The organism is Chromatiales bacterium (assembly GCA_014762505.1).
Taxonomy (GTDB): Bacteria; Pseudomonadota; Gammaproteobacteria; order SpSt-1174; family SpSt-1174; genus SpSt-1174.
The window spans coordinates 227,181-428,302 of record JABURS010000043.1 but is presented as its reverse complement, the minus strand read 5'-3'; the positions used below and the strand labels follow the sequence as shown (position 1 = coordinate 428,302).

General features: G+C 65.4%; 198 protein-coding genes, 2 tRNA genes and 1 riboswitch (1 of these 201 only partly in view). Of the genes, 116 read left to right on the top strand and 84 right to left on the bottom strand.

The features are described 5' to 3' along the window. Window positions 1-254: 254 nt before the first annotated feature. Both HUJ28_13845 and HUJ28_13840 read right to left on the bottom strand, forming a co-directional pair. The gene (locus HUJ28_13845) at window positions 255-2,036 is read right to left on the bottom strand and encodes an N-acetylglutaminylglutamine amidotransferase (GenBank protein MBD3620549.1); all 1,782 of its coding nucleotides are present in this window, start codon (window positions 2,034-2,036) and stop codon (window positions 255-257) included. 6 nt (window positions 2,037-2,042) lie between these two features. Then, the gene (locus HUJ28_13840; protein ID MBD3620548.1) at window positions 2,043-3,599 is read right to left on the bottom strand and encodes a hydantoinase B/oxoprolinase family protein; all 1,557 of its coding nucleotides are present in this window, start codon (window positions 3,597-3,599) and stop codon (window positions 2,043-2,045) included. Window positions 3,600-3,729: 130 nt separating this feature from the next. Between HUJ28_13840 and sodB the strand changes: the two genes are divergently transcribed. The 8 genes from sodB (at window position 3,730) to modC (ending at window position 10,255) form a co-directional block, all read left to right on the top strand. Next, a complete protein-coding gene (gene sodB / locus HUJ28_13835; protein MBD3620547.1) occupies window positions 3,730-4,314 on the top strand; it encodes a superoxide dismutase [Fe] in 585 nt (194 codons plus the stop codon). Window positions 4,315-4,457: 143 nt separating this feature from the next. Then, on the top strand, window positions 4,458-5,630 hold the full coding sequence (locus tag HUJ28_13830) for an acetylornithine transaminase (protein ID MBD3620546.1): 1,173 nt from the start codon (window positions 4,458-4,460) through the stop codon (window positions 5,628-5,630). Window positions 5,631-5,659: 29 nt separating this feature from the next. Continuing rightward, window positions 5,660-6,571, top strand: a complete 912-nt coding sequence (gene argF / locus HUJ28_13825) for an ornithine carbamoyltransferase (GenBank protein MBD3620545.1) — start codon at window positions 5,660-5,662, stop codon at window positions 6,569-6,571. A gap of 11 nt (window positions 6,572-6,582) precedes the next feature. After that, a complete protein-coding gene (locus HUJ28_13820; GenBank protein MBD3620544.1) occupies window positions 6,583-6,942 on the top strand; it encodes a LysR family transcriptional regulator in 360 nt (119 codons plus the stop codon). Window positions 6,943-7,084: 142 nt separating this feature from the next. Further along, window positions 7,085-7,495, top strand: a complete 411-nt coding sequence (locus HUJ28_13815; GenBank protein ID MBD3620543.1) for a rhodanese-like domain-containing protein — start codon at window positions 7,085-7,087, stop codon at window positions 7,493-7,495. A gap of 46 nt (window positions 7,496-7,541) precedes the next feature. Beyond that, window positions 7,542-8,303, top strand: coding sequence for a molybdate ABC transporter substrate-binding protein (modA, locus tag HUJ28_13810; protein ID MBD3620542.1), 762 nt, complete (start codon window positions 7,542-7,544; stop codon window positions 8,301-8,303). 204 nt (window positions 8,304-8,507) lie between these two features. Continuing rightward, entirely contained in the window at window positions 8,508-9,188 is a 681-nt protein-coding gene (gene modB / locus HUJ28_13805) for a molybdate ABC transporter permease subunit (protein MBD3620541.1), read from the top strand. Beyond that, window positions 9,185-10,255, top strand: a complete 1,071-nt coding sequence (gene modC / locus HUJ28_13800) for a molybdenum ABC transporter ATP-binding protein (GenBank protein MBD3620540.1) — start codon at window positions 9,185-9,187, stop codon at window positions 10,253-10,255. The genes modB and modC overlap by 4 nt, the downstream gene beginning before the upstream one ends. A 53-nt stretch (window positions 10,256-10,308) precedes the next feature. Here the strand turns inward: modC and phoU are convergent, their stop codons facing one another. From phoU to HUJ28_13780, 4 genes are read right to left on the bottom strand one after another with little or no spacing between them, the layout of a single operon-like run. Beyond that, on the bottom strand, window positions 10,309-11,031 hold the full coding sequence (phoU, locus tag HUJ28_13795) for a phosphate signaling complex protein PhoU (GenBank protein MBD3620539.1): 723 nt from the start codon (window positions 11,029-11,031) through the stop codon (window positions 10,309-10,311). Window positions 11,032-11,054: 23 nt separating this feature from the next. Continuing rightward, window positions 11,055-11,891: a phosphate ABC transporter ATP-binding protein gene (locus HUJ28_13790; GenBank protein MBD3620538.1), complete on the bottom strand. Its 837-nt coding sequence runs from the start codon at window positions 11,889-11,891 to the stop codon at window positions 11,055-11,057. A 23-nt stretch (window positions 11,892-11,914) separates the two neighbouring features. Further along, window positions 11,915-13,576 carry a phosphate ABC transporter permease PstA gene (gene pstA / locus HUJ28_13785; protein ID MBD3620537.1) on the bottom strand — a complete coding sequence of 554 codons (1,662 nt, stop codon included), beginning with the start codon at window positions 13,574-13,576 and terminating at the stop codon, window positions 11,915-11,917. A gap of 25 nt (window positions 13,577-13,601) precedes the next feature. After that, the gene (locus HUJ28_13780) at window positions 13,602-15,881 is read right to left on the bottom strand and encodes an ABC transporter permease subunit (GenBank protein ID MBD3620536.1); all 2,280 of its coding nucleotides are present in this window, start codon (window positions 15,879-15,881) and stop codon (window positions 13,602-13,604) included. Window positions 15,882-16,151: 270 nt separating this feature from the next. On the opposite strand from HUJ28_13780, the gene ppk1 reads away from it, so the two are divergent. Beyond that, the gene (gene ppk1, locus HUJ28_13775) at window positions 16,152-18,230 is read left to right on the top strand and encodes a polyphosphate kinase 1 (GenBank protein MBD3620535.1); all 2,079 of its coding nucleotides are present in this window, start codon (window positions 16,152-16,154) and stop codon (window positions 18,228-18,230) included. Here ppk1 and ppx read toward each other — a convergent pair. The 4 genes from ppx to phoB form a co-directional block, all read right to left on the bottom strand. Beyond that, window positions 18,223-19,722, bottom strand: a complete 1,500-nt coding sequence (gene ppx / locus HUJ28_13770; GenBank protein ID MBD3620534.1) for an exopolyphosphatase — start codon at window positions 19,720-19,722, stop codon at window positions 18,223-18,225. The two genes, ppk1 and ppx, sit on opposite strands and share 8 nt — an antisense overlap. Before the next feature lie 159 nt (window positions 19,723-19,881). Beyond that, on the bottom strand, window positions 19,882-20,856 hold the full coding sequence (pstS, locus tag HUJ28_13765; GenBank protein ID MBD3620533.1) for a phosphate ABC transporter substrate-binding protein PstS family protein: 975 nt from the start codon (window positions 20,854-20,856) through the stop codon (window positions 19,882-19,884). Between the two features lie 118 nt (window positions 20,857-20,974). Next, window positions 20,975-22,300 (bottom strand): phosphate regulon sensor histidine kinase PhoR, encoded by a 1,326-nt coding sequence (gene phoR, locus HUJ28_13760; GenBank protein ID MBD3620532.1) that lies wholly within the window; start codon window positions 22,298-22,300, stop codon window positions 20,975-20,977. A 15-nt stretch (window positions 22,301-22,315) separates the two neighbouring features. Then, complete coding sequence (gene phoB / locus HUJ28_13755) at window positions 22,316-23,008, bottom strand: phosphate regulon transcriptional regulator PhoB (protein ID MBD3620531.1); 693 nt, start codon at window positions 23,006-23,008, stop codon at window positions 22,316-22,318. Between the two features lie 286 nt (window positions 23,009-23,294). On the opposite strand from phoB, the gene egtC reads away from it, so the two are divergent. From egtC to HUJ28_13735, 4 genes are all read left to right on the top strand, one after another. Then, the gene (gene egtC / locus HUJ28_13750) at window positions 23,295-24,077 is read left to right on the top strand and encodes an ergothioneine biosynthesis protein EgtC (protein MBD3620530.1); all 783 of its coding nucleotides are present in this window, start codon (window positions 23,295-23,297) and stop codon (window positions 24,075-24,077) included. After that, window positions 24,074-25,228, top strand: coding sequence for an ergothioneine biosynthesis protein EgtB (gene egtB / locus HUJ28_13745; GenBank protein MBD3620529.1), 1,155 nt, complete (start codon window positions 24,074-24,076; stop codon window positions 25,226-25,228). The genes egtC and egtB overlap by 4 nt, the downstream gene beginning before the upstream one ends. A gap of 120 nt (window positions 25,229-25,348) precedes the next feature. Next, on the top strand, window positions 25,349-26,710 hold the full coding sequence (locus HUJ28_13740; protein ID MBD3620528.1) for a sodium:alanine symporter family protein: 1,362 nt from the start codon (window positions 25,349-25,351) through the stop codon (window positions 26,708-26,710). Further along, window positions 26,710-27,543, top strand: a complete 834-nt coding sequence (locus tag HUJ28_13735) for a carboxylating nicotinate-nucleotide diphosphorylase (protein MBD3620527.1) — start codon at window positions 26,710-26,712, stop codon at window positions 27,541-27,543. Before HUJ28_13740 ends, HUJ28_13735 begins: the two co-directional genes overlap by 1 nt. Here the strand turns inward: HUJ28_13735 and HUJ28_13730 are convergent, their stop codons facing one another. From HUJ28_13730 to HUJ28_13720, 3 genes are read right to left on the bottom strand one after another with little or no spacing between them, the layout of a single operon-like run. Further along, a complete protein-coding gene (locus HUJ28_13730) occupies window positions 27,544-28,275 on the bottom strand; it encodes an FAD-dependent oxidoreductase (protein MBD3620526.1) in 732 nt (243 codons plus the stop codon). 7 nt (window positions 28,276-28,282) lie between these two features. Then, window positions 28,283-29,074 carry a nucleoside triphosphate pyrophosphohydrolase gene (mazG, locus tag HUJ28_13725; protein ID MBD3620525.1) on the bottom strand — a complete coding sequence of 264 codons (792 nt, stop codon included), beginning with the start codon at window positions 29,072-29,074 and terminating at the stop codon, window positions 28,283-28,285. 4 nt (window positions 29,075-29,078) lie between these two features. Then, entirely contained in the window at window positions 29,079-29,648 is a 570-nt protein-coding gene (locus HUJ28_13720) for a hypothetical protein (GenBank protein MBD3620524.1), read from the bottom strand. Between the two features lie 236 nt (window positions 29,649-29,884). Between HUJ28_13720 and HUJ28_13715 the strand changes: the two genes are divergently transcribed. Together HUJ28_13715 and HUJ28_13710 are read left to right on the top strand one after the other, a co-directional pair. Then, window positions 29,885-30,340, top strand: coding sequence for a ligand-binding protein SH3 (locus tag HUJ28_13715; GenBank protein MBD3620523.1), 456 nt, complete (start codon window positions 29,885-29,887; stop codon window positions 30,338-30,340). Window positions 30,341-30,539: 199 nt separating this feature from the next. Beyond that, the gene (locus tag HUJ28_13710; GenBank protein MBD3620522.1) at window positions 30,540-31,724 is read left to right on the top strand and encodes a methyl-accepting chemotaxis protein; all 1,185 of its coding nucleotides are present in this window, start codon (window positions 30,540-30,542) and stop codon (window positions 31,722-31,724) included. A gap of 60 nt (window positions 31,725-31,784) precedes the next feature. Here the strand turns inward: HUJ28_13710 and HUJ28_13705 are convergent. The 9 genes from HUJ28_13705 to HUJ28_13665 all read right to left on the bottom strand — a co-directional run bounded on the left by HUJ28_13705 (window position 31,785) and on the right by HUJ28_13665 (window position 39,070). Then, window positions 31,785-31,861, bottom strand: a tRNA-Met gene (locus HUJ28_13705). Window positions 31,862-31,911: 50 nt separating this feature from the next. After that, window positions 31,912-33,003 (bottom strand): redox-regulated ATPase YchF, encoded by a 1,092-nt coding sequence (gene ychF, locus HUJ28_13700; GenBank protein MBD3620521.1) that lies wholly within the window; start codon window positions 33,001-33,003, stop codon window positions 31,912-31,914. Window positions 33,004-33,033: 30 nt separating this feature from the next. Beyond that, window positions 33,034-33,615, bottom strand: coding sequence for an aminoacyl-tRNA hydrolase (pth, locus tag HUJ28_13695; GenBank protein MBD3620520.1), 582 nt, complete (start codon window positions 33,613-33,615; stop codon window positions 33,034-33,036). A 15-nt stretch (window positions 33,616-33,630) separates the two neighbouring features. Beyond that, on the bottom strand, window positions 33,631-34,275 hold the full coding sequence (locus HUJ28_13690) for a 50S ribosomal protein L25/general stress protein Ctc (GenBank protein ID MBD3620519.1): 645 nt from the start codon (window positions 34,273-34,275) through the stop codon (window positions 33,631-33,633). Window positions 34,276-34,368: 93 nt separating this feature from the next. Then, a complete protein-coding gene (locus tag HUJ28_13685; GenBank protein ID MBD3620518.1) occupies window positions 34,369-35,307 on the bottom strand; it encodes a ribose-phosphate diphosphokinase in 939 nt (312 codons plus the stop codon). Window positions 35,308-35,824: 517 nt separating this feature from the next. Continuing rightward, window positions 35,825-35,899, bottom strand: a tRNA-Gln gene (locus tag HUJ28_13680). Window positions 35,900-35,910: 11 nt separating this feature from the next. Then, a complete protein-coding gene (ispE, locus tag HUJ28_13675) occupies window positions 35,911-36,771 on the bottom strand; it encodes a 4-(cytidine 5'-diphospho)-2-C-methyl-D-erythritol kinase (GenBank protein ID MBD3620517.1) in 861 nt (286 codons plus the stop codon). A gap of 17 nt (window positions 36,772-36,788) precedes the next feature. After that, window positions 36,789-37,379, bottom strand: a complete 591-nt coding sequence (lolB, locus tag HUJ28_13670; GenBank protein MBD3620516.1) for an outer membrane lipoprotein LolB — start codon at window positions 37,377-37,379, stop codon at window positions 36,789-36,791. Further along, on the bottom strand, window positions 37,376-39,070 hold the full coding sequence (locus tag HUJ28_13665) for a tetratricopeptide repeat protein (GenBank protein ID MBD3620515.1): 1,695 nt from the start codon (window positions 39,068-39,070) through the stop codon (window positions 37,376-37,378). Before HUJ28_13665 ends, lolB begins: the two co-directional genes overlap by 4 nt. Window positions 39,071-39,291: 221 nt before the next feature. On the opposite strand from HUJ28_13665, the gene HUJ28_13660 reads away from it, so the two are divergent. From HUJ28_13660 to HUJ28_13625, 8 genes are all read left to right on the top strand, one after another. After that, on the top strand, window positions 39,292-40,563 hold the full coding sequence (locus tag HUJ28_13660; GenBank protein MBD3620514.1) for a glutamyl-tRNA reductase: 1,272 nt from the start codon (window positions 39,292-39,294) through the stop codon (window positions 40,561-40,563). Further along, window positions 40,560-41,645 (top strand): peptide chain release factor 1, encoded by a 1,086-nt coding sequence (gene prfA, locus HUJ28_13655; protein MBD3620513.1) that lies wholly within the window; start codon window positions 40,560-40,562, stop codon window positions 41,643-41,645. The genes HUJ28_13660 and prfA overlap by 4 nt, the downstream gene beginning before the upstream one ends. A gap of 30 nt (window positions 41,646-41,675) precedes the next feature. Further along, window positions 41,676-42,527, top strand: a complete 852-nt coding sequence (gene prmC / locus HUJ28_13650; protein ID MBD3620512.1) for a peptide chain release factor N(5)-glutamine methyltransferase — start codon at window positions 41,676-41,678, stop codon at window positions 42,525-42,527. A 61-nt stretch (window positions 42,528-42,588) separates the two neighbouring features. Further along, a complete protein-coding gene (locus tag HUJ28_13645) occupies window positions 42,589-43,005 on the top strand; it encodes a hypothetical protein (protein MBD3620511.1) in 417 nt (138 codons plus the stop codon). A 134-nt stretch (window positions 43,006-43,139) separates the two neighbouring features. Beyond that, on the top strand, window positions 43,140-44,459 hold the full coding sequence (locus HUJ28_13640; GenBank protein ID MBD3620510.1) for a CBS domain-containing protein: 1,320 nt from the start codon (window positions 43,140-43,142) through the stop codon (window positions 44,457-44,459). 29 nt (window positions 44,460-44,488) lie between these two features. After that, the gene (locus HUJ28_13635) at window positions 44,489-45,412 is read left to right on the top strand and encodes a response regulator (protein MBD3620509.1); all 924 of its coding nucleotides are present in this window, start codon (window positions 44,489-44,491) and stop codon (window positions 45,410-45,412) included. Between the two features lie 57 nt (window positions 45,413-45,469). Beyond that, window positions 45,470-46,261, top strand: a complete 792-nt coding sequence (moeB, locus tag HUJ28_13630) for a molybdopterin-synthase adenylyltransferase MoeB (protein MBD3620508.1) — start codon at window positions 45,470-45,472, stop codon at window positions 46,259-46,261. 113 nt (window positions 46,262-46,374) lie between these two features. After that, a complete protein-coding gene (locus HUJ28_13625) occupies window positions 46,375-47,664 on the top strand; it encodes a serine/threonine protein kinase (GenBank protein ID MBD3620507.1) in 1,290 nt (429 codons plus the stop codon). Window positions 47,665-47,699: 35 nt separating this feature from the next. On the opposite strand, the gene HUJ28_13620 is transcribed toward HUJ28_13625, so the two are convergent. The 5 genes from HUJ28_13620 to gatC all read right to left on the bottom strand — a co-directional run bounded on the left by HUJ28_13620 (window position 47,700) and on the right by gatC (window position 52,515). Beyond that, entirely contained in the window at window positions 47,700-48,281 is a 582-nt protein-coding gene (locus tag HUJ28_13620; GenBank protein ID MBD3620506.1) for an NAD(P)H-dependent oxidoreductase, read from the bottom strand. A gap of 9 nt (window positions 48,282-48,290) precedes the next feature. Beyond that, entirely contained in the window at window positions 48,291-49,163 is an 873-nt protein-coding gene (gene hslO, locus HUJ28_13615) for an Hsp33 family molecular chaperone HslO (GenBank protein ID MBD3620505.1), read from the bottom strand. A gap of 75 nt (window positions 49,164-49,238) precedes the next feature. Then, the gene (gene gatB, locus HUJ28_13610) at window positions 49,239-50,678 is read right to left on the bottom strand and encodes an Asp-tRNA(Asn)/Glu-tRNA(Gln) amidotransferase subunit GatB (GenBank protein MBD3620504.1); all 1,440 of its coding nucleotides are present in this window, start codon (window positions 50,676-50,678) and stop codon (window positions 49,239-49,241) included. A gap of 46 nt (window positions 50,679-50,724) precedes the next feature. Continuing rightward, window positions 50,725-52,179, bottom strand: coding sequence for an Asp-tRNA(Asn)/Glu-tRNA(Gln) amidotransferase subunit GatA (gene gatA, locus HUJ28_13605; GenBank protein MBD3620503.1), 1,455 nt, complete (start codon window positions 52,177-52,179; stop codon window positions 50,725-50,727). Window positions 52,180-52,227: 48 nt separating this feature from the next. Next, entirely contained in the window at window positions 52,228-52,515 is a 288-nt protein-coding gene (gene gatC, locus HUJ28_13600) for an Asp-tRNA(Asn)/Glu-tRNA(Gln) amidotransferase subunit GatC (GenBank protein ID MBD3620502.1), read from the bottom strand. A 226-nt stretch (window positions 52,516-52,741) separates the two neighbouring features. On the opposite strand from gatC, the gene HUJ28_13595 reads away from it, so the two are divergent. Genes HUJ28_13595 through mreD form a run of 3 tightly spaced genes read left to right on the top strand, consistent with a single transcriptional unit; the run spans window position 52,742 to window position 55,188 of the window. Then, window positions 52,742-53,788: a rod shape-determining protein gene (locus HUJ28_13595; GenBank protein MBD3620501.1), complete on the top strand. Its 1,047-nt coding sequence runs from the start codon at window positions 52,742-52,744 to the stop codon at window positions 53,786-53,788. Between the two features lie 21 nt (window positions 53,789-53,809). Then, the gene (mreC, locus tag HUJ28_13590; GenBank protein ID MBD3620500.1) at window positions 53,810-54,706 is read left to right on the top strand and encodes a rod shape-determining protein MreC; all 897 of its coding nucleotides are present in this window, start codon (window positions 53,810-53,812) and stop codon (window positions 54,704-54,706) included. Beyond that, window positions 54,703-55,188, top strand: coding sequence for a rod shape-determining protein MreD (gene mreD, locus HUJ28_13585; GenBank protein MBD3620499.1), 486 nt, complete (start codon window positions 54,703-54,705; stop codon window positions 55,186-55,188). Before mreC ends, mreD begins: the two co-directional genes overlap by 4 nt. Before the next feature lie 18 nt (window positions 55,189-55,206). Here the strand turns inward: mreD and HUJ28_13580 are convergent, their stop codons facing one another. Further along, the gene (locus tag HUJ28_13580) at window positions 55,207-56,052 is read right to left on the bottom strand and encodes a ChaN family lipoprotein (GenBank protein MBD3620498.1); all 846 of its coding nucleotides are present in this window, start codon (window positions 56,050-56,052) and stop codon (window positions 55,207-55,209) included. Window positions 56,053-56,328: 276 nt separating this feature from the next. Between HUJ28_13580 and HUJ28_13575 the strand changes: the two genes are divergently transcribed. The 3 genes from HUJ28_13575 (at window position 56,329) to rnd (ending at window position 58,322) form a co-directional block, all read left to right on the top strand. After that, window positions 56,329-56,736, top strand: a complete 408-nt coding sequence (locus HUJ28_13575; protein ID MBD3620497.1) for a sel1 repeat family protein — start codon at window positions 56,329-56,331, stop codon at window positions 56,734-56,736. Between the two features lie 133 nt (window positions 56,737-56,869). After that, window positions 56,870-57,166 carry a DUF1244 domain-containing protein gene (locus tag HUJ28_13570; GenBank protein MBD3620496.1) on the top strand — a complete coding sequence of 99 codons (297 nt, stop codon included), beginning with the start codon at window positions 56,870-56,872 and terminating at the stop codon, window positions 57,164-57,166. A gap of 7 nt (window positions 57,167-57,173) precedes the next feature. Further along, window positions 57,174-58,322 (top strand): ribonuclease D, encoded by a 1,149-nt coding sequence (gene rnd / locus HUJ28_13565; GenBank protein ID MBD3620495.1) that lies wholly within the window; start codon window positions 57,174-57,176, stop codon window positions 58,320-58,322. A gap of 15 nt (window positions 58,323-58,337) precedes the next feature. On the opposite strand, the gene HUJ28_13560 is transcribed toward rnd, so the two are convergent. After that, window positions 58,338-59,816, bottom strand: coding sequence for an AAA family ATPase (locus HUJ28_13560; protein MBD3620494.1), 1,479 nt, complete (start codon window positions 59,814-59,816; stop codon window positions 58,338-58,340). Window positions 59,817-59,887: 71 nt separating this feature from the next. Between HUJ28_13560 and HUJ28_13555 the strand changes: the two genes are divergently transcribed. From HUJ28_13555 to coq7, 6 genes are all read left to right on the top strand, one after another. After that, window positions 59,888-60,397: a hypothetical protein gene (locus HUJ28_13555; protein ID MBD3620493.1), complete on the top strand. Its 510-nt coding sequence runs from the start codon at window positions 59,888-59,890 to the stop codon at window positions 60,395-60,397. Window positions 60,398-60,437: 40 nt separating this feature from the next. Next, complete coding sequence (locus HUJ28_13550) at window positions 60,438-61,328, top strand: hypothetical protein (protein ID MBD3620492.1); 891 nt, start codon at window positions 60,438-60,440, stop codon at window positions 61,326-61,328. A gap of 95 nt (window positions 61,329-61,423) precedes the next feature. After that, complete coding sequence (locus HUJ28_13545) at window positions 61,424-61,672, top strand: BolA/IbaG family iron-sulfur metabolism protein (protein MBD3620491.1); 249 nt, start codon at window positions 61,424-61,426, stop codon at window positions 61,670-61,672. A 27-nt stretch (window positions 61,673-61,699) separates the two neighbouring features. Then, window positions 61,700-62,776 (top strand): DNA polymerase IV, encoded by a 1,077-nt coding sequence (gene dinB, locus HUJ28_13540; protein ID MBD3620490.1) that lies wholly within the window; start codon window positions 61,700-61,702, stop codon window positions 62,774-62,776. Then, window positions 62,773-63,339, top strand: coding sequence for a hypothetical protein (locus HUJ28_13535; GenBank protein MBD3620489.1), 567 nt, complete (start codon window positions 62,773-62,775; stop codon window positions 63,337-63,339). Before dinB ends, HUJ28_13535 begins: the two co-directional genes overlap by 4 nt. A 69-nt stretch (window positions 63,340-63,408) precedes the next feature. Then, window positions 63,409-64,053: a 2-polyprenyl-3-methyl-6-methoxy-1,4-benzoquinone monooxygenase gene (gene coq7, locus HUJ28_13530; GenBank protein ID MBD3620488.1), complete on the top strand. Its 645-nt coding sequence runs from the start codon at window positions 63,409-63,411 to the stop codon at window positions 64,051-64,053. A 71-nt stretch (window positions 64,054-64,124) separates the two neighbouring features. Here the strand turns inward: coq7 and speD are convergent, their stop codons facing one another. The 4 genes from speD to HUJ28_13510 all read right to left on the bottom strand — a co-directional run bounded on the left by speD (window position 64,125) and on the right by HUJ28_13510 (window position 67,608). Continuing rightward, window positions 64,125-64,922, bottom strand: a complete 798-nt coding sequence (gene speD / locus HUJ28_13525; GenBank protein MBD3620487.1) for an adenosylmethionine decarboxylase — start codon at window positions 64,920-64,922, stop codon at window positions 64,125-64,127. A gap of 137 nt (window positions 64,923-65,059) precedes the next feature. Next, the gene (locus tag HUJ28_13520; GenBank protein ID MBD3620486.1) at window positions 65,060-65,440 is read right to left on the bottom strand and encodes a VOC family protein; all 381 of its coding nucleotides are present in this window, start codon (window positions 65,438-65,440) and stop codon (window positions 65,060-65,062) included. A 62-nt stretch (window positions 65,441-65,502) separates the two neighbouring features. Continuing rightward, window positions 65,503-67,164, bottom strand: coding sequence for a DUF885 domain-containing protein (locus tag HUJ28_13515; protein ID MBD3620485.1), 1,662 nt, complete (start codon window positions 67,162-67,164; stop codon window positions 65,503-65,505). 21 nt (window positions 67,165-67,185) lie between these two features. Further along, window positions 67,186-67,608 carry an OsmC family protein gene (locus tag HUJ28_13510; protein ID MBD3620484.1) on the bottom strand — a complete coding sequence of 141 codons (423 nt, stop codon included), beginning with the start codon at window positions 67,606-67,608 and terminating at the stop codon, window positions 67,186-67,188. A gap of 91 nt (window positions 67,609-67,699) precedes the next feature. On the opposite strand from HUJ28_13510, the gene crp reads away from it, so the two are divergent. After that, window positions 67,700-68,344, top strand: coding sequence for a cAMP-activated global transcriptional regulator CRP (crp, locus tag HUJ28_13505; GenBank protein ID MBD3620483.1), 645 nt, complete (start codon window positions 67,700-67,702; stop codon window positions 68,342-68,344). 39 nt (window positions 68,345-68,383) lie between these two features. Here crp and trpC read toward each other — a convergent pair whose 3' ends face one another. From trpC to rpe, 6 genes are all read right to left on the bottom strand, one after another. Beyond that, the gene (gene trpC, locus HUJ28_13500) at window positions 68,384-69,193 is read right to left on the bottom strand and encodes an indole-3-glycerol phosphate synthase TrpC (protein ID MBD3620482.1); all 810 of its coding nucleotides are present in this window, start codon (window positions 69,191-69,193) and stop codon (window positions 68,384-68,386) included. A 7-nt stretch (window positions 69,194-69,200) separates the two neighbouring features. Beyond that, window positions 69,201-70,232, bottom strand: a complete 1,032-nt coding sequence (gene trpD / locus HUJ28_13495) for an anthranilate phosphoribosyltransferase (GenBank protein MBD3620481.1) — start codon at window positions 70,230-70,232, stop codon at window positions 69,201-69,203. Next, complete coding sequence (locus HUJ28_13490; GenBank protein MBD3620480.1) at window positions 70,229-70,831, bottom strand: aminodeoxychorismate/anthranilate synthase component II; 603 nt, start codon at window positions 70,829-70,831, stop codon at window positions 70,229-70,231. The genes trpD and HUJ28_13490 overlap by 4 nt, the downstream gene beginning before the upstream one ends. Next, entirely contained in the window at window positions 70,828-72,318 is a 1,491-nt protein-coding gene (locus tag HUJ28_13485; GenBank protein MBD3620479.1) for an anthranilate synthase component I, read from the bottom strand. Before HUJ28_13485 ends, HUJ28_13490 begins: the two co-directional genes overlap by 4 nt. 111 nt (window positions 72,319-72,429) lie before the next feature. Then, a complete protein-coding gene (locus HUJ28_13480; protein ID MBD3620478.1) occupies window positions 72,430-73,107 on the bottom strand; it encodes a phosphoglycolate phosphatase in 678 nt (225 codons plus the stop codon). A 16-nt stretch (window positions 73,108-73,123) separates the two neighbouring features. Beyond that, window positions 73,124-73,816, bottom strand: coding sequence for a ribulose-phosphate 3-epimerase (gene rpe, locus HUJ28_13475; GenBank protein ID MBD3620477.1), 693 nt, complete (start codon window positions 73,814-73,816; stop codon window positions 73,124-73,126). A 257-nt stretch (window positions 73,817-74,073) separates the two neighbouring features. On the opposite strand from rpe, the gene HUJ28_13470 reads away from it, so the two are divergent. After that, complete coding sequence (locus HUJ28_13470; GenBank protein MBD3620476.1) at window positions 74,074-74,535, top strand: CopD family protein; 462 nt, start codon at window positions 74,074-74,076, stop codon at window positions 74,533-74,535. Window positions 74,536-74,665: 130 nt separating this feature from the next. Here the strand turns inward: HUJ28_13470 and HUJ28_13465 are convergent, their stop codons facing one another. Then, window positions 74,666-75,025, bottom strand: coding sequence for a cupredoxin domain-containing protein (locus tag HUJ28_13465; GenBank protein ID MBD3620475.1), 360 nt, complete (start codon window positions 75,023-75,025; stop codon window positions 74,666-74,668). Then, window positions 75,022-77,259: a copper-translocating P-type ATPase gene (locus HUJ28_13460; GenBank protein ID MBD3620474.1), complete on the bottom strand. Its 2,238-nt coding sequence runs from the start codon at window positions 77,257-77,259 to the stop codon at window positions 75,022-75,024. Before HUJ28_13460 ends, HUJ28_13465 begins: the two co-directional genes overlap by 4 nt. Window positions 77,260-77,401: 142 nt before the next feature. Here HUJ28_13460 and HUJ28_13455 point away from each other — a divergent pair, with 142 nt between their 5' ends. Continuing rightward, on the top strand, window positions 77,402-78,361 hold the full coding sequence (locus HUJ28_13455) for a sigma-54-dependent Fis family transcriptional regulator (GenBank protein MBD3620473.1): 960 nt from the start codon (window positions 77,402-77,404) through the stop codon (window positions 78,359-78,361). A 132-nt stretch (window positions 78,362-78,493) separates the two neighbouring features. Here HUJ28_13455 and HUJ28_13450 read toward each other — a convergent pair whose 3' ends face one another. The 5 genes from HUJ28_13450 to purE form a co-directional block, all read right to left on the bottom strand. Continuing rightward, entirely contained in the window at window positions 78,494-78,814 is a 321-nt protein-coding gene (locus HUJ28_13450) for a cytochrome c (protein MBD3620472.1), read from the bottom strand. Window positions 78,815-78,936: 122 nt separating this feature from the next. Continuing rightward, on the bottom strand, window positions 78,937-79,602 hold the full coding sequence (locus HUJ28_13445) for an energy-coupling factor ABC transporter permease (GenBank protein ID MBD3620471.1): 666 nt from the start codon (window positions 79,600-79,602) through the stop codon (window positions 78,937-78,939). Continuing rightward, entirely contained in the window at window positions 79,603-80,211 is a 609-nt protein-coding gene (locus HUJ28_13440; GenBank protein MBD3620470.1) for a class I SAM-dependent methyltransferase, read from the bottom strand. Then, a complete protein-coding gene (locus HUJ28_13435; protein ID MBD3620469.1) occupies window positions 80,208-81,341 on the bottom strand; it encodes a 5-(carboxyamino)imidazole ribonucleotide synthase in 1,134 nt (377 codons plus the stop codon). Before HUJ28_13435 ends, HUJ28_13440 begins: the two co-directional genes overlap by 4 nt. A gap of 1 nt (window position 81,342) precedes the next feature. Beyond that, a complete protein-coding gene (purE, locus tag HUJ28_13430) occupies window positions 81,343-81,837 on the bottom strand; it encodes a 5-(carboxyamino)imidazole ribonucleotide mutase (protein MBD3620468.1) in 495 nt (164 codons plus the stop codon). A 137-nt stretch (window positions 81,838-81,974) separates the two neighbouring features. On the opposite strand from purE, the gene HUJ28_13425 reads away from it, so the two are divergent. The 8 genes from HUJ28_13425 (at window position 81,975) to bioD (ending at window position 87,579) form a co-directional block, all read left to right on the top strand. Continuing rightward, the gene (locus tag HUJ28_13425) at window positions 81,975-82,418 is read left to right on the top strand and encodes a phosphate-starvation-inducible PsiE family protein (protein ID MBD3620467.1); all 444 of its coding nucleotides are present in this window, start codon (window positions 81,975-81,977) and stop codon (window positions 82,416-82,418) included. Between the two features lie 3 nt (window positions 82,419-82,421). Next, entirely contained in the window at window positions 82,422-83,306 is an 885-nt protein-coding gene (locus HUJ28_13420; protein ID MBD3620466.1) for a phosphoribosylaminoimidazolesuccinocarboxamide synthase, read from the top strand. A gap of 1 nt (window position 83,307) precedes the next feature. After that, window positions 83,308-84,246: a hydrogen peroxide-inducible genes activator gene (locus HUJ28_13415; protein ID MBD3620465.1), complete on the top strand. Its 939-nt coding sequence runs from the start codon at window positions 83,308-83,310 to the stop codon at window positions 84,244-84,246. A 148-nt stretch (window positions 84,247-84,394) separates the two neighbouring features. Further along, window positions 84,395-84,886, top strand: coding sequence for a rubrerythrin (locus HUJ28_13410; GenBank protein MBD3620464.1), 492 nt, complete (start codon window positions 84,395-84,397; stop codon window positions 84,884-84,886). Window positions 84,887-84,925: 39 nt separating this feature from the next. Then, window positions 84,926-85,096: a rubredoxin gene (locus tag HUJ28_13405; GenBank protein MBD3620463.1), complete on the top strand. Its 171-nt coding sequence runs from the start codon at window positions 84,926-84,928 to the stop codon at window positions 85,094-85,096. An 81-nt stretch (window positions 85,097-85,177) separates the two neighbouring features. Then, entirely contained in the window at window positions 85,178-86,323 is a 1,146-nt protein-coding gene (locus HUJ28_13400) for an FAD-dependent oxidoreductase (protein ID MBD3620462.1), read from the top strand. Window positions 86,324-86,387: 64 nt separating this feature from the next. After that, window positions 86,388-86,849 carry a PilZ domain-containing protein gene (locus HUJ28_13395; GenBank protein ID MBD3620461.1) on the top strand — a complete coding sequence of 154 codons (462 nt, stop codon included), beginning with the start codon at window positions 86,388-86,390 and terminating at the stop codon, window positions 86,847-86,849. A gap of 43 nt (window positions 86,850-86,892) precedes the next feature. Beyond that, window positions 86,893-87,579 (top strand): dethiobiotin synthase, encoded by a 687-nt coding sequence (bioD, locus tag HUJ28_13390; protein MBD3620460.1) that lies wholly within the window; start codon window positions 86,893-86,895, stop codon window positions 87,577-87,579. On the opposite strand, the gene HUJ28_13385 is transcribed toward bioD, so the two are convergent. The 7 genes from HUJ28_13385 to tkt form a co-directional block, all read right to left on the bottom strand. Further along, window positions 87,568-88,104: a molecular chaperone TorD family protein gene (locus tag HUJ28_13385; protein MBD3620459.1), complete on the bottom strand. Its 537-nt coding sequence runs from the start codon at window positions 88,102-88,104 to the stop codon at window positions 87,568-87,570. The two genes, bioD and HUJ28_13385, sit on opposite strands and share 12 nt — an antisense overlap. Before the next feature lie 100 nt (window positions 88,105-88,204). Further along, window positions 88,205-88,606 (bottom strand): hydrolase, encoded by a 402-nt coding sequence (locus tag HUJ28_13380; protein ID MBD3620458.1) that lies wholly within the window; start codon window positions 88,604-88,606, stop codon window positions 88,205-88,207. Between the two features lie 134 nt (window positions 88,607-88,740). Then, the gene (locus HUJ28_13375; GenBank protein MBD3620457.1) at window positions 88,741-89,805 is read right to left on the bottom strand and encodes a fructose-bisphosphate aldolase class II; all 1,065 of its coding nucleotides are present in this window, start codon (window positions 89,803-89,805) and stop codon (window positions 88,741-88,743) included. Window positions 89,806-89,891: 86 nt separating this feature from the next. After that, complete coding sequence (pyk, locus tag HUJ28_13370; protein ID MBD3620456.1) at window positions 89,892-91,334, bottom strand: pyruvate kinase; 1,443 nt, start codon at window positions 91,332-91,334, stop codon at window positions 89,892-89,894. A 66-nt stretch (window positions 91,335-91,400) separates the two neighbouring features. After that, entirely contained in the window at window positions 91,401-92,576 is a 1,176-nt protein-coding gene (locus HUJ28_13365) for a phosphoglycerate kinase (GenBank protein ID MBD3620455.1), read from the bottom strand. Between the two features lie 142 nt (window positions 92,577-92,718). Next, window positions 92,719-93,720, bottom strand: coding sequence for a type I glyceraldehyde-3-phosphate dehydrogenase (gene gap, locus HUJ28_13360; GenBank protein ID MBD3620454.1), 1,002 nt, complete (start codon window positions 93,718-93,720; stop codon window positions 92,719-92,721). A 72-nt stretch (window positions 93,721-93,792) separates the two neighbouring features. After that, the gene (gene tkt / locus HUJ28_13355; protein MBD3620453.1) at window positions 93,793-95,778 is read right to left on the bottom strand and encodes a transketolase; all 1,986 of its coding nucleotides are present in this window, start codon (window positions 95,776-95,778) and stop codon (window positions 93,793-93,795) included. A gap of 485 nt (window positions 95,779-96,263) precedes the next feature. Between tkt and HUJ28_13350 the strand changes: the two genes are divergently transcribed. From HUJ28_13350 to HUJ28_13320, 7 genes are all read left to right on the top strand, one after another. Further along, on the top strand, window positions 96,264-97,067 hold the full coding sequence (locus HUJ28_13350) for a PhnD/SsuA/transferrin family substrate-binding protein (protein ID MBD3620452.1): 804 nt from the start codon (window positions 96,264-96,266) through the stop codon (window positions 97,065-97,067). Between the two features lie 118 nt (window positions 97,068-97,185). Next, window positions 97,186-98,352 (top strand): methionine adenosyltransferase, encoded by a 1,167-nt coding sequence (locus HUJ28_13345; protein ID MBD3620451.1) that lies wholly within the window; start codon window positions 97,186-97,188, stop codon window positions 98,350-98,352. Between the two features lie 17 nt (window positions 98,353-98,369). Then, a riboswitch (S-adenosyl-L-homocysteine riboswitch) is annotated at window positions 98,370-98,451 on the top strand. 17 nt (window positions 98,452-98,468) lie between these two features. After that, a complete protein-coding gene (locus tag HUJ28_13340) occupies window positions 98,469-99,878 on the top strand; it encodes an adenosylhomocysteinase (protein MBD3620450.1) in 1,410 nt (469 codons plus the stop codon). Window positions 99,879-99,950: 72 nt separating this feature from the next. After that, complete coding sequence (metF, locus tag HUJ28_13335; GenBank protein ID MBD3620449.1) at window positions 99,951-100,793, top strand: methylenetetrahydrofolate reductase [NAD(P)H]; 843 nt, start codon at window positions 99,951-99,953, stop codon at window positions 100,791-100,793. A 5-nt stretch (window positions 100,794-100,798) separates the two neighbouring features. Continuing rightward, the gene (locus HUJ28_13330; protein MBD3620448.1) at window positions 100,799-101,551 is read left to right on the top strand and encodes a 16S rRNA (uracil(1498)-N(3))-methyltransferase; all 753 of its coding nucleotides are present in this window, start codon (window positions 100,799-100,801) and stop codon (window positions 101,549-101,551) included. 24 nt (window positions 101,552-101,575) lie between these two features. After that, window positions 101,576-102,799, top strand: coding sequence for an HD-GYP domain-containing protein (locus tag HUJ28_13325; protein MBD3620447.1), 1,224 nt, complete (start codon window positions 101,576-101,578; stop codon window positions 102,797-102,799). Then, a complete protein-coding gene (locus HUJ28_13320) occupies window positions 102,799-104,115 on the top strand; it encodes a GGDEF domain-containing protein (GenBank protein MBD3620446.1) in 1,317 nt (438 codons plus the stop codon). The genes HUJ28_13325 and HUJ28_13320 overlap by 1 nt, the downstream gene beginning before the upstream one ends. A gap of 25 nt (window positions 104,116-104,140) precedes the next feature. On the opposite strand, the gene HUJ28_13315 is transcribed toward HUJ28_13320, so the two are convergent. The 6 genes from HUJ28_13315 to HUJ28_13290 all read right to left on the bottom strand — a co-directional run bounded on the left by HUJ28_13315 (window position 104,141) and on the right by HUJ28_13290 (window position 114,004). Further along, window positions 104,141-104,608 (bottom strand): chemotaxis protein CheW, encoded by a 468-nt coding sequence (locus tag HUJ28_13315; GenBank protein MBD3620445.1) that lies wholly within the window; start codon window positions 104,606-104,608, stop codon window positions 104,141-104,143. Window positions 104,609-104,637: 29 nt separating this feature from the next. Next, window positions 104,638-110,364, bottom strand: a complete 5,727-nt coding sequence (locus tag HUJ28_13310) for an Hpt domain-containing protein (GenBank protein ID MBD3620444.1) — start codon at window positions 110,362-110,364, stop codon at window positions 104,638-104,640. Window positions 110,365-110,416: 52 nt separating this feature from the next. Further along, window positions 110,417-112,519, bottom strand: coding sequence for a type IV pili methyl-accepting chemotaxis transducer N-terminal domain-containing protein (locus HUJ28_13305; protein ID MBD3620443.1), 2,103 nt, complete (start codon window positions 112,517-112,519; stop codon window positions 110,417-110,419). A gap of 121 nt (window positions 112,520-112,640) precedes the next feature. Further along, a complete protein-coding gene (locus HUJ28_13300) occupies window positions 112,641-113,189 on the bottom strand; it encodes a purine-binding chemotaxis protein CheW (GenBank protein ID MBD3620442.1) in 549 nt (182 codons plus the stop codon). Window positions 113,190-113,212: 23 nt separating this feature from the next. Continuing rightward, window positions 113,213-113,575, bottom strand: a complete 363-nt coding sequence (locus HUJ28_13295; GenBank protein MBD3620441.1) for a response regulator — start codon at window positions 113,573-113,575, stop codon at window positions 113,213-113,215. Between the two features lie 72 nt (window positions 113,576-113,647). Next, window positions 113,648-114,004 carry a response regulator gene (locus tag HUJ28_13290; GenBank protein MBD3620440.1) on the bottom strand — a complete coding sequence of 119 codons (357 nt, stop codon included), beginning with the start codon at window positions 114,002-114,004 and terminating at the stop codon, window positions 113,648-113,650. A gap of 302 nt (window positions 114,005-114,306) precedes the next feature. On the opposite strand from HUJ28_13290, the gene gshB reads away from it, so the two are divergent. The 11 genes from gshB to HUJ28_13235 are packed head-to-tail and all read left to right on the top strand — an operon-like array spanning window position 114,307 to window position 122,827. Continuing rightward, entirely contained in the window at window positions 114,307-115,260 is a 954-nt protein-coding gene (gene gshB, locus HUJ28_13285) for a glutathione synthase (protein ID MBD3620439.1), read from the top strand. Next, on the top strand, window positions 115,257-116,300 hold the full coding sequence (locus tag HUJ28_13280; protein ID MBD3620438.1) for an FAD:protein FMN transferase: 1,044 nt from the start codon (window positions 115,257-115,259) through the stop codon (window positions 116,298-116,300). The genes gshB and HUJ28_13280 overlap by 4 nt, the downstream gene beginning before the upstream one ends. Then, a complete protein-coding gene (locus tag HUJ28_13275) occupies window positions 116,297-116,665 on the top strand; it encodes a NusG domain II-containing protein (protein MBD3620437.1) in 369 nt (122 codons plus the stop codon). Before HUJ28_13280 ends, HUJ28_13275 begins: the two co-directional genes overlap by 4 nt. After that, on the top strand, window positions 116,665-117,192 hold the full coding sequence (locus HUJ28_13270) for a Gx transporter family protein (GenBank protein ID MBD3620436.1): 528 nt from the start codon (window positions 116,665-116,667) through the stop codon (window positions 117,190-117,192). The genes HUJ28_13275 and HUJ28_13270 overlap by 1 nt, the downstream gene beginning before the upstream one ends. Next, a complete protein-coding gene (locus HUJ28_13265) occupies window positions 117,189-118,070 on the top strand; it encodes an energy transducer TonB (protein ID MBD3620435.1) in 882 nt (293 codons plus the stop codon). Before HUJ28_13270 ends, HUJ28_13265 begins: the two co-directional genes overlap by 4 nt. Before the next feature lie 46 nt (window positions 118,071-118,116). Beyond that, window positions 118,117-118,680, top strand: coding sequence for a YqgE/AlgH family protein (locus tag HUJ28_13260; GenBank protein MBD3620434.1), 564 nt, complete (start codon window positions 118,117-118,119; stop codon window positions 118,678-118,680). 19 nt (window positions 118,681-118,699) lie between these two features. Then, window positions 118,700-119,128, top strand: coding sequence for a Holliday junction resolvase RuvX (ruvX, locus tag HUJ28_13255; protein ID MBD3620433.1), 429 nt, complete (start codon window positions 118,700-118,702; stop codon window positions 119,126-119,128). Between the two features lie 4 nt (window positions 119,129-119,132). Next, the gene (gene pyrR, locus HUJ28_13250; GenBank protein MBD3620432.1) at window positions 119,133-119,642 is read left to right on the top strand and encodes a bifunctional pyr operon transcriptional regulator/uracil phosphoribosyltransferase PyrR; all 510 of its coding nucleotides are present in this window, start codon (window positions 119,133-119,135) and stop codon (window positions 119,640-119,642) included. Continuing rightward, the gene (locus HUJ28_13245; protein MBD3620431.1) at window positions 119,642-120,640 is read left to right on the top strand and encodes an aspartate carbamoyltransferase catalytic subunit; all 999 of its coding nucleotides are present in this window, start codon (window positions 119,642-119,644) and stop codon (window positions 120,638-120,640) included. Before pyrR ends, HUJ28_13245 begins: the two co-directional genes overlap by 1 nt. Further along, entirely contained in the window at window positions 120,637-121,917 is a 1,281-nt protein-coding gene (locus HUJ28_13240) for a dihydroorotase (GenBank protein ID MBD3620430.1), read from the top strand. The genes HUJ28_13245 and HUJ28_13240 overlap by 4 nt, the downstream gene beginning before the upstream one ends. Before the next feature lie 31 nt (window positions 121,918-121,948). Next, window positions 121,949-122,827, top strand: a complete 879-nt coding sequence (locus HUJ28_13235; protein ID MBD3620429.1) for a dihydroorotate dehydrogenase electron transfer subunit — start codon at window positions 121,949-121,951, stop codon at window positions 122,825-122,827. A gap of 36 nt (window positions 122,828-122,863) precedes the next feature. On the opposite strand, the gene HUJ28_13230 is transcribed toward HUJ28_13235, so the two are convergent. Genes HUJ28_13230 through HUJ28_13220 form a run of 3 tightly spaced genes read right to left on the bottom strand, consistent with a single transcriptional unit; the run spans window position 122,864 to window position 126,375 of the window. Next, window positions 122,864-124,123, bottom strand: coding sequence for a PilT/PilU family type 4a pilus ATPase (locus HUJ28_13230; protein MBD3620428.1), 1,260 nt, complete (start codon window positions 124,121-124,123; stop codon window positions 122,864-122,866). A 26-nt stretch (window positions 124,124-124,149) separates the two neighbouring features. Continuing rightward, entirely contained in the window at window positions 124,150-125,313 is a 1,164-nt protein-coding gene (locus HUJ28_13225) for a PilT/PilU family type 4a pilus ATPase (protein MBD3620427.1), read from the bottom strand. 27 nt (window positions 125,314-125,340) lie between these two features. Continuing rightward, entirely contained in the window at window positions 125,341-126,375 is a 1,035-nt protein-coding gene (locus tag HUJ28_13220; GenBank protein MBD3620426.1) for a type IV pilus twitching motility protein PilT, read from the bottom strand. A gap of 124 nt (window positions 126,376-126,499) precedes the next feature. Between HUJ28_13220 and HUJ28_13215 the strand changes: the two genes are divergently transcribed. The 8 genes from HUJ28_13215 to HUJ28_13180 all read left to right on the top strand — a co-directional run bounded on the left by HUJ28_13215 (window position 126,500) and on the right by HUJ28_13180 (window position 131,242). Next, window positions 126,500-127,183: a YggS family pyridoxal phosphate-dependent enzyme gene (locus HUJ28_13215; GenBank protein ID MBD3620425.1), complete on the top strand. Its 684-nt coding sequence runs from the start codon at window positions 126,500-126,502 to the stop codon at window positions 127,181-127,183. 33 nt (window positions 127,184-127,216) lie between these two features. After that, a complete protein-coding gene (locus HUJ28_13210) occupies window positions 127,217-128,053 on the top strand; it encodes a pyrroline-5-carboxylate reductase (protein MBD3620424.1) in 837 nt (278 codons plus the stop codon). Window position 128,054: 1 nt separating this feature from the next. Next, the gene (locus HUJ28_13205) at window positions 128,055-128,489 is read left to right on the top strand and encodes a YggT family protein (GenBank protein MBD3620423.1); all 435 of its coding nucleotides are present in this window, start codon (window positions 128,055-128,057) and stop codon (window positions 128,487-128,489) included. Next, window positions 128,384-128,608 (top strand): YggT family protein, encoded by a 225-nt coding sequence (locus HUJ28_13200; protein ID MBD3620422.1) that lies wholly within the window; start codon window positions 128,384-128,386, stop codon window positions 128,606-128,608. The genes HUJ28_13205 and HUJ28_13200 overlap by 106 nt, the downstream gene beginning before the upstream one ends. Further along, on the top strand, window positions 128,601-128,936 hold the full coding sequence (locus HUJ28_13195; protein MBD3620421.1) for a YggU family protein: 336 nt from the start codon (window positions 128,601-128,603) through the stop codon (window positions 128,934-128,936). Before HUJ28_13200 ends, HUJ28_13195 begins: the two co-directional genes overlap by 8 nt. A gap of 42 nt (window positions 128,937-128,978) precedes the next feature. Further along, on the top strand, window positions 128,979-130,124 hold the full coding sequence (locus HUJ28_13190; GenBank protein ID MBD3620420.1) for a homoserine O-acetyltransferase: 1,146 nt from the start codon (window positions 128,979-128,981) through the stop codon (window positions 130,122-130,124). Further along, complete coding sequence (gene metW / locus HUJ28_13185) at window positions 130,124-130,720, top strand: methionine biosynthesis protein MetW (protein ID MBD3620419.1); 597 nt, start codon at window positions 130,124-130,126, stop codon at window positions 130,718-130,720. Before HUJ28_13190 ends, metW begins: the two co-directional genes overlap by 1 nt. Window positions 130,721-130,795: 75 nt before the next feature. Continuing rightward, window positions 130,796-131,242, top strand: a complete 447-nt coding sequence (locus HUJ28_13180; GenBank protein ID MBD3620418.1) for a DUF4426 domain-containing protein — start codon at window positions 130,796-130,798, stop codon at window positions 131,240-131,242. A gap of 33 nt (window positions 131,243-131,275) precedes the next feature. Here HUJ28_13180 and HUJ28_13175 read toward each other — a convergent pair whose 3' ends face one another. Next, window positions 131,276-131,974, bottom strand: coding sequence for a sulfite exporter TauE/SafE family protein (locus tag HUJ28_13175; GenBank protein ID MBD3620417.1), 699 nt, complete (start codon window positions 131,972-131,974; stop codon window positions 131,276-131,278). Window positions 131,975-132,107: 133 nt separating this feature from the next. On the opposite strand from HUJ28_13175, the gene HUJ28_13170 reads away from it, so the two are divergent. Further along, on the top strand, window positions 132,108-132,464 hold the full coding sequence (locus tag HUJ28_13170; GenBank protein MBD3620416.1) for an HU family DNA-binding protein: 357 nt from the start codon (window positions 132,108-132,110) through the stop codon (window positions 132,462-132,464). A gap of 108 nt (window positions 132,465-132,572) precedes the next feature. On the opposite strand, the gene HUJ28_13165 is transcribed toward HUJ28_13170, so the two are convergent. Continuing rightward, complete coding sequence (locus HUJ28_13165) at window positions 132,573-133,025, bottom strand: TerB family tellurite resistance protein (protein MBD3620415.1); 453 nt, start codon at window positions 133,023-133,025, stop codon at window positions 132,573-132,575. Between the two features lie 2 nt (window positions 133,026-133,027). Continuing rightward, window positions 133,028-133,357, bottom strand: coding sequence for a heat shock protein HspQ (hspQ, locus tag HUJ28_13160; GenBank protein MBD3620414.1), 330 nt, complete (start codon window positions 133,355-133,357; stop codon window positions 133,028-133,030). 102 nt (window positions 133,358-133,459) lie between these two features. Between hspQ and HUJ28_13155 the strand changes: the two genes are divergently transcribed. The 16 genes from HUJ28_13155 (at window position 133,460) to HUJ28_13080 (ending at window position 145,431) form a co-directional block, all read left to right on the top strand. After that, the gene (locus HUJ28_13155; GenBank protein ID MBD3620413.1) at window positions 133,460-134,137 is read left to right on the top strand and encodes a 7-cyano-7-deazaguanine synthase; all 678 of its coding nucleotides are present in this window, start codon (window positions 133,460-133,462) and stop codon (window positions 134,135-134,137) included. A 21-nt stretch (window positions 134,138-134,158) separates the two neighbouring features. After that, on the top strand, window positions 134,159-134,404 hold the full coding sequence (locus tag HUJ28_13150; protein MBD3620412.1) for a hypothetical protein: 246 nt from the start codon (window positions 134,159-134,161) through the stop codon (window positions 134,402-134,404). Then, window positions 134,401-135,255 (top strand): type II secretion system protein GspC, encoded by an 855-nt coding sequence (gene gspC / locus HUJ28_13145; protein ID MBD3620411.1) that lies wholly within the window; start codon window positions 134,401-134,403, stop codon window positions 135,253-135,255. Before HUJ28_13150 ends, gspC begins: the two co-directional genes overlap by 4 nt. A 49-nt stretch (window positions 135,256-135,304) precedes the next feature. Then, window positions 135,305-135,559: a hypothetical protein gene (locus HUJ28_13140; GenBank protein MBD3620410.1), complete on the top strand. Its 255-nt coding sequence runs from the start codon at window positions 135,305-135,307 to the stop codon at window positions 135,557-135,559. 18 nt (window positions 135,560-135,577) lie between these two features. Next, complete coding sequence (gspD, locus tag HUJ28_13135; GenBank protein ID MBD3620409.1) at window positions 135,578-137,290, top strand: type II secretion system secretin GspD; 1,713 nt, start codon at window positions 135,578-135,580, stop codon at window positions 137,288-137,290. Window positions 137,291-137,297: 7 nt separating this feature from the next. Then, window positions 137,298-138,800 (top strand): type II secretion system ATPase GspE, encoded by a 1,503-nt coding sequence (gene gspE / locus HUJ28_13130; GenBank protein ID MBD3620408.1) that lies wholly within the window; start codon window positions 137,298-137,300, stop codon window positions 138,798-138,800. Window positions 138,801-138,810: 10 nt separating this feature from the next. Continuing rightward, a complete protein-coding gene (gspF, locus tag HUJ28_13125; GenBank protein MBD3620407.1) occupies window positions 138,811-140,028 on the top strand; it encodes a type II secretion system inner membrane protein GspF in 1,218 nt (405 codons plus the stop codon). 23 nt (window positions 140,029-140,051) lie between these two features. Then, entirely contained in the window at window positions 140,052-140,498 is a 447-nt protein-coding gene (gene gspG / locus HUJ28_13120) for a type II secretion system major pseudopilin GspG (GenBank protein ID MBD3620406.1), read from the top strand. A 17-nt stretch (window positions 140,499-140,515) separates the two neighbouring features. Further along, a complete protein-coding gene (gene gspH, locus HUJ28_13115) occupies window positions 140,516-141,004 on the top strand; it encodes a type II secretion system minor pseudopilin GspH (GenBank protein ID MBD3620405.1) in 489 nt (162 codons plus the stop codon). A 4-nt stretch (window positions 141,005-141,008) separates the two neighbouring features. Then, window positions 141,009-141,413 carry a type II secretion system minor pseudopilin GspI gene (gene gspI, locus HUJ28_13110; GenBank protein MBD3620404.1) on the top strand — a complete coding sequence of 135 codons (405 nt, stop codon included), beginning with the start codon at window positions 141,009-141,011 and terminating at the stop codon, window positions 141,411-141,413. A 14-nt stretch (window positions 141,414-141,427) separates the two neighbouring features. Then, a complete protein-coding gene (gspJ, locus tag HUJ28_13105) occupies window positions 141,428-142,015 on the top strand; it encodes a type II secretion system minor pseudopilin GspJ (GenBank protein ID MBD3620403.1) in 588 nt (195 codons plus the stop codon). After that, window positions 142,012-142,938, top strand: coding sequence for a type II secretion system minor pseudopilin GspK (gene gspK, locus HUJ28_13100; GenBank protein ID MBD3620402.1), 927 nt, complete (start codon window positions 142,012-142,014; stop codon window positions 142,936-142,938). The genes gspJ and gspK overlap by 4 nt, the downstream gene beginning before the upstream one ends. A gap of 4 nt (window positions 142,939-142,942) precedes the next feature. Continuing rightward, entirely contained in the window at window positions 142,943-144,145 is a 1,203-nt protein-coding gene (locus tag HUJ28_13095) for a hypothetical protein (protein MBD3620401.1), read from the top strand. Next, window positions 144,142-144,384: a type II secretion system protein M gene (locus tag HUJ28_13090; GenBank protein MBD3620400.1), complete on the top strand. Its 243-nt coding sequence runs from the start codon at window positions 144,142-144,144 to the stop codon at window positions 144,382-144,384. Before HUJ28_13095 ends, HUJ28_13090 begins: the two co-directional genes overlap by 4 nt. Further along, window positions 144,353-144,952: a type II secretion system protein N gene (locus HUJ28_13085; protein MBD3620399.1), complete on the top strand. Its 600-nt coding sequence runs from the start codon at window positions 144,353-144,355 to the stop codon at window positions 144,950-144,952. The genes HUJ28_13090 and HUJ28_13085 overlap by 32 nt, the downstream gene beginning before the upstream one ends. 62 nt (window positions 144,953-145,014) lie before the next feature. Further along, window positions 145,015-145,431, top strand: a complete 417-nt coding sequence (locus HUJ28_13080) for a YkgJ family cysteine cluster protein (protein MBD3620398.1) — start codon at window positions 145,015-145,017, stop codon at window positions 145,429-145,431. Window positions 145,432-145,438: 7 nt separating this feature from the next. Here HUJ28_13080 and yrfG read toward each other — a convergent pair whose 3' ends face one another. Next, window positions 145,439-146,164, bottom strand: a complete 726-nt coding sequence (gene yrfG, locus HUJ28_13075) for a GMP/IMP nucleotidase (GenBank protein MBD3620397.1) — start codon at window positions 146,162-146,164, stop codon at window positions 145,439-145,441. A gap of 117 nt (window positions 146,165-146,281) precedes the next feature. Here yrfG and HUJ28_13070 point away from each other — a divergent pair, with 117 nt between their 5' ends. The 4 genes from HUJ28_13070 (at window position 146,282) to HUJ28_13055 (ending at window position 150,284) form a co-directional block, all read left to right on the top strand. Beyond that, window positions 146,282-146,968, top strand: coding sequence for an alpha/beta hydrolase (locus HUJ28_13070; GenBank protein ID MBD3620396.1), 687 nt, complete (start codon window positions 146,282-146,284; stop codon window positions 146,966-146,968). 34 nt (window positions 146,969-147,002) lie between these two features. Next, window positions 147,003-147,560: an ADP compounds hydrolase NudE gene (gene nudE, locus HUJ28_13065; protein MBD3620395.1), complete on the top strand. Its 558-nt coding sequence runs from the start codon at window positions 147,003-147,005 to the stop codon at window positions 147,558-147,560. Next, a complete protein-coding gene (gene cysQ / locus HUJ28_13060; GenBank protein ID MBD3620394.1) occupies window positions 147,557-148,372 on the top strand; it encodes a 3'(2'),5'-bisphosphate nucleotidase CysQ in 816 nt (271 codons plus the stop codon). Before nudE ends, cysQ begins: the two co-directional genes overlap by 4 nt. A gap of 115 nt (window positions 148,373-148,487) precedes the next feature. Next, window positions 148,488-150,284: a GGDEF domain-containing protein gene (locus HUJ28_13055; protein ID MBD3620393.1), complete on the top strand. Its 1,797-nt coding sequence runs from the start codon at window positions 148,488-148,490 to the stop codon at window positions 150,282-150,284. Window positions 150,285-150,346: 62 nt separating this feature from the next. Here HUJ28_13055 and HUJ28_13050 read toward each other — a convergent pair whose 3' ends face one another. Then, window positions 150,347-150,880, bottom strand: a complete 534-nt coding sequence (locus HUJ28_13050; GenBank protein ID MBD3620392.1) for a porin family protein — start codon at window positions 150,878-150,880, stop codon at window positions 150,347-150,349. A gap of 100 nt (window positions 150,881-150,980) precedes the next feature. Continuing rightward, window positions 150,981-152,021 carry an EAL domain-containing protein gene (locus HUJ28_13045; GenBank protein MBD3620391.1) on the bottom strand — a complete coding sequence of 347 codons (1,041 nt, stop codon included), beginning with the start codon at window positions 152,019-152,021 and terminating at the stop codon, window positions 150,981-150,983. A gap of 178 nt (window positions 152,022-152,199) precedes the next feature. Here HUJ28_13045 and HUJ28_13040 point away from each other — a divergent pair, with 178 nt between their 5' ends. Further along, the gene (locus HUJ28_13040; GenBank protein MBD3620390.1) at window positions 152,200-154,518 is read left to right on the top strand and encodes an EAL domain-containing protein; all 2,319 of its coding nucleotides are present in this window, start codon (window positions 152,200-152,202) and stop codon (window positions 154,516-154,518) included. Window positions 154,519-154,728: 210 nt separating this feature from the next. Here the strand turns inward: HUJ28_13040 and HUJ28_13035 are convergent, their stop codons facing one another. After that, window positions 154,729-156,102 (bottom strand): porin, encoded by a 1,374-nt coding sequence (locus HUJ28_13035; protein MBD3620389.1) that lies wholly within the window; start codon window positions 156,100-156,102, stop codon window positions 154,729-154,731. 66 nt (window positions 156,103-156,168) lie between these two features. Next, window positions 156,169-156,624, bottom strand: a complete 456-nt coding sequence (locus HUJ28_13030; protein ID MBD3620388.1) for a hypothetical protein — start codon at window positions 156,622-156,624, stop codon at window positions 156,169-156,171. Window positions 156,625-157,025: 401 nt separating this feature from the next. Between HUJ28_13030 and HUJ28_13025 the strand changes: the two genes are divergently transcribed. From HUJ28_13025 to HUJ28_13005, 5 genes are all read left to right on the top strand, one after another. After that, window positions 157,026-157,589, top strand: coding sequence for a sigma-70 family RNA polymerase sigma factor (locus HUJ28_13025; protein ID MBD3620387.1), 564 nt, complete (start codon window positions 157,026-157,028; stop codon window positions 157,587-157,589). Then, window positions 157,586-158,278 (top strand): hypothetical protein, encoded by a 693-nt coding sequence (locus HUJ28_13020; protein ID MBD3620386.1) that lies wholly within the window; start codon window positions 157,586-157,588, stop codon window positions 158,276-158,278. Before HUJ28_13025 ends, HUJ28_13020 begins: the two co-directional genes overlap by 4 nt. Before the next feature lie 180 nt (window positions 158,279-158,458). Then, window positions 158,459-159,481 (top strand): Fe(3+) ABC transporter substrate-binding protein, encoded by a 1,023-nt coding sequence (locus HUJ28_13015; protein MBD3620385.1) that lies wholly within the window; start codon window positions 158,459-158,461, stop codon window positions 159,479-159,481. A 67-nt stretch (window positions 159,482-159,548) separates the two neighbouring features. Next, complete coding sequence (locus HUJ28_13010; GenBank protein MBD3620384.1) at window positions 159,549-161,243, top strand: iron ABC transporter permease; 1,695 nt, start codon at window positions 159,549-159,551, stop codon at window positions 161,241-161,243. After that, complete coding sequence (locus HUJ28_13005; GenBank protein MBD3620383.1) at window positions 161,227-162,288, top strand: ABC transporter ATP-binding protein; 1,062 nt, start codon at window positions 161,227-161,229, stop codon at window positions 162,286-162,288. Before HUJ28_13010 ends, HUJ28_13005 begins: the two co-directional genes overlap by 17 nt. Window positions 162,289-162,297: 9 nt before the next feature. Here the strand turns inward: HUJ28_13005 and HUJ28_13000 are convergent, their stop codons facing one another. The 6 genes from HUJ28_13000 to groES all read right to left on the bottom strand — a co-directional run bounded on the left by HUJ28_13000 (window position 162,298) and on the right by groES (window position 170,279). Further along, on the bottom strand, window positions 162,298-164,328 hold the full coding sequence (locus HUJ28_13000) for a methyl-accepting chemotaxis protein (protein ID MBD3620382.1): 2,031 nt from the start codon (window positions 164,326-164,328) through the stop codon (window positions 162,298-162,300). Between the two features lie 190 nt (window positions 164,329-164,518). Continuing rightward, on the bottom strand, window positions 164,519-165,196 hold the full coding sequence (locus HUJ28_12995) for an energy transducer TonB (protein ID MBD3620381.1): 678 nt from the start codon (window positions 165,194-165,196) through the stop codon (window positions 164,519-164,521). Between the two features lie 151 nt (window positions 165,197-165,347). Next, window positions 165,348-167,384, bottom strand: a complete 2,037-nt coding sequence (locus HUJ28_12990) for a TonB-dependent receptor (GenBank protein MBD3620380.1) — start codon at window positions 167,382-167,384, stop codon at window positions 165,348-165,350. Between the two features lie 215 nt (window positions 167,385-167,599). Then, the gene (locus HUJ28_12985) at window positions 167,600-168,142 is read right to left on the bottom strand and encodes a cytochrome b/b6 domain-containing protein (protein ID MBD3620379.1); all 543 of its coding nucleotides are present in this window, start codon (window positions 168,140-168,142) and stop codon (window positions 167,600-167,602) included. 159 nt (window positions 168,143-168,301) lie between these two features. Continuing rightward, window positions 168,302-169,939: a chaperonin GroEL gene (gene groL, locus HUJ28_12980; protein MBD3620378.1), complete on the bottom strand. Its 1,638-nt coding sequence runs from the start codon at window positions 169,937-169,939 to the stop codon at window positions 168,302-168,304. A 52-nt stretch (window positions 169,940-169,991) separates the two neighbouring features. After that, window positions 169,992-170,279, bottom strand: coding sequence for a co-chaperone GroES (gene groES / locus HUJ28_12975; GenBank protein MBD3620377.1), 288 nt, complete (start codon window positions 170,277-170,279; stop codon window positions 169,992-169,994). 722 nt (window positions 170,280-171,001) lie between these two features. Between groES and HUJ28_12970 the strand changes: the two genes are divergently transcribed. From HUJ28_12970 to HUJ28_12940, 7 genes are read left to right on the top strand one after another with little or no spacing between them, the layout of a single operon-like run. Continuing rightward, window positions 171,002-172,579, top strand: coding sequence for an SAM-dependent DNA methyltransferase (locus HUJ28_12970; GenBank protein ID MBD3620376.1), 1,578 nt, complete (start codon window positions 171,002-171,004; stop codon window positions 172,577-172,579). Further along, a complete protein-coding gene (locus HUJ28_12965; protein MBD3620375.1) occupies window positions 172,569-173,936 on the top strand; it encodes a restriction endonuclease subunit S in 1,368 nt (455 codons plus the stop codon). Before HUJ28_12970 ends, HUJ28_12965 begins: the two co-directional genes overlap by 11 nt. Continuing rightward, on the top strand, window positions 173,933-174,730 hold the full coding sequence (locus HUJ28_12960; protein ID MBD3620374.1) for a hypothetical protein: 798 nt from the start codon (window positions 173,933-173,935) through the stop codon (window positions 174,728-174,730). Before HUJ28_12965 ends, HUJ28_12960 begins: the two co-directional genes overlap by 4 nt. Further along, the gene (locus HUJ28_12955; GenBank protein MBD3620373.1) at window positions 174,727-177,888 is read left to right on the top strand and encodes a DEAD/DEAH box helicase; all 3,162 of its coding nucleotides are present in this window, start codon (window positions 174,727-174,729) and stop codon (window positions 177,886-177,888) included. The genes HUJ28_12960 and HUJ28_12955 overlap by 4 nt, the downstream gene beginning before the upstream one ends. Next, a complete protein-coding gene (locus HUJ28_12950; protein MBD3620372.1) occupies window positions 177,885-178,649 on the top strand; it encodes an abortive infection family protein in 765 nt (254 codons plus the stop codon). The genes HUJ28_12955 and HUJ28_12950 overlap by 4 nt, the downstream gene beginning before the upstream one ends. Beyond that, complete coding sequence (locus tag HUJ28_12945) at window positions 178,649-181,849, top strand: type I restriction endonuclease subunit R (GenBank protein MBD3620371.1); 3,201 nt, start codon at window positions 178,649-178,651, stop codon at window positions 181,847-181,849. Before HUJ28_12950 ends, HUJ28_12945 begins: the two co-directional genes overlap by 1 nt. Before the next feature lie 25 nt (window positions 181,850-181,874). Continuing rightward, on the top strand, window positions 181,875-182,576 hold the full coding sequence (locus HUJ28_12940) for a hypothetical protein (protein MBD3620370.1): 702 nt from the start codon (window positions 181,875-181,877) through the stop codon (window positions 182,574-182,576). Window positions 182,577-183,230: 654 nt separating this feature from the next. On the opposite strand, the gene HUJ28_12935 is transcribed toward HUJ28_12940, so the two are convergent. Continuing rightward, on the bottom strand, window positions 183,231-183,701 hold the full coding sequence (locus tag HUJ28_12935; protein ID MBD3620369.1) for a helix-turn-helix transcriptional regulator: 471 nt from the start codon (window positions 183,699-183,701) through the stop codon (window positions 183,231-183,233). Between the two features lie 48 nt (window positions 183,702-183,749). On the opposite strand from HUJ28_12935, the gene HUJ28_12930 reads away from it, so the two are divergent. The 6 genes from HUJ28_12930 to HUJ28_12905 all read left to right on the top strand — a co-directional run bounded on the left by HUJ28_12930 (window position 183,750) and on the right by HUJ28_12905 (window position 190,151). Further along, the gene (locus tag HUJ28_12930; GenBank protein MBD3620368.1) at window positions 183,750-184,016 is read left to right on the top strand and encodes a DNA-binding protein; all 267 of its coding nucleotides are present in this window, start codon (window positions 183,750-183,752) and stop codon (window positions 184,014-184,016) included. A 959-nt stretch (window positions 184,017-184,975) separates the two neighbouring features. Beyond that, the gene (locus tag HUJ28_12925) at window positions 184,976-185,305 is read left to right on the top strand and encodes a hypothetical protein (protein MBD3620367.1); all 330 of its coding nucleotides are present in this window, start codon (window positions 184,976-184,978) and stop codon (window positions 185,303-185,305) included. A 2-nt stretch (window positions 185,306-185,307) separates the two neighbouring features. After that, window positions 185,308-187,317, top strand: coding sequence for a DDE-type integrase/transposase/recombinase (locus HUJ28_12920; protein ID MBD3620366.1), 2,010 nt, complete (start codon window positions 185,308-185,310; stop codon window positions 187,315-187,317). Between the two features lies 1 nt (window position 187,318). Further along, window positions 187,319-188,266 carry a TniB family NTP-binding protein gene (locus tag HUJ28_12915; protein MBD3620365.1) on the top strand — a complete coding sequence of 316 codons (948 nt, stop codon included), beginning with the start codon at window positions 187,319-187,321 and terminating at the stop codon, window positions 188,264-188,266. Further along, on the top strand, window positions 188,263-189,285 hold the full coding sequence (locus tag HUJ28_12910) for a TniQ family protein (protein MBD3620364.1): 1,023 nt from the start codon (window positions 188,263-188,265) through the stop codon (window positions 189,283-189,285). The genes HUJ28_12915 and HUJ28_12910 overlap by 4 nt, the downstream gene beginning before the upstream one ends. Continuing rightward, on the top strand, window positions 189,285-190,151 hold the full coding sequence (locus HUJ28_12905; protein MBD3620363.1) for a TniQ family protein: 867 nt from the start codon (window positions 189,285-189,287) through the stop codon (window positions 190,149-190,151). The genes HUJ28_12910 and HUJ28_12905 overlap by 1 nt, the downstream gene beginning before the upstream one ends. A gap of 792 nt (window positions 190,152-190,943) precedes the next feature. Here HUJ28_12905 and HUJ28_12900 read toward each other — a convergent pair. Both HUJ28_12900 and HUJ28_12895 read right to left on the bottom strand, forming a co-directional pair. Continuing rightward, window positions 190,944-191,141 carry a DUF2384 domain-containing protein gene (locus tag HUJ28_12900; protein ID MBD3620362.1) on the bottom strand — a complete coding sequence of 66 codons (198 nt, stop codon included), beginning with the start codon at window positions 191,139-191,141 and terminating at the stop codon, window positions 190,944-190,946. Then, window positions 191,138-191,770: a hypothetical protein gene (locus HUJ28_12895; protein MBD3620361.1), complete on the bottom strand. Its 633-nt coding sequence runs from the start codon at window positions 191,768-191,770 to the stop codon at window positions 191,138-191,140. Before HUJ28_12895 ends, HUJ28_12900 begins: the two co-directional genes overlap by 4 nt. Window positions 191,771-192,203: 433 nt before the next feature. Here HUJ28_12895 and HUJ28_12890 point away from each other — a divergent pair, with 433 nt between their 5' ends. Beyond that, window positions 192,204-193,919: a ThiF family adenylyltransferase gene (locus tag HUJ28_12890; GenBank protein MBD3620360.1), complete on the top strand. Its 1,716-nt coding sequence runs from the start codon at window positions 192,204-192,206 to the stop codon at window positions 193,917-193,919. A 13-nt stretch (window positions 193,920-193,932) separates the two neighbouring features. After that, complete coding sequence (locus tag HUJ28_12885; GenBank protein MBD3620359.1) at window positions 193,933-194,406, top strand: Mov34/MPN/PAD-1 family protein; 474 nt, start codon at window positions 193,933-193,935, stop codon at window positions 194,404-194,406. A gap of 300 nt (window positions 194,407-194,706) precedes the next feature. On the opposite strand, the gene HUJ28_12880 is transcribed toward HUJ28_12885, so the two are convergent. From HUJ28_12880 to HUJ28_12860, 5 genes are all read right to left on the bottom strand, one after another. Continuing rightward, window positions 194,707-195,786, bottom strand: a complete 1,080-nt coding sequence (locus HUJ28_12880) for a hypothetical protein (protein MBD3620358.1) — start codon at window positions 195,784-195,786, stop codon at window positions 194,707-194,709. A 191-nt stretch (window positions 195,787-195,977) separates the two neighbouring features. Further along, complete coding sequence (locus tag HUJ28_12875) at window positions 195,978-196,457, bottom strand: FxsA family protein (GenBank protein ID MBD3620357.1); 480 nt, start codon at window positions 196,455-196,457, stop codon at window positions 195,978-195,980. Window positions 196,458-196,554: 97 nt separating this feature from the next. Beyond that, window positions 196,555-197,283, bottom strand: coding sequence for a response regulator transcription factor (locus tag HUJ28_12870; protein ID MBD3620356.1), 729 nt, complete (start codon window positions 197,281-197,283; stop codon window positions 196,555-196,557). Further along, the gene (locus HUJ28_12865) at window positions 197,276-198,703 is read right to left on the bottom strand and encodes a hypothetical protein (GenBank protein MBD3620355.1); all 1,428 of its coding nucleotides are present in this window, start codon (window positions 198,701-198,703) and stop codon (window positions 197,276-197,278) included. The genes HUJ28_12870 and HUJ28_12865 overlap by 8 nt, the downstream gene beginning before the upstream one ends. Before the next feature lie 5 nt (window positions 198,704-198,708). Beyond that, window positions 198,709-199,203: a heme-binding protein gene (locus HUJ28_12860; GenBank protein MBD3620354.1), complete on the bottom strand. Its 495-nt coding sequence runs from the start codon at window positions 199,201-199,203 to the stop codon at window positions 198,709-198,711. Window positions 199,204-199,380: 177 nt separating this feature from the next. Here HUJ28_12860 and HUJ28_12855 point away from each other — a divergent pair, with 177 nt between their 5' ends. Then, window positions 199,381-199,926, top strand: a complete 546-nt coding sequence (locus HUJ28_12855; GenBank protein MBD3620353.1) for a thioredoxin fold domain-containing protein — start codon at window positions 199,381-199,383, stop codon at window positions 199,924-199,926. Further along, window positions 199,923-201,122: the 5' portion of a TolC family protein gene (locus HUJ28_12850; protein ID MBD3620352.1), read on the top strand. Its footprint extends 156 nt past the window's final position; only the first 1,200 of its 1,356 coding nucleotides appear in the window; it begins with the start codon at window positions 199,923-199,925; its stop codon lies beyond the right edge, outside the window. Before HUJ28_12855 ends, HUJ28_12850 begins: the two co-directional genes overlap by 4 nt.

Here is a 201,122-nt window from a genome sequence, read left to right as displayed (position 1 = left end):
GGCCAGATGCCAAGCTCGTCCCTCCACCCCGACAAGCCCTTTCTGGCCTGTCGGGGCACAACATACAAGCTGCGCAAGCTGCGATGCCCATGCCGGGGCCAACGTGCCACACCCGATCGCGCCTAACGGCGCTCCTACCAACCCGGTGCGTTCGTAGGAGCGGCGAAAGCCGCGATGCCCATGCCCGGGCCAACGTGCCACACCCAATCGCGCCTAACAGCGCTGCTACCAACCCCCGTAAGCGCGCGCTGCGATCAGCCCGCCCCGTCCACGTTGCGCTGGAGCCAGAATTCCAGCAGGGCCAGGTGCCACAGCTTGCTGCCCTTGATGCGGGTGAGGTGGCTCTCGGGGCTGGCCAGCAGCTTCTCGACGTAGGCGCGGCGGTACAGACCGCGCTCGCGGGCGGCCTGCGAGTCGAGGATGTCGCGCATGAACTCGAGGAACTCGCCGCGCACGTACTTGAGGGCCGGCACCGGGAAGTAGCCCTTGGGCCGGTCGATGACACTGTCCGGTATGAGGCCGCGGGCGATCTTTTTCAAGGCGTACTTGCCGCCGTCGCGCAGTTTCAGCTCCGGCGGCATGCGCGCGGCGAGCTCCACCAGCTCGTGGTCGAGAAAGGGCACGCGCGCCTCCAGGCCCCAGGCCATGGTCATGTTGTCCACGCGCTTGACCGGGTCGTCGACGATGAGCGTGGTGGTGTCCAGGCGCAGCACGGCGTCGATGAAGGTCTCGGCCCCGGGCTCGTTCAGCAGCTCCTCGATGAGCACCGAGGTGTGGTCCTCGCCGACGAAGCCGGGCTCCAGCATCTCGGCGAACTCGGCGTGGTCGCGATCGAAGTAGTGGGAACGGAAGCGCTCGAGGTGGCTGCCCCCGGCCGCGTCCATCTGCGGGTACCAGAAATACCCGCCGAAGACCTCGTCCGAGCCCTGCCCGGACTGTACCACCTTGACCTCCTGCGAGACCTGCTCGGAGAGCAGGTAGAAGGCCACGGCGTCCTGCCCGACCATCGGCTCGGTCATGGCGTCCACCGCCTCGGGCAGGCGCCTCAACACCTCGCTGTTGGGGATGTGGTACTTGTAGTGGCGCGTGTTGAAGCGCTCCACCACCTGGTCGGAGTACTCGAACTCGCTGCCCTTCTCCTCGGGCTGGTCCTCGAAGCCGACGGTGAAGGTGCGGATGTCCTCCACCCCGGCCTCGGCCAGCAGCCCCACCAGCAGGCTGGAATCCAGCCCGCCCGAGAGCAGCACGCCCACCGGCACGTCTGCGATGCGCAGGCGCTTGTCGACGGCGTCCTTGAGCGCCTGGTGTATGGCCTCGATCCACTCGGCCTCGGAGCGCGGCTCGGCCGGCCGGGTGGCCTCGAGCCGCCAGTAGCGCGAGAGCCGGGTGCGGCCGTCGGCCTCGACGGTGAGGGTGTGGGCCGGCGGGATCTTGCGCACGCCCTGGAGCACGGTGCGCGGCGCCGGCACCACGGCATGCAGCGAGAACTGGTGATGCAGGGCAACGGGATCGAGCGCGGTGTCCACCCCGCCGGCGGCGAGCAGGGCCTGGATGCTGGAGGCGAAGCGGAAGTGTTCGCCGGTCTGGCTGTAGTACAGCGGCTTGAGGCCCATGCGGTCGCGGGCCACGAACAGGCGGCGCGCGGTCATGTCCCAGATGGCGAAGGCGAACATGCCGTGCAGGCGCTCCACGCAGGCCTCGCCCCACTCGGCATAGGCCTTGAGGATCACCTCGGTGTCGCCGTGGGAGAAGAAGTGATGCCCGGCGCGCTGCAGCTCGTCGCGCAGCCGCGGGTAGTTGTAGATGGTGCCGTTGAACACCAGGGCGAGTCCCAGCTCGGCATCCACCATGGGCTGGCTGGCCTGCACCGAGAGGTCGATGATGGACAGCCGCCGGTGGCCGAAGGCCAGCGCGCCGTCCGAATAGCTGCCCTCGTGGTCCGGGCCGCGGCGCTCCAGCCGGTCCAGCATGCGCCGGATACGGTCGAGCTCGGCGCGGCGCCCGTCCAGACGCAGTTCTCCGCAGATGCCACACATGTCTCGTCAGTCCTTCTGCTGATTGGGTTCGCCCCAGCCGCCCCCGCCCGGGGTCTCGACGCAGAGGCGGTCGCCGGCGGCGGCCTCGCGGCTGATCTTGGGCGGCAGGACCTGGTCGTTGAGGCGGTTGACACCCGGCGCGCCGGGGGCCCCGCCCGCCTGCCCCCAGGGGGCGTGGCGGCGGCGCTCGGTGAGCAGGGTGAAGCGCACGGGGCGCAGGAATTCGTATTCGCGTATCAGGCCGTCGCCCCCGCGCCGCTGCCCGGCGCCCCCCGAACCCCGGCGCAGGGCGTAGCGGCGCACGCGCACAGGATAGCGCATCTCCAGAACCTCCACCGGGGTGTTGCGGGTGTTGGTCATGTGCGTCTGCACGGCCGACAGGCCGCCGCCCGTGGCCCCGGCGCCCATGCCGCCGCCCAGGGTCTCGTAATAGCCCCAGGCCTGCGCGCCGGACTCGCCCATGGCGAGGTTGTTCATGCTGCCCTGGCTGGCGGCCGGGATGCGCCCGGGCAGGGCCTGGCCCAGCGCGCCCATCACCGCGTCCACCACCCGCGAGCTGGTCTCGACGTTGCCGGCGGCCACGGCGGCCGGGCGCCGGGCGTTGAGCAGGCAGCCCTCGGGGGCCGTGAGCACGATCGGGCGGAAGCTGCCGGCGCAGGCCGGGGTCTGTGCCGGCAGCAGGCAGCGCAGCACGTAGAACACGCCGGCGGCGGTCACCGACAGCGGGCAGTTGATGTTGCCGGGCACCTGCCCCGCCGTGCCGGTGAAGTCCACCGCCACCCGGCCGTCGGTCACGGTCACGGCCACCCGGATCGCGATGTCCGCGTGGCCGAGGCCGTCGTCGTCCATCACGTCGGCGTAGCGGTAGGTACCGTCCGGCAGGGCGCGCAGGGCCGACAGCGCGAGGCGCTCGGCGTAGTCGTTGAGCGCGGTCAGGGCCGCGCCATAGGCAGCCAGCCCCATGCCTTCCACCAGCTCGGCCAGGCGCGCAAGGCCGCGCCGGTTGGCGGCGATCTGGGCGGCGAAGTCGCCCTGCGCGTCGCGCGGGTTGCGCGTGGCCTGCGTGATCTTTGCCAGGCGCGCCGCGTTCACCTCCCCGGCCCGCACGATGTGCCCCGGCGGGATCACCAGCCCCTCTTCGTGGAGATCGCGTGAGATCGGCATCGATCCCGGGCTTTCCGCACCGATATCGGCATGATGCGCGCGGTTGGCGACGAACCCGGCCAGCTCGCCGGCCACGAACAGCGGGGCGATGACGGTGACGTCCGGCAGGTGCGTGCCGCCGAGAAAGGGGTCGTTGAGCATCACCATGTCGCCGGGCTGCCAGTCCAGCCCGGCCACCACGTCGGCCATGGCATAGGCCATGCTGCCCAGGTGCACGGGGATGTGGGCGGCCTGGGCGCAGAGCGCGCCGCGGGCGTCGAACACCGCGCAGGAGTAGTCCAGCCGGTCGCGGATGTTGGGCGAGAAGGCCGCGCGGCGCAGCTGCGCGCCCATCTCCTCGCAGACCGCCTCGATGCGGCGGGCGAACAGGCTGAGCTCGATGGGGTCGAGTGCGGGCATGACAGACAGATGAATATGGCTCGGTAAAAAGTGGGCGTTATTGCATTGCCCCGGCGGGCTGTCCTATCTTAACCGGTTTCCGGTTCACGAACCGAGTTTGGAAAATCAACGACATAAGCAGGAGACTATCATGGCCCACGAACTTCCGGATCTGCCCTACGCCAAGAACGCCCTGGAACCCCACGTCTCCGCCGAGACGCTGGAGTACCACTACGGCAAGCACCACGCCGCCTACGTGAACAACCTGAACAACCTGATCCCGGGCACCGAGTTCGAGAACAAGTCGCTCGAGGACATCATCAAGACCGCCCCGGCCGGCGGCGTGTTCAACAACGCGGCCCAGGTGTGGAACCATACGTTCTACTGGAACTGCATGAGCCCGAACGGCGGCGGCGAGCCCACCGGCGCGCTGAGCGAAGCCATCAACAAGGCCTTCGGCTCCTTCGCCGACTTCAAGGAAAAGTTCTCCACCTCCGGTGCCACCAACTTCGGCTCCGGCTGGACCTGGCTGGTGAAGAAGGCCGACGGCTCCGTGGACATCATGAACACCAGCAACGCCGGCTGCCCGCTGACCGAGGGCGTCACCCCGCTGCTGACCATGGATGTGTGGGAACACGCCTACTACATCGACTACCGCAACGCCCGACCGAAGTACATCGAGGCGTTCTGGAACGTCGTGAACTGGGACTTCGTCGCCAAGAACTTCGGCGGCTGAGCCGCAACCCAGGGCATCGACCGAAACGGGCGCCTCGGCAACGGGGCGCCCGTTTTATTTATTGTGGCTTAACAACAAGTTATACTGCGCAGTTCGTCGGCAGCGCAGTGCTGCCTTTTTTCTTTCTGGGAGTGTGAAACGGAATGAACCCGGTACTGATGGCCAACTACGCCCGCCTGCCCGTGGCCTTCGCGCGCGGCGAGGGGGCCTGGCTGTGGGATACGGACGGCGAGGCCTACCTGGACGCCCTGTCCGGCATCGCCGTCTGCGGTCTGGGCCATGCCCACCCGGCGGTGGCCAAGGCCCTGTGCGAGCAGGCAAACACGCTCGTACACACCTCCAACGTGTACCGCATTCCGCGACAGGAGCAGCTCGGCGAGCGCCTGCACGCGCTCACCGGCATGGACCGCGCCTTCTTCTGCAACTCCGGGGCCGAGGCCAACGAGGCCGCGATCAAGCTCGCGCGCCTGCACGGCCACAACAAGGGCATCGCCAACCCGGCCATCGTGGTGATGGAGGGCAGCTTCCACGGCCGCACCCTGGCCACGCTCTCGGCCACCGGCAACGCGAAGATCCAGGCCGGTTTCGAACCCCTGGTCACCGGCTTCATCCGCGTGCCGCATGGCGATCTCGCCGCCATCGAGGCGCTGGCGGACAACCCGGACATCGTCGCCGTGCTGGTCGAGCCCATCACCGGCGAGGGCGGCATCCGCGTGCCGGCGCCGGGCTACCTGCAGGGCATCCGCCGGCTCTGCGATGCGCGCGGCTGGCTGATGATGCTCGACGAGATCCAGACCGGCGTCGGCCGCACCGGCCGCTGGTTCGCCTATCAGCACGAGGACGTGCTGCCTGACGTGCTGTCGCTGGCCAAGGGCCTGGGCAACGGCGTGCCCATCGGCGCCTGCCTGGCGCGCGGCGCGGCGGCCGAGGTCTTCGGCCCGGGCACCCACGGCAGCACCTTCGGCGGCAACCCGCTGGTCTGTGCTGCCGCACTGGCCGTGCTGCACACCATCGAGCAGGACGACCTGGTTGCCCACGCCGAACAGATGGGTGCCTACCTGCTCGAGGGCTTTTGCGCGCGCCTGGGCGACCTCGCCGGCGTGAAGGAGATCCGCGGCAAGGGCCTGATGCTCGGCATCGAGCTCGACCGCCCCTGCCCCGAACTGGTGAAACTGGCGCTGGAGAAGCGCCTGCTCATCAACGTGACGGCCGGCAGCGTGATTCGCCTGCTGCCGCCGCTGATCCTGAACCGTGACGAGGCGGACCGTATCCTGGATACGGTGGATGCGCTGGTGCGCGACTTTCTCGCCGCCTGAATGGCCGCCCGAGACACGAGGAGACCGTGATGACCGTTAGACATTTCCTGACCCTGCTGGACCTCTCGGCCGACGAGCTGCGCCAGGTGATCCACCGCGCCACCGAACTCAAGGCGATGCAGAAGCGCCGCGAACTCTACGAGCCGCTGAAGAACCGCACCCTGGGGATGATCTTCGAGAAGTCCTCCACGCGCACCCGCGTCTCCTTCGAGGTGGGCATGGCGCAGTTCGGCGGTCACGCGCTGTTCCTCTCGCCGCGCGACACCCAGCTGGGCCGCGGCGAGCCCATCGAGGACACGGCCCGCGTGCTCTCGCGCATGGTCGACGGCATCATGATCCGCACCTTCGAACACGACAAGATCGTGCGCTTCGCCGAGCACTCCGACGTGCCGGTGATCAACGGGCTCACCGACCTGGTTCACCCCTGCCAGCTGCTCGCCGACCTGCAGACCTACTTCGAGCACCGCGGCGACATTGAGGGCAGGACCGTCACCTGGGTGGGCGACGGCAACAACATGTGCCATTCCTGGATCAACGCCGCGCGGCTGCTGGGCTTCAAGCTCAACGTGGCCTGCCCCGAGGGCTACGACCCGCTGCCCGAGTTCGTCGAGCCGGCCGGCGAGAGCGTGACGATCTTCCGCGATCCGCGCGCCGCCTGTGAGGGCGTGGACCTGGTGGTCACCGACGTATGGGCCAGCATGGGCCAGGAAGAGGAACAGACCCAGCGCCGCCGCGCCTTCGGCGACTTCCAGGTGAACGCCGAGCTGATGCTCAAGGCGAAGACCGACGCCCTGTTCATGCACTGCCTGCCGGCGCATCGCGAGGAAGAGGTGAGCACCGAGGTGCTGGAAGGCGGCCAGAGCGTGGTGTGGGACGAGGCCGAGAACCGCCTGCACGCGCAGAAGGCCCTGCTCGAGTTCCTGATGGCCGACAAGGCCTGAGCGGGACAACCATGGCCCGCCGCAAGGCCCAGCCCCGCCTGCGCGTCCTGCTCGGCGCGGCCACCGCCATGGGGCCGGGCAAGGCCGACCTGCTCGAGGCCATCGAGGCCACCGGCTCCATCTCCGCGGCGGCGCGCGAGATGGGCATGTCCTACCGCCGCGCCTGGCAGCTGGTCGACACCCTGAACCAGAGCTTTCGCGAACCCGTGGTGACCAAGGCCACCGGCGGCAGCGGCGGCGGCGGCGCACAGGTCACGGACTTCGGCCGCGACGTGCTGGCACGCTACCGGCAGATGGAAGCGACCGCGCAGCAGGCCGTCGAGGCCGAGATGAAGGCCTTCGCCCGCCTCCTCAGGCCCGCCGGCGATTGACCCTGGCACGCCCCTGATCCGGGGCACCGGGTGCTTGCAATCGCGCTATGCATGACAGAATATAGCGACTGACCGATCCGCTTTCGTTGGCGGATTTTTTATGACGCGTCGCTATATTCCAATAAATACAACGGAAGCACTCATGCAGCATTCGCTCGAGATCAGTCAACCGGCCGCCCGCGAACTCATGGATCTCGGCCTCGGCACGCTCATCGACATCCGCCAGCCCTTCGAACTGATGCTCGAAGGCGAGATCGCGGGGGCCGTTCCGGTTCCCCTGTTCCAGTTCAAGCAGCTGCTCGGCCAGGCCCTGAGCGCCGAGGAGCAGGAACTGCTCGATGCCGACGAACCGGACGAACGCGACATCCGTCATTTCCTCGCCCTGATCAACGCCCAGCACCTCGAGGGGGACCGTATCCTGCTGTGCATCTGCAACAGCGGCCGGCGCAGCCTGCACGCGGCGCAACTCCTGCGCGACCTGGGCTATCGCCGCAGTCTCTCGGTACGCGGCGGCATCCGCAGCTGGCACGATGGCGATATCGAGACCAACTGACAAACATCACGCCCATCCAAGAACGAAGAAAACAAAAGGGAGAAAAATGTTTTCCCGCAAGAAACTTGCCGCCCTCTTTGCAGCCATCACGCTGACGCTGGCACAGGGCCAGGCCATGGCCGATGAGATCCTCGTCGCCGTCGCCTCCAACTTCACCGGTGCGATCAAGGCGCTCGCCGCGCGCTTCGAACAGGAAACCGGCCACGCCGTGGTGCTGAGCTTCGGCTCCACCGGCAAGCACTACGCACAGATTCGTCACGGCGCGCCCTACCATGCCTTCTTCGCCGCCGACGTGCAGCGACCCCGGCTGCTGGAGGAAGAGGAACGGATCGTACCGGGCAGCCGCCACACCTATGCCTTCGGAAGGCTCGTGCTCTGGAGCCTGCAGGCAGACCGCGTGGACACGCAGGGCAAGGTGCTGGCGACTGACGGCTTCGCACGCCTGGCCGTCGCCAACCCCCGCCTGGCCCCTTACGGCACGGCTGCCCAGCAGGTACTCGAGGCACGCGGCCTCTGGGATACCCTGCAGCCCCGCCTGGTGCGCGGCGAGAACATCGGCCAGACCTACCAGTACGTACAAAGCGGCGCGGCCGAACTCGGCTTCGTCGCCTACTCGCAGATCCGCACGCCCGACACCGAACCGGCCGGCAGCGCCTGGATCGTGCCAGAAGACCTCTACGCCCCCATCGAGCAACAGGCCGTGCTGCTGAAGGACACGCCCACGGCACGCGCCTTCATGGCATTCATGCGCAGCGAAGAAGCGGCAGGCATCATCGAGGGTTATGGCTACGGCGTGGCCCGCGAGTGACTGATTCTTGCCACAGAGGGCACAGAGTAAAAGCGGTTCCTGTAGGAGCGCCGCGAGGCGCGATGAGGATTGGCACTTTTCCCTGCATGGGCATCGCGCCTTGCAGCGCTCCTACGACAATTCATGCACCGCCTTATCTCTGTGACCTCTGTGCCCTCTGTGGCAATTAGCCTTTTCGACTAACACCTAACGCTTAAAAGACCAATGCTCCTGGAATCCGACTGGACCGCTCTCTGGATCACCTTCAGGCTCGCCGCACTCACCACGGTGATCCTGATGCTCATCGGCATCCCGCTGGCCTGGTGGCTGGCGTTCTCTGCCTCACGCGCGAAGGTACTGGTCGAGGCCGTCGTCGCCCTCCCGCTGGTGCTGCCGCCGACGGTGCTCGGTTTCTACCTGCTGGTCACGCTCTCGCCCGAGGGCCCGGTGGGTTCGATGGTAGGGGCACTGGGCGGGCCGACCCTGGTGTTCAGTTTCACGGGGCTCGTCGTCGGCTCGGTGATCTACTCGCTCCCCTTCGCCGTGCAGCCTCTGCAGAACGCCTTCGCCGCCATGGGCCGCGTGCCGCTGGAGGCCGCCGCCACCCTGCGCGCCGGCTGGTGGGACCGGCTCTTCACGGTGGCCCTGCCGCTGTGCCGCCGCGGGGTGCTCACGGCGATCACCCTGAGCTTCGCCCACACGGTCGGCGAGTTCGGCGTGGTGCTGATGATCGGCGGCAACATCCCGGGACAGACCCAGGTCGTCTCCATCGCCATCTACGAGCATGTCGAGTCGCTGCAGTACACGCAGGCACACATCCTGTCCGCCGGGCTGCTGATCTTCTCCTTCCTGCTGATGCTCGCCATCTACGGGCTCAACCGCCGCTTCACGGTGAAACCGGCATGAGACTGATCGCACGCTTTCGCCTGGAGCGCCGCGCGGGCTTCAGCCTGTCCACCGACCTGGACCTGCCCTGTCGCGGGGTGACGGCCATCTTCGGCGAATCCGGTTCGGGCAAGACCACGCTGCTGCGCTGCATCGCCGGCCTCGAACGCGCCGGACACGGCCTGCTCAGGCTGGGTAACGCGGTCTGGCAGGATGACGCGCGCGGCCTGTTCCTGCCCACGCACCGCCGCCCGCTCGGCTACGTATTCCAGCATGCCGCGCTGTTCGATCACCTGAGCGTGGCGGGCAATCTCGACTACGCCCTCAGGCGCACGCCGAGGGACCGGCGGCGTGTCGACCGCGACGACATCGTCGAACTGCTCGGCCTGCGCACACTGCTCGACCAGTCGGCGCCCGCACTCTCCGGCGGCGAACGCCAGCGCGTGGGCATGGCCCGCGCGCTGCTGACCAGCCCGTCGCTGCTGTTGATGGACGAGCCGCTGGCCGCCCTCGACGAGCGCAACAAGCGCGAGATCCTGCCCTACCTGGAACGCCTGCATCGCGAACTCGAGATTCCGGTGCTGTACGTGAGCCATTCGGTGGAGGAGGTCGCGCGACTGGCGGATCACGTGGTGCTGATGGACGGCGGCCACGTGCAGGGTGCCGGGCCGATCGGCGAGATGCTGTCCGCCCCCGGGCTCGCGCTGGCACGCGACCGGCTGGCAACCAGCATCTTCGAGGCGCGCAGCGAGGGTTATGACGAGACGAGCGGACTGAGTCGCCTGCAGAGTGGCATCGGCGCACTGTACGTGGCACAGCGCCTGGACCGCGACATACGCTGTCGCCTGCGCATCCAGGCCCGGGATGTCGGCATCGCACGACACCCTCCTGTGGAGACCAGCATCGTGAACTGCCTGCCGACCACCCTGCGGGGCATCGAGCCCCAGGGCGAGCACGAGGTATTGCTGCGACTCGGCGGCGACGGGCAGCTGCTCGCCCTCATCACGCGCCATTCCTGCCGGCAGCTGGCGCTGGCGCCCGGCCAGGAGGTCTACGCCCTGATCAAGTCGGTGGCCGTGGAGGCCTGAACGCAGACCGGGCCCCATTCGGGGCCCGGTCTGCTGTCGGGAATGACGTCGGCTCAGGTCACCGACTTCACCTCCGCCTCCATCTGCTCGAAGGTGGTGTGGCGCACGTCCTTGCCGAGCACCATGAACACCACGTATTCGCAGATGTTGCGCGCGTGATCGCCGATGCGCTCGATGGCACGGGCCGCCCACATGATGTCGATGACATGACGAATACAGCGCGGGTCTTCCATCATGACGGTGATCAGCTGACGGATGAGTCCCTCGTATTCCTGGTCGATCCCGGCGTCCTGACGGGCCACCTTGAGCGCCGCCTCGACGTCGAAACGCGCATAGGCATCCAGGGCATCGTGCAGCATGGCACGGGCATGCTCACCCAGGTGGCGGATCGCCGAATAGCTGCTGCTGTTGACCGTGTTCTCCTCACCGAGATTCGCGGCGATGCGGCCGATCTTCTCGGCCTCGTCACCCATGCGCTCGAGATCGGTGATGGTCTTGATGATGGCCACGATCAGGCGCAGGTCGCTGGCCGCCGGCTGGCGTCGCGCGATGATCTGGGCGCATTCCTCGTCGATCTCCACCTCCAGCGAGTTGATCTTGTAGTCGCTGGTGGCCACGGTATCGCCGAGTTCGCTGTTGCCGGTGACCAGCGCCTCGATGGCATCGCCGATCGCCTTCTCCACCAGACCGCCCATGGCGAGAACCATGTTGCGCACACCTTCCAGTTCCTCATTGAACTGCTGCGAGATGTGATGCGTGATGTCTCTTTTGTCCATTGCCAACTCCGTTGCGATGCGGCTCAGCCGTAGCGGCCGGTGATGTAGTCTTCGGTCTGACGATTCTTCGGATTCGTGAACAGGCGATCCGTGGCATCGTATTCGATCAGCTTGCCCAGGTACATGAAGGCCGTGTAATCGGACACGCGCGCGGCCTGCTGCATGTTGTGGGTGACGATCACGATGGTATAGGTCGACTTCAGCTCGTAGATCAGCTCCTCGATCTTGAGCGTAGAGATCGGATCGAGCGCCGAGGCCGGCTCATCGAGCAGCAGCACCTCCGGCTGCACGGCGATGGCACGCGCAATCACCAGGCGCTGCTGCTGACCGCCGGAGAGACCGAAGGCGCTGTCGTTCAGGCGATCCTTCACCTCGTCCCACAGCGCCGCACCCTTCAGTGCCCACTCGACCACATCATCGAGCGTACCGCGATTGTTGATGCCCTGCAGACGCAGTCCGTAGGCGACGTTCTCGTAGACGGACTTGGGGAACGGATTGGGCTTCTGGAACACCATGCCCACGCGACGGCGCAGATCCGGCACGTTGACAGTGCGGGAGTTGATCTCCTCGCCATCGAGCAGGATGCTGCCATCGATATTCACGCCGTCGACCAGGTCGTTCATGCGGTTGAAGCAGCGCAGCAGCGTCGACTTGCCGCAGCCGGAGGGCCCGATATAGGCCGTCACGCGCTTGCGCGGGATCTGCATGTGGATGTCGTGCAGGGCCTGCTTTTCGCCGTAATAGAGATTCAGCCCCTTTACTTCAAGGCAGATGTCCTCCCGCTCGAGACTGAGCTCCGGCCCGCGCTGCTTGAGCGAGCCGATGTCGACGCCGTGGGTCATGGTCTGATTGTCATTCATAGCCTTTGCCTTGCGGGTGCGGATCAGTTCTCGAGTTCGCGGTACTTCTCGCGCAGCCGGTTACGGATGGCGATGGCGAACAGATTGAGCACGATGATGATGATAACGAGCAGCAACGCGGTGGCATAGACCAGCGGACGCGCCGCCTCGACGTTCGGGCTCTGGAAGCCGACGTCGTAGATGTGGAAGCCCAGGTGCATGAACTTGCGCTCCAGGTGCAGGAACGGGAAGTTGCCGTCCACGGCCAGCGAGGGCGCGAGCTTGACCACGCCGACCAGCATCAGCGGCGCCACCTCGCCGGCGGCACGCGCCACCGCGAGGATCAGACCGGTCATGATGGCGGGACTGGTCATGGGCAGCACGGTGCGCCACAGGGTCTCGGCCTTGGTCGCACCCAGCGCCAGACTGCCCTCGCGGATGGAACGCGGAATGCGCGACAGCCCCTCCTCGGTGGAGACGATCACCACCGGCAGGGTGAGCAGTGCCAGGGTGAGCGAGGCCCAGATCATGCCGGGCGTACCGAACACCGGTGCAGGCGCCGCCTCGGGATAGAACAGACGGTCGATGTTGCCGCCGAGGAAGTACACGAAGAAGCCCAGGCCGAACACACCGTAGACGATCGAAGGCACACCCGCCAGGTTGTTCACGGCGATGCGGATGGTGCGCACCAGCGGGCCCTGCTTGGCGTACTCACGCAGATAGACGGCCGCGACCACGCCCAGTGGCGTGACCAGCACCGCCATCACCAGCACCATCATGACCGTGCCGAAGATGGCCGGGAAGATGCCGCCCTCGGTGTTCGCCTCGCGCGGCTCGCCGGAGACGAAGTTCCACAACTGGCCGAGATAGAAGCCGATCTTCTGCGCGAGATTCATCGCATTCGGGCGATAGGCCTGGATCACGCGCTCCATGGGCACCTCGAGCACGCGCCCATCCTGGATCTCGGCCGTGAAACTGTCGCGGCGGATTTCTTCGTACAGGGCGTTGAGTTCGGTATAGAGCTCGTTGTAACGCGCATCCAGAACCGCGCGCTGGCTGTCGATGCGGGCGAGATTTTCCGGGCTGTCCTCGCCCTCGAGCTCCAGGCGTCGCTTGGCCAGACGCAGCTTTTCGATCTCGTAGTTGATCTCGCCGATTGCGTATTTCTCAATGTCGCGGATGTCATCGCGCAGTGCGCTGACCCGGTCGATGCGCGCCTGCAGCGCTTCCCAGGCCGCCTCGCCACTGGCGACCACGTTGCCGGCTTCCTTCACCTCGCGCAGGTAACCATAGAGGTTGCCGTATTCGGTACGCTCGACGGCGATCAGGTCGCGCGGGCGATCACGCGCGACCACCAGCGGCTCGACGATGTTGCGGAAGTCGACCCCGTAGGCATCGCGGTTGCCGATCTTCATCAGGTAGCGCGTCACCTTGAGCTTGTCTGTCTCCAGCGGAATGCCGGAGTCGATCAGGCGCTGGGTATCCACCAGCTCCTCGCCCTGCACCTCGCCGATGATGCGCACCTCCTCACCCTGCCACTGGTAGCGCACTTCCTCGATGGCGTGCGGCCAGAAGTGGCCGAGCCCGCGCACCGCGATCAGCAGCAGCAGCCCGACCACCATGATGACCGAGGCCCCTACGGCAGCGGCGTTGAGCCAGATCCAGGGTTCACCCGAGGCAAACCATTTCTTGATGTCTTTGATCATTGATCTTCCGGTTTTCTGGCGACGATCAGAGTGACGCGTATTTCCTGCGCAGACGCTGACGGATCAGCTCTGCCAGGGTGTTGAGCACGAAGGTGAAGAGGAACAGCACCAGGGCCGCCAGGAACAGCGTCCGGTAATGGGTGCTGCCCACCGCCGACTCCGGCATCTCCACCGCGATGTTGGCCGAGAGCGTGCGCATGCCTTCGAAGATGTTCCAGTCCATCACGGCGGTGTTGCCGGTGGCCATCAGCACGATCATGGTCTCGCCCACCGCACGCCCGAGACCGATCATCACGCCGGAGAAGATACCGGGGCTGGCACTCGGCAGCACCACGCGGGTGAGCGTCTGCCAGGGCGTGGCGCCCAGCGCCAGAGAACCGTTGGTGAGGTGCTTGGGCACACCGAAGATCGCGTCCTCGGTGATGGAGAAGATGGTCGGAATGACGGCAAAGCCCATGGCAAAGCCCACCACGATGGCGTTGCGCTGGTCGAAGTCGATGCCCGCCTCGTTGGTCAGCCAGCTGCGCATGTTGCCGCCGAACAGCCAGGACTCCACCGGCGAGCTCAGCGCGATGCTGAGCCAGCCGACCAGCGCCAGCACCGGGATGATGATCAGCGGCTGCCAGCCACCGGGGATGCGGCTCTTGAGATCGCGCGGGAGCCTGTGCCAGGCATAGGCGAACAACAGCACGCCCAGCGGCAGCCCCACCAGCAGCATGAAGATGCCCGGCAGGTTTTCCTCGACGAAGGGGGCGAACCACAGGCCGGCGAGGAAGCCGAGGATGACGGTGGGCAGGGCCTCCATGATCTCGATGGTCGGCTTGACGGTCTGCCGCAGCTTCGGGTTCATGAAGTAGGCGGTGAAGATCGCGCCCATGATCGCCAGCGGCATGGCGATGATCATGGCGTAGAAGGCCGCCTTCAGGGTGCCGAAGGCCAGGGGCGAGAGGCTGTACTTGGGCTCGAAGTCCTGGTTGGCTGCCGAGGACTGCCACACGTAGTCAGGCTCCGGATAGCTCTCGTACCAGACCTCCTGCCAGAGGGCCGAGAAGGAGACATCCGGATGCTTGTTGTCCACGTCCCAGACATGCATCTGCTCGTCGCGCGTGGCCACCAGCAGGTGGTCACTGCGCGGACCGATGCCCATGGCGGTGACCAGGCCATCGACGGCCTGGCGCTGCATCAGCACCGTGCGCTCGGCCGTGGTGTGGAAGATGCCGAGGTCGCCCTGCTCGTCCATGGCGAGGAAGCCCTTGCGCTGCGGCTCCATGGCGAAATAGCGGATCGCCCCCTCGTGTTCGTGGAACGCACGCACGAAGGCCAGGGCGTAACGGTTGTTGGCATCGCGCAGACCGAACCACTGCTCGATGCGCCCGTCCGAGGTGCCGATGATCACCGAGATGCCGCCCATGAGCATCTTCATGGCCGTGATGCGCTCGTTCCCCCGGCGCACGACCTTGGAATCCGCGACATAGGGATTCTCGGTATCGGCGACGTTGATGAGGTACAGCGTCCCGGCCTCGTCGGCGGCGAAGATCCAGCGCAGGTCGAGGCTCAGGCTGACGAAGGAGACGGTGGTGGGCAGGCTGGGCAGCACCGCCTCGTAGGGCGTGACCTCCACGTCGCCCATCAGCGACTCCTCCACCTCGTAGCGGGTGTAGAGCAGGCGGCCGTCCAGCGTCTCGGCGGCGATGGCCGTGGCGCCGTCGCCCTGGTTCATGATGGCGATGCGGTCGATGGCGATGCCGTCGCGGTCGATGACCAGCGGCACCTCGCCCAGGGGGTATTCGATGCGCGGGGTGATCAGGCGCTGGTTGTTCGGGTAGGTGACGCGGTAGCGGTGCTTCACCACCAGCGCGGTGCCGTCGCTGAGGCCAAGGGCCACCTCGCCGCTGCCCGGCACGCCCTCGGCCACGCTGGAGACGAAGACGTCTGCGGGCAGGGGAAGATCGACGGTGTCGCGCACGGCGCCGTCGGCCACCGAGAAGAACACTGCCTCGCCTTGGTCGGTGAAGCGCACGCCCACCTCGCCCTGCTCCTCCATGGCCACCAGCAGCGTCTTGCCGCCGCCCGGTGCCGCGTAGCCCCCGCGGGCCTCGATGTCGGCCGGCAGGAACATCGGTACGACCACGTAGAACAGATAGAAGGCGATCAGCACCACCGCGAGGATGACACTGATCCCCCCCACGCCGATGGCATAGCGGGCAAAGTGGTCCTTGCCCTGGCGGATACGGCGCCGGCGCACGGCGGCGGGCGCGTTGGGATCGGGGATGACCGAAGTCACCTGGGGCGATGTCTCGTTCATAGGGCGCAGAGCTTAGGGAAGGAATATGACGTTAATATGACAGCCACCGGCCGGTTTGCCGTAGCGAGCATAGCCGAGAACCGGGAGCCTGACACGCCGCTGTCATATTTCATCGCCCGCCGACACGATCTGACGCCCCGGAAGACGAGGCACGGCCGGATATTTTCCGGCCGAAACGGGTCACAAGCATTCTATTCGCCACGAATTTGCGGAAGAATGGACAACACAGCCCCCCGACAAGAAGAACCCGTCCGGCAGACAGGCAGACCCATGACCGACACGCCCGATCTCAACAATCCCGCGCTCTACCTCAACCGCGAGCTGAGCCTGCTGGCCTTCAACCGGCGCGTGCTGGAACTGGCCCAGGACGACAACCAGCCGCTGCTCGAGCGCCTGCGCTTCCTGTGTATCTCCAGCACCAACCTGGACGAGTTCTACGAGGTGCGCGTGGCCGGCCTCAAGCAGCAGGAGACCCTGGGCCTCAACACCCCGGGGCCCGACGGCATGACCACCCGCGAACAGCTGCAGGCCATCGAGACCGAGGCCCATGCCCTGGTGGACGACCAGTACCGGGTGCTCAACGAGACCCTGATCCCGGCGCTGGCGAAGGAAGGGGTGCACTTCATCCGCCGCACGCACTGGAAGGAGGCCCAGGCCCGCTGGGTACGCAACTACTTCCGCCGCGAGCTGCTGCCGCTGCTCACGCCGGTGGGGCTGGACCCGGCCCACCCCTTTCCGCGCATCCTCAACAAGAGCCTCAACTTCATCGTCACCCTGGACGGCAAGGACGCCTTCGGCCGCGACAGCCGCATGGCCGTGGTGCAGGCGCCCCGTGCCCTGCCACGCGTGATCCAGATGCCCAGCGAGATCGCCGGCGTACCCTACGGCTTCGTCTTCCTCTCCTCCATCCTGCATGCCCACGTGGACGAGCTGTTTCCCGGCATGCGTGTCAACGGCTGCTACCAGTTCCGCGTCACGCGCAACAGCGACCTGTTCGTGGAGGAAGAGGAGATCGACGACCTGCTGCGCGCGCTGGAGGGCGAGCTGCCGCAACGCAACTACGGTGACGCGGTACGCCTGGAGGTGGCCGACAACTGCACGCCCCAGGCCGCCAACTACCTGCTGCGCCAGTTTCGCCTGGAGGAAGGCGACCTGTTCCAGGTGAACGGGCTGGTGAACCTCAACCGCCTGATGGCCGTGCACAGCCTGGTGGACCGCCCCGACCTCAAGTACGGCGGCTTCGCCCCGGGCATGCCCGACTGCCACAGCCCGGGCTGCAACCTGTTCAAGGTCATGCGCCAGCGCGACGTGCTGGTGCACCACCCCTACGAATCCTTCCAGCCGGTGCTGGAGTTCATCCGCCAGGCCGCCACCGACCCGGACGTGCTGGCCATCAAGCAGACGCTCTACCGCACCGGCGAGGACTCCGACCTGGTGAAGGCCCTGGTGGCCGCGGCCAAGGCCGGCAAGGAGGTGACGGTGGTGGTGGAACTGCGCGCCCGCTTCGACGAGGCGGCCAACATCGAGCTGGCCACGCGCCTGCAGGACGCCGGCGCGCACATCGTCTACGGCGTGGTGGGCTACAAGACCCACGCCAAGATGGCCCTGGTGGTGCGGCGCGAGAAGGGGCGTCTCAAGCGCTACGTGCACGTGGGCACCGGCAACTACCATGCCGGTACCGCCCGCGCCTATACCGATCTCGGCCTGTTCACCACCGACCGCTTCATCTGCGAGGACGTGCACCGCGTGTTCCAGCAGCTCACCGGCCTGGGCAAGGCGACGAAGCTCAAGAAGCTGCTGCAGGCCCCCTTCACCCTGCACGAGGCGATGCTGGCGAAGATCAACCGCGAGGCCGAGCATGCCCGCGCCGGACAGCCGGCCCGCATCATGGCACGCATGAACTCGCTGATCGAGTCGCAGGTGATCCGCGCGCTGTACGCGGCCTCGCAGGCCGGCGTGAAGATCGACCTCATCGTGCGCGGGGTGTGCAGCCTGCGGCCGGGGGTACCCGGGGTGTCGGACAACATCCAGGTGCGCTCGGTGATGGGGCGCTTCCTCGAACACTCGCGCGTGTTCCATTTCCACAACGCCGGCGAGTCCGAGGTCTACATCTCCAGCGCCGACTGGATGCCGCGCAACTTCTTCCGCCGGGTGGAGATCGCCACGCCGGTGGACGATCCGCTGCTGCGCGCGCGGGTGATCGACGAGACCCTGGAACGCTACCTGACGGACAACACCCAGGCCTGGGTGCTGCAGAAGGACGGCAGCTATCGCCGCGTGAAACCGGGGACCCGCCCGCGCAGCGTGCAGGAGAGCCTGCTCGCCGAGCGCGCCACCCTGCTCAGCTGAACGCCAGGCGGAAGTCGAGGCCGCGTTCCAGCACCTCGGCCTCGTTGGCCAGGTCCGCCCGCGTCAGCGGCTGACGATCGAGTTCGCCCTCGGCAAAGCGCAGCAACAGCCCGTCCGGCCGTGGCTCCAGCGCCTCCGGCAGCACGGCCTGGTCGTCGCGGCTGCGATTGAACAGCACGGCCAGGCGCAGCAGTACCGTCAGGCGCAGCAAGGCCACGCGCCGCGCCTTGCGAAACTCCCCCAGCACGCTCTTGTTGGCCTTGCGCCGGTGCAGCCGCACCAGCGCCGCCAGCGCCTCCTGGCTGCGGCGCGAGAAGCCCGGCAGGTCGGCATGCTCCAGCAGATAGGCCCCGTGCTTGTGGTACTGGGTGTGGGCGATGGACAGGCCCAGCTCGTGCAGGCCGGCCGCCCAGCCCAGCAGGTCGCGGGCCTCGGCATCGAGCTGCCAGCCGGCCTGCGCCTGGTCGAACAGGGCCAGGGCCGTGCGTCGCACCCGGCCGGCATGTTCCGCGTCCACGTCGAAACGGCGCTGCAGCCGGTCGACCGTGTGGTCGCGCACGTCCTGGTGACGTATACGGCCGATGAGATCGTAGATCGCCCCCTCGCGCAGGGCCCCGTCCGAGACCTCCATCTGCTTGATGCCCAGCCCCTCGAAGACCCCGGCAAGCACCGCCGCCCCGCCGACGAACACCGGCGCGCGGTCACCGGAGAGTCCGGGCACGCTCAGGAGATCGATACGGCCCTGCTTCACCAGCAGGTCGCGTAACGTGGCAAGCCCCCTGGGGCTGATGCCGTGGCGCGTCCAGCCGTTCTCGCGCAGGACCTTCTCCACCGCGAGGATGGTGCCCGAGGCACCGATGGCCTCGCCCCAGTTGAGTCCCCGGTAGCGACGACGGATGGGCTGGATCTCCAGCATGGCGGCGGTGATGGCGGCCTCCCAGCGCTCACGTGTGATCAGGCCATCCGCGAAGAACTGCTGGGTCATGCTCACGCAGCCCATGTGCAGGCTCTCGCGCTCGATGGGCTCGAAGCCCTCGCCGACGATGAGCTCGGTACTGCCACCACCGATGTCCACCACCAGGCGGCGGCCATCGCCGCTGGCCAGGGAGTGGGCCACACCGATGTAGATGAGTCGCGCCTCTTCACGGCCGGCGATGATCTCGATGGGATGACCCAGGGCCTCCTCGGCCAGGGGCAGGAACTTGTCGGCATTGCGTGCCAGGCGCAGGGTGTTGGTGCCCACCGCCCGCACGCAGGAGCGCGGCAGGCTGCGCACACGCTGGCCGAAACGCTCGAGACAGGCCAGGGCGCGATCCATGGCCTCCTCGGTGAGACGGCCCTTGTGATCCAGCCCGCCACCCAGGCGCACCATCTCCTTCAGGCGATCGACCACGTGCACATGGCCGTTGTCCACGCGCGCCACGATCATGTGAAAGCTGTTGGAACCCAGGTCGACGGCGGCAACGGTTTCAGGGCTGGCGGAGTCGGTCATACGTTTGTGATCGGCGTTGAGAGTGCCCCAAGTATTCGGGCAGGCGTGGCGATGTGCAAGCCGCGTTGCCATCCGGGCAAAAAAAGCCCCGCACGAGGCGGGGCAGTAGAGGTCCTGTCATCACCCGGTGGGCCCGGGCTGGCCTGTTCTGGGTATGGCTTACTTGAGCTTGGCCAGTTCCTGCTCGACGACCTTGGCCGGCAGCGGGAAGTAACCGTCCTTCACCACCACTTCCTGACCCTGCTGCGACAGCACCTGCTTGAAGAACTCGCGCTCCAGCGGGGGCAGCGGCTTGTTCGGGTGCTTGTTTACGTAGACGTAGAGGAAGCGGGCCAGCGGGTAGCTGCCGTTGACGGCGTTCTCGGCGGTGGCTTCGACATAGGCGTCGCCGTCACGCTTGGCCAGCGGCACGGCCTTCACGCCGGTGGTCACGTAGCCGATACCGGAGTAGCCGATGGCGTTCAGCGAGGTGGACACGGACTGCACCACCGAGGCGGAACCCGGCTGCTCGTTCACGTTGGCCTTGAAGTCGCCCTTGCACAGCGCCTTGCTCTTGAAGTAGCCGTAGGTACCGGACACGGAGTTGCGGCCGTAGAGCTGGATGTCCTGGTTGGCGAGCTGACCGGTGACGCCGAGCTGGCCCCACTTGGTCACGTCGGCCGGGGCGCCGCACTTGCGGGTGCTGGAGAACACGGCGTCCACGTCGGCGATGCTCATGCCCTTGATGGGGTTGTCCTTGTGGGCGAACACGGCCAGGGCGTCGATGGCGACGCGGATCTGGGTGGGCTTGTAGCCGTACTTCTCTTCGAAGGCCTGGATTTCCTTGTCCTTCATCGCGCGGCTCATCGGGCCGACGTTGGAGGTACCTTCGGTCAGTGCCGGCGGCGCGGTGGAGGAACCGGCGGCCTGGATCTGGATGTTCACGTTCGGGTAGGCGCGCTTGAAGTCCTCGGCCCACAGGGTCATCAGGTTGGCGAGGGTATCCGATCCCACGCTGGAGAGGTTGCCCGACACGCCGCTGGTCTTGGTGTAGGCCGGGATGGCCGGGTCAACTTTCTGCGCCAGGGCCGGGCCGGCAGCGACAAACGCGGCGGCCATGGTACCGGCGGCGATCAGGTGCTTGAGCGATTTCATCTAAAGAACTCCTCGCTGGATTGAGTTACAGCGGATCAGCAGGTTTGAGATCCTGAGGCGAAGCATAGTCCGGGTTTGTGACGCTTTCGTGACGCAGGGGTGACGACCGCGTGAAGCCTCAGGGGGCATGGCGGGCCGCGCCCTGGGCCTCGCCGGCCGGGCGCAGCACGATGCGTTCGGCCGGAAAGTCGGCGATGAAGCTGCTGCCCTCGCCAGGCGTACTCTCGATGCGCAGGCTGGCGTCATGGCGGCGTAACACGTGCTTGACGATGGCCAGGCCCAGGCCGGTACCGCCGCTGGCGCGCGAGCGGGCCGTGTCGACGCGGTAAAACCGTTCGGTGAGCCGCGGGATGTGCTGGGGTTCGATGCCGATGCCGGTGTCCTCAACGGCATAGTGGGCCCCGTCCTCGTCGCGATACCAGCGGATGCGGATACGCCCGCCGGGCGGCGTGTAGCGCACGGCATTGGACACCAGGTTGGAGAACGCGCTGTGCAGCTCGGCGGGGCCACCGCGCAGCCACAGCGCGGCGTCCATCGTGAGCTGGATGTCGTGGTGCTTGTCGCCGGACAGGATGCGCGCCTCCTCCTCGATGCTGGCAAGCAGTGCCGGCACCGGCACCTCTGCATCCTCGCGGCCATTGGTGTCTCGGGTCTCCAGCCGCGAGAGCATGAGCAGGTCCTCGACGATGCGCCGCATGCGCTCGGCCTGGGACTGCATCTGCTTGAGGGAGGCGGTCACCTGCCCCGGGTCGGTGTCCTGTCCGTCGGTCAGGGCCTCGAGATAGCCGGTGATGACGGTGAGCGGGGTGCGCAGCTCGTGGGAGACGTTGCCGACGAAGTCACGGCGCATCTGCTCCAGGCGCGCGATGCGCGTCACGTCGCGGGCCGAGAGCAGGCGCTGGTTCTTGCCATAGGGCACCACGCGGATGCTGAGCTGCAGGGACTCGTCCATCGGCGAGGGGATCTCCAGGGCCTCGCTGTAGTCACCGCGGGCGAGGAAATCGACAAAGGCCGGGTGGCGTATGAAGTTGCCGATGCGCCGGCCGACGTCCTGACCGCTGCGCAGCCCGAGCAGGCGCTTGGCGGCATCGTTGAACCACTCGATCTCCCCGTTCTCGCCGAGGATGACAGTGGCGTCCGGCAGGGCGGAACTCGACTCGTAGAACCGGTTGAGGACCTTGGCGAGCTTCTTCTTGCGGCGCCGGTCGCGCTGGTACTGACGGTAGATGTCGTAGACCACCTCGCCGGCGATGCCCTCGAGATCCGGCGGCGACTTCATGCGTCCGTTGCGCAGCCAGTCCAGCAGGCGCAGCTGCTGGCGATACTGCCAGGCCAGCACCACGCCCAGGCCGACGGCCAGGGACCAGCCCAGCTGCCCGACGGCCAGGCCGAACAGGACGGCCAGCAGCAGGATGCCGGCCAGACGCCAGAACTCGGTGGTGATGCCTACCTTCAAACGTCAGGCCTCGGCGGAGAAGCGGTAGCCGGCACCGCGCACCGTCTGCACGAAACGGTCGTAGCCGAATTTGCCCAGCACCTTGCGCAGGCGCAGGATGTGCACGTCCACGGTACGCTCCTCGACATAGGCATTGCGGCCCCAGACGCAGTCCAGCAACTGGCTGCGGCTGTACACCCGCTCCGGATGGGTCATGAAGAAGTGCAGCAGGCGGAACTCGGTGGGTCCCATCTCCAGGCTCTGGCTGTCCACCGAGACGCGATGCGAACCCGGGTCCAGGGTGAGCCGCTCGACCACCAGCGGCTGATCCTCGGGTTCGGGCTGGGCACGGCGCAGCACGGCCTTGATGCGGGCCACCAGCTCGCGGGGCGAAAACGGCTTGGTCACGTAGTCGTCGGCCCCGGCCTCCAGCCCGCCGATGCGATCGTCTTCCTCGCCGCGGGCGGTGAGCATGATGATGGGCACCTCGCGTGTGTAGTCGTCGCGCTTCATGCGCCGGGCGAGATCGATGCCGCTCATGCCGGGCAGCATCCAGTCCAGCAGCACGAGATCGGGCAGCCCCTCTTCGAGACGCTCCTGCGCCTGCCGGGCATCCTCTGCCTCGACCAGCTCGAAACCCGCGCGACTGAGCGCGAAGCCCACCATGTCGCGTATCGCCTGCTCGTCCTCGACGAGGAGTATCTTCTTGCCGCTCATGATTGCATCCTCTTTCTGGATGCCAGTATTACAACGCGTCCATGTTACAGCGGCATGACACCGGCAACCAGCGCCGAATCAACCACTTGCCGGCGGGATGACAGGGAGGTGAATGCTGCACGACGCAGGACGGGATGGCGCAGACGCTGCGACGTCCCCGATCAGCGGTCTCCCCCGGTCGCCAGGCAGGCGCATGCGGCGAAGGTCTGCGAGGTGCGATCCGCGTACAGACAGGCTAACATGCCCACATGACCACGAAGCCGCAGGCCGCGCCGAGGGAATCGCCATGTGCCGCATAGCCGCCTACCTGGGACCGGAGATCCCGCTTGCGCGTTTTCTCCTGGAACCCGAACACAGCCTGGTGGTGCAATCCTGGGCCCCGCGCGAGCTGAAATACGCCAGGCTCAATGCCGACGGTTTCGGCTTCGCCTGGTACGGCCCGGACGACCGGCCGGCCACCTATGTGAACAGCCTGCCGATCTGGTCGGACGCAAACCTCGCCGCCCTGGGCCGCAGCCTGACCGGCGACCTGTGGGTGGCCAGCGTGCGCTCGGCCACCTCGGGCTTTGCCGCCGGCCCGGCCAACACCCAGCCCTTCTGCGACGAGGACGTGGTCTTCACCCACAACGGCTATCTGGCGAACTTTCACGTCGCCACGCGCCCGGCGCTCTGCGACTTCCTGCCCCCCCCCATCCTCGCCGCCATCCAGGGCAACACGGACTCGGAATACCTGTTCGCCCTGATCCGCCACCTGCTGGCCGAGGACGACGAGCTGGCGCTGGAGTCCGCCATCGGCGAGGCCTTCGCCCTGCTCGAGGACTGGGCCGGTGACGAGGTGGCCCTGCTGAATCTCGTGATGAGCGACGGCGAACGCATCTACGCCTGCCGTCACGCCATCAATCACGACTCACCCTCGCTGTACTACACCACCGACGACGAGGGCTTCCCGGACGGCGCCCAACTCATCGCCTCCGAGGCGCTGACCACTACCGGACTATGGCAGCCGGTGCCGGACCACCACATCCTCATCCTCGACCCGGAAGCACCGCCCGAACTGCTCGCCCTATGACCTCGCTCGGCACCCTCGTTCGCCTGCGTGCCGTGCACCGGCGCCTGCAGTCCCTCATCGAGCCGCTGGACGACGAGGCCTATCGCCGCCAGTTCCATCCGGACCTGAGCCCGCTGGGCTGGCATCTCGGGCATTGTGCCTTCGTCGAAAACTACTGGCTGCACGAACGCATCCAGGGTGACGACCGGCGTACCGCCGCCCTGCACGACTACTACATCCCCTGGCTCAGCCCCAAAGCCGAGCGCGGCGGCAGGCTGCCGTCCAAGGAGCGGCTGCTGGCCCAGGTGGCGCAGGACAGCGACGAGAACCTGCTGCTGCTCAGCGGTACGGGCGGCACGCTGCGGCACGACCCGCTGCTGGAAAACGAGTACATCGAACACTTTCTCATCCAGCACCACGGCATGCACGTGGAGACCATGCTGATGGTCCTGACCCAACGCGCCATCACCCGGCACCGCGGCGACTACCTCGCCGGCCGCCGGCTGCCGGCCCGGGCACCGGTCTCGGCCCTGCGTCATCTCTCGGCCGGGGAATACGGCGTGGGCGGCGAGGCCCCGGCCGCCTTCGACAACGAGCTGCCGGCCGGCCGCGTGCGCATGGCGGCCTTCCGCATCGCCCGCGAACCGGTGAGCAATGCCGAGTACCTCGCCTTCATCGAGGCCGGCGGCTACGACGACCCCGCCCACTGGAGCGAGGCCGGCTGGCAGTGGCGCGAGGCCAACGGCATCACCCGCCCCGACCACTGGCGCCAGGACGCCCGCGGCTGGTGGTACGGCATCGGCGTGGACGGCCCGCAGGACCTCGCCCCCGCGGCGCCGGTGATGGGCCTGAGCCACTACGAGGCCAGCGCCTACGCCGCCTGGGCCGGCGCACGCCTGCCCCACGAACACGAATGGGAGATCGCCTGCCGCCTCAACCTGCTGGAGGGCACCGGGCACGTATGGGAGTGGTGCGCCAATACCTTCTACCCCTACGAGGGCTACAGACCCTTCCCCTACGACGAATACTCACGGCGCTGGTTCGACGGCCGGCATTACAGCCTGCGCGGCGGCAGCCTCTACACCCGTCGCGACCTGCGCCGGGCGACGTTCCGCAATTTCCACGAGGCGGACAAGCGGCACGTCTTTGCGGGGCTGCGCCTGGCCTTCTGAGGTCGGCCATCACTTGATCCGGCGCGCGCCTCCCGGGCATGCTTTGCGGCAGAAACGCGCGGGCCGGTGCGGGAATCCGGCCGCGACACCAACAATAACAATCACCAGGAGTCAGGGACCATGGAAACGCTCGCCAAGTGGCTGGACCTCGTCAGCGGCATCATCTGGGGACCGTGGGTGCTGCTGTGGCTGCTCACGGCGGTCGGCCTCTACCTCACCATCGGCCTGAGGTTCTCGCCCTGGCTGCGCATCGGGCAGGGCTTCCGGCTGCTCTGGCAGGGACGTCGCGGCGACCACGACGAGGGGGACATCACGCCCTTCCAGGCCCTGATGACGGCGCTGTCGGCCACCATCGGCCCCGGCAACATCGCCGGCGTGGCCACCGCCCTCTACCTCGGCGGCCCGGGGGCGGTGTTCTGGATGTGGATCATCGCCCTGGTGGGCATGGCCACCAAGTATTCCGAAGCGGTACTGGCAGTGAAGTACCGCGAGACCGACGCGCGCGGCATGCACGTCGGCGGGCCCATGTACTACATCAAGAACGGCATGGGCGCACGCTGGAAGTGGCTGGGCATGCTGTTCGCCGTCTTCGGCATGCTCGCCGCCTTCGGCATCGGCAACACCATCCAGTCCAACTCGGTGGCCCTGGCACTCAAGTCCTCGCTGGACGTCCCGCTCTGGGCCACCGGCCTGGCGCTGGCGCTGGCCGCCGGCACGGTGATCATCGGCGGCATCCGCCGCATCGGCGAGGTGGCCTCGGCCCTGGTGCCCTTCATGGCCCTGGTCTATGTGGGCGGTTCGCTCATCATCATCCTGCTCCACATCGGCGGGGTGCCCGACGCGCTCGGCATGATCGTGAGCGACGCCTTCACCGGCACGGCGGCCACCGGCGGCTTCGCCGGGGCCGGCGTGGCGGCAGCCATCCAGTTCGGCATGGCGCGGGGGCTGTTCTCCAACGAGGCGGGCCTGGGCAGCGCACCCATCGCCCACGCGGCCGCACGCACCAGAGACCCGATCCGCCAGGGCAGCATCGCCATGCTCGGCACCTTCATCGACACCATCGTGATCTGCACCATGACCGCGCTGGTGATCATCCTCACCGGCGCCTGGAGCAGCGGCGAGACCAGCTCGGCCCTCTCCGCCCTGGCCTTCGACACGGGCCTGCCGGGCTTCGGCAGCTGGGTGGTCACCTTCGGCCTGGTGATCTTCGCCTTCACCACCATCCTCGGCTGGAGCTACTACGGCGAGCGCTGCGCCGAGTTCCTGTTCGGCGTGAAGGTGATCTGGCCCTACCGGGTGCTGTGGATCATCGCCCTGCCGGCCGGCGCGCTGGTAGCCGGCGGCAACGAGGGTGTGAAGCTGCTGTGGCTCACCGCCGACATCATGAACGGCCTGATGGCGCTGCCCAACCTCATCGCCCTGCTGGTGCTGAGCCCGGTGGTCTTCGCCCTCACCCGCGACTACCTGCAGAAGAACCGCTGATGAGCGAACGCCCCCGCGATATTGCCGAGACCGTCGCCCGCGCCCTCGCCGAGGACGTGGGCAGCGGCGACGGGACGGCCGCACTCATCCCGGCCGGGACCATCGCCCAGGCCCACGTCATCACCCGCGAGCCGGCGGTGATCTGCGGCCAGCCCTGGTTCAACGAGACCTTCGCCCAGCTGGCCGAGGACGTACAGGTGGAATGGCAGGTGCGCGAGTGCGAGGCGGTGGCCGCCGACACGCGCCTGTGCACCCTCTCCGGGCCTGCCCGTGCCATCCTCACCGGCGAGCGCACCGCGCTCAACTTCCTGCAGACCCTCTCGGCCACTGCCACCCGCACCCGCGAGCTGGTGGAGATCGTGGCCGGCACGCAGGCGCAGATCCTGGACACGCGCAAGACCATCCCCGGCCTGCGCCAGGCGCAGAAGTACGCCGTGAACTGCGGTGGCGGGCGCAATCACCGCTTCGGCCTCTACGACGCCATCCTCATCAAGGAAAACCACATCATGGCAGCAGGCTCCATCACGGCCGCCATCGCGGCGGCGCGCGCCCTCCACCCCGCGCTCACGCTGGAGGTGGAGACGGAGAACCTGGCAGAGTTCGACGAGGCCCTGGCCGCCGGCCCGGACATCATCATGCTCGACGACTATACGCTCGAGGACATGCGCGAGGCGGTACGTCGCTGCCAGGGGAAGGTGAAGCTCGAGGCCTCGGGCGGCGTGACGAAGGACCGCCTGCGCGCGATTGCCGAGACCGGGGTGGACTACATCTCGGTGGGGGCGATCACCAAGGACGTGAAGGCCATCGACCTGTCGATGCGCTTCACGGTCTGATCACCACCACTTCTCGAAGACCTGCGCGTCGGCAGGCACGCCGCGCTGCGTGAGCAGGGCATGCATGTCCTCGATGAACTCGCGCGCCCCGCAGAAGTAGTAACGGGCATCGACCGCTGCACCCAGGCGCTCGAGCAGGGCGGCGTCGATGCGCCCGCGCTCGCCGGTCCAGGCGCCGTCTTCGCCGGTGAGGGTGGGCACGTAGCGGAAGCCCGGCAGACGCGCCGCGGTGGCCGCCAGCTCGTCGGCGAACAGCCGGTCCGCCGGCGTGGCCACGCTGTGCACCAGCAGCACCTCGATACCGGGTGCGGCCTCTGCCGCGTGGCGGAAGATGCTCACCAGCGGCGTCACGCCAATGCCGGCGCCGAGCAGCACCAGACGCTGGCTCATGCCGGCCTCGAAGCAGAAGTCCCCCTGCCCCACCGATACCAGCACCTCGTCACCCACACGCGCCACCTCGTGCAGCCAGCGGGTCACCGCATGGCGCGGCGAGTACTGCACCGCGAGTTCGAAGCGCGGGGCCAGGGACGGGGTCGAGGTCATGGAATAGCCACCGACCTGCACGCGGCCGTCGACCTCGGCGAAGAGGTCGATCCACTGCCCGGCGCGAAACCCGAAGGGCTGGTCGCCGCAGTCGAGCTGGAAGGTCTTCACCCGGGGGGAGGCCTGGTGGATGTCGACGATGCGCGCAGGATAGTGCGGCACGCCACCGGCGTGATCGTGCTGGGACATCGGGCGGCTAATCCTTCTGCGCCTTCACGGCGTCCCAGTGTGACTCGAGCTCGTCCAGGCTGCAGTCTTCCGGGCGCCGCCCCTCGGCGGCCACCCGCGCCTCGATACCGCGAAAGCGCGCCTCGAACTTGGCGTTGGCATCCCGCAGGGCCATCTCGGGATCGACAGCGAGATGCCGGGCGAGGTTGGTGACGGCGAACAGCAGGTCGCCCACCTCCTCGTGCAGACGGGCGTGGTTGTCGGCCACCCCCACCTCGGCACGCACCTCCTCGATCTCCTCGTGGATCTTGTCGATGACGGGCTCCAGCGCCCCCCAGTCGAAGCCGACCCGTGCCGCGCGCTTTTGCAGCTTCTCCGCCCGCATCAGTGCCGGCAGGGCGCGGGCCACGCCATCCAGCACGCTGGGCGGTGCCCCGTCAGTCTTGGCCGCACGCTCCTCGGCCTTCTGCGCCTCCCAGGCAGCATGCTGCTCGGCCTCGTCGGCAAAGGCGGTATCGGCAAAGACGTGCGGGTGACGGCGCACCAGCTTGTCGGCGATGGCCTCGGCCACGGCGTGAAAGTCGAAGCGGCCTTCCTCTTCCGCCATGCGGGCGTGGAAGACCACCTGCAGCAGCAGGTCGCCCAGCTCTTCGCGCAGGTCGGCGAAGTCGCCGCGCTCGATGGCATCGGCGACCTCGTAGGCCTCCTCGATGGTGTAGGGTGCGATGCTGGCGTAGGTCTGACGGAGGTCCCACGGACAGCCACGCTGCGGGTCCCGCAGCGTGGCCATGATGTCCAGCAGGCGCTCGAGCTCCCCCATCCGCTCAGAACATCAGGCGAATGCCGATGTGGCCGGAGTCATCCAGCTCGTAATCGCGCCCGCTGTTCTCGATCTCGGTCTCGAGCTGACGGTAGCCGATGAAGGCCGCGGTGCCCGGGGTGATCTCCACCTCGAAGTTGAGGTTGAAGTCGGTGAAGTTCTCGCCGTCGCCACCGGTGGTGATGCTCGGCGCATAGTAGAGCTCGGCCACCAGGGCCATGGGCATGTTGGCGGGGATGTGGTACTTCACCTCGCCGCCGATGCCCAGTGCCTGCACATCGAGGTCCGGGCGGTCGAGGCTGGCCGCATAGGCCTTCACGCCCACACCGAAGCTGAAGGGGCGTGCACCGGCCGGCGAGCCCGTGGCCTTCACGCCGAGACTGCCCATGACGTCGTCATCGTCGTTGAAGAAGGCGCCGATGGAGAAGTCCGCACCGCCATAGCCGATGGCATCGGAGCCGAAATAGTAGTTCGCCTGGGCCGTCTCGGAACCCAGCGCGAAATCCAGACCGGCCGCATTGGCCGCGCCCGACGCCCCTGCCAGCAGGGCCCCAAGTACGAGATGACGTCGCATCGGAAAACTCCTCAAGGATCTTGATTGAAAAACCGGGCGAAGGCACCCCGCCCGCATCACGCCAGAGAGTGTAACACGCCTATCTTGTGGTGAATCACACAAGTGACCACTACCTCTGGGGCTTGTTCCGCTATCACACGGATTCCCCCACAGCCTACGGGGCAATAGTTGACTATTTTACTCAGGTATATATATTAGTAATCGCTGATAAACGCACACCAGACAGGAGGTGCACCATGAGCAGCAACCTGATTGCCAACTTCCCCCACGACGGCGTGGTCACCATCAACCGCGTGATCCTCAAGCCGGAATACACGGTGGACGACCTGCAGGAGCGCGTCGCCACCCTGTGCGAGAACGTGAAGACCTTCCATTCGGAGACGGGCTTCATCGGCGGCTTCGTCGCGCTGAACAGCGGCAACGTCTCCAACGAGGGCTCGACCATCGGCCAGGCGGTGGAAAGCCCGATGAAGGGCAAGGAGGCGCTCATCATCACCTTCTGGCGCAGCTTCGAGGAGCACGAGGCCTCGCACCGCAGCGAGACCTTCCAGCCGCTGTTCCAGGAGGTGCTCGACCTCTGCGAGAACGGCAACGAGGAGATCGCCTACGAGATGCTGTGGTCCGGCAAGGCCTACGACCCCGAGGCGGCCCGTGCCGCCCAGGCGGCCAAGGCGCAATACCAGGCTGCCTGAGGCCCGGGCGCCTGTCCGTCTCCTGCATTTGCAGGCCCTATCGACCGCCCCGGGCCCGGGGCGGTTTTTTTTGGCAGGACTTCCATCCCCCCGTACCCGGGAATCAAGATATTGCGTAAGATGCCGATACAAAAAACAGAAAGCCAATATCAGGGCCCGGCAGGGAAGGTTGGGGCCACCGGAGGAGATTGAAGCGCTTATGTTCCGCAAGCCCAGCATACTCAGAAACCTGCTCTTCGCCTTTCTCGGCTTCGGCTTGGCGATGGGCGTGGTCTTTCCCTTCTACGCCGCCCTGTTCGTCGAGTGGAAGCCGGGCATGTATCCCATGTTCGTCGCCGGCTGTCTCGCGGCAGGACTCATCATCGGCGTGGTCAACTACCTGATCCTCAAGCTGGTGCTGCTGCGCCGGCTGCGGCGTATCGCCGAGGTCTCCAATGCCATCAGCAACAACGACCTCTCGCACGACTGCACCATGGAGAGCCACGACCTCATCGGCGAGATCATCGGCAGCTTCAACCGCATGGCGGAAAACCTGCGCGGCATGATCCGCCTGATCGGCGAGAATACCGACACGCTCAACGGCTCGGCACGCCGGCTGGTGGAGATGACGGACCGCACCGGTGCGAGCCTGGAGAAGCAGCAGCAGGAGACCACCCTGGTCGCAACCGCCATGAACCAGATGGTCTCCACCGTGCAGGAGGTGGCGCGCAACACCCAGCAGGCCTCAGAGACGGCCTCCGCGGCGGCAGGCGAGGCACAGACCGGGGCCTTCACCGCCACCGAGGCCATCACCGCCATCGGCTCGCTCAACCAGGCCATCCGCAAGGCGGTGGACGTGATCGACAAGGTGCGGGCGGAAAACGAGAACATCCGTTCCGTGCTGGACGTGATCGGCGGCATTACCGAACAGACCAACCTGCTGGCACTGAACGCCGCCATCGAGGCGGCGCGGGCGGGCGAACAGGGCCGCGGCTTTGCCGTGGTGGCCGACGAGGTGCGCACCCTGGCGCGCCGCACCCAGGACTCCACGCTGGAGATCCAGGACATGATCGAGCGGCTCAACACCCAGGTGAAGGCGGCAGTGGACGTGATGAGCGCGGCCAGCGCGCAGGCCTCCGACAGCGAGACCAAGGTCGAGGAGGCCGCCATGTCGCTGGGCGAGATCGCCGGCTCGATCAAGACCATCAACGACATGAGCCTGCAGATCGCCAGCGCCGTGGAACAGCAGAGTGCGGTGGCCGAGGAGATCAACCGCAACGTGAACAGCATCAGCAGCGCGGCCGACGAGAGCGTCGCCACCGTGCGCGAGGCGCAGTCGGCCAGTAGCGAACTCACCGGCGTGGCCGACCAGCTGCGGGAACTGATGCGCCGCTTCCGTCTGTAGCCCGCGGAGAACGACGCAAACGAAAAAGGCCTGCTCGATGAGCAGGCCTTTTTGCGTATATGGTGGCTACGCCCTGATTCGAACAGGGGACCCCATCATTATGAGTGATGTGCTCTAACCAGCTGAGCTACGTAGCCGAAAGGCCGGAGATTTTCCCCTCTGGGGACCGGCCTGTCAAGAACTGCACCTAGACGTTGAAGCGGAAGTGCACCACGTCGCCTTCCTGCATGACGTACTCCTTGCCCTCCAGGCGCCACTTGCCGGCATCCTTCGCGCCCTGTTCACCACCGTTCGCCACGAAGTCGTCGTAGGCGATGACCTCGGCGCGGATGAAGCCCTTCTCGAAGTCGGTGTGGATGCGCCCGGCGCCCTGCGGGGCGGTGGCACCCTTGCGCACGGTCCAGGCACGCACCTCCTTCTTGCCGGCGGTGAAGAAGGTCTGCAGGTCGAGCAGGGCGTAGCCCGCACGGATCACGCGGTTGAGCCCCGGCTCGTCCAGGCCCATCTCGGCCAGGAACTCGCCCTTCTCGGCGTCGTCGAGCTCGGCGATCTCGGCCTCGATGGCGGCGCACACCGGCACCACCTCGGCGCCTTCCCGCTGCGCATACTCACGTACCACATCCAGGTGCGGGTTGTTCTCGAAGCCGTCCTCGGCGACGTTGGCGATGAACATCATCGGCTTGATGGTGATCAGGTGCAGTTCGCGCAGCTTCGGGCGCTCCTCGTCCGTACAGGCGAAGGTGCGGGCCGCATGGCCTTCGCCCAGATGCGCGGCCAGGCGCTCGAGCAGGGCCTTGTGCGCCATCGCGTCCTTGTTGCCGGACTTGGCGTTCTTGCCCACGCGCAGCACCGCCCGCTCGGCGGCCTCCAGGTCGGCCAGCACCAGCTCGGTGTTGATGATCTCGATGTCGGACAGCGGGTCGACCTTGCCGGCGACGTGGATCACGTCGTCGTTCTCGAAGCAGCGCACCACCTGGGCGATGGCATCGGTCTCGCGGATGTGGCCGAGGAACTGGTTGCCCAGCCCCTCACCCTTGGACGCGCCCGCCACCAGCCCGGCGATGTCGACGAACTCCATGGTGGTGGGCAGGATGCGCTCGGGCTTGACGATCTCGGCCAGCCTGTCGAGCCGCGGGTCCGGCACCGGCACGATGCCGACGTTCGGCTCGATGGTGCAGAACGGGTAGTTCTCGGCCTGGATACCGGCCTTGGTGAGTGCGTTGAAGAGCGTGGACTTGCCAACGTTCGGCAACCCGACGATACCGCATTTGAATCCCATGGATGCTACCTGCCTGGTAATGCGCGCCGATCAGGCGCGTGCGTGCAACTGGTTCATCGCCTTCTGGATCTCGCCGCCGACGATGCGATCGGCCAGATCGGCCGCGGCGTCGATGTCCTGCCGGATGAGCGTATCCTCTTCGCGCCCGGGGCGTCCGAGCACGTAGTTGACCACCTGCTCCTTGCTGCCCGGGTGACCGACGCCGATACGCAGGCGCCAGAAATCCTTGCCGAGCTGGGCCATGATGTCGCGCAGCCCGTTGTGCCCGCCGTGTCCCCCGCCGCGCTTCAGGCGCGTGGTGCCCGGCGGCAGGTCGATCTCGTCGTGTGCGACCAGCACCTCACCGATATCGATCTTGTAGAAGGTCGTCATCAGCTTGAGCGACTGGCCGCTGCGGTTCATGTAGGTCTGCGGCTTCAGCAGCCAGACCTCCTGGCCGCCGAGGTGCAGCCGGCAGACCTCGCCGGCGAACTTGCCCTCGCGGCGGAACTGGCCGCCGTGGCGCCGTGCCAGCTCGTCCACAAACCAAAACCCGGCATTATGCCGGGTCTGGTCGTACTCGGGGCCGGGATTACCCAGCCCCGCGATGAGGCGTATGGCCTGTTCTGCCATGAGGCCTGGGGGCGATTATTCGCCGCCTTCCTCGGCAGCGGCCTCTTCGCCTTCCTCGGTCTCGGCAGCAGCCGCGCCGCCGTGACCCTTGTGGCAGGCCACCACGGCATTGTCGTGCTCGTCGCCGTGCAGCAGCTCGACGATCTCCACGCCCTTGCCCAGTTTCAGGTTGGACAGGTGAATGGTGTCGCCCACGTTCAGACCGGCCACGTCCACCTCGATGAACTCCGGCAGGTCCTTCGGCAGACACTGCACTTCGACCTCGGTCATGAGGTGGTTCAGCACGCCGCCGCCCTGCTTCACGCCGACGCAGGTGTCTTCGTTGATGAAGTGCACCGGCACCAGCACGCGGATCTTGTCGGTGGCCGACACGCGCTGGAAGTCCATGTGGGTGACGTAGGGCTTGGAGGGGTGGCGCTGCATGTCACGCAGGATCGCCTGTTCTTCCGTGCCACCGATCTTCAGCGTGAGGATGTGCGAATAGAACGCTTCATTCTCCAGCTGGCGAATCACCTCGTTGTGATTCAGGCTGATGGTGGCCGGTTCCTTGCCGGCGCCATAGATGATGGCCGGGACCATGCCGGCGCGACGCAGGCGGCGGCTCGCACCCTTGCCCTGCTCGTCACGCTTCTCGGCGTTCAATACGAAATCAGTCATGATGACTCTCCAATACACAGTAAAGATGAAACCGCCCGAAGGCGGCACCCCCTCCCGCGACCAGGAGGGGCGTTAAGCCGGGCTGAAACCAGCCCGTCAATCCATGAAGAGGGTGCTTACCGACTCTTCACGGTTGATTCGGCGAATCGTCTCGGCCAGCAGACCGGCCACCGACAGCTGGCGGATCTTCTCGCAGGCCGCCGCCTCGGGACGCAGCGGGATGGTGTCCGTCACCACCAGCGCGTCGAGCTTCGAGTTCGTGATGTTGTCCACCGCCGGGCCCGAGAGCACCGGGTGGGTGGCATAGGCGATCACGCGTTCGGCGCCATGTTCCTTCAGCGCCTTGGCCGCCGTGCACAGCGTGCCGGCGGTATCGACCAGGTCATCGATGATGATGCAGGTCTTGTCCTCGACGTCGCCGATGATGTGCATCACCTGCGCGACGTTGGCACGCGGACGGCGCTTGTCGATGATCGCCAGCTCCGCGTCGTCCAGGCGCTTGGCCAGGGCCCGGGCGCGCACCACGCCGCCCACGTCCGGCGAGACCACGAGCAGGTTCGGGTACTTCTGGCGCCAGATGTCGCCCAGCAGCACCGGCGAGCCGTAGATGTTGTCCACCGGCAGGTCGAAGAAGCCCTGCACCTGGTCGGCGTGCACGTCCACCGTCAGCACGCGGTCCACGCCCACGCTCTCGAGCATGTTGGCGACCACCTTGGCCGAGATCGGCACGCGCGCCGAGCGCACGCGGCGGTCCTGGCGGGCGTAGCCGAAATACGGGATCACCGCGGTGATGCGCGAGGCCGAGGCGCGGCGCAGCGCATCGACCATCACCATCAGTTCCATCAGGTTGTCGTTCGTCGGGTTGCAGGTGGACTGCAGCACGAACACGTCCTTGCCGCGCACGTTCTCCAGGATCTCCACCTGGATCTCGCCGTCGCTGAACTTGCCGACGGTCGCCTTGCCGAGCGGCATGTTCAGGTGCTCGACCACGGCCTGCGCGAGCTGGGGATTCGCGTTCCCCGTGAAAATCATCATCCTGCTGGTGCTATCGGACACGACAATCTGGCCTTTAGGGCGTCGGTTATCGGTGCCGCCGCAGCTGCGACGACGCGGTGAATCTCACATTCTGTGGCCCGGCAACGGGGACGGTGCTCCGCCGTTCCGGCTCGCGGCGCTCGCCGGTCGAACCCTGAGGTTCTCATCCTGGCGGCCCGGCCGTTTGTGTCGCTGCGCGACGGTTCGTTTGGCTGGGCCGCCAGGATTACTCGGCCTGCGGCCTCGCCCTTCGGGCCGGCGTCGCTTGCGCTCCGCCGTTCCGGCTCGCGGCGCTCGCCGGTCGAACCTTGAGGTTCTCATCCCGGCGGCCCGGCCGTTTGTGTCGCTGCGCGACGGTTCGTTTGGCTGGGCCGCCAGGATTACTCGGCCTGCGGCCTCGCCCTTCGGGCCGGCGTCGCTTGCGCTCCGCCGTTCCGGCTCGCGGCGCTCGCCGGTCGAACCTTGAGGTTCTCATCCCGGCGGCCCGGCCGTTTGTGTCGCTGCGCGACGGTTCGTTTGGCTGGGCCGCCAGGATTCGAACCTGGGAATGACGGGATCAAAACCCGTTGCCTTACCGCTTGGCGACGGCCCAATAAAGTCTTTTCATTGAGGAGGTTGGCCGCGATCGGCGGCGCGCGCCCGCGCCAGCGCGTCGAGCAGCGGTGAGCGGTTCATGCCGCGGGCGACGAAGCCCTGCCAGGTGGCCGGCAACTCGGCCAGGGCGGCCTCGGCCGGCGCGCGCTCCTCGAAGGCGACGAACACGCAGCTGCCTGTCCCTGTCAGGCGCGCCTCACCATACTGGCCAAGCCAGTCGAGCACCTCCCCCACTTCCGGAAAACGGCGGCGAACCACCGGCTCGCAGACGTTGCTTCCCCTGCCCGAAAGAAAGTCGGGTATTGTGATTGGCGGGCAGTCGCGTGTCAATTCCGGGGCCCCGAAAACCGCGGCCGTGGGCACTTCCAGGGGGGGCTTGACCACCAGGTACCAGGGCTCGGCCGGCGCCACCGGCGTGAGGGCCTCGCCCACCCCCTCGGCCCAGGCGGCGAAGCCGTGCACGAACACGGGCACGTCGGCCCCCAGCGCCAGACCGATCGCGGCCAGTCGCTCGGTGGAAAGCCCCAGGCCCCAGAGGTGGTTGAGCGCCACCAGCACGGTGGCCGCATCGGAGCTGCCGCCCCCCAGCCCCCCGCCCATGGGCAGGCGCTTGGTGATGGCGATGTCGGCGCCACGCCCGCAGCCGGTCTCGGCCTGCAGGCGCTGCGCGGCCCGCACCAGGAGGTCATCGGCCTCGGCGACGTGGGGCACGTCGCCATGGCGGCGAATGGCGCCGTCTTCGCGGATCGCGAATTGCAGGTCGTCGCCGTGGTCGAGGAACTGGAATACCGTCTGCAGCAGGTGGTAGCCATCGGCGCGCCGGCCGGTCACGTGCAGGAAGAGATTGAGCTTGGCGGGGGCCGGCCACACCGGCCCGAAGGCCGGCCTCACGGCGCCCCCTGCCGCCAGTCGGACACGACCAGGCGCACGCTCACGCCCTCCTGCGCCAGATCCATCCGGGTGGGCAGGGCCAGGGGGTGGGCGCTGGCGTAGGCCCCGTAGTCCAGCTGCCAGCCGGCCTGCACCAGGCGTAGCGGGCGCCCCTGGTCATCCAGTTGCAGGGCCTCGACCGGCCCTGTCGCCGGGACACCACGCAGCCAGTGACGCATGCCGGTGAGCGGGAGATGCCAGCCGAATTCGGCATCCATCAGGGCCTCGGGGGTGGCGGCCTCGCGCTGCCAGCCCTCGGCTGAGCGCAGGGACGCGCCGGTGGCGTCGCCCTCGATCTGCGCCAGCGTGCGGCCGAAGGGATCAAAGATCCGGATGCGATAGGCCTCGCCGCTCTGGCGCCAGCGCAGGTGGGCATTCCAGCCCTCCCCGTTGAGCTGCACGGCCACACGCCCGTTGAGCGTCCAGGCCTCCATGGCGCCGAGCGCCTGCTGGCGGGCCTGCCAGTCATCGCGTTCGGGCCCGGCGGGAGGCACCGCGGCGCAGCCGCCCAGCAGGGCGAGCAGCAGGGTCAGTACCAGCGCTCTCACAGACCGAGTCGCTCCTGCAGCTCACGCAGGGGCTCGCTGTCCGGATGTGCCCGGCGGCTGCGCTCGAACAGCTCCCGGGCCTCGTCCCGCTCGCCCCGCACCCACAGCACCTCGATCAGATGGGCGCTGACCTCAGGATCGGGCATACGCTCATGGGCCTGGCGCAGGTAGCGTTCGGCCGCCTCGAGATTGCCCAGGCGATACTGCACCCAGCCCATGCTGTCGATCACCGCCGGGTCGTCCGGGCGCTGTTCCAGGGCGCGGGTGATGTAGCCCAGCGCCTCCTCGTGGCGGTCGGTGCGATCGGCCAGGGTGTAACCCAGGGCGTTGAGGGCGGTGGCATTCTCCGGGTCCTGCGCCAGGATGGCGCGCAGGTCGGACTCCAGTAGGTCGAGGCGGTCGACCTTCTCGGCCATCAGGGCCCGCGCATAGAGCAGGTCGGGGTTGCCCGGAAATTCGGTCAGCGCCTCGCTATAGAGGACAACGGCATCCGCGTAGGCCCGGGTATCGGCAAGGACCTGCCCCTCGACCAGGTAGATGCGAATCAGCGAGACCTCGTCCGGGAAGCGCTCACGCAGCCCATCCAGGTGTTCGCGGGCCTTGTCCGGGTGCCCCAGACGCGCGAACAGCACGGCGATGCGCGTCTGCGCCTCGAAGTGGTGCTCGCCGTCGGTCACCTTGAGGTACCAGGCGATGCCCTGCTTGTACTCCTCGCGCTGCTCGGCGATGCGCCCCAGATAATAATGCGACTGGTTGACGTGACGCCCGGACTGCAGGGCGCGCCTGAGGTAGCCCTCGGCGACATCGTAACGCTTGGCCTCGATGTTCAGCAGACCGATGGTGAACAGCAGGTCGCCGTCGCCGGGTCGCGCCTCGGCCACCTGCTCGAACTGCCTGAGCGCCTCGTCGTAGCGCTGCTGGTCCAGCAGCATGCGGGCATAGTTGAGGCGCAGCTCGTGATGCCGGGGCATCTCCTCGAGCATGGCCTCGACGCTGGCCAGTGCCTCGTCCACCCGTCCCATCCCCAGCAGGGCACGGGCACGCACGATACGGGCCTCGATGAGATCGGGATTGAGCTCCAGTGCCTGCCCCGCCGCGCGGTAGGCGGTGTCGAAGTCCTCCGCCGAGAGGGCGAGCACGGCCAGGCCGTGATGCGCCGTGGCGACATCCGGATGGCGCTCCACCAGAAGCCCCATGGCACGGGCCGCCAGCTCCGGCTGCCCCTCGCGCGCCAGCAGCTGGGCGACCACGGCAAAGCCCTCCTCCACGCTGTCGCCGGCCAGCGAGAGCACCGACTCCAGATAGGGTACGGCGGCATCGGCATCGCCCGCGCGGATCGTGAGCATGGCCGCGAACTGCTGCGCCTCCATGTCCTGCGGCGCGAGTTCGGCCCAGCGACGGGCGGCGCGCTGCGCGACGTCGTACTGCCCGGCGAAGACGCCGACATGGGTGGCACGCTCGGCGATGCGCGGATCGTCACTCTGCTCGGCCGCCTCGGTGTAATAGGCCACGGCGGCATCGTAGTCGCCGCGCTGCCCGGCCACTTCGCCGACCAGGATCCGGTACATCAGCTCGCTGCGCGCATCCGCCGCGCCAGGACCGCTGACGGGCGCCTCGGTGGTCGGCTGCACACCGGCACAGCCGGCGAGGGACAGGGCGAAGACAAAGAAGAGCGGTAGACGTCTGGACATGCGGGACGAGATTCCTTGATCCGTGGGCGGTGATGCGCACCGGGCGAGACCACCGGGAGAGCCTTGATGGACACTATACTAACCCAAGCCGCCATCGCGCCACACACGGACGACCGGGCCTGCTGTACGCCTGGGCACGGCCGGTTCGACAACAGCGCGCGGCTTGTATTCCCCCTGTCGATCACTCAAAATTTCCCGTTTGCGTTCCCTCCCGGACATCCATGTCGCTGATAACCGTCGGGATCAACCACAAGACCGCGCCCGTGGACATCCGCGAACGGGTGGTGTTCGCGCCGGATCGGCTGGATCAGGCGTTAAGGGACATCCGCGCCCTGACGGGGGTGCGGGAGGCCGCCATCCTCTCCACCTGCAACCGCACCGAGCTCTACTGCGCGCTGGAGGATGACGAGCAGCAGGCCGAGGTCATCGACTGGCTGGGCCGCTACCACCACCTCAACGTGGCCGAACTCGAGCCCTACCTCTATCTGCACGAGGACGAGACGGCCGTGCGCCACATGCTGCGCGTGGCCTGCGGGCTGGATTCGCTGGTGCTGGGCGAGCCGCAGATCCTGGGTCAGCTCAAGGGCGCCTTCCAGCAGGCGGCCGAGAACGGCGCGGTCGGCCGCCATCTCAACCGCCTGTTCCAGCACGCCTTCGCCGTGGCCAAGCAGGTGCGCACCGACACCGCCATCGGCGCGAGCCCGGTGTCCGTGGCCTTCGCGGCCGTGAGCCTGGCCAGGCGCATCTTCGGCGACCTCGGCGGCTACACCGCGCTCATGATCGGCGCCGGCGAGACCATCGAGCTGGCCGCCCAGCACCTGGCCGCCAACGGCATCGGCCGCATGCTGGTGGCCAACCGCAGCGTGGAGCGCGCCCGCCACCTCGCCGAGCAGCACGGCGGCGAGGGCTTCGCCCTGCCGCAGATCGGCGAGCGCCTGCACGAGGCCGACATCGTCATCTCCTCCACCGCGGCCCCCCTGCCCATCCTCGGCAAGGGCGCCGCCGAGCGCGCCCTGAAGAAACGCCGGCACCGTCCCATGTTCATGGTCGATATCGCCGTGCCGCGCGACATCGAACCCGAAGTGGCCGACCTCGACGACGTCTATCTCTATACCGTGGACGACCTCGAGGAGGTCATCCAGGAGAACATGGAGTCGCGCCAGCAGGCGGCGGCCCAGGCCGAGGAGATCGTCGATCTGCGGGTCGAGGACTTCATGGGCTGGCTGCGGGCCCAGGGCGCCATCGGCACCCTCGTCGCCTACCGCGAACGTGCCGAGGCGGCCCGCCACGAGGTGCACGAGAAGGCCGAACGCCTGCTCGCCCAGGGCCGTGACCCGCAGGAGGTGCTGGAGTACGTCACCCGCACCCTCACCAACAAGCTCACGCATGACGCCACCAGCGCGCTGAACCAGGCCGCGCACGAGGGCGACACCGAACTGCTGCAGGCCGCCATCCGGCTGCTCAACCTCAACGAGATGTCCATCAAGAAGTGAAGGATTCGATCCACAGAAAACTCGAGGGCCTCGCCGAGCGCCACGAGGAACTCGCCGGCCTGCTGGCCGACCCCGAGGTCATCGGCAGACAGGACCAGTTCCGCAAGCTGTCCGTGGAATACAGCCAGCTCGAGGAAGTGGTGCGCACCTTTGCGCGCTGGCAACAGACCCAGGACGACATCGCCTCGGCGCGCGAGATGCTGGCCGACAGCGACGCCGAGATGCGCGCCATGGCCGAGGACGAACTGGCCGCCGCCGAACAGCAGGCACAGGCGCTCGAGCTCGCACTGCAGAAGCTGCTGCTGCCGAAGGACCCGCACGACAACGCCAACGTCTTCCTGGAGATCCGCGCCGGCACCGGCGGCGACGAGGCGGCGATCTTCGCCGGCGACCTGTTCCGCATGTACTCGCGCTATGCCGAGCGCAACGGCTGGCAGATCGAGGTGCTGTCGGAGAGCGAGGGCGAGCACGGCGGCTACAAGGAGATCATCGCCCGCGTGATCGGCCAGGGCGTGTACTCCCGGCTCAAGTTCGAGTCCGGCGCTCATCGTGTGCAGCGCGTGCCCGAGACCGAGTCCCAGGGGCGCATCCACACCTCCGCCGCCACCGTGGCGGTGATGCCGGAGGCGGCGGAGGTGGAGGCCGAGGCGATCAACCCGGCCGACCTGCGCGTCGACACCTACCGGGCCTCGGGCGCCGGCGGCCAGCACGTCAACAAGACCGATTCGGCCATCCGCCTCACCCACCTGCCCACCGGCATCGTGGTCGAGTGCCAGGACGAACGCTCGCAGCACAAGAACCGCGCCCGCGCCATGTCGCTGCTGGCGGCCAAGCTGCTGGACATGAAGCGCAGCAAACAGGAGGCCGAACAGGCCGCCACCCGCCGCAGCCTGGTCGGCTCCGGCGACCGCTCCGAACGCATCCGCACCTATAATTTCCCGCAGGGCCGCATCACCGACCACCGCATCAACCTCACCCTGTACAAGCTCGACGAGGTGCTGGCCGGCGACCTGGAACAGGTGATCGACCCGCTGGTGAACGAATACCAGGCCGACCAGCTCGCGGCACTGGGCAACGACTGATCCGCGCGGGGGCCTCCCCGACACGACGAGATGAGCGACAGCGAACACACCCTGGGCACCCTGCTCGCCGCCGCCGCCGCGCGGCTCGCCCCGACCAGCGAGTCGGCGCGGCTGGATGCCGAGCTGCTGCTCGCCTACGCCCTGGACCAGCCGCGCAGCCACCTCTATGCCTGGCCCGACAGGCCCGCCACCGACGCCCAGCGCGCCCTGTTTGCCGAGCTCGTCGAGCGCCGGGCACAGGGCGAGCCCGTGGCCTACCTGACCGGCACGCGTGAATTCTGGTCCCTGCCCGTGCGCGTCACCGCCGACGTGCTCATTCCCCGCCCCGAGACCGAACTGCTGGTGGAACTCGCCCTGGCGCACCTGCCCGACAGGCCGCAGCCAGTCATCGCCGACCTCGGCACCGGTTCGGGCGTGATCGCCCTGGCCCTGGCCCGTGAGTGTCCGCGCTGCCGTATCGTCGCCACCGACCGGTCGGAGGGCGCCCTCACCACCGCGCGCCTCAACGCCGAGCAGCTCGGGCTCCGGCACATCGAGTTTCGTCTCGGCAGCTGGTTTGGCCCACTCGCGGGCGAGTGCTTCGACCTCATCCTCTCCAACCCGCCCTACATCGCCGAGGGCGACCCGCACCTGGAACGCGGCGACCTGCGCTACGAGCCACGCGGCGCACTGGTGAGTGGCCGCGACGGCCTCGACGACCTGCGCGTGATCGCGCAGAATGCCCGGCGCCACCTGCACCCGGGCGGCTGGCTCATTGTCGAACACGGCTACGACCAGGGCGCAGCCGTGCGCAAGCTGCTGGAACAGGAGGATTTTTCCGCCGTAGAAACCCGGCACGACCTGGCCGGCGTGGCGCGCGTCACCCTCGGCCGGCATGACTGAGCCCGTCACACAACCCTGCAAAAAGTCTTGATTTTGCCCCGCCCCGGTCTAGGATGGAGCCATGACCGACGAGATCGCGGACGTCATCAAGCACCGGGAGATCGGCTTTCGCGGCCCCCATCCCGATGCCCGTCAGGCACACAGCGCCACGCTGCTGCTGCACGACGTCGACGGCATCATGCACGTGAAGCCGCTGGACGACGTGCGCATCGCCGTCTCCTACGACCTGCGCAAGCTCACCCTGGCCGAACTCGAGGCCGCCCTGCAGGAGATCGGCTTCCACCTCGACAACGGCGTGATCTACAAGCTCAAGCGCGCCCTCTACGAATACACCGAGACCGTGCAGCGCGAGAACCTCGGCCTGGGCCGCCCCGCATGCACCGGCAACTGCGCGCAGAAACTCTTCATCAAGCAGTATCGCGACCGCCGCCACGGCTGCCAGGACGACCGCCCGGAGCACTGGCGCCGCTACCTGTAACCCCGCCGCTTCATCAGCACATAAGAATTCTGTAATACACGGCCGCTAGACTGTCGGCTGTCGATGCCTCACGCGCATCGACCACGGACAGCCATAACAAGAACCGACGGAGAGTCGGAATGCGACCGGACAGCATGAACCCGCAGACACAGACAGAGACCCGCCGACAGGACACCATTGCCAGCCTGCGGCTCGACATCGAGCCCGTGACGCCGCGCCACACGCTGGACGAGGTCAGCCAGCTGTTTCTCACCGACCGCTATGCTCACCTGCTGTCGCTGCCGGTGGTGGACGAGCAGGCCCGTCCCGTCGGCACGGTGAGCCGCTACGCCCTCATGCAGGTCTATCTGAAACACTACGGGCGCGAACTCTACGGGCGGCGACCGGTGACCGAGCTGATGAACCCCGCACCGCTGGTGGTCGCCTTCCACGAGCCGCTCGAGTCCGCCGCCCAGCACGTCGCGCGCAACATCCCCCACCCCATCACGGAAGACTTCATCGTGGTGGAGGATGGCCGCTACCGCGGCATGGGCATCGTGCTCGACCTGCTGCGCGCCATGGAGGAACGCGTGGCCGCGCAGACCACCGCCCTGCAATCCGCCTACCGCGACCTCAAGCGCTCGCAGGCCCACCTGGTGCAATCGGAGAAGATGGCCTCGCTCGGCCAGATGGTCGCGGGCGTCGCCCACGAGATCAACACGCCGCTCGGCTACGTGAAGAACAACCTGGAGATGACCCACGAGGTCATCCGCCAGGCCCACCAGCTGGTGCGCGGCTACCAGGACGTGGTGCTGCTGCTGATGGACGAGGATGCCGATCCCGACACCCTGCAGACCCGCCTCGGCACGCTCATGACCCTGACCGAGACGCTGGACGACGAGACCTTCGAAGACGTGCTGCAACTGCACCAGGACAGCCTGTTCGGCATCGAGCAGATCGCCGAACTGGTGCTCAACCTGAAGAACTTCTCGCGCCTGGACATGGCGAAGACCGAGGACGTGAACCTCAACCAGTGCGTGGAGAGTGCGCTGCTCATCGGCAAGAACGTGATCAAGAACCGCGCCCAGGTAGTCACGCGACTCGACGACCTGCCGCCGGTGACCTGCAGCCCCTCGCAGCTCAACCAGGTCTTCCTCAATCTCATCACCAACGCCGCCCAGGCGATGGACGAACCCGGCGCCATCCTCATCCGCAGCTGGTTCGACGACGCGTTCGTGCATGTCTCGGTACACGACAACGGCAAGGGCATGCCGAAGGAAGTGGTCGAGCGCATCTTCGACCCCTTCTTCACCACCAAGCCGGTGGGGGAAGGCACGGGTCTCGGCCTTGCCATCTGCTACCAGATCATCGAACAGCACGGCGGGCGCATCCGCGTCGCCTCCGAGGAAGGCCGCGGCACCAAGTTCGTCGTGAGCCTGCCGCGCAGCCAGGCCGCCCTCGCCCGGGCCAGCTGAAATCGCGCACAACGACAAGGAGCCCCAACATGACGGACAAGCCGAAGATCCTGTTCATCGACGACGAAGAACGCATCCTGCGCACGCTGAAGATGCTGTTCCGTGGCAGGTTCGATGTGCACACCACCATGGACCCCGAGGAGGCCTTCGCGCTGGTGCGCCGCGAGCAGATCGACGTGATCGTCAGCGACCAGCGCATGCCGAAGATGTTCGGCGCCCAGGTGCTTGCGCAGGTGAAGGAGCTCTCGCCCCATACCATGCGCATCCTGCTCACCGGCTACTCGGACATGGAGGCCGCCATCGAGGCGGTGAACCAGGGCGAGATATTCCGCTACGTCAGCAAGCCCTGGAATCCCGAGGACATCGTCGCCACCGTCAGCGAGGCCGCCGCCATCGCGCAGGACCTGGCCCGGGCCGCGGCCGAGCCGGCCGTGGACATCCTGCCGCCCATGCCGGACCTGCTGGTCATCGATGACGACCCGGCCACCGTCGCCCTGGTGCAGCAGATCGTCGGCGGGGAGGCGATGGTGCATCATGCCGCCACCCCCGAGGCGGCCTTCGAGCGACTGGCGAGCGAGGACATCGCCATCGTGATCACCGAGCTGCGCGTGGCCGGCCAGGACATCAGTGCGGCCATTCACCAGCTCAAGCAGTACAAGCCGGACGTGCTCAGCATCGCCCTCACCTCGTTCACCGATACCAACGCGCTCATCGACCTGATCAATCACGGACAGGTGTATCGCTTCCTGCCCAAGCCCGCCAACCGCGCCCTGCTCGAACGCGCCATCCAGGCCACACTGGCCCAGCATCGCAAGCTCGTCGCCAGTCCCGCGCTCGTGCGCCGTCATCAGCCACAGCGCCAGGAGGACAGCGCGATGCGCAACGTCCCGGCCGGCATCCTCGGCTTCATCGACCGGTTGCGCGCCCAGGCACAGGCACGCATCGGCCGTTGAGCCAGGCGGCAAGTTAACCCTTGCAGTGCGGCGGACAGGCGTTAAGCTTGTCCGACCATGCAAGACGCCGACCTCCTCCGCTACAGCCGCCAGATCCTGCTCGCCGATGTCGGCCTGGAGGGACAGCAGCGCCTGCTCGACGCCCGGGTGCTGATCCTCGGTGCCGGCGGCCTGGGCTCTCCGGCCGGCATGTATCTCGCCGCCGCCGGCGTCGGCCAGATCACGCTCTGCGACTTCGATACCGTCGACCTCAGCAACCTGCAGCGCCAGATCGCGCATACCACGGCCGACATCGGCCGTCCCAAGGTGGACGCCATGGCCGACCGCCTGCACGCACTGAACCCACGGGTGACGGTAAGGCGCATCGACCGGCAACTGGACACAGAGGCACTGCAGGCCGCCGTGAGCGGGGTCGACCTGGTGCTAGACTGCAGCGACAACTTCCCCACCCGCTTCGCCCTGAATGCCGCCTGCGTCGCCACCGGCACCGCGCTGGTCTCGGGTGCGGCGATACGCCTGGAGGGACAGGTGGCGACCTTTCTCAACCAGGGCACGGGTCCCTGCTATCGCTGCCTGTATCGGGAGGAGGGGGAAGTGGAAGACACCTGCAGCACCACGGGCGTGCTCGCCCCGGTCGTGGGTGTGATCGGCTCGCTGCAGGCCACCGAGGCGCTGAAGGTACTGACGGGACTGCCCTCGCTGGACGGCCAGCTGCTGATCGCCGACCTCAGGACCATGGATTTTCGCCGCCTGCGGCTGCGCCGCGACCCGGACTGCCCCGTCTGTGGCCGGCAGACACGCCAGGCGCCCTCACCGACCCACAACCCGCAACCGTCCGACCGCACATGAATGCAACCCTGACCAGATGGCGGAATCATCTGACCCGGAGTGTAACCGGTGCGAACCAGGCACTGCGCCAGAGTGCCCGGCAGCTGGCAGCCATCCGGCGCAGTCCCCACGCCGTGCTCTACTGGCTGCGCACGGCCCGTGCTGCACAGGTCGCCCTCCTCGCCACCGTGCTGCTCATGCCGACGATCGTCCCCGCGGGCTCGGACTGGCTGATGGAGAAGATCTACCAGCCGGTCAAGGCCAGGCACCTGTTCGGCCTGGTGCAGACCGACCGGCAGAATCCGCTGCTGGAGACGCGGCAACGGCAGGCGCGCATCATTCTCTGGCTCGGCGCCGGCGGGCTTGTCATCGTCCTGCTCATGCGCCGCCTGCCCGGGGCACTCACCGAACTTCGAGCCAGGGCACGCGAACTGGAACAGGAGGGCGACCGGCTCCTCAAGTCCCAGCCCTCCAGGACGCTGCACAGTTATCAAGCAGCGCTGGCGATCAACACAGACCCGGAACACATGCGCCTGCTGCGCGCCAAGCTCGCCAGTCTCGACGAGGACCTCCGCTGGCAACAAACCGGCTCGGCGGCGACCGGTACCGGCGGGGAGACACGCGTCGGCGACCGCTACCGCATCGGGCGGGAACTCGGCCGCGGGGCCATGGGCGTCGTCTATACCGCACACGACCTGCGACTCGAGCGGGATGTCGCCCTCAAGCGCATGGCCGACCCCGCGCAGGACTACCAGATGTCGATGCGCTTCAAGCAGGAGGCGAAGGCCCTGGCCAGGCTGAACCACCCCAACATCGTGCAGGTCTACGACGTGATCAGCGACCAGGGCTTTACCTGGATCGCGATGGAGCTGGTGAAGGGGCGGGAACTGGGCGAGCGGATTGCCGACCGGGGCGCGCTGGACACGGGTGACATCCTGCGGCTCGGTAACCAGCTCACCTCGGCCATGGCCTATGCCCATGCGCGCGGCGTCATCCACCGCGACTTCAAACCGGCCAACGTACTCATCGACGAGCACGGCACGGCGAAGATCATGGATTTCGGCATGGCACGGCTTGCACACCAGAGCGGTTACACCGTCTCGGGCACGCTGATCGGTTCACCGGCATACATGAGCCCGGAACAGGGCGAGGGAAGAGCGGCAGACGAGCGATCGGATATCTATGCGCTGGGCATGACGCTTTACGAGATGGCCACGGGAAGCGTGCCCTTCGAAGGGGACACGCTGGTTTCGATGCTCGTCCAGCATGCCACCAGGACAGCCCCCGCACCCGACAGCGTAAACCCGGCGGTTCCACCTGCCCTGAGCGAACTCATTCTGCACATGATCGCCAAGGAACCCGGCGACCGGCCCGGCAGCATGGATGAGGTCAGGACGCGTCTCGAATCGATCGAGGCAGGCTGAGCCCCGATCTTGCCGCCTCCCCTGAGCGCGACCGGCTAGAAGAAATCGCAGACGAACTCGACCGTCTCGTCCAGCATCCGCCGACGCCCCTCCTCGCCCGCCACGGGCACGCCCATCAGCACCTGATGCGCCGTGTCCTGGATGCCGCAGAACTTGAGCGTGCCCTCGGTCACCGGGTGCACCAGCAGGGTCTCGATGTCCATGCCCTCGAAATCGAAGTCAGTGCCGCCGGTGGTCATGATGACCGCCGCCTTCTGCTGCGTGAGCAGGCCGACTGCGCCGTCCTCGCTGTAGTCGAAGGCGAAGCCGCGGGTGAGCACGCGGTCGAACCAGCCCTTGAGTATGGCCGGGCGGTCGAACCACCACACCGGGTAGACGAACAGCAGCCCGGTGGCCCAGCGCAGCATGTCCTGCTCGACGGCCACGTCGTCGGCGAGCTTGCCGACGTTGATGTCGACGAGGTCGTTGCCGCTCAACACCGGATCGAAACCCATGGCGTAGAGATCGCGTACGCGCACCTGGTAACCCTTGTCCACGAGGGTGGCCTGCACGCGCTCGAGAATGGCGTGGTTGAAGCTGTCGGGATTCGGATGGGCGTAGACGATGAGGATGTTCATTATTGGAACCTAGTGTCGCGTGGGCTTCACCGGTGGCCGATCGGCGGCGGCGAAGATCTGTTCGATATCCACCGCATCGAAGTGATAGCGGGCGTTGCAGAACTCGCAGGTGACATCCACCTGGCCCTCGTCCTCGAGGATGCTGCGCGCCTCGTCCGGGCCGAGCCCCAGGATCATCTCGGCGACCCGCTCGCGCGAGCAGCCGCAGCGGAAGCTCACCGGGTCGCGCTCGAACAGGCGCACGTCCTCCTCGTGATAGAGGCGATGCAGCACCTGCCGGGCGCTCAGGGTCAGCAGCTCCTCGCGCGTGACCGTTTCGGCCAGCGTGACCGTGCGGTTCCAGGCATCGCTGTCCACCTCGTGGCCCGGCATGCGCTGCAGCAGCAGACCGGCGGCGGCCGTGCCGTCGGCGGCCAGCCAGAGCTGGGTGGGCAGCTGCTCGGAGCGCTCGAAGTAGTCGCGCAGCGACTCGGCCAGGCTCTCGCCCGCCAGCTCCACCACCCCCTGGTAGCGCTCCATGCCCTCACCCGGATCGATGGTGATGACGATGCGCCCGTTGCCGAAACGGCTGACGAGGTCACCGGCCGGCACCTCGCCATTCCAGCGCGCCAGTCCGCGCAGGGTGTGGCCGGAGGTGGCCTGCACCACCAGCATGCCGATGGGCCCGTCACCGGAGACCTGCAGGATCAGCGAGCCCTTGAACTTGATGGTGGCCGCCAGCAACGCCACGGCGGCCAGCGCCTCGCCCAGGGTCTCGCGCACCACGGGCGGGTAGTCGCCACGCTCGAGCACCGCCTGCCAGGTGGCGTCCAGGTGCACCCACTCACCGCGCACGTTGGTGTGCTCGATGAGGAAGCGTTGCAGGGAATCGCGCTCGCTCATGGCAGTAAGCGTGAGGGGCGAGGCGTCAGGCGTGAGACGGAAGGCAAGGCCTTCCCGCGCCTGATGCCTCTCGCCTCAACCCCCCTTCAGTTTCTCGGTGAGGATGGCGTTCACCTGGCCCGGGTTCGCCTTGCCCTTCGATTCCTTCATCACCGCCCCGACGAAGAAGCCGATCAGCTTGTCCTTGCCGGCACGATATTGCTCGACCTGGGCCGGGTTCTCGGCGATCACCTTGTCGCAGATGGCCTCGATGGCGCCGGTGTCGGTGATCTGCTTGAGGCCCTTGCTCTCGATCACCTCGTCGGCCGTGCCCTCACCGTTCCACATCGCCTCGAACACGTCCTTGGCGATCTTGCCGGAGATGGTGTTGTCCTCGATGCGTTGCAGGAGCTGGCCGAGCATCTCGGCGGTGACCGGCGCCCCGGTCACGTCCCGGTTGTCCTTGTTGAGGAAGGCGGAGAAGTCGCCCATCACCCAGTTGGCGGCGAGCTTGGCGTTGCCGCCGCAGGCCTTGACCACGGCCTCGTAGAAGTCGCCCATCTCGCGGCTGGCGGTGAGCACGCCGGCATCGTAGGCCGACAGGCCGTAGTGCGTCATGAAGCGGTGCTTCTTCTCGTCCGGCAGCTCCGGCAGGGTCGCGCGCACCTTGTCGATGAAGGCCTCGTCGATGTCCAGCGGCAGCAGGTCCGGGTCGGGGAAGTAGCGGTAGTCGTTCGCCTCTTCCTTGCTGCGCATGGAGCGCGTCTCGCCCTTGTCCGGATCGTACAGGCGCGTCTCCTGCACGATGGAGCCGCCGCCCTCGATGATGTCGATCTGGCGCTCGACCTCGTAGTCGATGGCGCGCTCGACGAAGCGGAAGGAGTTGAGGTTCTTGATCTCGCAGCGGGTGCCGAACTCGTGCTGCCCCTTCGGGCGCACCGAGACGTTGGCGTCGCAGCGGAAGGAGCCTTCCTGCATGTTGCCGTCGCAGATCTCGAGGTAGCGCACCAGGGCGTGCAGCTTCTTCATGTAGGCCACCGCCTCCTTGGCCGAACGCATGTCCGGCTCGGAGACGATCTCCAAAAGCGGCGTGCCGGCGCGGTTGAGGTCGATGCCGGTCATGCCGGCGAAGTCCTCGTGCAGCGACTTGCCCGCATCTTCTTCCAGGTGCGCGCGGGTGACGCCGATGGTCTTGGTGCTACCGTCCTCGAGCTCGATCTCCAGCGAACCCAGGCCCACCACCGGCAGCTCGAACTGCGAGATCTGGTAGCCCTTGGGCAGGTCGGGATAGAAGTAGTTCTTGCGGGCGAACACCGAACGCGGCGAGATGGTCGCGCCGATGGCCAGACCCAGCTTCACGGCCATGCGCACGGCCTCGGCATTGAGCACCGGCAGCACGCCCGGCAGCCCCAGGTCGACGGCACAGGCCTGGGTGTTGGGTTCGGCACCATAGGCGGTCGACGCGCCGGAGAAGATCTTGCTCTTCGTCGCGAGCTGCGCGTGGATCTCAAGCCCGATGACTGTTTCCCATTCCATTTGTTCTAGACCTCTTACTAACGTGAGGGGTGAGGCGCCTTACGCCTCACGCGAATCCCGTGGGTGCGCGTTCGTGCCAGTCCGTCGCCTGCTGGAACCGGTGGGCGACGTTGAGCAGGCGTGCCTCGTCGAAGTAGTTGCCGATGATCTGCAGACCGACCGGCAGACCGCCGACCTCGCCGGCCGGTACCGACATGCCCGGCAGGCCCGCCAGGTTCGCGGCGATGGTATAGATGTCGGACAGGTACATGGTGACCGGGTCGTCGGCCTTCTCGCCCACCTTGAAGGCGGTGCTGGGCGAAGACGGCCCCATGATCACGTCCACCTGCTCGAAGGCCTTGCGGAAATCGTCGCTGATGAGGCGGCGGATCTTCTGCGCCTTGAGGTAGTAGGCGTCGTAGTAGCCGGCCGACAGCGCATAGGTGCCGATCATGATGCGGCGCTTCACCTCGGCGCCGAAGCCCTCGCCGCGCGAGCGGGTGTAGAGATCGACCAGGTCCTTCGGCTCCTCGCAGCGGTAGCCGAAACGCACGCCGTCGAAGCGCGAGAGGTTGGAGGAACACTCGGCCGGGGCCACCACGTAGTAGGCGGGCACGGCCAGGTGGGTATTGGGCAGGCTGATCTCGACCACTTCCGCGCCGAGCCTCCTGTACTCGTCGATGGCCGCCTCGATGGCCTGCGCCACGTCGGCGTCCAGGCCCTCGCCGAAGTATTCCTTCGGCAGACCGATCTTCAGGCCCTTGAGGTCGTTGTTCAGCGCGCCGACGTAGTCGTCCACCGGGCGGTCGATGCTGGTGGAGTCCCTCGTGTCGAAACCGGCCATGGCGCCGAGCAGGATGGCGCAGTCCTCGGCGGTACGGGCCATGGGGCCGCCCTGGTCCAGCGAGGAGGCGAAGGCGATCATGCCCCAGCGCGAGACGCGGCCGTAGGTGGGCTTGAGGCCGGTGATGCCGCACAGCGCCGCCGGCTGGCGGATGGAACCGCCGGTGTCGGTGCCGGTGGCGGCCGGCGCCAGGCGCGCGGCCACGGCCGCGGCCGAACCGCCGGAGGGGCCGCCGGGCACGCGCGCGGTGTCCCAGGGATTCTTCACCGGGCCGTAGAAGCTGGTCTCGTTGGAGGAGCCCATGGCGAACTCGTCCATGTTGGTCTTGCCCAGCGTCACGGCACCGGCGGCCTGCAGCCGTTCGACCACGGTCGCGTCGTAGGGCGCGACGAAGTTGTCGAGCATGCGCGAACCGCAGCTCGTGCGCACGCCGCGGGTGCAGAAGATGTCCTTGTGAGCGATCGGCACACCGGTGAGCGGGCCGGCATCACCGGCCTTGATGCGCGCGTCGGCCGCCCGGGCGGCGTCCAGGGCATGTTCCGGCGTCACGGTGATGAAGGCGTTGAGCTCGACGTCGAGGGTCTCGATACGGTCGATGAAGTGCTGCGTGAGCTCCACGCTGGAGACCTCGCCCTGCTGGAGGGCGGCGGCGAGCTCGGCAATCGTCTTGTTATGCATGGCTGGCAAACATCCGGTCGGTTGAATCGGCAGGGCGGACGGCGCGCGTCACTCGATGACCTTGGGCACGAGGTACAGGCCGGCCTCGGTGGCCGGCGCGTTGGCCTGGAAATGCTCGCGCTGGTTCTCCTCGGTCACCTCATCGGGGCGCAGACGCTGGGAGGCGTCCTGCGGATGCGCCATGGGCGCCACGCCGTCGGTGTCCACACCATTCATCTGCTCGACCAGGTCGAGGATGTGACTGAGGTTGTCGGCATAGGCCGGGATGTCACCCTCCTCGATGCGCAGGCGGGCGAGGTGAGCGATCTTCTCGATGTCTTTCGGGCCCAGTTCCATTCCGGAATCTCCACTGGTCTTCGAACGCGGTGAAAGCCGGCAAAAATACCATATCCGACCCGCCCCCGGCCATCGTGCCGGCCACGCGGCGGCCAGGTCGTGCATGACACAGCCCACAGTTCGCGCAAACGGCCCGGCGGCGCGCCTTGCCCAATGCCCGACCCGTTGCTAAAGTAGCCGCTTCGCTCGGGCTGCACCCCTTATTCTCTCGGATTGACGGACCACCATGTTTGATTCCCTCTTCGGCTTCCTGTCCAACGACATCTCGATCGACCTCGGCACCGCCAATACGCTGATCTACATGCGCGGCAAGGGCATCGTGCTCAACGAGCCTTCCGTGGTCGCCATTCGCCAGGACCGCGGCCCGGGTGGCCCCAAGTCCATCGAGGCCGTGGGCATCGAGGCGAAGAAGATGCTCGGCCGCACGCCCGAGAACATCACCGCCATCCGCCCGATGAAGGACGGCGTGATCGCCGACTTCACCTATACCGAGAAGATGCTGCAGCACTTCATCAAGAAAGTGCACCAGAGCCGCCTGTTCCGTCCCAGCCCGCGCGTGGTGGTCTGCGTGCCCTGCGGCGCCACCCAGGTCGAGCGCCGCGCGATCCGCGAATCCGCCGCCGGCGCCGGCGCCCGCCGCGTGTATCTCATCGAGGAACCCATGGCCGCCGCCATCGGCGCCGGCATTCCGGTGGACGAGGCCCGCGGCTCCATGGTGCTGGACATCGGCGGCGGCACCTCCGAGGTGGCGGTGATGTCCCTCAACGGCATCGTCTACTCGGCCTCGGTGCGCATCGGCGGTGACAAGTTCGACGAGGCCATCATCAATTACGTGCGCCGCAACTACGGCATCCTCATCGGCGAGGCCACCGCCGAGCGCATCAAGCACGAGATCGGCTCCGCCTATCCGGGCCAGGAGCTGCTGGAAGTGGAAGTGAAGGGCCGCAACCTCGCCGAGGGCGTGCCGCGCAGCTTCACGCTGACCAGCAACGAGGTGCTCGAGGCCCTGCAGGAACCCCTGTACGGCATCGTCAGCGCCGTGAAGACCGCACTGGAGCAGACCCCGCCCGAACTCGGCGCCGACGTGGCCGAGCGCGGCATCGTCCTCACCGGCGGCGGCGCGCTGCTGCGCGATCTCGACCGCCTGCTGATGGAAGAGACCGGCATCCCCGTGGTGATCGCCGACGACCCCCTCACCTGCGTCGCCCGCGGCGGCGGCAAGGTGCTGGAGATGATGGACGAACAGGGCACCCACTTCCTCGCCGTGGAATAACCCCACCGGGGAGCGGTCACCATTAAGCAGTCACTCTTCGACCTTGGCCCCTCCCTCACCGCCAAGCTGGTGGTGTTCATGGTGCTTTCCCTGGGCCTGATGACCCTGGATCACCGCTTCGGCCATCTGGATCGCATCCGCAGCGTGCTGGAGGTGGCCGTGGCCCCCATCCAGTACGTGGTCAACCTCCCCTTCGCGGCCAGCGACTGGGCCAGCGACAGCCTCGCCACCCGCGACACCCTCCTGGAAGAGAACCGCCGCCTGCACCGGGAGCAGCTGCTGGTGCAGGAAAGGCTGCAGCGCCTGGAAGGCCTGCAGCAGGAGAACACCCGGCTACGCGACCTGCTGGAGGCCTCGCAGCGCCTCGAGCAGCGCGTGATGGTGGCCGAGCTGCTCTCGGTGGACCTCGACCCCTACAAGCAGGAAGTCCTCATCAACAAGGGCTCGCGCCACGACGTGCGCATGGGGCAGCCCATGATCGATGCCCGCGGCGTCATGGGACAGGTGGTACGCGTCAACCCGCTGCATGCCACCGCCATTCTCATCTCCGATCCCAGCCATGCCCTGCCCGTGCAGGTGGCACGCAATGGCCTGCGCACCCTGGCCGTGGGCACCGGCAGCCCCGAACGGCTGGAACTGCGCCACATCCCGAACAGCGCCGACATCGAGGTGGGCGATACCGTCAGCACCTCGGGGTTGGGCCAGCGCTTCCCGCCGGACTACCCGGTGGCCGAGGTCACCGCCGTGGAACGCGTCCCGGGCGAGCCCTTCGCCCGCGTGGAGGCCCGTCCGCTGGCCGGTCTGGACAGCAGCCGCGAGGTCCTGCTGGTGTGGACCGGCGAGATGCTGCTGGACGAGGCCCCGGCCGCTGACGCGCAGCAGGCACCGGGCACCGCCCCGACGGAGGCGCCGCAATGAGCGAGTTCCGCGAGCGCCCCTGGATCATCCCGATCACCTTCCTCGCCGCGCTGATGCTCAGCGTGGTGCCCATGCCCGAATGGGCGGCCCCGCTGCGGCCGGAGTGGGTGGCCATGACGGTGATCTACTGGGCCATGGCCCTGCCCGGGCGCATCGGTGTCGGCATCGGCTGGGGGATGGGCCTGGCGCTGGACGTGCTGAAGGGTGCGGTGCTCGGCCAGCATGCCCTGGGCCTGGCCGTCGCCGCCTACCTCGCCATCAAACTGCACCAGCGGGTACGCGTCTATCCGCTCTGGCAGCAGGCCGTCTCCATCGGCGCCATGATCGCCCTGCACCTGCTGCTGGTGCTGTGGATCTATGGCATCACCGGCCACGAGGCTGCCAGCTGGGCCTACTGGGGCCCGCTGGTCACCAGCATGCTGCTCTGGCCCTGGGTCTTCCTGCTGCTGCGCGACCTGCGCCGCCGCTGCTGCCTGCGCTGAAGCGGCTGACCCGCGGCATCAATCCGTGTCCGCGGCCCCTTGCCTCCGGAACTGCTCGCAGGGGTCGGGCCGCGGCGCGCGCGTGGTGAACCAGAGGTAGTCGAAGGCCCCGCCCTCGAGGTAGTCGGCCACCGGCCGCTCGCCGTCCACCTCCACCAGCCGCACCACCGCCACTTCCAGCCCCGGCTCCCGGGCCGCCAGGTAGACCGGCACGCCGTAGTCGCGGCGCACGTGCTGGGCGCCGGCCACCAGGATCACCCCGTCGGCCAGCCGCGTCAGCAGGCGGTCGGCCAGCACGGCGTCGCGGGCCCGCTGCGCGGCCAGCATCCCGGGCAGCAGGTCTTCCGGCAGGGCGTGGCAGTGCGAGTCGCGCAGGGCGCCGACCAGGCGCGACTCGGCCTCGGCCGGCCACACGGCACCCAGGGCCAGCCGCGCCCGCTCCTGTGCACCGAACAGGGCCTCGCCGCCCTCGCGCATCACCCCCCCGGCCTCCGCACGCGACAGGTTGGCCGCCACCGGAATCACCTCGGCCTCGTGCATGGCCGCCACCACCGGCCGGTACTGGTCGGCGCCCCAGCCGCGCTCGTCGAACCCCATGGCCTCGAGCACGGCCTCCACCCCGGCCCCCTCGCGCCACAGGTGGTCGAGTTCGGCCTGCTGACCACGATCGAGCATCTCCAGGGCCACGGCGTCATGACGCCCCATGCGTACCAGGGCGAGGATGAGTTCGGCCTCGATGGCATGGTGGCGCGGGTTGTCATGCACCTCGCCGATCAGCACCACCGGCGCGCGCGACAGGCGCCGCTCCAGGGCATCGGGCTTCAGCGCACGCCCGCCACGCACGTCCCAGATCAGGTCCGGCACGGCGGGAACGGCCCCGGGCGACGGCGACGCCCCCCCGCAGCCGGCCAGCGCAAGCAGCAGCACGGCAACAACGATGCATTGGAGAACTGTTTTTCCAGACACAACAGAAACTTGAACCATGTCCACCTCGACTGGGCAGGGCATCACAGGGGGTTCGTGAAGCCTATCAAAGAAACGGCAGGTCGTGCCGTATTCGCCTTGTAATGCACGCGGGCTCTGCAATGCTTCGCTACAGGAACAGGCCAGACCACTCACCCAGACCACAGGACGTGCCCCATGAAGATGCTGACCCCCATCCTGCTCGCGGGCCTGGTGGCGCTTGCCGCCCCGGCGCTGGCGGAAGACCAGGCCTTCGCGGACCCGGCCGACCAGTTCAACAAGGCCCTGCACCACCTGCTCGGCAGCCAGGGCGAGGAGAAATCGCCCGAACGCGCCGTCGAACTCTTCCGCGACCTCGCCGAGCGCGACTTCGCGGCCGCCCAGCACATGCTGGGCACCCTGTATGAAAAGGGGAACGGCGTCGACCAGGACCTGGCCGCCGCCTGGTACTGGTACCAGCGCGCCGCCAACAACGGCTTCGCCTCCTCGCGGTCGCGGCTGGAACGCATCGACCGGCAACTATCGGATACCCAGCGTCAGGACGCCACGCGCCAGCTCGTCGCCCAGGGGGACGAGGTCTTCTGACGCCCGACCGGGCAACACTCCTCTCCCTTATCGCACCCTCCGTGGTGCGATTTTTTTGTCCCCGGCGAACCCCGGGGCCTCCAGCTGTTAACATAGGCCCGCAAAATCGTTCGCTCCCCCGAGGAAACACCCCATGGATCAGCAAACCCGTACCGAACTCGAGGCCGCCGCCTTCCGTCGCCTGGTCGAACACCTGCGCGAACGCAGCGACGTGCAGAACATCGACCTGATGAACCTGGCCGGCTTCTGCCGCAACTGCCTCTCCAAGTGGTATCGCGCCGCCGCCGAGGAGCGCGGCATCGAGATGGATTACGAGCAGGCCCGCGAGATCGTCTACGGCATGCCCTATGCCGAGTGGAAGGCGAAGTACCAGCAGGAGGCCAGCGCCGAGCAGCTCGCCGCCTTCGACCAGAACCGGCCGCAGGACTGATCCGCCGATGTCCGATATCCGCTACATCGACGATGCCGCCGCCCTCGCCGCCTTCTGCGACGAGCTGCGCGGCGTGGACTGGCTGGCGCTGGACACCGAGTTCATCCGCGAGAAGACCTACCATGCGCGCCTGTGCCTGGTGCAGATCGGCACGCCCGAGGTGATCGCCTGCATCGACCCGCTGGCCATCGAGGACCTGACGCCGCTGTTCGCCCTCCTCAACGATCCGGCCACGCTGAAGGTGCTGCATGCCGCGCACCAGGACCTGGAGATCTTCCACCAGCTCTCCGGCCAGGTGCCCACGCCGATCTTCGACACCCAGATCGCCGCCGCCGTGCTCGGCCAGGGCGAGCAGATCGGCTACGGCAAGCTGGTGCAGAACGCGCTGGGGCTGGAGCTCGACAAGTCGCATGCGCGCACCGACTGGGCGCAGCGCCCGCTGGACGAGGACCAGCTCAACTACGCCGCCGACGACGTGCGCTACCTAGCGCAGATCTACCCGCAGATGCGCGCCACGCTGGTCGAGCTCGGCCGGCTGGACTGGCTGGACGAGGACTTCGCCCAGCTCAGCGCCGAGTCGCGTTTCGTCACCGATCCGGACGCGATGTGGAAGAAGATCAAGGGCGTGCAGTTTCTCAAGGGCGCGCAGCTCGCCGTGCTGCAGGTGCTCGCCGCCTGGCGCGAACGTCAGGCCATGGAGAAGGACAAGCCGCGGCGCTGGATCCTCAGCGACGACGTGCTCATGGACCTCGCCCGGCGCATGCCCGCGGACGAGAAGGGCCTGGCGAAGATCCGCGCGCTGGAGCCGCGCATCATCGAGCGGCGCGGCCAGACCCTGCTCGGGCTCATCGAGACGGGCCGCGCCCGGCCGAAAGGCGAATGGCCCGAACTCGTCCTGCGCGACCGGCTGCCGCCGGCGCAGGAGCCGCTGGCCGATGCCGCCATGGCGGTGCTGCGCCAGAGCGCACTCGACGCCGACATCAGCCCCGGCGCGATCGCCTCGCGCAAGGACGTGGAGGCCGTGATCCTGGGCGATACCGACAACGCCCTGCTGCACGGCTGGCGCGGCAAGCTCGCCGGGCGGGCCATACGGGCGTTTCTCGACGGGGAACTGACACTGGCCGCGGACAGCGGCCGGCTGACGATGAAGCCCTGACGGCGGGCCCGCCCGTCAGTTGACGGGCACGGTACGCGAGGCCGCCCACGCCCGCAGCGCATCGATCTTCTCCGCCATCACCACCGACAGCGGGCGGGTGGAAACGATCTCGCGGGCGAGGTCGGCGGGGCTCACGCCCTGGTCGCGGGCGTGGGCGGCGTAGAAGGCCGCCACCACCGCCTGCTCGATCTCGGCACCGGAGAAGCCCTCGCTGATCGCGGCCAGGCGGTCCAGATCGAATCCGGCCGCGTCGGCACCGCGCTTTCTCAGGTGGATGTCGAAGATCACCTTGCGGGTGTCGGCATCCGGCAGGTCGACGAAGAAGATCTCGTCCAGCCGGCCCTTGCGGATCAGCTCCGGCGGCAGCTGCTGGATGTCGTTGGCGGTGACGGCGAGAAACACCGGCGCCCTGCGCTCGGCCATCCAGGTGAGCAGCGTGCCCAGCACGCGCCGCGAGGTGCCGCCATCGGAGTCCCCCACCGCCAGCGCCTTCTCGATCTCGTCGATCCACAGCACGCAGGGGGCCATCACCTCGGCCGTCTTCAGCGCCTCGCGCAGGTTCTTCTCGGTCTGGCCGATGTACTTGTCGTACAGCGCGCCACCGTCCAGGCGCAGCAGCGGCACGCCCCACACCCCGGCGATGGCCTTGGCCGACAGGCTCTTGCCGCAACCCTGCACGCCCAGCAGCATGATCCCCTTGGGCGGGTCCAGCCCGGGGGGCGGGGTATCGGCGAGGAATACGCGCTTGCGCTGCTCCAGCCAGGTCTTGAGCCGGCCCATCCCGCCCACGTCGGAGAAGCGCGCGGTGTCGTATTCGAAGCTCAGCGCGCCGTCGCGGGCCAGGAGCTGGTACTTGGCCTCCATCACGGGCGTTAGATCGCTGTGGGTGAGCGCCCCGTCGTCGGCAATGGCCTGGCGGGCGAGACGCCGGGCGTCCTCCACGCTCAGGCCGGCCAGGTTGCGCGCCAGGGCCTCCACGGCGCCATCCTCGCTGTGCACCTGCAGCTCGGGGTGGGCACCCGCCCAGGCGCGTGCCTCCTCCCGCACGATGTCCACCAGGCGCTCGGACGACGGCAGGCTCAGCTCGAAACGCGCCGTGTACTTCTCGATCTCGGGCGGGATCGGGAACCGGTGGCTGATGAACACCAGGGTGTTGGGCGTCTCGCCATGCTTCAGGGCGATGTCCTTCACCAGCCGCACGATGGCGGCATCGTCCATCCAGGGATGGAAGTCGAGCAGCAGGTAGATGCCGGGCTTCGGGTTGGCGTGGATGTGCTTGAGCAGGGCCTGGGGCTTGTCCATGGTCCAGACGGGCTCGAGTTCCACGTCGATGCGCTGCATGGCCTGGGTGGTGCTCCAGCGATACAGCGGCAGCGCGTTGCCGACGGCCACGCGCTTGAACAGCTCGATCGCCCGCGGCTCCTCGTGGGTCTCGATCACGATGAGCGGGATGCGCGAGCGCATCAGGATCTGGATGTCGTTGGTTTCGAACATGCGACGGGTTTCATGACGCCCGGGATGGGCGCATCATAGCATGGCTCTATCGATACCCAGACCGACACACGATGACCTACCCCAGCACCCTCTGCCAGCCTGCGCTCGAGCACCTGTTCCGCCAGCACCCGCCGCATTCGCTGCTGGCCATCGGGGCAGACGCCGAGGCGGCGTTCGCGCCCTGGCAGGCGGCCCACCCGCAGACGCCCTGCCGGCACATCGCCGACATCGCCCCCGACGAGGCCGATGGCCTGGAGCGGCACGACGTGGTACTGGTCGCCAACTGCCTGGAACGGCTGGAGCGAGCGCAGGCGGAGCAGCTGGTGGCGCTGCTGCGCGATCGCGTGGCCGAGCGCCTGCTGATCCTGCTGCCCATCGGCGAGGACTGGCCCGGCCTGCGCTCGTACTGGACGCTCACCGACATGGTGGCGCTGGGCCTGCGCCGGCTCGCCTGCTTCGAACACGACGGACGGCCGCTGGAGCTCTACCGCTTCGACCTCTACGACTACAAGCTCACGCCGGACTGGCTGAACCCGCGTTTCTGGGCCAACCCGCAGATGTGGGACAAGGCGCGCTGGTAGGCCGCTTGATGCCCCCGCCCGACTTGCCAATAATCAGCGCATGACTCTCGCCAGACGCCTCGCCGACCACGGCTTCCTGTCCAACGCCGACTACGACTACCCGGTGCGCTGCCTGCTCGGCGCGCCCGTGGAGCACCTGCGCTGTCTCAACGTGGAGGGCGAGACCGGCCGGCGCAAGACCGCCTTCGCCAACGCCCTGGCCCAGGCGCTGGACTACGCCCAGGTGCTCTATCACGAATTCGACGACCGCCCGGAGGCGCCCGAGCCGGTGCGCATCCCGCGCCCGCCCGAGGAAGAGGAGCACGTCGGCGAGGCGCCGGTGAACGAGCTCGACCGGGTGATGAGCGAGGCCTGCGCCCTGAGCGAGGGCGAGCGCAGCATCCTCATCCTCGATCAGCTGCAGCTCGCCCCGTTCAGGCAGCACCTGCGCCTCGCCGACTTCATCCGCAGCCTGCAGTGGTCCTATGGCGACATGACGCTCAAGGCCAACCCGCAGAACCTGCTGCTGTTCCTGATCTCGGAGGAACCGCTGTATCACTCGCTGCAGCAGATGAGCTTCAACATCTGGGTGGATTCGGGCACGGAGGGAACGGTGGAGATCACGCCGGCCGCACTCGGCCTGGCCGAGAACGCCCGCGAGATGCTCGAGGCGCTGAAAGCCATCTTCGCCGCGCTGGACGTGAACCCCACGCTCGCCGAGTACCGGCGCGTGGTGCACGACATCCACGTCAACATCCACGACCTCGAACACCTGCGCACCTCCATCTACGGCTGGGTGGAGGGCGTGAATCGCCAGCACCTAATGTCGCGCCAGATCGAGGCCGTGCTGGAGCGGCAGATGCCGCCCATCAGCCGCTACCTGGGCATCGACCCCGGGGCCACCGACGGCATCATCGTGCGCGAGCTCGACGACCACGACAGCCCGACCTGAGCCCGGCAATAACCCCGCGCGGGGGCCTGAATCTGTACCCGTCCCCGCGCCCTGCGCTATCCTTCGCCCTCGCTCACACGACACAGCATCGCCACATGAATATCGACGACGTGAAGAAGATGATCGAGGACGGCCTGCCGGGCAGCACCACCGTGGAACTCAGCGGCGAGGGCTGCAACCTCAGCGCCACGGTCATCAGCGAGGCCTTCGAGGGGCTGTCCATGCTCAAGCAGCACCAGCTCGTCTACGGCATCGTCAACCCGCACATCGCCGACGGCAGCATCCACGCCCTCGCGCTGAAGACCTACACCCCGGCCCAGTGGGAGGCCCGGGGCAACGCCTGAGCCCGCCGCCCCGGTCATCCGCCCGTCATGACCGCCCCGCGCAAGATCATCCACGTGGACATGGACTGCTTCTACGCGGCCATCGAGATGCGCGATGATCCCGGGCTGCGCGGCCGGGCCATCGCCGTGGGCGGGACCGCCGAGCGGCGCGGCGTGATCACCACCGCGAGCTACGAGGCGCGCGTCTTCGGCGTGCGCTCGGCCATGGCCACCGCCCACGCGCTCCGGCTATGCCCCGACCTCGTGCTGCTGCCCGTGCGCATGGAGGTCTACCGCGCCGAGTCGCGCCGCATCCGGGCCATCTTCGCCGAGTTCACCGACCGTATCGAACCCCTCTCCCTGGACGAGGCCTACCTCGACGTCACCGGCCTGCCCCACCACCGGGGCAGCGCCACGCGCATGGCCGAGGCCATCCGCCGGCGCATCCTCGAGGAGACCGGCCTCACCGCCTCGGCCGGCATCGCGCCGAACAAGTTCCTGGCCAAGGTGGCGAGCGACTGGAACAAGCCCGACGGCCAGTACGTGATCCGTCCGCAGGACATCCCGGCCTTCATGCCCGCCCTGCCGGTGAAACGGATACCGGGCGTGGGCGCGGCCACGGCGCGCCGCCTCCGGGCGATGGGGGTGACCACCTGCGGCGAGCTGCAGCAGGTGCCGGTGGCCGAGATGCTGCGCCGCTTCGGCAGCTTCGGCCAGCGCCTGCACGAACTCAGCTTCGGCATCGACGCGCGTCCCGTCGAGGTCACGCGCGAGCGCAAGTCGGTGAGCGTGGAAGAGACCTTCGTCGAGGACCTGCCGGACGTCGCCGCCATCGAGGCCGAGCTGCAGCCCCTCTACCGGCAACTCCTCGTCCGGCTCGAGCGCGCCCGCCAGCGCCAGGCCGCGCCCGTGCAGACCCTGTTCGTGAAGCTGAAGTTCGACGACTTCCGCAGCACCACCCTGCAGACCACGGGCACCCGTCCCGACCCTGCCCGCTACCGCGAGATGCTTGCTGCCGCCTGGCGGCGCGGCGCCCGCCCGGTGCGCCTGGTGGGACTCGGTGTGCGCTTCGCGCCGCAGACCCAGGGGACCGCCGAACAGCTGGGACTGGACTACGGGACATGACGCCGGACGCCTGCACCGTGCTGCTCGGCGGCATCCGCGAACCGCTGGCCAGCCTGCTGGAAACGGCGCTCGCCGAGGCCGGCCTGCAAGCGGTCACGCTCCGCGCGGACCCGGGCAATCTCGCGGCCATCAACGACGAGCTGGCCGGCCTCGACACGACACCCCGCGCCTTCATCAACCACGCCGCCCTGCTGCTGGAGCTGCCCGGCCAGGGCTATACCGCCTATCCCCCCGTGGCCTGCCATCGCGCCGTCATCGACCACCTGCCCCCCGGCGGCAGTCTCGTCCATCTCTTTGGCGACATGACGCCCGCCCCCGACCCGCGTGCCCTCACCCTGCCGCTGGTCAGGCGCCTGATGGCCGACCTCGATGTCCCGGCGAGGGAGCGGGGCCTGCACATGAACGCCGTCAGCCTGCGCCACGTACCGGGGGTGGACGAGGCGGAACGTGCGCGCATCCTGCAGGCACGTATCCGCACCATCGTCTGGCTCGCCGGCCAGGCGGGTGACCGGCCGGACAGGCAGGTCCTGCGCGGGTACGCGACCGACGAACGGCCGGCCTGAATCGCATCCTCCGGTCCAGCCGGAAGACGCCCCCTTGCCCCACCCTGGCCCGGGCAGTACTCTTCCCGCATGCGAAAAATGACCCTCATCGACCAGTTCCTCGCCGAGATCGACCAGTCGCTGCGCACCGTGCATGGCCGGCCGCCGGTGACCGAGCGGCCGAATCCCGCCGACGACCTGCCGGAGAAGGCGGACATGACCGACGCCGAGCGCGACCTGGCCGGGCGGCTGATGCGCATCAACCATGCCGGCGAGGTCTCGGCCCAGGGGCTGTACCAGGGCCAGGCGCTGACGGCGAAACGCGAGGACATCCGCGAGCAGATGCAGCGTGCGGCAATGGAGGAGAACGATCACCTCGCCTGGACGGAAAAACGCATCGGCGAGCTCGGCAGCCACCGGAGCTACCTCGGCCCGTTCTGGTACTGGGGGTCCTTCACCATCGGCGCCGTGGCCGGCGCCATCGGCGACAAGTGGAGCCTGGGCTTCGTCACCGAGACCGAGTATCAGGTGGTGCGCCACCTGGAGGAACACCTCGAAAGACTGCCGGCCGATGACCACAAGAGCCGCGCCATCCTGCAGCAGATGAAAGAGGACGAGGCGCACCATGCGACGGTGGCGCTGGAGGCGGGCGGCGCCAAGCTGCCCCTGCCCGTGCGCCGCTTCCTGATGCCACTGATGTCGAAGGTGATGACGAAGACGGCCTACTGGCTGTAGCGCGCCTCAGGCGCCACCACGAAAAAGCCCCGGCATGCCGGGGCTTTTTCGTGGGCGACAAACCTGCCGGCTCAGACGCCGGTCATGTTCTGCCCGTAGAAGATCTCCTGCATCTCGCGACGCAGGCGCTTCTCGATCTCGCGCAATTCCTTGGCGCTGTAATCGCCACGCCCCAGGCCGAAGAGATAGTTGTCGATGTCGAATTCCTTCAGGATCATCTTCGTGTGGAAGAGGTATTCCTGGTAGACGTTGACGTCGATCATCTCGTAGCGGCGCTTGGTATCGCGCGACAGGTAGTTCTGGATCGAGGTGATCTTGTGATCGATGAAGTGCTTCTTGCCGCGGATGTCGCGGGTGAAGCCGCGCACGCGATAGTCCAGCGTGACGATATCCGAGTCGAAGCTGTGGATCAGGTAGTTGAGCGCGCGCAGCGGCGAGATACGCCCGCAGGTGGAGACGTCGATGTCCGCGCGGAAGGTGCTGATCCCGTTGTCCGGATGGCTTTCCGGATACGTGTGTACCGTGACGTGGCTCTTGTCCAGGTGCGCGACGACCGTGTCCGGCAGCGGGCCCGGAGCGGGCGTGTTGGTGAGGTGCTCGGCCGCCACCGGCTCCTCGGAGATGAGCATGGTCACGCTGGCGCCCTGGGGATCATAGTCCTGGCGCGAGATATCCAGGATGTTCGCGCCGATGATATCCACCACGTCCGTCAGGATCTGCGTCAGGCGCTCGGCGTTGTACACCTCGTCGATGTACTCGATGTACTCCTGACGATGATGCTCGTCCTTCGCGTAGCAGATATCGTAGATGTTGAAGCTGAGGGTCTTGGTCAGGTTGTTGAACCCGTGCAGCTTCAGCTTCCTGTTCATGCGCTCAACCAACGAGGGTGTCCTCCGGTATATCGATCAACGGGCCCGGACAGGCCAGGCCTTCGGCAAAGAAAAAGGGGCGCCATTGTGCCACAGCACAGCCCCGATCACAGTGGTTTTTCGCCCCCGGGCCCGGCTCAGGCGTCCCGGCAGGCCGCGGCGATAGGGGGATGATAGATCATCTGCACCACATTGCCCTCCGGGTCCCGGCAGTAGAAGCTGCGGGCCCCGTCGCGATGGGTGCGCGGCGGCTTCTCCACCGGCACGTCATGGGCGGTGAGGAAGGCGTACCAGGCGTCCACATCTGCCTCGGCGCGCAGGATGAAGCCGATGTGGTCCAGGCGCTGACCGTGGTCGAGTATCTCGCCGGCGGCCTTGTGCAGCGCGAGATTGTCGCACCCCGAGCAGAGGTAGAGGTTGTCGGGATCGGGCCGCCATTCCACCTGCATGCCCAGCAGGTCCACGTAGAAGTGCTCACAGGCAGGCAGATCCCGGACGTTCAGGGCCACGTGGCGCATGCCGCCGGTGGCGGGGGGACGATTCGACACGGCGTACCTCCGTCGGTTGTGGCGCGGGCCGGTCAGGCCCCGGCGCCGAAGATCATGTTGCGGGCCGACTGCCAGGCCTGCTCGCCGAACTGGCGGCGTATCACCAGCGGCAGGGCGATGGAACCGCTGGCCAGCAGCCTGTCATGGAAGCCCTTGAGGGCGAAGTCGGGGGACAACCTTAACCGGTCGCGCACGGCGTTGACCAGCCCCCAGCCGGTGGCATAGCCCATGGGCACGGTGGGCGCCTGGCTATACCAGGTGAGCTCGCCCATGGCCTGAGAATAGCCGAAGCCCAGGGCCTCGACCATGCGCTCGGCGGCCTCGTCCAGCGGCAGGCCCCGGGTATGCAGCTCCACGTCGATGAGGATGCGCAGGGCACGCCACAGGCGGTCCTGCAGCAACACGAAGCGCGACTCGGGACAATCGAGGAAACCCTGCTCGTGCATCAGCGACTCGCAGTACAGCGCCCAGCCCTCGTAGAGCGTGGCCGAGGGGTTGAGCAGCCGCGGCAGGCTGCGCGATTCGGGCCGCCGGTGGGCGGTGACGAACTGCAGGTGGTGTCCGGGCCAGGCCTCGTGCACCCCGGTATGGGCGATGCCCAGGGCATGGTGCTCGCCCAGCCCGGCCTCGTCCACCGGCGGCGTCACGTAGTAATGGCCGGTCTGCGCCGGGTCGTTGGCCGCCGGCTCCACATAGGCGGCAAAGGGGATCTGGTGGCGCAGGAAGGCGGGCGTCTCGACGACGTGCAGGGCCTGGGCATCCGGCACCGTGACCAGGTCCCGCTCGACGACGAAGGCATGCGCCCGCTCCATGGCCTCGCGATAGGCCGCCACCAGCCCCTCGGCGTCCGGATGCTCGGCCTGGATTCGCGCCTGCAACACGGCCGGATCGTCCTGACCGCTGAGCTCCCGGGTCACGTCGTGCAGGTTGCGGCGGGTGACGTCGAAGAGCTGCCGCCCGAAGGCATGCAGGGCATCGGCATCCACGTCCAGGAAATGGCGCTGCGCCAGCAGCCGGTCGAAGTGGGTGCGCCCGCAGGCGAAGTCCCCCTCGCAGCGCGGGCCGAGATCGGCCTCCAGGAAATGGGCGAACTCGGTCAGCGCCCGTGCCGCCGGCTCGATGAATCCATGCAATCCTTCACGTCCCATGGCCTGCAGCACCCGCGGATGCCGTTCCAGGGAGCGGATGTAGTCCGCGCCGGCCCGCGCCGTCTGGTGGGCCGACTCGGCCCACAGCACCGGCACCAGCTCCGGTGTCTGCAGCAGGTGCACGCGGGCACCGCGCAGATAGGCCGGGATCTGTTCCAGCCGTGCACGCAGGGCGCCGGCGAAGTCCTTGACGGGCTTGAGAAACAGCTGGTGGATGGCGTCCACCGGCAGGAAGGCATTGGGATTGTGGTGCCGCCAGTCCGATTCGCGCAGCTCGCAGATCTCGAGATGGGCCGCCCCTTCCAGCACATCGAGGTCGATGCGCCGGTCCGGGCTCAGGTCGTCGACCGCGACGAGTTCCAGCTCGGCCAGCAGTTTCTCGTTGAGCGCGACCAGGGCGCCGATCTCGTCATCGTCGAAGGGACGCAGACGATCGGCATAGCCGTTGATACCGACATCCACCGCACGCTCGGGGTGATAGCGGAACCACGCCTCGTAATAGGCCACCAGCAGGGCATCGAAGGCGGCGTTGGCGCCCTTGCTCATGCGCGCTCGCTCATGGCAGGTCTACTCGCAGGCCTCGCGGATCTCGAAGTCGTGGGTGATCTCGGCCGTCTTGCCCAGCATGATGGAGGCGGAGCAGTACTTCTCGGCCGAGAGCTCGACCGCCCGTCGCACGTGTTTCTCGGAGAGGTTGCGGCCCACCACCACGAAGTGGGCATGGATCCGGGTGAAGACCTTGGGCTCGGTCTCGGCGCGCTCGGCCTCCAGATGCACCTCGCAGTCGACGATCTCCTGGCGCGCCTTCTTCAGGATCATCACCACATCGAAGGAGGTGCAGCCGCCCATGCCGAGCAGCAGCATTTCCATGGGGCGAATGCCCAGATTGCGGCCACCCGCCTCGGGGGCGCCATCCATGACCACTGAATGGCCGCTGCCGGCTTCGCCGACAAAACTCATGTAATCCAGCCACTTCACACGTGCTTTCATAATGCGTCACACTTCCCGAGATTGGCGTTCGACAAAAATGTCAGGCTTGGCATACACTTGAGTGCGAAACAGGAGACGCCTCGCCATGCGCATGGATCAACTGAGAATCAAGAAACCGCCGGCGAACCCGGCGCTGGAACGCTTCCTGGGGCATTGCCACCGGAAGCACTATCCTGCGCGCTCGATCATCATCCATGCCGGCGACAAGCCGGAGTCCCTGTACTATATCATCGAGGGTTCGGTCAGCGTAATGATCGAGGACGAGGACGATCACGAGATCGTGCTCGCCTATCTCAACCCCGGCGACTTCTTCGGCGAGATGGGCCTGTTCAGCGAGGAAGAGGAAGGCCGTGCCGCACTGGTGGTGGCGCGCCAGGAATGCACCATCGCCGAGATGACCTATACCGAGTTCCGCCGAGTGGCCCACGAGGACCCGGACATCCTCTTCGCCCTGGCCACGCAGATGGCCGCGCGCCTGCGCGAGACCAACCGCAAGGTGATGGACCTGGCCTATGTCGACGTCACCGGCCGTATCGCCCACACCCTGCTCAACCTCGCCAAGCAGCCGGATGCCATGACCCATCCGGACGGCATGCAGATCCGCATCACCCGCCAGGAACTGGCCAAGATGGTCGGCTGCTCCCGCGAGATGGCCGGGCGCGTGCTGAAGGAGCTGGAGGCCGAGGGCCTGCTGCATGCCCGCGGCAAGACCATCGTCCTCTACGGCACACGCTGAACCCCTGCCGGGAATCCCCGGCAACCCCCGGCGCTTTCTCTACCCCTCGTTCGTCCCGAACAGCTCGGCCAGCCGCGCACCCGGATCGTCGGCGCGCATGAAGGCCTCTCCCACCAGGAAGGCATGTACGCCGTGCTCACGCATCAGGCGCACGTCATCCGGCGTATGGATCCCGCTCTCGGTGACCACCAGGCGATCGTCCGGGATGCGATCGAGCAGGCCGAGCGTGGTATCCAGCGTGGTCTCGAAGGTACGCAGACTGCGGTTGTTGATGCCGATGAGCCGCGCCTCCAGCCGGAGGGCCCGCGCGAGTTCGTCGGCGTCGTGCACCTCGACCAGCACGTTCATGCCGAGCTCGTGGGCGAGCGCCGTGAGCTCCGCCATGCGCGCATCGTCCAGGGCGGAGACGATGAGCAGGATGCAGTCGGCCCCCATGACCCGCGCCTCCCAGACCTGGTAGGGATCGAGCATGAAGTCCTTGCGCAGCACCGGCAGCGTACAGGCCGCGCGCGCATCCTGCAGATAGGCCTCGCTGCCCTGGAAGAAATCGTGATCGGTGAGCACGGAGAGGCAGGCGGCCCCGCCCGCCTCGTAGCTGCGGGCAATCGCCTCCGGGTCGAAGTCCGCGCGAATCACCCCCTTGCTGGGGCTGGCCTTCTTCACCTCGGCGATCACCGCCGGCCGGCCGCGGGCGACGCGGGCCTCCAGGGCCGCGAGGAAGGGCCGCACCGCCGGCGCGGCATCCACGTGATCCTGCAGTGCCGCCAGCGGGGTATGCGCGGAGCGCTCGGCGATCTCCTCGCGTTTGCGCTGGAGGATCTTCTGCAGGATGTCCGGCGTGTTCGTCATGCCGCCCCTACCCTGCCCGCGGTCCGAGGGCGTTGCTCAGGTCGATGAGCTGCTGGAACTTCTCCGCGGCCTCGCCCGAGGCGATCACCTGCTGCGCGCGCGCCACGCCGGCGGCGAGATCGCCGACGACCCCGGCCGTGTAAATGGCCGCCCCGGCATTGAGGGCGACGATGTCGCGGGCCGGCCCCGGGGTGTTGTTGAGCACACTGCGCAGCATGGCGAGGCTCTCGCCGGCATCGCCCACCTTGATGGCGGCGAGGTCGGTGGTCGTGAGCCCGAAGTCCTCGGGCGAGATGACGTACTCGTTGATCTCGCCATTTCGCAGCTCGGCCACCTGGGTCGGCGTGCCGATGGAGATCTCGTCCAGGCCGTCGCGGGCATGGACCACCATGACGTGGCGGCTGCCCAGGCGCTTGAGCACCTCGGCCAGCGGCCGCAGCCAGCCGTGGCTGAACACGCCGAGCACCTGATTGGGTGCGCCGGCGGGGTTGGTGAGCGGACCCAGAACGTTGAAGATGGTGCGCACGCCCATCTCCCGGCGCGGGCCGACGGCGTACTTCATCGCCCCGTGATGCCGTGGTGCGAACAGGAAGCCCACGCCGATCTCGTTCACGCAGCGCGCGACCGCCTCGGGCCCCAGGTCGAGGTTCACCCCGGCGGCCTCCAGCACGTCGGCGCTGCCGCTCTTGCTGGAGACGGAACGGTTGCCGTGCTTGGCCACGCGCGCGCCGGCGGCGGCGGTGACGAAGGCGCTGGCGGTGGAGATGTTGAAGGTGCCGGAGGCGTCGCCGCCGGTACCGCAGGTATCGACCAGGTGGTCGGTGTTCACGCTCACGCGCGTGGAGAGTTCGCGCATCACGCCCGCGGCCGCGGCCACCTCGTCCACGGTCTCGCCCTTCATGCGCAGACCGACGAGGAAGCCGCCGATCTGTGCCGGCGTGGCCTCGCCGGTCATGATGAGCTGCATCACCGCGGTCATCTGCTCGCTGCTGAGGTCGTGACGTTCGGTGACGGCACGAATCGCTTCTTGCATGTTCATTGACTGGCTCCTCCTTCCGCCGGCATCTGCAGGAAGTTCTTCAGCAGGTCGTGGCCATGCTGCGTGAGTATGGATTCGGGGTGGAACTGCACGCCCTCGATGGCATATTCCCTGTGGCGCACGCCCATGATCTCGTCGATGCCGCCATCGGCGGCCTGCGTCCACGCCGTGACCTCCAGGCAGTCCGGCAGGCTCTCCTTCTCGATCACCAGCGAGTGATAGCGGGTGGCCTCGAAGGGGTTCGGCAGCCCGGCGAACACGCCGCCATCCTTATGATGGATCAGCGAGGTCTTGCCGTGCATGATCTCGCGTGCGTGCACCACCTTGCCGCCGAAGGCCTGGCCGATGCTCTGGTGGCCGAGACACACGCCGAGGATCGGCAGCCGGCCGGCAAAGTGACGGATCACGTCCAGCGACACGCCGGCCTCGTTCGGTGTGCAGGGCCCGGGCGAGATCATGATGCGCTCGGGCGCCATGGCCTCGATGTCGTCGATGCTGATCTGGTCGTTGCGCTCCACCCGCACCTCGGCGCCCAGCTCGCCCAGGTACTGCACGAGGTTGTAGGTGAAGGAATCGTAGTTGTCGATCATCAGGATCATTGCGAGCCCTCCTCCTGCGCACCGTCGAGGCCGGCCTCGGCCATGGCCACCGCGCGGAAGGTCGCGCGCCCCTTGTTCATGGTCTCCTTCCATTCGAGATCGGGCACGGAGTCGTAGACGATGCCCGCCCCGGCCTGGATGTGCAGCGTCTCGTCCCGGATCACGGAGGTGCGGATGGCGATCGCCGTATCCATGTTGCCGTTCCAGGAGAGATAACCCACCGCACCGGCATACACGCCGCGCTTCACCGGTTCCAGCTCGTCGATGATCTCCATGGCGCGGATCTTGGGTGCGCCGCTCACGGTGCCCGCGGGAAAGGTCGCGCGCAGCACGTCCATGGCGCCCATGTCCGGCTTCAGCCTGCCGACCACGTTGGAGACGATGTGCATGACGTGCGAATAGCGCTCGATCACCATTTTGTCCGTGACCTTGACCGAGCCGGTCTGGCTCACGCGCCCGGCGTCGTTGCGCCCGAGATCGATGAGCATGAGGTGCTCGGCGAGCTCCTTGGGATCGGCCAGCAGCTCCGCCTCCAGCGCCTGGTCCTGCGCCTCGTCGCGCCCGCGCTTGCGGGTGCCGGCGATGGGCCGCACGGTGACCATGCCATCCTCCAGACGCACCAGGATCTCGGGCGAGGAGCCAACCACGTGGTGATCCTCGAGGTCGAGGTAGAACATGTAGGGCGAGGGATTGAGGCTGCGCAGGGCGCGGTACAGGTCCAGCGGCCGCGCCTTGAAGGGGATGGACAGGCGCTGCGACAGCACCACCTGCATGATGTCGCCCTCGACGATGTACTCGCGCGCCTTCTGCACCGCGGCCTTGAAGCCCTCCTCGGTGAAGCCGGAGACGAAGTCGTCCTCGGTGACGTGGCGCGCGGCGGCCGCCGGACGGTACACCGGCGTGGCGTCGCGCAGCTGGTCTTCCAGCCGGTCGAGCCGGGCCAGCGCATCGTCATAACCACCGGGCTGGGCATGCACCACGAGATAGAGCTTGCCGCTGAGGTTGTCGAAGGCGACCACCTCCTCGGAGACCATCAGCAGGATGTCCGGGCTGCCGATGGGGTCGGGCTTGTCGACCTTCGCCAGCCGCGGCTCGATGTAGCGGATGGTGTCGTAGCCGAAATAGCCGACCAGGCCGCCGGTGAACCGCGGCAGGCCCTCGACCTCGGCCACGCGGTACTGCCGCTGGTAGGCCTCGATCCAGGCCAGCGGGTCCGCCACCTCCTGTTCTTCGATCAGCCGTCCCGCCTCTTCGACGGTGACGCGATGCCCCCGCACCTTGATGACGGTACGACAGGGCAGACCGATGAAGGAGTAACGCCCCCATTTCTCCCCGCCCTGCACGGACTCGAAGAGATAGGAGTAGGGCGCGGCCGCCAGTTTCAGGTAGGTGCTCAAGGGGGTGTCGAGGTCGGCGAGCACTTCGCGCACGAGGGGTACGCGGTTATGGCCGTCGCCGATGAGCTTGTCGAATTGTTCGCGGTTCATGAACGGGGTTCCATTTCAAACAGTGGCGCAGGATGGGTTGTCGATGGTGCTACCGCCACCATCGCCAGCCACGCTGACCCACACTGTTGAACTGAAACCGTTGCATGCCCATTACGCTGCCTGTTCGAGTAAGCCGCCAAGTTCCGCCATGGAATCGATCACGGCATCCGGATCGTAGTCGCGGATGTCCTCGCCGTGATTATAACCATAACTCATGCAGATGATCCGGAAGCCCGCCGCCCGCGCCGCCTTCACGTCGCTGATCGAGTCGCCGATCATGAGCGACTCGGCCGGCGTCACGCCAAGCTGCTCGGCGGCATGCAGCAGCGGCAGGGGATCGGGCTTCTTCTTCGGCAGGGTATCGCCGCTGACCACGATCTCGAAATAGTCCCGGATACCGAGATCCTGCAGCAGCGGCAGGGTGAACTGCTCGGCCTTGTTGGTCACGCAGCCCAGGCGGAAACCGGCATCCCGGAGATAGGCCAGGCCTTCCTCCACCCCCGGATACAGACAGCTGCGCCGGGAGGTGTTCTCGGCATAGAGCTCAAGGAAGATCGGCAGCGCACGGGCCTTGAGGGCCTCGTCCGGCTGGCCGTCGAGGTCGTTGGCGAGCGCGCGCTCGACCAGGCGCTCGACGCCGTTGCCCACCCAGTTGCGCACCGCCGCCTCGCCGCGGCGCGGCAGGTCCAGGCGGGCCATCATCTCGTCCACGCAATAGGCGAGGTCCGGCACGCTGTCGACCAGCGTGCCGTCCACGTCGATCAGGACCATCCGGGGCTTGCTCAGCATGCGACCGGTCCCGCCGTCAGCCGGCCTTGGCCAGCTCGTCGCGCATGGCCTTGACGATGCTGTCGTACTTGTGGGGATCGGCGTCGTTGCGCTTGCCGAAGATGCCGGAGCCGGAGACGAAGGTGTCCACGCCGGCCGCCGCGACTTCCGCGATGTTGTCGACCTTGATGCCGCCGTCGATCTCCAGGCGGCAGTCCAGCCCCTGTTCGTCGATCATGGCGCGCACCTTGCGGGCCTTGTCCAGCACGTAGGGGATGAAGGCCTGGCCGCCGAAGCCCGGGTTCACCGACATCAGCAGCACCATGTCGCACATGGGCAGGGCGTACTCGAGCACGTCCAGCGGGGTGGCGGGGTTGAACACCAGGCCGGCCTTGCAGCCCTCGGCCTTGATCAGCTGGAGGGTGCGGTCGACGTGCTCGGAGGCCTCCGGGTGGAAGGTGATGTAGCTGGCACCCGCCGCGGCGAAGTCCGGGATGATGCGATCGACCGGCTTGACCATCAGGTGCACGTCGATGGGCGCGGTCACGCCGTGCTTGCGCAGGGCGTCGCAGACCAGCGGGCCGATGGTCAGGTTGGGCACGTAGTGGTTGTCCATCACGTCGAAGTGGACGATGTCGGCGCCGGACGCCAGCACGTTGTCGACTTCTTCGCCCAGCTTGGCGAAGTCGGCGGAGAGGATGGACGGTGCGATCGCAAAATCGTTAGCCATGGCAAAGCCTCGTGGGGTCTTGAGGGTGAATTCGGGACAGCCGGCGGGAACCCCTGAAAGGCCCGCACGCCGCCGCCCACCCATAAATTTTTGTGAACGGGCGACTTTACCCGATTGGGCGGGAATTTTCAGCCTCCCGCTGGCCGCGGGGCGCGACCGGCCGGGGCCGGGGGCGAAGTTGTCGCCACCGGGGGCTTGGGTCAGAATGGGGCGGCATTGCGACAGGACCAATAACACACCCCAATCAAGGAGTCCGCATGAGTCTCGCCATCAGTCTGCACGTCCTCGCCGCCATCGTCTGGGTGGGCGGCATGTTCTTCGCCTACATGGCCCAGCGCCCGGCCGCCGTCGAGGTGCTGGAACCGCCGCAGCGCCTGAAGCTGTGGGTCGCCACCTTCCGCCGCTTCTTCCCCTGGGTCTGGGCCGCGATCATCGCCCTGCTGGCCACCGGTTTCTGGATGCTGTTCGACCACTTCGGCGGCATGAAGGGCGCCCCGCTCTACGTGCACGCCATGCTCGGGCTCGGCATCCTCATGATGCTGATCTTCTTCCACGTCTTCTTCGCCCCCTACAACCGCCTCAAGGCCGCCGTGGCCGCCGAGGACTGGGCCACCGGCGGCAAGGCCCTCGCGCAGATCCGCCTGCTGGTGGGCATCAACACGGCCATCGGCCTGCTCACCGCCGTGGCCGGCGCCGCCGGGCCGTATCTGGTGCCCTGAGGGCGCGAGGGGGCAGTACATACTTAAACCGGGTTGTTGAGCCACAGAGGGCACAGAGGTAATCGGGAGCCCGGCTTTACTCTGTGTCCTCTGTGACCTCTGTGGCTCCCCGTCTTTACGCCTGAGGCCCTCACCTCACCACCAGCTTCCCCCGGTACATCTTCATCTGGCAGGTAAAGGCGTACTCGCCCGGGGCGGGCGGGGTGACGGTCACCGTCTTCTGCCGGTCCACCGGCAGCTCGGCGCTGATATCGAGGCCCTCGAAGATCACCTGCTCGGCGCAGGGGCTCGCGTCCTTGCGCAGGAAGCGCAGCTCGATCGGCTCGCCCGCCTTCGCCTCGATCACCCCCGGCGTGTAGACGCCATCGTCCACCAGGATGTCGATGGGCGCGCCGGTCGCGACGGTGCGGGCGCGCGGGCTGGAGAGCCAGAACCACCAGACGATGAGGCCGATGACCACCAGCCCCGCGAGGTTCACCAGCAGGCTCATGCGCGCACCTCCCGCTTCGGTTTGTAGAAGCGCAGCCGGTTGGCGTTGGTGACCACGGTGACGGAGGACATGGCCATGGCCGCGCCCGCGATCATGGGATTGAGCAGGATGCCCAGCGGATAAAACACGCCCGCGGCCAGCGGGATGCCGATGCCGTTGTAGATGAAGGCGCCGAACAGGTTCTGCTTGATGTTGCGCACCGTGGCGCGGGAGATGGCGATGGCCTCCACCACGCCGTGCAGCGAGCCGCGCATGAGGGTGATGTCGGCGCTCTCGATGGCCACGTCGGTGCCCGTGCCAATGGCAAAGCCCACGTCGGCACGGGCCAGCGCCGGGGCGTCGTTGATGCCGTCGCCGACCATGCCGACCACCTCGCCGCGGGCCTGCAGGGCCCCGACCTTCTCTTCCTTCTGCTCCGGCAACACCTCGGCGAAGACCTCGTCCACCCCCACCTGCCGGGCAACGGCCTCGGCGGTGGCCGCGTTGTCGCCCGTGAGCATCACCACCTTCAGTCCCAGGGCGTGCATGCGCGCGATGGCCTCGGCCGAATCGGCCTTGATGGGGTCGGCCACGCTCACCACGCCCGCCAGGGCACCGTCCACGGCCAGGTACATGGGGGTCTGTCCCGCGTCGGCCAGCGCCTTTGCACGCCCTTCCCAGTCGTCGACGGCGATGTCGCTCTCCGCCATGAGGCGGCGGTTGCCGAACAGGACCTCGGCGCCCGCCAAGCGGGCGCGCACGCCCTTGCCGGACACGGCCTCGAAGCCCTCGACCGTCTCCGGCGCGATGTCGCGCTCGCGGGCGGCCGCCACCACGGCCTCGGCCAGGGGGTGCTCGGAGGCCGCCTCGATGCTCGCCGCCAGGCGCAGGAGTCCGGCCTCGTCATGCCCCTCGGCCGGCAGCAGCTCCACCACCCGCGGCCGTCCCTCGGTGACGGTGCCGGTCTTGTCCAGCACCACCGTGGTGAGGCTGCGGGCCCGCTGCAGGGCCTCGCCGTTGCGGATCAGGGCGCCGAACTCGGCCGCCTTGCCCACGCCCACCATGATGGAGATGGGCGTGGCCAGCCCCAGCGCGCAGGGGCAGGCGATCAGCAGCACGGTCATGGTCGCGGCGAGCATGTAGCTCACCCGCGGCTCGGGGCCGAAGTTGAACCAGGCGAGCAAGGTGAGCGTGGCGATGATGAGCACGCTCGGCACGAACACGGCCGAGATGCGGTCGGCCAGCCGGCCGATGGCGGGCTTGGAGGACTGGGCGCTGCGCACCAGCTCGATGATGCGCGCCAGGGCGGTGTCGGCGCCGATGCGTTTGGCCTGCATGAGAAAGCTGCCGCTCTTGTTGAGCGTGCCGCCGATGACCTCGTCGCCCTTGCCCCGGGCCACCGGCAGCGGCTCGCCGGTGAGCATGGACTCGTCGATGTTGGAATGCCCGTCGATGATCACCCCGTCCACCGGGATCTTCTCGCCCGGACGCACGCGCACGGTCTCGTCCAGCCCCACCTCCTCGATGGGCACGTCCATCTCCTTGCCGTTGCGGATGATGCGCGCCGTGCGCGGCTGCAGGCCGATGAGACGCTTGATGGCCTCCGAGGTCTTGCCCCGCGCGCGCATCTCCAGCGCCGCGCCAAGATTTATCAGCGCGATGATGATGAGCGCGGCCTCGAAGTACACGTGGCGGGCCAGTGCGGGCACCAGCGTGGGCCACAGGCTGATGAGCCAGGAATAGGCCCAGGCCGACCCGGTACCCAGGGCGATCAGGGTGTCCATGTTGGCGTTGTGATTGCGGAAGGCCTTCCAGGCGCCGACGAAGAACTGCCGGCCGGAGAACCACATCACGCCGGCGGTCACCAGGCCGGTGACGATCCAGAAGGCCTGCCCCCAGCCCGCCAGCGGCGGCATCAGCCCCAGCCAGTCGATGCCCATGAGCGGAAAACCCACTGCCGCGGCCACGCCGAACTTCCACAGCAGGCGCCGGTAATGGGCCATCTCCGCGGCCTCCTTCCCGGCCTCGTCGGCGATGCCGCGCAGCTCCGCCGCCTCGTAACCGGCCTGGCCGACGGCCGCGACCACCGCCTCGGGGGCGACCTCACCGCTCACGCTGGCGGTGCGCTCGCCGAGGTTCACCGTGGCCTCACGCACGCCGGGCACGGCGCGGATGGCGTTCTCCACCGCCGCCACGCAGCCGGCGCAACTCATGCCGCCGATGGAAAAGCGATAGCTGTGTTCGCTGTCCGCCATGAACAATCCCGCCTTCAGATGTGGATGAGATACCTATTATGGCTGACCGGGGTCAAGCCGGGGAGGTTCCGGCTTTGGCGGGTGGCGGCCGGGCTGGTATATTAGCCCGCATTCCTCACATGGACTTCCGGACACCGAGACCATGACCACGAACCCCTTCGAGCAGCAGCTGATCGGCAAGGACCCGGAGTTTCTGTCCGCCCTGCGGTCGGCCCACCTGGTCGCCGCCGCCGACGTCACCACGCTGATCCTCGGCGAGAGCGGGACGGGCAAGGAGCTGGTCGCCCGCGCCCTGCACGCCGCCAGCGCCCGCGCCGCCGGGCCCTTCGTGGCCGTGAACTGCGCCGCCCTGCCCGAATCGCTGGTCGAATCCGAACTCTTCGGCCACACGCGCGGCGCCTTCACCGGCGCCGACAGCGCCCAGCCCGGGCGCATCCGCGCGGCCGAGGGCGGGATGCTGTTCCTGGACGAGATCGGCGAACTGCCGCTGGCCGTGCAGGCCAAGCTGCTGCGCTTCCTCGAGAGCGGCGAGTGCCAGCCGCTGGGGGCGAACACCCCGGTGGCGACCGACATCCGCGTGGTGGCCGCCACCCACCGCGACCTCTACGCCGAGGTGCGGGCCGGCCGCTTCCGCGAAGACCTCTACTACCGCCTGAACATCGTCCCCGTGCAACTGCCCGCCCTGCGCGAGCGCCGCGGCGACATCCCGCTGCTGCTGGAACGCTTCAACAAGGCGCTGGCCGCCGAGCACGGCCTGGCCGCGCCCAGCTATACCCGCGAGGCCCTGCAGGCACTCAGGCGCTACCGCTGGCCGGGCAACGTGCGCGAACTGCGCAACTTCTGCGAACGCACGCTGATCCTGCTGAACGGACGCACGGTGGACGTCGGCAACCTGCCGCGCGAGATGCAGGGCCTCGATGCCATGCCCGCCGATGCGCCCATCACCCTGCCCGAGACCGGCCTGCGCCTGGAAGACGTGGAACTCAGTCTGATCCGCCAGGCCCTGTCACGCACCAACGGCAACCGCAGCCGGGCGGCGCGCCTGCTCGGCATCAGCCGCGACACCCTGCTCTACCGCATGCGCAAGTACGAGGTGGCCTGAGGCAGGATCGCCCGGGCGATCCTGCACCGACGCGCCCCTGCCCCGCCTGTGGCAAGGGAGTTGCACTTTCCATCACACAGGCACAAAAAGGCCCGGCCCGCTTTCGCGGGCCGGGCCTTTTCATCGAACGACTTACTTGCTGCAGCTCAGGCTGGCGAGGTAAGCGGCGATGTTGTTGATGTCGGTCTCGGACAGACCGGCGGCCATGGCCTTCATGGTCGCGTCGGTGCGGGTACCGTTCTGGTAGCCCTTCAGGGCGGTGACCAGGTAGGTCTCCTTCTGCCCTGCCAGGTTCGGGTACATCGGCACGTTGCTGATGCCGTTGGCACCGTGACAGCTCACGCAGGTGCCGGAATACTTGGCCTTGCCGGCGACCGGGTCGCCTGCGGCCATCGCGCCCGCCGAAGCCATGGTCAGCAGACCGGCCACTGCATAGGTCATCATCTTCTTCATCACACGTCCTCCGATTGAATGTAGGCACTTGCGTGCTGGCTATCCTGGCAGTGCAACTTCTTGTTTGCAGGCATTTTTGCAGAGCACGTGGGCAATGTAAACAAACCCGGCTGAACCGCTGGTTAACGGTTCTTCAGGTAGAAATCGTCGTCGAAGGTGGCCACCACATCCGGCTTGAGCACCACGAAGGCGGTCATTAACATGCCGTTGAGAATGGCCTCGGGCAGGACCAGCAGGGGCAGGTAGGCCAGGTACTCGTAGCCCATGCGCGGCAGGCTGTAGGCCCCGCTCAGCGTCAGCAGCGCGGCGACCAGCAGCACGCTGACGAGGATGGCCAGGGCTGCGGCGAGAAAGACGTTGATATACAGGTAGATGAAGAAGTGCGCCGGCAGGTATCGCCGGGCCAGGTGATGGACACCCAGGGTCACCAGCACAGGAGTCGCCCCCACGACCAGGGCATTGATGGCGAACGCCCCCCAGTCGCCGCCCCACAGCAGCAGCATGCCGACCAGCGCCGCCGAGGTGCCGACAATGGCCAGCCCCCAGCCGAACAGCAGGGTGAAGGCGGTCACGCCCAGGTAGTGCAGGGCGAGCCCGGGCGACACCCCGGCACGCAGGCTCCACAGGCCGATCAGCGCCAGACAGGCCACCAGGTAGAGGTTGAGCTGATCCGGACGCCACAGACGCCGCCAGTCGGCATGGCGCAGGGCGAAGAGCAACAGGAGCAGATACCCGCCGTTGGCCAGCAGGCCGAGGTCGGCGATCACCTGATCGGCGGCGATGAACATCTAGGCCGCCTTCTCCGCCATGGCCACGGTGTAGGTCCTGCCCTGCTTGATCTTCTCGTAGTTGCCGAACACGCGGGTGAGCTCGCGCTTGAACAGCTGGCGCAGGCCGGTGATGGTCACCACGTAGATCCGGCCGCCGGGACGCAGGTGGGCGTGGGCGTCGTGCAGCATGATGCCGAGCATCTCCTTGCCCACCTGGGCGGGCACGTTGGATGCGATCAGGTCGAACTGCCGCTCCCCGATGTGCTGGAAGGCGTTGCTCAGCATGGCCTCGGCGTTGCCGATGCCGTTGAGGGCGGCATTGCGGTTGGCGTATTCCACGGCCATGAAGTCCTTGTCCACCATCAACGTGCGCCCACCGGGCGCCAGCCGGGCGAGCGTGAGCCCGATGGGCCCGTAGCCGCAGCCCAGGTCGAGGCAGTCGTCGGCCGCGTTCACCTCGATGAAGTCCAGCAGCAGGCGCGTCCCCTCATCGACCCCCTTGGGCGAGAAGATGCCCCAGGTGCTGTGGAAGGTGAGCGTCTGCCCCCGCAGGGTGTCGGTGAAGACGATGTCCTGGCGCAGCCTGTCGATGGCGTCGCCGCTGTTCGGCAGGGTCTCGGGGCTCATGACCGCCCCGAGAGCTGCGACATGGCCCGGCGCGCATGGGCCAGCGCCGTGTCCACGTCATCGGCCAGGCAGCAGAAGTGGCCCATCTTGCGCCCGGGGCGGGCCGTGGATTTGCCATAGAGGTGCAGCTTGGCCGCCGGGTCGGCCAGCAGCCCCTCCCACGGCGGGTTACCCGATGCCCAGAGGTCGCCCAGCAGATTGATCATCACCACCGGCGAGAGCAGGCGCGTGTCGCCGAAGGGCAGGTCGCAGACCATGCGCACCTGCTGTTCGAACTGCGAGGTGATGCAGGCGTCGATGGTGTAGTGCCCGCTGTTGTGCGGGCGGGGGGCGACCTCGTTCACCAGCAGCTCGCCCGCATCGGTGACGAAGAACTCCACGCCCATCACGCCGCAGTAGTCCAGCGCCTCGGCGAGCCGCGTCGCCGCTGTCCGTGCCTTCGAGACCAGGGCGTCGTCGATGCGCGCCGGCACGATGGTGGTATCGAGGATGCCGTTCACGTGGATGTTCTCGGCCACCGGGTAGGTCGTCACCTGGCCGCTGGGATTGCGCGCCACCATCACCGAGACCTCCACGGCCAGGTTCACGCGCTGCTCGAGCACGCAGGGCACGCTGTCCATGGCCTGAAAGGCCTCGCATGCGGCCGCCAGGCTGTCCACCACGTACTGCCCCTTGCCGTCGTAGCCGAAGGCGGCACGCTTGAGGATGGCGGGGCCGCCGATGGCCGCGAAGGCCGCCTCCAGCTCCGCCGGCGACTCGACGGCGCGAAACTGCGCGGTGGCGAGGCCCGCCTGGTGGATGAAGGTCTTCTCGCGGATGCGGTTCTGGGTCTGCTCCAGGGCCTCGGCCGCGGGGCGCACGGGACAGAAGGCCGCCAGCCTGCGCAGGGTGTCTGCCGGGATGTTCTCGAACTCGGTGGTGACGGCGGCGCAGGAACGGCCCAGCTGTTCCAGGGCCCAGTCGTCGTTGTAGGCGGCATGCAGGTGTTCGTCGGCCAGGCGGCCGGCCGGGCTGTCCGGGTCCGGGTCCAGCACGATGACGCGGTAGCCCATGGTGCGCGCGGCGATGGTGAACATGCGACCGAGCTGGCCGCCGCCCAGCATGCCCAGGGTCGCACCCGGCAGTATCACCTCAGGCCTCCGGGGGCAGGGTCATGTCGAACACGGCCTGTTCCTGGCGGGCACGGAACTCGGCCAGCTTCGCGGCCAGCGCCGCATCCTCGCCCGCCAGCATGGCCACGGCGAAGAGCCCGGCATTGGCCGCGCCGGCCTCGCCGATGGCGAAGGTGGCCACCGGCACCCCCTTGGGCATCTGCACGATGGACAGCAGTGAATCCTGCCCCTTGAGGTAGCGCGAGGGGACCGGCACGCCCAGCACCGGCACGGTGGTCTTGGCGGCCAGCATGCCCGGCAGGTGGGCGGCCCCGCCGGCCCCGGCGATGATGGCCTTGAGGCCGCGCTCGCGTGCAGTGGCGGCATACTCGAACAGCAGATCGGGGGTGCGGTGTGCCGAGACGACACGGTATTCGTGGGCCACGCCGAAGGCCGCGAGCTGCTCCACGGCATGCTGCATGACGGGCCAGTCGCTGCTGCTGCCCATGACGACGCCGACCAGTGGCTTGCTCATCCGCTATTCCCCCGCAAAAACGCGTGAAAAAACGTGCATTTATACCCTTATGCCCCGCCAAAGCCAAGCGCCGGGCCGGTGGCGGCCGCGGCCTTTTAAGGATAGTGGCCACCATAGAGATTCGCTATGATGCCACCATGGACAGCAAACCAAGACAATTGCCGGCCGCGCGCCTGGGCAGGAAGATGATCAAGGTGGTCGAGTCGATCGCCCTGTTCGTCATCGCACTCGCCACCCTCTACGCCACCGGCGAGGAGATCTGGAAGATGATCAGCACCCGCGAGGTCACCCTCGGGGACCTGCTGCTGCTGTTCATCTACCTCGAGGTCCTGACCATGGTGGGCGTGTACCTGGACTCCGGCGCCCTGCCGGTACGCATCCCGCTGTACATCGCCATCGTCGCCCTGGCCCGCCACGTGATGATCGACATCAAGTCCATCAGCGAGTGGGGACTGGTGGCCTTTGGCGCAACCATCCTGCTCATCGCGCTGGCCGTGCTGGTGATCCGCTACGGCCACCTCAGATTTCCCTATGAATCCCCGCGCGAGATCGCGCACGACGACGTCTTTTCCAAGCGGTAGCCCATGACCACGCCCCTGTACGAATCCCGGCTCACCAGCCTGCCGCTGATCCAGCGCGGCAAGGTGCGCGACATCTATGCGGTCGACGACGCGCACATGCTCATCGTCACCACCGACCGGCTCTCCGCCTTCGACGTGATCCTGCCCACGCCCATCCCGGGCAAGGGCGAGGTGCTCACCCAGGTCTCCAGCTTCTGGTTCGCGAAGATGCGGCACATCATCCCGAACCACCTGAGCGACCTGAAGCTAGAGGACGTGATCCCGGATGCGGCCGAACGCGCGCCGCTGGAGGGCCGTTCCATCATCGTGCGCAAGCTCCGCCCCCTGCCGATCGAGGCCATCGTGCGCGGCTACCTCATCGGCTCCGGCTGGAAGGACTACCAGCAGACCGGCGCGGTCTGCGGCATCCCGCTGCCCGCGGGCCTGCAGCTCGCGGACCAGCTGCCGGAACCGATCTACACCCCCTCCACCAAGGCCGAGGTGGGCGATCACGACATCAACGTCGACTTCGAGCACACGGTCGGGCTGGTCGGCCAGGACATCGCCACCCAGGTGCGCGACACGAGCCTGCGCATCTACCGGGAGGCCGCGAGCTATGCCCGCGAGCGCGGCATCATCATCGCCGATACCAAGTTCGAGTTCGGCCTGGACGACGACGGCCGGCTGGTCCTGATCGACGAGGCGCTGACCCCCGACTCCTCCCGCTTCTGGCCGGCCGACACCTACCGTCCGGGGATCAGCCCGCCCTCCTTCGACAAGCAGTTCGTGCGCGACTACCTGGAGACGCTGGACTGGGACAAGACCGCACCCGGCCCCGAACTGCCGGCCGAGATCGTGGAAAAGACGGCCGAGAAATACCGCGAGGCGCTGCGCCGCCTGACCGCCTGACATGACCCTCACGGAGCTGCGCTACATCGTCGCCGTCGCCCGGGAACGCCACTTCGGGCGCGCCGCCGAGGCCTGCTTCGTCTCCCAGCCCACGCTCAGCATGGGCGTCAAGCGCCTGGAAGAGGAGCTGGGGCTGGAGATCTTCGAGCGCAGCAAGAACGAGGTGAAGCTCACCGCCGCCGGTGAGGAGATCGTCACCCAGGCCCAGCGCGCCCTCGAAGAGGCCGACCGCATCAAGGAGATCGCCGAGCACGGCAAGGACCCGCTGGCCGGCCCGCTGCGCTTCGGCACCATCTACACCATCGGCCCCTACCTGCTGCCGCACCTCATCCCCGAGCTGCACCAGCGTGCCCCGCAGATGCCCCTGCTGCTGGAGGAAAACTACACGGCCGTGCTCGCCGAAAAGCTCAAGCGCGGCCAGCTCGACGTCATCCTCATCTCCCTGCCCTTCGCCGAGCCCGGCATCCGCACCTGGCCGGTATATGACGAGCCCTTCGTCGTGCTGCTGCCGGCCAGTCACCCGCTGCAGGAACAGACCGTGATCAGCGCCGGGGAGCTGGCCCGGCAGAACCTGCTGCTGCTCGGCCAGGGACACTGCTTTCGCGACCAGGTCCTGCAGGTCTGTCCCGAGTGCAACCGCAGCGCCACCACCGAGGGCAGCATGCAGAAGACCCTGGAGGGCAGCTCGCTGGAGACCATTCGGCACATGGTCGCCTCCGGCATGGGGTCCACGGTCCTGCCCTGCTCGGCGGCCGGGGCCGACCAGTACAGCCGCCGGCTGGTGACCATCCGCCGCTTTGCCGACCCGGCCCCCACCCGCCGCGTGGCCCTGGCCTGGCGCGAGTCCTTCCACCGCACCCCGGCCATCCGCGCCCTGCACGCGGCCATCCAGGCCAGCCCCCTGACCTGCGTGGAGATGCTGGACCTGCCGCTGGAGTGATAGCCGGGTGCTATCGATCTCCCTCGCTCAATCGATAGTATTTAACTATCAATCGATTCAAAACATTCGATTTCATCAATCGATGACCCGCCCCTAGACTGTGCCCCGTAGCCTGAAATTCACCCAACCTTTCAGAGGGGATACACAGATGAGCAACACCAAGAACCCGTCGGTCACCATCCAGAACCTCGAAGCGGCCCTGGCCGGCGAGTCGATGGCCCACATCAAGTACATGTACTTCGCCCAGGTCGCCCGCGCCGAAGGCGACATCGAGACCGCCGAGGTCTTCGAGGAAACCGCGAAGCAGGAGGTCCAGCACGCCTTCGGTCACATGGACCTGCTGTACCCGAAGGCAAGGCTCGACACCGCCAAGTGCCTGGAGCTGGCCATCGAGGGCGAGACCTACGAGTACACCGAGATGTACCCGAACTTCCGCCACCTGGCCGTGGAAGAGGGCAACGAGGCCGCGGTGCGCGAGTTCGACGAGCAGATCGCGGAATCGAAGGAACACGCGGACATGTTCAAGGCCACGCTGGAGAAGGCGGCCAAGCGCTTCGGCGCCCTGACCAAGGTCGAGGAGCGCCACGCCAACCGCTACCGCGACACCCTGGCCCGGGTGAACGCGAAGAACGCGGCCTGATTGCAGCCTGAAGCGAATTCAATTCAACGAGGTGATGATATGAAAAAGTGGGAATGCGTGGTTTGCGGCTTCATCTACGACGAGGCCCAGGGCCTGCCCGAAGAGGGCATCGCCGCCGGCACCAAGTGGGAAGACATCCCGGAAGACTGGGAATGCCCGGACTGCGGTGTCGCCAAGGCCGACTTCGACATGATCGAGATCGCTGCCTGAGCCACAACCAGGGCAATCGCCTGCACCGCGGCCGTCACGGCCGCGGTTTTTTACCCAGGACAAGAGACACAGGAGTCATCCATGAATCCCATCGTCATTATCGGTACCGGCCTGGCCGGCTACACGCTGGCGCGCGAGTTCCGCAAGCTCGACGCCGACACGCCGCTGGTGCTGATCAGCGCCGATGATGGCGCCTTCTATTCCAAGCCGATGCTGTCCAATGCCTTCGCCCAGGGCAAGGACGCGGCGGCACTGGTGAACACCCCGGCCGAGAAGATGGCCGAGCAGCTCGATGCCCGCATCCTCACGCAGACCCGGGTCACCGGCATCGACACCCACGCCAGCCAGGTGGTGGCCGGGCAGGAGACGATCGGCTATGCCCGCCTGGTGCTGGCCCTGGGTGCCGATCCCATCCGCCTGCCGCTCGACGGGGATGCGGCCGACAGCGTGCTCTCGGTCAACGACCTGGCGGACTATGCCCGGTTTCGCGAGGCCCTGGAGCAGGGGCCGCGCGTGGCGCTGCTCGGCGCCGGCCTCATCGGCTGCGAGTTCGCCAATGACCTGGCCGGCCATGGCTACATCGTGGACGTGATCGACCTGGCCCCACTGCCGCTGGGACGCCTGCTGCCCGAGGCCTGCGGGATCGCCATGCGCGATGCCCTGACCGCGGCCGGCATCCGCCTGCACCTTGGCACCCAGGTCGAGCGCATCGTGCGGGAGGCCAGCGGCATCGCCCTGACGCTCGCCAACGGCGAGACCATCGATGCCGACACCGTGCTCTCCGCCGTGGGCCTGCGTCCGCGCACGGTCCTGGCCGAGTCCGCGGGGCTTGCCGTGGGCCGCGGCATCCAGGTGGATCGCCGGCTGCAGACCAGCGCCGAGGACGTCTATGCCCTGGGCGACTGCGCGGAGGTCGATGGCGTGGTACTGCCCTACATCATGCCCATCATGCACGCGGCCCGGGCGCTGGCGAAGACACTGGCCAACGAGCCCACTCCCGTCAGCTACCCGGCCATGCCGGTGGTGGTAAAGACCCCGGCGCTGGCCACCGTGGTCAACCCGCCCGCGCCGGGCAGCGAGGGCGAGTGGCGCATAAGCGGCCAGGCGCCGGACCTGCGCGCCGACTTCGTCGGTCCCGACGGCCAGCTGCTCGGTGTCTGCCTGATGGGCGAGGCGACGAAGCAGAAGCAGGCGGTGACCCGCGAACTGCCCTCGCCGCTGGGCTGAACACCGCCCGGCAACACCCTGGCAGGGGCAGACGGGAAGCCGTCTCCCCACCTATACTCGGGGCATGCCAGCACACGACAGGCGCAGCCAGCGCGGCTTCATGCGCCACCCCTCCAACATCCCCATCGAGGTCGTCAGCGACCCGAAGAACCGGCTCGCCTCCCAGCTGCATGACGTCAGCCACGGCGGGCTCAGCTATCAGGCAGGCGAACCCCGCCGCCCCGGAGAAGTGGTGCGCCTGCGCATGCCGCTGATCGCCGAGGATGTCGAGACCCCGGCCCGGGTGGTCTGGTGCCGGCCCAATGCACAGGGTTACCAGATCGGCGTGGAATTCCTGCGCGAAGAAGACGCCTACCGCGCCCGCATGATCGAGCAGCTCTGCCACATCGAGCAGTACCGGCAGGCGGTGTTACAGCGTGAGGGTCGCCGGCTCGACAGCCAGCAGGCCGCCCTGGAGTGGATCGCAAAATACGCCAGCCGCTTTCCTGCCCCGGCCCCGCCGCAGGACCCGACCGAGAATCACTGACTGGCGGCTGCGGCCTCGCCCCGGCTGTGGAACAATAGCCCCCATGAATCCCTCTCTCGCAAAACGCGGTGTCTTTCTCACCGCTACCGACACCGGTGTCGGCAAGACCTTCGTGGGTACGCGGCTGGTCCATGCCCTGTCCCGGCAGGGTCACCGGATCGCGGTACGCAAGCCGGTCGAGTCCGGCTGCGCGCTGCAGGACGGCGAGCTGCACCCGGCCGACGCCCTGGCCCTGCAGGCCGCGGCCGGGAACCGCGAGGCACTGCAGGTCATCTGTCCGTACCGTTTCCGTCATGCCCTCTCGCCGCCGCGGGCAGCCAGCCTGGCCGGCGAACGGCTCCCGCTCGCGGCGCTACGCGCAGCCGCACTCAGCGGGCTGGACGGTTCGGACTGGCTGCATGTGGAAGGGGCCGGCGGGATCTGCTCGCCGATCGCCGAGGACGGGCTCAATGCCGACCTGGCCGCGGCCCTGGGCCTGCCACTGGTACTGGTGGTGCCGGACCGGCTGGGGGGAATCAATCAGGCCCTCATGGGGCTGGCGGCCGCCGAACGGCATGGCCTGCACGTGGCAGCCATGGTACTCAACCGCGTGACGGCAGAGACCGATCCGGACCTGGACAACGCGGATGAACTCGCCGCCCACAGCGAGTGCCCCCTCTACTGCCTGCCCTACGCTGCCGCTGACGGCCTGGACGCGCTGGCCGCCCAGCTGCTGGGTTCAGACGAATAGTTCCAGCAGCCGCCGGGCAACCCCGCGATAGAGTTCGACCTGCGCCTGGCGCTCGAGACGGGCTGCGAACTCCGGCACCCAGCCTCGCAGATGATCCCAGGCCTCGCCCAGCAGCGCCGGCCCCAGGTCATGCTCACTCTCGAGCAGTTCGGCCAGCAGATTCAGCTCGGCACAGAGATAGTCCGGCGGCATGTTGGTGAGCGGGAATCCCGCCCGCAGATGCAGCGAGACCATCGTCCAGGCGGGCTCCTCCCCCGGACCGGCGTAGTCGGTGGCGAAGGGCGGGCATTGGGCGGCCTGCTGCCCCCGGAAGAACAGCCGCCGGTATTCTGCCCGCCATTCATCCATCCCCAGGGTCGCCAGCTGCCGCTCGGCGCCGGCCAGCCAGTCCCAGACGGTGGCCAGGTCCTGCACCAGCTCGCGCACCGGTTCGCCCGGAAATGCCAGCAGACCACGCAGGAGGTGCAGCTCGTCCACGCTCAGTCGCGAGACACCCGGCTGACACTGCAGCTCGCTTGTTTCCATGGTGGTCCTCTCCCGCCGCTGTTGGTACATGACCCGCGAATTCTGTCATGCGACTCGCGCCCGTATGCTGACCTAGATCAACGGGGCAAGGGGCAGGGACTCAGCTGGAATAACGGCGCCAGTAGGTATCGCGCCAGTAGTAGAGCACCGTGGTGTCCTGGATGGGGTAGGAGTCGGCGTAATCGATGCCGCGTTGCGGCTCCTCGATATTGTCCTGCGACGGGTCCAACGGCCGCCACAGCGGATCGCGGCGCTCGGCCTCGATGGGTGCCCGCGTGAGCCCGCTGTTGCGCTTCTCGGCCGCCTGGCAGGCGACGAAATTCTGCTGGCCGCGCTCCAGCGAGACGGTATTGGCGGCACCCGGCATCAGCGGGAAGCGCAGCTGGGCGAGGTTGTCCTGCCACAGGCAGATGGGACAGGTCTGGTAACTGCCGGGCTGGGTGGTGAACACGAGGTAGCCGCAACAGGGGCAGGGATATTTCTGGCCGGTGTCTTCAAACATGAATCCTCCCGGGATGGACTACTGGGAAAAGCTTAGGCGCAAATCCGCGACTTCGCAGCGCGCCGGGCGTCACGCCATAAAAAAGGGGGGCGGATGAACCGCCCCCCTTAGCGCTGCAGGCCGTGACCGGGGTCTTAGTTGACCTTCGGATCCAGCTCGCCGCTGAGGTAGCGGGCAGTCATGTCTTCCAGCGAGATCGGCTTGATCTTGGAAGCCATGCCGGCACAGCCGAAGGCCTCGTAACGGGCCTTGCAGATCTCCTTCATGGCCGCGGTGGAGGCCTTGAGGAACTTGCGCGGGTCGAAGTTGGACGCGTTCTCCGCCAGGTGCTTGCGGATGGCACCGGTGGAGGCCATGCGCAGGTCGGTGTCGATGTTGACCTTGCGCACGCCGTTCTTGATGCCCTCGACGATCTCCTCGACCGGCACACCATAGGTGGTACCCATGTCGCCGCCGTAGTTGTTGATGATTTCCAGCCATTCCTGCGGCACCGAGGAGGAGCCGTGCATGACGAGATGCACCGACGGGATGCGCTGGTGGATTTCCTTCACGCGGTCGATACGCAGCACCTTGCCGGTCGGTTTCTGGGTGAACTTGTAGGCGCCGTGGGAGGTGCCGATGGCGATGGCCAGGGCGTCCACACCGGTCTTCTTCACGAAGTCGGCGGCCTCTTCCGGATCGGTGAGCAGCATGTCCATGTCCAGCTTGCCCTCGGCACCGTGGCCGTCCTCTTCACCCATCATGCCGGTTTCCAGCGAACCCAGGCAGCCGAGCTCGCCTTCCACGGAGACACCGCCGGCGTGGGCGATTTCCACCACCTTGCGGGTGACTTCCACGTTGTATTCATAGGTGGCCGGGGTCTTCATGTCGGGCATGAGGGAACCGTCCATCATGACCGAGGAAAAACCGGACTGGATCGAGCGCAGGCAGACAGCCGGCTCGGAGCCGTGGTCCTGGTGCATCACGATCGGGATGTGCGGGTACATCTCGACAGCGGCCTGGATCAGGTGACGCAGGAAGGGCTCGCCCGCGTAGGAACGCGCACCGGCCGAACCCTGCATGATCACCGGCGAATCGACTTCGTCGGCCGCCTGCATGATGGCATGCACCTGTTCCATGTTGTTCACGTTGAAGGCGGGCATGCCGTAGCCATGCTCGGCGGCATGATCCAGCAGCTGACGCATCGAAATCAGGGCCATAAGGGACCTCCTCTACAATTCCAAGTAAAACGCTAAAGTATAAGACAAGATGTCTGGAACAACTATCGGCCGGTGTGGTGACGGGGTCAGGCTTCGCCCGCGACCATCTCACCGACCCGGACGATCTTCATGGCATTGGTGCCGTTCTGCACCCCCATCAGATCGCCCTTGGTAATGATGACGAGATCACCGTCCGCCACCACACCCTGGCTCTTGAGCAGGTCCACGACACGCATGTTGGCCTCGGCGTGACTGGTCTGGATGGTGGGGAACTGGACGGGATAGACGCCGCGATAAAGGCTTACCTTTCTACACGTCTCCTCATGACGCGTCAACGCGTAGATGGGGATGCCGGAGCTGATGCGCGACATCCACAACGTGGTGGAGCCGGACTCGGTCAGCGCAGCAATCGCCTTTACATTCAGGTGGTTAGCCGTGTACATGCTGGCCATGGCAATGGCCTCGTCCACGCGCTGGAAGGTCTGGTTGATGCGGTGGTCCGAGACCTTGGCGGTGCGCTGCTGCTCGGCCGACTCGCAGATGCGCCCCATGGCGGCAACAACCTTGTCCGGGTACTTGCCGGTGGCGGTCTCGCCCGAGAGCATCACGGCGTCGGTGCCGTCGAGCACGGCGTTGGCCACGTCGAACACCTCGGCGCGGGTCGGGATCGGATTGACGATCATCGACTCCATCATCTGCGTGGCCGTGATGGCGATGCGGTTCATCTCACGGGCGCGCTTGATCAGCAGCTTCTGCACGGCCGGCAGCTCGGCGTCGCCAATCTCCACGCCCAGGTCGCCGCGCGCGATCATGATGGTATCGGAGGCCTCGATGATCTCGTCGATGCACTCCAGGGCCTCGGCCCGCTCGATCTTGGAGACGATGCCCGCCTTGCCACCGGCCTCCTCCATCAGGCGCCGGCATTCACGCACGTCCTCGGCGTTGCGCGGGAAGGACATGGCGAGGTAGTCCACGCCGATGGCCGCCGCGGTCCGGATGTCGGCACGGTCCTTGTCGGTGATGGCCTCGGCCGACAGCCCGCCGCCCAGGCGGTTGATCCCCTTGTTGTTCGAGAGGATGCCGCCGTGCACCACGGTGGTGTGGATCTTCTGCCCCTCGACCTTTTCCACCTTGAGGACCAGGCGGCCGTCGTCCAGCAGCAGCGTGTCGCCCGCGACCACGTCGTTGGGCAGGGCCTTGTAGGTCAGGCCCACGGCCTGCTCGTCACCCGCGTTCTTGTCCAGGTCGGCGTCCAGGACGAAGGGCGCGCCCTCCTCCAGGTTGACCTGGCCGTCCTTGAAGCGGTCGATGCGGATCTTTGGGCCCTGCAGGTCGCCGAGTATGGCCACCTGGCGCCCGAGCTTCTTCGAGGCCTCGCGGACCATGTCGGCCCGACGCTGGTGTTCCTCGGGGCTGCCGTGGGAGAAATTCAGGCGCACCACGTCCACCCCGGCCTTCACCAGTCGCTCCACCACTGCCGGAGTATCGGTGGCCGGACCCATGGTGGCGATGATCTTTGTTCTTCTCACAGGCAGTTAAACCTTCTTGGTTGATGCAACGAAAGGGGCCGCGAAAGGCGGCCCCTGCTCACACGATCACTTCGCGCGCTGTTCCAGGATTTCCACGGCCGGCAGTTTCTTGCCTTCCAGGAATTCGAGGAAGGCGCCGCCGCCGGTGGAGATGTAGGAGACCTTGTCGGCGATGTCGTACTTGTCCACCGCGGCCAGGGTGTCGCCGCCGCCCGCGATCGAGAAGGCGTCGGATTCGGCGATGGCCAGCGACAGGGCCTTGGTGCCCTCGCCGAACTGGTCGAACTCGAACACGCCCACCGGACCGTTCCAGACGATGGTACCCGCCTTCTTGAGGATTTCCTCGAACAGCTTCGAGGTTTCGGGACCGACGTCGAAGATCATGTCGTCGTCCTGCACGTCCGCCACCGGCTTCAGCTCGGCCGCGGCGGTCTCGGAGAATTCCTTGCCGCAGACCACGTCCACCGGCACCGGGATGCTGCCGCCACGCGACTCGGCGTCGGCGGAGAGCTTCTTGCAGGTGTCGATGAGATCGGCCTCGTACAGCGACTTGCCCACGTTGTGGCCGGCCGCGGCGATGAAGGTGTTGGCGATGCCGCCACCGACGATCAGCTGGTCGACGACCTTGGACAGGGATTCCAGCACGGTGAGCTTGGTGGAGACCTTGGAGCCGCCGACGATGGCGACCATCGGGCGCTTCGGGTTGTCCAGGGCCTTGCCCAGGGCATCCAGCTCGGCCGCCAGCAGCGGGCCGGCGCAGGCGGTGGGGGCGTACTTGGCCACGCCGTGGGTGGAGGCCTGGGCGCGGTGCGCGGTGCCGAAGGCGTCCATCACGAAGACGTCGCACAGGGCAGCGTACTTCTTGGACAGTTCGTCGTCGTTCTTCTTCTCACCTGCGTTGAAGCGCACGTTCTCGAGGATCACGACGTCGCCGTCGTTGAGTTCGACGCCACCGAGGTAGTCCTTCACCAGGCCCACGTCCTTGCCCAGCAGGCCGCCCATGTGGGCCGCCACCGGCGCCAGGGAGAATTCCTCGGCGTACTCGCCCTCGGTGGGACGGCCGAGGTGGGACATGATCATGACCTTGGCACCGGCCTTGATGCAGTGCTCGATGGTCGGCAGGGAGGCACGGATGCGCTTGTCGCTGGTGACCTTGCCGTCCTTGAGCGGGACGTTGAGATCCTGACGGATGAGGACACGCTTGCCGGCGAGATCCAGGTCGGTCATCTTGATGACGGACATGACACACTCCTATAGAGACTTTGCATAGATTAAGAATGGTTTGTGAAGCCCGGGTAACGGCTTGACGAACAATTCTCGAAACAGCGCTTAAACGCCGGGGCCGGCGGACAGGCCGCCGACCCCGCGTTCATGCCGAGGCGGCTTACTTGGCGACGTGCTCGACGAAACGGAGCATGTTGCAGGTGTAGCCGTACTCGTTGTCGTACCAGGAGACCACCTTGACGAAGGTGCCATCCAGCGCGATGCCGGCCTCGGCATCGAAGATGGAGGAGTAGCCCACGCCGCGGAAGTCGGTGGAGACGACCTTCTCGTCGGTGTAACCCAGGGTCTTGCTGATATCGCCGGACTCGGAGGCCTTCTTCATGGCCGCGCAGATGTCTTCGTACTTGGCTTCCTTGTTCAGCTCGACGGTCAGGTCGACCACGGAGACGTCGGAGGTCGGCACGCGGAAGGCCATGCCGGTGAGCTTGCCGTTCAGTTCCGGCAGCACCACGCCGACGGCCTTGGCGGCACCGGTGGAGGACGGGATGATGTTCTCCAGGATACCGCGACCACCGCGCCAGTCCTTCTGGGACGGGCCGTCGACGGTCTTCTGGGTGGCGGTGGCGGCGTGCACGGTGGTCATCAGGCCACGCTTGATGCCCCAGTTGTCGTGCAGCACCTTGGCGACCGGCGCCAGGCAGTTGGTGGTACAGGAGGCGGCGGAGACGATGGCCTGGCCGGCGTAGGTCTCGTGGTTCACGCCGTAGACGAACATCGGTGTGCCATCCTTGGACGGGGCGGACATCACGACCTTCTTGGCGCCGGCGTCGATGTGCTTCTGGCAGGTCTCTTCGGTGAGGAAGAAGCCGGTGCACTCGATGACCAGGTCGGCACCGATGTCGGACCAGGCCAGGTTGGCCGGATCGCGCTCGGCGGTCAGGCGAATGGTCTTGCCGTTCACCACCAGGTTGTTGCCGCTGACGGAGACGTCGCCGTCGAAACGGCCGTGCACGGAATCGTACTTCAGCATGTAGGCCAGGTAATCGGCATCCAGCAGGTCGTTGATGCCGACCACTTCGATGTCCTTGAATTCCTTGGCAATGGCACGGAAGGCCATACGACCGATACGACCGAAGCCGTTGATACCCACTTTAATCGTCATTTCCAAATCTCCCTACTCGCGTAGTTTGAAGAAATCGTGCCGACGGCCCGCAGGCCGCCGGTCAATATTGTTTTACTTGGCCATGGCCTCTTCGGCGGCCTTCACCACGTTCTCCACGGTGAAGCCGAACTCCTTGAAGAGGTCGCCTGCCGGGGCGGACTCGCCGAAGCGGCGCAGACCGACGATGGTGCTGGCGTACTTGTACCAGCCGTCCGGCACGCCGGCTTCCACCACCACGCGGGCGGTGACGGACTTCGGCAGCACGGATTCCTGGTAGGCGGCATCCTGGGCCTCGAAGTGGTCCACGCTCGGCATGGACACGACGCGCACCTTCTTGCCGCTCATGGCCTCGGCCGCACCAACCGCCAGGGCCACTTCGGAACCGGTGGCGATGAGGATCACGTCCGGGGTGCCGTCGCAGTCCTTCAGGACGTAGCCGCCGCGCTCGATGGCGGCGATCTGGTCGTCGGTACGCGCCTGGTGGGCCAGGTTCTGGCGCGAGAGGATCAGCGAGGTCGGGCCGTCGGCCTTCTTCACCGCCATCTTCCAGGCCACCGCGGTCTCGACCGCGTCACAGGGACGCCACACCGACATGTTCGGGATCATGCGCAGGGTCGCGGTCTGCTCCACCGGCTGGTGGGTGGGACCGTCTTCGCCCAGGCCGATCGAGTCGTGGGTGAAGACCTCGATGTGACGGATCTTCATCAGCGCGGCCATGCGCAGGGCGTTGCGCGCGTACTCCGAGAACATCAGGAAGGTCGCGCCATAGGGCACGAAGCCGCCGTGCAGCGAGATGCCGTTGACGATGGCGGCCATGCCGAACTCACGCACGCCGTAGTTGATGTAGTTCGCCTCGGCGTTGTTGTGGCGCATCGGCTTGGCACCCGACCACAGGGTCAGGTTGGAGCCGGCCAGGTCGGCGGAACCGCCCATGAAGTCGGTGAAGCCGGCGAAGCCCTCGATGGCGTTCTGCGAGGCCTTGCGGGTGGCGATGGTGTCGCCCTTCTCGGCCACGGCCTTGATGAAGGCGTCGGCCTGGGCTTCCCAGTCGCTGGCCAGCGCCTTGTTCATCACGCGGCGCTCGAACTCGGCGGCCAGTTCCGGGAATTCCTTGCGGTAGGCCTCGAACTTCTCGTTCCAGGCGGCCTCGGCGGCGGCGCCCTTCTCCTTCGCATCCCAGCCGGCATAGATCTCGTCCGGGATCTCGAACGGGCCATGGTTCCAGCCGATGGTCTCGCGCACCAGCTTGATCTCGTCGTCGCCCAGCGGCGCGCCGTGACACTCTTCCTTGCCCTGCTTGTTGGGCGAGCCCCAGCCGATGATGGTCTTGCACTGGATCATCGACGGCTTGTCGGTGACGCTGCGCGCCTCCTCGATGGCCGCCTTGATGGCCGCCGGATCGTGGCCATCGACGTTGCGCACCACGTGCCAGCCGTAGGCCTCGAAGCGCTGCGGCGTGTCGTCGGTGAACCAGCCCTCGACCTCGCCGTCGATGGAGATGCCGTTGTCGTCGTACAGGGCGATGAGCTTGCCCAGGCCCAGGGTGCCGGCCAGCGCGCAGGCCTCATGGGAGATGCCCTCCATCATGCAGCCGTCGCCCAGGAACACGTAGGTGTTGTGGTCGACGATCTCGTGGCCGGGCTTGTTGAAACGGGCGGCCAGGGCCTTCTCGGCGATCGCCATGCCCACACCGTTGCTGATGCCCTGACCCAGCGGACCGGTGGTGGTCTCGATGCCGGGGGCATAGCCGTATTCGGGGTGGCCCGGGGTGCGGGAGTGCAGCTGGCGGAAGTTCTTCAGCTCTTCCATCGGCAGGTCGTAGCCGGTCAGGTGCAGCACGGAGTAGGGCAGCATGGAGCCGTGACCGTTGGACATGATGAAGCGGTCGCGGTCGCACCAGTCCGGGTTGGTCGGATTGTGGCGCATGAAATCGTTGTAGAGGACTTCGGCGATATCGGCCATGCCCATCGGGGCGCCCGGATGACCGGACTTGGCCTTTTGCACCGCGTCCATGCTCAGCGCGCGAATGGCGTTGGCAAGGTCTCTACGAGAAGGCATAGGTGGATCTCCCATTGCTTGGTTTCTGAATCGGGTCGGGGCGACGTCCGCGCCGGCGGCGAGGCCGGCATCGGCGGGGACATCGCGCGGAAACACTGCCCCTCGGCGGCGCGCTGGCGCCGGCACAGGCGTGACGGGTGGCACAGAATCCCGGGGCGTAAAAGCCGGGTATTTTCCCCTAGTCCGTCTGGCGGGGCAATACCACGGGGTGGGATGACCGGGCGCCGCACACAGGATTCGAATGCAACTCATTGATAAATATATTGTTTAAGAAAAACCTCCCCGAACCGTCACGCCACATCGACACCTGAAGGACAGTCCGATGGGCGTGCCACGCCTCACGACGAACCTCCACGACGTGCATGGCAGCCTGTATTAAACTCCTTAATAAAACATGGGACGGCGTGAGGCACGCCCTCCGGAGCGCAGGATGCGAGCAGCACTCCGGGCCAGCGACAAGACCATCAGTCGGAGGAGTGCAAGCCATGCGCAAGATCACCCGGAGCCTGATCCCCCTCTTTGGCCTGCTGGCCCTGCTGGCCAGCCCGCTGGCACGGCCCGCCGAGTACACCCTGGTCGTGCAGCCCATCCTGCCCAAGGACGACATCATCCGGGCCTACACGCCGCTGGCCCAGTACCTCTCCCGCCAGACCGGCGAGCAGATCCGGCTGGTGACCGCCCCGAACTTCCTCGGCTACTGGGAGCGCAGCAAGCAGGCCGGCGAGTATGACCTGGTGCTGGATGCCGCCCACCTCACCGCCTTTCGCATGGAACGCATGGACTACGAACCCCTGGCCAAGCTGCCGGACGTGGTCAGCTTCAGCCTGGTGACCGGCCCCGACACACTGGTCTTCGATCCCGATGAACTGGTGGGAAGGAAACTGGCCTCGCAGGGCTCGCCGAGCCTGGGGGCCGTGCGCCTCAGCCAGCTGTTTCCCAACCCGATGCGCCAGCCGATCATCGTCGAGGTGGATGACAGCACCGTCGCCGTGCAGAAGGTCTTCAGCGGCGAGGTGGCCGCCGCAATGATCCCCACCCCCCTGGTACAGGCCAACCCCGGCCTCAATACCGTCACCACCACCGAGCAGGTCCCGCACATGGCCCTCTCGGCGGGCCCCGACGTCCCGCCCGAGGTGAAGGCCCGCATCCGCCAGGCCCTGATCGAGGCCGGTGGCTCGCCGGCCGGCCAGGCCATGCTGCGCCAGGTCAATCTGCCGGGCTTCGAACCGGCAAGCCCACAGCAATACCGGGGTTACTCCGAGCTGCTCGAGGGCGTCTGGGGCTATTAGGCGGCCGCCGGGCACCTTCCCGCCGTCACACGTGCGTTTCGCCACCAAGCTGCGGTAAGATTCGAGACTTTCCGCGCGGGGCCTGCCCGCGCCCGGTGTATCCGTCAGAGGAAGTCCCATGAGCAGAAACTTCGTCTTCACCTCCGAGTCCGTCTCCGAAGGCCATCCGGACAAGATGGCCGACCAGGTCTCGGATGCCATTCTCGATGCCATCCTGGCCCAGGACCCGAACGCGCGCGTGGCCTGCGAGACGCTGGTGAAGACGGGCATGGTGGTGCTGGCCGGCGAGATCACCACCTCGGCGCAGATCGAGTACGACCAGATCGCCCGCGAGGTGGTCAACGACATCGGCTACACCAGCTCCGACATCGGTTTCGACGGGGACACCTGCGCCGTGATCAACGCGCTGGGCAAGCAGTCGCCCGACATCGCCCAGGGCGTGGACCGCGCCGAGCGCGAGAACCAGGGCGCCGGCGACCAGGGCCTGATGTTCGGCTACGCCAGCAACGAGACCGACGTGCTCATGCCCGCGCCGATCACCTATGCCCACCGCCTGGTGGAACGTCAGGCCCAGGTGCGCAAGCACGGCGAGCTCTCCTGGCTGCGCCCGGACGCCAAGAGCCAGATCACCTTCCGCTACGAGAACGGCAGGCCCGTGGGTATCGACGCCGTGGTGCTCTCCACCCAGCACGACCCGGAGATCTCGCAGAACGACCTGAGGGAGGCCGTGATGGAGATGATCATCCAACACGTGCTGCCCAAGGAGTGGCTGCACAAGAACACCCAGTACCACATCAACCCCACCGGCCAGTTCATCATCGGCGGCCCGGTGGGAGACTGCGGCCTGACCGGGCGCAAGATCATCGTCGACACCTACGGCGGCATGGCCCGCCACGGCGGCGGCGCCTTCTCGGGCAAGGACCCGTCCAAGGTCGACCGTTCGGCCGCCTATGCCGGCCGTTATGTCGCCAAGAACATCGTCGCCGCCGGCCTGGCCGAGCGCTGCGAGATCCAGGTGTCCTACGCCATCGGCGTGGCCCAGCCGACCTCGATCAGCGTCGACTGCTTCGGCACCGAGCGCGTGAGCGAGGCCCGCATCGTGGAGCTGGTGCGCGAGCACTTCGACCTGCGCCCCTACGGCATCACCACCATGCTCGACCTGCTCAGGCCCATGTACCGCGCCACCGCGTCCTACGGCCACTTCGGCCGCGACGACCAGGGCTTCCCCTGGGAGCGCACCGACAAGGCCGACGCCCTGCGCGAGGCGGCCGGCATCAAGAGCTGATCGGATAACCCCGACCCCGCCCTGAGGAGCGCTGCAGCAGGAACCAACCTGTCAGGCTCAGGGCGGCGGCTCTTCCCTAATGAACGGCGCTCAACGGAACTTTGGAGAACAACCCAATGACCGCTGAGTTCAAAGACTACAAGGTCGCCGACATCAACCTGGCCGACTGGGGCCGCAAGGAAATCGCCATCGCCGAGACCGAGATGCCGGGCCTCATGGCCCTGCGCGAGGAATACGGCGCCGCCAAGCCCCTCAAGGGCGCCCGCATCACCGGCTCCCTGCACATGACCATCCAGACCGCCGTGCTCATCGAGACCCTGGTGGACCTGGGTGCCGAGGTGCGCTGGGCCTCCTGCAACATCTTCTCCACCCAGGACCATGCCGCCGCGGCCATCGCCGCCGCCGGCATCCCGGTCTATGCCTGGAAGGGCGAGACCATCGAGGAGTACTGGTGGTGCACTGAGCAGGTCCTGGCCTGGCCGGACGGCAAGGGCCCGAACATGATCCTCGACGACGGTGGCGACGCCACCCTCCTGCTTCACAAGGGCGTCGAATTCGAGAAGGCCGGCGCCGTGCCCGAGCCCAAGGCCTCCGACAACGAGGAATGGCAGGCCGTGCTGGGCGTGCTCAAGCGCACCCTGGCCGAAGACAGCCAGAAGTGGACCAGGATGGCCGCCGATATCCGCGGCGTCACCGAGGAGACCACCACCGGCGTGCACCGCCTCTACCACATGGCGAAGAACGGCGAGCTGCTGTTCCCGGCCATGAACGTCAACGACTCGGTCACCAAGTCCAAGTTCGACAACCTCTACGGCTGCCGCGAGTCCCTGATGGACGGCATCAAGCGCGCCACCGACGTGATGGTGGCCGGCAAGATCGCCGTGGTGCTCGGCTACGGCGACGTCGGCAAGGGTTGTGCCCAGGCCTTCCGCGGCCTCGGCGCCACCGTGCTCGTCACCGAGATCGACCCGATCTGCGCCCTGCAGGCGGCGATGGAAGGCTACCGCGTGGTCACCATGGAAGAGGCCGCCCCCATGGGCGACATCTTCGTCACCGCCACCGGCAACGAGGCGGTCATCACCCACGACCACATGGCCGCGATGAAGAACGAGGCCATCGTCTGCAACATCGGCCACTTCGACTCCGAGATCGAGGTCGCCAGCCTGCGCAAGTACGAGTGGGAGAACATCAAGCCGCAGGTCGACCACATCATCTTCCCGGACGGCAAGAAGATCACCCTGCTGGCCGAAGGCCGCCTGGTGAACCTCGGCTGCGCCACCGGCCACCCGAGCTTCGTCATGTCCGCCTCCTTCACCAACCAGGTGCTGGCGCAGATCGAACTCTTCAATCATGGCGACAAGTACGAGAACCAGGTCTACGTGCTGCCCAAGCTCCTGGACGAGAAGGTCGCGCGGCTGCACCTGCAGAAGATCGGTGCACACCTGACCACGCTCTCCCAGGTCCAGGCCGACTACCTGGGCGTACCCGTGGAAGGCCCCTACAAGCCGGAACAGTACCGCTACTGATTCCGCCTCCCGGCGACCCGGTGCACGCCACCGGGTCCGCCGTTGTCGTTACCGGAACAAGAGACACCGCTCATGAACAACGGCAACACCCCCGAATTCTCCTGCGAGTTCTTCCCGCCCAAGACCGACGAGGGGCAGGAAAAGCTCGCGCAGGTGCGCGAGGAGCTGATGGAGATGGCCCCGCGCTACTTCTCCGTCACCTTCGGCGCCGGCGGCAGCACCCAGAAGGGCACCGTCGACACCGTACTCTCCATCCGTGCCGCCGGCGTGGACGCCGCCCCGCACCTCTCCTGCATCGGCAGCGAGAAGGCCGCCATTCGCGAACTGCTGGCCCACTACCAGGCCAACGGCATCGACCACATCGTCGCCCTGCGCGGCGACATCCCCTCGGGCATGCGCGAGACCGGCGACTTCAGCTACGCCAATGAACTGGTCGCCTTCATCCGCGCGGAGACCGGCGACCACTTCCACATCGAGGTCGCGGCCTACCCCGAGTTCCACCCCCAGGCCCCCTCCGCCACGGCCGACCTGAACAACTTCCAGCGCAAGGTCGAGGCCGGCGCCGACAGCGCCATCACGCAGTACTTCTACAACGCGGACGCCTATTTCCGCTTCCTCGATGACTGCGAGCGCCTGGGCATCGACATCCCCATCGTGCCGGGCATCATGCCCATCACCAACTACACCCAACTGGCGCGTTTCTCCGATGCCTGCGGTGCCGAGATCCCGCGCTGGATGCGCAAGCGCCTGGAGGCCTTCGGCGAGGACAAGACATCGCTGCGCGCCTTCGGCGAGGAGGTCGTCACCGACCTCTGCCAGACCCTGCTCGACGGCGGGGCGCCGGGCCTGCACTTCTACACCATGAACCAGTCCGGGCCCACGCTCGCGATCTGGAGAAATCTCGGCGGGAACTGAGCTGCGTGCGCATTCCCCGCCTGTACCTGCCACAACCGATCGCCGCGGGCGACGAGGTGACGCTGGACGAGCGTTGTCACCGCCATGCGGTCCAGGTGCTGCGCCTGCGGCCCGGGGCCCGGCTGGTGCTGTTCAACGGCGATGGCAACGACTACCCGGCCGAACTGACCCGCGCCGAACGCCGGGACTCCGCGGCACGGGTACTGGACTGCCTCCCCAATCCCGCCGAATCGCCCCTGGCGATCACCCTCGTCCAGGGCATTGCCAAGGGTGACCACATGGACTACAGCCTGCAAAAGGCCGTTGAACTCGGCGTGCAGGCGGTGGTACCGGTGCTGTGCGAACGCAGCGTGCTGCGCCTGGATGACCGGCGACTGGAAAAAAAGTACGATCACTGGCAGGGTATTCTCATCAGCGCCTGCGAACAGAGCGGGCGCAGCCGCCTGCCCCGGCTCTCGCCCGTCCAGCCACTGGCGGACTGGCTGGACGGGTTTTCCGGCCACGGGGTCGTGCTCGACCCGCGGGCCGAGCAGAACCTCTCCGCCTGCCCTCGACCGGCAGGCGCCAGCAGCGCGCTGGTGGGGCCGGAGGGCGGCTTGACCGACGAGGAGCTGGACAGGGCGCGGACAGCGGGCTTGAATGGCATCAGGCTCGGGCCACGGATACTCAGGACGGAAACGGCCGCCAGCACCATACTGGCGGCCCTGCAGCTGCGATGGGGCGATCTCGACCTGCCCCCCGCATCCGGTACCACGTAACAGGGGCATCCAGCCGGCACGCGCATGAGCGAACACACGCTGAAAGTCATGACGGGCGACCTGCGCATCGGCATGTTCGTCGCCGAGCTGGACCGTCCCTGGCTGGACACGCCCTTCCTGCTGCAGGGCTTCGAGATCCGCGACCAGGAAGACCTCGACAGCCTGCACCGCTACTGCACCTACGTCTTCATCGACCTCGATCGCACCCCGGCCCATCTGCTCGCAGGCCTGCCCCGCCCGGCCCCGGGGAAGCACATGGAAGAACCCCTGCTTGCGCAACCCCAGGGCTACCGCGACGCCCATGGCCTGGAGGAGGAACTGCCCCAGGCACGCGCGGCTCACGAACGCCTGCTCGAGTCGCTCAAGGCCTTCTTCACCCGCCTCACGCGGGAGAAGCGCCTGGACGTCGGCGCCCTGCAGGGCGATCTCGACCTCATGGTCGACAGCGTCATCCGCAACCCGGATGCCTTTGCCTGGCTCGCACGCCTGCAGAAGAAGGACGAATACACCTATGCCCACTCCCTGAGCTGCTCGGTCTGGGCCGTCTCCTTCGGGCGCCAGCTCGGCATGCAGCGCAACGACCTGCGCCAGCTGGCCCTGGGCGCCAGCCTGTTCGACATCGGCAAGCTGATGATCCCCGGCGAGATCCTCTCCAAGGCCGGGCGCCTCACGGAGGACGAGATGGACGTGATTCGCCGCCACGTCGACTTCGGTCTCGAGCTGCTCGGCAAGGACGGCGGCATCTCCCAGACCGTGCGCGAGATGGTGGCCCATCACCACGAGCGCTTCGATGGCAGCGGCTACCCCAACGGCCTCAAGGGCACCGCGATCCCCCTGCCCGGGCGCATCGCCTCCATCGTCGACTGCTATGACGCCATCACCACCGCCCGCCCCTATCAGAAGCCGATCTCCCCGTCGGCGGCCGTAAAGAAGCTCTACGAGTGGCGCGGGCACGACTTCCAACCCGAGCTGGTCGAGGAATTCATCCAGGCGATCGGCCTCTACCCGGCCGGCACACTGGTCGAACTCACCACGGGCGAGGTCGCCGTGGTCATGGCCGAGTCACGCGTACGCCGTCTGCGCCCCCGCGTGATGGTGATACTCGATACCGACAAGCAGCTGCTCGGGGAATTCTACAAACTCGATCTCCTGCACGACCGCGGCCGCACCGACGCCCGCGGCATCGAGATCCGCGAGGCGCTGGAGCCCGGCGCCTACGGCATCGACCCGGCAGCACTGTATCTCTGATGTCCGCCGTCTCTGATCTCGCCGATCTGCGCCAGGGCACCATCGCCGTCCTGGAACGCATCATCGCCGCCCAGCCGCCCCAGGCCGGGCGGCTCGCCTGCGCGGTCATCCACCTGCGCAACATCCGCAAGGTGCGGGGGCTGCTCGGCGACCAGGGGGCCGCCGCCTATCGACGGGCGGTGCGCCTGCAGCTCGAGGCCATCCCCCCCGACCCGTCGCTGGTCATCGACGGCAACGACGATCACATCATCCTCATGCTGCCCGGGGTCATGAACGCCGGGCATGCCGAGCTGGTCGCACAGAAGATCGAGCGCGTGCTGCGGCAGGCCAACGACGTGGATGCCCAGCAGGCCGGCACCGAATTCACCCTCGGCATGGCGCTGTTCCCCGACCATGCCGAGGACCCCGCCCAGCTGCTGGCACGCGCCGAACTGGCGCTGGTCGCGGCCGATGGTGCCGATACGCATTGGGCGCTGTTTGACCACGGGCTGTTCAACGAGCTGAGTCACAGCTGGCAGTTCGACCGCGAACTGCGCGAGGCCATACAGAACAACAGCTTCACCATGTATTACCAGCCCCAGGTCGGGCTGCGGGACGGCAGACTGCACGGGGTCGAAGCCCTGATACGCTGGGAACACCCGGAGCGGGGAATGATCCAGCCCTCGCTGTTCATTCCCCTGGCGGAACGGACCGGACTCATCAGCCGGCTCACCGACGGCGTACTGCGGCAGGTGATGCAGGACGTGAAGGCCCTGCAGGCCATGGCCATCCCATCGATCTCCATCAACCTCTCGGCCATGGACCTCGAAGACCCGGAGCTGGCGACCCGCGTGAGCCACCAGCTCGCCATCTGGGCGGTACCCAGCAGGGCCATTACCTTCGAGATCACGGAAAGTGCCCTGCTCGAGGGCAGCGAGACAACGCGCCGCCAGCTGGAACAGCTGCACGAGATGGGTTGCGGCCTGTCCATCGACGACTTCGGTACCGGATATTCCTCGCTGGCCAATTTCCGCACCATCCCCGCCAGCGAGATCAAGATCGACGGCTCCTTCATCGCCGACCTCGCAAACGATCAGGTGAACCGCGACATCGTTGCCATCGCCCTGGAGCTCGGGCGGCGGTTCGGCCTGAAGACGGTGGCGGAAGGTGTGGAGACGGAATCCTCGGCCAGGGCGCTCATCGAGCTTGGCTGCGAGATCGGGCAGGGCTACTACTTCGCGCGCCCGCTGAGGCTGTCACACCTGCTGGAATGGCGCGAGACCTGGTCGGGAAGACTACCGGACAGTGGTGGGCAGGATACCGGGGAGTCGCCCTAGCACCGACGGCCTGACGGCCTGGACCTCAGAGGCGTTCCATCTGGGCGCGGATCAGGTATTCCAGGCGCTGAAGGTCGGGGATCACGCAGGACTCGCCATCGGCCAGCACGTTGCGCGCCACCACCTCGCAGTCCTGGTCCTTCACCCCGCCCTCGACCAGATCGCCGGCCTGCAGCTTCACCGGATGCGGGATGCCACTCACCTCCAGCGCGTAGAACTGCAGGCCGGGAATCCCCTCCACCGCGTAGAGCACGACGAAACGGCTGTTGGCGGTCACCTCGCCGCCGCTGCGCCCGCAGATGGTCTCGAGGGAGACCACGGGGATCTGCTGGCCACGCCACTCGGCGAAGCCGCGCAGCCACTTCACCGGCCCCTCGAAGGGGCGTAGCGGCTGGCGGGACAGCACCTCGGCCATGGCCGACTGCGGCAGCAGCAGGTTCTGTCCGTTCAGCGGGACGACGAGGCTGTTGATGGTCTGCAGGGGATCAGCCATGGGATAGGGTATGGGTCGTGTTCATGCGGTCAGGCGAGCTTGCCCATCTCGCGGAGCAGCCCGTTGATGTTCTCGAGCAGGTCCGACTCCTGATAGGGCTTGCCCAGGTACTTGTTCACGCCGATCGCCATGGCACGCTGGCGATGCTTCTCGCCGGTACGCGAGGTGATCATGATGATCGGGATGTCACGCAGCCGCTCGTCGTTGCGGATATGCTGGGCGAGCTCGTAGCCGTCCATGCGCGGCATCTCGATGTCGAGCAGCATCAGGTCCGGCTTGGCATCCTGCAGCTGGGCCACGGCATCCACCCCGTCCTTGGCCAGCATCACGCCGAACTGGTTGCGTGCCAGCATGCGCTGCGTGACCTTGCGGATGGTGATCGAGTCGTCCACCACCATGACGGTGAGCTGCTTCTCTTCCTCGGGCTGCTCGGCCGGCGCCTCGTAGACGAGCTTGAGGCCGGCGCCGATGCGCACCAGCGAGGGGACGTCGAGGATCAACACCACGCGGCCATCGCCGAGGATGGTGGCGCCGGCGATGCCGCGGGCCTGACTGATCTGCGGCCCCACGGGCTTCACCACCACCTCGCGGTTGCCCATCAGGCCCTCGACCTGCAGGGCCACGCGGTGCTGGCCGGAACGCACCAGCAGTACCGGATACAGCGCCCCGCCGTCTTCCAGCGTGGGCTGAGACATCCCCAGCAGCCCGCCGAGGTGCTTGAGTTCGTAGGTGTAGGCCGCGTACTCGATGGTGGGCGCGTCCTCGAGGTACTTGTCCTTGAGCCCCGTGGCGGGGTAACGCACGATACCCTCGATACTTGCCAGCGGGATGGCGAACAGGTCCTCGCCGGACTGCACCAGCAGCGCCTGGTTGATGGCCAGGGTGAAGGGCAGGTTGACGGTGAAGGTCGTGCCCTGGCCCTGCATCGAATCGATACGCAGCACGCCACCGAGCTGCTTGATCTCGCTGTTCACCACGTCCATGCCCACCCCGCGCCCGGCGATCTGGTCCACCTGCTTGGCCGTGGAGAACCCGGACTCGAGAATCAGCTGCATGAGATCGTAGTCGGTGACCCGGTCCCCTTCGCGGATCATGCCCACCTTGATGGCCTTGGCGCGGATGGCCTCGATGTTGATGCCACCGCCGTCATCGGCCACGCGGATCACCACCTCGGAGCCCTCACGGCCGATCTCGATCCGGATGTGCCCGGCCTCGGGCTTGCCCTTGGCCACGCGCTCCTGCGGGCTCTCGATACCATGGGCGATGGCGTTGCGCAGCATGTGTTCGAGCGGCGCAACCATGCGGTCGAGCACCGAGCGGTCGAGCTCGCTGCCCTCCCCGACGATGTCGAGCTCCACCTGCTTGCCGAGCTCGCTCGCCGTCTGGCGCACGATGCGGCGCAGACGCGGCACGGTGCCGGTGAACTGCACCATGCGCGTACGCATCAGGCCTTCCTGCAGGTCGGTACTCACGCGCGACTGCTGCAGCAGCAGGGTCTCCGTGTCACGCACCTGCTCGGCGAGCAGGTCCTGGATACTGATCAGGTCGTTCACCGACTCGGCGAGCGAACGCGACAGCTGCTGCAGCGTCGAGTACTGGTCCATCTCCAGCGGGTCGAAGTCGTCGTCAAACGCCTCGTCGGTGCCGTGCTCCTTGGCATAGGAGGAACGGATCTGCGCGTCGGTCTCGAGCTCCAGCTTGCGCAGCTGTTCGCGCAGGCGGGTGATGGTCTGGCCGAACTCACCGAGGTTGAAACCGAAGCTGGTGATCTGCTCCTCGAGGCGGGCGTGATAGATGTTCACCTCGCCCGCGTTGTTGACCAGGTTGTCGAGCAGGTCGGAGCGCACGCGGATCAATTCCTGCGGGCCGGTACGCGGCGTGGATCGACGCTCGCGACGCGGCGCCTCGCCCTCGGTCGCCTCCACAGACGCCGGGGCAGGAGCCGCTGGCGGGGGCGCCGCCTGCAGGCTCTCGATCTCGGCCTCATCGGCCGTCGGCGCCGCCTCATCAGCCGGCTCGACCGGGGCAGCCGGCTCGGCTTCCGCTGACTCGGCCAGGGCTGCGACCTCGACCGTGGCGTCAGGCCCTGCCGGTGTCTCGCCACGACGGAAGGCATCGAGTTCCCGGATCAGTTCCGGCGCGGCGTGGATCGGCTCCTGATTGCGCGCCTGTTCGAGCATCTCGCTCAGGCGGTCGAAGGTACGACGCAGGCTGGTATAGAGCTCGACCGACCCCCTGGCCTGCCCCTCGACCACCGCGATGATGAGCGACTCGACGGCGTGGCTCAGGTTGCCGATGTTCTTGAAGCCCGCCATGCGGGCGCCGCCCTTGAGGGTGTGCAGCTGCCGCTGCAGCTCGTTGACGGCCTCGCGGTCCTCGGGATTGTCCTGCCAGGCCTGCAGGGTGGTATCGCTGGCGTCCATGATCTCCATGGCCTCTTCCAGGAAGATCTCCACCAGCTCCATGTCCTGTTCGCCCGGCAGGTCCGGCGGCTCACTCGCCTCCGGCTGCGGGGCCGGCGCGGGGGCGGCAACGGGTTCGGCTGCCGCCTCGATCACCAGGCCACGTGCCTCGGCCGCGAGTGCGTCGCCCGAGGGGACCTCGGCACCGGGCTCGGCCAGGGCCTCCATCACCCCGTCGGCGTGCGATACGGCACGCCCGATCAGGTCCAGGGCCGCGACCGACAGCGGCGCGCCCTGCCCCTTGCATTCACGGGCGTGGTTTTCCAGTGCGGTGAACACACCGGAGAGTTCGTCGACCTCGGCGGTACGGGAGCTGCCATTGAGGGTATGCAGGGCACGCAGCAGCTCATCAGAGACCGTAGCCGGCTTGCCGGCGGCCTCGGCCAGCTGGTCACGCAGGGTGCGCAGGTGCTGCTCGGCCTCGGAGCGATAGATCTCGAACAGATCGGGGTCGATCCGCGGCGCCGGGGCCTCTGCCGTCGCCTCTTCCACATCCAGCGCGATGTCGAGGTCCGGGGCCGGCAGTTCCTGCGTGATGTCGTAGTCGGTGTCGGCGCCCGGTGTCGTCTCGCCCGACAGGTCGGAGAGGTCGAACAGCTCGGTCGCCTCATCCAGCCCCTGCGGGCGCTCCAGCTCGTGGGTCAGCTCGGTCTCACCGGGCCCCTCGTCCTCTTCGGAGACCACGAACAGCGTATCGTCATGGTTCGTGGTCGGGGCCTCCTGCGTCTCTTCACTGTCGGCGGAACCGGCGGAGAACTCCCCGGGGAGCGACTCGTCCCCCTGCACCGATTCCGCTTCAGGCTCCCCCGACGGGGCCGGCCCTCCTTCATCCTCCTCGCTGAAGGCATTCCGGTCAGCCTCCGACTCGTGTTCCTGCCGGCCCATGACCCGCTCGGCATAGTCGGGCTTGCTCATGGCCTCGACCTCGTCCATGAGGGCGTAGACATCCGTACTGGGCTCGCCCTGACCACGCACCTGCGCCACCAGCTCGGGCAGCACGTCCAGGGCCTTGTTCAGGGCCTCGAAGATGTACAACGCCGGTTTGATGGTCTTGTCGATGATGCGGTTGAGCAGGCTCTCGTAGTTCCAGGCGAACTCCCCGATGAGCTGGGCGCCGACCAGGCGTCCGCTGCCCTTGAGGGTATGGAAGGAGCGACGGATGGTCACCAGCGACTCCTCGTCGCCGACGTTCTGCTCCCACTTCGGGAAGTATTCGCGTATGCGCTCGATCTCCTCCTCGGCCTCCTCGAGGAAGATCTCCAGGATCTCGTCGTCCACCTCGCCCACCAGCGGCTGCGGACGTTCCTTCTCCGCGGCCGGCTCGGGTGCCTCGGCTGGCGGTTCGGGGCTCGCTTCGGCCGCGGTCTCCTCGGCACCGGTGTCGAGGTCAAAACCGATGTCCTCGATGGTCAGGTCGAGCCCTTCGTCTTCATCCTCCGACTCGGCGAGATCGTCGACGTCCAGCATCGGCTCGGCCAGCGACAGCTCCTGGGTGGCCTCGACGTCGAGGTCCAGGGACGCCTCATCTTCGGCCGGTGCGGGCGTCGCCTCCAGGTGCTCGTAGTCGGCCACCGGCTCACCGCCCAGGGGGTAGCCGAGGCGCGCCACGCTGGCTGCCCCGACCTCGAGCATAGCCGGCGGTGCACCACGCCCTTCGGCCACGTTTTCGAGATAGAACTCGATGCTGGTGATGGCGTCGGCCAGGGCATCGAGCTCGCCGGCATCCGGCACCCGCTTCTGCGACAGTACGCGCTCGCCGATGTAGCGCTTCAGCGAATCGAGCACCGGACCGACGTTGCCCACCGGCATCATGCCGATCGCGCCCTTGACGCGGTCCAGCAGGTTCGGCGCCTCGGTGAGCTGGTCGACGTTCTGCGGGGCGGCCACGAACTCGAGGATCGCGTCCTTGGCCTTGTTGAGATCGGTGAGGGTCTCGCGGATGACGGCCGCCATCACCCCCTGGAATTCGCTTTGCGGCAGGGCATTGCGCTCGACGGTATCCCCTTCCAGCGCAGCGTTCATCTCCGTCTGGCTCATGCCGGAAGAACGCCCGGCCATGAAGTCGTTGATCGCGGATTCGACGCTCAGCATCACGCTGGCGATCTTCATCAGCAGGTCTTCGTCGATGGCCTGCTCGCCCTTGATGGCGGAATCGACCAGCTCGGCCTCGTTGTTGACCAGCCGGCGCGCCTCGCCCAGGCCAAGCATGCCCAGGGTTTCGGCGATCTTGATGAGCCTGGGATGCAGGGGCCCGAGGTCTTCGGGCCTGCGCTGATCGGCGTGCATGAACACATCCAGCGCGTCCTTGACCTCGGTGAGGTCCTCGCGAATCGCCTGGGAGACCGTGCCGAGGATCTCGAGGTTGGGGCCGGACATGCGCTGGCGGGCGGCATCGAGCACCGCGGCCTCGGGCACCATCTGGTCGAGACGGAAGGCCTTCTTCACCGCCGGCACATGATCGCCGCGGGCGGGTGCCTGGGCGACGTAGTAGAGCATGTTCTTGAGCAGGTCCTCGACGTCACTGCCGCCGACGCCGCTCTCGCCCTGATCGATGAGGCGCTTGATCTGACGGTCCACCTTGCCCATCAGGCTCTTGCTGGTCACGCCACTCTCGAGCCCGCCCTCCTTGAGCGCCTCGCCCAGGGCGCCCGCCACCCACCAGAAACGGCGGGCCGGGGCCTCCACGGAGGCCTGGAACAGGCGGTCGGTAACGTCGGCCAGCTTGCCGAGACTGGCGGGCACGTCCTTGTCGCGGAACCAGCCGAGCAGGCCCAGCTGGAAGGCGTGGCGCAGCTTGCGCGCCAGGGCCTGGGATTCACCGGCCTCGGCCGTGACGGGCGTATCGGGGTCCACGGCCAGGTTGGGGAAGAACAGCACGCTCTCGGACAACAGCGGCGCGTCGCGGCTGGTGCGCAGGTCGTTGAGCAGGGGCAGGAGCACCAGCGGGATGTCGCGGTGCCCCATCTGGACGTTCTCGAGATAGTCCGGGAGCGTGACCAGGGCCCGCATCAGGACCTCGAAGGCATCGTCCCGGTTCTTGATCTTGCCGTCGATCAGGGCCTGGGCGACCAGCTCCATCTCCTCGGCGAGCATGGCCGCGCCATACAGCTCCACCATCTGCAGGGTGCCATGCACCTGCTTGAGCAGCGCCTTGGCCTGGGCCAGGAGGTCCTCGTCGCCGGGGTCCTCCTCCAGGTAGCCCTCCAACGCGAGCCGGGTCTGGTTCAGGACCTCATCGAGTTCCTTCTTGACCCAGGTCAGCGCGTTGTATTCGACGGTATCCTCTTGCTTCATAGACCACCTGAAGGCGTCGTTGCCATGTATCGACCGGGGTACGGAAAGGCGATCAACCCGCCTTTGCCGCGCGTCCCTGGCCGCTCTCGAGCGTCTCGTCGAGGATCACGGTGTCGAGCTGCTGATCGCTCTCCGGCAGCTTGAAGCCCGCCACCGACTTGCGCAGCTCGGTCGCCAGCTCGGTGAGGTTGCCGATGGAGGTCGCGGTTTCATTGGTGCCATCCGAGGTCTGCATGGTGATCTCCTGGATGACGTTCATGGTGTTGGTCACGTTGCTCGCCACCAGGGCCTGCTGACGCGCGGCCTGCGAAATGCTCTGGATGAGGTCGGCGAGCTGTTTGGACACGGTCTCGATCTCGTTGAGGGCCTCGCCCGCGTCCTCGGCGAGCTTCGCCCCGGCCACCACGTTGGAGGTACTCTGTTCCATCGAGATGACCGCCTCGTTGGTGTCGGCCTGGATGGTCTTCACCAGCGCCTCGATCTGCTTGGTCGCGTTGGCCGAACGTTCCGCGAGTCGCTGCACTTCGTCCGCAACCACCGCGAAGCCACGGCCCGCCTCACCCGCCGCCGATGCCTGGATGGCCGCGTTGAGCGCGAGGATGTTGGTCTGGTCGGCGATGTCGTTGATGAGCGACACGATGTCGCCGATCTCCTGGGAGGATTCACCCAGGCGCTTGATTCGCTTGGAGGTCTCCTGGATCTGCTCGCGGATGGTGTCCATGCCGTCGATGGAGCGGCGCACGGTCTCGGCACCCTTGCCGGCGATCTGCACCGACTTGGCCGCCACCTCGGTGGAGATCTGGGCGTTCTTGGACACCTGCTCGATGGAATCGGCCATGTCCGTGATAGCCGCCGAGGCCGAGGCGATCTCGCGGGCCTGGTGGTTGGACGCGTCGGCCAGTCGCAGCGCGGTGCCCTGCGTCTTCTCGGCCGCGGTGGATACCTGCACCGCCGTCTCGTTGATGGTGGTAACCAGGCTGCGCAGCGCGTCGATGGCGTAGTTGACCGAGTCGGCGATGGCCCCGGTGATGTCCTCGGTAACGGTGGCGTGCACGCTGAGGTCACCTTCCGCGAGGTTGGTCATCTCGTCGAGCAGTCGCAGGATCGCGCGCTGGTTACGACGGTTGGTCTCGGTGGTCTCGGCCAGTCGGCGACGCGTATCCTGGTAGATGGTGAAGGCCAGCAGCATCAGCACCACCAGGGAGGCGATACCGGTGCCGATACCGGCCAGGAACAGCCAGTTCAGGCTCTCGCCGTATTCCGCGGACTGCACCTCGAGCTGCGTGGCGGCCTCCAGCAGCGCACCGCTCTGGCGCTCCACCTGGCCGGCCGCATCCTTGACCTCGAACAGCTGCGGGGAGGTCTCGAGGATCGCACCGACGTGCTCCGACACCGAGCTGAAGAGCATGGCCACCTCGCGCAGCTTGGCGCGGGCCTCCTCGTCATCCACGCGCTGGATGTTGAGCGCCGGATAACCGCGGATCATGCCTTCCAGCACGCGGCCGAAGAGCGCGGCGTCGCGGCCGAAGCGGTCGGCCGCGGTGGCCGCCCCCTCGCCACCGGCGAGTACGCGGTTGAGGTTGTTCTCGATACGCTGGGTGAGCATCAGCTGGCGGGCGGCGATGTAGATCTGGTCCGGCGCGGCGCCCTTGCGGACGAACACGTTGACCACCTCGTCGGACAGGGCCAGCAGCTGCGGGATGAACTCGTTGATGACGTTGACGAACTCGGAGACCGTGGAGATCGATTCCCGGCCCTCTAGGATGATGTTGATGTTCTCGCGGTACTGGGCCCAGCCGGATTCCACGTCGGCCAGCACCGGGCTCAGGGTGGCCGGCAGGGGCGGCAGACCCAGGGCGGCGTCGCCTTCCTTGAGGCGCAGCAGCAGGACGTCGAATTCGTCACGCAACCTCAGCAGCTCACCGAAGGCATCCTCCTTGCCGGCGGCCGCCTCGATGGAGTAGGTCGCAAGTCGCTGGGAGAGCAATCGCTGCTCGGCAGCGGTGGCGATGTAGCCGTTGGCCTGGCCGCTCTTGATGGTGTGCGTCGCAAACAGGGCAACCGTGCCCAGCAGGAACACGACCAGCAATACGGCAAGCACGACCAGCCCCTTGCCACCACCGAACTTGAAACTGTCTTTAGCCGGCGCTTTCATTTGTTATCTCCTGCCCATCTGTTTCCATCGCCCGAAGACGACCTGGCGGTTGATCCGCGAATCGAATGTGCTGTTATTGCTGTTGTTATATCGCGGGCCCCTGCCCGCATCCCGCCGCGACCTAGACCGCGACGTCCATGAACCCCTCGCTCTCGGCCAGCCGGAAGGGACTGAACACCGGATAGTGCTCGCCCAGGCGATTGAACGAATAGGTGACGAAGGGTTTGATCCGTTCATCCAGCGCAGGCAGCTCCTCGGCGATCTCGTCACGCCAGAAATGGCGCATGCCCATCACCGCGTCGATCACCAGCCCGGCCACCACCCCCTCGTGGCTGACCACCAGCAACCGGCGCGAGGCCGGGTCGGTCACCGGCTTCTCGTCGTACAGAAAGGCCTGCAGGTCCATGACCGGCAACAGGTTGCCGCGCATGTTGGCAATGCCCAGCACCCAGGACTTCACGCCCGGCACCGGGGCCACACTGGTGACGGAGACGATTTCGGCGACCTCGTCCATGGGGGCCAGCATCTCCATCCCGTGCAGACGGAACAGTACGCCAGTCCATTCCTCCCGGCTGTCCTCGATGCGCGGCAGGCCGACGGCCCGCGTGCGACAGCGCTGATCCAGCGCCCCGAGCAGTTCGAATGGGGAATGACTCGCCTCGGCCGCCATGATCGCTCGTCAGGTCTCCGGGCTCAGCCGCCCAGGGCCTTGACGCGGTCGAGCAGGTCCTTTTCCTTGACCGGCTTGACGATGTAGTCCTTGGCGCCCTGGCGCATGGCCCAGACCTTGTCCGTCTCCTGGTCCTTGGTGGTGACGATCACCACCGGGATGCCCGAGGTGCTCGGCTCGTTGGACAGCTGGCGGGTGGCCTGGAAACCGTTCAGCCCCGGCATCACCACGTCCATGAGGATCAGGTCGGGCAGCACCTTCTTGGCGACCTCGACACCCTCCTCGCCGCTCTGGGCGGTGGTCACCTGATGACCATTCTTCTCGAGAATCGTCTTGCAGACGTGAATTTCGGTGGGCGAATCGTCTACGACCAGGATGTGAGCCATGGGTTTCTCTCCACTGTAAATCAGTCAATCAAATCAGATGAGGCGACGACAGCACGGCCGCTGCCCGCCCCGCTAGTGTTTTTTTGCATAGGCACGAATCGCGCCAAGCAGGTCGTCCTTCGTGAAGGGCTTGGTCAGGTACTGCTCGGAGCCGACGATACGGCCGCGCGCCTTGTCGAAAATGCTGTCCTTGCTCGACAGCATGATGACCGGGGTATTCTTGAAGGCGGTATTGTGCTTGATGAGCGCGCAGGTCTGGTAACCGTCCAGACGCGGCATCATGATGTCGACGAAGATGATGTCCGGCTTGTGTTCGGCGATCTTGGCCAGCGCCTCGAACCCGTCGGTCGCGGTCACCACATCGCAGCCCTGCTTCTTCAGCAGGTTCTCGGCCGTGCGTCGAATCGTCTTGCTGTCATCGATGACCATGACCTTCAGGTCGGTGAAGACATCTCCCTCACCTGCCCCGCCCGTGCTTGCTTCGCTCACAGTCCACCTGGCCCGTTTGTTATTTTGAACGTGTGATAGATTGCTCCCGAATGTAACCCATGAAAAGCCCATTAGCAAACAAGTGAAACGAAAAAAGACAGTTAGCGCATAAAGGTAATGTTGCTTCTAGGCAGAATTCGTCACCTTGTGACAGTTTGCCGACGTGCATCCGCACATGGCGGCCAGAACCGCGTATGGATAGACTGGGTCCGCACAACCCGACCGACCACCAGGGCACGCACATGACCGTATCGCTTGGCGTGGTGATGGACCCCATCGCCCGCATCAACATCAAGAAGGACAGCAGCTTCGCCATGCTGCTGGAGGCGCAGCGCCGCGGCTGGACACTCCTGTATATGGAGCAGGACGACCTGTATCTGGAGGACGGCCGGGTGTTCGCCCGCATGCGCCCCCTGCGCGTACAGGACGACCCGGCGGGCTGGTTCGAACTCGGCGAGCCGCAGGAGCGGCCACTGGGCGAGCTGTCCACGGTACTGATGCGCAAGGACCCGCCCTTCGACATGGAATTCCTCTACAGCACCTACCTGCTGGAGCGGGCCGCGGCCGAGGGCTGCCTGGTGATCAACCGGCCGGCCAGCCTGCGCGACTGCAACGAGAAGCTGTTCACTGCCTGGTTCCCGCAGTGCTGCCCGCCCACCCTGGTCACCCGCGAGCCGCGCCGCCTGCGCGACTTCCTCGCCCGCCAGGGAGAGATCGTGCTCAAGCCGCTGGACGCCATGGGCGGGTCCATGATCTTCCGCCTGCGCCAGGACGACCCGAACCTCGGCGTGATCCTCGAGACCAGCACCGACCACGGCCGGCGCACCATCATGGCCCAGCGCTTCCTGCCCGAGTTCCGCCAGGGCGACAAGCGCATCCTGCTGATCGACGGCGAACCGGTGCCCTATGCCCTGGCCCGCATCCCGGCCGAGGGCGAGAGCCGCGCCAACCTGGCCGCCGGCGGCAGCGGGGTCGGCCAGGAGCTCACCGCGCGCGACCGCTGGATCTGCGAGCAGGTCGGGCCCGAGCTGCGCGCACGCGGCCTGACCTTCGTCGGCCTGGACGTGATCGGCGACTACCTCACCGAGATCAACGTCACCAGCCCCACCTGCATCCGCGAACTCGACGCGATCTATGGCATCAACATCGCCGGCACCCTCATGGACGCCATCGCCCGGCGACTGGAGGCCGCATGAGGCGTCCCGCCCTGGCCCTCGCCACCGCCCTGCTCGGTCTCGCCCTGCTCGCCGGCTGCAGCCGGCCGGAACCGCACAGCGAGACCCTGCTCGCCTTCGGCACCCTGGTGGACATCACCGTGTACGCCGACAGTCCCGAGGCGGCCCAGGCGGCGATACATGCCGTGGACGAGGACCTGCGGTTCATGCACGAGAACTGGAATGCCTGGCGCCCCAATACCCTGGGACGGGTCAATCTGCTGCTGCCCACCGGCGAGTGGTTTTCCTCCGGCCCCTCGCTGCTGCCGCTGATCAGGCAATCCATCGAGCTGTCGGCGCAGAGCGAGGGACTGTTCAATCCCGCCATCGGCAAGCTGGTCGGGCTGTGGGGGTTCCAGAGCGACAGTCCGCCCGACGGCCCGCCGCCGGACGAGGGCCAGATCGAGCTGCTGCTGGAACAGGCCCCGCGCATGTCGGACATTGCGATCGACGGCATCCGCATCCGCTCCGGCAACCCGGCCGTGCGTCTGGACTTCGGCGCCTTCGCCAAGGGCTATGCGGTGGACCGCGCCATCGAGCGCCTGCGCGAGCACGGTATCGAACACGCCATCGTCAATGCCGGCGGCGACCTGCGCGCCATCGGCCGGCACGACGATCGCGACTGGCGGGTGGGCATACGTCACCCCGGCGGCGAGGGCGTGATCGCCTCGCTGCAGATCAGCGGCGACGAGAGCGTGTTCACCTCGGGCAACTATGAGCGCTACTTCGACTGGGAGGGCGAACGCTACCACCACATCATCGACCCGCGCACGGGGCGTCCCGCGCGGGGGCTGGCCTCGGTCACCGTGCTGCACGACAACGGCGCCGAGGCCGATGCCGCGGCCACCGCCCTGTTCGTGGCCGGCCCCGAGGACTGGCCGCGCATTGCCGCGCGCATGGGCATCGACCGGGTCATGGTCGTGTCTGAAAACGGCGACATCGCCATGACCCCGGCCATGGCCGCCCGCCTGCGCCTGGAGGGTGACGCCCCGCCGCCATTCACCCTGCGCGAGCTGCCGTGAAGCCGGGCGACTGGCTGGTGCTGGTCGGCGGGGCACTGCTGGTCGGCGCCCTCTACGCCCACTTCTGGACGCCCGCCGCCCCCGCCGCCCCCGCCGACTCCGCCCGGATACAGGCCGCCGGCGCCCCGCCGCAGCAGGTCCCGCTGGCCGGGCACCGGCACCTGGAGATCCCCGGGCCGCTCGGCAACAGCCACGTCGAGGTACGCGACGGCCGCGCCCGCTTCACCGACTCGCCCTGTCACGACAAGTTCTGCGTGCACTACGGCTGGCTGAATCACGCCGGCGAAGTGATCGCCTGCGTGCCCAACCGCGTGGTGGTACAGCTCGCCGGTCCCGCCCGCGACTTCGACGCGATCAACTTCTGATGCCCGCGACCGCCCGGCAACTCACGGCCACCGCCGACGACCTGCGCATCGCCTGGCTCGCGGCGCTGGCGGTGGCCATCCATGTGCTGGAGGCGGCCTTCCCCTCCCCGCTGCCCGGGGTGAAGCCCGGCCTGGCCAACGTGGTGGTGATCATGGCCCTGCTGCTCTATGGCTGGCGCGCGGCCCTGTCGGTGGCCGTGCTGCGGGTCGTGGCCGGCAGCCTGTTCCTCGGCACCTTCCTCTCGCCCACCTTCCTGCTCAGCCTGAGCGGCGCACTGGCCGCACTGGCCGCCCTGGGCCTGGCCTGGGCCATCGCCGGGCACCGGCTCAGCGCCATCGGCCTGAGCGTGATCGCGGCCCTGGCGCACATGACGGGCCAGTTCCTCGTCGCCTGGGGGCTGTTCATCCCCACGGATGCCATCTGGCGACTCTATCCCATTTTGATGAGCGCCAGCCTGATCTTCGGGCTGGTTAGCGGTACAATCGCGCAGGCCATCATCCGCCAGCTCACGACAACGACCGAATGACCGCGTTCAGCCTGACCCCACAGCTTTCATCGAACGACCGCTTCGGTATCAGCCTGTTCCTCGCCGCCATCGTCCACGGCCTGGTCATCCTCGGCATCGCCTTCGGCGTGGACCTCATGCCCGAGCGCTACGTCCCTCCGTCGCTGGACGTCACCCTGGTGCAGACCGAGACCCACGAGGCGCCGGACGATGCGAAGTTCATCGCCCAGGCCAACCAGCAGGCCAGCGGCAGCACCGACGAGCCGAACCGTCCCACCAGCCCGGTCACCTCGCTCGATCCGCGCCCGCACGACGGCACCGCGCCCATGCAGATCCAGGCGCAGTCCCCCGTGCAGCCGGAAGAGGAACAGGTCCAGGCGATGACCACCCGCCGCTCGGACTACCAGGTCCCCACCGAGGAACAGACCCGTCAGGAACAGCCGGTGCCGGACCGCCGCGGCCGTGAGCTGGTGGACCGCAGCCTGGAGATCGCACGCCTGGCCGCCGAGATCAGCGAGCGCGAACAGCGCTACGCCGAGCGCCCGCGCCGTCACTACCTGTCGTTCTCCAGTGCCAAGAGCGTGATCGAGGCCGACTACTTCCGCGCCTTCAAGGAGAAGGTCGAGCGCATCGGCAACCTCAACTACCCGGACGAGGCCCTGCGCCGCAAGCTCGAGGGCGAGCTCATCCTGCACGTCACCGTCAACCGGGACGGCAAGGTGCTGGGCATCGAGCTCGGCAAGTCCTCCGGTCACCAGGTGCTGGACGACGCCGCCAGGCGCATCGTGCGCCTGTCCGAGCCCTTCGCCCCCTTCGACCGCGAGATGCAAAAGGCCTACGACGAGCTCGTCATCACCCGCACCTGGCGCTTCGAGGTGGGCGGTCTCACCACCCGCTGAGCGGCCCCGGCTTGCGAGCCCGCGGCCGGCACCCGATACTTGCAGCATGTCCGCCTCCAGCTACTTCACCAACCAGTTCCTCATCGCCATGCCCGCGCTGGCCGACCCGAACTTCTTTCGCACGGTGACGCTGATCTGCGAGCACAACGCCGACGGGGCGCTGGGTATCGTTATCAACCAGCCCACGGAGATCCGCCTGGGCGAGCTGCTCGACCACCTGGAGATCGCCACCGACCGCGAGGACATCGCCGCCCGACCCGTCTACAGCGGCGGCCCGGTGGAGATGGAGCGCGGCTTCGTGCTGCACCAGCCGGTCGGCGCCTGGGAGGGCAGCCTGCAGATCACCGACCAGCTGGCGCTCACCACCTCCAGCGACATCCTGCGGGCCCTGGCCGAGGGCCGCGGCCCCGAACGTGTGCTGGTGGCACTGGGCTACGCCGGCTGGGGCGCTGGCCAGCTCGAGCAGGAGATGGCCGACAACGCCTGGCTCACCTCGCCGGCCAGTCTCGACATCCTGTTCGACACGCCCCCGGAGAAGCGCTGGCACGCTGCGGCCCGCCAGCTCGGCATCGACCTCGACCTGCTGTCGGACGGGGCCGGTCACGCGTGAGGCCGGGGAGACGGCGGCCTTGACCGCGCAGACCCTGCTGGGCTTCGACTACGGCGCGCGCCGCATCGGCGTGGCCGTGGGCCAGACGCTCACCGGCACCGCCTCGGCACTGGCCACGGTGGCCTGCGACAACAGCCGGCCGGACTGGGAGGCCATCGGCGCACTGATTGCGGAATGGCGGCCGCAGCGGCTCATCGTCGGCCTGCCGCGCCACCTGGACGGGCGCGAGCACGAGCTGAAGCCCGTGGTCGAGCGCTTCGCCCGCCAGCTGGAGGGCCGCTACGGCCTGCCGGTGACCCTGGTGGATGAGCGCCTGACCTCGGCCGAGGCCAGCGCCCGGTTGATCGAGACGCGACAAAAAGGCCGGCGCAGGAAGATTCGCAAGGACGAAATCGATAGACTATCCGCCGCCATCCTGCTCGAAACCTGGATGTCCGGAGGGGCATGAACGAATGATACCCAAGGTCGACACACTACTGGACCACATGACCGGCGCGCTGACGGACCTGATCCGCGAGCGCGGGCTGGAGGATCCGCTCATGGTCGGCATCCATACCGGCGGGGTGTGGGTGGCGCGCGAGCTGCACCGCCGCCTGGGCCTGCCCGGGCGTCTCGGCGAACTCGACATCTCCTTCTACCGCGACGACTTCAGCCGCATCGGCATGCACCCGCAGGTGAAGCCCTCCAACCTACCGTTCAGCCTGGACGACGCCCACATCATCCTGGTCGACGACGTACTCTACACCGGCCGCACCATCCGCGCGGCGATGAACGAGCTGTTCGACTTCGGCCGGCCGGCCTCCATCACCCTGGCGGTGCTGGTGGAACGCGGCGGGCGCGAGCTGCCCATCGAGGCGCAGGTGGTTGGTGCCCGCCTCGATCTGGGCCCGCAGGAACAGCTCAAGCTCAGTGGTCCCGAGCCCCTGGAACTCAGCCTGGTGCGCACCGAGGACACGGCCTGATGACCATCCACTACCCCGCCCCCGGCGCCTCGCCGGCCAGCATCCAGATCACCCGCGAGGGCCGGCTCAAGCACTTCCTCACCATCGAGGGCCTCAACCGCGCGCTGATCACCGAGATCCTGGACACCGCCGAGTCCTTCGCCAGCATGAACGACCAGTCGGTGAAGAAGGTCCCGCTGCTGCGCGGCAAGACCGTCATCAACCTCTTCTTCGAGGCCAGCACGCGCACGCGCACCACCTTCGAGCTGGCCGCCAAGCGCCTGTCGGCCGACGTGCTCAACATCAACATCGGCCAGTCCTCCGCGGTCAAGGGCGAGAGCCTGCTCGACACGCTGCGCAACCTGGAGGCCATGTACTGCGACATGTTCATCGTGCGTCACGCCGACAGCGGCGCCTCGCAGTTCATCGCCCACCACGTCGCCCCGCACATCAGCGTGCTGAATGCCGGCGACGGCCGCCACGCGCACCCGACGCAGGCGATGCTCGACATGTTCACCATCCGCCGGCACAAGGGCGACTTCACCAGGCTGCGCGTGGCCATCGTCGGCGACATCCTGCACTCGCGCGTGGCCCGCTCGCAGATCCACGCACTCAACATCCTCAATACCGGCGAGGTGCGCGTGATCGCGCCCAAGACCCTGTTGCCGGCCGAGGTGGAAAAGCTCGGCGTGCATGTCTTCCACGACCTGGAGCAGGGTCTGCGCGACGTGGACGTGGTCATCATGCTGCGCCTGCAGAAGGAGCGCATGCAGGGTGCACTGCTGCCGAGCGAGCACGAGTACTTCCAGCTCTACGGACTGACCGAAGAGCGCCTGAAGGTCGCCGCGCCGGACGTCATCGTCATGCACCCGGGCCCGGCCAACCGCGGGGTGGAGATCTCCTCGCGCGTCGCCGACGGGCCGCGCTCGGTCATCCTCGAACAGGTCACCAACGGCATCGCCGTGCGCATGGCCATCATGTCCATGGTCATGGGCGCCACACCGGGAGGCGCGGCATGAAGCTGCAGATACGCGGCGGGCGCGTGATCGACCCCGCCAACGGCATCGACGAGGTTACCGACCTGTTCATCGCCTACGGGCGCATCACCGCACTCGGCCAGGCCCCCGACGGCTACTCCCCCGATCGGGTCATCGAGGCCCGGGGCTGTTACGTGCTACCGGGCCTGGTGGACCTCGCCGCCCGCCTGCGCCAGCCCGGCCAGGAGCACAAGGCCACCATCGCCAGCGAGACCCGCGCGGCCGCGGCCGGCGGCATCACCGCGCTGTGCTGCCCGCCGGATACCGTGCCGCCCATCGACTCGCCGGCCGAGATCAACCTCGTCACCCGCCTGGCCAAGGCCGCCGGCCAGGCCAAGGTCTATGCCCTGGGGGCACTGACCGCCGAGCTCGAGGGCGAATTCCTGAGCGAGATGGCGGCGCTGAAGGCCGCCGGCTGCCTGGGCGTGAGCAATGCCTTGAAGCCGGTGAGCTCCGCCCTGGTGCTGCGCCGCGCCATGGAATACGCCGGCAGCCACGAACTCACCGTGTTCCTGCACCCGATCGACTTCGAGCTGGCCAACCAGGGCTGCGCCCACGAGGGCGCGGTGGCCTCGCGCCTCGGCCTGCCCGGCATCCCCGAGGCGGCGGAGACCGCCGCCATCGGCCAGCAGCTGGCGCTGATCGAACAGACCGGCGTGCGCGCCCACTTCTGCCGCGTCTCCACCGCACGCGGCGCGGCCATGATCCAGCGCGCCCAGTACGACGGCCTGCCGGTGAGCATGGACGTCTGCGCCCACCAGCTGTACCTGACGGAGGTCGACATCGGCGACTTCAACAGCCTGTGCCACACCCAGCCGCCGCTGCGCACCCTGCGCGACCGTGACGGCCTGCGCCAGTGCCTGGGCAAGGGCAGCATCGGGGCCATCTGCTCCGACCATCAGCCCCACGAGGAAGACGCCAAGCTGGCCCCCTTCCCCGCCACCGAGCCCGGCATCTCGGCCCTGGAGACCCTGCTGCCGCTCACCCTGCAGCTGGTGGACGACGGCACGCTGACACTGCCCGAGGCGGTGCGCCGCATCACCTGCGGCCCCGCGCAGATCCTGGGCCTTGCGGCCGGCACCCTGTCGGTAGGCGCGGCCGCCGACGTCTGCGTCTATGATCCGGAACAGCCCTGGACGCTGGACGAACGCAGCCTGCTGAGTGCCGGCAAGAACACCCCCTTCCTCGGCTGGGAGTTTGCCGGCCGCGTCACCCATACCCTGGTCGACGGGCGCGTAGCCTTCGAGCTCGCCCCCTGACGACCACCCGTACACCGTAACGAGCACCGTCATGAGCCAGAAGCCGAAACCGCATCGCGACACCATCTTCGTCGAGGACGCCGAGATCCTCAGCCACGAGGCCTTCGAGGGCGCACAATACATCCTGCGCGTGCGGGCGCCCAAGTGCGCCGCGATGGCCGAGGCCGGCAGCTTCGCCCACATCCAGTGCGACCCGCTGCTGCCCATGCGCCGGCCGCTGTCCATCATGCGCGTCTCGCGGGAGGCCGGCTGGGTGGAATTCCTCTACAAGGCGGTGGGCGAAGGCACGCGCCTGCTGGCACGGCGCGCGGTGGGCGAGACCCTCAGCGTGATGGGCCCCATCGGCAAGCCCTTTGCCTTCCACCCGGAACGTACCCGCCCGCTGCTCATCGGTGGCGGCGTGGGCATCCCGCCCATGGTCTTCGTCGCCGACACCCTGCGCCGGCAGTCGGGCTGGAAGCCCTTCGTCATCATGGGTTCGGAAGTCCCCTTCCCGTTCAAGCCCCGCCCCTCGCAGATCATGGTGCCGGGCATGCCGGAGGGCGTGATCGCTGCCATGCCGCTGCTGGAGGACTGGGGCGTCCCCTCACGCCTCACCAGCCTGCAGGGCTACGCCGGTTGCCATGAGGGCTACGTCACCGACCTGGCACGCCTGTGGCTGGCTGCGCTCCCGGAGGACGAACGCGCGGAGGTGGAGATCTTCAGCTGCGGACCGCATCCCATGCTGGAGGCGGTGGCCGGGCTTGCCGCCGAATTCGACCTGCCCTGCCAGGTCTCGCTGGAGGAATTCATGGCCTGCGCGGTGGGGGGCTGTGCCGGCTGCGTGGTGGAGGTGAAGACCCCGCAGGGACCGGCGATGAAGCGCGTGTGCGTGGATGGTCCGGTATTCGAGGCCGCCGCCGTCTTCTGAGCGGGGATGTGAGCGGGGCCGGCCGGCCCCGCGGGCCTACTTGCCCTCGTCGAGATCGATGTCGACCCCGCCCTCGGAGGGCAACGTGAGGTCGTCCAGCAGGCTGCCGAAATCGTCGTCGTCATCCTCGTCTTCGACCGCGGCACCCTTCTTCTCGGCCTTCTCCGACAGGCCGGCATCGTCCAGCATCTCGCTCGGGAACTGCAGGCTCTCCTCCTCCTGCTTGAGGCTCTTGACGCCCCCGCCGAAGTTGATGCGCCATTCGAGATCCCCGCGCGAATCGGCATGATTGAGGGCGCTCTGCAGGGTGATCTGGCCGGCCTTGTAGAGTTCGAACAGCGACTGGTCGAAGGTCTGCATGCCCACCGAGCCGCCCTTCTCCATCACTTCCTTGATGTCGTTCATCTGCCCCTTGCGGATCAGCTCCGAGATGTAGGGCGTGTTGATCATCACCTCCACCGCCGCCACGCGCTTGCCGCTGGTGCTCGGCACCAGGCGCTGCGAGATGATGCCGCGCAGGTTGAGCGAGAGATCCATCAGGATCTGCTGCTTCGCATCCGGCGGGAACATGTTGATGATGCGGTCCAGCGCCTGGTTGGCGTTGACCGCATGCAGGGTGGTGAGCGCCAGATGGCCGGTGTCGGCGAAGCCGATCGCCGCCTCCATCGTATGACGGTCACGCACCTCGCCGATCATGATCATGTCCGGGGCCTCGCGCATGGCCTCGCGCAGGGCGTTGGCGTAGGACAGGGTGTCCAGCCCTACCTCGCGCTGACCGACGATGGACTTCTTGTGCTGATACACGAACTCGATGGGGTCCTCGACGGTGAGGATATGCCCCATGCGATTGGTGTTGCGGAAATCGATCATCGAGGCCAGCGAGGTGGACTTCCCGGAGCCCGTGGCCCCCACCACGATGATGAGCCCGGTGTTGTGCATCACCAGGTCCTTGAGAATCGGCGGCAGCTTCAGCTCCTCGATACTCGGGATCACGGAGCGTATGTAGCGAATCACCATGGAGGTCTCGCCGCGCTGCACGTAGATGTTCACGCGGAAGCGCCCGAGATTCATCATCGAGATCCCGAGATTCATCTCCCGGGTCTCCTCGAACTCCTTGATCTGCTCTTCGCTCATGAGCGAATAGGCGATGCGCTTGATGAGCCCCGGCTGCAGGGCCTGCTTGCTCACCGGCTTGAAGTGCCCTTCCACCTTGATACTGACAGGCGCACCGGTGGTGAAGAACATGTCCGATGCACCCTGCTGGGCCATCAGCTTGAGATAGGGTTCGATATTCATGTGTCAGTTGTTTTTGTGTGGAGCCACTAGCGCAGCAGCCCGCTTTCCTCGGAGGTCTCTTCCACCTGCAGATCGTCCAGACCTTCCATGATGTCCGACTGCTCGCGTTTGCTCTCCAGCTTGACGCGCAGGCGCAGGTCGTTGACCGAATCGGCATTGCGCAGGGCGTCTTCGAGCGTGATCTGGCCGGATTCGTAGAGATCGAACAGGGCCTGGTCGAAGGTCTTCATGCCGGCCTCGTTGGACTTCTTCATCAGCTCCTTCATCTCGTGGACCTCGCCCTTGAAGATGAGGTCGGACATGAGCGGCGTATTGATCATGATCTCCACCGCCGGCACGCGCCCCTTGCCATCGGCACGCGGAATCAGGCGCTGGGAGATGACGGCACGCAGGTTGAGCGACAGGTCCATCAAAAGCTGCGGGCGGCGCTCTTCCGGGAAGAAGTTGATGATGCGGTCCAGTGCCTGGTTGGTACTGTTGGCATGCAGGGTGGACAGACACAGATGGCCGGTCTCGGCGAAGGCGATACCGTAGTCCATGGTGTCGCGGTCACGGATTTCGCCGATCAGGATCACGTCCGGCGCCTGTCGCAGGGTGTTCTTCAGCGCGATCTCGTAGGTCTCGGTATCCACGCCGACCTCGCGCTGCGTGACGATGCAGTTGCCGTGGTTGTGCACGAACTCGATCGGGTCCTCGATGGTGACGATGTGCCCGTAGCTGTTGTGGTTGCGATAGCCGACCATCGCCGCCAGCGAGGTCGACTTACCGGAACCGGTGCCGCCGACGAAGATCACCAGGCCGCGCTTGGTCATGGCGATGTCCGACAGCACCTTGGGCAGACCGAGGTCCTCGAACTTGGGGATCTCCGAGTTGATGACACGCAGCACCATGCCGCTGCTGCCACGCTGGGTGAAGGCGTTGACACGAAAACGCGCCACGCCCGGCAGGCTGATGGCGAAGTTGCATTCCATGTGCTCCTCGAACTCGGCCGCCTGCTTGTCGTTCATGATGGAACGCACCAGCACCTGCGTATGCGAGGGCGACAGGGGCTGGTTGGTGATCGGCATCATCTTGCCGTTCACCTTCATCGAGGGCGGTGCGCCAGAGGTGATGAAGAGGTCGGAGCCGTCCTTGCTGAGCATGGTCCTCAGCAGGTCGTGCATGAAACGTATGGCCTTATCGCGATCCATTGAGACTCTCCAGCGTTGATCGCGTGATTACAGCGAGTCGGGGTTGGCGGCCTTACGACGCGCCTCTTCCTTGCTCACGACGCCGCGCGCCACCAGCTCCTTCAGCGACTGGTCGAGCGTCTGCATGCCGATGTTCTGACCGGTCTGGATGGCCGAGTACATCTGCGCGATCTTGTTTTCACGAATGAGGTTGCGAATGGCGGGGGTACCGATCATGATCTCGTGCGCCGCCACACGGCCGCCGCCGATCTTCTTCAGCAGCGACTGCGAGATGACCGCACGCAGCGATTCGGAGAGCATCGCCCGCACCATGTCCTTTTCCGCAGCCGGAAACACGTCGACCACACGGTCGATGGTCTTGGCGGCCGAACTGGTGTGCAGGGTGCCGAACACGAGATGGCCGGTCTCGGCCGCCGTGAGCGCCAGGCGGATGGTCTCGAGGTCGCGCATCTCGCCGACCAGGATGGTGTCCGGGTCTTCACGCAGGGCCGAGCGCAGGGCCTCGTTGAAGCCCATGGTGTCGCGATGCACCTCGCGCTGGTTGATGAGGCACTTCTTGCTCTCGTGCACGAACTCGATCGGGTCCTCGACAGTGAGGATGTGCCCGTACTCGGTCTCGTTCTTGTGGTTCATCATGGCTGCGAGCGTGGTCGACTTGCCCGAGCCGGTCGGCCCGGTGACCAGCACGATGCCGCGCGGGTATTCGGAGATCGACTCGAAGATCTTGGGCGCACCCAGCTCCTCGAGGGTGAGGATCTTGGAGGGGATGGTACGGAACACCGCCCCCGCACCGCGGTTGTGGTTGAAGGCGTTGACACGAAAGCGCGCCAGGCCCGGGATCTCGAAGGAGAAGTCGGTCTCCCAGAATTCCTCGTAGTCCTTGCGCTGCTTGTCGTTCATGATGTCGTACACCATGCCGTGGACCTGCTTGTGGTCCATGGCCGGCACGTTGATACGGCGCACGTCGCCATCCACGCGTATCATCGGCGGCAATCCGGCGGAGAGATGCAGGTCGGATGCACCGTTCTTGACCGCAAAGGCGAGAAGTTGCGCGATATCCATCGATCCCCCCAGAATTTATGGTTCTTATATGCCACCGATCCGGGCAAGCCATGCCGGCCGGCGGATGTGACCGGGAAAATAATGCGTCCCAACGCCCACGAAAAGCAACTATAGCACAGGGGTCATGACCGGAATTTGCGACAATCTGCGCAGGATTCGCGACGAAATCCACCAGCTCGAGGCCCGTTTTGGCCGCGTGCCGGACAGCGTGCGGCTGCTGGCCGTGAGCAAGACCAAGCCCGTCGCCGACCTGCGCGAGGCGCTGGCCTGCGGACAGCGCGCCTTCGGCGAGAACTACGTGCAGGAGCTGGAGGAGAAGCAGGAGGCACTGGCCGATGCGGGCATCGAGTGGCATTTCATCGGCCCGCTGCAATCGAACAAGTCGCGCATCGTCGCCGAACGGGCCGACTGGATGCACAGCCTGGACCGCGGGAAGATCGCCCGGCGCCTGCATGAGCAGCGCCCGGCGCACATGGCCCCGCTGAACGTCTGCCTGCAGGTGAACATCAGCGGCGAGGCGAGCAAGTCCGGAGTGACGCCGGAGGCCCTGCCGGCCCTGGCCGAGACCATCGCCGGCCTGTCCGCGCTGCGCCTGCGGGGCCTGATGGCCATCCCGGCCCCGAGCACCGACTTCGATGCCCAGCGCCGCGTCTTCGCCCGGGTAAGGGAGGCGCAGGAGGCGCTGATCGCCCGCGGCCACGTGCTCGACACCCTTTCCATGGGCATGACGGGCGACATGGCCGCCGCCATCGCCGAGGGGGCCACCCTGGTGCGCATCGGTACGGCAATCTTCGGGGCGCGCGGGTAGAATGAGCCCATACACCACCAGACAGCGCACATCATGACCACGCACAACGACAGCATCTGCTTCATCGGCGGCGGCAACATGGCCGCCAGCATCATCGGCGGGCTGGTGGCCGACGGCCGCGCCCCCGAGGGCATCATCGTCGCCGACCCCTCCGCCGAGACCCTGGCAGGCCTGGCCGCGCGCTGGCCCGGCCTGTGCACCACCGCAGACAACCACGCTGCAGCCGCCGACGCCGGCATCCTGGTGCTGGCCGTCAAGCCGCAGGTGATGCGCGCCGTGACGGAAGACCTGCTGCCCACCGTGGCGCGCAGGCGCCCGCTCATCGTCTCCATCGCCGCCGGGGTGCGGGCAGGCGACATCGACCGCTGGCTGGGCGGCGGCCATGCCATCGTGCGCTGCATGCCCAACACCCCGGCACTGGTGCGCAGCGGCGCCAGCGGCCTGTATGCGAACCTGGCCGTGTCCGCGGCCCAGCGCAATGCCGCCGAACGCATCCTGCGTGCCGTCGGCCTCACGCTGTGGGTGGGGAACGAGGCGCAGCTGGATGCCGTGACCGCCGTCTCCGGCAGCGGCCCGGCCTACTTCTTCTACGTGATGGAGGCGATGCAGGCGGCCGGCGAGAAGCTGGGGCTGGCCCCGGAACAGGCCCGCCTGCTGGTGCTGGAGACCGCCTTCGGGGCCGCCAAGCTCGCCCTGGAGAGCACCGACGACGCCGCCACCCTGCGCGCCCGGGTGACTTCCCCCGGGGGCACCACCGAACGGGCCATCCGGGCGCTGGAGTCCGGCGGCCTGATGCCACTCTTCGAACAGGCCCTGGCCGCGGCCGCCGACCGTGCCCGCGAACTGGGCGACGAACTGGGGAAAGACTGACATGAATCTCGGGCAAGACATCGGATCCCTGCTGATCCAGTTCCTGTTTTCCTTCCTGATCGTCTTCGTGATGCTGCGTTTCCTGCTGGCCTGGGTACGCGCGGACTTCTACAACCCGCTCTCGCAGGCCATCGTCAGCGTCACCAACCCGATCCTAGTGCCGCTGCGCCGCGTGATCCCGCCGATCGGCCGCATCGACACCGCCGCCATCCTGCTCATGCTGCTGCTGCAGGCCATCGAGCTCACGCTGCTGCTCCTGCTCCACGGCCGCCCGACCCCCGTCGGGGCGATCCTGCTGGCCTCGGTGGTGCAGCTGGCGCGCCTGGGCGTGTGGGTCTTCATCGCCGCCATCTTCATCCAGGTCATCGTCAGCTGGGTCGCCCCGGCAGCCGCAACCCGGCCGCCTCCCTGGCCTGGAGCCTCACCGAGCCGCTGATGCGTCCGCTGCGCCGCGTGATCCCGCCGTTCGGCATGATCGACATCACGCCGATGATCGCGATCCTGCTCCTGTTCATCGGCCTGCGGATACTGGATCACCTGGTCGGCTATGTCTGAGGATGCCGGCGCCTTCTTCCGCTGGGAGGACGGCGACCTCATCCTCAAGCTGAAGGTGCAGCCGCGCGCCAGCCGCGACGGCTTCGCCGAGGTGCTGGGCGACCGGCTCAAGGTCCGGCTCACGGCGCCGCCGGTGGACGGCCAGGCGAATGCCGCACTGACGGCCTTCCTCGCCAGGGCCTTCGGGGTGCCCCGGGGGAGCATCGAGCTGCTGGCCGGCGAGACCGGCCGCGACAAGCGCCTGCGCATCCGCGCACCGCGGCGGCTGCCACCGGTCATCCCCGGCACCGACAGGAGTCCGGTTGCATCCGCCGGACCCCATCATTAGACTCAGACGACTTTTTTCCCAGCCAGACACACGATTCCCACGATGCCGGAGACCATACCCGCCGATTCCGTCGGCCTGGTATCCCCCCAGACGCTGCATTTCGACCAGCCGCTCGAGCTGGAATGCGGGCGTGCGCTCGTGGAATACGATCTCGTCTACGAGACCTACGGCGAGCTCAACGCCGACCGCTCCAACGCCATCCTGATCTGCCATGCCCTGTCCGGCGACCACCATGCCGCCGGCTATCACCGCATGGAAGACCGCAAGCCCGGCTGGTGGGACAGCTGCATCGGCCCGGGCAAGCCGTTCGACACCCGCAAGTACTTCATCGTCTCGCTCAACAACCTGGGCGGCTGCAAGGGCTCGAGCGGCCCCAACCAGGTCAACCCCGCGACCGGCAGGGAATGGGGGGCCGACTTCCCCATCGTCACGGTCAAGGACTGGGTGAAGAGCCAGGCGCGCCTGGCCGACACGCTCGGCATCGCACAGTGGGCCGCCGTGATCGGCGGCAGCCTCGGTGGCATGCAGGTGATGCAGTGGGCCATCGATCTGCCCGAGCGTCTGCGCCACGCCATCGTCATCGCCGCCGCGCCCAAGCTCTCGGCACAGAACATCGCCTTCAACGAGGTGGCCCGCCAGGCCATCCTCACCGACCCGGAATTCCACGAGGGGCATTTCTACGCCCACGACACAGTGCCGCGTCGCGGCCTGCGCCTGGCGCGCATGCTCGGCCACATCACCTACCTCTCGGACGAGGCCATGCGCGCCAAGTTCGGCCGCGACCTGCGCGAGGGCAAGATCAACTTCGGCTTCGACGTCGAGTTCCAGATCGAGAGCTACCTGCGCTACCAGGGCGAGTCCTTCGTCGAGCGCTTCGACGCCAACACCTACCTGCTCATGACCAAGGCGCTGGACTACTTCGACCCGGCGCACGACTACGAGGGCGACCTGGCCGAGGCCTTCCGCCGTGCCAGCGCGGAGTTCCTGGTGGTGTCCTTCACCAGCGACTGGCGCTTCGCGCCGCAGCGTTCGCGCGAGATCACCCGTGCCCTGCTGGATGCCGACCGGGTGGTGAGCTATGCCGAGGTGGAGGCCCACCACGGCCACGATGCCTTCCTGCTGCCGATCCCGCAGTACATGAAGGTGCTGTACAGCTACATGCGCCGCGTCGAAGAGGAGATCGGCTGATGCGTCCCGATCTGGCCATCATCGCCGAATGGATCGAGCCGGGCTCGCGGGTGCTGGACCTGGGCTGCGGCGACGGCACGCTGCTCGCCCACCTGGAAACGCAGCGCGACGTCACCGGCTACGGCCTGGAGATCGACGACGACAACATCGTCGCCTGCATCGACAAGGGGGTGAACGTCATCCAGACCGACCTGGACGACGGGCTGTCCGTGTTCTTCGACGAGGACTCCTTCGACTACGTCATCATGTCGCAGACCCTGCAGGCGATGACGCATCCCGAACGCCTGCTCGACGAGATGCTGCGCGTCGGCCGCGAAGGCATCGTCACCTTCCCCAACATGGGCCACTGGAAGAACCGGCTGCATCTGGCATTCAGGGGCCGCATGCCGGTCTCCCGCACCCTGCCCAACGCCTGGTATGACACGCCCAACATCCACCTGTGCACCATCCGCGACTTCGAGGCCCTGTGCCGCGAGCGCGGCATACACATCTTGCAGCGCGAGGTGGTGGACGCCGCGCATCGCCGCCATCACGGCATGCACGTCATGCCCAACCTGCTTGGCGAGATCGCCCTGTACCGCTTCTGCCGCGGCTGATCACTGCAGCGGCTGGCGGGGGATGAATCTTCGCCTACACTCCATACATAACAACAAGCAACGGAGGATCCGCCCATGACTCACGCCAGGCGCATCTCGGCTTTCGTCCTGTTCCTGCTCATCGCCCTCGTCCCGGCCGCCCAGGCCGAGAAGTTCCAGGAGATCGGTGACTTCGTCGTCCACTACAACGCCCTGGGCACCGACTTCCTCGCCCCGGAAACGGCGCGGGCCTACGACATCCAGCGCAGTGCCAACCGCGCCATGGTGACCTTCTCCGTGCTGAAGCGCACGGCCGGCGTGCCCAACCAGCCGGTCAAGGCCCAGATCAGCGTGCGCGCGGTGAATCTCAACCAGCAGGTCAAGCCGATGACCGTGCGCGAGATCGTCGACCAGGACTCCATCTACTACATCGCCGACTTCCGCATCGTGGACGGCGAGACGGTGGACTTCACGGTGGAGGTGGTGCCGGAGGGCGGGCCGCGAGGAACCCTGAGCTTCCGCCAGCAGTTCTTCGTCAACTGAGACAGTCCGGCCGCGGGATCACCCGCGGCCGGCTCAGGCCGGCAGCGAACCGGTCAACGCCAGTCCCAGGTAATACACCCCGAAGCCCATCACCAGCAGGCCGGCCACGACCCGCACCCGCGGGTTGCGCGTAAAGCGGGAGAGCTGGGCCGCGAACACGCCGATCAGCATCAGGTTGGGCAGGGTGCCCAGGCCGAAGCTCAGCATCACCAGCGCCCCCTCCAGCGGCCCGCCGGCCGCCAACGCGAGGATCAACGCGCTATAGACGAGCCCGCAGGGCAGCCAGCCCCAGACCAGGCCCATGGGCAGCGTCTGCCAGGGGGTACGCACGATCATCAGACGGCGCGCCAGCGGCTCGATGCGGCGCCACAGCAGACCACCCAGACGTTCGATCTGCGCCAGCCCCCGCCACCATCCTGCCAGATACAGCCCGAGCAGGAGCATGAAGATGCCCGCCAGCAGCAGCAGCACCATGGTCGCCGTGCGCAGGTCGACGAGATCCACCGCCAGACCGGCGACACCACCGACGATCAGGCCCGCCAGCATGTAGCTCGCGATACGGCCGAGATTGTAGCCGGCCAGGAACAGCAGCAAACGGCCACCGGGCCGCCGCTCCTGCTCCGGCAGGCCGAAGGTCATGGCGCCCACCACGCCGCCGCACATGCCCACGCAGTGCACGCCACCGAGCAGTCCCGAGGCAAAGGCCGTGAGACAGAGCGTCAGCAGGTCCATGCCGACACCCCGTCGAATTGAAGAAAACACTTATATACAAGCATATTATCACTCGCACCCACGCAGACAGCGTGCTATCTTTTCCCCGACCTTACCCGGCAAGTCGCCGTCAAACCATCCGAAGGAGTTGCCAATGGCTGCAAAGAAAAAGGCCGCTAAGAAAAAAACCGCAACCGCCAGCGCCGTTGCCAAGCCGCCGACCAAGTCCGAAATTCTAAACCATATCGCCGGCGAAACGGGCCTCACCCGCAAGGACGTGAGCGCCGTGTTCGATTCGCTGAACGGCATGATCGGCAAGAACCTGAAGGCCCGCGGTCCGGGTGCCTTCACCGTGCCGGGCCTCATGAAGATCAAGGTCATCAAGAAGCCGGCCACCAAGGCACGCAAGGGCATCAACCCCTTCACCGGCGAAGAGACCGTGTTCAAGGCCAAGCCGGCCCGCAAGGTCGTGAAGGTGCAGCCGCTCAAGGGGCTGAAAGACATGGTCTGAGGTCCGTCCTCGCCAGCAACGAAAAAGGGGCCCCAGGGCCCCTTTTTCGTTGCTGGCATGCCAATGGGGTCACCATCGGGTGGTTAACACAGGGTCAGCGGACCATGCTCACTCCCCGGCCTGGACACGGTGCTTGGTGCGAATGAAGTTGGCATGCGGGACGTACAGCAGATCCGCGATCTTGCGTATCTGATGCTCCTCGTACTTGTCCAACCGGTCGTCCGCGTAGGCCACGCGCCAAAGGTCCTCGATCATCCGCTCCTTCTCGCCGGCATCGCAGTGCTCGTTGAGCAGCCGCAGAAAAGGATGGATCGAATGCGTCTCGTCACTGTGCCGCAGGGCCAGCTCGACGAGCTCGTCGACCTCCCGCGCGGAGAACCCGAACTGGCGTCGCAGGATGCCGGCGACCACAGCCAGCTCCGCCGCCTCGACGGAAAAATCCGCCCGGCTCACCTCCAGCAACAGCATGGCCGACGCCATGTGCAGGGTATGGGCATCGTCGGCCCTGCCATCGGCCGCCCCCAGCTGTTCGGCGAAAAACTGCCTGATCGCACCCAGCATGGTCAGTTCGTACTCACGCGCAGATGGTAGACACCGGCTTCAAACCCGGTGAAAAAGGCCTCGACGAGGGGATGATTGACGGGCATGGCGCTGTCATCCGCCTCCAGGTTGCGCTCGGCGACATAGGTCGTCACCGGCTGGCCGTCGACCAGCACCCGGTACCAGGGACGGTCCCGGGGGGGACGGGTACCGGCCATCGCCTCGTACCATGCATCGCTTTCATCGAATACGGGATCGACATCGTAGACCACGCCGCGATAGCCGAACAGCCGGTGGCGCACGAGCTGGCCCGGGAAGAAGCCCGCCGAGAAATTGTGGATCGAATCATTCATCAACTGAGATACTCTGGGTGACGCGCAGGGCGGCGCCGCAGGTGCATTATCTTCGCACAAATCGTCCTGCCTGACAGACCGGCCGACATCACAGGATCCACCATGGAGGAAACCCGCCTGCACAGCCCATTTGACACAACCGGCCGCGAGGGTTCCGTGCTGCTGCTCAGCGGAGGCATCGAAAGCGCGACGCTGCTGCACCTGCTCCACCGCAAGGACCGCGTCCATCCGCTGTTCATCGATTACGGCCAGCGCGCCGCTGCACGCGAGCGGGAGGCGGCCCGGGCCCAGTGCGCCGCACTCGGTCTGTCCCTGCGCGAACTGGACATGGCCGCCGTGGGGGAGGGCTTTCGCGCCGGCCAGGAGCGACGGCTGCACGTGCCGCTGCCGCATCGCAACCTGGTGATCGCCAGCCTCGCCATCAGTTTTGCGGCACAGCAGCAGGCCACGGCCGTCGCCCTGGCCCTCAACCGCGAGGACACCGCCGCCTATGCCAGTGCCTCCAGCGCCTTTGTCGATCACCTGCGGGCGCTGGCACGGACACTGGATGCCATCGACATCACCACCCCGCTGCTCGATCGCAGCAAGAGCGAGATCATCGCGCTGGGCCTCGAGCTCGGCGTAGACTATGGTCACAGTTACAGCTGCCTGCTCGGATACCCACAGCAATGCGGCGCCTGTCCACAGTGCGACAAACGCCGTGCGGCCTTTGCCGAACTGGGGCTGCACGATCCGGCAGGCTTCAAAAAGCCCCGAGGCACCGACTATGATCAACCATAGCCACAGACGACAGACCAGACCATGAAACCCTATACGCCCGTGCCGGCCCACGTCGAGGAGCGCCTCGAAATCGCCATCCTCTGCGGCGAAAAACTCAAGCTGCAGTGGGCCGCGGAAGAAGGCAGCCAGGCCTTTCTCGGTACGCTCCAGCCGCGGGAGATCATCGAACGGGACCAGCGCCGCTATCTGCGGGCGCGTGACGAGAACGACACCGACCACCTGATCCGCCTGGACCTCATACGCAACCTGCCGACACCCGTGAAATGACGTCCACGCAATTCAGCAACTGGCTGCGCCACGAACCCTGGCTGTTCCGCCTGGCAGTGCTGGCCGTGCTGATCCTGCTGGCCAGGACCCTGTCCGGTTTGACCTGGCAACTCGTCACCCCCCACCCGCCGATCGAAGTCGTCATGCCGGCACCTACGCCGGCAGAGACCTCCCGTGTCCAGGCGCAGAACCCGGCCATCCCGCTGGCACTCAAGCACCTGTTCGGCACCGCCGAGGTCCTGGGCGACACGCCGGCCGACGCACCGGAGACCCGGCTCGACCTGAAGCTCGTCGGCGTCTTTGCCACCGGCGACGCCTCCGCCCTGGCGATCATCATCCCGGGCCAGCGGCAGGCGACCCTGTACGGCGTCGGCGATACCCTGCCGGGCAATGCCACACTGCGATCGGTCTATCCCGACCGCGTCATTCTCGAGCGTAACGGCCAGCTGGAAACCCTGAAACTGCCGCTGGAGACACTCGACAGCGCACTGGGTATCGGCGGCCCCAATGCGGCCGAAATGACACAGGACAATGTCGCGATCCAGTTACAGCGCTATCGTAACGACGCCTTGCGCAACCCGGCACGCCTGGCCGAGTCCATCGCCGCCGACCCGGTGATGGACGGCGACCGCATGATCGGCTATCGCCTGACACCGAGGCAGCCCTTGCCGCTGTTCGAGCAGGCGGGCCTCAGGCCGGGCGACGTGGTCACCGAGGTCAACGGCATCGCACTGAACAGGCCGGAGGCCGGTGTCACCGTGCTGCGCCAGCTGGCCACGGCCAGCGTGCTCAACGTGACGGTGCTGCGCGATGGATCGATACAAACCATACAGGCCAGTATCGGCAAGTAACCACCCAGGGGCGCAGATGCAGCCCCCGAACCGGAATGACAGACTCGATATGACCACATTGCGCTCGGTTGCCGGACTGCTGCTGTTGTGCTGTGTCGCGACGCTGCCCCTCGCCGCACAGGCGCAGGCCGAGGCCAGCCTCAACCTCAAGGACGCAGACATCCGCACCCTGGTGGACACGGTTTCGCGCGTCACCGGCCGCAACTTCGTCGTCGATCCGCGGGTCAAGGCCAACGTCACCGTCATCACCGCACGGCCGATGGAAAAGGAGGAGCTCTACCAGGTCTTCCTCTCCATCCTCTAGGTCCACGGCTACGCCGCCGTGCCGGTAGGGGAGGTCATCAAGATCGTGCCCGATGCCAATGCCCGCCAGGGGCCGGTCCCCACGGTCAGCGAGGCCAGTCCCGGCACCGGCGACGAACTCGTCACGCGTGTGCTGCAGATCCGGCATGTACCCGCCGCACAGCTCGTACCCATCCTGCGCCCGCTGGTCCCCCAGCAGGGCCACCTGGCCGCCTACCCCGCGACCAACGTCCTGGTAATCTCGGATCGTGCCGCCAACATCGACCGCCTGGTCGAGATCGTGCGCCGTATCGATCGCTCCGAGAGCGAGGAGATCGAGGTAATACAGCTGCGACATGCCTCGGCCGGCGAGATCGTGCGCATCGTGAATTCCCTGAGCCAGAGCGAGCAGCCTGGCCAGGGTGCACCCGGCAAACCGATCCTGGCCGCCGACGACCGTACCAACTCCATCCTGCTGTCCGGCGACCGCCCGGCGCGCCTGCGCATCCGGGGACTGATCGCCCACCTCGACACCCCGCTCGAGGCCTATGGCGGCACCCAGGTCATCTTCCTCAAGTATGCCAAGGCAGAGGAGCTGGTCGCGGTACTGCAGGGCACGGCCAAGTCCCAGCAGCAACAGGGGCAGCAGGCCAAGCCGCCGGCTTCCAGCCAGGAGATCGACATCCAGGCCGACCAGACCAACAACGCACTGATCATTACCGCCCCCGCCGACATGCAGCGCAACATCGCCTCGGTGGTGCGCCAGCTCGACATTCCGCGTGCCCAGGTGCTGGTCGAGGCGGTCATTGCCGAGGTCTCTACCGATTTGTCGCGCGATCTCGGCGTGGCCTGGGCGGTGGACGGCACGGAGCGCGGCGACGATAGCGGTCCGGTTGCCGTGAGCAACGTCGGCGGTCTTGCCGAGACGGCCCTGAGTGTGGCGCGCGGCACCGCCACCCCGCCGGTGGGCCTGTTGCTCGGCGTCGGCGATCTGCGCGACGGGCGCACCAACTGGGCAATGGTGCTGCGCGCCCTGGCCGGCGATGCCGCCACCAACATCCTCTCCACGCCAACGCTGGTGACCACCGACAACGAGGAGGCCGAGATCGTGGTCGGGCAGAACGTGCCCTTCGTCACCGGCAGCTACACCACCACCGGCACCACCGGCTCCGTCACCAACCCCTTCCAGACCATCCAGCGCCAGGATGTGGGGCTGAGTCTGCGCGTCACGCCCCAGGTCAATGAGGGCAACCGGATCAAGCTCGCCATCGAACAGGAGGTCTCCAGCATCGCCAGTTCTGCGGCCTCGGCCGCCGACCTGATCACCAACAAGCGGGCCCTGCGCACCACCGTTACCGTCGAGGACGGACAGATCCTCGTCCTCGGCGGGCTGATCGAGGACAGCTTCCGCGACCGGCAGGAAAAGGTGCCGCTGCTCGGCGATATCCCGCTGCTCGGGCGGCTGTTCCGCTACGACAGCACCCAGAAGATCAAGCAGAACCTGATGGTCTTCATTCATCCCGCGATCATCAAGGACTCGGTAGAGGCGGGTGAATACACCAACCGCAAGTACGACTACCTGCGCGCCCGCCAGCTCGAGGCGGGGATTGGCGAGCGCGGCCTGATCCGCGACTCCCGGGCGGTATTCCCCGACCTGGAGGAACTGGTGACCCAGCTGCCGCCGCCCGAGGTACTGCGCCCGAAGGAAACCGGACTCGAGGACATTCTGACCACGCCACGCATCGAGCCCTGAACACGACATGAGCGCAGCCGCCGACACTTCAAGCGGGACATCTCAACGCCCGCCCTATGGCTTCGCCAGGCGTCATGGCCTGCTGGTGGAGCGGGCAGCCGATGGCGCGTTCATCATTTATCATCGCGACCGGCCGAAACCACGCCTGATCGCGGAGCTGCGCCGCTTCCTCGGCCAGCCGATAGAGCTCCGCCCCATCGATGCCGCGCAATTCGACACCCGCCTGGCGGAGCTCTATCAGCTGGCCGATGACGGTGCGCAGGCCATGATGAGCGACCTGGGTGAGGAGCTCGACCTGAACAGCGTCGCGGCCTCCCTGCCGGAACCGGAGGACCTGCTCGAATCCGAGGATGACGCCCCCATCATTCGCCTCATCAACGCCATCCTCACCCAGGCCGTCAAGGAAAATGCCTCGGACATCCATATCGAGAGTTTCGAGGACCGTCTGGTGGTGCGCCTGCGCGTCGATGGCGTGCTGCATGAGATCCTCGAACCACCGCGCGCCCTCGGTCCGCTGATCACCTCGCGTATCAAGGTCATGGCGCGGCTCGACATCGCCGAAAAACGTCTGCCACAGGACGGGCGCATCTCGCTCAAGGTCGCCGGGCATCCAATCGATGTGCGCGTCTCCACCCTGCCGTCGGGGTACGGAGAACGCATCGTGCTGCGCCTGCTCGACAAGCAGGCCGGCCGGCTCGAACTCGGTCGCCTGGGCATGGACCCGCAAACCCATGAACGCCTCAGGGAGCTCATCGCCAAACCCCACGGGATACTGCTCGTCACCGGCCCCACCGGCTCCGGCAAGACCACCACGCTGTACGCAGCACTGGCTCACCTGAACGACAGCAGCCGCAATATCCTGACGGTGGAAGACCCCATCGAGTACTTCATCGACGGCATCGGCCAGACCCAGGTCAACAGCAAGGTCGATATGAGCTTTGCCCGGGGGCTGCGCGCCATCCTGCGCCAGGACCCGGACGTGGTCATGGTTGGCGAGATCCGTGACATCGAAACCGTACACATCGCCATCCAGGCGAGCCTCACCGGCCACCTGGTGTTTTCCACCCTGCATACCAACACGGCCGTGGGCGCGATCACCCGACTGCGGGACATGGGCGTGGAGCCCTATCTGCTCGCCTCCACACTGCTCGGCATGCTTGCCCAACGGCTCGTTCGCACCCTCTGCAGGCAGTGTCGCCAACCCTACCCGGCGGACACCACGGAATGCGGGCTGCTCAAGGCGGACCCGCAGGACCCGCCGACCCTTTACCGTGCCGTCGGCTGCCCGGAGTGCAATCACACCGGTTACAGCGGCCGCACCGGCATCTACGAGCTGGTCCCCGTCGACTCGACATTACGCCGCCTGATTCACGACGGCGCGGCCGAACATGCGCTGGAACGGCATGCCCGCGACATCGCCCCCAGCATCCGGCAGGACGGCCTGCGCCGCGTACTGGCCGGTGACACCACGCTGGAAGAAGTGCTGCGCGTGACACGCGAAGACGAGTAGGACGCCACCCATGCCCGCCTTCGCATACACCGCACTCAAACCCACCGGCCGCAAGGAACGCGGCGTGATGGAGGGGGACAATGCCCACCAGGTGCGCCAGCTGCTGCGCGAAGGCGGGCTCACGCCGCTGGATGTCAGCCCGGTGGAACGGCGCGAGCAGCCTGCGGGGATCGGCGGGCACCTGTGGCGCAAGAAGATGACGGCCGCCGACCTGGCGCTGTTCACCCGACAGCTCGCGACGCTGCTGCATGCCGGCTCGCCTCTCGAGGAGGCGCTGGCCACCATCTCGCGACAGACGCATCGGCGCAGCGTGAAAGGCATCATCCTGGCCGTGCGGGCCCGCGTGGTGGAAGGCCACCCACTGGCGAGCGGGCTGGCCGATTACCCGCAGGCCTTTCCCGAGCTCTATCGCGCCACGGTCGCCGCCGGCGAGGAGTCGGGCTATCTCGATGCGGTACTCGAACGCCTGGCCGACTACACCGAATCACGCCAGAGCATGCATCAGCGGCTGGTACAGGCCATGCTCTATCCAGCCCTGCTCAGCATCATGGCGCTCGCGGTCCTCGCCGGCCTGCTCGGTTTCGTGGTGCCCAAGGTGGTCGAGGTCTTCGACAACCTGGGACAGGAACTCCCGCTGCTCACCCGCGCACTGCTCGCCAGCAGCGACATTGCCCGCGACTGGGGGATTGTGCTGCTGATCGCCGCCGCCCTGCTGATTGCAGGCTTCTTCCGGCTGATGAGGCGCCCGGCCTTCCGTCACCGCGTCCATGCACTGCAGCTGCGCCTGCCGCTGTTCGGCGCACTGGTACGCGGTCTCAATGCCGCCCGTTTTGCGCGCACCCTGAGCATCCTCGCCGCCAGTGGCGTACCGATCCTGCAGGCGCTGCAGATCTCGGCCCAGGTAATCAGCAACCTGCCGATGCGCACTGCGGTCGAGCAGGTTGCCGTCAGGGTGCGGGAAGGCACGGCCATTCACCGCGCCCTCGAGGACGCGGGGCACTTCCCGCCCATGACCATTCATCTCATCGCCAGCGGTGAAAGCAGTGGCGAACTGGACAACATGCTGGAGCGCGCTGCCACCCAGCAGGAACGCGAGACCGACGCCACGATCGCCATGGCACTCGGCGTATTCGAGCCGCTGCTGATCATCGCCATGGGCGGTGTGGTGCTATTGATCGTACTGGCCATTCTGCTGCCCATCTTCGAAAGCCAGCAGATGTTCGGCTAATGCAACCAGAAGGAACATCCGTCATGCAACAGACTCATGCAATCTCACCGTCGTGCGGCAGGCACCAGCACGGCTTCACGCTCATCGAGGTGATCGTGGTGGTGGTGATCCTCGCCATCCTCGCCGCGGCCATCATCCCCAACGTGGTAGACGAGCCGGAGAGGGCCGCCATCACGCGTGCCAAGACCGACATCCGCACGCTGGAAAGCGCCCTGGAGATCTACCGTGCCAACAACTTCCACTACCCCAGCACCGACCAGGGGCTGCAGGCCCTGATCGAAAAGCCCACCGGCATGCCCGAACCGCGCAACTGGAAGACGGGGGGGTACATCAAGCGTCTGCCCAACGATCCCTGGGGCAATCCCTACCTCTATCTCAATCCGGGGCAGCGCGGCGAGATCGACATCTATTCTCTGGGGCCCGACCAGCAGCCCAGCGACGACGATATCGGCAACTGGAATCTCGAATAGGCAGCCATCAGCAGGCCATGTTTCACGCGCGCGGTTTTACCCTGATCGAAATACTGGTGGTCACCGTCATCATGGCGATCATCATCGGCAGCGTTTCGCTGACCCTGTTCGACTCCGCCGGCGAAAAACTCGAACAGGAAGGCCACCGCCTGAAGGCCGTCATCACCTACGCCCAGCAGGATGCCATGCTCTACAATCGCCAGCTGGCACTCAGCTTCGACCCGTCCGGATATCAGTTTCAGCTGCTGGATCGCGACCGGGCCTGGGTGCCCTATACCGGCGACCGCCTGCTGATGCCGCACCGCTATGCCGATCCGGTACGGGCAGAGGTCTATCTGGACGGCATCCGCATCGCGTTCAGTGGCAGCCGGGTTGACCAGCCCCAGGTCTTCATCCTGTCCTCCGGAGAGATGCAACCCTTTACCGTCGAGTTCTTCACCGACGACCGACAGATCAGTCTGAGCGGCGACGCCCTGGGGCATCTGTCCCTGACACGGGAGCCGTAGCCCGATGCGCCGGCCCGCTGGTTTCACCCTGATCGAACTGCTGGTCGCACTGGCGGTGGTGGCCGTGGCACTGGCGGCCGTACAACGCACCACGCTGCAGGCGGTAAGCAATACCGATGCCATGCAGATCGCCAGCTTCGCGCACTGGATCGCCCGTGACCACCTCACCGGACTGCGCATACACCAGGAGTGGCCACGCCCCGGGGAGCAACGCGGCACGCTGCAGCTCGCCGGGCGCGACTGGTACTGGGAGCGCAATGTGCACAGTACCGAGGATGCACGCCTGCGCCGCATCGAGATCACGGTGCGCCTGGAAGCGGACCCGCGCGATACCGTGCGCACCCGTCTCGAGACCTATCTGCTGCAGCCGCAACCCACCACCCCTGCCGCCGCAGGCAATCGCCGATGACCGGGGGGCGGCACATGCAGGGATTCACCCTGCTGGAGCTTCTGGTCTCGGTTGCGATCTTTGCGATCATGGCCGGGATCATCCAGGTGGGCCTGGTGGCCATACTCGACACCCGGGCCGAGGTCGACGCCATGAGCGAGGACCTCATGCTGCTGCAGCGCGACATGCTGATGCTCGAGCGCGACCTCGCCCATGCGGTGGCACGCCCTTCCCGGGACAGCCTTGGCGACACGCAGCCGGCCTGGTTCGGCGGACCCGGTACGGGCACGCTCTTCACCTTTACACGAAGCGGCTGGCCCAACCCCGCCGCCACCCCCCGCAGCGAACTGCTGCGCCTGAGCTATGTGCTGGACGGCGACCGGCTGTTGCGCCTGAGCTGGGTGCATGTCGACGGCGCGCAGGCGGATACGGCGTCCACCGCCGTGATGCTGGAAGGCACAAGGGAGACGGACGTCCGCTTCCTGACGACCGACGGGCAATGGGTCAGCGACTGGCCGCCAGCGGATGCAGTCGACCCGAACGCCCTGCCGCGCGCCGTGCAGCTGAACATCGACCATCCGCGCTGGGGCCCGATACAGCGACTGCTGCAGGTGGGAACATGATGCAGGGTCACGCACCTCGACAGCAGGGTGTCGCACTCATCACGGCCATGGCCGTGGTGGCCGTAGCCGTTTCCGCCGCGGCCTTTCTCGCCTTCGACCAGCAACTCGGTATTCGCCAGAGCCACAACCTGCTGGCACACGACCAGGCGATGGAATACGTGCACGCCGCCGAGGGTCTGGCGCTGATTGCGCTCATGGAGGATGACCCCGGGGTCGATTCGCCAGACGAGGCCTGGGCACAGCCCGCCAGCCTGGCCCTCTCCGACCAGGCCATGATTGCCGGCCAGATCATCGACCTGCAGGGACGCTTCAATCTCAACAGCCTGCTCACCGCCGACGGCAAGCTCGACGGCGTCGCGCTCGCCCGTCTGGAGCGGTTGCTGGCGACGCTGGAGCTGTCCCCGGAACTGGCTGCGGCCATCGTCGACTGGATCGATGCCGACCGCGAACCCCAGGGCACGTACGGTGCGGAGGACGACAGCTATACCCGCCTAGACCCGTCCTACCTGCCGCCCAATGCACGCATGCTGAGCACGACGGAATTGCGGCTGGTGGCAGGCATCGACGAGGAGGGCTATCAGCGCCTCGCGTCACAGGTCACCGCCCTGCCCGACGCCACGCCCATCAATATCAACACGGCCTCGCCCGAGCTGCTTGCCGCCATCGGCATCCCTGAAGACGCGATCACCTCGGTCCTCGAGGCCAGGGCCGCGACACCCTTTGCCTCGGTCGACGCCCTCTTCGCCCTGCCGGCAGTCAAGGGTTCGGGCATCGAGCGCACCGGCCTGAGCGTCAGCTCGCGCCATTTCGCCCTGTACAGCCAGGTGCGTTTCGCCAGCGCCGAACTATCGTTGTCCAGCCTGATACGACGCGAGGAAAGCGGTACACTGAAAATCCTGCATCGTCGCCAGGAGCTCTTCTGACGCCATGGATACCGTGATCGCCCGTCAGCATCCGCATGATCCTGACCTGCTGCAATGGCGTGTCGATCCGTCCAGCGGCGAGCCGCGCTTCGGCGAGGGCCGCTTCGCCGAACTGGCGCGTACCTGCGAGGATGCACGGCTGCTCTGGCTGGTTCCGTCGGAGGACGTCCTGCTCACCGAGGTGACCATCCCCAACCGCCGGGAACTGAACCGCGCGACACCCTACGTACTGGAGGACGAGCTCGCCGAGGACGTCGAGAACCTGCACTTCGCCTTCGGCAAGGCGGAGGACAACGACCCGGTACCCGTCGCCGTGGTTTCCCGGGAACGCCTGCAGGCCTGGCTCACCAGTCTCGAGAGCAACGGCCTCTACCCCCATGCATTGGTGCCGGATGTCCTTGCACTGCCCTTGACCGAGGGGCACGTCAGCCTGCTGCTCGAGGGCCGGCGCGGGCTGCTGCGCACCGGGCCCGCCTGCGGCCTCGTCGCCGACGACAGGGCGTTCGAGCCCCTGCTGCTGACGGCACTGGAGGCGGCCAGCACCACCCCGGCGGGCCTCGACGTCTGGCGCTGTGGCGAGACCCGGACCCCCATTCCCCGGCCAGCCGGCACCCCGGTGAAAGAGCAGCCCTGCACGGGCAATCCGCTGACGCTGATCCCCGCCGCATGGGGACGTTATCCACCGCTCAACCTGCTGCAGGGCGCCTTCCGCTCCAGGCGTCTGGCACGTCGTCACGCCCCCTGGTGGATTGCTGCCGCACTGGCTGCCGGCTGGCTGTTGCTGACCTTTGCCCAGGACCTCCTGCAGTACAGCGAACTCAGGCATCTCAGAGCCGAGTACCAGGGCGCCATGCGCACGCTCTACCTGGACACCTTCCCGGATGCCAGCCGGGTGCCGGACCCCCGGCTGCTGATGGAGCAGCGCCTCGAAACCTTCCGGGCCAGCATGCGTGGGGGCACGGGCACCTCCTTCCTGACCATGCTGGATACCGCCGGAGGGGCGATCACGGATCTGGACGAGGTGCGCATCAACCTGATCACCTTCCGCAACGGCCGGCTTGAGCTCGAACTCGAGACGGGCGACGCGGGCACACTGGAACAGATCAAGCAGTCCATTCAGGCCAATGGCCTGAATGCCAGCCTGCAGTCCGTGGACACCCAGGGCAGCCGCGTCGTCGGCCGGCTCAACGTGGAGCAGACACGATGAGGACATGGATCGACCAGCTCAGCCCGCGGGACCGACGCATACTGATCGCGGGCGCTGCCGTCGCCCTGCCCCTGCTCTTCTATGTGCTGGCATGGGCGCCGCTACAGCGCCAGATCACGCAGTTGGAGACCAGCGTCGCCGCCCAGCGCGCGAGCTTCTCCTGGATGCAGTCCGCTGCCGTGGAAGTGGCGCGCCTGCGCGCCCGCAATGCAAACCTGGCGCCGCGGCCCGTTGGGTGACGTCAGATGGCAACTGGATATCCTGCCCCTGCTCATCGGGCGGCTGGGTGCGAACATGCAGTTCGACGGCCCGCTGGGGAAGGCTCGAGCGCATGTCTGGGTCAACGAGTCCGAACTGGACATCAGCGAGCTCGACCTCACGCTGGACGTACTGGCCATCACCTCGCGACCGCCCGGCCTCGCTCCCACCCGCGGCCAGCTCACCGGGCGCATCGACCATGCGCATGCCGATGCCACCGGCATCACGTTGGTCGAGGGGCAGCTCAGACTGCAACAGGCAGCCCTCACCTTCCCCGGCGAGCTGGAACTTGGCGATTTCACTGTCGACTTCACCACCACCGGCAAGATCGTGACCGGGACCATCACCAGCAGCGAAGAACCACTGAGTGCACGCGGCCAGTTCCGGCTCACCCAGGGCAGCCGCTACCAGCTCAATGTGACGCTGCGTCCGCACCCGGATGCCGACCCGGCACTGGTCAATGCCCTGAGGCTGGCCGGACGGCCGGCCACCGATGGCAGCATCACGCTGGTGCAACGCGGGGAACTGCAGCGCTGGATCGGCAACTAGGCCACGCGGACAGGCGCAGAACGGCGCACTGGCGTATCATGCCCCATCCACTCACAGGCAAGATGGCTGACGGCATGGCCAAGAAGAAACTCGCGGACATCAAGGTGAAGATCACGCCGGAGAACAAGTGCGGTTTTTGCACCAACTCCAAGTGCTGTACCTACATCACCCAGGAAATCGACACCCCGAAGAGCAAGTACGACTTCGAACACCTGCTATGGCAGGTCTCGCACGAGAATATCGCGGCCTACAAGGACGAGGACGGCTGGTATCTGCTGGTGGAGGCGCGCTGCACCCACCTCCTGCCGGATGGCGGCTGCGGCATCTACGAGAACCGCCCCGAGATCTGCCGCGAGCATTCCAACGACTACTGCGAGTTCGATGCCCCCGCCGAGGACGGCTTCGAGCTCTACTTCCCCGACTACGCCTCGCTGCTGAAGTACTGCAAGAAACGCTTCAAGAAGTGGGAGCGCGGCTGAGTCGGGGTCAGCCGCCGCGCCCTGTCGCGGCGGCCTCGATCGCGGGGATCATCGCTCCAACACCCTCCACCGCCGGATAGTCGGCCGTATCCTTCGGCACCCCCTTCGTGTCCGGCTGGCGCACGGCCAGCAGATAGCCCACCCCGTAGTCACGGGCCGCCGCCAGCACACTGAGATTGTCATCCACCATGAGGGTGGTGGCAGGGTCGTAGGGCTCGACGGTGTTGAGCCTGGCCCAGAACCCCGGCTGCTCCTTGGCCAGCCCAAGGGCATGGGAGGTGATCACCCGGTCGAAGTGCCCCTCGATGCCCGTGTAGTCGAGCTTGAGCGAGACACTGGCGCCATGGGCATTGGTGAGCAGCACCACGCGCTTGCCCGCCCGGCGCAGGGTGTCGAGAAATTCCGGCACGTGGCTGTGCACGTCGATGAGATGGGCCACCTCGTGCTTGAGGGCCACGATGTCCAGGCCCAGCTCCCGGCTCCAGTGGTCCAGGCAGTACCAGGACAGGGTGCCTTCCGCCGCCTTCAGCTGCGGATACAGGCGGCCCTTGGCCTCGGTCACGCTGATGCCGTGTTCCTCGGCATAGCGCAGCGGCAGGTGCTCCAGCCAGAAGTGGTTGTCGAAGTGCAGGTCGAGCAGCGTCCCGTCCATGTCGAGAAACACGGTGCGGATGCGCGCCCAGTCGGGGGCCGGCAGCCCGGCCGGTGACGGGTGTATGGTTCCGGTATCCATGCGCGCAGTGTACACGAGCCCCGGCAGCCCGTGGCCGGATTGGCTATAACAGACGGGGAACTCCGGAAGGATTCGCGACTCCCTCTAGTACGTCAGCCGCAAACGACGAGGTGTCCCATGCCCGCCCGATTCCTGCCCCTGCTCGCCAGTCTCAGCCTGCTTCCCGCCACCCTGCTGGCCACCGACCCCGACGAGGCCTGGCTGGAAGACGACAGCGAGTTCCGCGCCCTGGAGGTGAACGAGGGCGAACTCCGGTTCATCGACAGGCCCGCGGGCAAGCCGGTGCACCATCACCACAACACCATCGAACTCTCCGCCAGCAGCCTGGAGGACGGCTGGGTGGGACTGTTGCAGTGCCACGAGAACCTCGACGCCGTCCGCCGCGCCCAGGTCGTGTACAATGAGGACCGCAGCCGCGGACTCGAGGTCACCGAGGTCGAGAACATCGGCCGGGCCTGGGTAGATGGCGCCAGCGTACAGCTCGAGGACGTCGGCCCGGATGCGCGGCTGTGCGTGCGGGCCGAGACGCGCGCCCTGGTCGCCAACGGGGATGGCAGCTACACCCTGCGCAACGGGCCGTTCATGCGCCGTTTCCTCGACGGCTACTACCCGATGCGGGTATCGATGGACATCCGCCTCCCCGAACGGCAGCTGCGCTTTGCCGGGATACAGCCCCCACGCCAGGAGGGCTTTGACGTGACATCCAGTACGCAGGGGGTCGAGATCAATGCCTGGTTCGAAGGAAGACTGCAGACCGAGGTCCGTTTCGACAGCTGCAAGCGTGCCGGACCATCCACCTGCTGAGCGCCCGCCGGTGGCGCCCGAGGGCTGACGCCACATGGCCGAGAAGAAAAAACCCCGTATCCTGGATCAGCGCATCGTCGCCGAGAGCCGCCTGTTCAGCATCGAGCAGATCGATCTCGAGTTCGCCAACGGCAACCGCGCGCAATACGAGCGGCTGCGCAGTTCCGGCTTCGGTGCCGTACTCATCGTCCCACTGCTCGATCCGTACACCGTGCTGCTCATCCGCGAATACGCCGGCGGTACCGACCGCTATGAACTGGCCCTGCCCAAGGGGCGTATCGAGCGGGACGAAGACATCCTCGAGGCCGCCAACCGCGAGATCATGGAGGAGGTCGGCTATGGCGCCCGCCGGCTCGAGATCCTCAGCCACCTGAGCCTCGCCCCGGGCTATCTCGGCCACACCACCCACATCGTGCTGGCCACCGAACTCTACGAGAAGCGCCTGCCGGGCGACGAGCCCGAGGAGATCGAGGTGGTGCCCTGGCGGCTGGACCGGCTCGACGAACTGGTGGCCCGCGAGGACTTCACCGAGGCCCGCAGCCTCGCCGCCCTCTATCTCACCCGCGACCGCCTCGCCCGCGAACCCGCATGAGGCCTGACGCCGAGACCCTGGACGGGCTGCTGCGTCAGGCCCTGGCCCTGGCCCGCGAGGCGGGCGTCGAGATCCTGCGCGTCTACCGCGAGGGCTTCGACGTGCAGGAAAAGGCCGACCGCAGCCCGCTGACCACCGCCGACCTGGCGGCCCATCGCTGCATCGTCGGCGGCCTGAGCACCCTGCAGCCGCACTACCCCGTGCTGTCGGAGGAATCCGAGGCCATCCCCGTCAGCGAGCGCGCCAGCTGGGAGACCTACTGGCTCATCGACCCGCGGGACGGCACGCGCGAATTCATCAAGCGCAACGACGAGTTCACGGTCAACATCGCCCTGGTGCACGACCACCGGCCGATCCTCGGCATCGTGCATGCACCGGCGCTGGGTACCAGTTATTACGCCATCGAGGGCGGAACCGCCTATCGCCAGGACGAGGCCGATCCGCCACGCCCCATCCACGTCCGCCGGCTGGGCAGCCGCCGTCCCGTCGTGGCAGGCGCCCGGTCGCATGCCGGCTCGCGCCTCGGCCGCTTCCTCGAGAACGTCGGTCCCCACAAGCACATCAGCATGGGCAGCGCACTCAAGTCCTGCCTGGTGGCCGAGGGCACGGCCGACCTCTACGTGCGCCTGGGCCCCACCTCCGAGTGGGACACGGCCGCCGCCCAGTGCGTGGTCGAGGCGGCCGGCGGCCAGGTCACCGATACCGCCTTGAATCCCCTGCGTTACAACACGAGCGACAGCCTGCTCAACCCCGAATTCTTCGTCTTCGGCGCCGACAGCCGCGACTGGTCGGCCTGCCTGCCGACCGACTAGTCCCAGCCAGCGCTGACCACGCCCTGACGACAGAGTCATCCACCGTCATCCCGCTGTCACAGTGGTTTCGTATCGTTCACGCCCTGTGCATCCATCCTCATGCCGGGCCGACTGCATGCCTTCAACCTCCCAGGCCGAACTCAATCGCATCCTCGATGCCCGCGCCCTCAGCGCCCTGTTCCAGCCCATCGTGGACTTCCAGGAACGCTGCATGCTGGGTTATGAGGCCTTGATCCGCGGTCCGTCCGACAGCAGCCTGCATGCCCCGATCAATCTGTTCGAAGCAGCCAACCGCTACAACCGGCTCGCCGATGTGGAGCTGCTGGCACGCGAGATCTCCGCCCTGCAGTTCGCCCACCTGGATCTGGCCGGCAAGCTCTTTCTCAACGTCAGCCCAACCAGCCTGCTGGAACGCGACTACCCCTCCAACCAGACGCCGCTCATCCTGGAGCAGGCGGGCATCAGCCCGCGCTCGGTCGTCATCGAGATCTCGGAGCAATACCCGCTGGATGATTACGACCTGATCCGTGACACCGTGCGCCATTACCGGGCCATGGGATTCGAGATCGCCATCGACGACCTGGGTGCGGGCTACGCGGGCCTGCGCAGCTGGTCGGAGCTGCGCCCGGACTACGTGAAGATCGACCGGCACTTCATCGCGGGCATCGATGAAGACGTCGTCAAGCAGGAGTTCGTCCGCTCGATCATCGACATCGCCGCCGGCCTGGGCTGCCGCGTGATTGGCGAGGGCATCGAGACGCCCGCCGAATACCAGACCGTGTTCAACATGGGTATCCGCCTGGGGCAGGGCTATTACTTCGGCCGACCACAGGCCATGCCGCCGGAGCTGCTGGATGAGGCCCTGCTGCAATGCCGCAACTGCAGCGGCAACCAGCGTATGCCCCGGCTGTCAGAGACCATCGAAAGTCTGGCCGTGCGCGTGCCATCGGTAGATGCTGGCACACGCGTCAACCAGGTGGCGGAGATGTTCCAGATGGTACAGGGGCTGCAGTCGCTGCCGGTACTACGTCAGCAACGCCCGGTGGGCATCATGCACCGTGACACCATGCTGGAGCTCTTCGCCAGCCGCTATGGCCGCGAACTGCATGGCAAGAAGCCCATCGAACAATTCATGGACTCCAGACCCATGATCGTACCCCATGACTCCCCGGTGGAAACCGTCAGCCAGAAGCTCACCGAGAACCCCCAGCTGGACATGCGCCATGACTTCATCATCAGCAAGCAGGGGAAGTACCTCGGCATGGGTCATGTACGCGATCTGCTGCGCAAGATCACCGACCTGCAGATACGTAACGCCCGCCACTCCAACCCGCTCACGCAACTGCCCGGCAACGTGCCGATCTACGAGACCATCGATCGCCTGCTGCAGGAAGGCAGCACCTTCCATATTGCCTATTTCGATCTCGATAATTTCAAGCCCTATAACGACACCTACGGCTACAGCAAGGGCGATCAGGTCATCAAGCGGCTGGCACAGATCCTGGAAGCCGAGCTCGACCCACGCAATGACTTCATTGGCCATGTCGGTGGCGATGACTTCGTCGCCATCCTGCGCAGCACAGACTGGCAGGCCCGCTGCCAGCGCATACTGGATGCCTTTGCCGATGCCACGATGGATTTCTACGAGCCGGCCGACATCGCCCGCGGTGGCATCGAGGCCAGCGACAGGCAGGGACAGCCTACCTTCTTCCCATTATTGAGTGTGTCAGTGGGCGTGGCGAATCCGGATACCCGACGCTGCGCCTCCCATCACGAGGTGGCCACACTGGCCACCGATGCCAAGCACATGGCCAAGTCGATGGAAGGCAATGCGCTGTTCGTCTCCCGGCGGCAGCACCTGACCCCGGCAAATGAGGCCGTCGATACGGCACGCGCCGTCGGCGAGGCATGAACAAGGCATAAAAAAGGCCGGGCAGAAACCCGGCCTTTTTCATATGACCAGTCAGAACCCGATCAGAAGTTGAACTGCACCCCGGCCGAGAGCTGTCCGAGATCCGACTCCACGTGGGTGTATTCGACCAGCCCTCGCAGATCGCTACGCAGCGGGATGCTGAGACCGACACCGTACATCAGCTCCAGGTCGCTGTCGGAGGCGGAACCACCCGGGCCATCGGCCTCGGCATCCAGGTAACCCATGCCGAGCTTGCCGCGCAGCTTGAAGTCGCCGTTGAGCGGCACGTTGTACACGCCAAAGCCGGCCAGGTACCAGTAGGAGATCTCGACCGTGCCGCCCACCACATCGCGCTCGGGGTCGACCAGGCTCATGCCGAGCTCGGCCTCGAAGGCCAGGTTGGGAACCAGCTGATCCGCCGGCAGACCCAGCGTGCCGGCAACCATCAGCCCCTCGTCGAAACCGTCCACGTCGGCAATGCCCAGCTGGGCGCCGAAATAGGGACTGGCGGATGCGTAGCTGCCATCGGCGGCCAGCGCGGGTCCGCCGGCAGTCAGGGCCGCCATCATGCCCAGTGCCATCAGCGTCTTTTTCATCTTGAACTCCTTGTCAGTGGTGGACGAAACGGCGGGGAGTATACCGCCCCGGCATGCCGGGAAATACCGGGTGGCGTCACACCCTGACAGGGCAAGCGGATCAGTCGATCAATGCGGAGAGCGCCGGCTCGGCAGCCGGGCGGCCGAGGTAGAACCCCTGGAACAGGTCGGCCCCCAGTTCGAGCAGCATCGCGTGTTGCTCGGCTGTCTCGATCCCTTCGGCCAGCACCAGCTTCCCCTCCTCCCGGCCGAGATCGATGATGCTGCGGCAGATGGAGCGGTGGATGCGCGAGTCCGCCACGCGTGCGACCAGTTCGCGGTCGAGCTTGATGAGGTCCGGCTCGAGCTCGGCCAGCAGGAACAGGCCGGAATGCCCGGTGCCCAGGTCGTCCAGGGCGACACCGAATCCGCTCTCGCGATAATGGTCGAGGATGCGGCGCAGGTGTGCGGCATCCTCGATCTTCTCGCTTTCCACCACCTCGAAGATCACCCGCTCCTTGGCAAGTCCCGCCTGCTCCACGGCCTTCAACGTGGTGCGCAGACAGACGGTGGGCTCGTAAATGGTGGTCGGCAGGAAATTGATGAGAAAGCGGGCATCAGCCGGCGCCTGGGCGACCGCCGCATTGGCGACATGGGTCTCGCGACAGATCCGGTCGAAGTAGAACAGCAGGTTCTCGTCCCGCGCCCAGCCGATGAGACGATCCGGCGTGATCAGTTCGCCGTCCGCGTCGTGGGCGCGCACCAGGCATTCGTAACCCCATACCCGGAGGTCGTGGTCGAAGACCGGCTGAAACCAGGTGGCCAGCCGCCGCTCCTCCAGCAGGGCATAGAGCGGGTTGGTATCGAAGCCGGCCAGGTTCTTCGACAGGGGTTCTGCCGGCTGCCCCTCACCGTCGAACCACTGGGCATCCATCCCATCGAAGGCCTCGGCGGCGATCTCGCGCAGATAGACCGCCAGCTCCGCCGGGCTGGAAAAGCGCGCCCCTCCCCCGATCTCCAGATCAAAGGAACGCCCGTCGGCCACCGTCTCCCACCCGAGCTTGGCTGCCGCCGTATGCACCACCGCGGGCACGGCCCCCGCCTCCGCAAAGCGGATACGCAGCCGCCGTCTGCCCGAGTGGCATTGGCAATCATGGGTCATGTCTGGAACCACCCCTTGTAATCAGCCGTCTCTACTGAGCCTGAAACTACGCGATACCACACGGCGGCTCAAGCCGTGTGGCGCTGATACCCGGGGCAGGATATGTATATACTCCCCGCATACACTCACGCCGGGCCGAGGCCACTACCAGTCCGGCCCACTACACCGGCAAGCTTGCATGATACCCAGCCCGATCCTGCTACATCGCCTCGGCATCGCCGGACGCTGCGCCCTGTATTACGGCCTGTTCGGCACGGGCTGGATCCTGCTGTCCGATTGGGTCGTGAGCCTGGCGCCTCTGAGTATCGAACAGATGCGTCATGTGCAGAGCACCAAGGGCCTCGTCTTCGTCCTGCTCTCCATCCTGTTCGTGTACCTCATGGTCCGCCACGAGTCCCGCCACACCGACGAGGCGCGCCAGGCACTCGGCGATGAGCGACGGCGCCTGGCGGCCATCATCGATGGCACCCGTGCCGGGACCTGGGAATGGAACGTCCTCACCGGCCAGACCATCTTCAACGAGCGCTGGGCCGGCATCCTTGGCTACACGCTGGAGGAACTCGAACCCACGGACATCGAGACCTGGCGCCGCCTCACGCATCCGGACGACCTCCCCCGTGCCGAGCAACTGCTCCAGCGCCACTTCTCCGGCGAGCTGGATCATTACGACATCGAGTTCCGCATGCGCCATCGGCAGGGACACTGGGTCTGGATACACGATCGCGGCCAGGTGATCACCCGCGACGCCGACGGCCGTCCCGAATGGGTGATGGGCACGCACACGGACGTCACCCGTCGCAAGCAGAGCGAGGAGCGCCTGGGCATTGCTGCCGTGGCCTTCGAGTCGCAGGAAGGCATCATGATCACCGACCGCGATGGCCGCATCGAGCAGGTCAACCGCGCCTTCACCCGCATCACCGGCTATGCCCCGGAAGAGGTTGTCGGCCAGACCCCGCGCATCCTGCAGTCGGGGCGTCACGACCCGGCCTTTTATGCCGACATGTGGCGGGCCATCCACGAGCGCGGCTACTGGGAAGGCGAGATCTGGAACCGGCGCAAGTCCGGCAGCGTCTACCCCGAATGGCTCTCCATCAGCGAGGTCTGCAACGATGCCGGCGAGACCACGCATTACGTGGCGGCCTTCTCCGACATCACCGACCGCAAGGACGCCGAGCGCCGCATCCACCAGCTGGCCTTCTACGATCCGCTCACGCACCTGGCCAACCGCCGCCTGCTGCACGACCGGCTGGCTCATGCCCTGGCCACCAGCAACCGTTCCGGCGATCGCGGCGCGGTGCTGATGATCGATCTCGACCGTTTCAAGACGCTCAACGACACGCGCGGACACGACGCCGGCGACACCCTGCTGGTGCAGATCGCGCAGCGCCTGCGCATGCTGGTGCGCGAGGTCGACACCATCGCCCGCCTCGGCGGCGACGAGTTCGTCATCCTGCTCGAGGCCCTGGACAGCAACGCGACAACCGCGACCCGGCAGGCGGAAGACATTGCGGAAAAGATCCGTCATCACCTGAGCGAGCCCTATGACCTCGGCGTGATACGCGCCTACCGCATCACCCCGAGCATTGGCATCACCCTGTTCCAGGGACAGGGTACGCCGCTGGAAGACCTGCTCAAACAGGCCGACATGGCCCTCTATGCCGCCAAGTCGGCGGGACGCAACACCGCCGTCTTCTTCAACCCGCGCATGCAGCGCGTGGTCGAGCAACGCGCCTCGCTCGAGGCGACCCTGGCCAATGCCCTGGAAAACGACGAACTCGAACTGCACTACCAGCCACAGATCGACCGCTCCGGGAATCTCATCGGTGCCGAGGCCTTGTTGCGCTGGCTGCCTGCCGACGAGGCGCCGGTCTCGCCCGCCACCTTCATCCCGCTGGCCGAGGAGACCGGCCTCATCGTCCCGATCGGTGACTGGGTCCTTGAGCACGCCTGCCTCACCACCATCGACTGGAACCGGCATCAGCCGCAACCGCCGCGCAGCATCGCCGTCAATGTCAGCGCCCGTCAGTTCCACCAGAACGATTACATCCAGCGCGTGACACGCATCCTGGAAGAGACCGGTGTCGACCCGCGGCTGATCAAGCTGGAACTCACGGAGACCGTGGTGCTGGGTGACCCGAAGGAGATCGCGGGGAAGATTCACCAGCTGCGCGAACTGGGGCTGCGCTTCTCCATGGACGACTTCGGCACCGGCTACTCCTCGCTCTCCTACCTCAAGCGCCTGCCGCTGGACCAGGTCAAGATCGACACCTCCTTCGTCCGCGATGTGCTGCTCAACCCCAGCGATGCCGCCATCATCCACGCCATCATCGCCATGGGGCACTCCCTCAATCTCGAGATCATCGCCGAGGGAGTGGAGACGAAGGAGCAGCATCACTTCCTCGAGACCGCCGGCTGCGATGCCTACCAGGGCTACCTGTTCGCCCGCCCCATGCCGCGCCCGCAACTCTTCGAGTACACGCCCGGCACCCTGGCCTGACACCTGGGTATGGCGTGAGGTGTGAAGTGTGAGAGTCTGAACGCCACAGAGGTCACGGAGGACACAGAGATGACCGGGTTTTGTTCTTCCTCTGTGTGCTCTGTGACTAAAAAATATCCGGGCAAAAAAAACCCCGGAAGCCCGGGGTCAACGTCACTGCCATACCCTGATTACGCAGGTTCTTCTTATCGCTTGCAGGAGCCTTGAATCCTAGAAGACCATGAAGACCTGGACGGACAGGCGATCATCGATGGCCTCACCGATCTGGTTCGGCACGGCATTGGCCGGCAGATTGGGTGCTTCCAGGTCACGCATCTCGTAGTTCACGATCAGGCGCGACTTGCGGTTGAAGAAGTACTGGGCGCCGAGTGTCACGGTCTCGAACTTACGCTCTTCCACGTCGGTCTCCGTACCACGATTCAGCACGTCATAGCGCACATCCAGCTCGACCTTTGGTGTGATCTTGTAACCGAAATCGAGGTAGTAACCGTTCGCCTTGTCCTCCGGCAGGAGATTTAAGGTGGATACCGCGGTGCCCGCGTTATTCACCGAACCCGCCACGGCCCCGCCGTCGGTACCGTTGAAGATCATGCCTTCGGCCTGGTTGTACTCGGCGAAGAAACGGTACTTGCCACGACGGTAGGTAGTACCCACACCGGAGCGCTCGTAGTCGTATTCGTTCTCGACCCGGTTGCCTGCGGCCAGCTGCACACTGTCAAGCACGGTACGCTTGCCGTCATGCATCCAGGCATAGAGCTTCCAGCCCTCGCGACGCGGCCCCTGACCGCCGAAGATCCACTCGGATGACCAGTAGGCACGGGTATCGAGGTTGTCATCGGTATTCCCGGCGTTCACACCGCTGCCGTTGCCGAGCATCACGGCATAGGTATGCTCCCAGTCGCCACGGCGGAAGGCGTCGAAGACCATGGCCCCGGTATCGCGAGCCGCACCGAAGTCGCTGAAGGTGTTGCCCTCCTCGCAATAGCGCAGATATGCATCATCGGCTGCAGCATTACAGGGCGCCAACCCATCGGTTGGCAGGTGCCGCTCGTTGAGCTGCTGATCGGTAAAGGCGGTAAAGTTGACATAGTCCATCGTCCCCACGCCCTGGAAGATCTCCTCGCTCATCGGCGTCTTGAAGAGACCCAGGCGAACGCGCGCACCCGGAATGTGATTGAGCGTCACGCTGGCATCGGAGATCACGCCCGCCCCGCCCTTGCCGGCTGTAATACCGTTGTCACCGAATTCCGCCAGCAGGAAATAATTCACCTTGCTGTCGATCGGCATTGCCACGCCACGTACGCCGATGCGGGCTCGCAACAGCTGGAACTGCGAATCCGAACTCAGGTCGGTGGGAATCATGTTGGGCTGCATGGGCTGCCCTTCCCATGGTCCTGCAGGCAGCACGGTACCGTCAGTGGAGCGATAGGTCGGCTGCAGGAATCCCCACAGCTTCGCCCGCTCGCCCATGCCATCCGCCTCCGTACCCTGCAACATCACCCAGTTCGCTGCCTGCACCTGACCTGCCGCGGCCATCCCCAGGGCCAGCGCCATCGCGCCAGCCAGTCTTTTTGCTTTCAACATGAAATCTAACTCCCCAATATTTTTCTTTTTCCTTCTCTGCATATGCGCGCAGAACCCGAGCCTGGATCACGGACGAATCAGCGTGTACCCATCGGCCTCAAGATCCAGGATGCGCACCACGCCGGCAGAGACCCGCACGGCCTTGTCGTTCAACACCGGTTCTTCGCCCAGGATGCGCGACATGTTGGCAATCGTGTTTTCACAGGCGGCGAACCGCACCCCCTGCTGTGAAAGATCGCCAATGCGCCCCCTGTTTGCGTTATCGGAAAACAGCAATCTCAGACCAGGCCCAAAGGCCACGATCTCGATGTCGACCTTGTCGGGACCGTAGTGCTTGATGAGGTTGTTGGCCACATTGAGCACGAGCGTCTGCTTGAAGGGATCTTCGTCCGATATCTGCAGCACGACATGCTTTTCGGCGAATGGCTTGGAGGAGGTCTCTGCTGCGAAAGCGCTCGACGCACCGCTGACAGCAATCAAGAACACTGCGAAAAACGCAGCGAAAAAGGTGTGGCGTTTCATTGTCTGCCTCTGTTGTTGTTGATGATTTCCCTGGCGTACATGCATGCGCTGTTCTGCATCCACGACGAATTGACGCACGCCGGATCACAAATATTCCTTTCCTTGCTCGACACGCCATCCTTGCCACAGGTGAATCGCAACAATCACGCTCTCGTTACTCAAAGCAGAAAAAACACCGCCATATCGAAGGAGTCTTAGAAGATTAGAAGTTTCTTACATACTTCTGTTTCTTTCGATGCGACGCCGCTGGCGGTAGACTCGTTCGCTGGCAAAGGAAATACGCCACTACTGAAGTCACCGACAGACAAACCACGTCGCAAAACCGCCATCGCGCTAGCCATGCACGCACAAGAGCGGGAATAGAGAAAACCGGCGACGCATCATGCAGGGTAGGTGGAGAGATGAAAGTACTCGAGCACATCTGTGCGACGCGCACGTTCAAGAAGAAACTGGAGGCCAGTCGAACGCGGCTGTACCGCATGGCCCTGGCCTGGTGTGGCGACCCCATGCTGGCCGACGACCTGGTACAGGACACCCTGATCAAGGCCATGCAGAAGAGCCACCAGCTGCGTGATGGCAACAAGCTCGAGCACTGGCTCAGCGCCATCCTCAGCAACACCTGGCGGGAACACCTGCGCCGGCAGAAGCCCGGGGTGGAGATCGACGACGAGATGTTCGTCTGCGAGAATTGCCCCGAAGTCGAGATGACCAGCCAGGAGATCGTCAACCGTGTACGCCGCGCCGTGGGCAAACTGCCCATTGGCCAGCGCGAGGTGCTCACACTGGTGGATCTCGAAGGCTTTGCCTACGCCGAGACGGCCGAGATACTCGACATCCCGGTTGGGACGGTGATGAGCCGCCTGTGTCGGGCCCGTCGCGCCCTGACCGGGTTTCTCACCGATCTGTACATGCCTGCAGCCGCCGCCACCGAGGCGGGCAGACCTCATCTGAGGAGGGTTAAATGACCGAGAGTGTTCGCGACGAAGCGCGTATTCATGCCTACCTGGATGGCGAACTCAGCCACCAGGAGCGTGACGCCTTCCTGCTCGACATGGAAAAGGACCCGGCCCTGCGCGCCGAGTACGTCGAGCTGCGCAACCTCAAGGACCTCGTGCGCCATGCCTATGACGGGGTGGAGGCACCTCGCCGCGAGGTCGTCGACACGAACCATCCGCGCAAGCGCCTGGCGGCCTTCGGCGTCGCTGCCGCCCTGCTGATCTCACTGGGCTTTTCCGGCGGCTGGCTGGCCAACCATCACAGCACCAGCCCCCTGCAGCAGGTGGCGACGGCGGAACAGGCACCGCGCATCCTCCTGCACATCGCCACGGCCGAACCGGCCAAGATGCAGGCCACGCTCGACCGTGCCGAGTCGCTGCTCGAGGAATACCGCGAACAGGGCGTGCAGATCGAGGTGGTGGCCAACAGCGAGGGACTGCACATGTTGCGCGCGGGCGGCTCCCCCTACGGCCAGCGCGTGTTGGCCATGATGGCCGAGCACGAGGAACTCCAGTTCATTGCCTGCGACACCGCCATCCGCCACCTGGAGCGCGCCGGCGTCGACGTGGTGCTGTTGCCCAGGACCCATACCGCGCCCTCTGCCGTGGAGCACATCATCGAGCGGATGCGCGACGGCTGGACCTACATCAAGGTCTGAGCCGCCTCACAACCCGCATACCGAGCATCGAAGCGGCCCTCGTGGCCGCTTTTTCCGTCTGGGAGTCAGCGTACCGGGTGATACGCCCCCCTTGACGCCACCAAATCATTAAATGATAATAATTCGCGTTACGACTTTTATCCACGATCCACACCATTCATTCAACCAGGGAGTCGTTGTATGCGTAGTCGTTTTCTGATGCTGGCCGGTCTGCTGGCCCTGGGCCTGTTTGGCGCCGCCGCCCAGGCGGCCGAAGAGGTCAACCTGTACTCCGCGCGCAAGGAAGAGCTCATCAAGCCCCTGCTGGAACGCTTCACCAAGGAAACCGGCATCGAGGTCAACCTGGTCACCGGCAAGGCCGATGCCCTGCTGCAGCGCCTGCAGTCCGAGGGCCGCAACACCCCGGCCGACCTGCTGCTGACCACCGATGCGGGCCGCCTGCACCGCGCCAGAGAGGCCGGCGTGCTGCAGCCGATCACATCGACCGTGCTCGAGAACGCCATCCCCGCCAGCTACCGCGACCCGGATGGCTACTGGTATGGCCTGTCGCTGCGTGCCCGACCCATCATGTACGTGAAGGGCAAGGTCGACCCCGCCGAACTCTCCACCTACGAGGCCCTGGCCGACCCGAAGTGGAAGGGCCGCATCTGCATCCGCTCCTCCAGCAACATCTATAACCAGTCGCTGGTCGCCTCGATGATCGCGAGCAACGGCGTCAAGACCACCGAGTCCTGGGCCCGCGACTTCGTCGCCAACTTCGCCCAGCCACCGCGCGGGGGTGACCGCGACCAGATCAGTGCCGCCGCGGCCGGTCGCTGCGACATCGCCATCGCCAACACCTACTACCTGGCCATGATGCTCAACGGCTCGGATGCCACCCAGCGTGAGGCCGCGGAGAAGGTCGGCGTGTTCTGGCCCAACCAGGCAGACCGCGGTACGCACGTCAACGTGAGCGGCGCCGGCGTGACGGCCGCATCCCGCAACAAGGCCAACGCCATCAAACTGCTGGAGTTCATGAGCAAGGCCGAGTCCCAGCGCTGGTATGCCGAGACCAACCACGAATATCCGGTGCTGGAAGGCGTGGCCTGGAGCGATACGCTGGAAGACTGGGGTCAGTTCATGGCCGACGCCGTCAACATGGGCAGGCTCGGCGAGCTGAATGCCGAGGCACTGATGCTGATGGATCGTGCCGGCTGGAAATGATGTCTGGTAAACTGCAGGCATTCTTGCCCGGGGGCGCAATGCGCCCCCTTTGCGTTTGCTGCAGCCCATGAATCCGAACCCGGTGGCATCACCACAACCCGTGACCCGCCCCAGGCGTCTGGCCCTGCCGGACGCCTGGGGCGTGGGCGTGGTGGCGACGGCCCTGCTGCTGTCGCTGCCGGTGCTGGTGGTGTTCAGCTTCATCTTCTATCCGGCCGGCGACGTCTGGCGCCACCTGGCCGAGACGGTGCTCGCCGACTACGTCGTCAACTCGCTGCTGCTGATGGTCGGCGTGGCCATCGGCACGCTGACGATGGGCATCAGCACGGCTTGGCTCACCAGCATGTGCGAGTTCCCGGGGCGACGCTTCTTCGAATGGGCGCTACTGCTGCCCATGGCCGTGCCGGCCTACATCATCGCCTACACCTACACGGGCATGCTCGGCTTCGAGGGCCCGATACAGGATGCCCTGCGCGAGGCCTTCGGCTGGGGTTATGGCGACTACTGGTTCCCCGAGATCCGCTCGCTGGGCGGGGCCATCGCCATGCTCTCGCTGGTGCTCTATCCCTATGTCTACCTGCTGGCGCGCGCGGGCTTTCTCGAGCAGTCGGTCTGCGTCCTGGAGGTGAGCCGCACCCTGGGCCTCGGCCCCTGGGCGAGCTTCTTCCGCGTGGCCCTGCCGCTGGCCCGCCCCGCCATCATCACCGGCCTGTCGCTGGCCCTGATGGAGACCCTGGCCGACTACGGCACGGTGCAGTACTTCGGCGTGAGCACCTTCACCACGGGCATCTTCCGCACCTGGTTCGGCCTGGGCGACAGCGCCGCCGCCGCCCAGCTCTCGGCCCTACTGATGGGCTTCGTCTTCCTGCTCATCGTGCTGGAGCGCTGGTCACGGCGCCGTGCCCGTTTCCACCACACCAGCAACCGCTACCTGCAGCTGCCCCGCCATCGCCTCAGCGGCACGCGACTCGCGCTGGCCCTGCTGGCCTGCCTGCTGCCCCTGTTGCTGGGCTTCGTGGTGCCCGCGGGCCAGCTCGCCGTCTGGGCCTGGCAGACCGCCGGGACCATGGTGGATGCGGACTTCATCGCGCTGACCTGGAACAGCCTGATGCTCGCGAGCCTCGCGGCCCTGATCGCCGTGGGGCTCGCCCTGCTCATGGGCTATGGCAAGCGCCTGCGCCCCACGCCGCTGATGGTCGCCTCGGTGCGCGTCGCCGCCATGGGCTATGCCGTGCCCGGCACGGTCATCGCCGTGGGGGTGATGCTGCCCTTCGCCTGGACGGACAATGCCATCGATGCCTGGATGCGCGCCCAGTTCGGCATCTCCACCGGTTTGATCCTGAGCGGCACCCTGGTCGCGCTGCTGTTCGCCTACACCGTGCGCTTCCTGGCCGTGTCCATCCAGACGGTGGAGGCGGGCCTGGGCAAGATCCGCCCCACCATGGACGACGCCGCCCGCTCGCTGGGCATGCCGCCGCGCCAGGTACTGCGCAAGATCCACATGCCGATCATGCGCGGCACGCTGCTCACGGCGATACTGCTGGTATTCGTCGATGTCTTGAAAGAGCTGCCGGCGACGTTGATACTGCGGCCCTTCAACTTCAACACCCTGGCGGTGCGCACCTTCGAGCTGGCCTCCGACGAGCGGCTGGCCGACGCCTCCACGGCGGCGCTCGCCATCGTCGTGGCGGGGATCGTCCCGGTGATCATCCTCAGCCGTTCCATCAGTCGATCGAGACCGGGCCATGAGCACGCTGCTTGAACTGGACAAGGTAAGCATCGCCTACGGCAGGCGCCACGTGGTGCACGAGGTCTCCTTCCAGCTGGAGGAGGGCATGATCGGCTGCCTGCTGGGGCCGAGCGGCTGCGGCAAGACCACCCTGCTGCGCGCCATCGCCGGTTTCGAGCCGGTGGCCTCGGGCTGGATCTATCTCGCCAGCGAGGTGGTGAGCCGCGCGGGCTACGCCCTGCCGCCGGAGAAGCGCCAGGTCGGCATGGTCTTCCAGGACTTCGCGCTGTTTCCCCACCTCACCGTGGAGGAGAACATCGCCTTCGGCATCCGCCAGCAGTCGGTGGGCGAGCGCAAGGACCGTGTCACCCAGCTGCTGCAGCTCGTGGGCCTGCCCGCCTACGGCAAGGCCTACCCGCACCAGCTCTCCGGCGGCCAGCAGCAGCGCATCGCCCTGGCCCGGGCGCTGGCGCCCCGCCCCAAGCTGCTGCTCATGGACGAACCCTTCTCCAGCATGGATGTGGAGCTGCGCGAGGGACTCGCGCGCGAGGTGCGCGCGATCCTCAAGCAGGAGGGCATCTCCGGCCTACTGGTCACCCACGACCAGTTCGAGGCCTTCGCCATGGCCGACGAGATCGGCGTGATCAATGCGGGTGAGCTGCAGCAGTGGGCCAACGGCTACCAGCTGTATCACCAGCCGGCCAACCGCTTCGTGGCCGACTTCATCGGCCAGGGGGTTCTGCTGCCGGGCACGGTGCTCAACCCCCACCAGGTGGAGACCGAACTCGGCATCATCGAGGGGGAGGTGCCGGCATTCTGCGGCAAGGGCTGCCAGGTCGACATCCTGGTGCGTCCGGACGACATCGTGCACGACGACAACGCCGACCTGCCGGCCGAGGTGCTGGACAAGGCCTTTCGCGGGGCCCAGTTCCTCTACACCCTGCGCCTGCAGAGCGGCGTCAAGGTGCTGTCACTGGCCCACAGTCACTACGACTACGAGGTCGGCGCACGCATGAAGATCCGCCTCGACATCGACCACCTGGTGATGTTCCCGCGTCGCGAGGACGTGCGCCCGTAACCGCAGCCGTCAGTCGGCGACCTTGAAGCGCCCCACCAGGGCCTGCAGGTCGGCCGACAGGCTGGCCAGCTCGTTGCTCGCCGCCGCCAGCTGACGCGTGCCCTCGGCGGTCTGGCTCGCCACCTCGCTGATACTCGTCACGTTGCGGCTGATCTCCTCGACCACGGCGCTCTGCTCCTCGGCGGCACTGGCTATCTGGGTACCCATCTCGGTGATGTTGTCCACCGCACCTGAGATGGAGGTCAGTGACTTGCCCGCCTCGGAGGCCTGCTCCACCCCCGTCCGCGCCTTGTCGCGGCTCGCCTCCATCACCTGCACGGCCTCGCGCGTGGCGCCCTGCAGGGTCTTGATCACCTGGTCGATCTCCTCCGTGGAGGCCTGCGTTCGGCTGGCCAGGGTGCGCACCTCGTCGGCCACCACCGCAAAGCCCCGGCCCTGTTCGCCCGCGCGCGCCGCCTCGATGGCGGCATTGAGCGCCAGCAGGTTGGTCTGCTCGGCAATGTCGCGGATCACCTGCATGACCGTGCCGATGCTCTCGGAGTCCTTCTCCACCTTCATGATCACGCCGGCAGCGCGCTCCACCTCGCCGGCCAGGGCATTCATCGCCGCCACCGTGCGGTTCACCACCGCCTGTCCGGAACGGGTCTCGCGGTCCGCCTCTTCGGTCGCGCTGGCGGTGTTGCCCGCGTTGCGCGCCACCTCCTGGGCCGTGGCATTCATCTGGTGCATGGCCGTGGCGACCTGGTCGGTCTCCAGCTGCTGGCGGGCCACGCCCTCGCTGGTCTGCGAGGTGATCACGGACATCTGCTCGGCCGCCGCCGCCAGCTGGGCCACGGAGCCCTTCACCTGGCTCACCACGTCATGCACCTTGCCGGCGAAGGTATTGAAGGCCTGCGCCAGCTGACCGATCTCGTCGCTGCTGGTCACCTGCAGACGGTGGGTCAGGTCGCCCTCGCCCTCGGCAATGTCCGTCATCGCCGCCGATAGCTGGCGCAGCGGCCCGCCGATCATGCGCGACATGCCCCAGGCGGCGAGAATGCCGATGCCCACACCGACCAGCATCAGCACCAGCGTCGTCGACTCGGTGGCCGCCAGCTGCGTGTTGAGGCTGCCGGTCACCGTCTTGATCTCCTCCTGCAGCGAGGAACCCAGCATTGCCAGGTCGTACTCGATCTCGGCCACCAGCGGCCCGATCTCGGTGCGGATCAGGTAGGCGTCCATGCGGCCCTGCTCACCGCCATGAATGGCCTTCAGCTCCTCGTAGCTGGCGATGAACTGCTCGCGCAGTTCGATGAACTGGGACAGCGAATCCTCCTGGTCGAAGGTCAGCAACGCGGAGGATTCCTGGATCCGTTCGATCACTGCGCCGGTCTGTTCGAGATAGAGTGCCACCTCATTCAACGAACTTTCACCGCGAAAGGCGAGATAGGCGCGCACGCCATTCATCACGTTGGCCCAGGCGTAGCGCAGGTCGTTGATGTCGGTGAGCAGGCGCTTGCGCTCGGGGGTGGCGGGTTCCTCCGCCTCGGTGAGCAGCATCTGCCCGAGCTGCTGCAGCATCTGCTGGCTCAGCGGGTTGACGGATTGGCCGGCAAAGGCCATGGCCGGCATATTGGCTGCCGGATCCTGCGACAGGCGGATGATCTCCTCACTGAAGCCCCCCAGGCGTTCGACATTCGCCGCGATACTGGCCACCTGTGCGGAAAGCTCGGCCTGGCTGGCAACATACGGGTTGGCGGCAAGTTCTGCCGAGAGCTCCTGCACGCGTGTCAGCGCGAATGTAAAGTTTTCGCGATGCTCTTCTTCGCCGCTCAACAGGTAGAAGCCCATACCCGCCACTGCCCGCTCCAGGTCCCGGGCAAGCTCCAGGGACTGCATCATCGCCGGCTGCTTGACGCTGACGATCTCGGCCATCGCCCGTTGCGTGCTGCTAAGCCCGAACCAGGCACTCAACGAGACCACGGCCAGTATGACCACCAGCAGGCCATATCCGGCCCAGATCTTGTGGCGGATCTGCATGTTCGGCATCAAACGCTTCATGATTACTCTACCCCTACGTTCGCCTTGCGCGTCGGCGCCCTCGCAGGCGCTCTTGTGGTGAGACGGCCTTCACGTCTTATATAGACGTGAATCCGGCCGGATTACTGCCCGTTGTCCGTCCTGACGGCGGTAATCGACGGACGGACGGCAGGCCATCTCACACGAATCGTGCTGTATCCAGGGATAGCGGCTAGAGCAGCCGAAAATTGAGGGGCACGGAGAGGGACCAGTCCTGGCGGCCCAGTTCCTCGGGGATCGGACGGAACCGCGCGACCTCGCGCACGGCCGCCAGGGCGGCCTCGTCCAGCAGTTGATGACCGGAGCTTTCCAGCAGCTCGATGGCGGTCAGGCGCCCGTCGGCCTGTACCACGAAACCCACCGCCACCGTCCCCTCCTGGCGCAGGCGCCGGGCCATCAGCGGATAGCTGCGATGGCGGGCGATCTCCGCCTGCAGGGCGGTCTTGTAGGCCTGTTCGATGGAGGCGATCAGTCCCGGGGCGGCGGCAGGCCGCGGTGACGTCGATGCCGATGCCGCCGGTTGCGCCTCGGTGGACGACGCAGGCGAGCGCTCGGCAATGGACTCACGCGGTGCCGGTTCGGGCATTCTACGCTCGACGGGTGGCATGTCGGTGCTGGCGGGCGGCGCGGTTCCGGCCGCCGTCTCGGGAACGGGATCCGGCTTCACCGGTGTCTTCACCGGCGCCTTCACCGGCTCAGGGGCGATATCGGCAGGCCCCGACTCTGCGGGGCTGACGGCCTCCGCCAGCAGGGCCACCTCCACCACCGGCAGGCGGTCATGCCCGACCGGCTGACCACCCCACAGCCAGTAGCCGCCCGCGGCCGCGACATGGACGGCGGCGGAAAGCATCAGCGCTGGTGCAAGACTTCGTGACATCGGTGATGAGGCCCGGGAAAAAAGAGGCCCCCGCCGCCGGGGCATGGCATTGGGGACCGAGGGCGCATTTTACCATGAGCCTGGAGGGCGGACCTGGGGCAGGCCCGTTCGAGGCGAGGCCGCCTCAAAAACTCATGGTAAGACCGGCATGGAAGTTGCGGCCGGCACCCGGCAGGCGTTCACCCACCGGTACATCGCTGTCGACCACACGGTTGTAGCCGGCAAGATGATCCTGGTAGCCATTGTCGAAGACGTTGTCCACGCCCAGCGTGAGATCGGCGTTGCGCGTGGCCGCATAGCGCCAGCTCAGGTTGTAGACGGCATAGTTCGCGGTGGTCTGCTCGAGGTTGGTCGCCGACACATCGTCCTGCTCGGCATAGAACACCCCCTCCACACCGAAGACCGAACGCCCGCTCACATAGCTGAGTTCCGCATTCAGGTGCGGGGGTGCGATGCGGTAGAGGTCGTCGTCCACATCGGTGCGCTTGCCACGGGTGTAGCTCATGGCGCCATCCACGCGCAGGGCCTGCGTGAGGCCCAGGCCGAAGCCGGCATCGACACCGTAGAGCTCGGCATCCACGTTGGTAAACTGGAACACCGGGTTACCCATGAAGGTATCGCCATTGGGCACGCCCTGGATGTAGTCCTTCACGTCGCGATAGAACACGCGCGGGGTGAAGTAATGCGCACCGGCCTGCCAGTCGACGCCCAGATCGATCTCGTGACCCACCTCGGGATCCAGGCCGATATCCCCGACATAGACATTGCCGTCGGCCAGCCCGCCCGTGGACTCCATCGGCAGCCACAGGTAGCGCTCCTGGTACGAGGCCGAACGCACCTTGCGCGACAGCCCGACGACCAGCTCGGTGCCGGCGGTCAGCGGACGGCGGAGGTTCAGGGCCCAGTTGAGGTTGTCATCGGTTACCGAGCGGTCGGCGGCGTTGAAGGCGTCGCGATAGGCCGCCACGGCGGGGTTCATCATCGCCATGCTGGAGTCCACCTCGCCCGCGTCCATCGCCACCCGCGTGTAGCGCGCACCGGCCACCAGCTGCCAGTTCCCGCGCCGTCCCTCCCACTCGATATAGGCGCCCATCGGGGCACGCTCGACGTCGTTGTAGGCCACGGTGAGCAGGGTGTCGGTGGCGGCGTCATAGATGTCGCCCTCGTGCACGGTCTTCTGTGCCTCGGCCCCCACGGTGAGCAGGCCGCCGCCGGCGGCGCGGCTGACATCGACCTTCACCCCCCGGTCGTCCGCACTGGTCAGCGAGCGGCGCAGGGTGGTGGCGCTGGGGCGCAGGTGGTAGTTGTCCATATCGTGCTCGCCGTCGCTGCGCCATGCCGTCACGTTCACGCCATGCGCGCCCAGGGTACCGGCGTAGGACAGCTGGTAGCGGTCGGCCTCGTTGCGGTAGGTGTCCATGGCCAGGGCCGGGGTACCGGCCGGGCCACCATCGTCCCGCGCGAATTCCAGACTCCAGATCCCGCCGCCGGCCCGCAGGCGGTAGCCCAGCTCGTAGCTGTTGCGTTCGTACTCGGTCGCGCCGATGGTGCCATGCGCATAGTCGGTGTCGTTCGCCTGCTCGCGGCTGGCGGCGACCCACAGCTGCTGGGTGTCGCTGGCGACGGCCGCATTCGCGCCCAGGGCATGGCCCTCGTTCACGCTGGTCGCCCCCGCGGTCACACGACGCTGGGTACCGGCCTCGAACGCGGGCCGCCAGGTCTCGGCCACCATCACCCCGCCTATGCCCTCCTGTGCCACGCTCACCGGGGCCACGCCGCGATACACGGTGAGGCGCTCGAACAGCGGGGCGGGGGCATAGGACAGCGGCGCATCCATGGCGTTGGTGCAGGCCGACACGGAGGGCTGGCCGTTCACGCTGACGTCGATGCGGTCACCGAACAGGCCGCGGTACTGGGCGATACCCGACAGGCTGCCGTTGCGGTTCACATCGGCACCCGGCACCGACTTCAGCAGCTCGGCGACTGTCGCAGAAGAGGGCGTGAGGGCGTCCCTGCCCTGCACGATGGGCTCGGCTGCGGTGTCTGCCTCGGCCTCGACCGCAATCGGGGCGAGCGCATCGGCGGCCTGGGCAGACATCCCGGAAAGACTGAAGGCGATCGCCATGGCAAGCGACGCCGGCATCTGGCTGGACTGTTTCATCACGGCTCCCATGTTTGTTATGCCGACCTTGGGAGCAAATGCGATGCCAAACTCGATTAAGCCAGGTTATTCATATACATACCATATACGAGAACAACGAATAACGGTCAACTGCGGCATATCACACACCGGTTGCCCGCCACACTGCGGCATTTCCCGCAGGCAAAAAGAGACCCGCCGGGGCGGGTCAGGCAACCACACTGAGGGAAGAGGTCTTACTCGGGCGAGACAGGCTTGCGCCCGGTGAACATGGCCCGCACCAGGTTCTCGCGATGCAGCAGACTGGAGACGAGCACACCGGCCACGTGTCCGAACACCAGGAACAGGGTGAGATTGGCGAAAAACTCGTGCACATCCTCCCAGGCGTGCCCCACCTCCTCGGTGAGGATGCCGGTGGTCGCGGTCAACACCAGCGAGACCAGCAGGGCAAAAATCATCCAGGCACCCGCCGGATTGTGGCCGAGGTAATGCCGCGGTCGCAGTGTGAGCAGCGACCGCAGGTAGGCCTGCACCTCCCGCGGGCGGAACCAGAAACTCGTAAACCGGGCATGGCGCGTACCGATCAGCCCCCACACCAGGCGAAAGCCGACCAGACCGAGCACCGCGTAACCCGCGAACTCGTGCACGGCCTCGAGCTCGTCACCCGTGAAATAGGCGGTGAAGAAGAACGTCACCAGCGCCCAGTGAAAGACACGGACTGCGATGTCCCAGACGGGCACGGTACGCGGTTCGCGATCGATAATGGTGGTCTCTGTCATGGCATGGCTCCTCTGCAGCATGTGGCCAAGGATAACCATGGAAACTTAAGTGGAACTTAAAGGGGGGTTAGGCGGAGAATCCGGTTCGCCTATCGCCCAATAAAAAGGCCCCGCATCCGAGGATGCGGGGCCTTTCGTCGGGCCGTTGTGCGACCGGGCTTACATCATGCCCATGCCGCCCATGTCGCCCATGCCGCCGGCCGGGGCCGGGGCGTCCTTCTTCGGCAGCTCGGCGACCATCGCCTCGGTGGTGATGATCAGGCCCGACACGGACGCGGCGTTCTGCAGCGCGGTGCGGGTGACCTTGGCCGGATCGAGGATACCCATCTCGATCATGTCGCCGTATTCGCCGGTGGCGGCGTTGTAGCCGTAGGTGCCTTCGCCCGCCTCGACGTTGTTGACGACCACGGAGGCCTCTTCGCCGGCGTTGGAGACGATCTGGCGCAGCGGCTCTTCCATGGCGCGACGCGCGATGTCGATACCGGTGTTCTGGTCGTGGTTGTCACCCTTGAGGTCCTTGATGGCCTGCAGCACGCGCACCAGCGCGACGCCACCGCCCGGCACCACGCCTTCCTCGACGGCCGCACGGGTGGCGTGCAGGGCGTCTTCGACGCGGGCCTTCTTTTCCTTCATTTCCATCTCGGTGGCGGCACCGACCTTGATCACGGCCACACCGCCGGCCAGCTTGGCCACGCGTTCCTGCAGCTTTTCGCGGTCGTAGTCGGAGGTGGCTTCCTCGATCAGGGCACGGATCTGGTTGACGCGCGCCTCGATGTCGGAGGCCTGGCCGGCACCATCGATGATGGTGGTGGTTTCCTTGGTCACCTGGATCTTCTTGGCGCGACCCAGATCGTCCAGGGTGGCCTTCTCCAGCGACAGGCCGACTTCCTCGGAGATCACGGTACCGCCGGTGAGGACGGCGATGTCCTGCAGCATGGCCTTGCGGCGATCACCGAAGCCCGGGGCCTTGACGGCGGCGACCTTGACGATGCCGCGGATGTTGTTCACCACCAGGGTGGCCAGGGCCTCGCCCTCGATGTCCTCGGCGATGATCAGCAGCGGCTTGCCGGCCTTGGCCACGCCTTCCAGCACGGGCAGCAGGTCGCGGATGTTGGAGATCTTCTTGTCGTGGACCAGGATGAAGGGGTCATCCAGTTCCGCCGACATGCTCTGCTGGTTGGTGACGAAGTAGGGCGACAGGTAACCGCGATCGAACTGCATGCCTTCGACCACATCCAGCTCGTTGTCCAGGCCGGAGCCTTCCTCGACGGTGATGACACCTTCCTTGCCGACCTTCTCCATGGCCTCGGCGATGATCTTGCCGATGGACTCGTCGGAGTTGGCGGAGATGGTGCCCACCTGGGCGATGGACTTGGTGTCGGTGCAGGGCTTGGACAACGTCTTCAGCTCGGCCACGGCGGCGTGCACGGCCTTGTCGATGCCGCGCTTGAGGTCCATCGGGTTCATGCCGGCGGTGACGGCCTTCATGCCTTCACGCACGATGGCCTGGGCCAGCACGGTCGCGGTGGTGGTGCCGTCGCCGGCCACGTCGGAGGTCTGCGAGGAGACTTCCTTCACCATCTGCGCGCCCATGTTCTCGAACTTGTCTTCCAGCTCGATTTCCTTGGCCACGGAGACGCCGTCCTTGGTGACGGTCGGGGCGCCGAAGGCCTTTTCCAGCACCACGTTGCGGCCCTTCGGACCCAGGGTGACCTTGACGGCGTTGGCCAGGATGTTGACGCCCTTCACCATGCGCTGGCGGGCATCGTTACCAAACTGTACTTCTTTAGCGGACATGTGTTCCTACCTCTTCAAAGCGTTGAATTCGAACGAACTGCGGTGGCGGTGATCACTCGATCACGGCCACGATGTCTTCTTCGCGCATGACCAGCAGGTCTTCGCCTTCGACCTTCACCTCGGTGCCGGCGTACTTGCCGAACAGCACCTTGTCGCCGACCTTGACGGCCATGGCGATGGTCTCGCCGGCGTCGTTCTTCTTGCCGTCACCGACCGCGACGATCTCGCCACGGGCCGGCTTCTCGGCGGCGCTGTCCGGGATCACGATGCCACCGGCCGTGGTCCGTTCTTCTTCCATGCGCTTGACGATCACGCGGTCGTGCAGGGGACGCAGCTTCATGTTGAGTTCACTCCTTTATCAGGTAGTTGAATGCGAAAGTCGTGTTGTGGTTGTTAGCACTCTGGCTAAGTGAGTGCTAATGATAGTGACGCCCCGACCGAAGTCAAGACCACCGGTGTCGCCTGCCAATAAGGTTGATAGCTTTGCCAATAGACTTGATAGTCAGGTTGGCGTCTCGCCACGGCGCCTCAAACCCGAAATATTTATTATTTTCAGCTAGTTAAGAAAACTCCTCGTTGAGAATTATTCGCAAGGGACCCGCCGGATCTGCGATTTGGACCGCATTTCACCCTAGAAAACGCCCAAGATATCGCCCTTCAGTCCTTTGGCGACTTAAACCGCCGACCTCGCGCCAGGCCGCCGTTTGCGTGATAGTATCCCCGCTGAAAAGGGAGATTTGACGAGCGTGCCGTTACCGCTATCTGGAGCGATATTCAGCCCCAGAGGGCCGCTTCCAGTAGGGATCATCCTGCGTCGATAACCCTTGTTTGGCCCCAGACCGCGTGTCAGGGCGATTTCCAAACGAGAACAAGACGCAGTTGCAAGCTCACGAGCCAGAAGACAGCCCTACAATTCGGTCCCAGCCCGCTCGGGCCAAGCCCAAAGACCCATCTCTCCCGCATGCCCGGTGCCAATTTGCCCCCAAACAGGCACACGCACTAGACCGCCCGAGGTGCAAACGACAGAATTTCGGGTGCTGCCCGAAAAACCAAGGACCAACCATGGCCAACGTTAAAAACAAGAACAAAAACCGCGGCAAGTCCGATACCCAACTGGGGTTTGAGGCAGAACTTTTCAAGGCCGCGGACAAGCTCCGCGGCAACATGGAGCCCTCGGACTACAAGCACGTCGCCTTGGGCCTGATCTTCCTGAAGTACATCTCGGATTCCTTCGAGGCCAAGCATGCCGCCCTACTGGCCGAAGACGAGCAGGCCGCAGAAGATAAGGACGAGTACCTCGCCGACAACATCTTCTGGGTCCCCAGGGATGCGCGCTGGGCCCACCTCAAGGCCAACGCCAAGCGCCCCGAGATCGGCACCCTGATCGACGACGCCATGCGCGCCATAGAAAAGGAGAACGAGTCCCTCAAGGGCGTACTGCCCAAGGACTATGCCCGCCCTGCCCTGAACAAGATCATGCTGGGCGAGCTGATCGACCTGATCTCCGGCATAGCCATGGGCGAAGACGGCCACAAGTCGCGGGACGTACTGGGCCGCGTCTACGAATACTTCCTCAGCCAGTTTGCCGGCGCCGAAGGCAAGCGCGGGGGCGAGTTTTACACCCCTCGTTCTGTGGTACGGGTCCTGGTGGAAATGCTCGAGCCCTATCAGGGGCGCGTCTATGATCCCTGCTGCGGTTCCGGCGGCATGTTCGTACAGTCGGAGAAATTCGTCGAAGAACACGGTGGACGCATCGGCGACATCGCCATCTACGGCCAGGAAAGCAACTACACCACCTGGCGCCTCGCCATGATGAACCTGGCCGTGCGCGGCATCGACGCCGACATCCGCTGGAACAACGAAGGCAGCTTCCACAAGGACGAGCTGCGCGACCTGCGCTTCGACCACATCCTCGCCAACCCGCCCTTCAATATCTCTGACTGGGGCGGCGACCGCCTGCGCGAAGACGCGCGCTGGCAGTTCGGTGTGCCGCCGGTGGGCAACGCCAACTATGCCTGGCTGCAGCACATCTACTGGCACCTGGCGCCGTACGGCACCGCCGGCGTGGTGCTGGCCAACGGCTCCATGAGCTCCAATCAGAGCGGCGAAGGTGAGATTCGCAAGGCCATGGTCGAGGCCGACGCCGTGGACTGCATGGTGGGCCTGCCCGGGCAGTTGTTCTACTCCACCCAGATCCCCGCCTGCCTCTGGTTCCTCGCCCGCAACAAGTCCAACGGCAAGCGCGGCAAGGAGACATTACGGGACCGGCGCGGCGAGGTGCTGTTCATCGACGCCCGGAATATGGGCACACTGGTGGACCGCACCCGGCGCGAACTCAGCGAGACCGACATTCAGAAGATCGCCGATACCTATCATGCCTGGCGCGGTGAAAAGGACGCCGGAAAGTACGAAGATATTCCCGGCTTCTGTAAGAGCACGACGTTGGAGGAAATCCGAAAGCACAACCATGTACTCACGCCCGGCCGCTATGTCGGTGCAACCGAGCAGGACGATGATGGGGAGCCGTTTGAAGAGAAGATGCGGCAACTCAGCAAGCAGTGGCGGGTCCAGCAGCAGGAGGCAGCACAGCTAGACGCGACGATCGCAGCCAACCTCAAAGGACTTGGGTATGGCGAGTGACGGTCTCGACACCCCCTACGGGCAATTTGCCGGCGATTTTCTGGCGGATGACCTCGCGAACCTGTGCGACCCCACCTCAGGAATCCAGACCGGTCCGTTCGGAAGCCAATTACATCAAAAGGACTACGTGCCCGTAGGAACCCCGATTATCACGGTCGAACATCTCGGTGAAAATCGCATCCTTCATCGAGATCTGCCTAGAGTATCTGACGCTGACCGAGACCGGTTATCGCGCTATCTACTTCGGGAAGGAGACATCGTCTTTAGCCGCGTCGGCTCTGTTGATCGACGTGCGTTGGTACGACAAGAAGAAGATGGGTGGATGTTTTCCGGTCGATGCCTAAGAGTACGTCCGAATCCCGGAAAGATCGATTCGTCCTATCTTTCCTACTTCTTCGGGCATCCTACATTCAAGGAGCATATCCGCGCGATAGCTGTCGGTGCGACAATGCCTTCGCTTAATACATCGCTCCTTAGCAGCGTAATTGTTCCTCATCCTCCAGATCTAGATGAACAACGCGCCATCGCCCACATCCTCGGCACGCTGGACGACAAGATCGAACTCAACCGCCGCCGCAACCAGACCCTGGAGGCCATGGCCCGCGCGCTGTTCAAGGACTGGTTCGTCGACTTCGGCCCCGTCCGCGCCAAGATGGAAGGCCGCGAACCCTACCTCCCCCCCGACCTCTGGCAGCTCTTCCCCGATCGGCTGGATGATGAGGGAAAACCGGAGGGGTGGAAGATGGTTCCTGCGAGCGAGCTCATTGAATTCAACCCAACCGAAGCGTTGCGCAGGGCCACCCCAGCACCGTATCTCGACATGGCCTCACTACCAACGTCAGGCAGCTGGCCCGATGTGCCGATCCTGCGGGAGTTTGGAAGCGGGATGCGTTTTCGTAATGGCGATACCCTGCTGGCGCGCATCACACCCTGTTTGGAGAATGGCAAGACGGCCTTCGTTCAATGTTTGCCGAACGAAACCGTCGGATGGGGGTCGACCGAATACATCGTGATGCGACCGAAAGCACCGGTGCCACCCGCTTATGGCTACCTACTGGCGAGAGACGGTGCGTTCCGTGACCATGCAATCCGAAGCATGACTGGAACCTCGGGCCGTCAACGCGCCCAGGGGGATTCGGTTGCCGCATTCAAAGTGGCCTCACCATCTGATGCTAAGTTGTGGGAAACCTTTGGCCATCAGATCACGCCGCTGTTTCAAAGCATAAAGGCCAATGCGGAAGTCTCGGTAAATCTTGCCGGTCTCAGAGATACTTTGCTCCCAAGACTGATCTCCGGCGAGCTGCGCATCAAGAATGTCGAACGATTTATGGAAAACATCAACGAGGGAACGGAATGAGCGAAACGGCTGGCCTCTCACTGGCAGCCGCCTACTCGGGCAGCGAACAGCAGGTTCGCTGGGCAGGGAACGCGGTTGAGGACAAGGATGAGTTTGCTGACTACCTACGGAAGGTCGTCGCGCCACGCGTAACGGACAGCGCTTCGGGTTTCGCGGCGGACCTCCGGGCCCTTGCGACGACCGGCATGGCGACCGAATTCGTCGAGCACGCACTGAAAGCTGTCCCCAAACCAAAGGGTTGGGAGGTTGGTGAAGCCTTAGCCGAATGCGTGCTCGAAACCAACGGTGGCCGGGAGGTCCGTTGGCCCTGGAACACCGCGCGCGACAGGCGCACGCCGCGCGCCAGCCTGCCGGGGGCCGACCTGGTCGGCTTTTGCCTGGAGGGCGACGAGGTCCTGTTGTTGTTCGGTGAGGTCAAGACCTCCTCGGATGCCAACACGCCGCCTGGGGTGATGTCTGGCGGCAGCGGCATGATCTGGCAGCTTGAGGAGAGCGCTTCCCGCCTCGACATACAACTTTCACTTTTGCAGTGGTTGCAGGCTCGCTGCAAGGAACAACCATACCGGGACTATTACGAGCGGGCGGTCTCCCGCTATCTGGCCTCTCGGGGAAGGGAACTGCTGCTGGTCGGGATCCTGGTACGTGATACCTCGCCGAGTGAGCAGGATCTCAAGGCACGCGCCAAGACCCTTGCCAAGAATCTCGACGCGCCCATGCGGGGTGAACTCATTGCCTGGTATCTACCGATTCCGATCAAGGAGTGGGCAGATCTGTTGGAGGAGGCAGCGGCATGAGCAGTACCTCCTGGATCATCCAGTCCTTGGGTGAAGGTCGTCTGGATGAGGCTAAGACCGAGGCGACGCGCCGCAGATTGCTGGCTGCCCTCGGGGCGGCGGGCGACCATGGACTGGATGATGCATCGCTGCAGTTTGTCTCCGATACCTTGCTCCTGCAGGTACTGGAGCACCTCGATGACGAAGATGTGAGCGAGCTTCGTCATGCGGCGGCGGGGGCTTTCGAAGTGGCGCGCGTTCTACCGTTGGCAAAGGAGCCGATCGATGCTGGTGAGGCGTTGCTGCGCGTTAGCTGTTTGGGTTTTCTCGCTGATCGCGGTGCCGATGTGCGTCGTATGCTTGTCGATGGCGCATTGCCAGACTTATCGCTCGACGCAGAGGACTGGGGTGAGCGCGTCTGGGCCTCCATCATGGCACTCTGGTTGCGGCTGATGCGCAAGTCCGGCTGGGATGACCTCGATACTGTACAGCAACTGGTGGCCCGCCTCCGGGATGAGCAGCGGCAGTATGAACCGGCCTACCTCGAACAAGCAGAGCAGCAACAGGATGCGCGTCCGGCCTGGTCATTGATGACCGCCTACCACTTGGCCAAGGCGGCGGAGCTCCTTGGTACCTATCTGGTTCAGGGCGTGGTCGATGGCCACTATGACATCCGTGAGCAACTGGAAGCCCAATTCGACCGAGCAATCGCCACTTCCGGCAGTGGTTTGTCCATGGCCCGGGAAACGCTGGCGCGCCTGCTGGCGCGGACGTCGCGGACCATGGTCGACAACAGCATCTGGACGGTCACCCGGGCAGTCAACAGCCGGGTGACGAAGTTTGTGCAGTCGCTAACCGACCGGGGGCGTGCGCAACCCATCTTCGAGATGCTGCCCCCACAACGTTGCACCTTGCGAGAGGAGGGGCTGCTGGGGTCGGGTCACCGTTCTGTTGTGGTAAGTCTGCCCACATCGAGCGGAAAGACCTTTATCGCCGAATTCCGGATGCTTCAAGCCCTGAATCAGTTCGAGCACGAACGCGGCTGGATCGCCTATCTGGCACCGACCCGGGCATTAGTGAATCAAATTGCGCTGCGCCTTCGCCGGGACTTTTCGGGCTTCGGCGATATTGTCGAGAAAGTCAGCCCAGCGCTGGAAATCGACGGCCTCGAAGCCGACATGCTGACCGAACAGGATGAAAAGCGTCAGTTCCGCATTCTGGTGACCACGCCGGAAAAACTGGATCTCATGCTGCGAAGCGGATGGGAAGAGAAGATCGGTCGCCCTCTCACGCTCGTGGTTGTCGATGAGGCACACGGGCTGGCCGGTGATTCGAGAGGACTGAAGCTCGAATTGCTGCTGGCAACCATCAACCGGGAGTGCCGCTACGCCCAGTTCCTTCTGTTGACCCCATTTATCCGCAACGCGGGTGATATCGCGCGTTGGTTGGCGCCGGATAGCCACAAGCATATCGAACTCGGGATAGACTGGATTCCCAATGACCGAGTGATAGCGATCGCCCGACCGACACAAGGGGAAAAGCGCGGCAGCTTTAGTGTAAAGCTGGTTACGCAACACACGTCGCGCAATACGATGGATATCCCGGAATCACTGACTATCAGCAATGCGCAGCCGCTGGGCCTGCGCTGGTCAGATGTTAGCCATTCTCCTGGCAAGCTGGCGGCGGCAACGGCTCAATCGATTAGACACCGGGGCACCGTCATCGTGCTGGCGGATAAACCACGTAACACTTGGGGAATCGCCAATGCCTTCAAGCACGATGACAACCGGGTTGAACCTAACAACGAAGACTTTGCACCTATTCGTCAGTTCTTTGCCGACGAAATGGGAGAGGATTTTCCATTAACTTCCCTCATTGAGTATGGCATCGGTGTTCACCACTCGGGTCTTTCTGAAGATACCCGAACGCTCGTGGAGTGGATGATGGAACGCTCCATGTTGAACGTGCTGGTGGCGACGACAACCATCGCACAGGGAGTGAATTTCCCAGTGTCGGGGGTTGTGTTTGCCAGCCATCAATATCCGTATGGCCAAGATATGCCGCCGGAGGACTTCTGGAATATAGCCGGACGAGCGGGCCGCGTCGATCAAGGGGATATCGGCATTGTAGCTCTGGCAGCTCCCGATGACGCAAAGGCTGAACAGCTTAAGCAATTTATCGCCAAACAAGTGGGTGAGCTGAACTCGACCCTCATAGATATGGTGCAACAAACCGTAGGTCAGGGCGGCTTGCTACGCCTTGAGACGCTTGCTTGGCAGCCAGGCTGGTCAGCATTTCTACAGTATTTGGCGCATACATATCGGCAGATTGGGGATCATGAGCGATTCGCCGCTGAAGTTGAGCAGGTGCTTCGCGGCACCTTGGGCTTTCAGGCGCTACGAAAGAGTCATCGAGGGTGGGCAGATGCTTTAGTACAAGGCGTCTACAACTATGCCGAACGTATCAAAGGCAAGCCGCTGAAGCTAGTTGACTCCACAGGCTTCTCCTGGGAGTCGGTGAGCAATACCCTGGTTCGGCTAAATGAGTCCAACTTGTCCGACGCCGTCTGGTCGCCGGACCTATTCAGTACGCGCCAAGGTGATCTCCAGCGCATGTTAGGCGTATTGCTACAAGTGCCGGAGTTGCGTGATTCTCTCCATTATGTCACAGGCGGGCGACAACCCAATGGAAATAAATTAGCCAGAATCATCTGCGATTGGGTGCAGGGGAAACCGTTGACGGAAATGGCCGTTGAACATTTCGGGACCGATGAATCGGGGCGCACCAGGGATCAGGCAGATGCGATGTCTCAATGCTGTCGCAGTGTTTTCGGGAAGCTGACTCAGACCGCGTCCTGGGGGTTGTCAGCCTTACAGGCATTAACCCTTGGTGATCGGCTTGATGAGTTGTCCGCTGATGATCAGCGGCTCATACGAAATCTCCCGGCCCGGGTTTATTATGGCGTCAATTCAGATGAAGCCGTTGCACTTCGTTTGCTTGGCGTGCCACGAACGGCAGCACAGCCACTGGCGCGCACGCTCAAGCTCAGCGGCGGTGATTCCCTAGCTGATGTACGAGCGAAACTGCGAAGCGCCAAAGTTGACGACTGGAAAAGCGCCCTTGGGCCTCGCGGCGAGAGTTATCATCGGGTGTGGGCAATCATTGAGGGCAAGGCATGACGCTCGACTGGTGCCCTGGGATCCGCCTGGCTTGTAGCCACTGGCGCGATACTCCTATGTTGCAGCAAACCTTCGAGGCACTGGAACGCTCACTGGAACAGAATAATGACTCCTGCATCGATTGTTCTAAAGCCGTTGTTGAAGTGATATGCCGTGTGATCGTAGAGAGCTTCCATTCACCTCTGGCATCGCTCAAGCCACCTCAGGAAACACCTTCCCTTTCTGATTGGCTAAGTGCGGCCGTACGAGCCCTAAAGCTCGGCGACGTTCGTGATGAGAAGTTCAAGAAGTTGGTATCTAGCCACCATAAACTTGCTGATGCCTTGAATGACTTGCGTAACAAAGGAGGCCCTGTCAGTCACGGCAAAGACCCTTATCTCGCGAGATTAGCTGCGCACCACCAGCGCACAGCCGTACTAGCCGCAGACGCTATCGTCGCTTTCCTCTATGAGGCGTATCTGGAGGCAACACTTGATCCCATTAGTTCGCGCGAGCCATGGGAGCACTTCGGCGAGGATAACGAATTGATCGATGCGCATGTGGGGCTGGCCGTGGAAACCGACGACGATGGTCTCACCAGCCTGCGATTCCTGTTACCGGGAGGTGATGCCCTGCCGCTGACGATCGAAGTCAGCCGCTTGCTGTATCAGCTCGACCGCGAGGCCTACGTGGAGGCCCTAAACGCGGCCCGCAACGCCAGAAGCACTGAAACCGCAGAGCCTGCAGCTGGCCCCGGACAGAATATGGAGGCAGCAGGCTGATGGCATTTCTTTCCGAAGCCCAACTGGAAACCGCGCTGCTGGAACGGCTCGCAGGTCTAGGCTTTGCCTGCGCCTCGGACGAGATCATTGGCCCCGATAGCAAACACCCGGAGCGGGAGGCCTATGACGAGGTAGTGCTGAAGGATCGGCTTGAGACCGCTATCGCGCGTCTGAACCCAAACTTTCCGGCCGAGGCACGAGCCGACGCCGTCCGCCGCCTCACGCAATCCGAACTTCCCAACCTGCTTGAGGAAAACCGCCGTATTCACCGCCTACTCACCGACGGCGCAGATGTAGAGTATTACGCCGAGGACGGTGTATTGACCGCCGGCAAGATTCAGCTACTCGACTTTGAATGCCCAGAGCGAAATGACTGGCTAGCGGTGCAGCAGTTCACCGTGGTGGCAGGTCATTACAAGCGCAGGCCGGATGTGGTGGTGTTCATCAACGGCCTGCGCCTGGCGGTCATCGAGCTGAAGGCCCCCGGTGGCGAAACGGCCACCCTGACCGGGGCCTTCAACCAACTACAGACGTACAAACAGCAGATCCCAGCACTGTTTCGCACCAATGCCTTGCTGGTGACCTCGGACGGGCTGTCTGCGCGGGTGGGCTCACTGTCGGCCGACCTCGAGCGCTTCATGCCCTGGCGCACCACCGATGGCACACGTATCGAGCCCAAGGGATCTGCAGAGATAGGTACCCTGGTCGAGGGCGTGTTTGAGCCGAGGCGATTCCTCGATTTGCTGCGGCACTTCACCGTGTTCAGTGAACGCGCCGATGGCCTAGTCAAGATCATTGCAGGCTATCACCAGTTCCATGCGGTTAGGAAAGCGGTTGCGTCCACGCTACGAGCCAGCCAGAAGGATATCCAAGCGGAAGATCCAGCCGAGTATGGCCTGCCTAGCGTGGACAGCCAACCTAAAGGTGATCGTAAAGCTGGCGTGATCTGGCATACACAGGGTTCCGGCAAAAGCCTGCTGATGGCCTTCTATGCGGGCATGCTGATCTTTGAGTCCCGCATGGAGAACCCCACACTGGTGGTACTCACGGATCGCAATGATCTGGACGACCAGTTGTTCGCCACCTTCGCCAGCTGCCGCGACCTGATCCGCCAGACACCGATTCAAGCCGAAGGCCGGGAGGACCTGCGTGAATTGCTGAATCGGGCGTCCGGCGGTGTGATTTTCACCACATTGCAGAAGTTTGGGGCTGTCGATGAGCCGCTGACCACCCGCGCCAACGTGGTGGTGATCGCCGATGAAGCCCACCGAAGCCAGTATGGTTTCCGAGCCAAGATCGACGCGAAGACTGGCGACGTATCCTACGGCTTCGCCAAGTACCTCCGTGATGCGCTACCCAATGCCTCCTTCATCGGGTTCACGGGGACCCCTATCGAGGCTACCGACGTCAATACGCCGGCCGTGTTTGGCCACTACATCGACATCTACGATATCAGCCGCGCCGTTGAAGACGGCGCCACGGTGCCTATCTACTATGAGTCCCGGTTAGCCCGTATCGAGCTGGACGAGGACGAAAGGCCGCTCATTGATGCCGAGATCGACGCCCTGCTCGAAGGTGAAGATGAGGGCAGCGCCGAGCGCACCAAGCAGAAGTGGTCCACCGTCGAGGCATTGGTGGGTAGCGACAAGCGCCTGGCGCTAGTTGCCGCGGATCTAGTGCAGCACTTCGAGGACCGCATTGCCGCACTGGATGGCAAGGCGATGGTGGTGTGCATGAGCCGTCGTATCTGCGTGGCACTCTATGACCAGATCATCAAACTTCGCCCCGACTGGCACAGCGATGACGTCAACGAAGGGGCCGTGAAGGTCGTAATGACCGGCTCAGCCAGTGACCCAGCAGAGTGGCAACAGCATATTGGCAACAAGGCCGGGCGCGATCTTCTCGCCAAGCGCGCGAGGGACCCCGGCGACCCCCTTAAGCTCGTGATCGTACGGGACATGTGGCTGACCGGGTTCGATGCCCCCTGCATGCACACCATGTATATCGACAAACCGATGCGGGGACATGGGCTAATGCAGGCCATCGCCCGGGTGAATCGCGTATTCAGGGACAAACCGGCCGGACTGGTGGTCGATTACATCGGCATAGCGCAGAGCCTCAAATCTGCCCTCGCGCAGTACTCCAAGCCAGATCAGGACAAGACCGGCATCGACGAAGCCGAGGCAGTGGCGGTGATGCTCGAGAAGTACGAGATCGTGCGCGCCATGTTCCATGGACTCCACTACCTGGACGCACTCGATGGCACGGCGCAGGAACGCCTATCGATGATGGCCGCTGCGATCGAATGGATTCTATCCAGACAACAGGAGTGGGCAGCTACAGAAACCACGCCGGAGGGTAAAAAGCAGGCCCATCGGCGCTATGCCGATGCCGTGCTTTCCCTTTCCCGCGCATTTGCCTTGGCCTCCTGCTCAGATGAGGCGCGAGAGATCCGAGAGGAGGTAGGGTTCTTCCAGGCCGTGCGTGCCGCCCTGGCGAAGTCGTCCGCCACCAATGGCAGTTCGCGCCAGGACCGGGAACTTGCCGTGCAACAGATCATCAGCCGTTCGGTAATATCCACCGAGATCGTCGATATCCTCGCGGCCGCAGGGATCCAGTCGCCGGACATCTCCATCCTGTCGGACGAGTTCTTGCGGGAAGTCCAGCAAATGGAGAAGAAAAATCTGGCGCTGGAAGCCCTGCGCAAGTTGCTCAACGACAGTATCCGGTCCCGCAGCCGAACGAATGTCGTGGAAACCCGAGCCTTCACCGAGCGATTGGAAGATGCCATCGCCCGGTACCACGCCAATGCAATCACCACCGCCGAAGTTCTCCAGGAGCTGATACAGCTTGCCCACGAGATCCGGGCTGCCCGGGCGCGTGGGGAGGAAGAAGGCCTCTCCGAAGAAGAAATCGCCTTCTACGACGCCCTCGCAGAGAACGAATCGGCTGTCGAGGCTATGGGCGATGACCAGCTTCGGGTCATCGCACACGAACTCCTTCTGAGTCTACGGAAAAACGTAACGGTCGACTGGGCCCACCGAGAGTCGGCCCGAGCACGCATGCGTGTTCTCGTGAAACGGATACTAAGGAAGTACGGCTATCCACCTGATCTCCAGGATGCCGCCGTTCAAACGGTCCTACAGCAAGCTGAAGCGCTCTCTTCCGCTTGGCAACCACATAGTGTGCATACGCAGTAGCTGATCATCCAAACACTCAAATACTATGATCAACCAACATCCCGACCACCTGCGACATCCGGATGAGATTTGCAGCACGGACCCACGCAATCGCTCTTACGACCTGACTCTTCATGACATGCACGAAGTGGCGGCAAGACTGGCACTGAATCAGTCGGTTCCGGAAGATATCGCCGTTCAATTCGAGACATCAAAGAATGTCTATCTCTATTCGTGGTTCGTGTACCGGTTCTATCCAGTGGCTCGGCTGCATGCATTAACCGTATTAGAACTCGCGTTACGCAATCGATTTGAGGCGGAGCTACCAGACAGTTACCGTGGATTTAAAGGCAGGACAACACTAAAAAAGATGATTCAATATGGCAAAGATGTCGGTGTTCTACAGAATGAAGCGTTCGAGAGCCATCGACACAGGGCGGAGGTTCGAGCAAGGACACGTCATTTTTTCGAGATGGTTGAATACATGTCGAACAATGACATCGAAACAATGGAGGTCGATGAAAGCAAGATTGAAATCACCGATGAAGACCGGGCCTTTGACACCCTAGGAATGCTCATAGACAGCCTACCGGCGATTCGTAATCTACATGCGCATGGAAGCACACATTTGGATAACGATGCCTACACCACGCTGAAAATCGTATCCGAGATCATTAATCAGCTGTGGCCCTTGGATGCCGGCGCAAGCGATACACCGAAAAACGAAACCGGTGAGCCAGACGCATAAACACTAATGTCAGGACATGGGCCTTGGCCCGGAGCGCACCCTAAACAGTCGCAATGTACGAATCAGTTCCTGTCGCCAGTGGCGCTCGGCCGCAAATGGCTTCCATGCAGCCCGATGGAATTCCCAAACGATGTACCCCCATAGAGCCAGCAGCACGGCCAGCGCCGGAACCGCTTCATAGGCGGCACCGATTACCGCCCATGAACGAAGCGTCAGGAGCATGAGGACCCCCACGCTTAGTGCGAGCAACACACAGCCCACCGCAAAAGCGACCCACGGCGACCGAATATGAAGCCCTTCATCTTGCTCGGAGCACCGCAAATCGCCCGATCGCATCAGATGGCGGATATCTCGAGGTCCCATGATGCCGGCGTCCCTGAGATGATTGATGTACTCCCGAAGCCTGCGCCCACCTTCGCGACCGTATAGGCAGGCGAATCTCGCCGATTCATAGGGCTCCGAGGCGGCTGCAAGCCGACCATACTCGTTATCCTGGAGATCATCGAACTTCCCGGAAGCCAGCCGCCGATACCGAATCGACGCCTTTAACCCCGGAAGCCCCCACCGCCAGTACCACGGGGAATCGGCCGGAATGACGTCGTCGGGATCTGACGCTCTCCGAAAGAGGCGGTGAAATCCACTCATCTGCAGGCCCTATTTTGCCTTGGGTATCTTTCCAATCAGCCCGGGAATCGAGGTGACGTCAACCTTCTCAGCCTGCCGTCCGCTGTATGCCGCACAGAGGACCTTGAAGAACTCGCGACGCGACTCCAGCGGCAACAGGTTACCTTGGGCATCAGTCCCGATAGCGTCGACAACATCATAGATCTCATACAGGAGTTCCGGCGGAGAGAACCGAAGCTCCGGGCCAGCGCTCCCCCGACTCCCAAACAGAATGTAGAACACGTCCAGCCCCAGATCGGCGATCGCGGAGAGGTACTTGAGATTAGGGGTATTGGTCTCTCTCTCATACAGGTACTGCGTCATCCGATTGATGCCGATCTGTTCAGCCAACTGAATCTGGGTATAGCCGTGCGCCTCCCGCTCCTGGCGTAAACGGGCCGCTAACCCCGGCTTGAAGGGGTTCTTGCTATTTAATTTATTATCATTACTTGCATTGTTCATACTTTTATTATATTTGTTATCGAAATTTATGCAATCTCGTCGAATTTAATGGCTCAAACACCCGAAAAGATCCGTGAGGAGTTTGCGCGACACGGCCTTAGCGTCGCCGAATGGGCCCGACATCATGGGTTTTCGCCGGCCCTGGTCCACCAGGTCCTCGCCGGGAAGCTACGGTGTATGCGGGGACAGTCCCACGTCATTGCCGTGCGCCTGGGCCTCAAGAGCGGAGTCGTAGGCGAGGTGGCAGATCTGCCGTTTTATGAAGGGGAAAATCAGGAATGCGCCGACAGCACTGATAACCATCGACCGAAATAGAACAGGCCCGCACATGGCGGGCCTGTGATTTTTGCGGATAACGGAGTGCGTTACCCACGATTCGCACTCCAAGTATCGTCCTCCGTTATCCCACTGTCAACAACTGCCCCCGGAGCGCAGAGAGGGTGCTTTGCGCCTGCTCCAGGCCCGGGACGGCATGGATAACGAACGGAGGATCACGATGCACTTGGAACGCCACTTCGTGCCCTTGAGGCACCCCGCGGCCGGCCCCTCAACAGGACCTGGCGGCTGCAATCCCCACGGTCCCTCGAAATAGGGGGCCGCCATGCGCAAAAAGCACCCACAAACGGAGACTCCCGCGCAGAGGCGGCCGCGGAACATTCGAACCGACGTCCCTTACCGCGGGGTCGGTGGCATTCCGATGCCGAACGGCGAGGACTTCCTCCAATGGGAATCCTATCTCGAGCGCCTCGCGTTACGCACCCTCTTGCTTTGTTCTGATATTACGGTCGTTGGCACTCAACCGTCGATTCCATACCGGACCGACACTGGAGCTGTCCGCAGTTATACACCTGACATACAGATTGAGCTCGCTGGAAACACCATCTTTGTTGAAGTGAAACCGCTAGCTCGGCTGCTGGAGAATGACACACGCGAACGCCTGAGCACACATGCGCAGATGATCAATGACCAGGGCTTTGCGCTCCACTACCTCACCGATGATCAACTGGATAAGACCAGCGTTGTCAGTCGCAACGTAAACTTGCTTGCTGGATATATGAATCGACGTCTACCCGACGAGGATATCGCTCGCATCAGGAGATGCGCGGAGTCCCAACCAACGATAGGCGAGTTAGTCGACCCTTCACGCCCCGAGGCCAGCCTGGCCGCCGTCTACATCATGATCGCCACGAAACGGCTCATGGTCAGCTTCAAACATCCCATCACCCAGGAGTCTCGGGTTTCACTTCCACATCACGGACATGAAGGACTTCTCTATGCGCAAGTTCGCAATTCGGGTCGGCATGGTAGTGTTCTGGAACGACTGGTTCTGGAAGGTGGACCGGAAGCTAATCGATGCCTGGCGGCTGAATCGGCTCGGGGACAACAGCGTATCCATCGTCGACCTCAGACATTTTGGTGACCTGCTGGGTCGTGGAGAGATTGTTGTGATATCCGAGCAGATGAACTCACCCTTGCTATCGCTCTCGCGTGACGGACTTATGGCGCTCGCGAAACAGCTCAAATATGCGCACTTGGAATCGGAAATGGACGGCATTTCCGCGAAAGCAATCGGCGCCGCGCCATTTTCCCGAAGCCGGAGATAGCCATGGCAGCGCGTACACTACTTACGGAAGGCCTGGTCATCTCGCGTGATGGCCTCTCCTATGAACTGCGTCGCCGTATTGGGAGCCGCCTCCAGTTTGAGACGATCCAGACAGGTGAAATCATCGATCTGACAGAGGCTAGTTTTTTCGACGAGCTGCAGTCTCGTCGCGTCGTCATCATCCCGGTTGTCTCAACAGAAAAAGAGCTGGCATTGCATCCTGATCAATTGGAGCGGCCATATGATCCACCTCGCGTCATGGACCTATCCGAGATCGAGAACGAGAAGGCGAAAGCCGATCTCATGTTACGTATTCGATACATTCTCCACATGCGACGACTGGGTATTTCGCGCGGCTGCCTCGACCTACTCAAGGACGAGATCCCCCGTGCCGCCTCCGATTTGAAAGACGAAAAACCGCCAGCGGCGTCGACTTTAAGTCGCTGGATGCGCATCTATGCGGACAGCAATGACGATCCATATTCCCTGCTTGATCGCCGCGCGATCCCTGCCGAGCGTAAACGGCGCTCGAGTGAGCATCAACAGATCATAGACGACATTCTTGAAGAGCAATACTTATGCACCCACTCGCAGCCTGTATCTAGTATTTATCATGAATATGAGCAACGTCTGCGCACATTCAATCAATCACTGGTCGAAGCTAATCGCCCTATCGAAATCAAGATTAGCGAACGCACGCTATATCGCATCGTCGGAGAACTCGACCGATACGAAGTCCTCGTTGCGCAACATGGGCGTGCCGAGGCCCGACGAAAGTGCCGCCTGATTAAAGGTCACTTACCAGCCGACTATCCGCTTGAGTATGTCGAAATCGATCACTCCCTAGTCGACCTTTTCGTCATTGACGATCAACTATTCATACCCCTCGGCCGCCCATGGATCACGATCATTCGAGATCGCTTCTCAGGTGCCATTATTGGGCTATATATTTCGTTTTCCGGGCCCCGGGTTGACTCTATCTTTGGAGCACTTAGACATTCCATCTATCCACACACCAACACCCCCGCTTTTTTTCACGATATCGAGAATCAACTCCCATGGGGACTTGCCACCACTTACGTCACTGATCGCGGTGCTGACTTTCTCTCCGAGCGTTATCGTTTGGCAGTTCTACAACTCGGTTCACACTATGAGTACTGTGCCGCACGAACGCCGTGGTTCAAAGGTCCTGTAGAGCGCTTTTTCCGGGAACTGTCTTACCTACTCGAGACCATGCCAGGAAAGACGTTCCCTCGACTGGATCTCCGCAAAGACTATGATCCTGCTAAACACGCTGTTGTGCGCTTCACTAGCTTTGTCTGGATACTATATAAGTGGGTGTGTGACATCTATAACAATTCGCTTTCGGAGCGAAAGCACGGTCGGCCGCTCGATCTTTTCAACGAGGGCATCGAAAAGGTGCCCCGCGTATTCCCGCACAACCCGGAAGTCGTCGAAACCCTACTAGGCACACGGCATTCCGGCTCTTTACGTCACGATGGCGTTCGCAAGCACCATTTGCATTACGGTAACAGCACGCAGCTTGCGGACCTGTTTCGCTGGAAAGGCGGAAAATCATCCAAGGTGACTTTTCATCTAAATGAGAATGATCTCGGCCAAATCCGCGTTCTGGATCCCCGTACTCGCGAGTTTTTCCCCGTCCCGTGCTTAAGGCCCGAGTATGCTGAAGGCCTCTCCCTTCTACAGCATAACCTGATTAGGGACACAGCGAGGCGTAACTATGGCGACAAAATAACCGATGAAAGCCTGTGGAAGTCCCGCGAACTCATTCAAGCACAGATTGTGGATGAGTTGGAACGCAAATCGACATCACCCAAAAAGCAACTGGCGCGGTACGCGGGCATAAACTCTAACCAGGTCATCGCCGGCGAATCGAGCTCGATCATCACTGCTGTCGAAAAGCCTGTTTCAGCTCCTTCCGACCCAGGAGACAGCAGCGACTTGGGGCCTTCGATCACTACCAAACCGTCATTTGGCTGGTCGGTACTCTAGGATGCAGGCCCGCAATCTCTCCCTTGCATTATCGAATAGCAGCTCTTCCGGAGAGCGTGTTGCTCACTCGATAACACCGGCCGAACTGCGTGAGCAGGCCCTCAAAGGAACGCCGCAGGAGCGGGCGGAGTTCGTCCGAACTATTACTGTTCCGCACCCGCAGTTTGCAGAAGGCCTGAATATCCTAGAAGAAACCTTGTCGCGGTCCTCGATACCGGACCCCGGCGGCGTCCGTATCGTCGGTGCCAGCGGTCTCGGCAAGTCCTTCATATGTCGGCACTTTCTTCAAAAACACCCCACCATCATCGGCGATGATAGCGTATCGATACCGGTCCTCTTTATCCAGTTAGAAGCCTCTCTCTCGGGGCTGGACTTGGTACGTCGTCTCCTGGTCGCCCTTGGCTTCCCCTTTAGCCAAGGGCAGAATCGCGTCGACCTCAGCGATTTGGTTTCTGAAGGTATGCGAACCCGGAACGTACAATTCTTACTCATCGATGAGGCCCAGGAGTTCGCGGAAGGGCGCGGAGAGTCTCGCGCTAGTGTTATAGGGAATACACTCAAACGCATCTACGACAACACCGATATCCCCCAAGGCTTTCTCGGAACCCCTTTGCTCGATCGATTCTTTCATATCTGCGACCAACTGGCGTCGCGCATTAGTGCAGAACACCGGCTTGTGCCGTTCGAGTTTGATGCGACATTCTATGGCGTGCTTGATGCTTTCGACGAGGCGCTTCCCCTAGAGAGGCGCTCCTTCCTCAGCGAACGCTATGCGCATCCTATTTACCAGTGTACGAAGGGGAATATGCGCGCCTTGCGTCGCCTTCTTTCGGCTGCAGTGTTGGCTGCATCCATTGAAAACGCTTCCGCACTCCGGAAGACCGATCTTATCGCTGCATTTCGGCAGGTTTTCGGAACGGGATCTCACCCGTTTGTGAAGAGGCGATGAACTTGCTTGGGACTATACCCTTATTATTTACCTGTCGCCCCATAATCGGGGAGTCATTAGTCGGTTTTCTCCTAAGGCTGACCGAGGGAAACGGACTCCGGAACCCTAACCAGATTCTTCAACACTTGAACGGCCGAACATCGCGGCCGCCCGGAGTCTCTGACGTAGGCCGCTTAGCGGAACTTTGCAACTGCCACCCCGACGAAGTTTCTCAATTATTCGGTTTCGGGGTGAAAACCGGTGCTTGGGGTACCATGTGGCGCCTAAACGGCGAACCAATAACAAAACCATATTTTATTTCGTCCCGCAGCCTGGCTTATTGTCCTCTCTGCCTGATATCGGAACCATATTTACGTGCAGAATGGGAACTCACGCTGAATACCTGCTGCCCGATGCACAATGTGTCATTACTTCGCAACTGCCATGAATGTGGTCGCGCTCTACGGTGGAAACGCCCTGGTGTGTCTATTTGCACCTGCGGCGCCAGATTGACCGATGCTATAGCACTGGGCACAGACGGCTTCCCATTATTTATCGCCTCATTGATTCGGCGGGCCATCGATTCTCATTCCTCCCCGACCCAGTGTCGCTCGCTATCGCATGAGATAAGACAAAAACTAGCCAATCTATCTCTCGATGGATTATTCAAGACACTGTGGCTCTTGGGCGAGGTGCTTCCTACTCTCGCGCCCGGCCGCCACAAAGATCGTCTACCAAAGAAATGCAGCACTTCGGATCTCGTGCTGGAGCGGGCTCACACGGTTCTATCACACTGGCCAGAACGGTTTCTCGCAGCGTTGCCAATCAGCAATGATACCAAGACCACGAACTCGGAAGAACACAAGACCAGACAAGAATATAACGCGGTATACGAATACCTATCGGAGGACATGGGCAGTGAGGAGTTCCGCTTCATTCGGCTAGCGTATGAGTATCAGCTTAATCGATCGTGGGGCAGACGAAGGAGGACCATCAGTAGATCTCGCCCCTGGCAGATTGAGTTACCACTGGAGTATTAATGCCCGCTAAGAACGAAACTTTGATTCAGGATGTAGACCCTAATTTCGCCGTCGTTCCGGCTGGCACTTTAATCCCTGAAATGGTGCCTCTTCATAATCGTCTGATTTCCTATAAAGAATTTCTGCCAGGAGAATCCCTCACATCGTGGTTACTTCGGCTCTCTCACGCGAATCGAGTACCAGTTGTTTCTATCAAAAGACTCCTCGAGATCAGCACCCTGATCTCTGACCTAGATATTCGCGCAACTAACAAGCAGTGGATAAATATCCAAGAGTTCCTGAAGACCGACGTCGAGAAGCGTTGCAGCTTCGATGCGAGGCTTATCCGACCCGAGTTCAATCAAGAGCCCTTCATCAAGTATTTCACCAAGGACCACCAGGGGTCAGTACACCGGTTTTGCCCAGCATGCTTGGCGGCGGACACCCCTTACTTTCGTGCTAAATGGCGACTTAACTTTTATGTGATGTGCGAACAACACCATTCGATCATGTTGAATGCTTGCACTTGCGGACACATCCAAAGGCCCGAGTATGCCCCGGATGATTTTCTCGTCAGGACACCAGACGCATTCTGCTACTGTGCTAGTTGCCAAAGAGATCTTCGCAAACAAGAACCCATTCCATTCCCACACGATCACGCATGGCGCTGGCATCAGAACAGACAAAGAAGACTTTGGAAGATTATCCAATATGGATTCGAGCAGGTTGGTAAGAGCGATGCAGCTCGGGCGGTGTCTGGGAAAGAAGCCATTTCTCACTGTCTGAAGAAAGACAAAGGACAATCCGCGCCCCGAATTCCGATGGAATTCTCCTACGAAAGGGTATTCGATGGCGCAATCGCCGATCTATTTGGTGATAGATCCTGAATGCATTATCACAAAAAGAGGGATGGGTGGGGCATGGATACAAAAACAGCGTGCTATGGCCTCTTTCCATTCATGACGTTTACCTCAAACCCCCCACGCATACGCCCTTAGCAAGTGTCATCACCGTAATCGGTTATGATTGGCGTTCCGAGATCTCCGTGGTCGACATGGGCAAGGTAAGCGTCGCCGTAATTTCGTGTCATCCAGTCAATCGCAGCGGCATCATGGCATCAAGATCAACACCAGTGAGCATTGGGTCGAAAACGGCGGTGATCTTGTCGTTCACCAGATTGATCTGACAACATCCGTGCTTCGGCAGCAGCGCTCATTAACCAGCAGTTGCTGACACTGCCGGAATCAGATACGGATGCCATCGCATAGGTCAATGGCCAGAGATGCAGTCTAGATAAGAGAGAATTCGGTAGCCCTCCCGGGCGTGGCCATGAGCAGGGCCGAGACGCCTGGCACGTGCCTGTTCTAGGTCGAGATCCAGTGAGTCATAATTGTTCGGCCTCCACCGGTCCGACTATAGAGACGCACATAGATCTCGATAACCGCACGGCATTCCTGCACTCCGAGATCAGCGACGTCGAGCCTCGTCAGCCCCTCTGCTGCCTTAAGCGCAGCGGAGCGTTTTCGAGGATTTGCACACTATAGTGCTAGATTTGACCGGGGACAGCATGGCGGCAACAGGGCGAGGCGCCCAGGATAAGGAACGGGCAAACATGTCGATGATGCCGATTCAGGCCAGTCCCAGCTGACTATTCTCAGTAGAGATTCAGACCCTTCGAGTTAGGTGATAACGCCGTGCTCGAGGCGGCCGATAAGGTCGCGTACAACTTTGGTTCCATCCTTAAATTCTAGGAGTTCCAGCGGGGCTCGCCCACCCAAGGCCTTTGCGGGCGTACGCAACCAGCGTTCGGCTGCGACCTGATCACCATCGAATAGCTGCAGGGCCGCTTGATAGATATCTGCTCGGAGCGAGCTCATGGCTTCAGTTTACGCATAGCGATGTCCCGGAAACCACTGATTAACTGGTAATAGATGAATATTACACTGATTGTCGGTGTTATCAGAATACTGAACATCACTATGCCAAAGTATCCTACGAGTAGATGCTGTTTGCGATGAACTCTATCCGCAGTTCCGACGGGCTCTGCGACCACTTCATTGACACCGTTGATCAAGTGCCTTGAATCATACCGAGAGCTTTTGAGAGTCAGTGCCACCACATCGGGCAAGGAGATAGGAATATCAACCCGATCACCCTCCGCCGTACGTTTAGAGACGCCCCCGTTGTCCTGAATTCTGGATAGGTTGGGTTCCGCCGCAAGCTCACGAATCAAAGCCGACTCCACTCGCAGCAGCCATGCCCGGTCGACGTCGATTGGCGCGACTATCAAGCACGTACGCTCAAGTTGAGAACGCGCCGTACGGTAGAAGTCGATCCCTATGGCTAAAGCTTCGTCGGTTGACATCGGCTTATAGATTACCGACTTGCGAGCATCGGCCAGACTCTCAGCATCGTACACCCAGTAACTACCGGTCATATGCAACCTTATATGCTCGCGGGTTCGGTAAAGAACCTGCTCTGACATACCCACATAGTAGGGGAGCACGCGATCTCCAGCATCAATGCACCATACGTAAACCCCCGAGAACTCCTCAGGAAATGCGGAAAAAAGGCTGTTATCACCGAATAATCGGTATGGGCCTTGAAAACCTATAAGCTCTGTCGAACGACATAAGCAGCCCCAAACGCGAATTAATCGCAGTTACAATAGTAATCCAAAAGGGTGGACCGACGACCTTTTTTATCCACAGCTTATCCTCCGGTTATTTCGGCAAAACCGTACTATTAACGCTTGAATTCTCAGTAAGAACCCCCCATCTTGAAGTGGTCGATCACAGACACTTGAGGAGCATGATTATGTCCGGTGAAAACCAAAACCATCCTAACAAACCCGATCATCCCGATGTTCCAAAAGGGCCGCCGGATAACCGGCCCCCGGAACAGCCGCCTCGCCCGAAGGGCCCGCGTAAAGTCGCCTAATGTCAGCCCCCTGGTATGATCGGTGGCCCGAGATCTGGAAGCGGGAAAAGGACGCCCTGGCCACAGCTGGTTACGAATTTGAGGAAGATGGAGACCAACGAGCCAAAGGAAGGCTCGTTCTTCACTTGGTCTTCCCGCATGAAGGACAAGACTACAGAATCGAAGCATGGTATCCACCGGACTTCCCTTTCTTCCCTCCCGAAGTATTCTCTCGCGATCTCCCGAACGGCAGGCACATCGAGGACAGCAGCGGTCTCGTGTGCATGTTGGAAAAGCCGCTCACACACTGGCATACAAGCGACACGCTTGCCGGGTACCTCGCGGAGCAAATCCCGAAACTGATCGTCGAACATCAACACCCTGATGGGTATCTCCCTGATGAAACTCAAGAGGGGTTCCAGGTCAGCGGACAAATGCTGTATCACCCAGGCTCCTTCGTTGCGGTCGACCAGTATTCGATTGATAAGAGTATCCGTCGAGGCACGATCACGTTTACCTGCCAGGAAAAGCCGATGGATATGCGCGTAGTTCGCGCCGCGGCCATGCAGATTTTGGATGAGCAAGCAAATGTAATCGGAACGCTCGATGATTCCATTACGACCAATCCGATGCTCAAGGGTCATACGTTTCATGGACGGTGGGTCCGGCTTGATACTCCTCCCCCGAATGGCGATGAAAAACGAGTTCTTACTCATGTACTGACACACTACCCGGATCTATTGAAGCCGAAGTATCAAGGTGGACCTGATATCGTCGGCGTACTTTTCCCTGACGAGATTGAGGCAGGCAAGACTGAAGAACATTGGCTTTTTATTGTGCGCCAAAAGGATCTGCGCAAGGGAAAAAAGAACAGACACCGGGAAGAAATTTACTATCTAGCTCGCGCTGATCGAGTTGATCGAAAGACTTGGCAGGCTCGGATACCGATGCTGAGCCCATTAGCCAACAAAAAGATACTTCTAGTTGGCGCCGGCGCTATTGGTTCTGCTATTGCCTATCAGTTGGCACGTGCGGGAATTGGTCGACTTCACATAGTGGACGGCGACCATATTCAATTCGCCAATACTGTTCGCTGGCAGTATGGCTTTGCTTGCACGGGACACTTAAAAGCGTTTCAGTTAGCCCAAATACTAAAGATCGAGTACCCCTTTTTGGAGGTCACGGGATTCGCTGGATTCATTGGCGAGGCAAAGCGTGCTGATTCACGAGGAGAGGCGGCGGTCCTCGATGACGCACTCCCTGAAGCCGATCTCGTGATTGATGCAACCGCGGAGTACTGCATTACGCATTTCCTGACGGAATACGCTCGAGAAAGGAATATTCCAATCTTAGGAGCCAGCAGCACCTATGGCGCCCGTGGCGGCTTGATTTGGAGGATCGTACCCGGCAAGACCGAAGGATGCTGGGGATGTCTTGAGCGCCACACAGGGGCACTGATCCCGCACCCCGTAGAAGACAAGAACCCGCCACATATCCAGCCGCTGGGTTGCTTTCACCCGGCATTCCCCGGAACGGGAATGGACCTTGATCAAGTCAGCCTTAACGCCAGCCGACTGGCTGTCAGCACGCTTTGCCGCCAACATCCTGAAGCCTATCCAGATACTAGCTACGACTGGATGGTGATCAATCTCTGGGACGATAGCGGGAAGATTACGGCCCCCACGATCAGCACCGGGGAAATTCCGCGCCACCCAGAGTGCCCTAGCCATGATTAGGAAATCGACTGGCTTGGTATGGCTACAACGTGAAGTCGTCGAGACGATCGAGGCGCTTGCCGACCATTGTTACCCATACGAAGTTGGCGGCATGCTATTAGGGTATTGCACGGATGATCCGCACTTAGTGGTGACCCATATCATCGGCCCGGGACCGCTATCCAAGTCGACTCGGCATGGGTTCGAGCCTGATGACGGGTTTCAGCAGGACGAGATCACAAGGCTATTCGAACAAACAAAAGGCACTGCACTCTATCTTGGGGACTGGCACACTCACCCCCATGGGCGCCCGATAACCAGCTCCACAGACCGCAAAACGCTCCACCAGATAGCTCGCACCACGGACGGTGCAGTCGCGCCTCCAATTATGGGCATATGGGGGGGATATCCGGCCCGCTGGACACGAGCACTTTGGCAGCCATCGAAATACAGTTCCTGGTGGCCCACATGTGGCGTCGTGGAAGTTCAGTCAAAAGTATTCGACTAAGCACCCCCTCAATCGCTACTTATTCGCCAAGCTCGCTACAAATTTCCAAACCTTGCGGTTAGCAGGACCTCGCAAATATGCCACTCTTTTTCCCTGCCGGAATGGCCCGGCAGACGAATTGGAGAGAACCCTATGAGAAACGTGGAAAAACTGGAAACATCAACCGCCAACCGTATCATGGCCGGCAATAATCCCAACTGGCCGAGCAGGACCGGCAATCCCTCTGGAGGCGGCCGCGGCAACAATCCGCCTAGAAAAGGGTAAGACCTCGGGATCTCAGTTAGCCCCGGAATCTCGGGGCTAACTCCTTGTGCTTCGCACTCTATGGATTTCGCGCCAAACGGGATAGCGCCCCCAAAGCCAACTCTGAAGGTCCTGATACCCGAAAGGCAAACCCGGAAAAAAAACACTACATTTCGGCAACACCGATTTTACCTGATGTCGTGCCTCGATCAGATGATTGGAGACATACGCAATAAAATTGAGCAGGCGGGAAGCATTTGCCAATAAAACAACGAGTTGTCTTTTTCGGCTGTCATCTTGAAAAAGCGCCGCAATCTCCTCAACCGTCTCAACTGCGGGCTGATGCTTACCGCCCTTCCACCGCTCTAGCGTGGACTCTTCGATTTCGACGCCACAGGAAGCCAGTTCGTCACAAAGCGCGGGAATCGAGCAACAATTAGATTCTCGCAACAGCCACTCAAAGAACCGTGCGGTCGGATTACGCTCGCCCCGAGGCAAGAGAGACTCCAGCGAGACCTCACCTAACGTATCAGCCGAATCCACCTCTATCGCGACGAATATGCTCAGTAACAGCTCCAATCCGACTGACCAACGAACGGCGAACAACTCCTTCCTCTTCCTAGCTTCTGAGAATACCTCTCTCAGTTCGGGCCATAAGGCAGGCGAAAGAGATTCGCTGCGGTGCGCGTCCGCGAAGGCACCGGCGAAATCTTCCCTGTAAAACTTCCCAAGCACTTTAGCCTCGGATCGCTCGATCTCAATGAGGTAGCTCTGCAGATACGAGAATTCTTGGTTTTCTCCGACAACCACAATGCCATTTAGGAAGGATTCCCAAGGTCCTGGAATCGGCTTAGTGGAATCTGCGGCGACAAGTTCTTCTAGCAACGCTTCTCCACGACCACGCAGTGCCTCATCCGAAAGCATCGACACAATCTTGTTCTGGAGGCGCGCGGACGGAGGCTTTTTATTTTCAGCGCAGCGCTCCAACCCCTTCCACGTAGACTCATGCCCCATATCTGCGAACGCCCGACGCATCGAGTGCCCATAGATTCTCAGGTAGTCATTGGGTGCGATCAGGAACAACCCGCCGATTTGAAAGGGGCTTGGCTTGCCTGACGCGGGATTTGGAAAATCCATCTGCCTGATATCCCTGCGTGTAACTTGTTGAATTCGCGAGCCATTTCTCGCTATCAACTTAAATGGCATGAATCCCGTCGACTATCAAATTCATTGACAAAAACGGGCTTATTTGTGATGGCGAGAGTCTGAAAAACCCCTTAGAAATCAAAGAGGTCAACTATCGTTTTTATTGGCGCTCGACAACCGGGTCAGCGCAGGCGCCGGTCGTCGCCCGGCTCGTCGCCCACCTCGCGGTACTCGCCATCGTAGGTGTGTCCGTCGTCCGGCCCGCCGCGGCGCGGGCCACGTGGCGCCTGGCCGAAGCCCCCTGCCTGCACCACGACGCGGCGGGCGAGCCACTGCGCCAGGGCCAGACGGCTGGGCGGGAACAGGCAGAGGAAGCCGAGCGCGTCGGTGAAGAAACCGGGGGTGAGCAGCATCGCCCCGCCCACCAGCAGCACCATGCCCTCGATCAGGGTGGTGGCCGGCAGCTCGCCACGGGCCACGCTCTGCTGGAAGCGCGCCAGGGTGGAGAGCCCCTGCTGGCGCAGCAGGGCCGCCCCCAGCACGGCCGTGAGCACGACCAGGAAGACCGTCCAGCCGGCGCCGATCACGCTGCCCACCTGGATCAGCAGGTAGATCTCGATCAGCGGAATGGTGAAGAACAGCAGTAACAGCAGCGGAAACAGGCGCATGCGGGCCCCTCGAGGGGTGGGGGATGAATGGAATGACTGGAGGTGGGGCCGACGTGGCCGGTTTTCAAGGCCTGCCGAGGACGACAGCCGCTCAGGCCAGCCCCTCGCGGGCCAGCCATTCGGCCAGCGCGGCCTCCTCCTGCTCGAGTTCGTGGGCGTTCACCAGGCCGCGGCGCAAGGCCACGGACACGGCGCGGGCCCGCATGTTGAAGGCCTCGCCCACACCCTCGGCGGCGAACTGGTCCTGGTCCACCGCGAGCTTCGCGTAGAGCGACTTGAGCCGGCTCTGCACCCCGCGCCGCGACAGGTAGCGGCGCCGGCCGATCATGTTGTCGGTCAGGCCCAGGGCGATGTCGATGAGCACCTCGTATTCGACGTCGGTCACGGCGCTGCCGGCCTTGCGCGAGCGCGCCTCCACCGGCCGCACGCGCGGGTCCAGCCAGCACTGGGCATCGTCGAACACGGCCGTCACGGCCCGCGCCAGGGTCTCGCTGGGATTGGACTTCAGCACGTAGCCGTAGACGGTCTCGGGCGGAATGATGCCGGACAGGGCCCGCAGGTACATCTCGTCGTCGAACTGCGACCAGAACACGATGCGTGCCGTGGGACGCGCGGCCCAGAGGCGCTCGGCCAGGTCGATGCCGTTGAGCCCCGGCATCTGGATGTCGCTCAGCACCAGCGGGTCGGCCAGTGCGCTGGCGTGGGCCAGGGCCTCGGTGCCGTTGTCGAAGAAGGTCACCACCTCGCCGGCCAGCGCGGTGGCGAGGAATTCGCGGTCGCGGGGATTGTCCTCGGCGACGATGATCTCGCGCTCAGCCATGGGCCTGCCTCACGGATGCGGCGGGGGTGACCGCATTCAGCGGCACGCGCAGTTCCAGACGCGCGCCCTGGCTGAAGCGCGAACGCCCCCAGTTCACGGCGGCGCCCAGGGCGCGGGCGCGCCGTTCGATGTTGAGGATGCCGCGGCCCTGACCGCGCACCGCCTCCACGTCCATGCCCCGGCCGTTGTCCTCCACCGTGAGCACCAGGGCATCCCCCTGCAGGCGCCCGTCGATCTCGTAACGGCTGGCATCGGCGTGACGCACGATGTTGTGCACGGCCTCGACCAGGATGCGGTACAGCCCCAGGCGGGCGAAGGGCGTGAGGCGCCGCTCGGCAGCGCGGTCGATGGCGAGATAGAAGGCCGGCTGGCCCTCCCCGCCCAGGCGTTTTTCCAGGTAGGAGCGCAGGGCGGCCTCCAGCCCCAGGATCTCGAGGGTCTGCGGATGCAGGTCGTCGATCACCCGCCGCATGTCACCGGTCAGCTCCTCCAGCCCCTGGGCGAGCCCGTGCAGCCGGCGCCGCGTGGTCTCGTCCAGCCCCGCCACCTCGCTCAGCCCCCGCGCCTCGCGCATCAGCCCCGTGATGTCGGCCAGGGTCTGGTCGTGGATGTCCATGGCGATGCGCCGGCGCTCCTCCTCGGCCCCCTCGAGCAGCTTCTCGGAACCGACCACGTCCACCAGACGGCGGGTCATGTTCTGCATGCAGGCCGAGAGGTCGTCGAGCTCGTCGCGCCCGAACACCAGCGAGGTGCTGCCGGGCTCATGCAGCTCGCATACCGCGCCCGCCTCCTGGGCCAGGCGCTGCAGGCGCCGCCGGGTGGTGCGCACGGTCCACAGGCTGGCGACCACGGCGATCAGAATGCCGGCCACCAGGGTGATGGTGGCCACGATGCCGAGGCTGCCGGTGAGGCGGTTGACGTTGCGGTAGTACTCCGTGAAGGCGTAACGGCGCTGCGCGAGGAAACTGCTCTGCACCTCTTCCAGCCGCGGGATCAGCTCGGCCAGGGCGATGCGGGCCCGATCGGTGTCCAGCGGTTCGCTGTAGCGGATGTCCTGGTCGATCTCCTCGATGAAGCCGCGTGAGTCTGCGCTCAGGCGCTGCCAGTAGCCCGGATAGGCCAGCGTCTGATTGAGCTCCCGGTACTGGTCGAGGTAGCGGAAGTGAAAGTCCTCCAGCGCCGCCACGTTGCCCCCGTCGGTACGCCGCGTCCAGTCGATGTAACCGGCCACTTGGTCGAGGTTGACGGCCCCGCCCACGGCGGCACCGGCCGTCTCCACCACCCGGGTCCACTCGCGTACCGCCTCGTTCTCCGCGCGGATCGCGTTGAGTTCGTACTGCAGGTAGACGATGAGCGCGAGCAGCAGGACGATGATCAGCGCCGGGGCCAGCGCGACCTGGAATTTGAGCGGCAGGCGCATCCCGGTTACTGGGCGAACTCGATGTCGGTGCGTACGGCCTCGATGCCGGCGCGGGCGCACTCGTCGTCCACGTCACCCGTCACCTTGCGCCGCGGGGCACCCGAGACACCGATGCCGCCCAGGTGCAGGCCACCCGCCTCCACGGGCACGCCACCCCCGATCAGCAGCACCCGCGGGGCGTGATTCAGCGTGGCCATGTCGCCCATGGCCAGCGTCGGCGTCTGGAAGCTGTTGGCCGCATAGGCCTTCTGGATGGCCACGTCGATGGTATGCGGCCCGGCCAGCGGGTCGCGCACGAAGGCCTGCAGGTTGCCGCCGCGGTCCACCACCGCCACCCCCACCGTGTAGCCCATCTCGGCACAGGCCTCGGCCGCGGCCACCGCCCTGCGGTTGGCCGTCTCCAGGCTCAGCCCCTGCAGGGTCACCAGCGGGCTGTCGGCATGCGCCGCCGGCCACATCATGCATGCCGCCAGCAGCGGCGCCCATTTCAGCTTGCCCATGCCTGTATCCTCGTGTGTATGGCCGCGAACCGGCCGGAAAATATGCGTTCTGTAATATATAGAGTGCGCGCGCAGCCGCATAACGTGCAAATGCACAGTGCGCGATGGACAGATGCGACTGGCAGGCACCCGAATGCTTAGAGATAATCGTGCCCCACGAGAGAGGATGGAATCGCCATGAAAACGACCCGCCTGCTGACATTCCTGGCCCTGCTCGCCTGGCTGGCGCCGGCCCTGGCCACGGAGACCCCGCGCGACCCCTATCAGCACTTCTTCCAGGACACCTTCGGTGACTTCCAGGAAGAGCTGGAGATGGCCCGTGACGAGGGCAAGAAGGGCGTGCTGATCTTCTTCGAGATGGACGAATGCCCCTTCTGCCACCGCATGAAACAGTACGTGCTCAACCAGCCCGCGGTGCAGGACTATTACCGTGAAAACTTTCGCATCTTCGCCGTGGATATCGAGGGTGACATCGAGATCACCGACTTCCAGGGCAACCTGACCAAGCAGAAGGACTTCGCCTTCAAGCAGAACCAGGTGCGCGCCACCCCGGTGTTCGCCTTCTTCGACCTGGAGGGCAATCGCGTGGCCCGCTACACCGGCGCGCCCTCCGGCGTGGAGGAGTTCATGTGGCTCGGCGAGTTCGTCGCTGACGGTCACTACAACGACACCACCTTCATCAAGTACAAGCGCGACAGGCGCGCCGAGGCCCGCGCCCAATGAGAGCCGGTCGGCTCGCCGGCCGGTTCGCCGCCCCCCTGGTCCTGGCGTCCGTGCTGACGGCGCCGGCCCTGCGGGCGGATGACGTCGAGCCGCTGCCCGAGCCGCTGACGCTGGACCACGCCCTGTCGCTGGTCGAGGCGCCGCATCCCGACCTCGCCACCTCGCGTGCCGCACTGGAGGCCGCCGAGGCCCGGCGCCTGGGTGCCGCCGCCACCAACGACTTCGCCGCAGACCTCACGCTGGACGCCCGCTGGGTGGAACCACCGGACGTCGCCACCTACCCCGACGAACACAACGACTCCCGCGCCCTGCTCACCGTGCGCAAGGAGCTCTACGACTTCGGCCGCACGCGCAACAGCGTCGAGGCCGCCGAGGCGGGGGTGCGCGCCAGCGAATGGCTGCTGCGCGAGGCCGAGGCCCGGCGGCGCCTGGACATCATGCGCCGCTTCCTCGACGTGATCCTGGCCGACATCACCTTCGAGCGCGAGACCGAGCGCATGGCCACCGCCTACGTCGCCATGGACCGCGCCCGCGACCGCAACGAGCTGGGGCAGGTGTCGGACATCGACCTGCTGCAACTCGAAGACGAATACCAGGCCACCCGCATGAGCCGGCAGGCGGCCCTCACCAACCAGCGCGCCACCCGCTCGCTGCTGGCCCAGGCCCTCGGGCGGCCGGCCAGCCTGCCCTCGCGCCTGCTGCCGCCAATGCTGCCCGGCAACGACGCCGAGCTGCCGGACTACGAGACCCTGCTGGCCGTGGCCCAGCGCAACAATCCGCGCCTGCTGGCCGCCCGCGAGGCCCTGGCCGACAGTCGCCAGCGGCTGGCCGCCAGCCGGGCCGAGCGCCGCCCCAGCCTGCGCAGCGAACTCACCGCCGGGGCCTACGAGCAGGAATTCGGCTCGCGCCAGCCCTTCGTCGCCAGCCTGGTGCTGGACGTTCCGCTGTACACCGGCGACCGCGTGAATGCCGCGGTGGCCGCCGCCCGCGCCGGCTTCAACCGCAGCCAGGCCGAACTCGAACGCACCGACTACTGGCTGCGCCAGCAGCTGCTGGAGACCTGGCAGGAAATACAGACCCTCAGGGCCCAGCGCGAGCAGGCCCTGGTACGCCGCGACTACCGCGACCTCTATCTCGACCGCAGCCGCGCCCAGTACGAGCTGGAGATCAAGACCGATCTCGGCGACGCCATGGTG

Bases quoted from the DNA above. Each gene is read 5' to 3' on its own strand.
- HUJ28_13845 (MBD3620549.1), bottom strand. From the start codon at position 2,036: ATGTGTGGCATCTGCGGAGAACTGCGTCTGGACGGGCGCCGCGCCGAG.
- HUJ28_13840 (MBD3620548.1), bottom strand. From the start codon at position 3,599: ATGCCCGCACTCGACCCCATCGAGCTCAGCCTGTTCGCCCGCCGCATC.
- sodB (MBD3620547.1), top strand. From the start codon at position 3,730: ATGGCCCACGAACTTCCGGATCTGCCCTACGCCAAGAACGCCCTGGAA.
- HUJ28_13830 (MBD3620546.1), top strand. From the start codon at position 4,458: ATGAACCCGGTACTGATGGCCAACTACGCCCGCCTGCCCGTGGCCTTC.
- argF (MBD3620545.1), top strand. From the start codon at position 5,660: ATGACCGTTAGACATTTCCTGACCCTGCTGGACCTCTCGGCCGACGAG.
- HUJ28_13820 (MBD3620544.1), top strand. From the start codon at position 6,583: ATGGCCCGCCGCAAGGCCCAGCCCCGCCTGCGCGTCCTGCTCGGCGCG.
- HUJ28_13815 (MBD3620543.1), top strand. From the start codon at position 7,085: ATGCAGCATTCGCTCGAGATCAGTCAACCGGCCGCCCGCGAACTCATG.
- modA (MBD3620542.1), top strand. From the start codon at position 7,542: ATGTTTTCCCGCAAGAAACTTGCCGCCCTCTTTGCAGCCATCACGCTG.
- modB (MBD3620541.1), top strand. From the start codon at position 8,508: ATGCTCCTGGAATCCGACTGGACCGCTCTCTGGATCACCTTCAGGCTC.
- modC (MBD3620540.1), top strand. From the start codon at position 9,185: ATGAGACTGATCGCACGCTTTCGCCTGGAGCGCCGCGCGGGCTTCAGC.
- phoU (MBD3620539.1), bottom strand. From the start codon at position 11,031: ATGGACAAAAGAGACATCACGCATCACATCTCGCAGCAGTTCAATGAG.
- HUJ28_13790 (MBD3620538.1), bottom strand. From the start codon at position 11,891: ATGAATGACAATCAGACCATGACCCACGGCGTCGACATCGGCTCGCTC.
- pstA (MBD3620537.1), bottom strand. From the start codon at position 13,576: ATGATCAAAGACATCAAGAAATGGTTTGCCTCGGGTGAACCCTGGATC.
- HUJ28_13780 (MBD3620536.1), bottom strand. From the start codon at position 15,881: ATGAACGAGACATCGCCCCAGGTGACTTCGGTCATCCCCGATCCCAAC.
- ppk1 (MBD3620535.1), top strand. From the start codon at position 16,152: ATGACCGACACGCCCGATCTCAACAATCCCGCGCTCTACCTCAACCGC.
- ppx (MBD3620534.1), bottom strand. From the start codon at position 19,722: ATGACCGACTCCGCCAGCCCTGAAACCGTTGCCGCCGTCGACCTGGGT.
- pstS (MBD3620533.1), bottom strand. From the start codon at position 20,856: ATGAAATCGCTCAAGCACCTGATCGCCGCCGGTACCATGGCCGCCGCG.
- phoB (MBD3620531.1), bottom strand. From the start codon at position 23,008: ATGAGCGGCAAGAAGATACTCCTCGTCGAGGACGAGCAGGCGATACGC.
- egtC (MBD3620530.1), top strand. From the start codon at position 23,295: ATGTGCCGCATAGCCGCCTACCTGGGACCGGAGATCCCGCTTGCGCGT.
- egtB (MBD3620529.1), top strand. From the start codon at position 24,074: ATGACCTCGCTCGGCACCCTCGTTCGCCTGCGTGCCGTGCACCGGCGC.
- HUJ28_13740 (MBD3620528.1), top strand. From the start codon at position 25,349: ATGGAAACGCTCGCCAAGTGGCTGGACCTCGTCAGCGGCATCATCTGG.
- HUJ28_13735 (MBD3620527.1), top strand. From the start codon at position 26,710: ATGAGCGAACGCCCCCGCGATATTGCCGAGACCGTCGCCCGCGCCCTC.
- HUJ28_13730 (MBD3620526.1), bottom strand. From the start codon at position 28,275: ATGTCCCAGCACGATCACGCCGGTGGCGTGCCGCACTATCCTGCGCGC.
- mazG (MBD3620525.1), bottom strand. From the start codon at position 29,074: ATGGGGGAGCTCGAGCGCCTGCTGGACATCATGGCCACGCTGCGGGAC.
- HUJ28_13720 (MBD3620524.1), bottom strand. From the start codon at position 29,648: ATGCGACGTCATCTCGTACTTGGGGCCCTGCTGGCAGGGGCGTCGGGC.
- HUJ28_13715 (MBD3620523.1), top strand. From the start codon at position 29,885: ATGAGCAGCAACCTGATTGCCAACTTCCCCCACGACGGCGTGGTCACC.
- HUJ28_13710 (MBD3620522.1), top strand. From the start codon at position 30,540: ATGTTCCGCAAGCCCAGCATACTCAGAAACCTGCTCTTCGCCTTTCTC.
- ychF (MBD3620521.1), bottom strand. From the start codon at position 33,003: ATGGGATTCAAATGCGGTATCGTCGGGTTGCCGAACGTTGGCAAGTCC.
- pth (MBD3620520.1), bottom strand. From the start codon at position 33,615: ATGGCAGAACAGGCCATACGCCTCATCGCGGGGCTGGGTAATCCCGGC.
- HUJ28_13685 (MBD3620518.1), bottom strand. From the start codon at position 35,307: ATGATGATTTTCACGGGGAACGCGAATCCCCAGCTCGCGCAGGCCGTG.
- HUJ28_13665 (MBD3620515.1), bottom strand. From the start codon at position 39,070: ATGTCCAGACGTCTACCGCTCTTCTTTGTCTTCGCCCTGTCCCTCGCC.
- HUJ28_13660 (MBD3620514.1), top strand. From the start codon at position 39,292: ATGTCGCTGATAACCGTCGGGATCAACCACAAGACCGCGCCCGTGGAC.
- prmC (MBD3620512.1), top strand. From the start codon at position 41,676: ATGAGCGACAGCGAACACACCCTGGGCACCCTGCTCGCCGCCGCCGCC.
- HUJ28_13645 (MBD3620511.1), top strand. From the start codon at position 42,589: ATGACCGACGAGATCGCGGACGTCATCAAGCACCGGGAGATCGGCTTT.
- HUJ28_13640 (MBD3620510.1), top strand. From the start codon at position 43,140: ATGAACCCGCAGACACAGACAGAGACCCGCCGACAGGACACCATTGCC.
- HUJ28_13635 (MBD3620509.1), top strand. From the start codon at position 44,489: ATGACGGACAAGCCGAAGATCCTGTTCATCGACGACGAAGAACGCATC.
- moeB (MBD3620508.1), top strand. From the start codon at position 45,470: ATGCAAGACGCCGACCTCCTCCGCTACAGCCGCCAGATCCTGCTCGCC.
- HUJ28_13620 (MBD3620506.1), bottom strand. From the start codon at position 48,281: ATGAACATCCTCATCGTCTACGCCCATCCGAATCCCGACAGCTTCAAC.
- hslO (MBD3620505.1), bottom strand. From the start codon at position 49,163: ATGAGCGAGCGCGATTCCCTGCAACGCTTCCTCATCGAGCACACCAAC.
- gatB (MBD3620504.1), bottom strand. From the start codon at position 50,678: ATGGAATGGGAAACAGTCATCGGGCTTGAGATCCACGCGCAGCTCGCG.
- gatA (MBD3620503.1), bottom strand. From the start codon at position 52,179: ATGCATAACAAGACGATTGCCGAGCTCGCCGCCGCCCTCCAGCAGGGC.
- gatC (MBD3620502.1), bottom strand. From the start codon at position 52,515: ATGGAACTGGGCCCGAAAGACATCGAGAAGATCGCTCACCTCGCCCGC.
- HUJ28_13595 (MBD3620501.1), top strand. From the start codon at position 52,742: ATGTTTGATTCCCTCTTCGGCTTCCTGTCCAACGACATCTCGATCGAC.
- mreD (MBD3620499.1), top strand. From the start codon at position 54,703: ATGAGCGAGTTCCGCGAGCGCCCCTGGATCATCCCGATCACCTTCCTC.
- HUJ28_13575 (MBD3620497.1), top strand. From the start codon at position 56,329: ATGAAGATGCTGACCCCCATCCTGCTCGCGGGCCTGGTGGCGCTTGCC.
- HUJ28_13570 (MBD3620496.1), top strand. From the start codon at position 56,870: ATGGATCAGCAAACCCGTACCGAACTCGAGGCCGCCGCCTTCCGTCGC.
- rnd (MBD3620495.1), top strand. From the start codon at position 57,174: ATGTCCGATATCCGCTACATCGACGATGCCGCCGCCCTCGCCGCCTTC.
- HUJ28_13560 (MBD3620494.1), bottom strand. From the start codon at position 59,816: ATGTTCGAAACCAACGACATCCAGATCCTGATGCGCTCGCGCATCCCG.
- HUJ28_13555 (MBD3620493.1), top strand. From the start codon at position 59,888: ATGACCTACCCCAGCACCCTCTGCCAGCCTGCGCTCGAGCACCTGTTC.
- HUJ28_13550 (MBD3620492.1), top strand. From the start codon at position 60,438: ATGACTCTCGCCAGACGCCTCGCCGACCACGGCTTCCTGTCCAACGCC.
- HUJ28_13545 (MBD3620491.1), top strand. From the start codon at position 61,424: ATGAATATCGACGACGTGAAGAAGATGATCGAGGACGGCCTGCCGGGC.
- dinB (MBD3620490.1), top strand. From the start codon at position 61,700: ATGACCGCCCCGCGCAAGATCATCCACGTGGACATGGACTGCTTCTAC.
- HUJ28_13535 (MBD3620489.1), top strand. From the start codon at position 62,773: ATGACGCCGGACGCCTGCACCGTGCTGCTCGGCGGCATCCGCGAACCG.
- coq7 (MBD3620488.1), top strand. From the start codon at position 63,409: ATGCGAAAAATGACCCTCATCGACCAGTTCCTCGCCGAGATCGACCAG.
- speD (MBD3620487.1), bottom strand. From the start codon at position 64,922: ATGAACAGGAAGCTGAAGCTGCACGGGTTCAACAACCTGACCAAGACC.
- HUJ28_13520 (MBD3620486.1), bottom strand. From the start codon at position 65,440: ATGCGCCACGTGGCCCTGAACGTCCGGGATCTGCCTGCCTGTGAGCAC.
- HUJ28_13515 (MBD3620485.1), bottom strand. From the start codon at position 67,164: ATGAGCAAGGGCGCCAACGCCGCCTTCGATGCCCTGCTGGTGGCCTAT.
- HUJ28_13510 (MBD3620484.1), bottom strand. From the start codon at position 67,608: ATGAAAGCACGTGTGAAGTGGCTGGATTACATGAGTTTTGTCGGCGAA.
- crp (MBD3620483.1), top strand. From the start codon at position 67,700: ATGGATCAACTGAGAATCAAGAAACCGCCGGCGAACCCGGCGCTGGAA.
- trpC (MBD3620482.1), bottom strand. From the start codon at position 69,193: ATGACGAACACGCCGGACATCCTGCAGAAGATCCTCCAGCGCAAACGC.
- trpD (MBD3620481.1), bottom strand. From the start codon at position 70,232: ATGAACATGCAAGAAGCGATTCGTGCCGTCACCGAACGTCACGACCTC.
- HUJ28_13490 (MBD3620480.1), bottom strand. From the start codon at position 70,831: ATGATCCTGATGATCGACAACTACGATTCCTTCACCTACAACCTCGTG.
- HUJ28_13485 (MBD3620479.1), bottom strand. From the start codon at position 72,318: ATGAACCGCGAACAATTCGACAAGCTCATCGGCGACGGCCATAACCGC.
- HUJ28_13480 (MBD3620478.1), bottom strand. From the start codon at position 73,107: ATGCTGAGCAAGCCCCGGATGGTCCTGATCGACGTGGACGGCACGCTG.
- rpe (MBD3620477.1), bottom strand. From the start codon at position 73,816: ATGGCTAACGATTTTGCGATCGCACCGTCCATCCTCTCCGCCGACTTC.
- HUJ28_13470 (MBD3620476.1), top strand. From the start codon at position 74,074: ATGAGTCTCGCCATCAGTCTGCACGTCCTCGCCGCCATCGTCTGGGTG.
- HUJ28_13465 (MBD3620475.1), bottom strand. From the start codon at position 75,025: ATGAGCCTGCTGGTGAACCTCGCGGGGCTGGTGGTCATCGGCCTCATC.
- HUJ28_13460 (MBD3620474.1), bottom strand. From the start codon at position 77,259: ATGGCGGACAGCGAACACAGCTATCGCTTTTCCATCGGCGGCATGAGT.
- HUJ28_13455 (MBD3620473.1), top strand. From the start codon at position 77,402: ATGACCACGAACCCCTTCGAGCAGCAGCTGATCGGCAAGGACCCGGAG.
- HUJ28_13450 (MBD3620472.1), bottom strand. From the start codon at position 78,814: ATGAAGAAGATGATGACCTATGCAGTGGCCGGTCTGCTGACCATGGCT.
- HUJ28_13445 (MBD3620471.1), bottom strand. From the start codon at position 79,602: ATGTTCATCGCCGCCGATCAGGTGATCGCCGACCTCGGCCTGCTGGCC.
- HUJ28_13440 (MBD3620470.1), bottom strand. From the start codon at position 80,211: ATGAGCCCCGAGACCCTGCCGAACAGCGGCGACGCCATCGACAGGCTG.
- purE (MBD3620468.1), bottom strand. From the start codon at position 81,837: ATGAGCAAGCCACTGGTCGGCGTCGTCATGGGCAGCAGCAGCGACTGG.
- HUJ28_13425 (MBD3620467.1), top strand. From the start codon at position 81,975: ATGGACAGCAAACCAAGACAATTGCCGGCCGCGCGCCTGGGCAGGAAG.
- HUJ28_13420 (MBD3620466.1), top strand. From the start codon at position 82,422: ATGACCACGCCCCTGTACGAATCCCGGCTCACCAGCCTGCCGCTGATC.
- HUJ28_13415 (MBD3620465.1), top strand. From the start codon at position 83,308: ATGACCCTCACGGAGCTGCGCTACATCGTCGCCGTCGCCCGGGAACGC.
- HUJ28_13410 (MBD3620464.1), top strand. From the start codon at position 84,395: ATGAGCAACACCAAGAACCCGTCGGTCACCATCCAGAACCTCGAAGCG.
- HUJ28_13405 (MBD3620463.1), top strand. From the start codon at position 84,926: ATGAAAAAGTGGGAATGCGTGGTTTGCGGCTTCATCTACGACGAGGCC.
- HUJ28_13400 (MBD3620462.1), top strand. From the start codon at position 85,178: ATGAATCCCATCGTCATTATCGGTACCGGCCTGGCCGGCTACACGCTG.
- HUJ28_13395 (MBD3620461.1), top strand. From the start codon at position 86,388: ATGCCAGCACACGACAGGCGCAGCCAGCGCGGCTTCATGCGCCACCCC.
- bioD (MBD3620460.1), top strand. From the start codon at position 86,893: ATGAATCCCTCTCTCGCAAAACGCGGTGTCTTTCTCACCGCTACCGAC.
- HUJ28_13385 (MBD3620459.1), bottom strand. From the start codon at position 88,104: ATGGAAACAAGCGAGCTGCAGTGTCAGCCGGGTGTCTCGCGACTGAGC.
- HUJ28_13380 (MBD3620458.1), bottom strand. From the start codon at position 88,606: ATGTTTGAAGACACCGGCCAGAAATATCCCTGCCCCTGTTGCGGCTAC.
- HUJ28_13375 (MBD3620457.1), bottom strand. From the start codon at position 89,805: ATGGCCCTGATTTCGATGCGTCAGCTGCTGGATCATGCCGCCGAGCAT.
- HUJ28_13365 (MBD3620455.1), bottom strand. From the start codon at position 92,576: ATGTCCGTCATCAAGATGACCGACCTGGATCTCGCCGGCAAGCGTGTC.
- gap (MBD3620454.1), bottom strand. From the start codon at position 93,720: ATGACGATTAAAGTGGGTATCAACGGCTTCGGTCGTATCGGTCGTATG.
- tkt (MBD3620453.1), bottom strand. From the start codon at position 95,778: ATGCCTTCTCGTAGAGACCTTGCCAACGCCATTCGCGCGCTGAGCATG.
- HUJ28_13350 (MBD3620452.1), top strand. From the start codon at position 96,264: ATGCGCAAGATCACCCGGAGCCTGATCCCCCTCTTTGGCCTGCTGGCC.
- HUJ28_13345 (MBD3620451.1), top strand. From the start codon at position 97,186: ATGAGCAGAAACTTCGTCTTCACCTCCGAGTCCGTCTCCGAAGGCCAT.
- HUJ28_13340 (MBD3620450.1), top strand. From the start codon at position 98,469: ATGACCGCTGAGTTCAAAGACTACAAGGTCGCCGACATCAACCTGGCC.
- metF (MBD3620449.1), top strand. From the start codon at position 99,951: ATGAACAACGGCAACACCCCCGAATTCTCCTGCGAGTTCTTCCCGCCC.
- HUJ28_13325 (MBD3620447.1), top strand. From the start codon at position 101,576: ATGAGCGAACACACGCTGAAAGTCATGACGGGCGACCTGCGCATCGGC.
- HUJ28_13320 (MBD3620446.1), top strand. From the start codon at position 102,799: ATGTCCGCCGTCTCTGATCTCGCCGATCTGCGCCAGGGCACCATCGCC.
- HUJ28_13315 (MBD3620445.1), bottom strand. From the start codon at position 104,608: ATGGCTGATCCCCTGCAGACCATCAACAGCCTCGTCGTCCCGCTGAAC.
- HUJ28_13310 (MBD3620444.1), bottom strand. From the start codon at position 110,364: ATGAAGCAAGAGGATACCGTCGAATACAACGCGCTGACCTGGGTCAAG.
- HUJ28_13305 (MBD3620443.1), bottom strand. From the start codon at position 112,519: ATGAAAGCGCCGGCTAAAGACAGTTTCAAGTTCGGTGGTGGCAAGGGG.
- HUJ28_13300 (MBD3620442.1), bottom strand. From the start codon at position 113,189: ATGGCGGCCGAGGCGAGTCATTCCCCATTCGAACTGCTCGGGGCGCTG.
- HUJ28_13295 (MBD3620441.1), bottom strand. From the start codon at position 113,575: ATGGCTCACATCCTGGTCGTAGACGATTCGCCCACCGAAATTCACGTC.
- HUJ28_13290 (MBD3620440.1), bottom strand. From the start codon at position 114,004: ATGGTCATCGATGACAGCAAGACGATTCGACGCACGGCCGAGAACCTG.
- gshB (MBD3620439.1), top strand. From the start codon at position 114,307: ATGACCGTATCGCTTGGCGTGGTGATGGACCCCATCGCCCGCATCAAC.
- HUJ28_13280 (MBD3620438.1), top strand. From the start codon at position 115,257: ATGAGGCGTCCCGCCCTGGCCCTCGCCACCGCCCTGCTCGGTCTCGCC.
- HUJ28_13270 (MBD3620436.1), top strand. From the start codon at position 116,665: ATGCCCGCGACCGCCCGGCAACTCACGGCCACCGCCGACGACCTGCGC.
- HUJ28_13265 (MBD3620435.1), top strand. From the start codon at position 117,189: ATGACCGCGTTCAGCCTGACCCCACAGCTTTCATCGAACGACCGCTTC.
- HUJ28_13260 (MBD3620434.1), top strand. From the start codon at position 118,117: ATGTCCGCCTCCAGCTACTTCACCAACCAGTTCCTCATCGCCATGCCC.
- pyrR (MBD3620432.1), top strand. From the start codon at position 119,133: ATGATACCCAAGGTCGACACACTACTGGACCACATGACCGGCGCGCTG.
- HUJ28_13245 (MBD3620431.1), top strand. From the start codon at position 119,642: ATGACCATCCACTACCCCGCCCCCGGCGCCTCGCCGGCCAGCATCCAG.
- HUJ28_13240 (MBD3620430.1), top strand. From the start codon at position 120,637: ATGAAGCTGCAGATACGCGGCGGGCGCGTGATCGACCCCGCCAACGGC.
- HUJ28_13235 (MBD3620429.1), top strand. From the start codon at position 121,949: ATGAGCCAGAAGCCGAAACCGCATCGCGACACCATCTTCGTCGAGGAC.
- HUJ28_13230 (MBD3620428.1), bottom strand. From the start codon at position 124,123: ATGAATATCGAACCCTATCTCAAGCTGATGGCCCAGCAGGGTGCATCG.
- HUJ28_13225 (MBD3620427.1), bottom strand. From the start codon at position 125,313: ATGGATCGCGATAAGGCCATACGTTTCATGCACGACCTGCTGAGGACC.
- HUJ28_13220 (MBD3620426.1), bottom strand. From the start codon at position 126,375: ATGGATATCGCGCAACTTCTCGCCTTTGCGGTCAAGAACGGTGCATCC.
- HUJ28_13215 (MBD3620425.1), top strand. From the start codon at position 126,500: ATGACCGGAATTTGCGACAATCTGCGCAGGATTCGCGACGAAATCCAC.
- HUJ28_13210 (MBD3620424.1), top strand. From the start codon at position 127,217: ATGACCACGCACAACGACAGCATCTGCTTCATCGGCGGCGGCAACATG.
- HUJ28_13205 (MBD3620423.1), top strand. From the start codon at position 128,055: ATGAATCTCGGGCAAGACATCGGATCCCTGCTGATCCAGTTCCTGTTT.
- HUJ28_13195 (MBD3620421.1), top strand. From the start codon at position 128,601: ATGTCTGAGGATGCCGGCGCCTTCTTCCGCTGGGAGGACGGCGACCTC.
- HUJ28_13190 (MBD3620420.1), top strand. From the start codon at position 128,979: ATGCCGGAGACCATACCCGCCGATTCCGTCGGCCTGGTATCCCCCCAG.
- metW (MBD3620419.1), top strand. From the start codon at position 130,124: ATGCGTCCCGATCTGGCCATCATCGCCGAATGGATCGAGCCGGGCTCG.
- HUJ28_13180 (MBD3620418.1), top strand. From the start codon at position 130,796: ATGACTCACGCCAGGCGCATCTCGGCTTTCGTCCTGTTCCTGCTCATC.
- HUJ28_13175 (MBD3620417.1), bottom strand. From the start codon at position 131,974: ATGGACCTGCTGACGCTCTGTCTCACGGCCTTTGCCTCGGGACTGCTC.
- HUJ28_13170 (MBD3620416.1), top strand. From the start codon at position 132,108: ATGGCTGCAAAGAAAAAGGCCGCTAAGAAAAAAACCGCAACCGCCAGC.
- HUJ28_13165 (MBD3620415.1), bottom strand. From the start codon at position 133,025: ATGCTGGGTGCGATCAGGCAGTTTTTCGCCGAACAGCTGGGGGCGGCC.
- hspQ (MBD3620414.1), bottom strand. From the start codon at position 133,357: ATGAATGATTCGATCCACAATTTCTCGGCGGGCTTCTTCCCGGGCCAG.
- HUJ28_13155 (MBD3620413.1), top strand. From the start codon at position 133,460: ATGGAGGAAACCCGCCTGCACAGCCCATTTGACACAACCGGCCGCGAG.
- HUJ28_13150 (MBD3620412.1), top strand. From the start codon at position 134,159: ATGAAACCCTATACGCCCGTGCCGGCCCACGTCGAGGAGCGCCTCGAA.
- gspC (MBD3620411.1), top strand. From the start codon at position 134,401: ATGACGTCCACGCAATTCAGCAACTGGCTGCGCCACGAACCCTGGCTG.
- HUJ28_13140 (MBD3620410.1), top strand. From the start codon at position 135,305: ATGACCACATTGCGCTCGGTTGCCGGACTGCTGCTGTTGTGCTGTGTC.
- gspE (MBD3620408.1), top strand. From the start codon at position 137,298: ATGAGCGCAGCCGCCGACACTTCAAGCGGGACATCTCAACGCCCGCCC.
- gspF (MBD3620407.1), top strand. From the start codon at position 138,811: ATGCCCGCCTTCGCATACACCGCACTCAAACCCACCGGCCGCAAGGAA.
- gspG (MBD3620406.1), top strand. From the start codon at position 140,052: ATGCAACAGACTCATGCAATCTCACCGTCGTGCGGCAGGCACCAGCAC.
- gspH (MBD3620405.1), top strand. From the start codon at position 140,516: ATGTTTCACGCGCGCGGTTTTACCCTGATCGAAATACTGGTGGTCACC.
- gspI (MBD3620404.1), top strand. From the start codon at position 141,009: ATGCGCCGGCCCGCTGGTTTCACCCTGATCGAACTGCTGGTCGCACTG.
- gspJ (MBD3620403.1), top strand. From the start codon at position 141,428: ATGCAGGGATTCACCCTGCTGGAGCTTCTGGTCTCGGTTGCGATCTTT.
- gspK (MBD3620402.1), top strand. From the start codon at position 142,012: ATGATGCAGGGTCACGCACCTCGACAGCAGGGTGTCGCACTCATCACG.
- HUJ28_13095 (MBD3620401.1), top strand. From the start codon at position 142,943: ATGGATACCGTGATCGCCCGTCAGCATCCGCATGATCCTGACCTGCTG.
- HUJ28_13090 (MBD3620400.1), top strand. From the start codon at position 144,142: ATGAGGACATGGATCGACCAGCTCAGCCCGCGGGACCGACGCATACTG.
- HUJ28_13085 (MBD3620399.1), top strand. From the start codon at position 144,353: ATGCAAACCTGGCGCCGCGGCCCGTTGGGTGACGTCAGATGGCAACTG.
- HUJ28_13080 (MBD3620398.1), top strand. From the start codon at position 145,015: ATGGCTGACGGCATGGCCAAGAAGAAACTCGCGGACATCAAGGTGAAG.
- yrfG (MBD3620397.1), bottom strand. From the start codon at position 146,164: ATGGATACCGGAACCATACACCCGTCACCGGCCGGGCTGCCGGCCCCC.
- HUJ28_13070 (MBD3620396.1), top strand. From the start codon at position 146,282: ATGCCCGCCCGATTCCTGCCCCTGCTCGCCAGTCTCAGCCTGCTTCCC.
- nudE (MBD3620395.1), top strand. From the start codon at position 147,003: ATGGCCGAGAAGAAAAAACCCCGTATCCTGGATCAGCGCATCGTCGCC.
- cysQ (MBD3620394.1), top strand. From the start codon at position 147,557: ATGAGGCCTGACGCCGAGACCCTGGACGGGCTGCTGCGTCAGGCCCTG.
- HUJ28_13055 (MBD3620393.1), top strand. From the start codon at position 148,488: ATGCCTTCAACCTCCCAGGCCGAACTCAATCGCATCCTCGATGCCCGC.
- HUJ28_13050 (MBD3620392.1), bottom strand. From the start codon at position 150,880: ATGAAAAAGACGCTGATGGCACTGGGCATGATGGCGGCCCTGACTGCC.
- HUJ28_13045 (MBD3620391.1), bottom strand. From the start codon at position 152,021: ATGACCCATGATTGCCAATGCCACTCGGGCAGACGGCGGCTGCGTATC.
- HUJ28_13040 (MBD3620390.1), top strand. From the start codon at position 152,200: ATGATACCCAGCCCGATCCTGCTACATCGCCTCGGCATCGCCGGACGC.
- HUJ28_13035 (MBD3620389.1), bottom strand. From the start codon at position 156,102: ATGTTGAAAGCAAAAAGACTGGCTGGCGCGATGGCGCTGGCCCTGGGG.
- HUJ28_13030 (MBD3620388.1), bottom strand. From the start codon at position 156,624: ATGAAACGCCACACCTTTTTCGCTGCGTTTTTCGCAGTGTTCTTGATT.
- HUJ28_13025 (MBD3620387.1), top strand. From the start codon at position 157,026: ATGAAAGTACTCGAGCACATCTGTGCGACGCGCACGTTCAAGAAGAAA.
- HUJ28_13020 (MBD3620386.1), top strand. From the start codon at position 157,586: ATGACCGAGAGTGTTCGCGACGAAGCGCGTATTCATGCCTACCTGGAT.
- HUJ28_13015 (MBD3620385.1), top strand. From the start codon at position 158,459: ATGCGTAGTCGTTTTCTGATGCTGGCCGGTCTGCTGGCCCTGGGCCTG.
- HUJ28_13010 (MBD3620384.1), top strand. From the start codon at position 159,549: ATGAATCCGAACCCGGTGGCATCACCACAACCCGTGACCCGCCCCAGG.
- HUJ28_13005 (MBD3620383.1), top strand. From the start codon at position 161,227: ATGAGCACGCTGCTTGAACTGGACAAGGTAAGCATCGCCTACGGCAGG.
- HUJ28_13000 (MBD3620382.1), bottom strand. From the start codon at position 164,328: ATGAAGCGTTTGATGCCGAACATGCAGATCCGCCACAAGATCTGGGCC.
- HUJ28_12995 (MBD3620381.1), bottom strand. From the start codon at position 165,196: ATGCTTTCCGCCGCCGTCCATGTCGCGGCCGCGGGCGGCTACTGGCTG.
- HUJ28_12990 (MBD3620380.1), bottom strand. From the start codon at position 167,384: ATGAAACAGTCCAGCCAGATGCCGGCGTCGCTTGCCATGGCGATCGCC.
- HUJ28_12985 (MBD3620379.1), bottom strand. From the start codon at position 168,142: ATGACAGAGACCACCATTATCGATCGCGAACCGCGTACCGTGCCCGTC.
- groL (MBD3620378.1), bottom strand. From the start codon at position 169,939: ATGTCCGCTAAAGAAGTACAGTTTGGTAACGATGCCCGCCAGCGCATG.
- groES (MBD3620377.1), bottom strand. From the start codon at position 170,279: ATGAAGCTGCGTCCCCTGCACGACCGCGTGATCGTCAAGCGCATGGAA.
- HUJ28_12970 (MBD3620376.1), top strand. From the start codon at position 171,002: ATGGCCAACGTTAAAAACAAGAACAAAAACCGCGGCAAGTCCGATACC.
- HUJ28_12965 (MBD3620375.1), top strand. From the start codon at position 172,569: ATGGCGAGTGACGGTCTCGACACCCCCTACGGGCAATTTGCCGGCGAT.
- HUJ28_12960 (MBD3620374.1), top strand. From the start codon at position 173,933: ATGAGCGAAACGGCTGGCCTCTCACTGGCAGCCGCCTACTCGGGCAGC.
- HUJ28_12955 (MBD3620373.1), top strand. From the start codon at position 174,727: ATGAGCAGTACCTCCTGGATCATCCAGTCCTTGGGTGAAGGTCGTCTG.
- HUJ28_12950 (MBD3620372.1), top strand. From the start codon at position 177,885: ATGACGCTCGACTGGTGCCCTGGGATCCGCCTGGCTTGTAGCCACTGG.
- HUJ28_12945 (MBD3620371.1), top strand. From the start codon at position 178,649: ATGGCATTTCTTTCCGAAGCCCAACTGGAAACCGCGCTGCTGGAACGG.
- HUJ28_12940 (MBD3620370.1), top strand. From the start codon at position 181,875: ATGATCAACCAACATCCCGACCACCTGCGACATCCGGATGAGATTTGC.
- HUJ28_12935 (MBD3620369.1), bottom strand. From the start codon at position 183,701: ATGAACAATGCAAGTAATGATAATAAATTAAATAGCAAGAACCCCTTC.
- HUJ28_12930 (MBD3620368.1), top strand. From the start codon at position 183,750: ATGGCTCAAACACCCGAAAAGATCCGTGAGGAGTTTGCGCGACACGGC.
- HUJ28_12925 (MBD3620367.1), top strand. From the start codon at position 184,976: ATGCGCAAGTTCGCAATTCGGGTCGGCATGGTAGTGTTCTGGAACGAC.
- HUJ28_12920 (MBD3620366.1), top strand. From the start codon at position 185,308: ATGGCAGCGCGTACACTACTTACGGAAGGCCTGGTCATCTCGCGTGAT.
- HUJ28_12915 (MBD3620365.1), top strand. From the start codon at position 187,319: ATGCAGGCCCGCAATCTCTCCCTTGCATTATCGAATAGCAGCTCTTCC.
- HUJ28_12910 (MBD3620364.1), top strand. From the start codon at position 188,263: ATGAACTTGCTTGGGACTATACCCTTATTATTTACCTGTCGCCCCATA.
- HUJ28_12905 (MBD3620363.1), top strand. From the start codon at position 189,285: ATGCCCGCTAAGAACGAAACTTTGATTCAGGATGTAGACCCTAATTTC.
- HUJ28_12900 (MBD3620362.1), bottom strand. From the start codon at position 191,141: ATGAGCTCGCTCCGAGCAGATATCTATCAAGCGGCCCTGCAGCTATTC.
- HUJ28_12890 (MBD3620360.1), top strand. From the start codon at position 192,204: ATGTCAGCCCCCTGGTATGATCGGTGGCCCGAGATCTGGAAGCGGGAA.
- HUJ28_12880 (MBD3620358.1), bottom strand. From the start codon at position 195,786: ATGGATTTTCCAAATCCCGCGTCAGGCAAGCCAAGCCCCTTTCAAATC.
- HUJ28_12870 (MBD3620356.1), bottom strand. From the start codon at position 197,283: ATGGCTGAGCGCGAGATCATCGTCGCCGAGGACAATCCCCGCGACCGC.
- HUJ28_12865 (MBD3620355.1), bottom strand. From the start codon at position 198,703: ATGCGCCTGCCGCTCAAATTCCAGGTCGCGCTGGCCCCGGCGCTGATC.
- HUJ28_12860 (MBD3620354.1), bottom strand. From the start codon at position 199,203: ATGGGCAAGCTGAAATGGGCGCCGCTGCTGGCGGCATGCATGATGTGG.
- HUJ28_12855 (MBD3620353.1), top strand. From the start codon at position 199,381: ATGAAAACGACCCGCCTGCTGACATTCCTGGCCCTGCTCGCCTGGCTG.